Raw genomic sequence first — 230,686 nt, forward strand, 5'->3', positions numbered from 1 at the left:
AGCAGATCTGCTCCACCGGTTCCAGCCTGCGCAAGGCCGCCAAGCTGCGCGTCCGCCTGCCCCTGGCGGAGCTCACTGTCGTGGCACCCAACGCCGCCGCCCTGAACGACGGCGCCGCGATTGTTGCGGAGGAATTGAACATCCGCACCGTCCGTTTCGTTGACGCAGCCGAGGCCTCCCCGGAGGAGTTCGGCATCTCCCAGAAGCTGGTTGTCAACGCCCGCGCAGCAGGCCCGCGCCTGGGCAAGAACGTCCAGCTCGCCATCAAGGGCTCCAAGTCCGGGGACTGGTCCGTCACCGACGGGGTTGTCACCGCAGGCTCCCTCGTGCTGGAACCGTCCGAATACACGCTGGAGACAGTGGTTGAGGACGCGCACGACGGCGGCAAGAGTGCCGTTGCGATGCTGCCGCACGGCGGCTTCGTGGTGCTCAACACCGAGCTGACACCCGAGCTTGAGGCAGAAGGAACGGCACGCGACATGGTGCGTGCCGTCCAGCAGGCCCGCAAGGAGGCCGGGCTGCAGGTCAGTGACAGGATCCGCACCATCATCAGCGCCCCGCAGGACATCATCGACGCGCTGCACGCCAACGCCGAACTGCTCAAGGGCGAAACCCTGACGCTGAAGCTTGAACTCATCCCCGGTGACGTTGACACCACCATCACAGTTGAACGGAGCATTTCCTAAATGCCTGCCAATCATGACGAATTCTCGGTTGAAAGCGTCTACGCCGAACTGTTGGGCCGTGCCCCGGAAAACAAGATGCAGCCCAGGCTGGCTCCCTTGTTCCGTGCCATGGACGTGCTGGGGGAGCCCAACAAGGCTTTTCCCATCATCCACATCACCGGCACCAACGGGAAAACCTCCACCGCCCGGATGATCGAGGCGGGCCTGCTGGCCCACGACCTGCGCACCGGCCGGTACACGAGCCCGCACCTGACCCGGGTGACCGAGCGCATCAGCATTGACGGGGCGCCCGTCAGTGACGAGACCTTCGTGCGGATCTGGGACGAAATCCGCCCCTACCTGGACATCGTCGACGCCGAACTCATGACCGCCGGGGAGGTGCGCCTGACCTACTTTGAGTGCCTGACGATCCTGGCGTTTGCCATCTTCGCCGACGAACCCGTCGACGTGGCAGTCATGGAGGTGGGCCTGGGCGGGATCACCGACGCCACCAATGTTGGCGACGGCCAGGTGGCCGTCTTCACGCCCATCTCCCTGGACCACACGGAGTTGTTGGGCGACACCACCGGGCTGATCGCCGAGGAAAAATCAGGGATCATCAAGGAGGGCGCCTTCGTCATCAGCGCCGCCCAGCCCGCCGATGCAGCCCAGGTCATCCTGGACGCGGCCCGCGGGAAGAACGCCGACTTCCGTTTCGAGGGCGTCGAGTTTGGCGTGGAGGCACGCACCGTGGCCGTGGGCGGGCAAATGCTTGACCTGCAGGGACTGGCCGGGCGCTACCCGGGAATCCTGCTGCCGCTGCACGGTGAACACCAGGCCCAGAACGCCGCCGTGGCGCTTGCCGCGCTGGAGGCATTCCTGGGCGGGGGAGAGAAGGAACTCAACAAGGAACTGGTCCAGGAAGGCTTTGCCGCCGTCACCTCGCCGGGACGCCTTGAAGTCATGCGCACCTCACCCACCATCGTGGTGGATGCCGCGCACAACCCCGCAGGCATCGCAGTCACCGCGGCAGCCCTCCAGGAGGCGTTTGCCTTCAGCAAGCTTGTCGTCGTGCTCGGCGTGCTGGCGGAAAAGGACGCCGAGGAAATCCTGAACACCATCAAGGAATCCTACGGTGACGAGGCGGCGGAAATCTGCCTGACCCAATCCAACTCCCCGCGGGCCATCCCGGCCGCGGAACTGGCGGAAATGGCCGTGGACCTGGGCTGGGCCGAGGAAGACGTCCACATCGCCGAGAAGCTTGACGACGCCATTGAGTGGGCCGTTGAACGGGCTGAATCCAACAACGACCTTGCCGGCGGCATCTTGATCACGGGCTCCATCACCCTTGTGGGCGAGGCCCGCATCCTGCTGGGCCGACCGGGCGAAAGGGAGGGTGCCTGAATTGGCCAAGCTGACAAAAGCCCAGCGCGAATGGAGGCCCAACACCCCCAAGAAGCTGCGCTCCACCAAGATGATGTTCGCCTCGGTGGTCTTGATGCTCGAGGCGTTCGTGGCGCTGTTCCTGGGCCTGGCGTTGTTCGGGCTCAAGGACAAGGACGCCACCTACCTCCTGGCCGCCGGTGTGCTGGCGGTCCTGATGATCCTGGCCTGCGGAGTCATCCGCAAAACCTGGGGCGTTGCCCTTGGCTGGATCCTGCAGCTGGTCTTGATCGCCAGCGGCATTTGGGAACCGTCAATGTTTGTCGTTGGCGTGCTCTTCGCCGTCGCCTGGTGGTATGCCCTGTACGCCGGCGCCAAGATTGACCGCGAAAACGCGGCCCGGGCCAGGGCGCAGGCCAGCTGGGATGCAGCACACCCCGAAGCACCCGCACCCGGCGGGACCGGCGAAGTACACTGAACCTGATTGTCCTTTTTACCTAGTTATTTGGAGTTACTGTGAGCATTGAGCGCACCCTTGTCCTTGTCAAGCCCGACGGCGTCGCCCGCAACCTTTCCGGAGCCGTCCTGGCCCGCATCGAGGCGAAGGGTTACATCCTGGCCGAGCTGAAGAAGGTCACCGCCACGCGCGAGCAGCTCGAGGCGCACTACGAAGAGCACGTCGGTAAGCCGTTCTACGAGCCGCTCGTTGAGTTCATGCTCTCCGGCCCCGTCGTGGCAGCCATCTTCGAGGGCCACCGTGTCATCGAAGGCTTCCGCGCCGTGGCTGGCACCACCGATCCCACCACGGCGGCGCCGGGCACCATCCGCGGCGACTTCGGCCGCGACTGGGGCCTGAAGGTCCAGCAGAACCTCGTTCACGGCTCCGACTCCGTTGATTCCGCCGAGCGCGAGATCGGCATCTGGTTCGCCTAAGCCTTCCTGACACACAGGCCTGACGACGAAGGGCACCTCCCAGCGGGAGGTGCCCTTCGTCGTCGTACCTTAACAACCCTTGCAAACGCTATCGCAGCAATGGCGCGTTTTTCCCTGACGCTATCGCAGCAATGGTCTACTTTTCGAAAACGCTCTCGCACACCTCGGACGGGGACTGCGAGAGGGAACGCGAAAAAGCCGCCATTGCTGCGATAGCGATTGTTGGGCGGCTCAGGAGTTGGAGGGGATGATCAGGTACATGAACTTGAAGAAGATGGAGGCCAGGACGGCCAGGTAGAACAGGGCGACAATGATCCAGGCCCAATTATTGAGGAACTTGGTGAGCGCCGGCGGGGCCGGGATGACGCCGTGGTTGACGTTGCGGATGGTGGTCCAGACGAAGATCGGGATCATCATTGCCCACACCACCATGCAGTAAGGGCAGAGGACGGCGAGGGTGTAAACGGCGGTGAACCAAAACCAGCCCACCAGGGCCATGCCGGCGGTAATGCCCACTTGCAGGCCGATCCAATACCAGCGGGCCAGCCTTGCCCCGGCGAGCAGGACCACGCCGGCGGTGATGATGACAGCGAACGCCACGATGCCCATAAATGGATTGGGGAAGCCGAGCAGGGCGGCTTCCGGTGTCTTCATGACGTCGCTGCAGGAGATCCAGGAGTTGAAGTCGCAGCTGGCTGTGGCGTTTGGGTCCTTGTAAAGCTCGAGCCGTTCAAGCACCAGGGTGAAGGACGCGATCCATGCAATGGCGCCGGCAATGACCAGGAACCAGCCAAACGGCCTGGCGCGCGCCATGGCGGGCTTGTCCAAGTCTGCCGGGTCTCGGGTGGGAGCTTCAGTGCTGGGCATGACGTCCTATTCATCTCAACCGGTGATTGTGTCCTGATTGTAGCGTGAGTTTCTTGGCGCGCCCTGCGTGAAACGGCGCTGTGGCATGGCGCGTATGAGACAATGAAATCGGCTGATCGACGATCCACATGCGCCCCTCAGTCCAATGGCACGCCTCCGGCTGCCGGTGACGACGCTGCCAACGCGTGCAGCCATCCACCGGCCGGATTCCGCAAACCATTGGCTTTTTAGAGCTTGCGCACCCAGAAGTTGGTGCCGCCTGAAAAGTATTTAGACGACTTCCGTCAGCGCCCGCGGGTGTTGGCACATCTGCCGCAGCAGGCACCCGATGTGGGGGTGTCGGCTCGGCGCGAAAGTAACGCCCACAATGGATAAAGAACAGACAGCACCGGCCAGCACAGAGGCAGCCCAGGCGGCCCCCGTCAAGGCAAAAACCACACGCTCGCGCCGGGCCACGTCGGCAGTCGCCAGCCCCGCCAGCAGTGCAGCCGCGCAAACCAGCACTCCCCAAACAAGCACGTCTCAAACAAGCACTGCGGCAGGCACCGTTGCAGGCACCGTTGCCGGCACCGCAGCCGAAGCGGCTGCCCCGGCCAAGAAGGCCCCTGCCCGCCGCAGCCGCGCCAAGAAAACGGAACCGGCAGCAACGGGAGCTGTCGGCGCAGCCGAACCGTCGCTGCTGGATGAAATATCGGCACCTGTCCAGCCGGCCGCGGCAACCGTCGAGCCGGCAACTGCCGAGCCTGTTGCAGCCCCGGCCAAGAGCGCCACCCGCCGCCGGGCCACTTCGCCCGTAACTGCCCCCGCGGCAGTGCAGCAAGAAAACGGTGTGCAGGGCGAACTGAGCCTTGCCGGAGACGATTCCGCAGTGTCGGCAGAAAAGGCGCCGGCCAAACGCAGCCGCGTGGCCAAGGCCCCCGTCACCGCGCCCGCCGAAGCCAAGACCCCCGAAGTCAAGACTCCCGAAGCCAAGACCGCAGCCTCGAAGCGTGCCGCCTCCAGTGCGGGAGCAAAATCAGCCGGAGCCGCCGCTTCGGCCGAGCCTGCTGCCGTTTCCGCCGCGGCTTCGCCCGAAGCACCTGCCGTCAAGGCTCCTGCCCGCCGGGCGAGCCGGAAGGCAGCCGCGCCCGCCGGGCCGGCCCCTGTCCAGGGCGTAATTTCCCTCGACAACGATGCCGCCGCGACCCCCGCCGCTGACGCCGCCGCGACCCCCGGGGTTGACCCTGCCGAGACGCCCGCGCCCGCCGCTGAAGCACCCAAGACCACCCGCAGCCGCCGCAGGCCTGCCGCCAAGAGCGCCGCCGTGGAGACCGAGGCTGCCGTTGATTCGGCTGCTGCCGATACGACCGAACCGTCGGCCGGCACTGCGACCGAAGCAACCGCAACAACCACCGCAGCAGCCACGCCCGACACTGCGGCTGAACCGTCTGCGCCCGATGCTGTGGACAGCACTGGCACAGCTGCCGCCGACTCCTTGTTCCTGGCCCCCTCCGCAGCCATGTCAGCCTTGTTCCTAGCCCCCGACCTGAGCCTGGCCGTGCCTGCCGCAGCCACCCAGGAAGCCCGCGAGGACAACGAAGACGGCGCAGCCGGCAAGAGTGACGGCCACGACGGTGATCGCCAGGGCCGCTCGCGGGGCCGCAACCGCCGGACCCGCGGCAACGATTCCGAAGCAGCCGATGCACCGGACGCCAATAACAGCGCAGCCGCCGAGACAGACGCTGAAGACACCGACGACGGCGTGACCTCGCGCCGCCGCCGCCGTCGCCGCCGCGGCGACCAGGACCTGGAACTGACAGGGGGCTCCGATGAGGATCCGCCCAACACCGTCACCCGGGTCCGTGCCCCCCGCACCCCGTCCGACACCGGCTCAAGCGACCCCAACCGGGTCACCAGCCTGCGCGGCTCCACCCGGCTCGAAGCCAAGAAGCAGCGCCGCCGCGACTCGCGCGACTCCGGCCGCCGCCGCACAGTCATCACCGAGGCCGAGTTCCTGGCCCGCCGCGAATCAGTTGACCGTGTCATGGTGGTGCGCCAGGGCGAAGACAGGATCCAGATCGGTGTCCTCGAAGACGGCATTCTGGCCGAACACTTTGTCTCCAAGACCCAGCAGGACTCCCTCATCGGCAACGTGTACGTGGGCAAGGTCCAGAACGTGCTGCCCAGCATGGAAGCCGCCTTTGTCGACATTGGCCGCGGCCGCAACGCCGTCCTGTACGCGGGCGAAGTTGATTGGGATGCCGCAAACCTCAACGGCCAGCCGCGCCGCATCGAGAATGCCCTGAAGTCAGGCGACCCGGTGCTGGTACAGGTTTCCAAGGATCCCGTGGGCCACAAGGGTGCCCGCCTGACCAGCCAGATTTCACTCCCCGGCCGCTACCTGGTGTTTGTGCCCGGTGGTTCCATGACAGGCATCTCCCGCAAGCTGCCCGACGTCGAGCGCAACCGCCTCAAGCGCGTCCTGAAGGACCACCTGCCCGAGAACGCCGGCGTCATTGTGCGCACGGCCGCCGAAGGTGCCAGCGAGGAAGAGCTCACCAACGACATCAACCGGCTCCGCGCCCAGTGGGCCGGCATCAACGAGCGGGCCTCGTCACACAAGACGCTCGCCCCGGAAATGCTCTACGGCGAACCCGACCTGACCATCAAGGTGGTCCGCGACGTATTCAACGAAGACTTCACCAAGCTCATCGTCTCCGGCGAGGACGCCTGGGACACGATCGAGGCGTACGTGACGTATGTGGCCCCGGACCTGCTTGACCGCCTGGAGAAGTGGACCATGACCGAGGACATCTTCGCCGCGCACCGCATCGACGAGCAGATCAACAAGGCCCTGGAACGCAAGGTCTTCCTGCCCTCCGGCGGCTCCCTCGTCATCGACCGCACCGAAGCCATGACGGTGGTTGACGTCAACACCGGCAAGTTCACCGGCTCCGGCGGCAACCTGGAAGAAACAGTCACCAAGAACAACCTGGAAGCGGCCGAAGAAGTCGTCCGACAGCTGCGCCTGCGTGACATCGGCGGCATCATCGTCATCGATTTCATCGACATGGTCCTCGAATCCAACCGCGACCTGGTGCTCCGGCGCCTGGTCGAATGCCTGGGCCGGGACCGCACCAAGCACCAGGTTGCCGAGGTCACCTCGCTTGGGCTCGTGCAGATGACGCGCAAGCGCATGGGCACCGGGCTCCTCGAGGTCTTTGGCGAGCAGTGCCCCACATGCGCCGGCCGCGGCATGGTCACGCACGAGATTCCCGTCGAGCACCGCCGCACGCACAGCCCCGCCGTGGAAGCCGCACAGATCCACGGCGCCAAGCCCGAACACCGCGAGAGCGAACGGACAGCCAACCGCTCAACCCGCAGCGAACGCAAGCGCAACCGCAACCGCGGGCAGCAGCCGGAAACTGAGCCGCACGAGGCCGCCCCCGTTCCGGTGCACGACGAGGCAAGCGAGGCCCAGAAGGCGCAAAAGGCCCATGAAGCCCGTGCCGCCCTGGCGAACATTGCCGCGGCCGCTGCAGCCTCGCATCATGAGCACGACGGCGGGCAGCCGCACAGTGCCGCCGGCACCGAGGTTGCTTCGGCGCCTGCGGAAACGACGGAAACGCCCGACGGCGCCACGCTCACCTTTGGCGGGGAAGCCATCGAGCTCCCGCGCGGACACCGCAGCGAAAGCAGCGGCAGCCCGGAGGAGCACAATGCACACCAGGCGGCAGCGCTGGCCGGACTGTCGCAGGCCCTGGACCAGCTGGCAGCGCCTGGCCAGGACCAGCCGCACGACCACTCGTCTGAGGCCGGCGGTGACAACCGGTCACGGTCCTCACGCCGGGGGCGCCGCAACCGCAGCGCACGCAGTGCCCAGGGGGGTGCCGACATGAGCGTGGAGACCTCGGTTGCAACATCTGCCGGTCAGGGTTCCGCCCCGCACATGAGTGCTGCGGTGGAAATTCCGGCAGCTGCCCAACCCGTGAAAAACAGCAGCGGCCCGATCATCTTGGGTGTGGGAGTGCCGGCTTCGGAACTCTAATCGCTGAAAAGCCATGAGACAACCCGCAGTTGTTGTCGAAGACCGCCTTTGAACAAGGTCTTCGACGGCTACTGCGGGTTTTTTCTTTAACGGGCGGGCCGGGGCTAGGGTGGAGATCGACACGGGGTGCCACGCCATCAGGGCAGGCTGAGACAATACCCGTTGAACCTGCCCGGTTAGCACCGGCGAAGGGATGTCCCAATGAGCACCAGCACCATCAATTCAGCGACGCCCGAAGTTGTTCCCGGCGAAAGTATTCATGCCGAAAGCCTCCGGGGCGATAATCCCCAGGGCATGCCCGCGGCGGTGCGGCACCCCAGGATCCTGAGCATCGCGGGATCGGACCCCTCCGGGGGAGCAGGCATCCAGGCCGACATCAAATCCATTTCAGCCCATGGCGGTTATGCCATGGCCGCCATCACGGCCCTGACCGCCCAAAACACCCGGGGAGTGCAGGGCGTCCACGTCCCCCCGGCGGATTTCCTCACCGCCCAGCTGGACGCCGTCGCCGCGGACGTCACCATTGACGCGGTGAAGATCGGCATGCTGGGCACGGCAGAGGTGATGCACGCCGTCGCGGACTGGCTGGTGCGCACCCGCCCGCCCGTCGTCGTTCTTGACCCGGTCATGGTTGCCACCAGCGGTGACGAGCTCATGCTCCCGGCAGCACGCCGGGCCTTGCTGGCACTGGTCAAAAACGCCCACCTGGTGACGCCCAACATTCCTGAACTGGCAGTGCTGCTCAACCAGCCGGAGGCTTCCGACTGGCAGGAAGCCGTGCAGCAGGGCCGGGAGCTGGCTGCCCTGCACCAGGTCCTGGTCCTCGTGAAGGGCGGCCACCTGCCGGGGGAGAAGTGCCCCGACGCGCTGGTCGCCCCGGACGGCACGGTACAGGAATTCAACGCGGCCCGGGTCGACACAGCCAACACCCACGGCACCGGATGTTCGTTGTCGGCGGCGGTGGCCACGCTGCAGGCGCAGACAGGGGACTGGCAGGCAAGCGTGGCCCTGGCGAAGGAGTGGCTGGGGCGGGCACTGGAGACCTCGGCGGCGCTGCGGGTGGGCACCGGCGCGGGACCCATCAACCATTTGCACGCCCTGTGGGAGCAGGCGGCGCCACGGCCGGGCAGCTTCAGCAGTGAACTGTGGAAACAATGCGCCCAGCAGCGCCGGGCCATTTTTGCCCTTGACTTCATCAAGGAACTGGCCGCAGGGACCCTGCAGGGACACCACTTCGCCTACTACCTCGCCCAGGATGCGCTGTATTTGGGCAGCTATTCCCGGGTCCTGGCCCGCGCAAGTGCCCTGGCGCCCACCGAAGCCGAACAGAAATTCTGGGCCGGCGGCGCCCAAAACTGCCTCGAGGTTGAAATGGCGCTGCACCGCGACTGGCTCCGCGACCACCCTGCGGAGCTGCAGCAGGGCCCGGTCACCAAACATTACGTGGACCACCTGCAGGGCGTTGCCTTCTCCGGAAGCTACGGGGAAGTCGTTGCCGCAGTGCTGCCGTGTTATTGGTTGTATGCGGAGGTGGGGCGCGTGTTGCACTCCGACTACCTGTCGTTTGTGGGGGAGCACCCCTATGGGGCGTGGCTGGCGACGTACGCCGCCGACGACTTTGCGCAGGCAACGGCGACTGCCGTCGGCATTATGGACGTGGCGGCACGGCGGGGATCCGCCCTGGAACGTGGACGCATGCGGGCGGCCTTTGCCCATTCGGCACAGTACGAGGTCGATTTCTTTGCGGCCCCGCACAGCCAACTTCCGGGCGGTATCACCGGCGCAGGTGATTAACACCACCCGCTGTGCGCAAGGAAACGGCGCCGCACTGGCCAAAAATGACAATAATTGGCGGCAGTCGCGCTAATGTTGGTGAGTACGGTTTCAGGAACCACGCAGCGTCGCTGGTAAAACAATGTTTTGCCAGGAGGGTGCAAGGGACCCGGAACCAGTGTCATTTGCTCCCGGAGGCAGAATTAGCGTATTCTTGATCTTCGGTGCTTACGCCAACACCTAGGGCAACCACTCCATGGCAGAACTCCATTGAGGTCCACGGCGTTGAGGCACATAGTATGCACCCCGCGTCTGTTCAATCTTGAACTGCGGCGCATGCGGTTGGCGGAGATCAATTCTGATCCAAGCCGGCATAAAAACTTTGTAATAAACGTCGAGAGAAGTGAGTTCCCCAGTGGTGTACGCGATTGTCCGCGCAGGCGGCCGTCAAGAAAAGGTTTCCGTTGGAGACCACGTGACCATGAACCGCGTCCCCGGTGGAGTCGGCAGCACATTTGAGCTGCCCGCTTTGCTGTTGGTTGATGGTGAGAAAATCACCACTGCCGCTAAGGACCTGGCTAGTGTAAAGGTTACGGCTGAGAAGTTGGAGGATCTTCGCGGGCCGAAGATCGTCATCCAGAAGTACAAGAACAAGACCGGTTACAAGAAGCGTCAGGGCCACCGTCAGGAACTGTCCAAGGTCAAGATCACTTCCATCGCTTAATCAGCGATCAAAAGTTCGATCCACTTAGAATCTTTTAGTAAAAAGGCAGGCATTTTCAAATGGCACATAAAAAGGGTGCGAGTTCCACTCGCAACGGTCGTGACTCCAACGCTCAGTACCTGGGCGTAAAGCGCTTCGGCGGTCAGGTTGTCAAGGCTGGCGAAATTATCGTCCGCCAGCGCGGCACCCACTTCCACCCCGGTGAGGGCGTTGGACGTGGCAAGGACGACACGCTGTTCGCATTGGACGCAGGTGCAGTCGAGTTCGGTCAGCGCCGCGGACGTCGCGTCGTGAACATCGTTGCAGCTGCGGTCTAATACCAAAGCTTTTCCAGTGGAGCGGGCCGCATGGCTCGCTCCACTGGCTTTTAACACAGAGTTTGTAAGAAAATACACCCACCGGCCGGCATCAGGCCTTGGTCCCCACGGGACTAGAATTAGTGCGAAACAGCAAGTTTCTACTCAAGGAGAGTTCATTGGCCAGCTTTGTTGACCGGGTTGTTCTGCAGGTATCCGGCGGGACAGGCGGCCATGGCTGCGTCTCGGTAAAACGCGAAAAGTTCAAGCCCTTGGGCGGGCCCGACGGCGGCAAGGGCGGCGACGGCGGAAGTGTCACCTTCCGCGTCAGCGACCAAACCACCACCTTGCTTGACTTCCACCACGCCCCCCACCGCCGCGGCGGCAACGGCCAGCCCGGCATGGGCGACTGGCGTGACGGCAAGGACGGTGAATCACTGCTCCTGGAGGTGCCCGACGGCACCGTCATCAAGGACCGTGAAGGCAATGTGCTGGCCGACCTCGTTGGCATCGGCACCGAATACGTCGCAGCCCAGGGCGGTCAGGGCGGACTCGGCAATGCCGCGCTGTCCTCACAAAAGCGCAGGGCACCGGGCTTTTTCCTGCTCGGCGTTGACGGCACCGAAAACGACATCGTCCTTGAACTGAAGTCCATTGCAGACATTGCACTTGTGGGCTTCCCCTCGGCCGGCAAGTCCAGCCTGATCGCAGCCATGTCTGCTGCCCGGCCCAAGATTGCCGACTATCCCTTCACCACCCTGATCCCCAACCTTGGTGTGGTCCAAGCAGGCGAGATCCGGTTCACCATGGCCGACGTCCCCGGACTCATCGAGGGTGCCAGCGAAGGCAAGGGCCTGGGCCACAACTTCCTGCGCCACGTGGAACGCTGCGCAGCCATTGTGCACGTCCTTGACTGTGCAGCACTTGAGGCAGACCGCGACCCGATCTCCGACCTGGCCATCATCGAACGTGAGCTTGACCGCTACGACGTTGACATGAGCTTTGCGGGCCAGGACGGCGACGTTGTCCCCTTGAATGCCCGACCCCGCCTGATCGCCCTGAACAAGGTTGATTCCCCTGACGGCCGCGACATGGCCGGATTTGTGCGCGCAGACCTGGAATCCCGCGGCTACCGCGTTTTTGAAGTCTCTGCCGCCAGCCATGAAGGCTTGAAGGCCCTGGGCTACGCCATGGCGGAAATCGTCACCGCGGCCCGCCAGGCCGTCATCGACACCCCTGCACAGGTTGTTCCCGTGGTGTTGCGTCCGCGTGCAGTCAACGCGTCTGAGTTCACCATTGTCCGTGAGGAACGCAACCTTGAACCGCTGTTCCGGGTACGCGGTGACAAGCCTGAGCGATGGGTCAAGCAGACGGACTTCCAAAATGAGGAAGCCATCGGCTACCTCGCCGACCGGCTTGCCAAACTCGGTGTTGAAAAAGGCTTGTTCAACGCTGGTGCAACACCCGGTGACACGGTTGTCATTGGCGGGGACAACGGCGGCATGATCTTTGACTGGGAGCCCACCATGATGGGTGGCGCCGAGCACCTCGCCGCACCCCGCGGCACCGACCTGCGCCTCCTGGACCTGGGCGACCGGCCCACCCGCATCCAGAAGCGTCAGGAACAGCAGGACCGCCGCGACGCCAAGGCGGCAAGCCGTGCCGAGCTGGAGGCAGAACGCAAGGCAGGCGTGTGGACCGAAACCCACAACCGCCAGGCCACCAAGGCACAGTTCATCGAAACCGAATTGGCGGCCGACGGCGACAACGAAAAGACAGGTGAAGCTTAGAAATAATGGATTTGGGATTAACGGGAGACAGCAAGCAAGGGCAGCCCGCGTCGCTTAAAACACGACTCGGCATTGCCACCGCGGCACGAATAGTTGTCAAGGTCGGGTCGTCGTCGTTGACCTCGGTTGCGGGCGGCCTTTCCGAGGAGGCGCTCGAGCAGCTCGTGGACGTGCTGGCGCGGCGGCACCAGGCGGGAACCGAGATCATCCTGGTTTCTTCCGGGGCCATTGCTGCGGGGCTGCTCCCGCTGGGCCTGTCCCGGCGTCCCAAGGACCTTGCCACGCAGCAGGCGGCCGCCAGTGTGGGCCAGGGCCTGTTGATGGCGCACTACAACCACGTCTTCGCCTCCCATGGTGTGACGGCGTCGCAGGTCCTGCTGACCTCCGAGGATCTGACCCGCCGGCACCAGTACGTCAATGCACACCGTGCCCTGGAGCGCCTGCTCAATCTTGGCGTTGTCCCGATCGTCAACGAAAACGACACCGTGGCCACGCACGAGATCCGCTTTGGCGACAATGACAGGCTGGCCGCGCTGGTGGCGCACCTGATCAAGGCTGACGCCCTCGTGCTGCTCTCCGATGTCGATTCCCTGTACGACGGGCCGCCGTCGGAAGGGGCCACACGGATCAGCCAGGTTGACTCGCCCGAGGATCTCGAAGGCATTGTCATTGGCACGGCAGGTGCGGCCGGGGTGGGTACAGGAGGCATGGCCACGAAGGTCCAGGCTGCCATGATCGCAGCCGAAACAGGGATTCCGGCCCTGGTGGCCTCAACTGTGCAGGCGGGTGCGGCGCTGGCAGGGGAGGACGTTGGAACCTGGTTCGGCATCAATGGCAGCAAGCGCCCCGTGCGCATGCTGTGGTTGGCGCACCTGGCAGACATTCGCGGCCGCCTGGTGCTCGACGACGGCGCCGTGCGGGCCGTCAGCGAAAGGCACAAGTCGGTGCTCCCCGCAGGAATCACGTCCATCACCGGTGATTTCGATGTCGGCGACGCCGTTGAAATCAGTGACTCCCGGGGCAACGTGTTCGCCCATGGCCTTGTCAACTACCGCCATTCGGACCTGCCGCAAATGCTGGGACGCAAAACCAAGGTCCTGGCCAAGGAATTGGGCCGCAGGTTTGAACGTGAAGTGGTCCATGTCGACGACCTGGTGCTTTTGCCCGGCTGACCGCCGGCCCACTGCAACATCTGCCCGGGTGCCCTAGACTTGGGACATGACCGAGCAGATTGTTGAACAAAATATTGCCGCCGAAGTTCGGACCATCACCGACCGCGCCCGCAGGGCCGCCCGTCGCATGGCCGGAGCCAACCGGGCCTGGAAGGACAAGGGCCTGCGGGCCATTGCCAAGGCCCTGTTGGAGAACCAGGAGACCATCCTGGCAGCCAACGCCAGGGACGTGGCGAACGGTCGGGAAAACGGCACCTCGGTGCCCATGCTCGACAGGCTCACGCTGACAGGACCGCGTGTGCAGGGGCTGGCCGACGCACTGGAAAACCTGGCCACCCTGCCGGATCCGGTGGGCAATGTGGTGCGCGGGCAAACCCTGCCCAACGGCCTGCGCATGCGCCAGATCAACGTCCCCATGGGAGTTGTGGCAGCCATCTATGAAGCCCGCCCCAATGTCACGGTGGACATCGCCGGCTTGGCCCTGAAAAGCGGTAATGCCGTGATCCTGCGCGGCGGCACGGCAGCCGCCAACACCAACAAGGCGCTGCTGGGAATTCTGCGCGACGCCCTCGACCGTATCGGCCTGCCGTCAGACGCTGTGCAGTCGGTTGACCAGTTCGGCCGCGAGGGCGCCAACCTCATCATGAAGGCCCGCGGCGCGGTGGACGTGTTGATTCCCCGGGGCGGCCGCGAACTCATTCAAACTGTGGTGAACAATGCGGCAGTGCCCGTCATCGAAACGGGTGAAGGCAACGTCCACATCTTCATTGACAGCAGTGCCAAGGAAGAAATGAGCGTCGACATCCTGTTGAACGCCAAGACCCAGCGACCCAGCGTCTGCAACACGGTGGAGACACTGCTGGTGCACAAGGACGCCACGGTGCTGCCGGCGGTGCTCACGGCGCTGTCGAAGGCAGGGGTGCGGCTGCACGTCGATGAGCGGGTGCAGGCAGTGCTGCCCGCCGGCGTCACCGCCACCCCGGCCACCGATGAGGATTGGGCCACCGAGTACATGGACCTTGACCTTGCCGTAAAAATGGTTGACTCCGTTCCCGAGGCCATCAAGCACATCCGCACCTGGAGCACCGGGCACACCGAGGCGATCATCACCAACGATCTGGCCAACGCGGAAATTTTCATCGCCGAAATTGATTCGGCGGCCGTCATCGTGAATGCCAGCACACGGTTCACGGACGGCGGTGAGCTTGGACTGGGTGCCGAGGTGGGCATCTCGACACAAAAGCTGCACGCCCGCGGGCCCATGGGGCTGACGGAGCTGACCACCACAAAGTGGATTGTCCAGGGCGAAGGCCAGGTCCGCGGCTGACCCGGGCGGGCCCACATCGCGCGCCGGTGTGCCAGTGCGCGCCGATAGCACGTACCATTAGAAGGAATTCAAGGAACAATTGGCCCGGCTGCGGTGACACCACCGCCCGGCCACGCACCCAAGGGGAGAAATAATGCTGACCCAGCTTGCCGGCGTCGTACTGGCTGCCGCAGAAGAACATGAGCTTGCGCCGTTGATTGCGCCGCCGTTTGTGATAGGTGGTGTCATGCTTGCGGTGCTGCTGACGCTGATGGTTGTCACTGTCTCGTTCATGAACTTGGGCAACCGCCACGCTGCAGTCGAGGCAACTGACGATCCTCACCGCCAGCACACCAACAAGCACCTGCACGACGACGATTCGGCGTCCTCCAATCACTGAGGACACATTCCGGGTGCCTTCGGCTGAGGGCACCCGGAACCGTCTCCGCATCGGAGTCATGGGTGGCACGTTTGATCCGATCCACCATGGGCACCTTGTCGCAGCCAGTGAGGTTGCGAGTGTTTTTAAACTGGATGAAGTCATTTTTGTGCCCACGGGACAGCCATGGCAGAAGGTCAAAAGCCAGGTCAGCGCCGCTGAACACCGCTACTTGATGACCGTCATTGCCACCGCGGCAAACCCGCAATTCACCGTGAGCCGGGTGGACATTGACAGGCCCGGCCCGACTTTCACCATCGACACGTTGCGGGACTTGCGCCGGCTCCGTCCGGATGCGGACTTGTTCTTCATCACAGGCGCCGATGCCATGGCCCAGATCATGTCGTGGAAAGACAGCGACGAACTGTGGGATATGGCCCATTTCGTGGGTGTTACGCGTCCCGGGCACGTGCTCGATGGCCGGGGCCGGAAGAATGTAAGTTTGTTGGAGGTTCCTGCCATGGCGATCTCTTCAACTGATTGCCGCAAACGCGTGGCAGAGCAGAATCCCGTCTGGTATCTGGTGCCCGACGGCGTAGTGCAATATATAGCCAAGTATGGCCTGTACGTTCAACCCGGCACGGATGCCAGCGCGGGCATAGTGCCGGTGACTTCGAGAACCGAATGAGTAATAAATGAGCAAGGAAACCGAGCCGATTCGCAGCCGCAGGCAAATGCGGGAGCAGTCGGCACAAGCAAATGGTGCCACGGGCCGCCCCGCGGTGCCTGTCAAGCCTGCACCCAAGCCGTCAGCATCCGCCGATGCAGCGACACGCCCGGCAGATGCAGGGACACGCCCGGCAACGGTTGAGGCTGTCTCAAAGGTGCCGGCGGTGCCGGCGAAGGCCCCACGCAGTGAGTCGGGGTCGCCGCGAGGTGAACGCCAGTCCCAGACACGTGCCCGCGACAGGGCCGCCCTGCGCGCCTACAAGGAGCTCATCGACCCGCCCGGACTCAGCCCGCTGCCGTCCAGGCGCACCTTGCGCCAGGCACAGCTGGACGCCGAACGGGCACCGGTGACAGCTGTCAACCCGGTTGTTTCCGTCATTGCACCCGGTCTGCCGCCCAAGGGCCCGCAGACCCAGCAATCGCCCCACGTGGCCGATACGGCTGCAGATGCTGCGCCAGGCACAGCCGTACGGGACGCAGCGGATCCCGACGCGCCTCCGGCCCCGCCTGTTAATTCGGCGCCACCGGTTAAGGTGGCGCTGCCGGTTGAACCGGCCAAGGGGACGTCGCCCGCCGCAGCCCCGCGCACCCGCCCCGGCCGCAGGTCTGCACTTGCCACCCCCTCGAAATCCGCGGCATCCAGTGCCGCGCAGTCCAATCAGCAGGGCCCCAAGCACCCTTCGGCGATCGAGCTGCTGCCGCCCAGCGGCCCGACAGTTGCAGCAACGGATCAGGCGCCGGCACAGCCGGGCGGCGTGTCAGCTCCGGCAACCACCGATGCTGCACCCGCCAACAGCCACAGTGCAGCGGCCGAAGCCGGCGATGCCGCAGCAGCGGATGCATCAGCAACAGGTCCTTCGGGCGCCGACAGTGCGTCCTCGAAGTATCCGCCGTTGCCCGGGTTGGTTCCCGGCGGCAGCTACTACCCGGTGTCGGCCGGGCCGCCGGCGTCGCCACCAGCCGTGGTGCCGTCTTCCGCCGTCGCGCCGTCCGCGGCTCCGTCTTCCACCGTCCCGCCCACGACCGAGGAATTGCGGGTGTTGGCGGCAGAACGTGCCGACGCAGAACGTGCCGCGATTCTCAGTGAGCGTGCCCAGGCACGCGACCGGCTGGCCCAGGAGAGTGCCAAAAACCGTCGCCAGCCCGCAGATCCCACGGCCACCAACAACCTGGCCATGGTGACGCCGCTGGAGTTCGACGAGGTCCCCGGAGTGGCCCGTCCGGTAATGCGCCGGCCCACGACGACGCACATCCCCATCGTGACGCGGTCAACGCCGCGCCAAGGCTCCGCTGCCAGGCGCACACCCCCGGCACCTGCGCTGTCTGCCGATGGGCAACTTCCCGGCGAGCAGTCCGGAACAGTTGCCGCGGGTGCCGATGCAGCGGGTGCCCAGCCGGACGCCCAGTCCCAGCCAACCGTGGCCAACGTCAGCGCCGAGCGCTTTGACGCGGCCTTGTCCGCGCGTGCCGGGCACCGCCCCGGCCCGGGCAACCGGCCGCTGACCGGCGGACGCAGCAGCACTCTCAAGCGGGCCGAAGCGATGGCCACAGGCGGGCAGCGGACTGTACCTCCCGCCGTCGGATCTGCCGATATCCAGCGCTCACAGATGCCTCCGATACCTGCCGACTACGCCCATGGACTTGAGCCGTTGGATGCCGTCACCGCAGGACTGGGCCGGACCAAGCGCAACATGCTGATCCAGTGGGGGAGTGTCGTCGCCGGCGGCGCGGCCCTGGCTGTTGGCGTCATCATGTTCATTACCGCCCTTGCACGCTAATTTTTTCACCAATCAAAGGAAACAGCAGTGACCGCAACAGAACAGTCAATCGACCTGGCACGCGCAGCGGCGCGTGCGGCATCGGACAAGCTGGCCACTAACGTGACAGCCATTGATGTCAGTGAGCGCTTGGCGATCACGGACATTTTCTTCATTGCCTCGGCAGAAACCGAACGCCAGGTCAACGCCATTGTTGACGGCATTGAAGATGAGCTGCACAAGTTCAACCTGCGCCCGGTGCGCCGCGAAGGCCGTTCAGGCGGCCGCTGGGTGCTCCTTGACTACGCAGACATCGTCGTGCACGTCCAGCACGAAGAAGACCGCGTGTTCTATGCCCTTGAACGCCTCTATGGGGACTGCCCCGTCATTGACCTGCAGCTGGGTGAACTGGATCCTTCAGTAAAGGCCGAACAAGCGACAGCTGAAGAAACGATCATCGAAAACTAACCCCTATCAGGGGCTCAGGAATGGATATTGTCACTTGATGGTTTCTACTGCACCCGAGCGCTCAGTTTTACAACCCGCCGGTCCACGCCGGCGGGTTATTTTTTGGCGCCACGGACGGACATCATGGAATGCGGCCCGGCGTTTTCAAGGCCAGAGTGACATTCCACTGGACGCAGTCGGCACATCCCAGGCCAACCGTGCTGCGGCGTTATTGGCAGGAAAACTGGTATCCGGCGGTGTGACCGGGCTGCCGGTGCGGATCGTTTCCTCGGACCTGTCCCGCGCCTTGTCCACGGCGCAGGCCCTGGCTGTGCTCACCGGCGGCGAGGTCCTGGTGGATCCGCGGCTGCGTGAAACCTTCGGCGGGGAGTGGGAAGGCAAGACGTTCGACGAGATCACCACAGGCTTCCCGGAGCAGATCCAGCGTTGGCAGCAGGACGAACCCGGCATCCGTGCCGGTGGTGGGGAAACGCGTGTTGAAGTGGCCCAGCGGATGGTGGACGCCGTCTTGGAGGGCGTGCATTTATTGCCGGATGGCGGCACCCTGGTGGTCGCCACCCACGGTGGCGCAACCAGGGTTGCGCTGGCCAAGATGCTGGGCCTGCCCGAACAGCTGTGGAGAACGCTCTCCGGGCTCTCAAACTGTCATTGGTCGGTCGTGGAGGCCTCGCAGACCGCCGCTGATGGAACGGGAGAAGGCAAATGGCGCCTGCTTGAACACAATGTTGGCACGCTGCCCGAGCCGTATGAAAGACCCGAAGATTTAGCCGAACCGATCGAAGATTAATCGGGACCGCGGTCCCGATTTGGCAGCAGGACAAAAGGTGTTCTAGGATAGACAGGTTGCTTCAGCCAAGACCGACAAGTCAGGGCCGGGGAGACAAGATGGAAAAGTGTTTGGGGCTGTGGCGCAGCTGGTAGCGCACCTGCATGGCATGCAGGGGGTCAGGGGTTCGAGTCCCCTCAGCTCCACCAAACACACTGCGGTGGAAACACTGCCGGTGGTTTGCAAATGAATAATGTTTTTTTGTTTTGGGGCTGTGGCGCAGCTGGTAGCGCACCTGCATGGCATGCAGGGGGTCAGGGGTTCGAGTCCCCTCAGCTCCACCAAAAATTGAAGTCCGAGTTCCTGATTGCCTGGTGGCGGTCAGGAGCCCGGACTTTTTTGTGTCCTGTTCAAACACAGTCCCAGGCTGCCTTTGCCGTGTGCCCGGGCCGCTAACCCCAGATATTCTCCCGTGAATCACGACGTTAAATCCCCCCAGCGGTAAAACAGCCATGGGTTATGCTGACGACATCAGCAGTCTCCACCGTTGCGGCCTGGTTGAGGACGCGAGTGCGTGCGGCCTCAAGGCGACAAAAGGATGGTCGTGGACACATTCACCCCCACCACGGATCCTGTGCTGAACAGCCTGGCGTTGTCCGCGCTGGTCTCGTTGATACCCCTCCTGACGTTCTTCATTTTGTTGGCTGTGTGCAAATTCAGGGCCCACGTTGCCGGCGGGTGGGCCTTGTTGGTAGCAGTCGTGGTCGCTGTGGTGGCGTTCCGGATGCCCATCCTGCTGGCCGGGCTGGCCGCCAGCGAGGGTGCGGTGTTCGGTGTCTTTCCGATCTTGTGGATCGTTGTCATGGCGGTGTGGCTCTACCAGGTCACAGTCCTTAGCGGGCGCTTTGACGACCTTCGCAAGGTCTTTGACATCGTGGGCAACGGTGACATCCGAATTCAAAGCATCCTGGTTGCCTTTTGTTTTGGCGGCCTGCTCGAAGCCCTGGCCGGTTTCGGTGCGCCGGTGGCCATTACCGCCACCATGCTGCTGGCGCTGGGGCTGGCGCCCCTGCGGGCAGCGGCTGCGGTGCTGGTGGCCAACACCGCCCCTGTCGCTTTCGGCGCCATCGGCATTCCGATCACTACGGCCGGTGCGCTGACTGGACTGGACCCGGCGCACATTGGTGCCATTATTGGGCACCAGGCACCGTTGCTGGCAACATTTGTCCCGCTGATCCTGTTGATCATTCTTGACGGCTGGCAGGGGTCAAGGACTGCTGGCCTGCGGCCTTGGTGACAGGGCTTGCGTTTGCCCTGGCCCAGTATTTCAGTGCGACATACTTCTCCTACGAACTTACCGACATTGTTGCGTCGCTGTTTGCCATGGGTGTATCCGTGGTGTTCCTGCGTTTCTGGACTCCCAGGAACCGTGAGGCTGCGCAGGAACGCCTGACAGTTCATGCACAGTCCTCTGCTGCCGGCGCCGCACATGCTGCTGCCGGCGCCACACCCCCTGCTGCCGAGGTCAAGACCGGCGTCGGGGTGTTGGGCGGACTCACACCGGGGCGCACCTGGCTGGCACTGTTCCCGTACCTGCTCGTCATCGTCGTCTTCGCGGTGGCGAAATTGTGGAAGTGGGGCATCAACGTGCCCACATGGCTCGCCTCCACCGACCTTAAAATCCAGTGGCCGGGCCTGCACGGGAAGGTCCTTGGCGCCGACGGACTCCCCGTGGGGTCCACCATCTTCAATTTCGCCTGGCTCTCCAGCCCAGGCACCCTGTTGTTGATCTCCGGCCTGATAGTGGCCGTGTTTTATTCAAAGTTCGACGGCGGCGGGCAGTATCGCCTGCACGTCTCCGATGCGCTGCTTGAGATTTGGCGGACAATCGTGAACATGCGGTTTGCAAGCCTGACCATCATTTGCGTGCTGGCTCTGGCCTATGTCATGAACCTTTCCGGCCAGACAGTCAGCATCGGCACGTGGCTGGCCGGGACAGGGGCGTTCTTTGCCTTCCTCTCGCCCGTCCTGGGCTGGTTGGGGACCGCCGTAACCGGATCGGACACCTCCTCCAACGCCTTGTTCGCGAAACTCCAACAGACAGCCGGCCTGAACGCGGGCATCGATCCCAACCTGTTGGTTGCTGCCAACACCTCCGGCGGCGTCGTGGGGAAGCTGATCAGTCCGCAAAACCTGGCCATTGCCGCCACAGCCGTAAAGATGGACGGCCAGGAATCGGTCATTCTGCGCAAAGTCGTGGGCTGGAGCATCGGCATGCTGCTGGTGTTGTGCATCCTGGTGTACCTGCAGTCCACGCCGGTCCTGTCGTGGATGCTGCCAACGCCCTAACAAGAGGAGCTTGCATTGGTGGCGGCTGGCACCCACCAGCCGGTCTGCCCCCAACCAACCGGCCAGCCCCGAACCAGCCAGCCGGCTGCCGGCCGACTGGCTGCGGGGGAGGGGCAATGGGTGGGAGAATGAAGGCGTGCCCACGCCAAATCCCGCCCCAGGCCCAGCCGGCAGTCCAGCCACGCGGCTGCCAGACGCCGCCGCCAGCCCCGAGCCCATCCCCGTCCCTGCCGCGCGCAGCTACAAGGCTGTGCTTGAGAGCATCGAAGCGAGTCTCCGGAGCGGGGAAATCAAGGTCGGCGACCAGCTGCCGGGAGAGCGCGCTCTGGCCCTGAACCATGGCATCTCCCGGGCCTCCGTGCGCGATGCCATCCGCGTGCTCGACGCCATGGGTGTGGTGCGCACGGGCGTCGGCTCCGGACCGCAATCGGGGGCGGTGGTCATTGCCAATCCCAGTGCGGGCCTGGCCTCGACGCTGAGATTGCACATGGCCACCAACCATTTTCCGGTTGCTGACATCGTGCAAACCCGAGTCATGATGGAAACGTGGGCGGCCGTTGAAGCCGCCGCCCACCCCCGCAGCCCGGACCAGGAGGCCACCTTGCTGCAGCTGGTCGCGGCCATCCAAGGCTATGTCAGCGCCTCCATTGACAACGACGCCATGTGGGCGGACATCGCGCCGTCGCTGCGTGAGCAGCATCAGGACATCACGGCGGCGGTGCTCGCGTTCGACGGCGAACTGGCAGCCCAGGAGCTGGGGCACCACATCGAGTGGTTCCACGCCCAGACACACCAGGTGCAGTAATGGATGGTTCACTGCGGTGCCCCTGCCTGGGCGGCGAGTCCTATGGGAATTGCTGCGCGAAATACATCACCACGACCGACGGGACACCCGCCCACTTCCCGCCAACGGCCGAGGCCCTGATGCGCTCACGCTTCACCGCCTTTGCCATGGGGGATGCCGGCTACCTTCTGCGCACGTGGCACCCGGACACCAGCCCAGCCGCACTTGAACTGGACCCTGACCAGCAGTGGTACCTGCTGGAAATCCTGGGCACCCAGCGGGGCGGGTACTTCGACCAGGAAGGCGTGGTCAGTTTCCGGGCCCACTACCGGTCAGCGGCAAACCGCAAGCTCAAGGATGCCTTGACGGAAACCAGCAGCTTTACCCGCCAGGGGCGGCAATGGCTTTATGTGCAGGCGCTGGAGTTTCAGTAGTCCTCCTCTTCGCCCGGTCCGGGCTCAGTTTTCGGCGGTGCAGCGTGGCTCCCTGTCCTGGCGGCCGCTGTTTCCTGTTCGGCCAGGGCACGGCGGGCATGCAGGATGTCACCAATGAACCAGTCGTACAGCAGCACACCGATCACGCCGCCAATCAGCGGCCCGACGATGGGCACCCAGAAATACCAGCTGAAGCCGCCGGCTCCGGCAACAGTGCCCGGCATGGCGACCTCACCCCATCCGGCAATCCAGGCGAAGACGCGGGGGCCGAAGTCACGGGCGGGATTGATGGCATATCCGGCGTTTGCGCCGAAGGACATGCCGATGGCTGCCACGGCAAAACCAATCATGAGCGGACCCAGGTTGGCCTTGACTGCCATGTTGCGCATGTCGATGATGGCCACGATGAAGATCACCAGGAAGGCCGTGCCCACGATCTGGTCAATCAGCGGAATGGTCAGGTTGCCGTTGAAGTACGGTGCCGGGAACGTGGCGAAAATGGAGAAGGTGATGAAACCTTTTCCGGAGTCCCTTGGCTGGTCCCCGAGTGCCTTGTTGAATGCGTCAATGGCGTTGTAGTACACCACATACAGCAGCGCGGCCGCGGCAAACGCACCCACCACCTGCGCCACAATGTAGGGAACGACCTTGTTCCAGGGGAACTTGCGCCGAACCGCAAAGGCGAGGGTGACGGCCGGGTTGATGTGCGCCCCGCTCACTCCGCCGGCAACATAAACTCCAAGGGCCACGGCCAACGCCCAACCCCAGGTGATGAGCAGCCAGTCCCCGGCACCTTGGAAAATGACGGTGTCCCCGGCGGTGCGGCCGCTGCCAGGCAGTGCCGCGACGGCCATGGCGACAACCCCGTCGCCAAAACAAATCAAAACAAAGGTGCCGAGGAATTCTGCGAGGAGTTCTCCCCACAATCCGCCGACACGCTTCAATCCGCTGCCCTCACGAACGGTTCTCCGCAGCGGGGTGATCTCACTCATATCCATCATCCTTCGAGTCGTCGACGACGGCGACGTATCTTGACTGAGGTGACTGACTCCAGTATAAGGCCGATGGGATTTTTGGCGCCTGGGTAGCTGCTTCAACTAAACGCTCCAATGGCGGCCCTGTAGAATAGGCAGGTGGAGCAAAACAGCAGCATTGAGGGCATTGGATTTGATTTTGGTCAGCTGCGAAGGCACCCCGACATTGAGGCGGAGAACCTGTTTGCCCACGACGCCAGCGACGAGCTGATCCTCCGGGAGGCCGCCGGTGCACTCGCAGTCGCCGGTGCCGGCACCGTCGCGATTGTGGGGGACAGGTACGGGGCCCTGACGCTGGCCGCCGCGAGTGTGCACGGCCTGACAAGCCTGCGGGTGCACCAGGACGGACTGTCCGGCGAACTCGCCCTTGCCGCCAATGCTGCACGGGCGGGGCTTGCAGGGGTGTTCGCTTCGACGACGCTCACCGCCGGGCTGCTTGACGGCGCAGAAGTGGTCCTCTGGCAACTGCCCCGCAGCCTTGACGAGGTCGCTGAAGTGGCCGAACTGATCAGCTCGCACGCGTCCCCCCACGTCAGGGTCTTTGCCGCCGGGCGCATCAAACACATGACACTTGCCATGAACTCGGTGTTGGCAGGACACTTTTTGCAGGTCGTCCCCGGCCGGGCCTGGCGCAAGTCCCGCCCGCTGCAGCTCACCGGCCCGCTCAGGGGCGGCCCGGCGTCGAGCTTCCCAAGGAAGGAGCACCACCCGGACCTGGACCTGTGGCTCTGCGCGCACGGGGCAACTTTTGGCGGCACCAAGGTCGACGTCGGAACCCGGTTCCTGCTCGAGTTCATCCCCGACATGCGCCCGAAGGCAACCACCGCCATCGACCTGGGCGCCGGCAACGGCACCATCGCGGCGGCCCTGGCCATGGCGCGGCCCGGATTGAGGGTCACAGCCACCGACCAGTCGGCGGCAGCCGTGGCATCCACTGCCGCAACAGCCTTGGCGAACGGCCTGGCCGGACAGGTCGACGCTGTCCGCGACGACGCCCTTGGCAGCTTCGCCCCGGCGTCGGCCGAGCTGATTGTGCTCAACCCGCCCTTCCACGTCGGCGCCACCGTCCATGCCGGAATCGCGCTCAAGCTCTTTGCCGCAGCCGGACGCGTCCTGGCGCCCGGCGGCGAACTGTGGTGTGTGTACAACCGCCATTTGGACTACAAAACCGCGTTGGGGAAAATCGTCGGACCCACCCGCGTGGCAGGACGCAACAGCAAGTTCACCGTCACAATTTCAACCAAGTCATAGTTGAAGCACGCCCGGCCCGCCGTGGCGTACACACGCCCCGGCCCGCCGCGGGGTAGCCTGTCAACTGGGGACGGGGGATTCAGCGCCGACAAGGGCGAACGACCGCCAATAATCTGTCAAGGAGTGTTATATTTTGGGTGTTCCCGAGATTGGTTTGCCGCACCGCCGCCGCGGCACAAATCTTCCCAAGATGGGAGATTTCAATCAAGCTGTCATCCTGGACTCCATCCGCCGGTCCGACGGGGGCCTGAGCCGGGTGGAATTGTCGGCATCGGCCGGCCTGGCGGCGCAGACAGTCTCCAACATCTGCCGCCGGCTCCTGGACTCAGGGCTCATCGTCGAGGCCGGCAAGGAGACTTCCGGACCGGGAAAGCCACGCACAATTTTGCGGCTGAACCCGCGAGGCATGTACGCCATCGGCCTCCACATTGACCCGGCCATGACGAGCTATGCGCTCCTTGACGCCGTGGGCACGGTGCTGGCATCGGTGGACGAACCCACCGATCTGGTCAGCACGCCCGCCCAGGCAGTGGCCGCCATGGGTGCCAGGATCCGCGCGATCATCAAGGAGTCCGGCGTTGATGAGCAAAGAATTGCCGGGCTGGGGGTTGCCACTCCCGGTCCCGTTGACGCTGCCAGCGGAACGGTTGTCAATCCGCCGCACATGCCCGGCTGGACGCGGGTTCCGCTGCGCGACATCCTGCAGGAAACCACAGGACTTGCCGTGGTCGTTGACAAGGATGTCACGGCCTCGGCCGTGGCTGAGCTGTGGGCAGGCGCTGCTGACAGTGCCACCGATTTTGTCTACATCTACGTGGGCACGGGCATCGGCGCCGGGCTGGTGCTCAATGACGAGGTTGTGCGCGGCTCCTCGGGAAACGTCGGGGAGATCGGCCACATCATTGCCGACCCGTCCGGACCGGAGTGCGACTGCGGGCGCAAGGGCTGTGTCAAGGCAACGTGCATGCCCGAAACGATGGTGGCCCTGGCCCGGGAGGCCGGAGCACTGCCGGCAGGTGACCCGCTGGCACCCAGTCCGCTGCTTGACGACATGACAGCACTGGCCCAGGCCGCAGCCGACGGCAACCCCGCTGCCGTCGAAGTTCTTGCCCAGTCCGCACGCAGGATGGCCGGTGCCGTCTCGGTGCTGACAAATCTTCTCGACGTTGAGCGGGTCGTGTTTGGCGGACCGTTCTGGCCGGCCCTGGCACCGAGCTACCTGGTCCAGATGCCGCAGCTGCTGGCAAATCTCAGCGTCACCAGCTGCGTCCACTCGGTGGAAGTGGTGGGCACAATCGTCAGTTCCGGCGAGGAAGCCTTCGGTGCGGCCTGCCTGGTCATGGAAAAAACGTTCAGCCCCCGCGCAGGCCAGCTGCTGCTCGACGCGAAGCCCTGGAAGAAGCCCTGACAGAAGCCCTTGTCAGTCCACCCCTTCGACAATCTCGCCAAAGGGGATGGCAGGATCGGTGTGGGCCTGGACCACGTGCGGGTTGACGACAACATGGACGCCGTGCGTTTTCTCGGCGACTGACTGCAGCAGGACCGGCAGGACGGCGGCTGTGAAACCCTCGCTTTTGCCCTTGAGATACTCTGCATACGCGGCTGGCAATTGGTTCATGCTCCATACTGTAGTCCCAGCCCGCCGCAGCCGACAGGTGTTCATGGGAAGTTCTCCCCATTGCGGTCCAGCCCGGAATCCGATGGGCTGTACACCGGGAATCATTCAACAACTGTGCCATCGAAAGGCCTGAGATCTTGCCAACCACCGCCGTCAGCCACCACATCGACCCCCTGGAGCTGGCCCAGGCACGGCAGCTCGTGGGCAGCATCTCGAACAGCTTTGAGGCGAAAGTGGTGGGTCAGGCGCGGCTGCGGGAAACGCTGCTGATCTCCTTGATGACCGGCGGGCATGTGCTGCTCGAATCGGTGCCCGGACTGGCCAAGACCACCGCGGCCCAGACACTTGCCGATTCCATCAGCGCCCTTTTCCACCGCATCCAGTGCACCCCCGACCTGTTGCCCAGCGACATCGTGGGCACCCAGATCTACGACGCCGCCCAGGGCAGCTTTGTCACCCAGCTCGGTCCCGTGCATGCGAACATTGTGCTGCTTGATGAGATCAACCGTTCCAGTGCCAAGACCCAGTCGGCGATGCTGGAGGCGATGCAGGAACGACAGACAACCATCGGCGGGCAGGTGCACCCGCTGCCGTCACCCTTTATGGTCATGGCAACCCAGAACCCCATTGAGCAGGAGGGGACCTACCAGCTGCCCGAGGCGCAGATGGACAGGTTCATGCTCAAGGACGTCCTGGACTACCCGAGCCCGGTCGAGGAAGCCGAGATCATCAGGCGCATCGACGCCGGCGTGTTCCTGGCTGAGGCCACGCCGTCGGCAGTCGCGAGCCTTGACCAGGTGCGCACGCTGCAGGCAACAGTTAAAAAGGTGTACCTGGATCCGTCCCTGGTGAACTACATCGTGGGCCTTGTCTACGTGACCCGGCACGCCGGGGCGTACATTGATCCGGCCCTGGCCGGGCTGATCGAATTTGGGGCCAGCCCCCGCGCCAGCATCGCCTTCACACAGGCGGCACGCGCCCTTGCCCTGTTGCACGGCCGCGACCATGTGATCCCCGAAGACGTGAAGTCCCTGGCCGACCGTGTCCTGCGGCACCGGCTCATCCTGGGGTTCGAGGCCGTGGCCCAGGACATCCGGGTTGAAAGAGTCATTGCCGCCATCGTTGATTCCGTCCAGACACCGTAGCCGGCCGTGGGCACCTTGTTGACGGCAGTGAAGTCCAGGATGTACATTTTTGCGCACCGCAAGGCCCGGGGCATGCTCGACGGCGAATACGCCTCCATCTTCCGCGGGCGCAGCCTGGACTTCGACGACCTGCGCGACTACGTCCCGGGTGACGAGGTCCGCGACATCGATTGGAAGGCCACGGCCCGGACGGGAACACCGCTGATCAAGCGGTACATGGCGACCCGCAGGCAGCAGGTTTTGTTCGTTGCCGACACCGGCCGCAACATGGCAGCGGCGGCCCGCAGCGGCGAGGTCAAGAAGGACATCGCCGTCATGGCCATGGGCGTCATTGGCTCGCTTGCCATCCGCCACGGCGACTCGGTCGCGCTGGTGCACGGCGACGGCGAAGCGTCGGTGGCGCTGCCGGCCAAGGGCACTGAGAACCACCTCGAACAGCTGCTCCGGTGCATGGACGGCGCCGACCTCAGCCGTGGCCCCAGCGAGCTGTGCGCCAGGCTGGAATATGTGGCCGCGCACTACAGGCAGCGCATGCTCCTGGTGGTGGTGGCCGACGAAGTGGCCGCCGGGCCGCGCCTGGCCAAGGTGCTGCGCCGGCTCAGGGCCCAACACGAGATCCTGTGGATCCAGATCGACGATGCTGCCCTGGCCGGTCCCGGCTCGGTGCACGGCGTCGGCATGGACGTTGCGGGCATGGACCCGGTCCTGATGCTGCTGGCCGAGGACCCCGAACTGGCCCGCAGCTATGCGGAGGCGGTGGCAGGCCGTGCCCGGGCGCTGGCTGAACTGCTCCAGGCCAGCGGCATCGCCATGGCCGGCATCGGCGCCACCGACGAAGTCATGGCGAAGATTTTTGCCCTGCTCGAAAGGCACCGCCGTGGCCGCTGACGGAACTTTCTTCGCCCCCGTTGGGTACTCGGCATGGTGGCCCCTGGGCGGCGCGGCCCTGCTGCTGCTCGGCCTGGGCTGGATTGCCTGGGTGTGGATTTCCACCAGGGACCGGGCCATGCCCGGCGTGCCGGACTTTGTTGCCCCGCGAAACCCTGAGTCCGTGCGGCAAAAATACCTGCTGCTGATAGCGGAGATTGAGAACAAGCACGACGGCGGCAGCCTGGGCAGGCGCGCGGCCCACCTTGAGCTGAGCCTGGCTGTGCGGACCTTTGTCCACGAAATGACGGGCCTGCCGGCCCAGCGCATGACCCTGGCCCAGCTCAGGGGACGCCAGCTGCCCCTGGTGGCCGACGCCGTCGAACTTTTCTATCCGGGGGAGTTCGCCGCCCACGGCGGGAACCTCACGGTGGCCGCTTCGGCTGCGTCCGCCAGGAACGTGGTGGCTTCGTGGCGTTGAAATACTGGTGGCTGCTGCCGCTGGCCCTGGCCGCGCTTGCCGCCGTGGCAGTCATCTTTTGGCGCCGGCAGGAGACGGCCGGGCAGCGGACCCCGGTGGCGCACGCGGACCGGCTCACGGCACTGCCCGCGTACAGAAAAGCCCTGGCGCAGCGCAGAAAATGGCTGCTCGGCGCCCTGGCCGCCGTCATCGTGCTCGGACTGTCGCTGGCCGTGGCCGCCGCCCGCCCTGTCACCGAAAGCACAAGCACTCCCGAGAAGCTCAACCGGGACATCATCTTGTGCCTTGACGTGTCCGGCTCAATGCTTGGCACCGACGAGGCCATTGTCAAAGTTTTTTCCAAGCTCGTGGGCAATTTCAAGGGTGAACGGGTGGGGCTGACCATTTTTGACTCCAGTGCGGTGATGGTGTTTCCGCTGACCGACGACTACGAATTTGTGGCCGGAGAACTCAAGGTGGCGCAGAAGGCACTGGGCATGGATGCCTCCAGCTATGAGTATTTTGCGGGGACCTTTGAAGCTGCGGGATCGTCGTTGATTGGCGACGGGCTGGCCAGCTGCGTCAATGGTTTCCCCGGCACGGGCCCGCAGGAGGCGAAACGCTCGCGGTCAATTATTTTGGCCACCGACAACATGCTCGCCGGCAAACCGATTTTCCGCCTGGACGAGGCCGCTGTGCTGGCCAAGAAGGCGGACATCAGCGTGTACTCGCTGAACCCCAACGACTTTGGCTCCAGCACCGTGTTTGGCGAGGCCGCTGACGGGCTGAAACAGGCCAGCAGCAGCACCGGCGGCACCTACCATGCACTGGAATCGGAATCGGCGGTGGAAGCCATCGTGACCAAGGTGCAGGCAACCGAGGCATCGAAGCTGACGGGTGCGCCGCAAAAGACTGTGCTTGACCGTCCGGGGTGGCCCCTGGGCCTGGCCCTGCTGTCGCTACTTGTGCTTGGCACTGCGGCATGGAGGCTGCGGCGATGACCTTTCTGCCTGTACTCACTCCGTGGCTGTTCTGGCCACTGGCACTGCTGCTCATCGCGGCAGCAGTGTTCCTGCTGGTCAAAAACCGCAGCGCCGCCGGCTGGCGTTACGCGGTCCTGATGGTGCTGGTGGTCCTTGCCGCTGCGCGGCCGGGGCTGGCGGGAGCCCCAGCCCCCGTGGCGAACACCGAGTTGAACGTGTTCTTTGTTGTTGACATGACACCGAGTTCCTCCGCCGAGGACTACAACGGCAACGCCCCGCGCATGGACGGGATGAAGGCCGACATCATGGCACTGGCCGGCGAGCTCACCGGGGCCCGGTTCTCACTGATCACCTTCGACAGCAGCGCCAAGGTCGTGCTGCCACTGACAACTGACGCCACGGCGCTGCTGACCTTGACGGACATCATGGCGCCCCGGCAAACCTACAACTCCAAGGGCAGCAGCATCAGCGTGGCCGACGAGGTGCTGGCCCAGCGGCTCTCGGCGGCCCGCGAGGCCCACCCGGAGAGGCCCCAACTGGTCTACTACCTTGGCGACGGCGAACAAACGGCAGCCACAGCCCCCGCACCATTCAAAGCCGCAACCCTGCTGATCGACGGCGGGGCCGTGCTTGGGTACGGCAGCGCTGCCGGCGGAAAGATGCGCGACTACGACTTTGGCAGCGGCGAACCCGGCGACTACATCGTCGACAAGGGTGCCGGGTACGCGCCGGCAGTCTCGCGCATCGATGAGAAATCGCTGCAGGGGATCGCCGGCCAGCTCGACGTCCCCTACGTCCACCGGCAGGGCGCCGAGGACATCGCTGCGGCCCTCGGAACATCAACACCCAAGGCCGCCTCCGAGCCGGCATCCCCGGAAGACGGGACGGGCGCCGGCCGCTGGGAAGTGTACTGGCTGCTCGCCTTGGCGGCGTTCGGCGTCGCACTGTGGGAGCTGGCCGCACTGACCCGTTCCTGGCGCCAGCTGCACCGACCCGGAAAGGGTGGCAAATGAGCCGCACACAGAACTCCCAGCCTGCCCAGCCCCAGCCGGCCCAGCCTGTCCAATCCCAGAACCCCCAGCAGCAGTCACCCCGGCCTGCCCAGTCCCAGCCTGCCCAATCCCAGTCCGCCCGGCTGCTCCTGCGGCGGCGGCGCAGGCTGCTGTTGGGCTCGGCCCCGGTCCTGCTGATTGCTCTTGTGGTAGCCGTGAAGCTGTTGAGCCTGCCCATCTCCGCAGGGCTGGCGGGCACGGCCTACGCGGGTGGAGACGCCGACGGGACAGTCAGGGCTGGCCAGGCCATGGGCACACTTAATGTGGTGGAACGCTACAAGGCACACTTCGCCCTGGGCGACGGACATGTCCTGCACGGTGATTTTGAGGCGGCCCGGCAGGAATTTTCGCAGGCCCTTGACCTGGTTCCGGCCAACGAATCCTGCAAGGTGCGCGTCAACCTCGTGCTAAGTCTGGAAAAGCTCGGCGACGCACAGGAAAAAGCCGGCGACCCGGCGTCGGCCAAGGAATTTTTTGGCCAGGGCAGCGAGGTCGTGGCGCAGGCCCCCCGGGATTGCTTTGCACCCAACAGCGAAAACAACAAGGACGGGGAAGGCGACGCGCTCAAGCAGGCCCAGGAGCGCCTGGCGGAAAAGCAGTCGGCAGGCAAAGGCGGCGACCAGGAACCTGCACCGGACGCCGACGGGACGAAACCGGCCGAGGAGCCGGCCGACGGCAAGCAGGAAGAGCTGAAACAATCCGGCCGGAACGCGCAAAAGGAGCGCAGCCAAAGCCAGGACTTCAACGAGGACAACGCCGACGACGAACCAGAGCAGTACGCCAAACCCTGGTAGGCGGGTCCGCGCGCACCCGGGGTGAAGATTGTTCGGTGGGCATGGGCATATATGACACACCATCGACCGCATCGGCCGAAATATTCCGTAAAGTTGCGACGTAATTCGATTTCGACTTGTTGCCGCGGGAATGCCGTGCCTAAGATTGTGCCTACGTTAGTTCCTCAACGTGTGTCGGCGACCCTTTGGATGATTCGAGGGTGTGGGTGCCCCCATGTGGGCCTGACATTTGCTGGCGGATCAATGCGAATCTGAGCGCTGCCGTTTGTGCAGTGTGCAGTGGCATGTCCGCCCCACCTTTTACGAACATAAGATCGGCCTCTTGCCCGCGTGTCCTGGACAGACGTGTCCCGGACGCAGGGCAGCGGCGGCCGGCCCATCCTCAAGGACCAAGCAAATGTCTCCTCCGAGCCTTCTTCAGGCATCGGCGCCATCGACACACAGTGCGCCGACAGCCCTTTCCTACGAGCTATTCCCGCCCAAGACTGCTGTTGCCGAGGCAACGCTGTGGGACACCATCCGGGAGTTGGAATCCACCAATCCCGACTATGTTTCCGTCACCTACGGGGCCAACGGCAGCAACCGGGACACGGCAGTGGAGCTGCTCAACAGGCTGCTGACCGAAACCTCGCTGCTGCCCCTGGCGCACCTGACCTGCGTTGGCAACACCGCCGATGAGCTTGCCGGCATCATTTCCGAACTTCTGGACCACGGGGTCCGTGGCATCCTGGCCCTGCGCGGGGACCTGCCCAACGACGCCCCGGCACAACCCAAGGCCGGATCCCTGCACCACGCCCAGGACCTGATCGAACTGATCCGCCGCGTCGAGCAGCGCCGTTCGGCCCTGCTGTGCGCCGGCAAGGTCGCCATCGGTGTGGCCGCCTATCCGGCGCGGCACCCGGAATCCCCGTCGGTTGAACACGACGTCGAGGTGCTTCTGGCCAAGCAGCAGTCCGGCGCCGACTTTGCCATCACGCAGGTGTTCTTCCACGCTGACCAGTACAAGGACCTTGTCACCAGGGCCCGCCGCGCAGGGGTGTCCATCCCCATCATTCCGGGCGTCATGCCGTTCACAAGCCTGCGCCGCGTACGGCGCCTGGGAGAGCTGACGGGGGTGGCGCCGTCGGACTCGCTGCTGGATGCCCTGGGCCGTGCCGACGACGCCGCCGACAGCCGCCGGATCGGCGTGGCAGCCACAGTTGGGCTGGCCCGGGCGGCCCTGGACGCCGGAGCCCCCGGCATCCACCTGTACACGTTCAACGAACATGCAGCGGCCCTTGAGGTGCTGGACAAGCTCCAGCTGCTGCGCCCCGGCCGCCCGCCTGTGGCGTCCCGGAGCCCCGCCGGCCGTCCGCCACGGCTGGTCACTGCGTAGTTGTCCCCGGCAGGTGCCTGCGGGCCCTGCGAATCCCACATGCTTTGCTTCAAACACCTTTAAGGAACCCTCATGTCAAACACACCCGCTTTCCCCTCCGCCTCCCTGCTGGGCTACCCCCGCATCGGCCGCCGCCGCGAATTGAAGAAGGCCATCGAATCCTTCTGGGCGAACAAGATCGACGCCGCCGAGCTGGACGCCGCCGCCAAGGCAATACAGTTGGGCACCGCCCGCCGCCTGACGGAGCTGGGCCTGGGTGAGGCTGCCGCGATTCCGGGCACCTTCTCCTACTACGACCAGGTCCTCGACGCGGCAACCCACATCGGTGCCGTGCCGGCACGCTTCGGCCAGCTGCTCAACGCAGAAGGCCAGCTCGACCTCAACGCCTACTTCACACTGGCCCGCGGCACAGTTGAGCAGCAGCCGCTGGAAATGACCAAGTGGTTTGACACCAACTACCACTACCTGGTGCCGGAAATCGGCCCGGAAACAAACTTCTCCCTGACGTCCACCCGCGTGGTTGAGCAGTTCGAATACGCTTTGGCCAATGGCTTTGAAACCCGTCCCTACCTCGTGGGTCCGGTCACGTTCCTACTGCTGAGCAAGGCCTCCGACGACGCCCCGGCGGGCTTCAACCCGCTGTCCCGGCTGGAGGATGTGCTGCCGGTTTACGCCGAGCTGCTCTCCCGCCTGGGTGCTGCAGGTGCCAGCTGGGTTCAGCTCGACGAGCCGGCCCTCGTTGCCGACCAGGACGTTCCCGTGGCTGAGGTCCAGGCTGCCGTAACACGCTCCTACGAAGTCCTCGCCGCCGCTGCCGGCCGTCCCGCCATCCTGGTGTCCACCCCGTTTGGTGCCCTCGCCGAATTGCTGCCCACCCTGGCTGCCGCACCCATTGAGGCACTCCACATCGATGCGTTCAAGGGTGCCGTGCCCTCCTCTGACGAGCTGGCCCTGCTGGCCGGCAAGACGGTTGTTGCCGGTGTGGTTGACGGCCACAACATCTGGCGCAACGACCTGGCCGAGTCGGTCAACCGCCTCGAGACGCTCAAGGCTGCCGGGATCACGGTTGCCGTGTCCACCTCAACGTCCACCCAGCACGTCCCGCACGATGTCACCGAGGAAGCCCAGCTCTCCGAAGAACTGCGCAGCTGGTTGGCGTTTGCGGACCAGAAGGTTACCGAAGTGGTGACGCTGGCCGCCCACCTGGTGGACCCGGCGTCGTCCGCTGCTGCCGTAGCCGAAGCCTCCGCCATCATCGCCTCCCGCGCTGCCGCTGCCGGTGTCAAGCGCCCCGAGGTGCGTGCACGCCTGGCCGCACTCACCCCGGCCGACTTCAACCGCTCCGAGTACGAGGTCCGCGTGGCCGCCCAGGAAAAGACGCTGGACCTGCCGCCGCTGCCCACGACCACCATCGGTTCCTTCCCGCAGACCAGCGAGATTCGCGGCGCCCGCGCCCGCGCCAACAAGGGTGTCATCAGCGGCGAGGAATACTCGACCCTGATGAAGGAAGAAATCAAGCGCGTCGTTGACCTGCAGGAGCGACTCGACTTTGACGTCCTGGTGCACGGCGAGCCCGAGCGCAACGACATGGTCCAGTACTTTGCCGAGAACCTCGAAGGCTTTGACGTGACGGTCCACGGCTGGGTTCAGTCGTACGGCAGCCGCTGCACCCGCCCCTCGATCCTGTGGGGCGATGTCACCCGGGTGAAGGCCATCACGGTTGAGTGGGCCGAGTACGCCCAGTCGCTGACTGCCAAGCCGATGAAGGGCATGCTCACCGGACCCGTCACGATCCTGGCCTGGTCATTTGTGCGTGACGACCAGCCCCTCGGCGACACCGCCAACCAGGTGGGCCTGGCCCTGCGCGACGAGATCGCCGACCTCGAAGCCGCCGGCATCAAGATCATCCAGGTCGACGAGCCCGCCCTGCGCGAACTGCTCCCGCTGCGCCGTGCAGACCAGGCTGCCTACCTTGACTGGTCGGTGAACTCCTTCCGCCTCTCCACCGCCGGCGCAGCCGACGGCACCCAGATCCACACCCACCTGTGCTACTCCGAATTCGGCGTCATCATCGACGCCATCGACGGACTCGATGCCGATGTCACCTCCATCGAGGCGGCCCGCTCCCGCATGGAGGTCGTCAACGACATGGAAAGCCACGGTTTCGGCCGCGGCGTCGGTCCGGGCGTGTACGACATCCACAGCCCCCGCGTCCCCGGCCAGGCCGAGGTTTCGGAGCTGTTGGGCACCGCCGTCAAGCATGTGCCTGTCCGCCAGCTTTGGGTCAACCCGGACTGCGGCCTGAAGACCCGCGGCTACGCCGAGACCGAAGAGTCCCTGCGCAACCTGGTCAATGCCACGAAGGAAGTCCGCGCCCAGCTGGTCTAGGCGCCGTTTGGTGGGCGTTGTGCCGTGAGTCAGCGTCTGAGCCGCTGTGGTGGTGGGCGTTGTGCCGTGGTTCAGCGCCTGAGCCGCGAACCAGCTGTTGCCCAACAGCTGGTTCGCGGCTCAGGCGCTTTTTCGTGTCCGGACCAAGTGAATTCGAAAGTATATTCGAATTCGATTTTCTGCACGTTGCCGGTGCCGGTACATTGAAGCCATGAGCGTACAAGAAACCGTGGCCGCGGCACGGACAGCCTTCACCAGTGGAACGACCAAGCCCCTGGCATGGAGGCTGGGGCAACTCAAGGCCATGAACCAGATGCTGCTGGACCACGGTGACGACTTTACGGCCGCCCTCGCGGCGGACCTGGGCAAGCACCCCGCCGAGGCGTGGCTCACCGAGCTTGGCTTCCTGACAGCCGACATCGCCCACACCGTCAAACACCTTGAGGGGTGGCTGCGGCCGCGCAGGGCCACCGTGCCCCTGACCTTGCAGCCGGCACGGGCCACCACCGTGCTTGACCCCCTCGGCGTCGTCCTGGTCATTGCGCCGTGGAACTATCCCATCCAACTGCTCCTGGCCCCAATCATCGGTGCGCTCGCAGCCGGAAACACGGTGGTTGGCAAGCCCAGCGAGATGGCACCTGCCTGCTCGGCCGCCCTGGCCCGGTGGGTCCCCGAATACCTTGACGGGGCAGTCAGCATTGTCGAGGGCGGGGTGCCGGAAACCACGGAGCTGCTCGCGGAGCGCTTCGACCACATCTTTTACACGGGCAACGGCCGGGTGGGCAGGATCGTCATGGCCGCCGCCGCCAGGAACCTGACGCCGGTGACGCTGGAACTGGGCGGAAAGTCGCCCGTCTACATTGACGACACCGTTGACATGGTCGCCGCGGCCCGCAGAATTGCTTGGGGCAAGTTCATGAACGCCGGGCAAACCTGCGTGGCCCCTGACTATGTTCTGGGCACGGATGCGGCGCTGGCCAAGCTGGCCAAGGAACTCCCTGAAGCAATCAACGACCTCTACGGTCCGGACCCTTCGCACAGCCTGGCCTACGGGCGGATTGTCAACGACGGCGCCTTCGCCCGGATTGCTGGCCTGCTGGCACGGGACCTGGACGACGACGCCGGGTCCGCCCTCGTCAGTGGCGGGCGCACAGATGCTGCCACCCGCTACATCGAACCCACAGTGCTTCATGTTGACGCCGAGGCGCAACTGATGGTGGACGAGATCTTTGGTCCGGTGCTGCCGCTTGTCACGGTTGGCTCGGCGGCCGAGGCAATCGCCTACATCAACGGGCGGGACAAGCCACTGTCGTTGTACGTCTTCAGCGAAGATGCAGGGGTGCGGAAGGACTTTACGGAACAAACGTCGTCGGGCGCGCTGAACTTCGGCGTCCCGGTGGCACACCTGTCAGTTCCCGAGCTGCCGTTTGGCGGGGTGGGGGAGAGCGGCATGGGCAGATACCACGGCCAGTACTCCGTCGACACCTTCTCCCACCACAAGGCCGTGCTGGACAAGCCGTTGTCCCCGGACACCCTGTCCCTGATCTACCCGCCTTTTGGCTCTGTCAAGAAGCAGATCATCAAGCGTTTTGTGGCACCGGCAAGAAAATTCAGGAAGGCCTGACGCGCCGGGGCCTGCGCGGCTGGGGCCTGACGCGCCGTTGGTTCTGACCCGCGGGGTCTGACCCCGACATCCAAGGGGCGGCTACGGCGTCAGGTCCACGTGACTGGTGCCCGTCACGTCCTGGAGGATGCCGGCCAGTTTGTCAACGAACACCTCAACCCGCGCCGTCCGGTTGTCGTTGATGAGCAGGGCAAAGATGTTCCTGGCCAGCCGAATTTCCGGCACATCCAAAACCACCACGTTCTCGGGCCGGCCCTGCAGCGCCAGCTCGGGCACCAGGGCGGCGCCCATGCCCACGCTGGCCAGTTGCAGGCTGGCATTGAAATCATCACTGTAGACGGCAACCCGCGGGTGCAGGTTGCAACTGGCAAAGAGCCGCTCAATCACGGCAGCGTCACTTGTTCCGGGGTGGTGCATGATCCAAGGCATGTCGGACAGCTGGGCGGCTTCCACCACTGAGCCGGGCCGGATGCCCCACGACTTCGGCAGGACGACCCTGAAGTCGTCATCCCCAATCCACTGCCGGTTGATGGTGTGCGGCCACGCCAGCCCCGACTGTCCCACCTGGTACACCAGCGCAACATCCAGTTCACCGCCTGTCCGCAGTCCGCCAATGGTCTGTTGTGGTTCGCCCACCGACACATGCAGGTTGATGCCCAGTCCGGGCCATTCGGGGCTGCGCAGGAGCCGCGGCAAAACGTGGGTGGCCAGCGACGGAAAAATGCCCAGCCGCAATTCCTGGCTGGTGCCCTCCTCGGTCCTGGCGCTCGCAGCCAGCAGCGCATCAATGTCCGTGAGCACCTTCGCCGCATGCCGGGCCATGACAAGGGCGGCATCCGTGGGCAGCACGCTCCGGGCTGACCGGTGGAACAGCTTCACCCCGCTGTCGCGCTCCAGCGCGGACATCTGCTGTGACACTGCCGACGCCGTGTACCCCAGTTGGGTGGCTGCGGCGGCTAGGGACCCGCGGCGGACGACCTCGAGCAGGGTCCGCAGGTGCACTGGGTTGATCAAGGCGCTCTCTTTCTCACTGCCGGGCGGGTTCCCTGCAAGCATAGACGGCCGCCGCAGCTTGCGTAATGCCGCCCCGGCGCATGCAGAACCACCGCCCGTTGTGTACATTTGTACATAACGAATTGCCGTGCCTGAATGAGTGACGGAATGGATGACTGAATGGATGACGGAATGAACTACGGAATGGACACAGCAATGCAGCACCCGCATTTCGCCCATGACCCGCGCACCATGCGGGAACGCATGGAAGCCGGAGACCTCTACCTTGCTGAGGATGCCGAACTTGCCACCGCCTCCCAGCGCGCCATCACACTGGCCCACCGCTACGGCCAGCTGTGGGCGGAGGACCGTGACGCCGCCGAGGAAATCCTGGCCGCCCTCGTCGGCTCACTGGGGGAGGACGTGGAGATCCGGCCGCCGTTCTTCGTCGACTACGGCCGGTACATCACCATCGGCCCCAGGACGTTCATCAACTACAACTTCACCGCCCTCGACGTAGCGCCCATCACGATCGGCGCCGACGTCATGATCGGTCCGGGCGTCCAGCTGCTGACACCGACACACCCGCTGGAGCCATGGCTGCGCCGGGACAAGCTCGAATCGGCCCTGCCCATCACGATTGGCGACAACGTCTGGCTCGGAGGCGGGGTTATCGTGCTCCCAGGCGTCAGCATCGGCGACAACACAGTGGTCGGAGCAGGTGCCGTCGTCACCCGGGACCTGCCGGCCAACGTGGTCGCCGTCGGCAACCCTGCACGCATCACCAAGAAGCTGTGAGGCGGCGCCCGTGAACGGCAAGGCGGCGCAGGGGCAATCAGGCCAGGAAACCAAGCTGCGCCGCCGCTACGATCCCGACAGGCGGGGGAACATCATTGACGCCGCCTTGGACGTCATCGCCGAACACGGTGTGGCCGGGACAACCTATCGGAAGATTGCCGCGGCCGCCGGGGTGCCGTTGGGTTCCCTGACCTACCATTTTGAATCCCTGGATGAAATTCTCCAGGAAGCGTTCACGAAACTGGCCAACCACACGGGCGACGGTTTTGAGGCTGCCATGGCTGAGGTGGGCGATGCGGCGCAGGCACGGGCCGCCGTCGTCAGCTTGATCACGGGGGAACTCCTGAACGATCCCCGGACCATGGTGCTCTCGTATGAGCTGTACGCGCTCGCCGTCAGGCGCCCCGAGCTGCGCCAGGTCACCGACGCGTGGATGGCGCGCAGCCGGGCGGCGGTCGGACGCTTTTTCGACGAGGCCACCACCATCATGCTCGACGCCCTCATTGAAGGGCTGACCATGCACCGGTCGCTGTCCCTGGCACCCATGCCCCGGAGCACAGTCGAGGAAGCAGTCAATCGAATCGCGGGAAAACCTTGAGCCTGAAAACGAACCAACGCGGCGATGTGCCCCGGACCGTGGGCCATGCTCGGCTGGCCGTGGCCGCACTGTTCCTGACCAACGGGGCGCTCTTTGCCAACCTGCTGCCCCGGTTTCCGGCCATCAAGGCATCCCTGGGTCTCAGCAATGCAGAGTTCGGCATTGCCGTGGCGGCCTTCCCCCTGGGTGCCCTGGTGGCCGGGCTGGCCGCCGGCGCCTTGATCCGCCGTTTCAGCTCGGCCCGTGTGGCAGTGGCCGGCACTGTCCTGACGGCGCTCGGGCTGGTGGCCGCGGGCTTCGCGCCGTCCGGGCTCTTGTTTGCCGTGGGGCTCAGTGCGGCCGGCGCCATGGATGCCATTACCGACGTCGCGCAAAACTCCCACGGACTGCGGGTCCAAAAACTCTTTGGCCGCTCAATCCTGAACTCCTTCCACGCTGTCTGGAGCATGGGGGCCGTCGCTGGCGGTCTCATGGGGGCCGCGGCCGCAGGGCTGGGCGTTCCCGTCCAACTCCACCTGGTCATTTCCGGGATCCTGTTTGCCGCGGTGTCCCTGGGCTGCCTGCGCTTCCTGCTATCCGGGCCGGAGCCGGTGGAGGTTGTGCCGGCGGCTTCCCCTGCCGCGAACGACGCCGGGCCCGCCCCCAAGTCCCGAGGCTGCGGGAAGTATGGGGTGCTTTTGGCGCTGGTCTTGATCGCGTCCGCCGGTTCCCTCGTGGAAGATGCCGGCAACACCTGGGCAGCCGTGTATCTCACGGGCGGGTTTGCCGCGTCCGCGTCAGTGGCCGGGCTCGGATTTGTGGCGCTTGTCGGGGCGCAGTTCATCGGCCGCATGGTGGGTGACTCCCTGGTTGACAGCTTTGGCCAGCGCAGGGTCGCGCAGGCGGGCGGGCTGATTGTTGCCCTGGGCATGGGGCAGGCGCTGATGTTCCCGAGCATTGCTGGCACCATCGCGGGCTTTGCTGCCGCCGGTTTTGGCATTGCCACCCTGGTTCCCGCAGCCATGCATGCTGCGGACAATTTGCCCGGGCTGCGTGCAGGGACGGGGCTGACGCTCGTGGGATGGCTGATGCGCGTGAGCTTCCTGGTGTCCCCGCCCATAGTGGGGGCCGTCGCAGATGCGTCATCACTGCGGGCGGGTCTGCTGGTGGTGCCGCTGGCAGGAGTGCTGGTCCTTGTCCTCTCGCCGGTGCTTTCGCCGGCACTGGTCAGGAAAACCGGCGCACCGCAGCAGTGATTATTCGGGCGGGCCGTGAATTCGGGCCCGCCCGCAGATGGCTGTGACCTGCGGTGATACTCAGTGCCAGATCACCGAAATTCCCGGTTTCGTGTCACGTTCCCCAGGCAGGCTGTCCTGGGTTGTCGCTGCCGCATGCGACCATGAGCTGATGGAGATTCGATACCCCCGGCCGCTGAGGTCAGGCGACATCATTGGCGTGACGGCACCGTCGAGCGGAATAAGCAAAAAACTTTTGGGACGCCTCGACTTTGCAGTGCAGCAACTGCGTGACAGTGGTTTCGAAGTAAAAGTCGGCGATTGCCTGGACGGCACCACACACGTCAGTGCCCCTGCCAAGCAACGGGCCGAGGAGCTGATGCGGATGCTTTTGGATCCCACAATCAAAGCAGTGGTTCCCCCGTGGGGAGGAGTGATGGCCATCGACCTTATTTCCCATCTTGATTTCGACGCACTCGCCCTCGCCGAACCAACCTGGTTCGTGGGCTACTCCGACATTTCAACACTGCTCACACCAATCACGCTCCGGACAGGAATGGCGACCCTCCATGGGAGCAACCTCATGGACACTCCCTATCGCGTTCCCGAGTCACTGATGTCGTGGATCGAGATTGCCTCGCTGCCTGCAGGAGCGACATTTAGGCAGATTTCGCCGGGCGTTTATCGAGTCAACGACTGGGACGATTGGGAAAACAACCCTGGGGCATCGCAACACACATGGAACGGCAGCGGCGCCTGGGAACGACTCGACCAGGGGCAGGAGGACGTGAATGTTACATGCCGCCTGATCGGTGGGTGCATAGAAACAATGGTCAACCTCGCAGGAACCCCCTATCTCAACACCAAGGCCCTGCGTGAAGCTCCAAGCGACTCGTTGATTGTCAACGTGGAAGCTTCCGGCGTTGACGCGACCACCATCTGCCGTCATCTTCACGGCATGCGCCTGGCCGGATTCTTCGACGGCGCCAGTGCCGTCCTCGTGGGCCGAACCGGTGCCCCTGACTCGCCGACACTCACCCAGGCCGAGGCTGTCCTGGATGCCCTGGGAACACTCGGCGTACCCATCATTGGCAACGTCGAATGCGGCCACGTTCCGCCACAACTCCCCATCGTCAACGGAGCCCAAGGCCACTTGTTCTTTAGCGAAGAAGCACAATACCTTGAGCAGACCCTGGCATGAGCCGACCCTCGTGATGCCAACGACCACTGACCAAAACTGACAGTGATCACATGAACTTAGTGTCTGCCCGCTCAAGGTTCGGCGTGCTGACTCGATGAGCGCTCAGTGGTGATGGCCGATCGAGGTGGGATGCTGGTTCTGTGGACTTGAAAACAAACACCAATGTGCCTGTGATCGCGATTCGTCCCTACCGTCTCGCGGATGCCGCAGACACCATGGCGATCTTCCTTGCCGCCGTGACCGAAACAGCTGCCGCCGATTACTCGCCGGAGCAGATTCAGGCGTGGGCACGTCCGGAGGCACGCGAACTGTCCACCTGGCACGCCGCGATGCACAGGCGGAACAGCTACGTGGCTACCGTGGATGGGGAGCCGGCAGGCTTCTCCGACGTAGACGCGCAGGGGTATATCGACATGATGTTCGTGTCCCCGCGCTACCTGCGGCTCGGGGTGGCACGCCATCTGCTTGCCCACGTGGAGGCCCACGCGCGCGCAGAGCGCCTGACAGAGCTGAGTGCCAATGTCAGCATCACGGCCCGGCCTTTCTTCGAGCGCTGCGGATTTGTAGTCGTGGCTGAACAACATCCTGTGATGGTCGGCGTGCGGCTAACCAACTACGCCATGACGAAGAGCCTGCTCGGCAACTGATCCGCGCTGGGAACGAGACTCTCCCAGCGGCAAGAGCCCCCGCCAAGGTTCCCCCTGCGGGCGCACGCAACATGGCTGGCCGGGACTCTCAATCTTGCTGGCGGCCACAACCTGGCCAATGATCGGGGGCATGAAATGGGGACGAGGGGCAAACAACTTGGGCTCCCATATGCCGCCCCGCTTCCTGGTGTTGTGCCGCCCCACACCCGGGAAGGCCGACACGCCGACACGGTCGACACGCCGCGCGAAATATTGTGACTAACTCCTCCACACCCTGTGGACAGAGGGGGGTTAAACCTTGATTTCCAGCGCTTTTAAATCCCTGTGCCTGTGGACGAACGGTGTATAAAATGACATACTTGTAATACACCATGTAGGGGTCGGCATCGAGAGTCTGCACTACATGTAGTATCTAATACAGAATTCAAGTGGTTCCGAAGGAGCCGCTGAAACAGCTCGAACAGCTTGCGAGACCGTGACGTGAACCGTTGGTCCCACAGACAGCGAGTTAGCCGTTTTCTGTAGTCAGAATTAGCAATAAACATAAGGGGATCTCGATCATGACCGTCACGGTTTACACCAAACCTGCATGTGTCCAGTGCAACGCCACCTACCGCGCCTTGGACAAAAAGGGCATCACCTACAAGAGCGTGGACATCTCCACCGATCCGGAAGCCCTGGAACACGTGCTCAGCCTGGGATACCAGCAGGCACCTGTTGTGATCACCGACGCCGACCACTGGTCAGGCTTCCGCCCGGACAAGATCGCCGAATTGGCTGCGGTCGTTGAAGGCGCCGCGTCGAGCGTAGCGTAGTGGGCTGCAGGCTGAGGCCTGCGGAATCACCATAATTTCACGTGCGCACAGCGCACACGAGTGGGGCTGGCCAGTCAGACGGCCGGCCCCACAACCGCAAGTAAGAAGTTGGAAAGCGATTGTCATGTCAACCGTTGCAGCAGAACCCGCTGTGGCTCAGATAGCCTCTCGATACACCAGCAGCCGGTTGATTTATTTTTCATCAGCCTCCGACAACACCCACCGCTTCGTTGTGAAGCTGGGCGTGGACGCGGCACGGCTGCCGGTATACACCTATGAAGAAACCCTTCTGGCCCAGGAGCCCTTCGTCTTGATCCTCCCCACCTACGGCGGGGAAAATCGGGAGGGCGCAGTGCCAAAACAGGTCATCAAATTCCTCAATGTAGCGGATAATCGGAACCTGATCCGCGGCGTCGTCGGCGCCGGGAACACAAATTTCGGCGAAACATATTGCCTCGCCGGTGACATCGTCGCCGAGAAGTGCAAAGTACAGCATTTATACCGTTTTGAACTGATGGGCACGTCTGAAGACGTGGACCGCGTTCACGAAGGATTGGAAGAATTTTGGACACGATTGTCTCAGAACAAGACTCAGCAGTGAAGGCGTCCAAGGACATGCCTGCGGCATGGGAAGGCCTCGGCTACCACGAGCTCAACGCCATGTTGAACCTGTACAACGCCGACGGCGAAATCCAGTTTGACGCGGACCGCGCAGCTGCCCGTCAGTACTTCCTCCAGCACGTTAATAACAACACCGTGTTCTTCCACGACCTGGAGGAAAAGCTGGACTACCTGGTGAAGAACGAGTACTACGAGCGCGAGACGCTTGACCAGTACACGATGAACTTCATCCGCGACCTCTACAACCACGCGTACAAGAAGAAGTTCCGTTTCGAGACCTTCCTTGGCGCGTTCAAGTTCTACACCTCGTACACGCTGAAGACCTTTGACGGCAACCGTTTCCTGGAGCGCTACGAAGACCGTGTGTGCATGGTGGCACTGCACCTTGCCCGCGGCAACGAGGAACTTGCCACGAAGATCGTTGATGAGGTCATCGAGGGCCGCTTCCAGCCGGCAACCCCCACCTTCCTCAACGCCGGCAAGGCGCAGCGCGGCGAGCTCGTCTCCTGCTTCCTGCTGCGCATCGAAGACAACATGGAATCCATTGGCCGCTCCATCAACTCCGCACTGCAGCTGTCCAAGCGCGGCGGCGGCGTGGCATTCGCGCTGACCAACATCCGCGAAGTGGGCGCACCCATCAAGCAGATCGAGAACCAGTCCTCCGGCGTCATCCCCGTCATGAAGCTCCTCGAGGACAGCTTCTCCTACGCCAACCAGCTCGGTGCCCGCCAGGGTGCAGGCGCCGTCTACCTGCACGCCCACCACCCCGACATCAACCGCTTCCTCGACACCAAGCGCGAGAACGCCGATGAGAAGGTACGCATCAAGACCCTCTCACTGGGTGTTGTCATCCCCGACATCACCTTCGAATTGGCCAAGCGCGACGAGGACATGTACCTGTTCTCCCCGTACGACGTCGAAAAGGTCTACGGCATGCCGTTCTCCGACATCTCGGTCACCGAGAAGTACTACGAAATGGTGGACGACGCCCGGATCAAGAAGACCAAGATCAAGGCCCGCGAGTTCTTCCAGACCCTCGCCGAGATCCAGTTCGAGTCCGGCTACCCGTACATCATGTTTGAAGACACGGTGAACCGCGAGAACCCCATCGAGGGCAAGATCATCATGAGCAACCTGTGCTCGGAGATCCTGCAGGTTTCACAGCCGACCACGTACAACGATGACCTCTCCTACGCCGACGTCGGCAAGGACATTTCCTGCAATCTTGGCTCGCTGAACATTGCCAAGGCCATGGATTCACCGAACTTGGGCAACACCATCGAGACGGCCATCCGCACCCTCTCGGCAGTGTCCGACATGTCAAACATCACCAGCGTGCCTTCCATCGCCAAGGGCAACGACCAGTCGCATGCCATTGGTTTGGGCCAGATGAACCTGCACGGCTACCTTGCCCGTGAGCGCGTCCACTACGGCTCCGAAGAGGGCCTGGACTTCACCAACATTTACTTCTACACGGTGGTCTACCACGCGATCCGTGCGTCGAACCTGTTGGCCATCGAAACGGGCAGCACCTTCGCCGGCTTCGAGAATTCCAAGTACGCCAGCGGCGAGTTCTTCGACAAGTACACCGATGGCGAATGGGTTCCGCAGACCGAAAAGGTTGTGCAGATGTTCGAAGGCGTGCACATCCCCACCCAGGAGGACTGGCGTGCGCTGAAGGCCTCGGTCGTGGAGCACGGCATCTACAACCAGAACCTGCAGGCTGTTCCGCCCACAGGTTCCATCAGCTACATCAACAACTCAACGTCCTCGATCCACCCGATCGCCTCCATGATTGAGATCCGCAAGGAAGGCAAGCTGGGTCGCGTCTACTACCCGGCCCCGTACCTGACGAACGACAACGTCGAGTACTACAAGGATGCGTACGAGATCGGCTTTGAGAAGATCATCGACACCTACGCCGCCGCCACCCAGCACGTGGACCAGGGCCTGTCCCTGACGTTGTTCTTCAAGGACACCGCCACCACGCGTGACATCAACAAGGCCCAGATTTACGCCTGGCGCAAGGGCATCAAGACCATCTACTACATCCGACTTCGCCAGCTCGCGCTGGAAGGCACAGAAGTGGAGAATTGCGTTTCATGCCAGCTGTAGCACCACAAAACTGAAGAGCACGACGGCGGGGGAATCCCGCCGTCGTGCCTTCGGCTTAAGATTGACTTGGCCCGCGCGGCCACCAGGATTTTTACAAGGAGAGAAGCAGCGATGACACCGGAGAAGCTGAAGTTGGCGAGCCACGTGAAGGCCATCAACTGGAACCGCATTGAGGACGACAAGGACGTTGAAGTCTGGAACCGCCTGTGCAACAACTTTTGGCTGCCGGAGAAGGTGCCGCTGTCCAACGACATCCAGTCCTGGGCCACGCTGACACCTGAAGAGCAGCTGCTCACCATGCGCGTGTTCACCGGCCTGACGCTGCTGGACACCCTGCAGGGCACGGTGGGCGCCGTCTCGCTGATCCCGGACGCCATCACCCAGCACGAGGAAGCCGTCTACACGAACATTGCGTTCATGGAGTCCGTGCACGCCAAGAGCTACTCCTCGATCTTCTCCACCTTGGCCTCCACGAAGGAGATTGACGAGGCCTTCCGCTGGTCCGTTGAGAACGTGAACCTGCAGAAGAAAGCCCAGATCATCGAGTCGTACTACTACGGCGACGATCCGCTCAAGCGCAAGATTGCCTCCACGCTGCTGGAGTCCTTCCTGTTCTACTCGGGCTTCTACCTGCCCATGTACTGGTCGTCACGGGCCAAGCTCACGAACACTGCCGACCTCATCCGCCTGATCATCCGTGATGAGGCCGTGCACGGCTACTACATTGGCTACAAGTACCAGAAGGGCCTGGAGAAGGTTTCCGAGGAGCGCCGCGAAGAGTTGAAGGCCTACACCTTCGAGCTCATGTATGAGCTGTACGAGAACGAGGTCCAGTACACCCATGACCTCTACGACCCCGTCGGCTTGGCCGAGGACGTCAAGAAGTTCCTGCACTACAACGCCAACAAGGCGCTCATGAACTTGGGCTACGAGGCCATGTTCCCGGCGGCCGTCACCGACGTGAACCCGGCCATCCTCTCGGCCCTGTCGCCGAACTCGGACGAGAACCACGACTTCTTCTCTGGCTCCGGTTCCTCCTACGTCATCGGCAAGGCAGTGAACACCGAAGACGACGACTGGGACTTCTAGGAGCTTCTCTCTGAAGCCCAGCGAACAGCTGGTCAGAAGCCCGGATCCGCGAACTCTCGTGGGTTCGGGCCTCTTTCGTGCCCTCTTCGAAATGACAGAGGAGGACAGAGATGACCAGGAATGCCCGTTCGGGACGGCACGTGGGTGGCACGTGCGCACCCTCCGCATGGAAGCAGTGAGGCCTGCCACCCGGATTTTGGAGTTGGCGAGCAACCGAGGACGTGCCAATTCGTGCCACAGGTGACTTGAGAGATCCCTCACGATCCTCGGAAACATGCGGATCCTGGGGCTGCAACGGTGCGACATCGAGTGGCACGCTGATGGCAGCGCAACCCTGCATGTGCGTCGTCAACTGAACGCCAACACCGGCGACTAAACCGACACCAAGAGCGACGCAGGCAAACGGTCGCTCAGTATCCCGAAGCTCATGACCGTTCGGCTGAAGCAACACCTGTCTGACAACGTCGCGCCGAAGCTAAAGCGCTGCTGATGGGAGGCCGTACTCCAGCCGGAGCCAGTTCACCCAGCGGTTGAGTTCGAGGAGTTCTCGCTCAAGGTCGTGCGAGGTGAGCGGGTTCCAGTTAATCGGGTGCGGTGGCTCCGGCACGAGATCTGGCTCAAACGGCTCGGCATGCATGCTCTCGGAGCCTTCGTTGGGTGCGTCATCGTCGTTCATGGTGATGTTCCCGTCGGATTAGCGGCCGAGGGACGGCGCACTGCTCACGGCAGGCTGCGCACGGGGGTCAAGGCACGGCTCTGCTCGCTGGCGGCGTGGTTCCGATGAGCGCCGAGACCCCCGTTGCCGAGGCGGCCTGCCAGTGGTCGTCCGGGGCGTGCAGGTACGCGATGTCGATGCGGTCAAGCCCCAGGCGGTCGAGGCTGTCCTCGACGGAGCGCAGGACGCCGCCGCGCGAGAAGTCCCACACGCGCATTGTCAGCGCCTCGACGATGAAGCCGTCGTCTTCCAGGCTGCCCGCACCCGCCGGATGGGCTTCGAGCAAGCGTCCGACTTTGGTGGAGAGTACATATGCGTCGCGGTCGCGCGAGCGAAGCGCGGCGCCGAGACGCCTTTCGGACAGGCTCAGGCCGAAGTGTGGCGCGGTGTCGAAGTACCGGATGCCGGCATCCCATGCGGTGTCAACGGCCTCGCGAGCATCCTTGTCCGGGATAGCGCGATTCAGGTTGCCGAGTTACGCGGGGCCGAAGCCAATCTCTGTTAGGGAAAGGCCGCGGTTGATCTGTCGGGACTTCATGGATCCTCCTCAGGCGGCAGCGTCGCCCGCTGCTCTATTCAACGGACGCCCCGGCCTTCTGGGCATATTAAACATGTGATGTATGCTCCTCTTAGTTTAGGGCAAGAGAAGTCAAGGGCAATTTGAAGATCACTGGTTACCGATGCATCCGCACGTACCGTGACTGGGGGCGCCCGATCGGTGACGTGAACGGGTGCATCGACAACGGGCTGACCGAAGTGCCGATTGTGATTCTGGAGACGGACGCGGGCATCACCGGCATCGGTACCGGCTCGGACCAGGACATCGACCCACTGTTCCCGGCACTCGAAGGCGAAGATCCGCGTGCGGTCACAGCTCTATACGACCGGATGCTGGCACGCGTCTTCAGGGCCGGGCACGCGGGCGCGACCTTCGGAGATGAACTCGGCTCGAACACGCGTCACCCCGCTCTCATGCACGACGCGAACTAGTCCTGGAACCTCAAGCACGCGGTGCGAGATGTCACGGCGCTCGAGAGGGACACCGATCTGATCTGGGTCGAGGAGCCGCTGCGAAGGTGGGATGCTCCGGGTCACGCAAGATTGTCCAATGCGGTGAGAGCCGCGGTCGCCACGGGCGAAAACTTGACAGGACTCGAGCAGTTCCGCCCGTTGCTGGACGCCGGCGGCGTTGACATCGTGCAGGTTGGCTGCGTCTGGGGTGTCACGCACTTCCTTCGGGTTGCGCACCTCGCTCATGCTCATGACCTTCTGATCAGTCCCGTCGGGCTGACCTCCAATCAGGCGGTCGCGCATGCCACAACGGCAGTCCCAAATCACCTGGTGACCGAGGTGCAGGATCTGGGTGCGCCGTTCGGACTGACGATCGACCCGGAGATCATGGACGGGGACATCGTGCTGGGGGATGCGCCGGGTCACGGGGTGAGTGTCGACGAGGAGGCGATCTTGGCGAGCCAACTGGCTGCGAGCTGGCTCGTGCCCGCGGGGCCTCACGTGCGTCCGCATCGGGCGGGGCTGCGACTCATCGCGGAAGACGACCGCGCGGAGCGCGCACTGTGAGGCCGGATGCGCCGGCCGACGCTGGTAGGCTGAGCGAATGACGACCCGGGACACGCCGCAAGCGGACTCCATGTTGATCCTGGGCGGCGCATCGTCCCGGACACCCGCTGCCCGCCTGGGTGTTGCGGTCGTTCATGATCTGGTGACCGCGATCGTGAACGGCGAGGTTCCGCCCGGGGACACGTTGCCTCCCGAGGAGCGTCTCGTGCAGCACTTTGGTGTGAGCAGAACAGTCATCCGCGAGTCGGTCAAGAGGATTGAGGAGAAGGGCCTGATCACGGTGGCGGCCGGTCGCGGCACGACGGTTCAGCCATCCACCTCGTGGAACATCCTCGACCCGGTGGTGCTGTCTGTCATGCTGGAGAACGATGATTCGCTCGGGGTGCTCGATGATCTCGCGTTGATCCGAGGCGCACTCGAGGGGGCGATGTCGGCTGAGACCGCCCGCCGCCGCACCGATGATCAACTCCACGACGTGAGGGCGGCTCTCGAGCGTATGGAGAGCTCGGTCCACGACCTCGAGCACTTCCCTGGGGCGGATGTCGACTTCCACTTCCTCGTGATGACTCTCTCGGGCAATCAGTTGGCGAGCAACATCACGAAGATCCTCTTCCAGCGCGCTCTGCAGACGGCACGGTTTTCCGCCAATCAGACGGCAGAGGCCCACGAGCTGACGCTTTCGGAGCACCGGCGGGTGTACGACGCGATCGCGGCCGGAGACGCCGCGGCGGCAGAGTCCGCGATGAAGGCTCACATCATTGACTCCTGGCAGCGCCGTCGGCTGCCGACCACGCGCGACAGCTAGTCACCCTGTGACCTCCTCGAAGGAGGCAGTTAGGGACGCGCCACGTTCTGTCGCAGGTTTCCACCACGGGTATGCCATTCCCCGGCGAAGATCTGCCGCTCGGGGCTAGAATGGTCCGGGTCCTCGACGGCGGTGGCCACAAATGCGGCGCTTAGTAGAGCCCTGGTCCCCGCAACCCCAGGTCCGCCGCCGATTCGAGCGGCGACACCGGCGCGCCCAGCAGGTGTCGCTCGGTTTTAGCGGGAAGCGACTGGGGCAGCTGTTTCAGAGTTGGCGCGGCGACCAGCAACGCGACGAGTGGTCCCACCACCGTCAGCCGCCAGGCGCGGCGGGCGGCGCGCGCGGAGCTAACGGTGTCACGCGCGGTACCGGAACACGGTACTCTGCCGACGTGCCCTCCACTTTCCACGAGCCTCCGGAAGCACGATCAAGAATTGTTGCCGCCATCGCGGCCGGGTCGGCCGACGAGGCGACTTCGACCATGCTCGGGCACATCGTGGACGCCTGGACGGGCCAGCGGCCGGCGGACCAGCGAGGAACGACGAGCGCCAGGTGGGCCCGCTGCGACAGCGCGGACTTCTGTCCCGCACCCCTTGTGCAAACATCATACGTATGATTTTGTTGACCTGGGGCAAAGCAGCCCTGCTCAACATCACGGAAGCGATCAGTCATGACATTGATGTCACACACGCGGGAAGTCTCTCTCCGAAGAAAGGGCAGGTGGCAAGCGGCTGCCGGATTTGCCGGCGCGGCAGGCCTGCTCTTGGGTGGTCTGGGCGCATCGGTTGCCCAGGCGGCACCGCCGGAGAAGGACAGCGTCTACTACGCGTCACCCGACGGTCGCGACCAAGGGCAGTGCCAGGAGCAGCACCCGTGCTCGCTGGAGCACGTGCAGGGTGTCGTGCGAGACACGGCCGCCAAGGGGAAGGGCGATGTCACCGTCGTGCTCGCCGACGGCACCTACCGCATCGACCGCCCGCTCGAGTTCCGTGCGCAGGACGGCGGCCGGGACGGGCACACCGTGCGCTGGACGGCTGCTCAGGGCGCGCACCCCGAGATCTCGGGCTCGACCCAGCTCTCGGGCTGGCAGCAGTATGACGAGGCCGCGAACATCTACGTCGCGGACACGCCGGCCGGTCTCGACACCCGGCAGCTCTACGTCGACGGCGTCGCCGCGCCGCGGGCCGCGACCAGCCTGGCGCTGAGTGACCTGACGCTCACCCCAACGGGGATGACGATCAACAACCCTGCGCTCGCCTACTTGGCGGACCTGCCAAGGCAGGACCGGATCGAGTTCGAGGCGCTCGGCGACTTCACCGACCGCTACTCCCCGGTGCAGAGCATCGCGGGCAGCACGATCACGATGGCCCAGCCCGCCTGGGACAACAACACGTGGGGCTGGGACACGGTGCAGTACGCGCACATGGACAAGTCGACGTGGTATTTGGCGAACTCGCTCAGCTTCCTGGACGAGGCGGGGGAGTGGTACGTCGACCCCGACGCGGGGAAGCTCTACTACAAGCCCGCAGACGGCGTGAACCCAGAGGACCTCGACGTCGAGCTCCCGCGGGTGGAGACCCTCGTCAGCGTCGGCGGCACCTACGACGCCCCCGTCTCCCACCTGGAGTTCAGCGGTCTCACCTTCACCGGGACCTCCTGGCTCGGCCCCTCGAGCAACGACGGTTACGCCAGCCAGCAGAACGGGGGCTACCTCAAGGGCGAGTACGATTACCGCCCCGCCGACGCCTTCACCAGCTGCAGCCGCGGCTGTGAGGCGTACGAGCGGACGCGCAACACCTGGTTCCAGGCGCCTTCCGCCGTGCAGGTGTCCGCCGCCAACCACATCACGTTCGCGCGGAACGCCTTCCGCAACCTTGGGCAGTCGGGCCTCGGCATCGGCAACGACGACAACGCGACGCTCACCGGGATCGGGCTCGGCGCCAGCAACATCGACGTGACCGGCAACGTGTTCACCGAGGTCGGTGGCCACGCCCTGTTCGTGGGCGGGCTTCGGGCGGACGCGCATCACCCCAGCGACACCCGGATGACGAACAAGGACATCCTCATCGACAACAACACCATCAGCCGCGTCGCCGTGGAGTACCAGGACACCTCCGGCATCCTCAGCACCTACGTGACCAGGGCGCAGATCGTCCACAACGAGGTCGAGAACCTCTCCTACGCAATCGACACAGGTTACGGCTGGGGGATCAACGACGCCGGCGGCTCCCAGGAGTACCTCAACCGCGGATACTACAAGTACAACCCGCTCTACCAGACGCCGACGACGCTCAAGGACAACCTGATCGCGGGCAACCTCGTGCACGACATCACGCCCGGCTTCGCCGACTCCGGCAACATCTACAACCTCTCGGCGAGCCCGGGGACGGTGATCGAGGATAACTACATGTACAACGTCTCCGGCGTCGGCATCTATCTGGACGAGGGCAGCCGCTACACCCTCTCCCGGCACAACGTCCTGAGCGACTCGAACCCGTGGGTGTTCACCAACGCGTACAGCGCCGGCAACGGCACGAACGACAACACGCTGCAGGAGAACTGGTACAACTCCGGCGGTGCCCAGATCCCGAACGCCGAGGAGCACAACAACCGGCTGATCGACAACGTGCAGGTCAGCGGGAACAACTGGCCCAGCGGTGCGTGGGAGGTCATCTGCGCGGCGGGCGTCGCCCCCGAGTACCGCACGGAGCTCAACGTCAACCTCGGCGGTATCGACCCGGGGTGCCAGACGGATGTGACCAAGCCGCAGGTGACCCTCGTGGCACCGACTGCGGCCGGTCCGTTCCAGAAGCTCACGGTGCAGGTCGACGCGACCGACGACTACGGGCTCCAGAAGATCGTGGCGAACATCTACAAGGGATCGACTCTCGTCAAGTCCACGCAGACCGCGGTCGGCGGGGCTAAGACGGGTACGCACTCGGCGACGGTCACGCTTCCCGAGGGCGACTACACGATCAAGTACAACGCGCAGGATCTGAATGGGCTCATCTCGCAGACGAGCACCTTCGCGTTCACGATCGACACCACGGCGCCGACCGTCACGATCAAGAACGGCGCGACCGAGACGGTGGGCTCCGACGGCATCTACTCGCTCGTGAGCTTCAAGCTCAACGACGCGGGCAAGATCGACAAGCTCACCCTCAACGACGTCGAGAAGGACCTCACGAACAACGCGTGGTCTGATCTCAACTACGTCAAGCAGGGTGCGTTCGGCGCCGTCGCGGGGCTGAACACCCTCGTCGTCCACGACGTGGCCGGCAACACCGAGACACTCACGTTCACCTTGAACTGACGTTCCGGCCCGACCGAGGCGCCCCCGCGACATCCCTGGCGCGTGGGCGCCTCGCCACCAACAGAGTCTTGACGACCAGGGCACGCGCGGTAACGTGTGGCACGTTCGAAACCGGTCCGACGATGACTTCGACTATGACCAGGAGCGAAGAGTGACCACGATCGGCGCCGACGCCCGCCTCACCTACCCCTCCAGATTAGGACCTCGTTACCTTGACAGAAATTGACAACCGCGTGCTCTTCGGCGCCGCGTACTACCACGAGTACCAACCCTCCGCTCGGCTTGACCAGGACCTCGACCTCATGCAGGAAGCTGGGTTCACCGTGATCCGGGTGGGCGAGTCCACGTGGGCCACCTGGGAGCCAGAGGACGGAGTGTTCGACCTTGACTGGCTGCAGCCAATCCTGGACGGCGCGCGTTCGCGAGGGATCGCCGTCGTGCTGGGTACGCCCACCTACGCCGTACCCCCGTGGTTGACGCGCAAATATCCCGAGATCGCCGGAGAGCGACGCACTGGAGAGCGCATCGGTTGGGGGGCCCGTCAAGAAATGGACCTGACACACGCCGCCTACCGCTTCCACGCCGAGCGCGTCATCCGTGCCGTCATCGGGCACTACCACGACCATCCCGCAGTGGTCGGTTTCCAGGTGGACAACGAACCCGGCCTCGAGTTGCTGCACAACGAGGGTGTGTTCCAGGCTTTCGTCGACGACCTTCGCCGCACCTACGGCGATGTAGAGACCCTGAACCGGGAGTGGGGACTCGTCTACTGGTCGCATCGACTCACTACCTGGGCGGATCTGTGGCGACCGGACAGCAACGCCCAACCACAGTACGACCTCGCCTGGCGGAAGTTCCAGGCCCGGATGGTCACCGAGTTCATCGGCTGGCAGGCCGAGATCGTCCGGGAGATCGCTGGCGCCGAGAAGTTTGTGACCACCTGCATCGCCTACGACAGGCCAGGAGTGCAGGACCCGGAGCTGACGGCAGCGCTGGATGTTACCGCGGGCAATCCCTACTACGCGATGCAGGAAGGTCTCGCTCTCCCAGCCACAGAACATCTCACGCCGGGCTGGACCACGAGCGGGACCTGGGCGATATTCCACAGCGCAGACCGGATGTACTCCTCGAAGCAGGCGCGGTTCCTAGTCACCGAGACGAATGCCGGGGCCATCGGCGGCCCGGCCATGAACGCGCCGGCGTTCGATGGCCAGTGGCGACAGGCCGCTTGGGCAATGATCGCCCGGGGCGCACGAATGATCGAGTACTGGCACTGGCACACATTGCACTTCGGTGCCGAGACGTTCTGGATCGGAATTCTCCCGCACGACCAGCGGCCCGGGCGGGTCTACGAGCAGCTGGCCGCGCTGGGTGCAGAGATCAAGTCTGCCAAGGATCACCTGAGCGGACTCGTCCCGGACGCCAACGTGGGGCTGCTGTGGTCCAACGAGTCGATGTGGGGCCTCGAAGGTCAGCCGGCGCTCGCCCGCGACGACGGCTCCGCGGACCCTGACAGCTATCAGCGAATATTGCACGCCTTCTACCGCGGAGCGTTCGATGCCGGTGCGCCGGTGCGAATAGTCCACGACGTCCAGCTGGTCGAGCAGGGCGACGGCACGCGGCTTCGCGAACCGGCCGAGGTCGCCGCCGAGCTGCCCGTCCTGCTGGTGCCGGCGCTCTACGTGGCCAGCGACGCGCTGCTCGACTGGTTGCGCGACTACGCCGAGGCGGGCGGACACCTGGTGCTCGGACCGCGCACTGGATATGCGGACACCGAGGCCAGAGCGCGCGCGGAGGTCAAGCCGGCGCGGCTCGCCGCCACCGCCGGCGTCAGCTACTAGGAGTTCAGCAACCTGGCGACACCGGTGCGCGTGACGGGCTCAAACGGCGCACTGGAGCTGCCCGCCGCCGCCGCCGGCACAGCATGGGTCGACTACTTGCAGGTCTCGGACAACTCGGTCCAGATCCTCGCCCGATATCAGCACCCCGCGTTCGGCCCGTACCCGGCGATCACCACTGCTGAGGCGGGGCTGGGGCGGGTCACCGTCGTCGGTACCGTGCCCAACGCCGAACTGGCGGCTGCCTTGGTGTCCTGGGCAGTGCCAGCTGACAGGGACGTCTGGAACTCTCTGACGACCGGTTCGGTCACGGCGACCTCAGCGACGACGGCCGCAGCTCGTCGGTTGCGAGTCCTGCACAACTGGTCGTGGGAGGCCTGCTCGATGCGGTTGCCAACCGACGTCACGGATCTCCTCTCCTCCGAGCCACTGGAGGCCGACGCGCTGGTCGAGTTGGGGCCGTGGGACGTCCGCGTCCTTCTGGAGTAGAAGCGAGGGCGCAGCACCGGCATTCTGGAAACCAGCCGCTGGAGCCGCCCGCCGGACGACCGCACGGCCCGTTCTCCCGACCCCAGATCCTTGACACACCTCAAGTCAAGTGGCCGGGGTCATCGGGACCTTCGCTCAGCACGCTCCACTCGAATTGCCGTTCCGTGCCCGACTCCGGCCAAACCCATGCCTCGGTCCCGCCGCGGAGCTTTTGGTAGACAGTCGTCGGTATAACGTCATCCAGCACTACTCCAAGGGCGATGAGGATGGGGACCCTGGCAACCGGGAACACGGCCAGATCGGTAACAGTGCCGTCAGCAACGAGCGCACCGAGGAGCCGCAGTCGATCCCGGATGAAGGTGCCTGCGGCGCTCCAGTGATCTGCTGTCCCCTCCTTCTCCCCAGGGAACCGTCGTAGATCAATCTCATACTCGTCGGCTACTTGGAGAACATAGCTCGGGAAGCGTCCGCCCCTGACGAGTGCCTCGCGAATTGTGTCAACGAGACGAAGGACGGTCGCGCTATCTTTTTGCGCCAGAGAGGTCAGTTGCTTGATCCGATGATCATGGGACTTCTAACTCCTCGTTCTTTATGCGCGCAAGCTGATCCGCCAGGGTCGGCTTGCGGGCATTTTTTGTCGACGGATGAAGGGCAAAGGGCGAAGACTCGCCTATGCTGTTAATCCATAGAATGGATAAAGTCGTTGACAGGGATAGGGGAACACGCCATGAGCGAGGCAAATCAGCTGGGGAAACCAACGGGGGCGTTCATCGGGGCATCCTGGATTGCCCTGGGACTGGGCATGGGCGTCTACTTCATAGGTCTCTCGAACGCCAATATGGAGCTCAACGAGAAGGGCTTCTATCTCACAGTGTTTCTGTTTGGGCTCTTCGCGGCCGTGTCGCTCCAGAAGGCAGTGCGTGACAAGGCCGAGGACATCCCGGTGACTCCCATCTACCTCGGCATCGCCTGGTTTGCGTTGCTGGCCTCGCTCCTGCTCCTTGCGATCGGCCTGTGGAACGCTGAGTTGTTGTTGTCGGAGAAGGGCTTCTACGGCATCGGATTCGCCATGAGCTTGTTCGCGGTCGTGGCGGTGCAGAAAAACATCAGGGACCTTGCCGCGCACAAGGCCGTCTACCCTGAGCAGCATGTGCCGGCCAGGCCCGAATTTCTGGACAAGCCCGAGCCGTAAAGCGGATTAACCACTGGACGAAACCGCTGCAGCCCAACAGAAAACCGGATTGCGCTGTTGGTACGGTTAACTCCATGGATGAGGAAAATAGCCAAGCACATCAGAGTTCCGCCGCGGCCCGGTTCGTCCGGGATGCCGCGGCCGTTGTGCGACCCGGGCATTTGGGCGGCATGCGCAATGCCGGCGACGCCTGGGTTGAAGGGGAACAAGGCAAGTTCTGGGGCAAGTTCGGCTCGGCCGGCCTCTTGGTGTTCGACGCCGGACGGGGAGTCCTGCTGCAACACCGGGCCATCTGGTCCCACCACGGCGGCACGTGGGGCCTTCCCGGTGGAGCCCTCCACGAGGGTGAGGCCCCCGTGGACGGTGCCCTGCGGGAGTCGTGGGAGGAGGCAGGGGTGCCGCACGAAAACGTGGAACTGTTGTTCACCTCTGTCTTTGACGTCGGGTACTGGAGCTACACCACGGTGGTGGTAAACGCCGTCGTGCCCTTTGCGGAGGTCATCAAGGATCCTGAAAGCCTGGCGCTGGAGTGGGTGGCACCTGGTGACGTTGACCAACGCCCGCTGCACCCGGGTTTCGGCAAGGCGTGGCCAATACTCCGTCAACGGCTGGCTGAGCTTGCCTGACCCTGACGTCGCAGGGCCCCCGCAATTGCCCGGCAGCGCGAGTCAGTTCGGGCGGCATCGATCTACAACGCCATTGCTTGGCATTCCGAAGGTGCCCGCTACACGCCCACCCGGAAGGATTTGCTGCGCTGAGCGGCCGTTCTTACGCCCAGGACAAGCGCCGAAACAACGCCCGCAATGGCGAGCGGCACCAGGGTGCTGGAGGTGGGATGGAGCATGTTGAGGAAAACCTCGGCACCCAACTTGGCCATTTCGGCGGGCTGGTAGGCGAGGGCCCGTGTTCCTCCGGCCACGCTGATGGCCGTGAAAAGGGCGGGTGCCACCCAAAGCATGAACAGGCCGAACGCTGCGGCCAGCACCCGTCCCATGGATTTCAGGCCAGCGAATCCCACCACCACGCCGACAATAATGGCGGGGGACCACTGGACCAGGGCGAGCGCCACAGCTGTCGGATTCGCCAGGGAGCTAATGGGGAAGAGGAGCCCGTTCAACCACAGCCCAAAGCAAACGGCGGCAATACTGCTTGCTACAACGACACCCGGCGCCGGGGACCTCGCTGTGAGCACTAAAACCAGCAGGCCGATCATGATCGACGCGATGGTCCCGCACAGCAGTGCTGCCAGGTAGAGTTCCGCCGCCGAATTGCCGAGCAACCCGTCCGCCACAGTATTTGCAGTCTGGAGGACGGCAGCGAACTGGACACCGACCGTCCCAATCAAGACGGCCGTGAGCGCGAATCGGGGATGTCGGCGACGACTCATGCGCGTGACGGCGCCGGCGACGGCCGAACCCGTCACCAGCAACCCGACAATGAGTGTGAGCTGGTACTGGCTGAAGGGCAGGAGCACCAGCGGCATGTCGTCCGGAGGCGTGGCTTCCGCCCACAGATTCTGCAGCGGCAGGCGCATGCCCGTCAGGATCCACGGCAGCAGGCCAAGCATTGCCGACGCCACCCCCAGGACGAAATACGGGACGAGCCCTTTCACCATTTCCAAACGTGTGCGCATGCCTTTGGATCCCCAATATCACTGTGCAAAGAAGTGCGGAGGACCCCAGGAACGGAACGCCCAACCGATTCATCGTAACGGTTCTCTTGCCTGATGACGGGGCTCGGCTGGGATCCGCCGTCGTTTGCTACGGTGAAGGCATGAACCGATCTGCCCCCGGTCAGCCGCTGAACCCTGTGTGGCTGCGCCGCCATGCCGACGTCACCGCCGCCGCGCTTGACCCCGAAACTTTCTCGTCGGCCGTGTCCCGTCACCTAAACGTGCCCAACGGGATGGACGGCGAGGAACACAGCCGGTACCGGGAGGTCGTCGACAGATACATGTCCGATGAGCGCAGTGCAGCGTTGGAACCGAGCTGCCGGGACGTTGCCAGGGAACTTTTGGCGCAGCTTCCATCAGGGGTGCCCGTGGATGTTGTGGGCGGGCTCGGCCGCAGCTACGCCGTGCGCGCCCAGAGCCGTTGGCTGGGCTGGCCTGCGGAATTGGAGCAGCCGCTGCTGGCGTGGATGGAGGGCAACCACGCTGCAACACGCTCGGGCGAGCTGACACGGACGACTGAAATTGCCCGGCGCTTCGACGCCATCATCACGGATTTGGTCAATGCCCGACGCATGGGCCGGATTGGCGGCCGTGGCGTTCCGGTGGACCCCACCGACGAGCTGGCCCACGACTTTGTGGGCGACGCACCCCTGCTCCTGACGGAGATTGTCAGCATCCTCCGAAATTGGACGGCAGGGGACCTGGGCACCATTTCCCGGTGCGTGGGCTCCATCGTGAACCACCTCGCCCAGCACCCGGACCTGCAGGCGGAACTGCGGGACCGCGCCGGCGACGAGCCGTTCATGAATGCCGCCATCGATGAAATGCTGCGCATCGACAACCCGTTCCTGTCCAACCGGCGCATCGCCACTCGTGACGTTGAACCGGGCGGGCCGGGCTGGGACGGGGAGCGGATCGAGAAGGGCACCCGGGTTTATTTCGACTGGGTGGAATCAAACCGCGATCCGGCGGTCTTTGGAGAACCGGATGAATTCCGTCCCGCGGAAAACGCCGCCAACAACGTGGTTTACGGCATTGGCAAGCACATCTGCCCCGGCCGGACGCTCTCCACCATGGAACTGCGCGTTGCCACGGGTGAATTGCTGGCACACACCACGCTCATCGAGCCCGCGGCCGGGCTCGAAAACGTACGGGAAACACACCCGTTGGCCGGGTTCCGCAGCCTGCACGTAGTGCTGCACAAGAAATAGCTCTCCATGTCCGGGCCTGCACAGCACATGGAACAGGCGGGGAAAGCGCCAGCCCAACCCTTCCCGCCTACCCCAGACCGAGGATCTCCATGGTGCGTTCGCGCATGTCCATCTTGCGCACCTTGCCCGTGACCGTCATCGGGAACTCGTCCACCACCAGCACATAGCGGGGGATCTTGTGCCGGGACAGGTGGCCCTCGCAATACGCTGCAATGGCGGCGGCATCGAGCGGGGCCGCGCCGGGTTTCATCAGCAACCAGGCGCACAATTCCTCGCCGAAGCGCTCATCGGGCACGCCGATGACCTGCACGTCGGCAATGTCCGGATGGTGGTACAGGAACTCCTCAATTTCGCGCGGATACAGGTTTTCGCCGCCGCGGATCACCATGTCCTTGATGCGTCCCACAACGTTGACGTAGCCGTCGTCGTACATCACGGCAAGGTCACCGGAGTGCATCCAGCGGTCGGGGTCAATGGCGGCCGCCGTCTTCTCGGGGTCGTTCCAATAGCCGAGCATGACCGAATACCCGCGCGTGCAAAACTCCCCGGCGGTACCCCTCGGCACCGTCTCGCCGGTGGCGGGGTCCACGATCTTCACCTCCAGGTGTGGGTGCACCCGGCCCACGGTCTCGGTCCGGTGGGCGACGTCGTCGTCCGTCAGCGTCTGCATCGACACCGGCGAGGTCTCGGTCATGCCGTACGCGATCGACACCTGCGACATGTTCATCTCCGTCATGGTGCGCTTCATGACTTCAACGGGGCAGGGCGAGCCGGCCATGATTCCGGTGCGCAGGGACGAGAGGTCATAGGATGCGAAATCGGGCAGGTTTAACTCGGCGATGAACATCGTGGGCACCCCGTACAGCGCGGTGCAGCGTTCCTCCTGCACCGCCCGCAGCGTGGCGGCCGGGTCGAAGGACGCCGCCGGAATCACGATCGCCGCGCCATGAGACGCCGCGCCAAGATTGCCCATGACCATGCCGAAACAGTGGTAAAACGGCACCGGCACGCACAAACTGTCATGCTCGGTGATGCCGATGGTCTCCGTCACAAAGTAGCCGTTGTTGAGGATGTTGCGGTGGCTGAGCGTGGCGCCCTTGGGGTAGCCGGTGGTGCCCGAGGTGTACTGGATGTTGATGGGGTCGGTGGCGTCCAGCGCAGCCATGGCATGTTCGACGGCGTCGGCCGGCAGCGCTTTTCCGCCCGCCACGAGCGCATCCCAGGACGGCGTGCCGATGTAGACCGCCGCCGTGAGGTCGGGGCTCTCCGGCTGGACCTGGTCGACCATGGCCTGATAGTCGGAGCCCTTGAAATTCGGCAGGGCCACGATCATCTTCATGCCCGACTGCTGTACTGCGTACCTGAGTTCGTGGACCCGGTAGGACGGGTTGACGTTGACAAGGATGGCGCCAATCTTGGCTGTGGCGTACTGCAGCAGCACCCACTCGGGCACATTGGGCGCCCAGATGCCCACCCTGTCACCCTTGTCCACCTCGGCGGCGAGCAGACCGCGGGCCAGGGCATCGACGTCGTCGTTGAGTTGCGCGTAGCTCCACCTGCGGTTGGACGGTTTGTCGATGAGGGCAGCGCGATCCGGGAAGCGGGCGGCACTCTTGGCGAAGTTGGCGCCAATGGTGTCGTCCAGCAGCGGGGTGGAGGTGGTGCCTGACGTGAGTGAAGCATGAACATCGGTGGTCATGTGTCGATGCTAATACGACAATCAGTTAATGTGCACTAACTCACATCGTTAGTTTCTGTGTGCCGTGCCGCGCCGGAGCTTTTCCGGCCGGAAGCCGCGCCCCACCAGGCGTGCTGTCCACGGGCGTGCGGCCTTCGCGGCGAGTGTGGCCAGCCGGGCCTGCCACGCCGGCATTGAGTCGAGATTGGCCACCGAAGCGTTGGCCAGGAGCCGGTGAACCCGCTGCTGCAGCGGCTGCATGAGGCGCACGGGCCATTCACGCCGGCGCTGCACCCGGTGCATCGCCTTGTCCGTGGGGGCGCCGGCGAGCAGTGGCGGCGCGAGCAGGCGGGCGGCGGCCACGGCATCCTGCACGGCATAGTTGACGCCCACGCCAAAGACGGGGCTCATGGCATGGGCTGCATCGCCAAGACACAAAAGCCCGGGCACGGACCATTGTTTCAGGCGGTCAAGCTGGACGGAGAGGAGCTTGACCTCGTTCCAGTCATGCAGTGACTCCACCTCGGCCGCCAGGAAGGGGGCGTTGGCGCGGATTCGTTCCCGAAATGCTGCCATCCCTTCGGCCCGCATTCCGGCGAAGCCGCCCTTCGGGATGAGCATGCCCATTTGGTAGTAGCCGGTGCGCGGGATGGTGATGAGCATGGTGCCGTTGCGCAGATACCCCAGCGTGTCAGGCGGCGGCGACGGGGGAGTGGGAAGGTGGAACCACAGCACGTCGATGGCAACGCCGAGTGCCTCCGGGAGAAGGCCGCCGGCGGCCCGCACTGTGGAGCCCCGGCCGTCGGCCGCCACTGTCAGGTCCGCCGTGATCCGCAGTGGCCCTTCGGGGCCCTGTGCCAGCACGCCCGATACCGCAGCCCCGGTGCGGAGCAGGCCTGTCACTTCCGTGCCCATCAACAGGTGGAAGTTCGCCAGGGTGCCGCCTTCCCGGGCAAGCAGGTCCAGGAAGTCCCACTGCGGCATGAGTGCTATGCGCTTGTTTGGCCCGAACAGGGCGCCGAAGTTGACTGGGGTCAGCCGTGTCCCGCCCACCACAATGTCCAAGGTGGTGATGCTGCTTTGTGGAATCTGCAGGAACTTGCTGCGCAGCCCCAGTTGGTCGATCAAGTCCAGCGTGGACGGATGGATCGTGTCGCCGCGAAAGTCCCGGAAGAAGTCTGCATGCTTCTCCAGAACTGTGACGTCAACTCCGTCACGGGCCAGCAGCAAGCCCAGCATCATGCCGGCGGGCCCGCCGCCGGCAATGCAGCATGTCGTTGCTATCGCGCCTGGTGCGCCAGTCTCGCCTGCTGCGGTGTCAGTCATGGGAGCCTCCCGGACCTTGGCGAATGTGGGCTGTCCTTCGATGCTACGCGGCGGGCCGACGCCGCAACAGTGCCCGGGGAGCGGGACCACTCCTGGCAAATTAGGGCAACCTTGCCTGACTTCGATAGGATGGGCAAAGACTATTAGCGCAGATTTCTGTGGCTATATTATTTTCTTACCCAGGGGGTAGTTGGCGCACATGATGGAAAGCATCACCTCTCTTCCCTTTGTCTGGGCCTTCCTGGCGTTGTTTGTCATTGTCATGCTGCGCTCGAATGCCACCTATTGGGCCGGCCGCGGCCTGGCCGCCGGCGGACGCAAGACCCGGCTGCAGAAACACCTCGATTCCCCGGCAGTGCTGCGCGCGGAAAAGATCATTGCCCGGTGGGGTGCCCCCGCCGTGAGCGTGAGTTTCTTGACCATCGGCATCCAGACAGCCGTCAACATGTCAGCCGGGCTGGGCCGGATGCCCCTGCGCCGCTACATTCCCGCCACGATCGTGGGCTCCATCGCCTGGGCCTGCATTTACGCGACCATCGGGCTTGCCGCGTTTGATGTCGCCCTCGCTGCGGCCGCCGGCTCACCCCTGGCCCTGGTCGCCCTGGTCCTGATGGCTGCTGCCGCCTTCCTGGGCGTCCACCTGTACCGGGTCTCCCGCAGCCGCAAGCTTGACCGGAGTGCCCTGGAAGACTGCCCGGTCATGGGACAGGAAACTGCCGGTTACACGCAGCCCGAGGCGTAGCAGCCATTTGGGCTGCGGGGCGCCCGTGCCGGTAGAGTCTTAGCCATGCCGGAGACAACCACACGCACAGCCGTCGAAACCATGTCGTACTACCGCCACCTCGGCGGCAACCGCTACGAATCAACCATTCACGCCCAGGGTGCCTGGAACACGCATGAACAACACATGGCCCCCGTCACCGGCATCATGGTCCACGCCCTGGAGCAATTCCAGCCCCGAGCCGACATGCGCCTGGTCCGGATCAACTTTGACATCCTTGGCCTGATCCCGGCCGGAGAATTCAGCATTGAAACCACACTCCTGCGACCGGGCAGGACCATTGAACTGGTGCAGGCCGAGCTGACGGCTGCGGGCCGTCCGGCAGTGCGGGCCACGGCCTGGCGCCTGCAGACAAATGACACCACGGCTGTTCAAGGGTACGAGGATGAACCCATGGGCAGCCTTGAGGACGCGGTCGCGTGGGACGGCATGACGATGTGGCCCGGCGGTTTCATCAAGACCCTTGAAGGCCGTGCACTGCCCGAACACCGGCCCGGCCGCGGACAGGCCTGGCTGCGCAGCCCCCACACCATGCTCGACGGCGGCGAACACTCCTCGCCGCTGGTGCGCCTGTTGGGCCTGGTTGACAGCGCCAACGGCATCTCGGCCCGCATGGCGCCCGTGCCCGGGGGACACATGTTCCCCAACGTTGACCTTTCCCTCCATATTTACCGTGAACCCGTGGGCGAATGGCTCGGATTGGACACGCACGTGACCATCGGCGGCGACGGTGTTGGCTTGACCTCCTCGGTGCTCAACGACGCCAAGGGCCCCTTTGGGCGCGCCGAACAGATCCTGACAGTGCGTCCCATCCCGCTCAGCAAATGAGCCCGTTCCTCGCCCCGCGGCTGGAAGTCTGCAAACAACGTGTCAATCTCGGCGCCGAGGCAGATCTCAACCACGCCTTGGACCTTCTTGGCCAGGTGAAGGCGGGCAAGCAGCCAGACATGTTGCGCTTTTATCGGCCGGAACCGACAGTGGCCTTTGGCCAGCGTGACACGAGGCTGGCGGGCTTTGCCAGGGCGGAGCAGGCGGCGCGTGAGGACGGCTTTGTGCCGGCCGTGCGGCGCGCCGGCGGCAGGGCTGCGGCCTACCACCGGGGCACCTTGATTGTTGACCACATCCAGCGCGAGGACGACGCCATTGCCGGCGCCAAGGCGAGGTTTGGTTTTTTTGGCGACTTGTTTGCCCAGGCGCTGCAGTCACTGGGCATCGACGCAGGCGTGGGGGAAATCCCCGGCGAATACTGCCCGGGTGAATTCAGTGTCCACGGCCGCCACGCCCCGACAGACAGGGGCGGTTCCGGCGCGGCGGCCTCAAGCATCAAGCTGGTGGGCACTGCGCAGCGGGTGGTGGCCGGAGCATGGTTGTTCAGTTCAGTCATTGTGGTGGAGAACTCGGCGCCCATCCGCAAGGTGCTGGTTGACACGTATGCCGCACTAGGGCTCGATTGGGACCCTGCCACGGCGGGCGCCGTTGAGGACCTGGTCCCGGGGCTCACCGTGGATGACGTGGAAGCGGCTGTCTTGGTGGCGTACGGGCACCATACACAGTTGGCATAACGGCAAGGCGCGGCCGCGTCCGGACAGGCCGGCCCCGCGGCAGGCAGCTGGCGCCCGAGCTGATTGGTGGGTGCCAGTTGCCTGCTGTGGTGCTATACGGTTCTGGCGAGTGCGGCCAACAGGTCCTTGGCGCGACGGTCCTGGTTCTCTGAGAGCATCTCATTGGTCAGAAAGGAAAAGCCAACGTTCTTTCCAGGCCAGGCACCGTGGAGCCCGCCTCCGGCTCCGGAATGGCCGAAGGCCGGGGCCACCGGGCCGTAGCTGCCCAACGGGTCGGCCAGCTCGTAGCCGAGGCCAAAGCGCAGCGGACGGTCGTTGACGGCGTCCACCCCCTCGGCCCAGGTCGTGGTTGCCGCTGCCAGGGCGGCAGCAGAGGCCAAGGCAGGCTTGGGCGCGGCAAGCTGTGAGTACAGGGAGGCCATGGCGTCGGCCGTGGCGATGCCGCCGCCGGATGCCATTTCCGCCCGGCGCATCTGCGCGGAGTTGAACGGGTCCCCGGCCCCGGTGAGGCTCTGGCCGTACATGCGGTCCACGATCTTGCGTCGCTCCGGGTCCTGCAGGAACGTGCTGATGGCGTAGCTTTCCGAACGGAAGATGGTGGCCAGGCGGCCGTCGAGTTCCGCCGGCAGGCCAAGGTGGATCTCCAGACCCAAAGGCTCTGCCACCAACTCCCGCACCAGTGTCCCGATGCCCTTGCCGGTCACCCGGAAGAATAGCTCGCTGGCCAGGAAACCATAAGTCAGCGCATGGTAGGCAACCTTGCTCCCAGGGTTCCACAGCGGCGCCTGTGCTGCCAGGATGGCGGCCTGTGCCCGGTTGTCGTATCTGAGCTCCTCGCCGGGTTCAGGATCGACATACACCAGGCCCACTGTGTGGCTCAGGAGCTGGGCCACCGTGACACTCTCCTTCCCTGCCGCGGCAAACTCCGGCCAATACGAGGCTACAAGCGCGGCCGGGTCCAGCAGTCCGCGGTCAGCCAGGACGGCGGCCACAGTGGCCACTACTCCCTTGGTGCCCGAAAACAGTACGGCCATGGTGTTGTCAGACCAGTTCGACGGCTGTGCAGCACCTTCCGCAGGGGTGCCGCCGTCGCGCACTGTCCGCCCGCCGTAAAAGCGGGCCAGCGGGGCCCCCTCGCGGTACACGCAGAAGGCCATGCCACCCTGTGCCCGGCCCAGATGGGTCTCAAACACTTCGTGGAGGTGCCTGAAGCCTGCGTCGGGGAGGCCGTCGTTGCTGGCGGTGGTGACGGGTGGTGTTCTCAAATTCATCCTTAGAAGGTGGGGACGTTGGCGAGGAGTTCCTGGGTGTAGCTGTGCTGGGGGTTGTTCAGGACTTCCTCGGTGGTGCCCAGGTCAACGATCTTGCCCTTTTGCAGTACGGCCAGTCGCTGGGAGATGTGCCGGGCCAAGGCGATATTGTGCGTGACAAACAGCATCGACATCCCTGTTTCCAACTGCAAGGTGCGCAGCAGGTCCAGGATGGAGGCCTGCACTGAAACGTCCAGGGCGCTGGTGATTTCGTCACACACCAGCAGCGAAGGGGCGTTGACCAGGGCCCTGGCGATGGCGGCGCGCTGCCGTTCACCGCCGCTGAGGTCCCCGGGGCGGCGGTCCATGTAGCTCCGGCCAAGACGCACCTGGTCCAATGCCTCCAGCACCATGACACGGCGTTTCTTGCGGTCGACGACACCTGACATCTGTAGCGGAACGGCCACTGAATCGGCAATGGTGCGCCGCGGGTTCAGCGACGAAAATGGGCTTTGGAAGACATATTGGATGCGGCCCCGGTCCTCGGCCGAACGATGGCTTGTCCCCTTGGCCAGCTCTGTGCCAAAGAGATCGACGGTGCCTGAGTACCTGTCGTTCAGCCCGGCCACACAGCGGGAAAATGTGGTCTTGCCTGAGCCCGACTCGCCCAACAGCATCATGGACTCGCCTTCCATCAGGTTGAAATTGATGCCGTCAAGGACCTTGTTTTCACCATAGGCCAAGGCGATGTCCCTGACCTGCAGCAACGGGACAGCCGCTTCGGCCTGTGCCGACGCAGTCTCGGGCAGCAGTTTGGCGTCGTCCTTGGGGTGCGTCGCGGCGGTGGTGTCAGGGGTGCCCAGCGGCCCGGGTACCACAATCGGTTGTTCGCCTGTGATGGCCTCAACGTCTCCGACGCGGCGCCGCCCGGCCAAGTCAGGAACTGCCCGGAGCAGTTTGCGCGTGTAGCGGTGGGCGGGGGAGAACAACACCTCGCGTGCCGGTCCGTGCTCGACGATGTCACCCTCGAGCATGACGGCCACATCATCGGCCACCTTGGCCACCACGGCCAAATCATGGGTGATGTACAGCCCCGCCGTCTGGTGGCGTTGGGCCAGCTGGCCTATGGTTTCCAGGACAACTGCCTGGGTGGTGACGTCAAGGCCGGTGGTCGGTTCGTCCAACACAATGACTGACGGACGGCAGGCGAACGCCATGGCGATGCCAACGCGCTGCTGTTGGCCGCCGGAGAGCTGGTGCGGGTAGCGGCGCTGATAGGCGTTGTCATTGGTCAGTCCGACCTCGGTCAGGACTTCGGCGACACGTTCCCGGCGTTCGGCGCCGGAGCTGCCGAAATCGTGCACCCGCAACGTTTCCAGGATTTGCTCCCCAATGCGCATGGCCGGGTTCAGTGACAGTGCCGGGTCCTGGGGCACGTAGGAGATTCGACGGCCGCGCAGGGTGCGCAACTGCTTTTCGGGCAGCTCCAGGATGTTCCCGGGCCCTGTCCCTTCCAATTCCACCGAACCGCCGGTCAACTGGAGCCCCTGGCGGAAGTGGCCCATGCAGGCCAGCCCGGCCGTGGTCTTGCCGGAACCGGATTCGCCGACAAGGGCCAGGATTCTTCCCGGCTCGAGAGCGAAGCTGATGCCGTGCAGGATCTCGGTCCCTGTGAGGGTGGAGACCCGCAGCTCGGAAGTGCGCAGGACGGTGTCGAGCTTTTGCTTCTCAATCAAGGTGGTGTTCATGCTTGGTTCCCCACGTTCAGGTTGGCCGACGCCCGCGCCAGCGAGTCGGTCAGGAGGTTGGTGCCTACGGTCAGGACGGCAATGGCAAGTACCGGGAGGATGACCCCCCACGGCTGGATGACCAGGGCAATCCGGTTCTCGTTGATCATCAGGCCCCAGTCCGCCGTCGGAGGCTGCATGCCCAGTCCCAAGAAGGACAGGGACGCGACGAAGCCGATGGAGTAGGTCATGCGCAGGCCAAGTTCGACCATCAGCGGCCCGGTGATGTTGGGCAGCACTTCCGTGAGCAGGATCTTCCACTTGGGCACGGCATACATTTCGCTGGCGCGAATGTAGTCCTCGGTGATGACTGCGGCTGTGGCCGAACGCGTCACCCGGGCAATACGGGGGGCGTGGCTGACGCCGATGACGACCACCAGCACCCAGCCTTGGGGGCCGAGCACGGTGATGGCCAGCAGGGCAAAGACGAGCTGCGGCAATGCCAGCAGCACGTCGTTTCCGCGCATGATCAGCCCGTCTGTCCGGCTGCCGGAGTAGGCGGCCGTCATGCCCACGGTCACTCCGATGGCCATGCCCAGCAATGTTGCGAGGGCGGAGTAGACGATCAGGAGCATCCCGCCGTCCAGGAAGCGGGACCACACATCGCGGCCCAGGTTGTCGGTGCCGAAGAGACCACCCGGGGTGAAGGGCCGGCCCGTGAACTCGGTGCTGGTCAGCCCCGTGATCCAGGGCAGCAGCACCGGTCCGAGCAATGCTGCGGCCAGGACCACGACGGTGAGGGCCATCCCAACCTTGGCCTGGCGCTGGCGCATCATGCGGGCGAACAGGTGGGGCGGGGATTTGAGTTCTTCGGGGGTTTCCAGGGGAGCTTCGATAATGCTCATCGTGCTGCCTCCGTGCGTAGTTTCGGATTGGTGAGGATTCCCACCATGTCGGCCAGCAGGTTCACCACAATGTATGCGGCGGCAATGATGATGGACAAGGCCTGAACCACCTGCACATCCCTGTTGGTGACGGCATCGACCAGGGCGCTGCCCATGCCGGGGTAACGGAACAGGAATTCAATGACGACCACGCCACCGGCCATCCAGGCCAACTGGATCGCCACCACCTGGGCCACGGGGGCCAAGGCGTGGGGGATGGCGTGCTTGAGGATGACATCGCGTTCGGGCACACCCTTCAGGCGGGCCATTTCAACGAAGCCCGAGTCCAGGACCTCCAGCATGGTGGCACGCATCATGCGCACTATGTACGGGGTGACCACCAGGGCCAGTGTCAGGACCGGCAGGAACAGCTGGATGGGATAGTCCCAAACTGCTTCGCCGGGCGGGGCCATGGTCACCGAGGGGAAGATCTTGAACACAGACGTGGAGAACAGTGCGATCAAGGCAATGCCGACAACGAACTCCGGCAGGGCTGCCAGCACCAGGCTGATGGTGGTGGCGGTGTGATCCAGCGCGCGGCCGCGCCTAAGCGCGGAAAACGTGCCGACGATGATGCCCACCGGAATGGCGACCACCGAGGCGAGGGCCATTAGCACCAGGGAGGCCTGGATGCGTTCACCCAGCAGGTCCGAGACCGGACCGCCGGTGGCCGCTGAATAGCCGAGATCACCGGTGAAGAGACCGCCAATCCAGGTCAAGTAGCGCTGCCAGACCGGATCGTTGAGGTGCATCTGCCCGCGCAGGGCTTCCAAACGGGCGGGGGTGGCCTGCTGTCCCAGGATCGCTTGTGCAGGGTCCCCCGGCAGCAGCAGTGTGGCCACAAAGACAAGCAGGGAGACAGCGAAGAGGATGACGACACTGACCAGCAGCCTGCGGACAATCATTTTTGCAATCACTGGGAGGCCCCAATCCAGACACGGCGGAATTCATAGCCCGAGAGCGACATACCGGTCTTGTTGGGGACCAGGCCGGCCACGTAACGCTGGTACGCGTCCGCCTGGTTTGGGAAGCCCCAGATGATGTAGCCGCCCCGCTCGTAAAGGATTTCCTGGGCCTGGGTGACCAGGGAGTTGCGCGTGGCTTCGTCGAGCTCCGTTGCGGCTTGCTCCGACAGGGCCAGGAATTCGGGATCATCCATGTGTGTTTCGTTGAATGGGGAGGTCTTCAGCATGGAGCTGTTGACCTGTGGCAGGAAGTTGCGGGTGTACCAAAAGTCCTGGGAGAAGGTCCATGACAGGTAGTCGTCGCCGAAGAATGTGGTGGTGTCCACACGGCGGATCTTGACCCGGATGCCGGCCGCGGCAGCCTGCTGGGCGAAGACCTGCGCCGCTTCCACGGCACCGGCCTGGATGGGGGCCGTCACCAGTTCGATGTCGAGGCCATTGGGGTAGCCTGCCTCCGCCAGCAGCTTCCTGGCCTGCGGAATGTCCTGCGTGCGTTGCGGCAGGTTCTTGGCAAAGCCGGGGTCAAATGGCGCGAAGAGGTCGTTGCCAACGGTGCCGTTGCCACTGAGCACCTGTTCGATCATCTGCGGACGGTCGACGGCCAACCTGAACGCCTGGCGAACGCGGACATCGTCAAAGGGCTCCTTGTCCACGCGCATGGTGAACGGCAGCCAAGCCCCGGTGGTCGAATTCAGTATGTCGATGCGGGGGTCGGCACCGATGACTTCCAGCAATGCCAGCGGAATCTGCCCGATGGCGTCAACCTGGGTGGAGAGCAGCGCATTGATGAGGGCGTCGTCGTCGCTGAAGTTCAGGATGACGAGCTCGTCCAGGTGCGGTTCGTTTTCGCGCCAGTAGTTCTCGTTGCGCGTGAAGACGCTTTGCCGGCCGGCGTCGAAGCTTTTGGCCTTGAACGGGCCGGTGCCGATGGGGTGTGCCGGATCGTAGTCCGCCGGGACGATGCCCAGGGCGTATTGGCCCAGCGAGTCGTCGAAGGTTGCGGTCGGGGTGTTGAGCCGGAATTCCATCTCAAGGTCGTTGACGGGCACGACGTCCTCGAGAATGGTCAGGGCGGCGGCCCCGCTCTTGGGATCCTTGGGGTTCATGACCCGGGCGAACGTGGCAACGACGTCCTTGGACGTCATGGCACGGCCGTCGTGAAACCGGACGCCGGGGCGCAGCTTCACCGTCCAGACCAGGGCGTCGTCGTCAGCGGTTGCGCTCAGGGCGAGCAGCGGCTGCAGCGCGAAATCCTCGTCGCGGTACAGCAGCGCCTCGTACAGGTTCATCACCCGGGCAATGTCGGGTGTGTTGACGGGGGAGTGGGCATCCAGCGAGTCGGACGCGCCTCCGCCGGCCAGGCCGACGCGGAGGCTTCCGCCTTTTGCGGGCGGGCCGCTGGGCGTGGGGATGGTCGATGCTTCACCGGAGCCGCAGGCACTCAGCAGGCCGCCAAGCCCGAGCACCACGCCGCCCAGAATTGTGCGGCGTGACAGCGCAGGCCCGGCCGGATATGGCCGGTGCTTATATGGTTCAGGGGAAATCAAGACAATCTCGTTTCGTTGAAGGGAATGTCAGGCGGTAATGGATCGGCCGCTCCAATCGGGTACGTGGGAGGGAAAGCTGCCAATGGCTCCGAGCACGGCGGCAGGAAAGGGCACGGTGGCGCCGCCCCGGTGCACGTGCAGACCCATGAGTTCTTCGGTGGCAACGAGCTGGCCGCCGGAGTGCATTTCGTGGGCCAGATGGAGCTTTTTGGCGCCGGAAGAGGCGATCACGGTGGTGACGGTGAGCTCGTCGCCGGCGCCTACCCCTTGGAGGTAACGCACATGCGCTTCTACTGTGTACAGCGACTGGCCGGTGGACTCGCGGTAGGTGGCATCCATGCCGAACTGGTCCATGGCGGCGGTGGTGGCGAAGCCGAATGCCAGCACGTAAAACGCTTCGGACATGTGCCCGTTGTAATCAATCCATTCCGGCAGGACCGTGCAGGTGTACGGGGTCAGGACCATCAGTTGCCGCTCTGCAGTTGTGCCAGGGCGCGGCGGATGGCGATGATGCCGGCGTCACGTGCGGAGATGAGTTCGTCAATGCTGCGGCCTGCGGCTTCTTCATCGCAGCCGTCAATGACGTCCTGACGCAGTTTGTCGGTGAGCTCGGGGGCTTCCAAGCGGGTCCACGGGGATTTCAGCGAAGGGCCAAAGTGGTCAAGCATGTGGGCCATCCCGCCCTGCCCGCCCGCCAGGTGGAATGTCAGCATGGGGCCCTGGAGCGGCCAGCGCAGGCCTGGGCCGTCGGTGATGGCCAGATCGATTTGCTCGACCGTCGCCTCGCCGTTGTCGACCATGTGCAGGGCCTCGCGCCAGAGCGCCTCCTGCAGCCGGTTCGCGATGAAGCCGGGAATTTCGCGGTCCATGGTGATCACCGACTTGCCGATGAAGTCGTACCACTGCGACGCCCAGGCCACGGCCACCGGGTCGGTGCCCTCGCCGCCGGCGACTTCCACCAACGGGATCAGGTATGGCGGGTTGAACGGGTGGCCCACCACGAGACGGGCGGGGCTGGCCGCACGCGTGTTCAGTTCTGACATGCCGTAGCCGGAGGTGGAGGAACCCACCACAATCCCCGGTGCCGCCGCCGCGTCGATGAGCGCCAGCAGGTCCAGCTTCAGGTCAAGGACCTCGGGGGCGCTCTCTTGGATGAAGCCGACGCCGGCCACGGCGTCGGCCAGTTCGGGGTGGACGCTCCAGTTGTCCTTGTCTGCGTTGGGTGCCAGGCCCAGTTCCGTCAGTGCCGGCCAGGCCGCGTCAATGAGGTGGCCAAGCTTTTCTGCGGCATCGGGGGCCGGGTCCCAGGCCTGCACACGGAAGCCGCGGGAGAGGAAGTACGCGGCCCAGCCCCCGCCAATGGTGCCGATGCCCACGCAGGCCACCGTGTCGACGTCGTGCATGTTCGGGTAAGCGGTCAAGGTCAACCCCTGCTTTCGAGCTTGAGGATTTCGCGGGCCTCGTCGGGAGTCGCCACGGAGGAACCAAGGTTGTGGACAATGTCAATGGCGCGCTCGGTCAGCTGCGCATTAGTCGCCTTGACACCCTTGGACAGGTAGAGGTTGTCTTCCAAACCGACCCGGACGTGGCCGCCAAGCAGCACTGACTGGGCCACCCACGGCAGCTGGTTGCGGCCGATCGCGAAGGACGTCCATTGGGCGCCGTCGGGCAGCAGGTTGACCATCGCCTGGAGCAGGCCGGGGTCGACAGGGGCTCCGTAGGGGATGCCCATGCACAGCTGGTACAGCGGTGGCGGTGCGATGAGGCCTTCCTCGACCATGACATTGGCGAACCACAAGTTGCCGGTGTCAAAGATCTCCATTTCCGGCTTCACGCCGAGTTCCTTGATGCGGGCCGCGCCCTCGCGGAGCATGTCAGGGGTGCTGACGTAGAGCTGGCTGCCTTCGCCGAAGTTCAGTGAACCGCAGTCGATGGTGCAGATTTCCGGGCGCAGCTCATCAACGTGGGCCAGACGTTCCAGCCCGCTGACCAGGTCGGTGCCGGGCAGGTGCTCGGTCGGGTTGGCCGGGTCGATGAACAAGTCCCCGCCCATGCCTGCCGTGAGGTTGATGACGGGGTCGACGTCGGACTCCCGGATTTGGCGGACGACCTCACGGTACAGCCCCACCTCACGCGAACCCTGCTTGGTCTTTGGGTCGCGGACGTGGATGTGGACCACCGAGGCCCCGGCGCGGGCGGCCGCAATGGCGTCCGCGGCAATCTCATCCGGGGTGACGGGGACGTGCTCGCTTCGGCCGGCGGTGTCTCCGGCCCCGGTCAGGGCACAGGTGACGATGACATTGCGGTTCATGGATGGACTCCTTGAGTTGTGGCTGGTGCAGCTGGTGTGGGGCTGATGATGGTGCGGTCGATGAAGCCATAGACCCGGGCCTGCATTTGTTCGGCTGTCAGGATGCCGGTGAGTACTTTGATGCCCAGGCCGTCGATCAGGGCTGTGAGCTCGTCCGTGACGACCACGGGATCTGTTGCGATGAAATCACCGGCAGCCTGCCCGGCGCGGATGATCTCCAGGACGGTGGACGCCCATCGGTCATAGCCTGTGGTGTGGGAGGCAAGTTCTTCGTCATTGACAGCCAGCCGGGACCAGGTCTGCAGCCAAATTGACCATTCTGCCCGGCCGTCCGGCCCGGCCGGCAGCTGCAGTTCCACCAGCCGTTTGAGATGTGTCGCTGGATCCATGGACTGGTGCAGCTCGACAGCCTGGCGGTCAAAGGCGAGCTTCACCGAATAGTGCAGCGTCTCGGCAAAGACGGCCTGCTTGGTGGGGAAATAGTAGTGCACGGCCGCAGTGCTGACGCCGACCTCCGCGGCGATGTCTGCGATGCGGACGGTGGCGTAGCCGCGTTCGGCAAACAGCCACCAGGCCTTTTCAACGATGGCCCTGCGCCGCTGTGCCTGCTTGTTGTCTTCCCCGCGATGTTTCGTGGGCAGCACCCGGTCCGGAGGGGCGACCGTGTGGCTGGCACCGGTGTCGGACCCCGTGATCAGCCAGTTGGCGGTTACCCCGGTCACGGTGGCCAGGAGCACTACCTCGTGCGGGAGCAGCCGGCGGATTCCCTTGAGGGATTTGGAAAGTTTGGTCTCGTCAACACCTATCAGGCGCGACACTTCGCGCTGGGCCAAGCCCGAACTGCGAATTGCTTGGCGGGCACGCTCCGGCAGCCCGGACGTGGCAGTTTGGTTAGTGGACATGGTGCAACGTTAGTGAGGAGTTTGCGATTTTAGCAAATAGTTAACCGTCAGTCAGTCAATTGTTGCGATAGTCTTACTCGGTCTTTAGTGACCTGTGATACCGTCCGCCGGCGCTCCCGGCGCTCCCAGGAGGCAGGGCTCAAACTGGGGCAGGGGTGAATTCTGGTGGTGTGGGGAGGCGGTGTGTGGTTGCGCCACTTGGGGATGCAGAAATGGCGGCCGGGAACGTTCCCAGCCACCATTTCAATTTCCACACAGTGCAATTTCCACACAGTGCGGCCAGCCGATGCTTCCGGCAGGCCCGCACGGACCCCTCGCTTTAGGCCTCGGCTGCTGCAATCCCCGGCGCCTCGGCGGCAACCGTGGTGGAATCGCCGTGACCGGTGTTGACGACAGTCTCCGGCGGCAGTGTCATAAGCCGCTCGGCAATCGACTTCACGATGGTCGGGAAGTCGCTGTAGGAACGTCCCGTGGCGCCTGGGCCGCCATTGAACAGCGTGTCGCCGCTGAAGACGGTGCCCAGGTCTGCTGCATGGAAGCACGTGGACCCGGGGGAGTGGCCCGGGGTGTGCAGCGCGGTCAACCGGGTGCCGGCGATCTCAAAAACGTCCCCGTCGGCGATGGTGCCATCGGGTGTGGTGCCGGGGTAGATGTCTTCCCAAAGCATCTGGTCCGCCGGGTTCATGAGCACGGGCGCGCCCACCAGTTCGGCAAAGGCGCGGGCGTGGCGGATGTGGTCGTCGTGGCCATGCGTCAGCAGGACAGCCTTGACGCTGCGTTCCCCCACAGCCTCCTTGATGGCAGCGGGATTGTGGGCGGGATCGATCACGTACACCTCGGCGTCGTCACCCACGATCCAGACGTTGTTGTCAACGTCCCAGGTGCCGCCATCGAGCGAGAAAGTCCCTGAGGTGATGAGGTGTTCAATGCGTGCGCTCATGCGAACTCCACCACCGATCGCAGTACTGAGCCTTGGCCCATCTTGGCAAACGCGGCCTCAATGTCGTTGATGGTGATGCGTTCGCTGACAAAGGTGTCAAGGTCCAGCTTGCCCTGCTTGTACAGCTCAACGAGCATGGGGAAGTCGCGGGAGGGCAGGCAGTCGCCATACCAGGACGACTTCAGCGAGCCGCCGCGGCCAAACACGTCAAGCAGCGGCAGTTCAAGGGTCATCTCGGGTGTGGGCACGCCCACCAGGACCACGGTGCCGGCCAAATCGCGGGCGTAGAAGGCCTGCTTGTAGGTTTCGGGACGTCCGACGGCGTCAATCACCACATCCGCACCGAAACCTCCGGTGAGGTTCTGGATCGCGACGACCGCGTCCTCGGCGGAGGCGTCAACCGTGTGGGTGGCGCCAAGTGCCACAGCTGCCTCGAACTTCTTGGGGTCCCGGTCAACGGCGATCACGGTTGTTGCTCCGGCCAGGGCGGCACCTGCGATGGCTGCCGCGCCGACGCCGCCGCAGCCGATGACTGCCACGGTGTCACCGCGCTTGACGCCACCGGTGTTGATGGCCGCACCAATGCCGGCCATGACGCCGCAACCGAGCAGGCCCACAGCGGCAGGGTCCACATCGGCGTCGACCTTGGTGCACTGGCCGGCGGCGACGAGGGTCTTCTCAATGAACGCGCCAATGCCCAAGGCGGGGGAGAGGACTGTGCCGTCTTCAAGCGTCATCTTTGAGGTGGCATTCGCCGTGTTGAAGCAGTATTGGGCTTGGCCCTTGGCACACGCGCGGCAGGTGCCGCACACGGCGCGCCAGTTCAGGATGACCCGGTCGCCGGGCACCACGTTGGTGACGCCGGCGCCCACCGTGTTGACCACGCCTGTGGCTTCATGGCCCAGCAGGAACGGGAAGTCGTCGCTGATGCCGCCCTGCTTGTAATGCAGGTCGGTGTGGCAGACGCCGCTGGTCAGGATATCGACCAGCACTTCTCCGGCGCCGGGATCCGGCACGAGGATGGTCTCCAATGTGACGGGGGCGTCCTTGCGCAACACCACTGCGCCCTTGACCTTGTGAACCATGAAATGCTCCTTAGCTGCCTTGTCCCTCCGGGGAACAACAAATGGGGGTGCTGTCAGGCTACACGGCTTCCAGGGCGGGGGCGGAAGCACCCGGTGGCGTGCGGCGACGCAGCCTCCAGGGCGCGCCCGTGCCGGATGCGGGCGAGTGTTACAGCATCAGGCGGCACGCGGGATCGTGCCGGGGCCCGCGGGCCCCGGCACAAACGAAAAACGCGGCCGGGTTAGACGCTGAGCTTTTCCTTGACGTCGTTCAGCGAGGGGTTGGTTGCCGCCGTGCCGTCCGGGTACAAAATGGTGGGCACCGTCTGGTTGCCGTTGTTGAGGCTTTCAACAAGTTCGGCCGTGCCGGCAACATGCTCGATGTTGATCTCCGTGTAGCCGATTCCTGAGGCGTCCAGCTGCTTCTTCAGGCGCTTGCAATAGCCGCACCAGGTGGTTGAAAACATGGTGATGGTGCCGGCGTCGGGAGTGAAGTCCACGTAAATGCTCCTTGCGGGATAAGTTTTTATGCTGCTACTGGCAACAACGCTACCGGGCACAGGCTATATTCCGGGATTCGTGTGCCACCATGGATTGCATGTGCGGACGATATGTGATGGCAAGGGCCGTGGGAGATCTGGTTGCCGAGCTGGAAGCGGAGGCCGACGCCTCCCTTGAGCTGCGGGCGTCCTGGAACGTCGCGCCCACCACCGACGTGCCCATCGTCCTGGAACGGCTCATCGACGGTGCCGTGCACAGGCAGGTCCACGTGGCCAAGTGGGGGCTGGTGCCCGGGTGGGCGAAGGATCCCGCCATCGGCGTGCGTGCCTTCAACGCGCGCAGCGAGACTGCCGCGGAGAAGCCAACGTTCCGCTCGGCCATGAAGTCAAGGCGCTGCGGTGTCCCGGTGCAGGGCTACTACGAATGGAAGAAGTCGCCCGACGGCAAGAGCAAACAGCCATATTTTGTGCATTCGGCCGACGGCTCGCTCATCACCTTTGCCGGGCTCTACGAATGGTGGAAGGACCCTGCCAAGGAGGACGGTTCCCCGGAGCAGTGGCTGCTCTCCTGCACCATCCTGACCATGGGGTCCCCGCCCGAGGGCGAACTTGCCACCCTGCACGACAGGCTGCCCGTGCCGCTGTCCCCGGCGGGGCTGGCGGAGTGGCTGGACCCGGCGAACAAGGAAACCGGGCCATTGCTGGAGGCTGCGCTGGCAGAAGCCTGGGACCTGGCCGCGGAATGGCAGCTGGATCCAGTCAGCTCCGCCGTTGGCAACGTGCGCAACAATGGCCCCGAATTGATCGAGGCCATGGCACTGTGACTGCCATGGCAGCGTGACTGCGGCAGGCGCCAAACGGTGACGTGGCCGCCGTCGTCCACGGCCCCGGCCTCCCGCGCGGCGGCCACCACGGCGTCCACCTCGTGGTGGGCCTTCCAGCCAAGCCGGGTGAGGTAAATGTCACGGGGACGCGAAACGTCACGGACCCCCAGTGAAACAAGGTTCAGCTGCTGGTCCATGTGCGTCCCCGCGAGTCTGCGTTGAAGCGCAGTGTCCTTAGTCGTCGTTTTCTTCGGGCGTCCAGCGGTGGAAGTCAAGGGAGAGGTAGAGGGCCAGGGCTGCGGAGTTGCTGGCTTCAACCCGCAATGCCACATCCTTTTGGCCATCGTTGAAGAGGGTGTCCAGGGTGGCAAGGACCAGGTCCTCGGCCAGGCCCTTGCGGCGGTGCCCGCGGTCGGTGATCAATTCAATGATGAACGGGGCGTCGGGCGTGTCGTCGCCAATGGCGCGTTCGACAACCAGCACGGCTGCCACGATCCTGCCCTGGTCATCAAGGGCCACATGGGAGGCCTCGGGGAGGAAAAGGCCGTACTTTCCGGCCATGGAGGCCTGGATGTCGGCCAGTGCAACCTCAAGGGAGTCACCGGCCAATCCTGCGTCATACGCCGTGAAGTAAAGCTCGCCGAGGCGGGGAAGGTCAGTTTCCTGCACAGTCCGGGACGCTGTTTTGAGCTCCCGTTCCAATGGAGTGGTTTTGGCGATGAGGGTGACCATGTCAGTCATGGAACGCTCCTTTGAAATCGTTGTGGCGCCAGCAGTGCGGCTAGGCCAACGGCCATAAGGCCATGCTAGACGCCTGTTGCGTTGTCAGCTATACATAACGCTTTCTGCGCAGGGCTAATGCCCGCTCCAGCGTTTCTTCCCAATTGGCGGGTACTTTCCGCGTGAGGTTGAGCGTACACTTAAATCCATTAGAATATATGTACTAATACGAATAATTCACCTAAAACGCAGTTGATGTTGCCGGGTGGGGATGGAGCGCAGGCATGGGCATCTTCAGTGACGCCGTGACCGTGGAGAGCTCACCCGAGGGGGTGCCGCTGCGGCTGTGGTGGCGCGGGGAGTGTTATTCAATCGCGCCCCATCCCCTGTGCTGGTACGAACGGCGGCCATGGTGGGAGCGTGATGTCCGCGTGCGTCCCGGGGAAGGCGTGGGGGTTGTTGACACCCAAATGTGGCGGCTGCAGCTTCGGCTCGACGACGGACGGGGAACCGGCGGCGGGGCGGACGAAGACTTGACGTTTGACGTGGTGCGGTACCGGCCGGCTGAACGGTGGCGGGTCATAAAGATTTATGACGCGGTGGAGGAATCATTCAAGGAGGAGCAAGGCGGTGCGTAACTTTGTCCATTTGCACAGCTTCTCCGCCTATAGCGCCCACTTTGGTGTTTCCTGGCCCGAAGACCTGGCGCGGGTTGCCGCCGTGGACGGGGATGCACTTGCCGTCACCGACAGGGACGGCCTGTACGGGGCTGTCAAGCATGTCAAGGCCTGCATGGCTGCCAAGATCGACCCCATCATCGGCGTTGACCTTGCCGTTTTGGAAGACGGCCCGGACGGCCTTGAGACGGCAGGGAGGGTGGTGGTCCTGGCCCATGGCGGGGCTTTTATGGCGCCGGGGGCAGGCTACGCCGCCCTGTGCCGCTTGATTTCGGCCGCCCATGACCAGCCCAGAAAGCTGGTGGGGCTGACGCTGGGGCAGCTGGCCGCCGGCGTGCTTGACCCGGACACCGGAAAACCCGCACTGACAGTCATGCTGGGGCCCCTTTCCCCTGTCGGCAGGGCGTTGAGCGGGCGCAGGTACCTGCTCCCGCGGACAAAGTTCCTTGCCTGGCGCAATGCCATGCCGGCCGGGTCGATGGTGGTTGAAATTCTCAGCCACCTGAGCACCCCCGGAGCCCCCATGAGCACAGCCCACGCCGTGCGGATGCTGAAGCTGGCACAGGAATTTGATGTCCCCGCAGTCCTGAGCAATGCTGCACGCTACAGCCGCGAGGAGGACGCACCCACCGCCGACGTCCTGGACGCTGCACGGAACATTGCACCCCTTGGCCGGTTCAATGACCTGCAGCCCACGGGGCAGGCCTGGCTTAAAGGCGCCGCCGAGATGGCAGCCGTGGCCAAGGAAATTGTGTACCAGGGCGTCTACGGCAGTGCCGAGCTGGCGCAGCTGTGGGCCAACACCGCCCAGCTGGCCGACAAGTGCAGGCTTGACCCTGCCGCCGACCTGGGCTGGAAAAAACCAACAACGCCTGAATTGGACGTGCTGGGCCTGTCCCAACCGGCGGGCATCGAACTGCGCCAACGCACCGAAGCAGGACTGAACCAGCGCTTTGGGGGACTTCGCGGTGAAAAGCTGCTGCAGGTCCGCAACAGGCTGGAGACGGAACTGGCCACCATTGGCGAACTGGGCTTTGCCTCATACTTTCTCACGGTGGCCGAAGTCGCTGAGATGATCCGCAGCATGGGGGTGCGCCGGGCGGCGCGAGGTTCCGGGGCGTCGTCGTTGGTTAATTATTTGCTGGGCATCAGCGCCGTGGACCCCATGGCCAACGAGCTGCTCTTTGAGCGGTTCCTCTCCAGCGACAGGTCAACGCTGCCAGACATCGACCTGGATGTGGAAAGTGCCGAACGCCACAACGTGTACAGGCGCATCTTTGAACGCTTCGGCCCCAAGCGTGTCACCTTGATGAGCATGCAAAACAGCTACCGGGCCCGCGGCGCCGTCAGGGATGCTGGCCTGGCACTGGGCATGGAAAAGGGGGAGATCGACCAGATAGCCAAGCAGCTGTGGCGGTTTTCGGCCGGGTCCTTCAGGGAAGCGCTGGAGGAAAAACCCGAGCTGCGCGATTTTGCCGCCCAGGTCCAGCAGTCCCGCAATGCGCCTGGGGGAGACGGGCAGGAAGGCGGGCAGCTGGACCTCCTCGTCGACCTCACCGAGCGTCTTGACAGCCTGCCCCGGCATATTTCAATGCACCCGTGCGGGGTGATCCTGGGGGACTCCTCCCTGCTGAACCGCACCCCCGTCCAACCCAGCGGCATGGGGCTGCCCATGAGCCAGTTCGACAAGCACGACATGGACGCCATGGGCATGCTCAAGCTCGACGTCCTGGGCGTGCGCATGCAAAGTGCCATGGCGTATGCGGTGCGGGAAATCATCCGCCTGCACCCGTCAAGGGAAGCCGTGGCAGTTGAAGGCGGCCACTCCCCGGAGGCGGCGTTCATCGACGACGGCGGCGGCATCGACCTGGACGCCGTCCCGCTCGACGACGAACCCACCTTTGAGCTGATCCGCAGCACCCACACGCTGGGCTGCTTCCAGATCGAGTCCCCGGGGCAGCGCGAACTGGTGGGGAAGATGGCCCCGACGGAGTTCAGCGACCTTGTCATTGACATTTCCCTGTTCCGGCCCGGCCCCATGCAGTCGAACATGGTCAAACCGTTTTTGGAGAGCAGGGCAGGCTTTGCCCGGGCACACTATGCCCACCCCGACCTGATCCCGGCGTTGCAGGAAACGCACGGGGTGACTGTTTTTCACGAACAGGTGCTGCGCACCTTCAGCATCATGACCGGGTGCACCCTGTCCAGGGCCGACGAGTTCCGGCGCGGGCTGGGCAAGCCGGACGTGGAGCCCGCGGTGGAAAAGTACTTCAGGGACAATTCTGCCCGTCACGGCTACAGTGCGGCCGTCATTGATGAGGTGTGGGAAACGCTGAAGGCCTTTGGCAGCTTTGGTTTCTGCAAGGCCCACGGGGCCGCTTTTGCCGTCCCCACCTACCAGTCGGCCTGGCTCAAGGCGCACCACCCTGCCGAGTTTTTGACAGGGTTGTGGGAACACGATCCCGGCATGTACCCGCGGCGCCTGCTGGTGGCCGAGGCCAGGCGCCTGGGCATCCCCATCCTGCCGCTGGACATCAACGCCAGCGGCGGGGAATACCGGGCCGAACGGACGGCCGGAAACGTGACAGGCGGAAACGTGGCGGCCGGAGACGTCACGGGCATCCGGCTGAGCCTGGCCGGGGTGTACGGGTTGAGCGGGACGGAATTGAAACGCATCCTGGCCGGCCAGCCGTACAACTCCCTGGCCGATCTGCGGGACAGGGCCAAAATGAGCCGGCCCACCCTCAAGCGCCTGGCCCAGCTGGGAGCCCTGGATTCCCTGCACCGCCAGGCCCGGGCGGTGACGGGCAATACCGCCAACCGCGCCGACCTCATCGCCCACGTCAACAGCCTGCCGGCGCACAAGTCCAACAAGCGCAACGAACCCATTGCCGGCCAGCTGGCACTGCCGATGGGTGATGTGGAACTGGGCGCCCTTGACGCCGTGCACCCGGCGGCCGGCCTGGCCGAGACGGTGGGCACCGAACTTGATTTGCTGTCCATGGATGTCAGCGACCACTTGATGGGGAGCTATGCCCCGCTGTTGGACCGGTTGGGGGTCAGCCGGGCCGAGGAGCTGCTGGGCCTGCGCAACAACACTGAGGTCCTGGTCGCCGGGGTGCGGGTTGCCACCCAAACGCCGCCCATGCGCGGCGGGAAGCGGGTGGTGTTCATCAGCGTTGACGACGGCACCGGCTGCGTTGACGCAACCTTCTTCACCGAGGCGCAGGAAAAGTCCGGGCCGTTGCTTTTTGGCACCCGCATGTTGTTGATCAGGGGGGTGACCCGGCGCACCGGACCGCGCGGAATCACTGTGCAGGCACTGGAGGCCTGGGATCTGCAAAACACCCCGATGCTCCCGGCGCCGACCGTGTTGGTTGGGGCACCGGCAAACCGATACCATCAAAGAGGCTCACAGCAACCCCCGTATGTTGCTTAAACATGGAGCCACACATGACAAACAAGGAGTTACCAGTGCCAGTGGATACACAAATCACCATTAATGTCGACGGCGAGACGACTGCGGTGGCCACAGGCACCACCGGCGCGGAGCTGTTCTTTGAACGCCGCGACGTTGTGGTCATGCGCGTGGACGGGGTTCTCAAGGACCTCGCCGCAGTCGTGGAAGCCGACGCTTCCGTGGAAGCCGTCACCATCGACTCCAAGGACGGCCTGGACGTGCTGCGGCACTCGACTGCCCACGTCATGGCCCAGGCCGTGCAGCAGCTGCGCCCCGATGCCAAGCTTGGCATCGGCCCGTACATCACCGACGGTTTCTACTTTGACTTTGACGTTGCCGAGCCCTTCACTCCCGAGGACCTGAAGAAGCTCGAGAAGATGATGCTCAAGATCGTCAACCAGAACCAAAAGTTTGCCCGCCGCGTCGTCTCCGAGGACGAGGCCCGCGAAGCCATGGCCAACGAGCCCTACAAGCTGGAACTGTTGGGCAAGAAGAACGACGACGCCGCCGACTCCGCAGAGGGCGTGAACGTCGAGGTTGGTGCCGGTGACATCACCATCTACGCCAACATTGACCGCAAGAGCGGTGAGGAAGTGTGGTGCGATTTGTGCCGCGGCCCGCACCTGCAAAACACGAAGCTGATCTCCAACGCCTTCGCGCTGACCCGCACCTCCGCCGCCTACTGGCTGGGCAACCAGAACAACCAGCAGCTGCAGCGCATCTACGGCACGGCCTGGCCCACCAAGGAAGCCCTCAAGGCGTACCAGGAACGCATCGCAGAAGCCGAGCGGCGCGACCACCGCAAGCTCGGCGTCGAACTTGACCTGTTCTCCTTCCCCGACGAGCTGGGCTCCGGCCTGCCCGTGTTCCACCCCAAGGGCGGGATCATCCGCAAGGAGATGGAAGACTACTCGCGCAAGCGCCACGTCGAGGCCGGCTACGATTTTGTCTACACCCCGCACATCACCAAGGCCAACCTGTACGAGGTCTCGGGCCACCTTGACTGGTACAAGGACGGCATGTTCCCTCCCATGCACGTTGATGCGGAGCTGAATGAGGACGGCACGGTGCGCAAGCCCGGCCAGGACTACTACCTCAAGCCCATGAACTGCCCCATGCACAACCTGATCTTCCGCTCCCGCGGGCGCTCCTACCGTGAACTGCCGCTGCGCTTGTTCGAATTCGGCTCGGTGTACAGGTACGAGAAGTCCGGTGTGGTCCACGGCCTGACGCGCGTGCGCGGCATGACACAGGACGACGCCCACATCTACTGCACCAAGGAGCAGATGAAGGATGAGCTCACCGAGACGCTGAACTTTGTGCTGTCCCTGTTGAAGGACTACGGCCTGGAGGACTTCTACCTGGAGCTCTCCACGAAGGATCCGGAAAAGTTTGTCGGCGACGACGACGCCTGGGAAGAAGCGACCAGAACCCTGGAAGAGGTTGCCACGGCGTCCGGGCTGGAGCTGGTTGCCGATCCCGGCGGCGCGGCGTTCTACGGCCCGAAGATCTCCGTGCAGGCCAAGGACGCCCTGGGCCGCACCTGGCAGATGTCCACGATCCAGCTGGACTTCAACCTGCCCGAGCGCTTCGAGCTGGAATTCCAGGCCGCCGACGGCACCCGCCAGCGCCCCGTCATGATCCACCGCGCACTGTTCGGCTCGGTGGAGCGCTTCATGGGTGTCCTCACCGAGCACTACGCAGGCGCCTTCCCGGCCTGGCTTTCACCCGTGCAGGTGGTGGCGATCCCCGTCGCAGAAACCTTCAACGACTACATGTTCGACGTGGTGGCCAAGCTTAAGAAGCAGGGCATCCGCGCCGAGGTCGACATTTCCAGCGACAGGTTCCCGAAGAAGATCAGGACCGCCAGCAAGGACAAGGTCCCGTTTGTGCTCATTGCCGGCGGCGACGACGTCGACGCCAACGCCGTGTCCTTCCGCTTCCGCGACGGCAGCCAGGACAATGCCGTGGCAGTCGATGAAGCAGTGCAGCGGATCGTTGACGCCGTCCGCAACCGGACAGCATAAGCCTTTTCACCAGCGGGATAAGGAAGTAAAGCGTGAGCAAGCAAGGTGCGGTGTCCACCACCGTTGAGGACGACTTTGAACTCCCCGGAGTTCCTGATGCCTTCCAGCGGCTCTGGACGCCGCACCGGCTCGCCTACGTCAAAAAGGGTGAGCAGGTCTCAGGCGTGCACGACTGCCCCTTCTGTGCAGCCCCCGGCCGCACCGACGAGGAATCCCTGATCGTCCACCGCGGCGAGCTGGCCTACGTGGTGCTGAACCTGTTCCCGTACAACCCGGGCCACCTGCTCGTGTGCCCCTACCGCCACATACCTGACTACACCGACCTGACAGTGGCCGAAACCGCAGAATTTGCGGCCCTGGCCCAGCAGGGCATGCGGGTGCTGCGGGCAGTCTCAAACCCTTCGGGGTTCAACCTGGGCATGAACCAGGGCGTCACCGGTGGAGCCGGCATCGCAGCCCACCTGCACCAGCACATCGTGCCGCGATGGGGCGGGGACGGAAATTTCCTGCCCATCATCGCCGGCACGAGGGCCATCACCCAAACACTGGGCGAAGTCCGGGATCTGGTCGCGGGGGCATGGGATGCCACACCGGGCACCGCCTCCGGCGGGTCGGGGGACGGCGATGCTTAACAAGTACGCCCGCGCGCTCTTCGCCGCCATCTTCACCCCGGTCGCGGCACTCCTGGTCCGCCTGAAGGTCTCACCCGACGCCGTCACGATCATCGGCACCTTGGGCGTGGCAGCGGGCGCACTCATCGGCTACCCCTTGGGCGAGCTGTTCTGGGGCACCGTCGTCATCACCGTCTTTGTGTTCTCCGACATCGTCGACGGTCTCATGGCGCGCATGCTCGGCCGCTCAGGCAAATGGGGCGCCTTCCTCGACTCGACCCTTGACAGGGTTGGCGACGGGGCCGTGTTTGCCGGCATCGTCGTCTGGTTCTACACGGGCGGCAACAACCACTTCATCGCCGCGATGGCCCTGGCCTGCCTGGTCCTGGGCTCGATCGTTTCCTATGCCAAGGCCCGGGCCGAAGGCCTGGGCATGACGGCCAACGTCGGCATTGCCGAGCGTTCCGACAGGCTCGTCGTCGTGCTCGTGGCGACCGGGCTGGTAGGCCTGGGCATCCCCGAAGCCGTGCTCGCCGTCGTCCTTGTCCTGCTTGCCGTGGCAAGCCTTGTCACGGTGTTCCAAAGGGTGGCCACGGTCCGACGCCAGGCGATGGCGGCAGCCCAGCCGGCGGGTCGGCACGACGGACAGTAACACTCGTTTCAAGCGGTGCACACTGCCGGAATAGACTGGGCCCACCCGTGCTGCGGATCACGCGCACGGGCCCAGTAATCGTTCCTTCCCAGAGGGGTTTTTGTGTCTACAACCGATGTAACACCGGTGACCGGCAGCAGCCGAGTCAAACGCGGCATGGCCGACATGCTCAAGGGCGGCGTCATCATGGACGTCGTCAACGTTGAACAGGCCAAGATTGCCGAAGATGCCGGCGCAGTCGCCGTCATGGCCTTGGAACGCGTCCCGGCCGACATTCGCGCCCAGGGCGGCGTCTCCCGCGCCAGCGACCCCGACATGATCGACGCCATCATTGCCGCCGTGTCGATCCCCGTCATGGCGAAGGCCCGCATTGGCCACTTCGTCGAGGCCCAGGTCCTGGAATCCCTCGGCGTTGACTATGTTGACGAGTCCGAGGTCCTGACCCCGGCCGACTACGAGCACCACATCGACAAGTGGAACTTCAAGGTTCCATTCGTCTGTGGCGCCACCAACCTCGGTGAGGCCCTGCGCCGCATCAACGAGGGTGCCGCCATGATCCGTTCCAAGGGTGAGGCCGGCACGGGCGACGTGTCCAACGCCACCGGCCACATGCGCAAGATCCGGGCCCAGATCGCCCAGTTGGCGGCCCTGCCCAAGGACGAGCTGTACGTTGCCGCGAAGGAACTGGCTGCACCGTACGAACTGGTCAAGGAAATTGCCGACACCGGCAAGCTCCCCGTGGTGCTGTTCACCGCCGGCGGCATCGCCACACCGGCCGACGCTGCCATGATGATGCAGCTCGGCGCCGACGGCGTGTTTGTCGGCTCCGGCATCTTCAAGTCCGGAAACCCGGCACAGCGGGCGGCAGCCGTCGTCAAGGCCACCACGTTCTTCGACGACCCGGCCGTCATCGCTGAGGTCTCCCGCGGCCTGGGCGAGGCCATGGTCGGCATCAACGTCGCCGACATCCCCGAGCCGCACCGCCTGGCCGAGCGCGGCTGGTAGCACTCCGGCAGCGGGCGGTGCTGCGGGGAGGAAAATCTCCGCAGCGCCGCCTCCATCCCGACGCTCGCTCACTTGTGGACCGTTTTTCCCAAACGCACCTGCAGTTGTGGGGCTTTCTTTACAGACGCTCCTGCACCGGTGCCCGGACTCGCACCTTTCCCCAAGGATTGACAACGTGACACAGCCCTTCACCGGCCTCGTGGCCTACCCCATCACGCCCATGACGGACGACGGCGAACCCGACCTCGTTTCCTTCGCCCACCTTGTGCGCAACACGGCCTTCGCGGGCGTATCGGGAGTTGCCGTCCTGGGCACGTCCGGTGCAGGTGTGACTTTCGATCGTGGTGAGCGGCAGTCCGTGGTGCAAACCGCTGTGGAATCAGCTCTCATGGTTGGCGCGTCGGAGGGTGCGAGAGAGTCTGTCCTGCCGGTGTACGCGGCGGTGAGTGCGCCGTCCACGCGGGAAGTGGTCCGCCTGGCGCAGGATGCCGAACGCGCAGGCGCAGCCGGGCTGTTGCTGGCCCCGTTCTCCTACCTGCCGCTCTCTGATGCGGAAGTTCGCGCGTTGTTCACGACGGTCGCGGAAGCAACATCCCTGCCGATCTGCTTTTACAACAAACCCCTGCAGACCCAATATGATGTCACCCCCGCAACCTTGGCCCACCTGGCAGCCAACGCCCACCTGACGGCTGTCAAGGACACCATGCGGCGCGACGATGTTGCGGGCCGCGTCAGCGATCTCAGGCACGCCGTCGGGCCGGAGTTTTCAATCGGGCTCAGTGCCGACGTCCAGTTGCTGGCGGAACGGCCCGATGTTGACGCCTGGCACAGCGGCCTTGCCGGGCTGTTGCCGGGCGATTACATCGATGTGTGGCGCCTGGCCCGGACAGGTGGGCCGCAGGGTGCAAGCATGGCGCGTCTGCAGACCATCGCGCAAACGCTGGCCGGCATGCCGCACGCCGTTGGTGCCCTGCATGCGCTGTCCAACGTTATCGGCGTTCCGACGGCTGGGCCGCGGGGTCCCTTTGCCGCAGCCACCCAGGAGGAGACCTGGCAGCTGGGCAGCGCAATCCACGGCTAGACCCGACTGCGCGAGCGTTTGGGTAAAACGCCCCGTAGCTGCGAGAGCGTTTGGGTTAAACGCCCCATAGCTGCGCGAGCGTCTGGAGTGGGGGACGGGTCAGGCTTGCTGCGGCGGGTGGAACCACCACGTCTGGCCCTTGCCGATGAGGTCGAAGCCGAACTTCCGGTAGAGCCGCTGGCCGTCGGGTGTGGCGTTCAGAAGCAGATGTTCGGCGCCGGCGTTGAACGCTGCCTCTGAGAGTGTTTTCAGCATTGCCGTGCCGAGGCCTGACCGGCGCTGCTCGGGAGCCACGACCATGTCAAAAATGCCGGCCAGGTGCTTCTTGCCCTGCTCGGGCGGCAGGTAGGCGTAGGAGCGGCCCGCCCATTCCTCCCCGCTGCGGGCCGTTGCCAGCCAGACCTGGTTGTCAACGACTGTTGTGAGGGAGACCCGTCCGTCCGGGACATCGCTGGCAGTCGACACCGTCTCGACATCCAGGGCCCGGGTCATCCACCAGGGCTGCCAGCCGCGATCGAAACTGTACTGCGGCAGGATGCCTTCCCTGACGGCCGCATTCATCCAAATGCCGACGGCGGTGGCCCCGAGCCGTTCAGCCTCGCCCAGGGCAGGTTGCAGCCCTGCCGCGGTGATCTCGGTCGGGAACATGCACAGCATCTCCCTGGTTTCGGGCAGCCACACCCAGTTCATCTTGTGCGTGGAAAAGGACCGGCCACCAGTTGCCTCGGCCAGTGCCTTGAACCATGCGTGCTGTGTGCCTTGGCAATCTGATAACGTCACCACGGGCTTAGACCAACCCCCGACGGGCAAGCAGGGGAGCCGTGTCGGCGTCGCGGCCGGCAAAGTCATGGAAGGCCTGCAGCGGATCGACCGAGAAGCCGCGGCTGAGCAGGGTGTTGCGGAAGTGCTCGCCGTTCGCGCGGGTGAGCCCGCCGTTGGCCTTGAACCAGGCGACGGTGTCGGCGTCAAGCACTTCACTCCAAATGTACGAGTAGTAGCCGGCAGCATAGCCGCCGGCAAAGATGTGGTTGAAATAGCCTGTCCGGTAGCGCGGCGGCACAGCAGGCAGCTCGACTCCGGCAGCAGCCAGGGCCGCCGCCTCAAATGCCAGCGGGTCCGCCACCGCCGGGCCAGGGGGCAGCTCGTGCCAGGCCAGGTCCAACAGCGCGGCGCCCAGATACTCGGTGGTCGCGAAACCCTGACCCCAGAGTGACGCGGCCGCCAGCCTTTCCGCGGTGCCGTCAGGCAACGGCTCCCCGCTGCGGTAGTGCCTGGCATAGTTCGCCAGCACCTCGGGCCACAGGATCCACATCTCATTCACCTGTGACGGGTACTCGACAAAGTCCCGTGGCACATTGGTGCCCGAAAACGTTGGATGCCCGACGTCGGAGAACAGTCCGTGCAGGGCATGGCCAAACTCGTGGAAGCAGGTCACCACCTCGTCGAAGGTCAGCAACGTCGGTTCCCCGGCCGGCGGTTTGGGGATGTTGAGATTGTTAACCACGACGGCGCAGGTCCCCTCGAGTGCCGACTGCTCGACAAAGGAGTTCATCCAGGCCCCGCCGCGTTTGGTGTCCCGGGTGTAGTAATCGCCGAGGAACAGGCCCAGCGGGGACCCGTCGGCATTGGACACTTCCCAGATCCGCACGTCGGGGTGGTAGCCGGACAAATCGCTGCGTTCGGCAAAGGTAACGCCGTACAGTTGCGTGGCGGCGTAAAACACGCCGTTCAACAGGACAGACTCCAACTCAAACCAGGGGCGCAGCGCGGCCAGGTCAACACCGTATTCGTCCCGCCGGACCTGCTCGGAGTAAAACGCCCAGTCCCACGCCTCAATGTCGTGCCCGGCCGTGGCGGCCAGTTTCTGCGCCTCGGCCTTTGCGTTGCGGACGGCCGTGGCGGTGATGGGGGAGAGCATGTCATGCACCGCCGCCAGCGACGGGGCCGTCTGCGGCTCGATGGCGCGTTCAGCCTCCGAGGCAAAACCCAACAGTGCTGCCTTCTCGGCACGCAGGGCCGCCATGGTGGCGGCCAGCCCCAGCACCTCGGACTCGGTGCCAGACCCTAAGCCGGCTCCGGCGCCGGCCGATCCGCCGCCGCGCCCAACCGAGGCCAGGTGCAGCCTGCGCCGGGTCTCCCTGTTGGTGAGCACCTCCAGGGCCGGCTGGGCCGTGGGCAGGACCAGTGTGAGCAGGTAGCCGTCCGCGTGGCCCGCCGCACGGGCCGCCGCCGCTGCAGTGGCGAGGTCGTCAGCGCTGAGACCGTCCAGCTCGCGGGTGTCCACAATGTGCAGCGCCGCCTCGTTGCCGGCCTGCATCACGAGCTGCGAAAATTGGGTGCCGAGGGTGGACAGCTGCCCGTTCAGTTCACGCAGCCGCCCCTGGTCCGCCGCGTCCAGGTCGACTCCCGCCCGGGTGAACGACTTGCGGTACTCCGCGAGCAGCCGTGCCGACTCCGCGTCCAGGCCGTCGGCGGGCACCGCCAGGAAACGCTGGTACAAGGCAGCATTGAGCAGCACCGTGTCCCCGTGTGCTGCCAGCTGTGGACCGACAGCAGTCTCGATCTCCTGGATGGCAGGGGTGCCGTCGGCGCCCGCAACGTTGAAAAAAACATTGGCCACCCGGGTCAGCACGGCACCGCTGCGCTCCATTGCCAGCACGGTGTTGGCAAACGACGCCGGAGCCGGATCTGCCGTGATGGCCGCGATCTCCGCCAGCTGCTGGGCAAACCCCTCGGCGAAGGCAGGCAGATAGTCCGCCAACCCAATGGCTGCAAAGTCGGGCAGCAGGTGGGGGAGTTCGCTGGGTGCCAGAAACGGGTTGCTTAACTTGTCGTCGGTCATGCCTTGACTCTTTCATGTTTTAACTGCAGGACGACGGCGAAACGAAAGTTTCGCCGTCGTCCTTGGTTTGCGCGGCTTGGCTGGCGCAGCAGCCGGGCGGGCTACTTTTGGGTGAAAACCAGCGACATCGGGGTGGTCTCCGTGGTCTGCCCCTGGGGGTTGTCACGGAAGATGTTCTCAAGAACCGACGGGGGCAGTGCCGTGTCGTGGCCCAGTGCCACAACTCCCAGGTCGTTGGCGTCCATGATGGCCGTGCCGGCGAACGTTGCCGCGAACTCGGCCGGAACAGTCTTGCGGACCAGCGCGCTCAGGCGGGCCGCCACGCCGTCGGGGTCGATCGGGGCGTACTTCACCGAGTGGGTTGAGGTGCCCACCTGGTAGCCGGCGGCGCCGTCGATCGCGTTGATGTTGTGCCCGACAACCTCGTAGAACACACCCGACTTGCCCTGGAGCTTGCCGATGACGGAGCGGGCGGAGGCGTACATGATGCGCGGCAGCCCCACCTCGTCGATGGCCAGCTGCATTGACCACGGGCTCGCCAGGCCAATGCCGCCGGGGTTGCGGGTGACGAACTTGGAGAAGAAGCGTGCCGCGTTGCTGACCTTGATGTCCCAGACGGGGATGGAGCGGCCCTGCGTCATGGCAACAATCTTCTCCGAGACAAACAAGTACCAGGGCGTGTCGGCGGTTGCCGCGCCGTGGTCGCCGCCGGCCGTGGGCAGCCCGTCGAAGTAGCGCTTCACGTACGTCATCGCCGTGGGGTCAAAGTCGGTTTCCTTGTAGAAAACCTCGGTGCGCAGCGGGTAGCGGCGGAACGTGCCGGCACTGTCCGGCACCGTGATGTCGAGCTGCTTGTCGGCGTTGGGGACGTAGTCGCTCTTGCCCTCGATGCCTGCCTTGATTTCGGGTTCGTCAAAGAATTCGCGCAGCCACAGCTCGGTGTTGATCAAGCGCCAAAACACCATGGTGGATCCGGAGCTCTTGCCGCTGAGGAGTTCCTCAAAGGCGTAGATGACGGCGTCCTGGTTCCAGTACGGGCGGGCGCCGAAGGAGCTGGACAGGAAGATCTCGTAGATCTTTTCCTTCATGTGCCCAAACCACTCGGCTTCGGGGGTGGTGAAGCCGATCTTGTTGCGGCGGTTGCTGATCATTTCAGGCAGCAAATCCCGGGTGGCGTCGCGCAGGATGCGCTTGTTCCAGCCGCCCTTGATGATTGACTCGTCGTCAAGGCTGAACAGGAACTTCACCACTTCCTTGTCCAGGAACGGCACGCGGCCCTCCAGGGAGAAGCGCATGGTGTTCTTGTCTTCGTAACGCAGCACGGCCGGCAGTGACTTGTGGAACAAGTCGTCGATGAGGCGCAGTTTGAGGTTGTCAGGAATGTTGGCGAACTTCTCGGCCTTGTATTTGGCCGTGAACTTCTTGTCCAGCAACGCGGAAATGCCGACTTCCTTCTTGAACGTCAGCTTGCCCTGGATCCGGAAACGGGCCAGCCGGAACAAGATGTCCGAGCTGGCGACCAGCTCCTTGGCCAGCTTGGCGTTCTCACCGTTCTTCTTCAGCTGGCGCAGGTAGGCAAAGTAGTACGGGATGTAGCCGGCCATCATCTCGTCGGCGCCCTGCCCGTCGAGCAGCACCGAGACGTGCTTGGAGGCCTCGCGCATCACCTGGTACTGGGCGTAGGGGCCCGAGGAGATGACGGGCTCCTCCATGGTGCGCACAAAGTCTTCCAGGTCTTCCACGAATTCGCCGGGCTGCGGCAGGATCTTGTGGCTGGTGACATTGCCTTCGCAGCGCTCGAGCACGGCGTCGGCGTAGGCTTCCTCATCGTTGATGGAGTTGGGGAAGACGGCCGAAAAAGTTTGCTGCTTCGCGCCAAGGGAGTCCGTGGCGGCAGCATTTTCCTGCATCAGCTTGTTGATGGTCGCGACGACGGCGGAGGAGTCAAGTCCGCCTGACAGGGCGGTGCCCACAGGTACTTCCGACTGCAGGCGCAGACGCACGCCCTCGGTGAAACGCTCCCGGTATTCGTCAATGACGGCCTGGGAGTACGGGGTCTCAACCTTGGCCAGCTCGGCGAGCTCTTCCTTGAAACGTGTGTAGGAACTGATGGTGATGGTCCCGGCCGGTCCGGCCTCGGAATCAACCGTGTTCAGCACAAGCTTTTCGCCCGGCATCAGCTTCTGCACGCCGGCAAAGAACGTGGCCGGCTCGTCGTCGTGGATCCTGAACTGCAGGTAGCGGTAGAGGATGCGCTCGTCAACGCTGCGCTCAAGCTTGTTGGTGGCCAACAGGGGCTTGATTTCAGAGCCAAAGAGCAGTGTGGGGGCGGCGTCGGTGCCGGCCGTGGCGTAATACAGCGGCTTGATGCCGAAGTGGTCGCGGGCCAGTACCAGGCGGTTGTTCTTCCTGTCATGGATGGCAAAGCCAAACATGCCGTTGAACTTGTCAAAGGCCGCGTCGCCCCACTCCTCGTAGGACTGGAGCACCACTTCGGTGTCCGACGCGGTGGTGAAGGTCCGTCCCAAGGCCTCCAGCTCGGCCCGCAGGTCAAGGTAGTTGTACACCTCGCCGTTGTAGACCAAGACCGTCTGGCCGTCGGCGCTGTACATCGGCTCCTGGCCGTGGGCCACGTCAATGATGGAGAGGCGGCGGTGTGCCAGCCCTACGTTGCCGTGCGCGTACACGCCCTCACCATCGGGGCCCCGGTGCACCATGCACGCATTCATCTGCTGCAATAGGGATTCATCTTCCCCATAACCGTAGTATCCGGCGATTCCGCACATACTGCATTACCTCATCTTTAGTACGTCAGTCCTGCCGACAATGGTACTTGCTTGCGGGCCCGCCGCCTCCCACCCGGCACGGCGCGTAAAGGAAGTTTTCTGTGTGAGTTTGCGCCCACCTATGATGTAATCGTGACTTTTAACTCCACATCCGCCACCGCATCCGGGCCCACCATTGGTATTTTGGCATTGCAGGGGGACGTCAGGGAACACGCCCGGGCCCTGGCTGAGTGCGGAGCCACCGCGGTGCCGGTGCGGCGCCCAGGCGAGCTGGCCGCCGTCGACGGTCTTGTCATCCCGGGCGGGGAGTCAACCACCATCGACAAGCTCAGCCGGATCTTTGGCATGCGCGAGCCGCTGATGGAGCGCATTGCCGCCGGGATGCCTGTTTACGGCAGCTGTGCGGGCATGATCCTGCTGGCTGACGACATTGCCGACCCCGCCCGGGACCAGGCCGGGAACCCGCAGCAGACATTGGGCGGGCTTGACATCACGGTGCGGCGCAACGCGTTTGGCCGGCAGGTCGATTCCTTTGAAACGGAGCTGCAATTCAGCGGCCTGGCCCGGCAGGGTGAAGCTGAAACGCCCCTGCATGCGGTCTTCATCCGGGCGCCGTGGGTTGAGCGTGTCGGCCCCGGCGTGCAGGTGCTTGCCACTGTCGACCTGCCGCGGCCCGTGCAAAACGATAGGATTGATTTAAAAGTTCGTGCAGTCGCCGTTCGTTCGCGGCATTTGCTGGCCACCTCCTTCCATCCGGAAGTGACAGGGGAGCGCCGCATCCACGAATTGTTTATTCGCATGATTAAAGGAGACGCGTAACCATGTCAGGCCACTCCAAATGGGCAACAACCAAGCACAAGAAGGCGATTCTTGACAGCCGCCGCGCAAAGTCGTTCGCCAAGCTGATCAAGACCATTGAAGTAGCTGCCCGCGGCGGCGGCGCTGACCTCCAAGGAAACCCCGCCCTGGAACTTGCCGTCACAAAGGCAAAAAAGACCTCTGTTCCTGCGGATAACATCGACCGCGCCATCAAGCGCGGTGCGGGCCTGCTCGGCGACGCCGTTGACTACCAGACCATCATGTATGAAGGCTACGGTCCGCAGGGATCAGCCATCTTGATCGAGTGCCTCACCGACAACAAGAACCGTGCCGCCTCAGAGGTCCGCCTCGCCGTGGGCCGCAACGGCGGCAACATGGGCGATCCCGGATCCGTTGCCTACATGTTCACGCGCAAGGGCATCGTCGGCCTGCCCAAGAACGAGCTCACCGAGGACGAACTGCTCATGGCGGTGCTGGACGCAGGCGCCGAAGAGGTCAAGGACCACGGTGAAAGCTTTGAGGTCATTTCCGACCCCCAGGACCTGCCGGCCATCCGCGCGGCGCTGACCGAGGCCGGCATTGAGTATGAGTCCGACGAGGCGGGCTTCGTCCCGTCCATGCAGGTTGAACTTGATGTGGACAACGCCCGCAAGTTCATGAAGCTCTACGACGCCCTTGAAGACCTTGACGACGTCCAGAACATCTACTCCAACGCGGACATGAGCGCCGAGGTCCTCGCCGCGCTTGAAGAGGACTAGGAACTGCGTGTTTTAGGTGTTGACCCGGGTCTGACCCGGTGCGGGCTCGGCGTCGTTGACGTCGCCGCCAACCGCACGGCCACCCTGGTGGGCGTCGGGGTGGTGGGCAGCTCGCATGAATTGAGCCTTGACGCCCGGCTGCTGGTCATCGCGGAAGCGGTTGACCAGTGGCTGGACGCCTTTAAGCCCGATGTTTTGGCCATTGAGCGCGTCTTTGCCCAAACGAACCTGAGCACCGTCATGGGGGTGGCCCAGGTGCAGGGCGCCGTCATGGTGTGTGCCGCCCGGCGCAAGATCCCCGTGGCCATGCACACCCCGTCAGAAGTCAAGGCGGCCGTCACGGGCAATGGGCGCGCCGACAAGGCCAGTGTCACGGCCATGGTCACCCGGCTCCTCCGGCTCTCTGAACCGCCCCGCCCGGCCGACGCCGCCGATGCCCTGGCACTTGCCATCGCCCACGCCTGGCGCAGCGGCGGAGCCGTTTCCGCAGGCCCGGAAAGTTCGACGGCGGCCCAGCAGCTGTGGCGGGATGCCGAGAGCAAGTCGAGGATCAAGAAAAACAAAGAAAAGCCGGGTGCCACCTGGAGCTAGCTGTTAGTACGTATGTTCTATATACTTGGTGTTGTGCAGTGCCCAGCCAGTTCGGTTTTTGTCAGGAGCAGTTCCCATGATTAGTTTTGTCCGTGGCCCCGTGGCCTCGCTTTCCCTGGCCCAGGCCGTCATCGACGTGAACGGGGTGGGGATGCTGGTGCATGCCACCCCGAAAACCCTGGGCGGGCTGCGGCTGGGCGAGGAGGTGCGGCTCACGACTGCCATGATCGTGCGCGAAGATGCCATGACGCTCTACGGCTTTGCCGACGAGCAGGAACGCGAAGTCTTCGACGTCCTGCTCAGTGTCAGCGGCATCGGACCCCGGCTGGCGCTGGCCATTCTTTCCGTTCTGGAACCCGAAAGCATCAGGGTGGGTGTGGACACCGGGGACGGCAAGGTCTTCACCAAGGTCCCGGGTGTGGGCCCCAAAGTGGCAGGCAGGATCGTCCTTGAACTCAAGGGCAAGCTCAAGCCAACAGGTGCGGCGGTGGCATCCGCTCCTGCGGTTGCCGCGATGGAATGGAAGGACCAGGTGGTGGCGGCCATGACAAGCCTGGGCTGGAACGAAAGGGATGCGCTGAAGGCCATTGACGCTGCCGTGGCGGCCGACCCTGAGCTGGCGGAGGGCGCCAACGTGGCGGCCGTGCTGCGTGCCACGCTGCGCTGGCTCGGCCAGGACAACACGAGGCAAAAGAGCGGTGTGCGGTAGGCGATGGCTGGCACGGAAGATTCAAGCCCCGGCCTGCCGGGGCAAATAAACATCGGCCAGGGAGCGGCACCCGCAGGGCACAGTGCGGCCAGTGAGCTGGCTGCACCCGTGGCGGAGCCGGAGGAGCGCGACCTCGAAGCCGCGCTGCGGCCCAAGAACCTCGACGACTTTGTCGGCCAGGAGCGGGTCCGCAAGCAACTGGCCCTGGTGCTGGCAGCATCCAAAATCCGGGGCCGCAGCGCCGACCACGTGCTGATGTCGGGGCCTCCCGGGCTGGGCAAGACAACCCTGGCCATGATCGTGGCCGCTGAAATGAACGCGCCATTGCGCATCAGCTCCGGCCCCGCCATCCAGCACGCCGGGGACCTCGCCGCCATTTTGTCTTCGCTCTCCGAGGGCGAGGTGCTGTTCCTGGACGAAATCCACCGCATGTCCAGGCCCGCCGAGGAAATGCTGTACATGGCCATGGAGGATTTCCGGGTTGACATCATTGTGGGCAAGGGGGCCGGAGCAACGGCCATTCCGCTGGAACTGCCGTCCTTCACCCTCGTGGGCGCCACGACCCGCGCGGGGCTGCTGCCCGGCCCGCTGCGCGACCGCTTTGGTTTTACCGGCCACCTGGAATTTTATTCAGTGGGCGAGCTGGAACTTGTCCTGCGCCGGTCCGCGGGCATGATGGACCTGAAGCTGACAAGTGCCGGTTTTGCCGAAATTGCCGGCCGGTCGCGGGGGACACCCCGTATTGCCAACCGGCTGCTGCGCCGCGTGCGCGACTGGGCGCTGGTGCACGGCGTGGAAACCATTGATGCCCGCACGGCATCGTCGGCACTCGACATGTACGAGGTCGACGCCAAGGGCCTGGACCGCCTGGACAGGTCAGTGCTTGAAGCCCTCGTCAAGAAATTCAACGGCGGGCCAGTGGGCCTTTCGACACTCGCCATCGCCGTCGGGGAGGAACCTGAAACCGTTGAGACAGTGGCCGAACCGTTCCTGGTGCGCGAAGGGCTGCTGGGCAGGACCCCGCGGGGGCGCATCGCCCTGCCGGCGGCCTGGGAGCACCTGGGCCTGAAGATGCCCGGAAACGCCGTGGCTGCGGCGATGCTGCCCTTCGACGAGGAAGACCGGGACGCCTAGCAGCCCCGTTCCGTCCGGCAGATGCGTCCCGCCATCGGCCCCGTCCCTGGGGCATATCCGTCCCGCCTGCCGATCCGTGCCGCTGGCAGCCCGTTCCATGGGCTGAATCAGCCCGTCTGGTGGATTCAGCTATGGGCGGCAAAATAATTTTGAAACCGCCCGGGTTCCGGCCTTTTTTGGGCGATTTTGCGGCAATCCATGCAATGGTGGCCTTCTTTGGGCCGTTTCCCATGCCGCATTCAGCTTTACCCTCTAGACTGGTATGACGTCCGGCACGTTCACTTCGTGCCAGGGCACCATACTTACTTAATCGAATGGAACCCAGCTGTGTCCCTCAGCAGTACTCTGGCCGCCGAAACCGCCCCCCAGGCAGGTTTGTTGAGCCCCATGAACCTCCTTTTGTTTGCGATGTTTGCGCTGCTCATCATCATGATGGTCCGCAAGCAAAAGAAAACCAAGGCTGCAGCCCAGGAACAGCGTTCCAAGTTGGCTCCCGGGGTTGAGATGATGACGAACTTTGGCCTCTTTGGCAAGGTGCTCTCCATCGACGAAGAAGAGAACAAGATTCTCCTTGAAATCTCCCCCGGCACCACCGCCACCGTGCACCGCCAGACTGTTGCCAAGATCATCGAGCCCAAGGACGGGGAAGCCGTTGTTCCCGATGATGCTTCGTCATTGACCTTGGGGCTGGAAAAGCGGAGCGACGATGGCGAATCCGTGGAGGATTCCCTGGAGCGCCTGAAGAACGAAAACAACAAAGACAACTAGCCTTATCCGGGTTGGCGGCTGCTGTGCCTGAAAAGTTTCGGGCGCGGCAGCATTGCCATGTTCACAACACCCGTGATCAATAGAAGGATCCCTTGATGGCACGAACCGGCCCGACGTCGACAGCCCGCAGAACTCTTCTGTGGCTTGCGGCGATCATCATTGCATGCACCCTGGCAGTAGGTGGCGGCGTCATGGCCGGGGCTGCCACCTGGGCGCCGAAACTTGGGCTTGACCTCGAGGGCGGAACCCAGATGATTCTGGCGCCCAAGGTTGAAGGCGCCGGGAACATCACGCCCGAACAGTTGGACCAGGCCGTCTCAATCATCCGTCAGCGTGTTGACGGTTCCGGTGTGTCGGAAGCACAGATTGCCACCGAGGGCGGGCGCAACGTTGTTGTGAGCATGCCCGGCAAGCCCACGGACGAAGAGCGCAACCTCATCAAGGCCTCGGCCAACATGAACTTCCGCCCCGTCATTACGGCAACGCAGGGGCCGTCGGGGGCAGTGCCGGAAGCCGACAGGACACCTGAAGCCGAGCTTCCCGTGCCGACGGCCGCACCCGCCAACGCCAGCGACCCCAACTGGGTTGATGCTGCGCTGATGAAGCAGTTCGAAGCCACCAGCTGCATCGCGCCGCTGACGGAGCGGCCCACGACCTCCGACGCGGACAAGCCGCTCGTGAGCTGTGAGCCCGGTTCCGGTGTCAAGTACATTCTCGGTCCGGTGGAAGTTCCCGGCAAATGGATCAAGACTGCTTCCTACGGCCTGCAGGCCGGCGCGCAGGGTGCCACCACCAACGAATGGTCGGTGCAGCTGACACTGCAGAAGCCCGACGGCGCACAGGCCTTCAAGGCTGTCACGCAGCGGTTGAACGCCAAGTACCTGGCCAACCCCGATGACCCGCAGTCGCGTTTTGCCATCGTGCTCGACGACAGCGTCATTTCAGCCCCGGCGTCCATGGCAGTCATCACCGACGGCCAGTCCTCCATCACCGGACAGTTCACCGAGGACAGCGCCAAGGCCCTGTCCGACCAGCTGAAATTCGGTTCCCTGCCCATCAGCTTCGAGATTCAAAGCGAAGTCCAGATTTCGGCAACCCTCGGTTTGCAGCAGCTTGAAATGGGTGTGATGGCCGGTTTGATCGGCCTGCTCCTCGTTGTCATCTACTCGCTGTTCCAGTACCGTGCCCTGGGTTTTGTCACCATCCTTTCCCTTGTCATTGCCGGTGCCATCACCTACCTGGCCATCATCCTGCTCGGCTGGGCTGAAAACTACCGGCTCTCGCTGGCCGGTGTGGCGGGCATCATCGTCGCCATCGGCCAGACGGCCGACTCGTTTATTGTCTACTTTGAACGTGTCAGGGACGAGTTGCGCGACGGCCGCGGCCTTGTGGCCGCCGTCGAAAACGGCTGGGCGCGTGCCCGGCGCACGATCCTGGCGTCCAAGGCAGTCAACATCCTGGCCTCCCTGGTGCTGTACTTCGTGTCAGTTGGCAGCGTCAAGGGCTTTGCCTTCACCCTCGGCCTGACAGCCGTGGCCGACCTTATGGTTGTCTTCATGTTCACCCACCCAGCCCTGCAGTTGCTGGCACGGACCAAGTTCTTCGGCGAGGGCCACGCCTTCTCCGGCCTTGACCCGAAGCAGCTTGGCGCCATCCCGCTGTACCGCGGCGCCGGCCGCCTGCGCACGCCGGGAGAGACCATGGAAGTAGTGAAGGGCAAGAACGCCCGCGCCGCAGGCGAAGCAGAACGCCGCCAAACCATTGCCGAACGCCGCCTCGCGGCCAAGGAAAATGAAATGGCCGGCAGCAGGGGTGGCGGGGCTGCAAAGTCCGAGTCAAGTGACGACTCCAAGGAGAGCAAGTAATGAAGAGTTTCGCCACTTTTGGCAATGAACTGTACACCGGTGAACGGTCCTACGAGTTCATTGAAAAACGCAAGATCTGGTTCAGCATTGCCGGCGTTGCCGTGCTCCTGTCCATCCTGATCCCCTTGCTGGGCGGCGGGTTCAACTTCGGCATTGACTTCCGCGGCGGCTCCCAGTTCACCATTTCCCAGGTCGCCCACACCGATGTGACCATCGGCGAGGGCGCTGTGGAGGAGGCGGCGCCCGGCACGGCGGCAGTCGTCACCAACATCGCCGCCAACACCATGCAGGTGCAGACCGACAAGCTCAGCGACGACCAGACCCTGAAGGTCAAGGATGCGCTGAAGGCGGCCTACGGCGTGACGGAGGACCACATCGCCTCCACCTTCGTGGGACCGAGCTGGGGCCAGGACGTGTCCCGCCAGGCCATCATCGGCTTCTTTGTGTTCGTGTTCCTTGCCACCATCTTGATGGCCCTGTACTTCAGGACCTGGCGGATGTCGATTGCCGCCATGGTCGGCCTGCTCGTTGTCATGGTGGTGACGGCGGGAGTCTACGCGGCATCCAACTTTGAGGTCACGCCGTCGGCCATCATCGGCTTCCTGACGATTTTGAGCTACTCCCTGTACGACACCGTGGTGGTGTTTGACAAGATCCGAGAAAATACGGCGGACATCACCAAGTCCACGCGGCGCACGTTCGCCCAGGAAGTGAACCTGGCCGTCAACCAGACCCTTGTGCGCTCCATCAACACCATGATGGTTGCCGTGCTGCCGGTGGGCTCCATCTTGTTCATCGGTGCCTTCCTGCTCGGCGCAGGCACCCTGCGCGACCTGTCGCTGGCGTTGTTCATCGGCATCATCGTCAGCACCTTCTCCACCATCTTCGTGGCGGCCCCCATGTACTCATGGCTGCGCGAGCGGGAACCGGAATTGGCCAAGCAGGCCAAGAAGGTCCAGCAGCACAAGGCGGCTGAAACGGTCGACGCCGTCTAGCACCCACGTGCCCAGCCCGCCTGGGTGTTGGGAAGGCCGGGGTCGGATGCCATGCATCCGGCCCCGGTTTTGTTTTGGTCAAATTTGCCGCCCGCGCACCTTAGACTGGATTAATGCCCCGGAATGGGGGCGCATGATGAGCAAGTGCGTGAGGGAGGCAATGCGTTGAACGATCAATCGCCCTCGCATGAGATCATGACTGAGAACAACAGCACAACAGGCCCCGGCACTGGAGCCGGGGGCAGCCGCCCGGCCGAGCCCAGGCCCACTTTTCCCGGACGCCGTGAACGCACCAGATCCCGGCTTGCCCGGCTGACCGGATGGTCGCACGAAAACTATTCACCCATCCTGGAGCCCTTGCTGCGCATTGTGCGGGCCAGGAACCCCAAGGAAGACTTCGACCTGATCCAGCGGGCCTTTGCCGTCGCCGAAAAATACCATGAGGGCCAAAAACGCAAGAGTGGCGACCCGTACATCACCCACCCCGTCGCCGTTGCCACAATACTTGCCGACATGGGCATGACCGGGAGCACCCTGGCCGCCGCACTCCTGCATGACACGGTCGAAGACACCCCGTACACGCTGGCCGAGCTGGAACGTGATTTTGGCACCGAGATCATGATGCTCGTCGACGGCGTCACCAAGCTCGACAAGGTCGAATTTGGTGCTGCAGCCCAGGCCGAAACTGTGCGAAAAATGGTCATCGCCATGGCCAAGGACATACGGGTGCTTGTTATCAAGCTGGCCGACAGGCTGCACAACGCACGCACCTGGCGTTTTGTCTCGGCATCCTCCTCGGGCAAGAAAGCCCGGGAGACCCTCGACATTTTTGCCCCGCTGGCCCACCGCCTCGGCATGAACGCCATGAAGTGGGAACTTGAGGAGCTCTCCTTCGCCGCACTGTATCCCAAGGTGTACGAAGAAATCGTGCGGATGGTCCAGGACCGGTCGCCCGAGCGGGAAAAGCAGCTGAGCATCATCCGGCGCGAGATTGTCGAAATGCTGCGGGTCTCCAAGCTCAAGGCCGACGTCACCGGCAGGCCCAAGCACTACTATTCCATTTATCAAAAAATGGTCGTGCGCAACAAGGACTTTGACGACATCAACGACCTCATCGGGGTCCGCATCCTGGTTGACACGGTGGGTGACTGTTATGCCGCACTGGGCCAAGTCCACGCCCTGTGGAGTCCGCTCGTCGGCCGGTTCAAGGACTACATTGCGCTGCCAAAGTTCAATATGTACCAGTCGCTGCACACCACCGTGGTGGGACCCGGCGGGAAGCTTGTCGAGATCCAGATCCGCACCCTTGAAATGCACCAGCGGGCAGAATACGGTGTGGCCGCCCACTGGAAGTACAAGACAGGCAACAAGGCTCCCGCCAGTCTCCAGGAGGACATGAACTGGCTGCGGACCCTCGTCGACTGGCAGCAGGAAACCAGTGATCCCAACGAGTTCCTGGAGTCCCTGCGCTATGAAATGAACACCAAGGAAGTGTATGTCTACACTCCCAAGGGACAGGTGATTGCCCTTCCTGAAGGGTCAACCCCTGTCGATTTTGCCTATTCCGTGCACACGGAGGTGGGCAACCGGACCATAGGTGCCCGTGTCAACGGCAAGTTGGTGCCGCTGAACAGCGAACTGGCGCACGGCGACACGGTGGAGATCTTCACCAACAAGGCAGAAGGCGCCGGGCCAAGCCAGGACTGGCAAAAGTTTGTCAAGAGCGCCCGTGCCCGCAACAAGATACGCCAGTGGTTCTCCAAGGAACGCCGCGACGAGTCCATTGAAAAGGGCAAGGACCTGCTGACCAAGGCGATGCGCAAGCAAAACCTGCCGTTGCAAAAGATGATGACCCATGACGCGCTGATGGCCGTCAGTGAGCACTTCCACTACGTTGACATTGCCGGGCTGTATGCCGCCGTCGGCGACGGCCACACCTCCGCCCAGTCAGTCGTCGAGCGCCTCCGCGAGCTGCTGGGGGTCAATGACGACATCGTGGACGCGCCGGCGCCGCTGGAGACGCACGTGCCCAGCGCCCGTTCGCGCGTGTCCGATTCCGGCGTCATCGTCCACGGCGTCGAGGATGTGCTCGTGAAGTTGGCCCGGTGCTGCACACCGGTGCCGCCGGATCCCATTGAGGGTTTCGTCACCAAGGGCTCGGGCATTTCCGTGCACCGCCAGGACTGCCCCAACCTGCTGAACCTGAAAAGGGAGCCCGACAAGCTCGTTGAGGTGGAATGGGCGCCCACCCAGTCAGGGGTGTTCCTCGTGGAGATTTCGGTGCAGGCCCTCGACCGCAAGAACCTGCTCTCGGATGTGACACGGGTATTGTCCGAAAGCCATGTGAACATCCTGGCGGCCAGCGTGAACACCTCGAGCGACCGTGTGGCCATCTCGAAGTTCGCCTTCGAGATGGGCGACCCCAAGTACCTGGACCACGTCTTGAATGCCGTCCGGCGGGTCGACGGCGTCTTCGACGTCTACCGGTCAACCGGGTCCCACCGCCGCGCCTAGGACGCTGCTGATTAATTTGGGTGGTTAAGGCGCGCCTCCGTGGTTTTTGGTGGGAGTCGTTAAGACTTGATACATGCAGGGTATTGAGGTCGCGCAGCGCGGATTTTTGGATGTGGAGGCATTGGCTGGGGAGTTGCTGGCCCCGGGCAGTGCCTTCGCGTTTTTGGCGGAGCATCGGGGCCGGTTGTTTCCGGATTCAATGATGGAGGACTTGTTTCCCTCCCGCCGCGGACGCCCCTCGGTGCCGGCGTCGGTGATTGGTTCGGTCTTGGTGCTGCAGGCGTTGGAAGGCCTCTCGGACCGGGGCACGGCCGAGGCATTGACGTACGATCTGCGGTGGAAGGCAGCCTGTGGGTACGGGTTGAACGAGACCGCGTTCCACCACACCACGTTGACGTATTGGCGCAAACGCCTGGCGACAAGTGAGCGTCCGCACCGGATCACCGAGGCCGTTTTCGAGATCATTCAGGAAACTGGTGTGTTGGCTGGTAAACGCCGCCGCGCCCTGGATTCCACCGTGTTGGATGATGCGGTGGCCAGGCAAGACACCATCACGCAGTTGATAGCCGGCATCCGCCGCTTCGGCCGTGACGTCCCTGATGGGGCCACGTTGCTGGCAACCCATGCCACCGGCTATGACTACACCCGTGCGGGAAAGCCGGATATCGCCTGGGATGACCGGGACGCGAAAGACGCTTTGGTTTCGGCCCTGGTCACCGACGCCCTGGCGCTACTCGGCGCGGTTGATCCGGAAGCCTTGGAGGGCAAGGCCCATGAGAGCTATGCGTTATTGGCCTTGATCGCTGGCCAGGATGTGGAACCGGGCGAGGGCTCCGATGGTACAGACGGGCGGTGGCGGATTGCCCGGCGCGTGGCTAAGGACCGGATCATTTCCATTGTTGACCCCGAAGCCAGGCACGCCCACAAGTCCCGGGCGGCCTTGCGGGACGGGTACAAGGCCCACATCGTGGCAGAGCCTGAAACGGGCTTCACTAACGCTGCCATCACCAAGGCCAGCGGGGCTGGCTCTGGTGACGCCGAGGCCGGCATCACCCTGCTCGCTACAGATCCTTCCCTTCCCGCCACCGCTGATGACAACACCACTGGTGGCGACCAACCCCGTGCTGTTGGGGATGGTGGGGGTGAGGATATTCAAGTTCTCGGGGATTCTGCCTACGGTTCCGGAGACATGCTTGAAGCCCTGGAAACTGCCGGGCACCAAGCCGTGGTGAAGCCCAAGCCGTTGCGCCCGGCCGTGCCCGGGGGCTACCTCCTGGATGACTTCGCCTACGACCCGGAGAACGGGACGCTGACCTGCCCGAACAAGGTCGTACGGAGGATCAGCCCGAAGGGAAACGTGAACTTTGGGGCAGCCTGCAAGGAGTGTCCTTTGCGGGATATCTGCACGAAAGCGAAGAAGGGCCGCAAGGTTGTCATTACCGAACATCACGGACGCCAACGCGCCCACCGGGCCGCCGCGAAGGACCCGGACTTCCAGCATGACTACCGGAAATACCGGCCCATGATCGAGCGCGGCGTCGCCTGGCTCGTCGCGGGAAACAACCGGCGCCTGCGCTACATCGGCGTTGTGAAGAACCATGCCTGGATCCAGGCCCGCATTGCCGGATTGAACCTGAAACGACTCCTGAACTTAGGCCTGACCGCCAATAATGAGGGCTGGTCCCTGGCCCAATAAGGAGTCAGGGGAGCCAGCCCCAGACACCGCCTGCAGTGGCGATCAGATCCCGCCTCAGCGGCCATGAAGGCACCACGAAACCAAGAAACCTGTCCCGAGAAAACCCGCCACCAACGCAGAAATGGCCGGCCCGGATGCCAAAACATCCGAACCAGCCACCCAAATAGCGCTTAGTTCAGCAACGTCCTAGCCGGCCTGTCCCACCGGCGGGTGCATTCCAGAAGTGCGACGGCGTCGCCAGTCCCTGCAGCGAGGTGCCGGTTTGCGGGGACCTTGCCACTTGTGCCGGTTTCCCAAATTAGGGTTGGAACGAATGTGGCAAGGTTCCGTCCATCATGCTCTGCAGCAATGCCTCGCCCCTGCGCTTGCCGGGAACATGCGTTGCGGCGTGGAGTGCCTGACGGATCCGTCCGGACGCCAAGTGTAGCGACGGCTGGCGAATCATCGTCGCCAGCACCGACCGTGCCAGAGGTTCAGGGGCGCTCCTTGCCACATCCAAGGCTGTGCGCAGCGGGCTCGTGACGGGCACGCCGCCAATGCTTTGCACGTCGAAGCGATCAAAATACACCTGGCGCACGGTGCAGCCGCTGAACAGTGGAAGGGATGCGCTGTTGCCGTCATTGTCGAGCAGCAGGGCAATCACCTGTGGCAGGGGAGCGCAACCGTACACCCAGGCGGCCGACAGTTGTCCCAGGGCGGCCCGCTGCGTCAAGGCGGCGGGGATGTGGTGCTGCAATGCCGCAGCCCGGAGAACTGGGGTCTCATCCACGGCGGCCGGGCGGAACGCCTCGCCGATGACCTGGGCCAGCACGCCGTCAAGTTTCATGGCATGCAGTTCGGCGAGGATGAACTGGGCGCCGGGGACAACAAGTGCAGCCGCGGCCAAGGGGGAGTCGGTCATGAACCAAGACTGCACCTTGGCCGGGGCAACAAAAAGGCCTCCGGCACGGATTGTGGACAACCCGGGCCGGAGGCCCCGCAAAACTGCTGCTTGACTAGGAGAAGTCTGCTGCAGCCTTCTGGATTTGCTCCAGCCACAGCTCACGGGCCGCGAGAGCTTCAGTCGCCTTGGCGACCTTGCGGGCGTCCCCGGCCTTCTGTGCCTTCTCGAGGTCTTCCTGCAACCCGGCAATGGTGGCTTCGAGCTGGCTCAGGGCACTGCTGGTGCGTGCCTTGGCTTCCGGGTCGCTGCGGCGCCAGTTGTCCTCGTCGGCGGCGCGGACAGCGTCCTCAACCTTGCGCAGGCCGGCCTCCACCCGCTGCATGTCGTCGCGGGGAACCTTGCCGGCTTCCTCCCAGCGGTCGCGGATGCCCTGCAGCGCCTTCTTGGCGGTGTTGAGATCCTTGACCGGCAGCAGTGCCTGTGCCTCGGCAATCAAGGCTTCCTTGACAACCAGGTTGGCGCCGAACTCCTCATCGAGGGCGTTGTTGGCGGACTGGCGGGCGGCAAAGAATTTGTCCTGGGCGCCGCGGAAACGGGCCCACAGGGCGTCGTCGTCCTTGCGGCTGGCCCGGGGTGAGCTCTTCCACTGGTCCATCAGCCGGCGGTACTCCCCGGCGGCAAAGCCCCACTCAGTTGACGTGGACAGTTCCTCGGCAGCCGTGATCAAGGCTTCCTTGGCTGTCTTCGCAGCAGCATTGTTGTTGTCAAGCTGCGAGAAGTATGCGCGGCGGTGGCGGTCGAAGACCGTCCGTGCGCTGCGGAACCGCTTCCACAGTCCCTCTTCAGTCGCACGGCCCAGGCGCATCCCCGACTTTTGAGCCTGCTTCCAGAACTCAAAGAGTTCGTTCATGCGGGCGCTGCTGACCTTCCACTGAATGGCGGCGGGGTCTTCAGCGGCAATGCCTTCGGCTTCTGCCACAATCGCTTCACGGGCTGCCAGTTCAACAGTGCGGGCGGCGTCGTGGGAGGCGCGCTCAGCGCCGGCCAGCGCCTTGATGTTGTTCTCGAGCGTGGCGAGTCGGGCCACGGCTGCGTTGACGTCGCCAACCGAGGTGCGTTCGGCAAGCTGCTCGCGCAGGTGCCCAACCGTCTTGTTCATGTCGGTCGTGGGGGCCTTGGCCTCAACACGTGCCTCGAGCAGGGCCACCTGGGCGAGGATGTCCTCGAATTTGCGCGCAAAGTAGGCCAGGGCCTCATCCTTGCTGGCACCCGGGTACTGCCCCACAGGGAACTCTTCACCATCCAGGAGCAGGAAAACGTGTCCGTCGTCCTCGGCCCGGCCAAACTTGGCGGCTTCGGCCAGGTTCACTGCCGGGGCAGCGACAGCTGCTGCAGCTGCCGGTGTGGGCGCGGCGGCGGCCGGAGCCTTGGGCCGGGCGGCAAACGCGGCCGGTGAAGGGGCCGCGGCAGGGGATGCTGCAGGCGCGGGGGCCGGAACGGATGGCTGCGCTGGGGCAGCAGGCTCCGGCGTCGAGCTTTCCTGTGCTGGTGTTGCCGGCACTGTAGTCGTGTCTTGCTCTGTGGTTGAAGCAGGCTCAGTGGCTGAGGCTGTCTCTGTTACAGGGGCAAGTGTTTCGTCGGATTCTTGACTGTGTGTCACCGCTAAAAATCTTTCGCTGGTTGGATACTGGCAGATGATGCAGACGGAGCTGGCCGGGCCCGTCATGGTGCTTTTCCCTTGTGGGCAAGCTAATGCCGAGCGGGGAAGGCCGGGTGAATATTATTTGAGCTGCAACGAGTCTATCGTCACCTTGGTCTTGGGTGCACCGTCAGTGCTCCCGCCCTCGATCCCGTCCTTGGCAATTGCCGTGACGGCGTCAAGGCCGCTGGTGACCTTGCCAACAATCGTGTAGCCGCCTTCCTGCTGGCCAAGGACCGTGTCCTTGAACGTGATGAAGAACTGGGTGCCGTTGGAATATGTGGTGTTGGCGCGGGCCACAGCTATGGTTCCGGCCGGGTATTTGCCGTCGGCCGGGGTGTTCTCCACCGGACCCCACTGGTAGGCGGGATCGCCGGCGCCGTCGCCCTTGAGCGAGCCGCACTGCAGGACCCCGAAGTCGGGCGCGTCGGCAAGCCGGTGGCAGTTCTTTCCGGCCAGGAAGCCGGTGTCGGCCAGGGACTTGAACACTGCGGCGGCCTGCGGGGCCTTGGTGCCATCCAGCTCCACACCCAGCGGCTGGCCGTTCAGGGTCAGCGTGCCGGTGAACGTCTTGCCCGCGGCCGTGTCGGCCTTCGGGACGGTCGGGCTGTTGGTGCCGGCCGCGCTGGGCTCCGCCGAGGCGCCTTGACTGGCCTCGGGAGCCGCGGCCCCGTCGCCGTCGTCCTTGGGTGTGAACACTGTCAGGGCCAGGACAACGGCAATGACGAGGGCAGCGCCAATGGCGACGAAGGCGATCAGGTTGTCCCGCTTGCGCCGCTGCAATTGCTCCACATGCAGCGCCTGATTGGCCTCCATGCGTGCAATGCGTGACCTTGACTCCCGGCTGGACTTATTGCTGTTGACCAACTGTGCCTCTCCTTCAAAACTGGCGGTATGTTCACCCGGCACAGTTTCACTCGGGCGGGGTAGGTTAGGGGTGGTCCGCCAAACCTTATAAAATGGCGGACGGTGTCAGTTTACCCATGGATCGTCCGCACGGCGGCGAGCATGACAAGGCAAGCCGGACCCGATCACGTTTACCCGTCCCGCCGCATCCTGCTTTAACCATGGATCCGGTGCATGTTAGGAGAGCAACACCCATGGCACGCAAAGCCTCCTTGTCAGGTTTTCCCGAATGGCTTCCCGAGGAACGGCTGGTGGAACAGCACGTGCTTGACACGCTGCGGCGCACCTTTGAACTCCACGGCTTCGGTTCCATCGAGACGCGGGCCGTGGAAACCGTTGGCCACCTGCTCCGCAAGGGTGAGATCGACAAGGAGGTCTACGGGCTCTCCCGCCTGCAGGACGACGACGGCAACACCGCCACGGCCGCCAAGAACGACCCCAACGCGCTGGCCCTGCACTTTGACCTGACAGTCCCCTTTGCCCGTTACGTGGTGGAGAACGCCGGGCACCTGTCCTTCCCGTTCCGCCGCTACCAGATCCAGAAGGTGTGGCGCGGCGAGCGTCCCCAGGACGGCCGCTTCCGCGAGTTCACCCAGGCTGACATCGATGTGGTGGCCGACGGCGTCCTGCCCTTCCGCTATGACGTGGAACTGGCGCTGGTGATCGCCGAGGCGCTCTCCGCCCTGCCGATTCCCGCGTTCAAGCTGCGCATCAACAACCGCAAGCTGGCGGAGGGCTTCTACCGTGGCATCGGCCTGACCGACACGGCCGGCGTGCTGCGCAGCATCGACAAGCTCGAAAAGATCGGTGCCGAGAAGGTTGCGGAGCTGCTCAAGACCGAGCTGGGTGCCACCGACGAGCAGGCCGCCAAGGCCCTGGCCCTGGCCTCCATCCGCACGGAAGACACCTCCTTCGTTGCCGCCGTGCGCGCCCTGGGCGTGAGCGACGAGCTCATGGAGGAAGGCCTGAACGAACTGGAACAGGTCATCGCAGCAGCAGTGAAGAGTGCACCCGGTTCCGTTGTGGCCGACCTCTCCATCGCCCGCGGCCTCGACTACTACACAGGCACCGTCTATGAAACTGTGCTCGTGGGCCACGAGGCGCTGGGCTCCATTTGCTCCGGCGGCCGTTACGACGCACTTGCGTCGAAGGGCAACCGCAAGTTCCCCGGTGTCGGCCTGTCCGTCGGCGTCACCCGGCTGGTGGCCCGCATCCTGGGCCAGGAATTCGCCAAGGCCTCCCGCAGCGTCCCCACCGCGGTGCTTGTCACCCTGGCCGACGAAGACAGCTGGTCGGGCGCCCAGGACGTGGCTGGAGCGCTGCGTGCCCGCGGCATTTCCACCGAGGTCGCCGCGAAGGCCGACAAGTTCGGCAAGCAGATCAAGTACGCCGACAACCGCGGCATCCCCTACGTCTGGTTCACCGATGGGAACGGCGCCCACCAGGTCAAGGACATCCGCTCCGGCGACCAGCTTGCAGCCGACCCCACCACATGGATGCCGCCGCTGGAAGACCTGACGCCGCAGATCATCAGGGCGTAGGACCGGACCGCCGCGGTTGTGGGCCCGGCCGGACCTCTCGGAGCGGGGATGGATTTCCACGCACGGTCCGAGGGACGAGGAACGGGCGAGAAATCTTACTGCCCGCGAGAGAGGTCCAGCCGGGCCCGCCTGCAGTGGCCGCGGTGCCAGCGGTGCGGGCTGCGTCCGTGTGAATCACCGGTAAACTTCTTGACAGACTCATTTTTCGGCCCGGACCGGGCTGTTCACCACGATTGAAAGGAATGCTGTGCTGCGCACACATGACCTGGGCTCACTGCGGGCCGAACACATTGGCCAAACCGTCATCCTCTCGGGGTGGGTTGCCCGCCGCCGCGACCATGGCGGCGTCGCCTTCCTCGACCTGCGCGACGCCTCGGGCGTGTCGCAGATTGTGGTGCGTGAGGAAGAAGTCTTCCACGCCCTGCGCAACGAGTTTGTCCTGCAGATCACCGGCACGGTTTCCCGCCGCCCCGAAGGCAACGAAAACCCGGGCCTCGCCACAGGTGAGATCGAGGTCATGGCCGATGACGTCGTCGTGCTTAACGAAGCAGCGCCCCTGCCGTTCCAGGTGGACGAGCATGTGGAGGTCGGTGAGGAAGCTCGCCTGAAGCACCGCTACCTCGACCTGCGCCGCCCGGGCATGCAGCGCAACCTGCGCCTGCGCTCCGAGGCGAACCGTGTGGCCCGCAACCTGCTGCACGAGCAGGGCTACACCGAGATCGAGACCCCCACGCTGACGCGTTCGACGCCGGAAGGCGCCCGTGACTTTGTGGTGCCCGCACGCCTGGCCCCCGGTTCCTGGTACGCGCTGCCGCAGTCCCCGCAGCTGTTCAAGCAGCTCCTGCAGGTGGGTGGATTTGAGAAGTACTACCAGATCGCCCGTTGCTACCGTGACGAAGATTTCCGTGCGGACCGCCAGCCGGAGTTCACGCAGTTGGACATTGAGGCCAGCTTCGTTGACCAGGATGACATTATCGCCCTGGGCGAGAAGGTTGTTTCCGAGCTGTGGAAGCTGATCGACGTCGAGATTCCGCTGCCGATCCAGCGCATGACCTACCGCGACGCCATGGCCCGCTTCGGCTCCGACAAGCCGGATCTGCGGTTCGGCCTGGAACTGACCGAGATGACGGAGTTCTTCAAGGACACCGGGTTCGGCGTGTTCAAGGCTCCTTACGTTGGTGCCGTTGTCATGCCCGGTGGTGCCTCACAGCCCCGCCGCCAGCTCGACGCCTGGCAGGAATGGGCCAAGCAGCGCGGCGCCAAGGGCCTCGCGTACGTTTTGGTCAAGGAGGAGGGTGAGTTGACAGGTCCGGTTGCCAAGAACCTCAACGACACCGAGCGTGCCGGCCTGGCCGACGCCGTTGGCGCCAAGCCCGGCGACTGCATCTTCTTCGCCGCCGGCGACGTCACCACGTCGCGCGCGCTCTTGGGTGCTGCCCGTGTTGAAATCGGCCACCGCACCGGCCTGATCGACCCCAAGGACTGGGCCTTCGTCTGGATTGTTGACGCGCCCATGTTCGAACCCACCAGTGTTGCAGTTGGTTCCGGCGACGTGGCCCTGGGCCACAGCGCCTGGACGGCAGTGCACCACGCGTTCACTTCGCCCAAGCCCGAGTTCATGGACAACTTCGACACCGATCCGGGCAACGCGCTGGCTTACGCCTACGACATCGTCTGCAACGGCAACGAAATCGGTGGCGGTTCCATCCGTATCCACCGCCGCGACGTGCAGGAGCGCGTGTTCGCTGTCATGGGCATCTCCGAGGCTGAGGCCGACGAGAAGTTCGGCTTCCTGCTGGACGGTTTCAAGTTCGGCGCCCCGCCCCATGGCGGCATTGCCATCGGTTGGGACCGTGCCGTGTCACTGCTGGCCGGTGTTGACTCCATCCGCGACGTCATTGCGTTCCCGAAGTCCGGCGGTGGCTACGACCCGATGACCGAGGCGCCCGCCCCGATCACGGCGCAGCAGCGCAAGGAAGCCGGCGTGGACTTCAAGCCCGAAGCCAAGCCTGAGGCTGGCGACAAGTAGCACCCGTTGAAGGCCGGTCTCCCCATCCGGGAGGCCGGCCTTTCGCATGCCCGGGCGCGCTAGCATTATGCAATGCTGATCCGTGAAAACTTGTCCCTCGACGTCCTGGAATCCCTCATGGCTGCGGCCTGGCCCGCCGTGGAAAGTTCGACGGCGGATGGCTGGGTCTTGCGGTCGGCAGGCGGTGTCACCCAGCGCGCCAATTCCATCTGGCCCGCTGCTGCTGCCGCAGATGCCGCAGCTTCCCTGCGGGCGGCGGAAAACTGGTATGCCGAACGGCGCCAACCGGTCATTTTCCAGCTGACGCGCCGGGAAGAGCACACCGCGCTGGAAGGTTTTCTGGACACCCAGGGCTATTCGAAGCAGTCTGAAACCATCATCATGGCCGCCGCTGTTCCGGCTGCCATTGCTGTGCCGCCAGCCAATGTTGTGCCGCCAGCGGAATTCACTGTTGACGTGTCTGCTGTCCCATCGCAGGAGTGGCTCGATGTGTGGTGGGCCGTTGACGGCAGGGGAGGGGCCGCTGAGCAGGACGTGGCACGGCACATCCTGTCAGGGGTGCCGTCCCTGTACGCCTCCGCCCGCAACGACGCCGGGGAGGTTGTGGGCACCGGCCGGCTCACAATCGTGGACGGCTGGGCAGGTGTGTATGGCATGGCCACCCACCGGGACCATCGGCGAAAGGGCGTGGCGGCCGCCGTGCTGGCGGAATTGATGCGGCAGGCGTCGGCGGCCGGGGCGGAACGACTGTGGCTCATGGTGACAGCCGCGAACACCGGGGCACAGGCGCTGTATGGCCGCGCCGGATTCGCCGAGGTTGGCCGCTACCACTACCGGCAGGCGCCGTTGCGCCGTGCATTGGGCGGCTGCTGACCGCCGGTTGCACCTCGCAGAACACGCCCGCCACAAAACGGTGATGGCTGTTTGAGCTAAATGGTGCCAGCGGTGATACCTGTTCGGTGGTTAGGCGTCGGTGATCTGCACACGCACGGAGCAGAAATCCGCAGCCGCCTTCTGCAACACGAACATTTTCGGATCCGTCACGGCCAGGGGAACCAGTCGCGGCCTGTTCGCCACGGTCCGCAGCGCCGGCGCGGCCAGGACCGCCTCCACCAATAGTTTGTCGCCGCCCGTCGCCAGGTATTCAAAACTCTGCCCGGCAAAAACCCTCAGCGCCTCGGCGACCGCCCGCTCCGCCACAGCCGCACCCTGATCCCCGCCGCGGGATCGCGAAGAAGCAGTCCCCACCTTGCTCGCCACCAGCTTGCCAGCCACGGCCACGCCAACACCGTAGCCGCCGCGGCGCACCAAAATCAGCCCCAGCCTGCGCTCCTGCACGGCAAGTGAAACCAGCCGCTCCACTGGCCCGGCACCCCGTCCGGGCCGGCCGTCGTCGGGCCACGGCGGGGTGAGCAGCGCGGTGGCGCCGTCGCGCATTGCCAGCATCACGCCGTCGTCGGTGTCATTGGTGCCGGCCAAACCCCTGTGGGCGGCGGCGAAACGGTCCACCCAGCCGGTCAGGCGGTCGGCGGGGACATTGGCGGTGCGCTGGGCAGGGTTCACGATGCCACACTACCGGGCGATAGCCTTAGGGGGTGAGTGACCTCTTTAGTGCCCTTAACGGGGACGATGACGCGGACGACGACGGCACCCTCGCCTTTGGCGGCGGGACGGCCGACTCGGGTTCGCGCCCGCGCAGCCCCCTGGCAGTGCGCATGCGGCCCCGCACCCTGGACGAGGTTGTGGGCCAGCAACACCTGCTGGGCCCCGGCTCGCCGCTGCAGATGCTGGCGGCCGGCGGCAGCGCCGGGGGAGCGGCCGGGCCTGCCTCCGTCATGCTGTGGGGGCCTCCCGGGACCGGAAAAACCACGCTCGCCCATGTCATTGCGCGCGGACCGGGCCGGAAGTTCGTGGAACTTTCCGCCATCACGGCCGGGGTCAAGGACGTGCGCCGGGTCATGGACCAGGCGCTGACCGACAGGGACCTGCACGGGCGCACCACTGTGTTGTTCCTCGATGAGATCCACCGCTTCAACAAGGCCCAGCAGGACGCGCTGCTGCCCGGGGTGGAAAACCGCTGGGTGGTGTTGATTGCCGCGACAACCGAGAATCCCTCGTTCTCAGTGGTTGCGCCGCTGCTCTCGCGTTCCATCCTGCTGACCCTGCAGCCGCTGACGAATGCCGACATCCAGGGCTTGTTGGAGCGGGCCGTGCTGGATCCCCGCGGCCTGGACGGGCTCGTCTCGCTCACTGACGAAGCCCTGGACCATCTGGTCAGGCTCGCAAGCGGAGATGCCCGACGCGCCCTGACAACCCTCGAGGCAGCCGCCGGCGTGGCGTTGTCGGAGGTGCCGGCCGAGGACGCAGGTGCCGATGAGCCGGTTGTCATCGACCTGGCCGTCGCCGAACGCGCCATTGACGCCGCCGCCGTGCGCTACGACAGGGCCGGGGACCAGCACTACGACATCATCAGTGCGTTCATTAAATCCGTGCGCGGCTCCGACGTCGATGCAGCACTGCATTACCTGGCCCGCATGCTGGAGGCGGGGGAGGACCCGCGCTTCATCAGCCGCCGGATCATGATTTCCGCCTCCGAGGACATTGGCATGGCCGACCCCACCGCCTTGCAGGTTGCCGTGGCGGCAGCCCAGGCCGTGGCGCTCGTGGGCATGCCCGAGGCCAAGATCATCCTCGCCCAGGCCGTGGTGCACCTGGCCACGGCGCCGAAGTCCAACGCCTCGTGCAACAGCATCTTTTCTGCCATCGCCGACGTCCGGGCGGGCAAGGGGACCACGGTGCCTGCGCCGTTGCGGGATGCACACTATGCCGGCTCCGCCGGGTTGGGCCATGGCAAGGGCTACATATACGCCCACGACGCCCCGCATTCGATCGCCGTCCAGCAATATCCCCCCGACGACCTGATTGGCAAGAACTACTACACCCCAACGGGCAACGGGCATGAGCGTGAGCTGGGTCCGCGGCTCACCCGGCTGCGGGAGATCGTCCGCGGCACCGGTTCGGCGAAATAGCGCGTAGCCTCCGGTGCCCGGCAGCGCCGCGCGGCACGCGTCCCGGCAGCGCACCTGCGGCACCGGCCCCAGCCCGCAGCCCCCGAACACGGGTGGTCGGGCGGCGGTCAGGTGGTAGAGTTGACCCCGCACTGGCAAGCTCTGGCTCCATGCACAACATCACGGTCCTAAATGCGGGTATTTCCCGCGCCATGGCGCGAATTGTTGTCCATGCCCAGGTGCTGCAGCGATGGGTTGCAATAGCCCCAACTCTCCACAATGGAGGCCAGCCAAACACTTATTGCACATATTGGAAGGACACAAGTGGCTAACAACACACGTGCCCGCCGTCAGGCCCGCCTTTCGCGGTCCCTCGGCATTGCCCTGACTCCGAAGGCTGCCAAGTACCTGGAGCGCCGCCCGTACGGCCCCGGTGAGCATGGCCGCGCCCGCAAGAAGCAGGACAGCGACTACGCCGTACGTCTGCGCGAAAAGCAGCGTCTGCGCGCCCAGTACGGCATCCGCGAAGCACAGATGACCCGTGCCTTCGAAGAAGCCAAGCACACCAAGGGCATGACCGGTGAGAACCTGGTTGAGATCCTTGAAACCCGTTTGGATGCCTTGGTTCTGCGTGCAGGCTTCGCCCGCACCACCGCCCAGGCCCGCCAGCTGGTTGTGCACCGCCACATCATGGTTGACGGCGCCCGCGTGGACCGCCCGTCATTCCGCGTTGCCGAGGGTCAGCTGATCCACGTGCACACGCGCAGCCAGACCATGGCTCCGTTGCAGCTTGCTGCAGCCGGCGCGCACCGCGACGTGCTCCCCGCCGTCCCGGCCTACTTGGACGTGAAGCTGGAGAGCCTGCAGGCCCGCCTGGTTCGCCGTCCGAAGCGTTCCGAGGTTCCCGTAACCTGTGAAGAGCAGCTGGTTGTTGAATTCTACTCACGCTAAATTCATTTAGCGCCGAGTAGGGCTCGAGTCACTCGCAGCTTGAAACACAAAACAGCCCGTGGCCCCGCCGCGGGCTGTTTTGTATGCAAAACCGTTTGCAGGCAAATCCGTTTGCCTGCAAAGCTGCGTTCTCGCCCAAGCCGCCCACCTTTTGGACTAGGGTGTTTGGGAAACATGTTGCCATGGGCACCAGGCGGCACGCACCAGGCAGCACAAACCGGAGACACAGGCACTGCGACATCGGCAGCGAGTTGCGGACAACGGCCAACGAGCCAACGAGCAAGGAATTGAGGCGGCACGCACATGAGTGGTGGCGACATTGCAGGATTGATTGCGGCAGGCGTTTTTGCCGTCCTGGTGGCTTTGCTGGCCGTCCCCATTTTCAAGCTTGGCAAGGTGTTCGATGAAATTCGCACCACCATCAAGCAGGTTGGCGACGGCACGACGCCACTCATTGATGAGGTCACAGCCACAGTCGCCACGACCAACACGCAGCTGGGCAAGGTGGACGGGATCTCCAACAACGTCTCCGACGCCACTGCCAACATCTCAGCCTTGTCAGCGCTCGTGGCAGCCACGATCGGCTCACCGCTGATCAAGGTGGCGGCATTCTCCTATGGTGTCCGCCAGGCCGTTGCCGGCCGCAAGAAGCCCGTGCGCGCCCGGCGCAGCCGCTAAAAGAAGCCATTGAAGGACAAAAACTGATGAAGAAAATCTTTTGGCTCGGCGTGGGCATCACCATCGGCGTCGTTGCCGCCCGCAAGATTGCCGCGACACGGGGCGCTATCGGCCCCGAAGGCCTCAACCGCGCGATGGGCCGCGTCAGCGATGCAGTTCACGACTTTGCCGACGCGCTGCGTGAGAACATGGATGAACGTGAATCCGATTTGCGGGTTGCCCTGGGCGTTGACCAGGCACCTAAAACCGGGCGCCACTAGGCCGACGGCCGCCACCAAAGCTGCATCGGCGCCGCTGTCCAGGGCAGGCCCGCATATTGCTGGGCACGCACCGCAGTCACGGCAAGCACCGCAGCTGGCCGGACAGTGGTTGACTTAATCAGTGGACTTAAATCCCGTTCCACCGCAACGCGGCCGGAGCGCCAGAATGCTAGACCTCTAGAACTATTGAAGGAGCCACCAGGCTAATGAAAACGCACGACATTGCACGCCGCTGGGTAGATTTTTTCGCCAGCAAGTCCCACACCCCCGTGCCCTCGGCTTCACTGGTGTCCTCCGACCCGTCACTGTTGTTCACCGTGGCGGGCATGGTTCCGTTCATTCCTTATTTGACAGCCCGCGAAGTGCCGCCCTTTGAGAGGGCAACAAGCGTGCAAAAGTGCATCCGCACCGGCGACATTGAAGAAGTCGGCAAGACCGTCCGCCACGGCACCTTCTTCCAGATGTGCGGCAACTTCTCCTTTGGCGACTACTTCAAGGAAGGCGCCATCAGCTACGCCTGGGAGCTGCTGACCTCGCCGCTGGAACAAGGCGGCTACGGGCTCCCGGCCGAGAAGCTGTGGGTCACCGTTTACCTCGACGACGACGAAGCACTTGAAATCTGGCGTGACACGATCGGCGTCCCGGCCGAACGCATCCAAAAAATGGGCAAGGCCGACAACTACTGGTCCACCGGCCAGCCCGGCCCGGCCGGCCCCTGCTCGGAAATCTTCTACGACCGCGGCCCCGAATATGGCATCGACGGCGGCCCGGAAGCAGACGACACCCGCTACATTGAAATCTGGAACCTCGTGTTCATGCAGTACCAGCGCGGCGAGGGCACCGGCAAGGACAACTTCGAGATCCTGGGCGACCTGCCCAAGAAGAACATCGACACCGGACTGGGCCTCGAACGCCTGGCCATGATTCTCCAGGGCGTGGAGAACATGTACGAGACGGACCAGGTCCGCCCAGTCCTGGACAAGGCTGCCGAGCTTGCCGGCAAGCAGTACACCTCAACCGAGGATCCGCAGGACCCGCACCACACCGACGACGTGCGCCTGCGCGTTGTGGCGGACCACATCCGGTCCTCGCTGATGTTGATTTCCGACGGCGTGTCCCCCTCCAACGAGGGCCGCGGCTACGTGCTGCGCCGCTTGATCCGCCGTGCCGTCCGTTCCATGCGCCTGCTGGGTGTTGAGAGCGCAGTGCTGCCTGAATTGCTGCCCGTCTCCCGCGACGCCATGAAGGGCGCCTACCCCGAGGTGGAAACAGACTTCGCCAGGATCGCCCGCATTGCCTACGCCGAGGAACGCGCCTTCCTGCGCACCATCGCCAGCGGCACCGCCCGCCTGGAGGAAGCCGTCAAGGAATCCAAGGACGCCAACAAGGACCTGTCCGCCGTCGAGGCCTTTGCCCTGCACGACACCTACGGGTTCCCCATTGACCTGACACTGGAAATGGCGGCAGAAGCCGGCCTGGCCGTCGATGAGCCGGGCTTCCGCACCCTCATGCTCGAGCAGCGCCAACGCGCCCAGAAGGACGCCAAGGCCAAGAAGAGCGGCCACGCCGACCTCTCCGTGTTCCACGACCTCCTCGCCAAGGGCGAAACGGTCTTCACCGGCTACACCGAACTTGAGGGCGAAGGGCGCGTGCGCTCCATCCTGTCCAACGGTGCAGCCGTGCAGCATGCCTCAACAGGGGACGAGGTCTCCCTCGTCCTGGACGCCACGCCGTTCTACGCCGAGGCCGGCGGACAGGCTGCTGACACCGGCTTGATCACCGGCGACGGCTTCGTGGTGGAAGTCCTGGACGTGCAGCGTCCCATCAAGGGCCTGAGCGTGCACCGTGCCATCGTGCGCGAAGGCGAACTGCCGGCTGACGCGCTCGTGCGTGCCGCCGTCGACAGGGAACGCCGCCACGCCGCGGAACAGGCACACACGGGCACACACATTGTGCACGCGGCCCTGCACCAGATTCTCGGCCCGGAAGCCCTGCAGCGCGGCTCGTTCAACAAGGCCGGCTACCTCCGTTTTGACTTTGCCTGGGGCGAAGGCCTGAGCACGGCGACACGCTCGGAGATTGAAGAGGTGGCCAACATCGCCATCCGCAACAATTTCCGCGTCGACACGAAGGTCATGGACCTGGACGCTGCCAAGTCGCTCGGGGCCACCGCCTTGTTTGGCGAAAACTACGGCACCGAGGTGCGCGTGGTGGAGATCGACGGCGCCTGGTCACGCGAGCTCTGCGGCGGCACCCACGTTGACGCCACCTCCCGGATCGGTTCCCTGACCCTGCTGGGCGAGCAATCGGTCGGTTCCGGCAACCGCCGCGTCGAGGCCTTCGTCGGCATGGACGCGTTCCGCCACCTGGCCGCCGAGCGTGCCCTCGTCTCCTCACTGACCGACATGCTCAAGGTGCCCTCCAACCTGCTGCAGGAACGCATTGCCGCCACCTTGGCCAAGCTCAAGGGTGCGGAAAAGGAACTTGACCGTCTTCGCAAGGAACAGCTCGGCGCCGCCGCAGCCAACCTTGCGGGCACGGCCGTGGACGCCAACGGTGTTCAGGTCATTGCACACAACGCCGGCGACGTCAGCAGTGCCGATGACCTGCGCGGGCTGGCACTTGACCTGCGCGACCGGCTCGGCTCGGCGCCGTCGACCATTGCCGTCGCCGGCGCCAGCAATGGCCGCCCCATCATTTTGATTGTCACGAACGAGGCCGCCCGCGAAGCCGGCATCAAGGCCGGGAACCTGGTGAAGCTGGCTTCGGGCACCCTGGGTGGCGGCGGCGGCGGCAAGCCGGACATGGCCCAGGGCGGCGGCTCCGACGTCAACGCCATCGATGCGGCTCTGGCGGCCGTCAGCGATGCCGTGAAAAATCGGCCGTAGGGATTCCATGACGGAGCTGAACTTCCCGCAGGGGGTCAAACTGGGTGTTGACGTGGGCATGGTCCGCGTTGGTTTGGCCGCCTGCGACCCCGATGGAATCCTGGCAACCCCGGTCAAGACCTTGAGCCGGGACCTCAAGCGCAACAGCGACGTCAAGGTTGTTGTCAGGGAGGCGGCCGCCCGCGGAGCCTGCCAGATCTTCGTGGGCCTGCCGCGCACCATGAAAGGTGAGGAAAAAGCCTCTGCCGAGATGGCGCGCAGCTACGCGGACATCCTGGTTTCCGCCCTGCAAGCTGCCGGACAGGACATTCCAGTCCACCTCATTGACGAACGCCTCACAACCGTCAGCGCCCACCAGGCGCTGCACCGGGCTGGCATGAGCAGCCGTGAACACCGTAAAGTAGTAGACCAAGTGGCGGCTGTTGAGATATTGCAGCATGCCATTGACATGCAAAGGGCGCGCAACGGAACTGTTGGCCAAGCCGTGCGCGTACCAGGGCCGGGCGTTGTGGGGACTGCCGGAACATCTGACCATGAAGAGGTTTCCACCATTTCCACGCAAATCGTCGTGCCTGACGAAACGACGCCGGCACCATGAATGACTATTTCGGCGCCCCCGCCGACGCCCAAGCGGACGACTACGCCCACCCGGGACACCAGCCTGCCCAGCAGGGCCACGAACCGGCCCCCGCGGAGTGGCACGATCCTGCCCCGTACGAGGACAGCCACGGGTACACGGAAGACTACTCGGTGCCGCTGCCTTCACGGCGGGCAAGCCGCGTGTCCAAGCGTGTGCGCAAGCGCCGCCGCACAGTCATCTTTTTCACCATCCTGGTGCTTTTCGGCGTCGTTGTGTACTTTGCCGTCCAGGCTGTCAAACCCATGATCAGCGGCTTGGCACCCGCCGACTACCCCGGACCGGGCACGAGTTCGGTGGAGGTTGTGGTCCCTGAAGGTGCCACCGCCCGGATGGTGGCCAGCGAGCTCAAGTCCGAGGACGTCGTCGGCAGCGAGCAGGCCTTCCTCGACGCCTTGACGGATGCCGGCGGCACCGGCTCGCTGCAGCCCGGCACCTTTGGGATGAAGCTGCAGATGAGGGCCTCCGACGCCGTCACCATCCTCCTGGCCGTCAGCGACGACAAGGTGCACTACGCGGCTGTCGCGCAGAACCTGCGCATTGACGACACCCTCGCCGTGCTGGCCAAGAGCACCGGCATCCCCGAGGCAGACTTTGAGGCGCTGTCAAAGCAGCCGAAGTTGTTTGACCTGCCCAAGAAGGCCAAGAACCTCGAAGGCTACCTGGCCCCCGGTGAATACCGCTTCGCGATTGAACTTGACGCCGAGGGGATTCTGCAGGAAATGGTCTCCGCCACCAAGAAGTCTCTCAGCGACGCCGGCGTGACAGACCCCGACGAGCAGTACCGGGTCCTGACAGTGGCAAGCATCATTGAGTTTGAAGGCAATGCGGCGAACTACGCCCTGATCTCCGGCGCCATCGAGAACCGCATCAACAAGCCCAACGCCGAAACAGGCGGCCGGCTCGAATCCGACGCCACCGTTGCCTACGGCCTGGGCCTGAAGACGTACAACATCACGGCGGCCCAAAAAGCCGACAAGTCGAACCTGTACAACACCTTCGCCAACACCGGCCTGCCCGTGGGGCCCATCGGTTCGCCCGGGATCAAGGCCATCGAGGCTGCTGCACACCCCGAGGCCAACCCGTACTACTTCTGGGTGACAGTGAATCTGAAGACCGGCGAGACGCTGTACGCAGAAACCTTTGCCCAACACCAGGTGAATGTCGCCAAGTACACCGCCTGGTGCGATGCCAACGAGGGGAAGTGCGATTAGGTGGACAGCCCCCGTCAAGGAGCGGTTCTGGGCCACCCGATCGGGCACTCGCGATCGCCCGCACTGCACAATGCCGCCTACCAACTGCTGGGCGCCAACTTCAGCTACCGTGCCATCGACATCGAGGTCTCCGGGCTTGCCGCGCTCCTGGCCCAGGTCCGCGCTGACGGCAACTGGTACGGCCTGTCGGTGACCATGCCGCTGAAGAACGCGGCCGTGGACCTTGTCGATGAGCTGACGCCGGTGGCCCGGGCCCTGGGCGCCGTAAACACCATCATCGCCACGAACGACGACGCCGGGACCACCTTCCTGCGCGGCGACAACACCGACGTGGCAGGCATTGTGAACGCGCTGCGCCACGCCGGGGCGGGGGAGCGCCCGCGCGCCGCCATCCTGGGTGGCGGCGGCACTGCCGTCTCAGCGCTTGCGGCGCTGGCGCAACTGGGCGCCACCGAGATTGCCGTGTTTGTCCGGGACCCCGCGAAGGCGGCAGGCACGCTGGACGTGGCGGCGGCGTTGGGTGCCCCCGCCTCACTTGCGCCCTTTGCCGCCGCGGCAGGCGCATTGGCAGGGTTCGACGTCGTCATTTCCACCCTGCCGCCCCGCGGCGCCGACGGACTGGCCAAGGAATTTGCGGACAAGGGCAACACCGCGGACGGCGTGCTGCTGGATGTGGCCTACGACCCCTGGCCCAGTGCGCTGGCACAGGCGTGGGAATCGCGCGGCGGCACCGTGGTGGCCGGAATTGAAATGCTGTTGTACCAAGGCGTGGAGCAAGTCAAGCTGTTTGCGGAGGCCGGAGGATACGGCACGATCGCAACAGAACAACAAGGGGACGTCATCAATGTGATGTGCGACGCAATTGGCGTGCACAGGCGGAAACCCCACGAACAGAACATGGCAGGATAGAGAGTATGTTGCGTTGGTTGACCGCCGGAGAGTCACATGGCCCGGCCCTTGTGGGAATTATTGAAGGCGTGCCCGCCGGTGTGGAGCTCACGAGCGCCCACATCCGGGATGCCCTGGCCCGGCGCCGGCTCGGCTACGGCCGCGGCGCACGGATGAAATTCGAGCAGGATGTGGTCACGATTTTGGGCGGCGTCCGGCACGGGCTGACCCAGGGCGGCCCCGTTGCCATCCAGATTGCCAACTCGGAATGGCCCAAGTGGGAGCAGATCATGTCTGCCGACCCCGTGGCTGCCGCCGAACTGGACGGGCAGGCCCGCAACGCCCCGCTGACGCGCCCCCGCCCGGGGCACGCCGATTTTACCGGCATGCAGAAGTACGCCTTCAGCGAGGCCCGCCCCGTGCTGGAACGTGCCAGCGCCCGCGAAACCGCCACCCGCGTGGCCCTCGGTGTAGTTGCCGCACAGATTCTTGCCGCCGTCGGCGTTGAGCTTGTCAGCCACACCGTCCAGATTGCCGGTGTCGCGTCCCCGGAAACCGCTGAACTGCCGGTATTTGCCGACGTCGCCGCGCTGGACGCCGATCCGCTGCGCTGCTTTGACGCGGCCACCTCCGCCGCCATGGTGGAGGAAGTTGACACGGCCCAGAAGCAGGGCGAGACACTCGGCGGCGTCGTTGAGGTATTGGCCTACAACCTGCCTCCCGGCCTGGGCAGCTACGTGCACTGGGACCGCCGCCTGGACTCCCGGCTGGCCGGAGCCCTCATGGGCATCCAGGCCATCAAGGGTGTTGAAGTGGGCGACGGCTTCGCCACTGCCGCACGCCGCGGCTCGGCCGCACACGATGAAATTGTGCACGATGCCGACGGCCGGATCATCCGCACGTCCAACCGTGCAGGCGGCATCGAAGGCGGCATGAGCATTGGCGACGTGCTGCGCGTGCGTGCAGCCATGAAACCCATCGCCACCGTTCCGCGCGCGTTGAAGACAGTGGACGTGGCCACCGGCGAACCAGCCAAGGCGCACCACCAGCGCTCGGATGTGTGTGCCGTGCCGGCCGCCGGCGTCGTCGCCGAAGCCATGACCGCGCTGGTGCTCGCAGAAGCCCTGGTGGAAAAATTCGGCGGGGACTCCATGACCGAAACCAAGCGCAACATGGACAGCTACCTGGCCGCAATTCCGGCCAATCTGGACACCCTGGGGCACTGATGGGATCGTGTCACTGATGGCCGCGGGCAAGGAGCCGGTGGGGACGCCGGACTTCACGCCCCTCCGGCCAATCGTCATGGTCGGTCCCATGGCCGTGGGCAAATCGGTGATCGGAGCCGAACTGGCCCGCGTGCTCAAGATCGGCTTTGTCGACTCGGACCACAAGATCGTGGCCAAGCACGGCCCCGTGCCGCGAATTTTTGCGGCCCGGGGTGAACACCACTTCAGGCAGCTCGAGGCCCGGGTGATTGCGGAGGTTTTGGACTCACCCAAGACCAAGCCCGTGGTCCTGTCCCTCGGCGGCGGCGCAGTCCTGGATTCCGGGACCCAGCAGTTGCTGGCCCGGGCCACGGTTGTTTTTCTCAGCGCCGACCTCGAGACTGTCAGGGAGCGCATCACGCGCAACACCGGACGTCCCCTCCTGGCCGCCGACCCGGTGGGAACGTGGCAGCGCCTGGCCGCCGCGCGCGGCCCCGTCTACGAACGACTCGCCGACATCACCCTCGACGTAAGCAATTCAAATGTGCCGCAGCTTGTTGAGCGGCTGATCCACCTGCTGGCAGCAGAATCCAGGAAAGAGAATTTGTAAACCGTGAACATTGAGAACACCCCCGCAGTCCCGAACACAATCATCAAGGTCACCGGCGCCCTTCCCGAGCAAAACTACGACGTCGTCGTGGGCCGCGGGCTGCTGTCCCAGCTCCCGGCCCTGCTTGGCGAGCGCGTCAAAAAGGTTTTGGTGATCCACCCCCGTGCGCTGCGCATGACAGGCGACGCAGTCAGGGATGACCTCGAGGCTGCCGGCTTCACGGCACTCACGGCCGAGATTCCCGACGCCGAAGAGGGCAAGCACATTCAGGTGGCCTCCTTCTGCTGGGAAGTCCTGGGCAAGAATGACTTCACCCGGTCGGACGCCGTCGTGGCTGTGGGCGGTGGCGCCGTGACCGACGTCGCCGGCTTCGTGGCCGCCACCTGGCTCCGCGGCGTCAAGCTCGTCACGATGCCCACCTCGCTGCTGGGCATGGTTGACGCTGCCGTGGGCGGCAAGAACGGCATTAACACGCCCGAGGGCAAAAACCTGGTGGGGACCTTCTACCCGCCGGCCGGCGTCCTGGTTGACCTGGACACCCTGGACACGCTGCCCCGCAACGAGCTCATCTCCGGCATGGCCGAGGTCGTCAAGTGCGGCTTCATCGCCGATCCGGTGATCCTGGACCTTGTGGAGGCCAACCCCGAGGCCGTGACAGATCCACGCTCTGAGGTGCTGCGCGATCTCATTGAACGCTCCATCACCGTCAAGGCCAAGGTCGTCTCCGAGGACCTGAAGGAGTCCGGCCTGCGGGAAATCCTGAACTACGGCCACACCCTCGGACACGCCATTGAGCTGACCGAACGGTACTCCTGGCGCCATGGTGCCGCCGTCGCCGTTGGCATGATGTTTGCCGCCGAGCTGGCCCGCAGCGTTGGCCGTCTCAGCGACGAGGACGCCGATCGGCACCGTTCCATCCTCGAACTGCTCGGCCTTCCACTGAGCTACCGTCGTGACCGCTGGCAGGCGCTGCTCGATGCCATGCGCCGCGACAAGAAGACCCGCGGCGATCTCCTGCGCTTCGTGGTCCTCGACGGCATCGGACGGCCCCGGGTGTTGGATGTTCCCGATCAGTCCCTGCTCTTTGCCGCCTACCAGGAAATTGCGTCCTAGCATGGGTTTGAAGGATTGGCCCTCGGCAGGTTTCCCCGGCACAGCCGTGAACCCGGACACGCTGCTGCCTGAAGTTGTCGACGAAGAAGCCTGCGCCGAAGCCCTGGAAAAGTCTTCGGATGCCGGCGACAAGATCTTTGTGCTGCTCGCCCGCGGACTCACGGCAGAGGCGGCAGACGTCGCCGCGGACGCCCGACTGGCCGACCCGGAGTCGATCAGGCTGCAGGTGCTCGATGCCGAGGTGCTGCGGGCCAGCAAAAGCTACGACCGGGCCGAACGTGTCCTGCGCTCCATCCTGCCCGTCGTCGCCGGCACGCCCAATGAACCGTGGGTGTTCCAGCAACTGGGCAAGGTGCATTTCAGCCACGGGCAGTTTGAGGCGGCAGCCAAGAACTTCGCGGCCTCCCTTGACCTGCGGGTGGCCTCGGGATCGGACGCATCGGCCATCTACTCGGCAACCGTGTCGCTCAAGCGTGCCTTGGATCTGGCCGAACGCGAATAAACGATCCAAACTGCAGCTGATGCGGTGAATCCGCGATTTAACAGCATCAGCTGCTGTTTCGATTCCCGGACCCAACAACTAACAGCATCAGCTGCTGTTTCGATTCCCGGCCACGCCGGACACTCCGTGCGGTGGACCGAAAGCGGATGCCGACCGCCCGCCGTCGTGCCTGGACAGGCGGGACTCGCCGCCGTGGCGGGGATCATGCGGCGCCGGGTGATGGTGTGCGGTAGTATGGTCAATGGATTTTTGATAATACTTATACGCTAAGAGGCAATTGTGGCAACGACTAACGATATTAAGAACGGAACCGTCCTCAAGCTTGAGGGCCAATTGTGGAATGTCATTGAGTTCCAGCACGTTAAGCCGGGCAAGGGCGGCGCGTTTGTTCGCACGAAGATGCGCAACATCCTCTCCGGCAAGGTGGTCGACAAGACCTTCAACGCTGGCCTGAAGATCGAAACTGCCACGGTTGACCGCTCTGACTTCCAGTACCTGTACCAGGACGGCGAAGACTTCGTGTTCATGGACAATGACAACTACGACCAGATCACCGTGTCGGCGAAGACCATTGGCGACGCCACGAACTTCATGTTGGAAAACCTGAACGTGACCATCGCGCTGCACGAAGGCAACCCGCTGTACATCGAGCTGCCGCCGTCGGTCCAGCTGCGCATCACGTACACCGAGCCGGGCCTGCAGGGCGACCGCTCCTCCGCAGGCACGAAGCCCGCAACCGTTGAAACCGGCTACGAGATCCAGGTTCCGTTGTTCGTTGACAACAACACCCTGGTCAAGGTCGACACCCGCGACGGCAGTTACTTGGGACGTGTCAGCGAGTAGTGGCAAGCAACCAAACCAGCCCCTCGGGCAAACCAAATTCGGCGCGAAGCAAGGCCCGGCGCCGTGCCTTGGACATCTTGTTTGAGGCAGAGCAGCGCGAAGTCAGTGCCATGTCGGCACTGACGGCGCGACGCGAAAAGACAGGCCAAATCATCAACGCCTACTCGGTGGACCTGGTCGAGGGCGTCACAGCCATGGCCGAGAACATTGATGAGTTCCTGCAGACCTACTCCCAGGGCTGGACGCTTGAGCGCATGCCCGCAGTCGACCGCATCATCTTGCGCATCGGCACCTGGGAACTGCTGTACAACGACGACGTGCCCGACGGCGTTGCCGTCAGCGAGGCCGTCGAACTGGCGAAGATTCTCTCAACGGATGAGTCGCCCCAGTTCGTCAATGGCCTGCTTGGCCGCCTGCAGCAGATCAAGCCGACACTCCTGGCGTAACAGGCTACGCAAACAGCCCGCAACGGCGGTTGGAACCAGCGCTAATTCGCGTTGATTTCCTACCGCCGTTGCGGGCTGTTTTGCGTCCCGCGACACCAGCGCCACCGGGCTGCCGACGTCACTTTCGCGGCGGCTGCCAGTTTTGCGCCTGGAATTGCTGGGCCTGCGCCTGTTGTTGGGCGTGCACGTGTTGTGCCTGCACTTGTTGCGCCTGCCATACGGCCGACGCGTGCCGGCCCAACAGATCGCTGCGCACGGCGGTGATCTTGTGCAGCAGCGACATCTCCTGCAGCTGCCCGGCGGCGAAGCGGCCGGCCGCGGCGCCGCCGAGGCCGCCCTTGGCATCGACAAGGAGGCGCTGCCGGGTGAAGGCCAGCCGGGTGGCCTGGCGGATGAATTCCTTCATGACAGGACCCGCGGCAAAGGTTTTGGACCATGCCAAGGCACGACGGCGGCCGCCTCCCGTGGCGAGCATCGGCACCTCCTGCTGGGTGAACCAGCCGGACGGGACGTAGTCGGAGAGGCGCATGCGCGTCAGCTTGGCTTCCGAACGGCGCAGCAGGATGATGCCGAGAATGAACAGGATGAACAACGGCACCTGCAGCACCACGTAGACAAGGAAGAAGTTTCCGCCCAGGAATGAGGAGCTGTTCCAGAGCCCGTGCAGCAACATGGCCGGAACCAGTCCCACGACCCAGGCGCCAAGGACCATCAAGGTGCCGCCATGGCGGGCAGCCCAGCCCACACACAGGCCCAGGGTGGCGGTGAACATGACATGTGCAAAGGGCGACATCAGCCCGCGCATCACAAAGATGCCGATCAGTCCGCCGGCGGAGCCGCCGGCTTCCTGCAGGGCCTGGCCAAAATAGAGGATGTTTTCGGTGAATGCGAACCCGGCCGCGATGATGCCCGCGTAAACCACGCCGTCAATGGGCCCGTCGAAGGTTTTCCGGCGCAGAAAGAACAGCAACAGCACGCCGGCACCCTTGCAGAACTCCTCCACGAGCGGCGCCTGGACGATGGCGCCGACCATGTCGGCGTTGGCCTCGGTGTTTGTGCTCATGAGCAGGGGCTGCACCCAGCTGCCCACCACCAGGGTGGTGATGACGGCCATTCCTGCACCCCAGCAAAAACCAAGGATCAGCGCTGCGATGGGCTCCGGCTCCCACCTGTCGATCCACATCAGTGTCGCGACACAGATGGCCAGCGGGATCAATGCCAGGGCACCGCAGATCAAGAAGACGTTGGCCCCAATTGAAATGGCAAAGAACGCCAATGTTACAACCGCAACGAGCGCAAAGACGCACAGCAAAATGATGTTTGTCACCTTCACGGCCGTCCCCCGGGCCTTCCTGCGCACCGGTGGGGGAGCCGGGTGGGACCAGTACTCGGGTGTGTAACTCAGCGCCGTCCCGGGGCCCTGGACGTGGGGGAGCGGCTGCTGCGCGTACTCCGGCTGCTGCTGCGGGGCGCCTGCGGCGGGGTTTTGCCAATGACCTGGTTCACTCATGGTTCCAAGAGTAGAGCCACGGGGTGCCCCCTCCAAGATGCCGCGCGCAAGCAAGACTCCCGGCTGTCGTGCGGAAGGCCGTGCGGGCCCGCAGGGGAGGGAACGGGGATGCCTGCTGTGGTAGTTTGAGGTGTACGCAATCAACCTTTTAATTCCGTCCTGTGAGGCGGGGAAAGGGGACGCGAGAAAATGATCAACTCCTCCGCAGCTTCTGGGGAAGTTCAGCAAAACTCGACGCCGACAGCTGTGTCCCGTGTGGTTCTTACCGCAGCGGACATCGAGCGGGCGCTGACTCGTATCGCCTATGAAATCCTGGAAGCCAACAAGGGTGCAGCGAATCTTCTGCTGCTCGGCATTCCGCGGCGCGGCTACCCGCTGGCCCAGCGCCTGGCCGCCAAACTGGCCGCCAGCGATCCAACACTGGATCCGGCCGCCATCGTCGGGCAACTTGACGTCACCATGTTCCGTGACGACCTGGCACACCAGCCCACCAGGGCTCCCCAAAGCACGAAACTTCCCGTCTCCGGCATCGACGGGAAAACCATAGTGCTCGTCGACGACGTACTGTATTCCGGACGCACCATCCGCGCAGCCCTGGACGCGTTGGTTGACCTGGGCCGGCCACGCGCCGTCCGCCTGGCAGTCCTGGTTGACCGCGGTCACCGTGAACTGCCCATCCGCGCGGACCATGTGGGCAAGAACCTGCCCACGTCGTCCACCGAAAAAGTGCGCGTCCACCTCTCGGAGATCGACGGCGGCCTCGCCGCCAACGACGAAGTTGTCATCGAGGCCGGCGCATGAGGCACCTGCTTGACACCGAAAGCCTCAGCCGGAACAACGCCATCCAGATCCTCGACACGGCCCAGGAAATGTCTGCCGTGGGGGAGCGGGAGATCAAGAAGCTGCCAGCCCTGCGCGGACGCACCGTCGTAAACCTGTTCTTTGAGGACTCCACCCGCACCAGGATCTCCTTTGAAGCAGCGGCAAAACGCCTCTCCGCAGATGTCATCAACTTCAGCGCCAAGGGTTCCTCCGTGTCCAAGGGCGAGTCACTCAAGGACACGGCCCAAACCCTTGAGGCCATGAGCGCCGACGCCGTGGTCATCAGGCACTGGGCCTCCGGCGCACCGGCACGGCTGGCCAACTCGGGCTGGATTGATGCCGCCGTCATCAATGCCGGCGACGGCACCCACGCCCACCCGACCCAGGCCCTGCTCGACGCGTTCACGATGCGCGCCCACTGGGCCCAGCTCAGCGGCACGGCGTCAGTGGGGGCCGACCTGAAGGGCATGCGGGTCTTGATTGCAGGGGACGTGCTGCACTCCCGTGTGGCCCGGTCCAATGTGTGGCTGCTGCACACGCTCGGTGCCAACGTCACCTTGGTGGCGCCGCCCACCTTGCTGCCCATCGGCGTTGAACACTGGCCTTGCGCGGTCAGCTACGACCTCGACGCAGCGCTGGAGGCCGGCGTTGACGCGGTCATGATGCTGCGCGTGCAGGCGGAACGCATGAACGCCTCCTTCTTCCCCTCCACCCGCGAATATGCGCGGCGGTGGGGGTTCGACGACGCCCGGCTCGCCAAATTGGATGCCCTGAACCTCAAGGACACCATCATCATGCACCCCGGCCCCATGAACCGCGGCCTGGAGATCTCCTCCGCCGCGGCCGATTCGCCCCGGTCCACGGTTTTGGCGCAGGTCCGCAACGGCGTCTCGGTCCGCATGGCCGCCCTCTACCTCCTGCTCTCAGGGGACATGCGCGAGCCCGCAACCCCAACGACTTCGACCACACTTACTTCCGGCAGCCAGCCTGCAGCACCACAGTCTTCTGTAAAGGACCGTTCATGACTTCCCCGAGTTACTTGATTCGTTCAGCGTCCCTGTTGGGCGAGACCACTGCCGACATCCTTGTCAGCGGCGGAACCATCACGGCTGTCGGGCCCGACCTCGGCGCCGACGTCGTCGGCGATGCCACCATCATCGACGCGGCCGGCCTGGTTGCCCTGCCCGGCCTGGTCGACCTGCACACCCACCTGCGCGAACCCGGCCGCGAGGACGCCGAGACAGTTGAAACAGGCACCCGGGCCGCAGCGCTGGGTGGCTTCACGGCCGTCCATGCCATGGCCAACAGCTCGCCCGTGGCGGACACCGCCGGCGTCGTGGAGCAGGTCTTCACCCTCGGCCGTGAATCCGGCTGGGTTGATGTGCGCCCCGTTGGTGCCGTCACGGTCGGGTTGGCCGGCACGCAGCTGGCCGAGCTCGGCGCCATGGCGGATTCCCGGGCCCGCGTCCGCGTCTTCTCCGACGACGGCATCTGCGTCAGCGACCCGGTCATGATGCGCCGGGCGCTGGAATACGTCAAGGCGTTCGACGGCGTGATCGCCCAGCATGCGCAGGAACCCCGCCTCACCGAAGGCGCCCAGATGAACGAGGGCGTCGTCTCGGCGGACCTCGGCCTGGCCGGCTGGCCCGCCGTCGCCGAAGAGTCCATCATTGCCCGCGATGTCCTGCTGGCCCAGCATGTGGGCTCACGCCTGCACGTCTGCCACGTCTCGACGGCGGGCTCCGTGGAGATCATCCGCTGGGCCAAGGAGCGCGGCATCTCCGTCACGGCCGAGGTCACCCCGCACCACCTGCTGCTGACGGAGGAACTCGTGCGCAGCTACAACCCCGTCTACAAGGTGAACCCGCCCCTGCGCGCCGACGCCGACGTCCACGCCCTGCGTGCAGCCCTGGCCGACGGCACGATCGACATCGTCGGCACCGACCACGCCCCGCACCCCAGCGAAGCCAAGGAATGCGAATGGGCCTCCGCCGCCATGGGCATGACAGGGCTGGAAACGGCGCTCTCAGTCGTTCAGGAAACCATGATCGAAACCGGCCTCATGACCTGGGCGGACTTTGCCCGCGTCACCTCCACGACGCCGGCCCGGATCGGCCAGCTCGCCGACCAGGGCCGTCCACTGGAAGTAGGGGAGCCGGCCAACATCGTGCTGGTTGACGCCGCGGCCCGTTGGAACGTTGACCCGAGCGCCATGGCCACGAAGGGCCGCAACTCACCGTTCGCCAGCATGGAGCTGCCGGGCAAGGTTGTTGCCACGTTCTTCCACGGCCACCCCACAGTCCTTAATGGCGTTCTCAACACCCCTTACCGGGTGGCGGCAGCAGAATGAGCAAGGAGATCTTGATCACCATCTCGGCCGTTGTGCCGTTGCTGATCATCTTTGGCCTCATGGGCTGGGGGTGGCGCAACAAGCTCAAACGACAGGGGGCACTGGCCCCGTTGCCCGCACTTCCGGCGGACCCGGGTGACGCCGTGATCAGCGTGCCGGGCCAATATGTGGTCACCACCGCCACGGGCGACTGGCTGGACCGGGTGGCCGTCCACGGCCTGGGCATCCGCACGCCCGCAGTGGTCCACGTCCATCCCGGCGGCGTGGTCGTTGAACGAAAAGGCGGCCAGGACATCTACATCGCCAAACACGCACTGACCCATGTGGAAACACAAGCGGGAATGGCCGGTAAATTTGTAGAGAAGGACGGGCTGGTGGTCATCAGCTGGAAGCTGGAGGACACCGAGGTGGATACCGGATTCCGCACCACCGAAGCAGGCGCCAAGCGTCCACTAATTGAAGCATTGCAGGCATTGCTGCCCAATGACAGCGAAACAGACAGCAACGGAAAGAACAATTGAGAATGAGTGATGCAACCATGCCTGCACAGGCACTTTTGATCTTGGAAGATGGCCGCACTTTCCGTGGCACCAGCTACGGGGCACAGGGCTCGGCCCTGGGCGAGGCAGTCTTCACCACCGGCATGACCGGCTACCAGGAAACCCTCACGGACCCCTCCTACGCCCGGCAGCTGATCGTCCAGACGGCACCCCACATTGGCAACACCGGTGTAAACAAGGCCGACAACGAATCAACCCGGATCTGGGCAGCGGGCTACGTCGTCCGCGACGCCGCCCGCCGCCCCTCCAACTGGCGCAGCGAAGGAACGCTCGACGACGAGCTCACCAACCAGGGCATCGTCGGCATCCAGGGCGTTGACACCCGCGCCATCACCCGCCACCTGCGCGAACGCGGTGCCATGAAGGCCGGGATCTTCTCCGGCGCCGAGGCAGCCCGGCCCGAAGCAGAGCTGCTGGCCGAGGTCCTGGGCCAGCCCGCCATGGCCGGCCTGCGCCTTGCCGAAGAGGTCAGCGTGAAGGAGGCATACGTCGTCGAACCTTCCGCGCACGGCTGGGAGGGTGAGCCGTTGTTCACCATCGCCGCCCTGGACCTGGGCATCAAGGCCATGACCCCTGCCCGTTTCGCCGAGCGCGGCGTGCGCGTGCATGTCCTGCCCGCAGCCACAACCTTCGAGGAAGCACAGCTGCTGAACCCCGATGGCGTGTTCATCTCCAACGGCCCCGGCGACCCGGCCACAGCCGACCGCCAGGTCAGCTTCGTGCGCAGCTTCCTCGACGCCGGCGTGCCCTACTTCGGCATCTGCTTTGGCAACCAGATCCTGGGCCGCGCCCTGGGCTACGGCACCTACAAGCTGCGCTACGGCCACCGCGGCATCAACCAGCCCGTCATGGACCGCAGCACCGGCAAGGTTGAAATCACCAGCCAGAACCACGGCTTCGCCGTTGACGCGCCGCTGGACGGGCCCACCCAGGCACCCGAGGAGCGCTTCGGCCGGGTTGAGGTTAGCCACATCAGCCTCAACGACCAGGTCGTTGAAGGCCTGTCCTGCCTGGACATCCCCGCCTTCTCGGTGCAGTACCACCCCGAAGCCGCGGCCGGCCCGCACGACGCCGCCTACCTGTTCGACAGGTTCATCAGCCTCATGACCGAATTCAAGTCCGCCCAGGGCGAGACCACACAGAGCCAGGAAAACAAGTAATGCCAAAGAGGGAAGATCTCAAATCAGTTCTGGTCATTGGCTCCGGCCCGATCGTGATCGGCCAGGCCGCCGAGTTTGATTACTCTGGCACCCAGGCACTGCGGGTCTTGAAGGAGGAGGGCCTGCGGGTCATCCTCGTCAACTCGAACCCGGCAACCATCATGACCGACCCCGAGTTCGCCGACGCCACCTACGTTGAGCCGATCACCCCCGAGGTCATCGAGAAGATCATCGCCAAGGAGCGACCCGACGCCATCCTGCCCACACTGGGTGGCCAGACCGCGTTGAACGCCGCGATCGCCCTGGACAAGAACGGTGTCCTGGCCAAGTACAACGTTGAGCTGATCGGCGCCAACATCGCCGCGATCGAACTTGGCGAGGACCGCGAAAAGTTCAAGGGCGTCGTCGAGCGTTGCGGTGCTGAGAGCGCCCGCAGCCACATCATCCACACCATGGACGAGGCGTTCGCCGCCGCCGAAGACCTGGGCTACCCCATGGTTGTGCGCCCCTCCTTCACCATGGGCGGGCTAGGCTCCGGCCTGGCCTACACGCCGTCGGACCTCACCCGCATTGTGGGCCAGGGCCTGCAGTACAGCCCCACCACCGAGGTCCTGCTCGAAGAGAGCATCCTCGGCTGGAAGGAATACGAGCTGGAGATGATGCGCGACAAGAACGACAACGTCGTTGTGGTCTGCTCCATCGAAAACTTTGACCCGGTGGGCGTCCATACGGGCGATTCCATCACAGTGGCTCCGGCCATGACGCTGACAGACCGCGAATACCAGAACCTGCGCGACATCTCCATCGCCGTCATCCGCGAGGTTGGCGTCGACACCGGTGGCTGCAACATCCAGTTCGCGATCGAGCCCGACACGGGCCGCGTCGTCGTCATTGAGATGAACCCGCGCGTGTCCCGCTCCTCCGCACTGGCCTCCAAGGCAACCGGCTTCGCCATCGCCAAGATCGCCACGAAGCTGTCCCTGGGCTACACCCTGGATGAAATCCCCAACGACATCACCCAGAAGACGCCGGCCTCCTTCGAGCCGGCCCTGGACTACGTCGTCGTCAAGGTCCCACGCTTCGCCTTCGAGAAGTTCCCGGCAGCGGACCCCACGCTCACCACCACCATGAAGAGCGTCGGCGAGGCCATGGCCATCGGCCGCAACTTCACCGAGGCCCTGCAGAAGGCCCTGCGTTCCTTGGAGCAGAAGGGTGCAAGCCTTGACTTCTCCTCGGTCAACGCCCTGGACGTGCCCGATCTGATCGAGGCAGCCAAGCGCCCCACCACCGATCGCCTCGCCCAGGTCCAGCGCGCACTTCTCGGCGGCGGAACCATTGAGGAACTGTACGAGGCAACGGGCATCGACCCCTGGTACCTTGACCAGCTGGTGCTTCTCAACGAGGTTTCGGCAACCATCCGCAACTCCACCGCCCTGACGCCGGAAATGCTGAAGCTGGCCAAGCGCCACGGCTTCTCCGACGCCCAGATCGGTGCGCTGACGAACAACTCCGAGGCCGTGGTGCGCGGCGTCCGCCAGGCGCTGAACATCCGCCCCGTGTACAAGACAGTGGACACGTGTGCCGCCGAATTCAACGCGTACACCCCGTACCACTACTCCTCCTACGATGAGGAGGACGAGATCGCGCTGCACGAGAAGCCCTCCGTCCTCATCCTGGGCTCGGGTCCGAACCGCATCGGCCAGGGCATTGAGTTTGACTACTCCTGCGTCCACGCCTCCATGGCGCTGCGCAAGGCCGGCTACGAGACAGTCATGGTCAACTGCAACCCGGAAACCGTCTCCACCGACTACGACGTCTCCACGCGCCTGTACTTCGAGCCGCTGACCCTTGAGGACGTCCTTGAGGTCATCGCAGCCGAGGAGCGCACCGGCGGCGTCCTGGGCGTGTTTGTTCAGCTCGGCGGCCAGACCCCGCTGAAGCTGGCGCAGGAACTGGCCGACGCCGGTGTGCCCATCCTGGGCACGTCCCCGGAAGCCATCGACCTGGCCGAGCACCGCGGCATGTTCTCCCGCGTGCTGGACAACGCAGGCTTGATCGCGCCGAAGAACGGCACCGCCGTGTCCTTCAGCGACGCCAAGAAGATCGCCGATGAGATCGGTTACCCCGTGCTGGTCCGTCCGTCCTATGTTCTGGGCGGCCGCGGCATGGAGATCGTCTACGACGAGGCCAACCTTTCGCGCTACATCAAGAACGCCACGGAAATCACCGAGGCCCACCCGGTCCTGATCGACAGGTTCCTGGAAGACGCCATCGAGATTGATGTTGACGCGCTCTTCGACGGCACCGACATGTACCTCGGCGGCATCATGGAGCACATCGAGGAGGCCGGCATCCACTCCGGCGACTCCGCCTGCGTGCTGCCTCCCATCACCTTGGGCAAGGACGTGCAGGAGCGGGTCCGCCAGGCCACCCGCGCGATTGCCGAGGGCGTTGGCGTCCGCGGCTTGATCAACATCCAGTTCGCCCTGGCCGCCGACATCCTGTACGTGCTGGAGGCCAACCCGCGTGCCTCCCGCACCGTCCCGTTCGTCTCCAAGGCAACGGGCGTGCAGATGGCCAAGGCCGCCGCGCTGATCGGTGTTGGCGTGTCCATCGCCCACCTGCGCAGCGTCCACCACATCCTGCCCGAGGTGGGCGACGGCGGAAACCTGCCCGACAGCGCCCCTGTGGCCGTGAAGGAAGCGGTCATGCCGTTCGCACGCTTCCGCACAGTGGAGGGCCACGTTGTGGACTCCCTGCTGGGCCCGGAAATGCGCTCCACCGGTGAGGTCATGGGCATCGACAAGCACTTTGACACTGCCTTCGCCAAGAGCCAGGCAGCCGCCAACGGGGCCCTGCCAGTCTCCGGCAGGATCTTCGTCTCCGTCGCCAACCGTGACAAGCGTTCCATCATCATGGCCGTCAAGCGCCTGGTCGACCTTGGCTATGAGATTGTCTCCACCGGCGGCACTGCGGATGTGCTGCGCCGCAACGGCATTGCGTCTACCCTTGTTCGCAAGATCGGTGAGGGAGTCTCCGAAACCGGTGAGGGCACCATTGTTGATTTGATCAACAACGGCGAGATCGACATGATCTTCAACACCCCGTCGGGTGGCGAGGCGCGCGGCGACGGCTACGAAATCCGTGCCGCTGCCGTCTCCATCGGCAAGCCCTGCATCACCACGGTTGCCGAGTTCAACGTTGCCGTTCAGGCCATGGAGGCACTGCGCTCCTACGAGTGGGATGTCACGAGCCTGCAGGAACATGCAGTGGTTCTGGCGGCAGGACTGGCAGCCCAGAATGCCTAGCCAGGACGCCGCCCGGGCCGGGGGAGCGAACGACGGCGGCCGCGCACCTTTTGGTGCCCGGCTCGCCGCGGCAATGACGGCCCGCGGGCCCCTGTGTGTGGGCATCGACCCGCACCCGGGGCTGCTGGCCGCCTGGGGGCTGGCGGACAACGTCCAGGGCCTGCGCAGCTTCTCACGGACAGTGCTGGAGGCTGTGGCACCGCTGGCCGCGGCACTCAAGCCGCAGGTGGCCCTCTATGAGCGACATGGTTCGGCCGGTCTTGCTGTCCTGGAGGAGCTCCTCGGTGCAGCAGCCGAGGCGGAGGTGCTCACCATTGCCGACGCCAAGCGTGGGGACATTGGCTCCACCATGGCCGGATACGCCGACGCGTGGCTGCGCGACAGCTCGGCCCTGGCCGCCGATTCGGTGACGCTGAGCCCGTACCTTGGCTTTGAGTCGCTGCGCCCGGCGCTGGAGATGGCCGCAGCGAACGGCCGCGGCGTGTTCGTGCTGGCCCTGACCTCCAACCCGGAGGGTGCCTCGGTGCAGCACGTGGGCGGTGCCCAGTCCGTGGCCAGGCGCATTGTGCAGGCCGCGGCGCTGGAAAACCAGCGCTATGCGGGGGAGGCGCTGGGCTCTGTGGGTCTTGTCGTCGGCGCCACCGTCGGCAATGCGCTGACCGAACTTGGCATTGACCTGGCAGCCGTCCATGGTCCGCTGCTGGCTCCCGGACTGGGGGCCCAAGGCGCCACGGGGGCGGATATGCGCGCCACTTTTGGTGCCGCCTATCCGGCTGTGCTGGCAACGTCCAGCCGCGGCATCCTGGCCGCAGGCCCGGACGTTGCGGCGCTGCGGGCGGCCACGGTGGAGACGCTGCAGGGTTTGTAACAGATTTTCAGCCGTTTGGACAGATTGATTTGCCTTCCCGGTGGGGATAGGTTCGATGGATCACTGCGTTCGGACCCCGCACCGGGGAGAGCCATCACCAGGGGAGCTTTTTCGTGAATTTGCCGCAGTTGTCCCACCAGGAACGCGCAGAGGCACGCATCAAGGCCCTGGCTGCCCGGGCCGTCAGGTCCCAGGTCAAGCAGGATTTAAAAACAGGGCAGAAAAGTGTGGCGGCCGTCCTTGAGTCGGCAGCTTGCGAACCAGCCCTGGCCAGACTTAAAGTGTGTGAATTACTCGAAGCCCTACCGGGCATTGGAAAGGTACGTGCAACTGTGATCATGAGCGAGCTGGGGATTGCCCCAACCCGCAGGGTGCGTGGTCTAGGCGTGCACCAGCGCCGGGCCCTCTTGGAGCACCTGGGGGAAAAGCCATGAGCGAGGTTCATGTGCCGGGTGAAAACACCACCCGCACCAAGGCCCGCTGCGGCGTGACAGTCCTGGCGGGGCCAACTGCCGTGGGCAAGGGCACCGTGTCGACGTTCATCCGGGACAACTACCCTGATGTGTGGCTGTCGGTTTCGGCCACGACCCGGCAGGCCCGTCCGGCTGAAGAAGAAGGCACCCACTATTTCTTCAAGACGGCACAGGAATTTGACCAGCTGGCGGCCAATGGCGACCTGCTCGAGTGGGCGGTGGTGCACGGCGTCAACCGCTACGGCACCTTGCGCAGCACCGTCGAGGCGGCAGTGGCCGACGGCAAGTCGGTGCTGCTCGAGATTGATTTGCAGGGCGCCCGGCAGGTGAAGGAGGCCATGCCGGAGGCCGATTTTGTGTTCCTCTCCCCGCCAAACTGGGAAGAATTGGTCCGCCGTTTGGTGGGACGCGGCACAGAAAGTGCCGAGGAACAGCACCGCCGCCTGGAAACGGCTAAACTGGAACTTGCTGCCGCGCCGGAATTTGATTACATCATCGTCAATGACGATGTCAGCCGTGCTGCAGCCGCGCTTGTTGAACTGATGGGGCTCACCCCCCACCACCTTGTTTGATCAGACAGTTTGGTTTCACAATTGTTGGATCTGCAGGACACCCTTTCGATTTTTTTGGAGAAGTAATTGACTACACAACCCGAAGGCATCATCAATCCCCCGATCGATTCACTGCTTGAAGCAGCCGACTCGAAGTACGGACTGGTCATCTTTGGTGCCAAGCGCGCACGCCAGATCAACGCCTACTACGCACAGCTCCACGAGGGCCTGTTCGAGTACGTTGGTCCCCTGGTCGACACCAGGCTGAACGAGAAGTCCCTCTCGATTGCATTCCGTGAAATCGACGAGGGCCTGCTGGTTTCCGCGCCGATTGAAACCGCTTAATCGGTTTATCACACACGGTGTCTGAGCTAAACATTGTTCTGGGGGTGGGCGGCGGCATCGCCGCCTACAAGTCGGCCCTGCTGCTGCGCCTCTTTACCGAGGCGGGCCACCGCGTCACTGTCATCCCCACTGACGCGTCCACGAAGTTTGTGGGCGTGGCCACGTGGGAGGCATTGAGCGGGCGCCCGGCCACGAACGATGTTTTTGACGCCGTGGACCAGGTCAACCACGTCCGGATCGGCCACGAAGCCGACCTGATAGTCGTGGCCCCGGCAACCGCCGACCTTTTGGCGAAGGCTGCCGGCGGCCACGCCAATGACCTTTTGACCACCACATTGTTGATGGCGCGCGGGCCGGTGCTTTTTGCGCCGGCCATGCACACCGAGATGTGGCGGCACGCCTCGACAGTGGCCAATGTGGCCACCCTGCGCTCCCGTGGCGTGCACGTTCTGGATCCTGCTGTCGGCCGGCTGACCGGACCCGATACAGGTCCCGGCCGGCTGCCCGAGCCGGAGGCCATTTTCGCCGCGGCCATGGCTTTGGCCGCCGGTTCAGTTTCGGCTGATCCCGTGAAGCACGACGCCGGGACCCCGGCCGCCGCTGTCAACGCGCCGTCCGCCGAGCCCGCCCCGGGCAGGACCGACTCAGCAGCCACGGACCAAGTCTCAGCCACCACTGGTACAGCCCCGGCAACCGCAGTTCCGGGAGCCGCAGGCCCAGCCGTTGGCTCCCTGGTCACGGATTCGGGAACCACGTATCCGGTAAGGACAGTTCCGACATCCTTAGATCCCGCCGCTGACGCCCCGGCCGCAGCCACAAATCCCGCCATTGGCTCCCCGGCCGCTGGCGGGGGACCGTTGGCCGGATTGCAGGTGCTCATCACCGCCGGGGGAACCCGCGAACAGCTTGACCCCGTCAGGTACCTGGGCAACAAATCATCCGGCAAGCAGGGCGTGGCGCTTGCAGAGGCGGCGCTGGCTGCCGGGGCGATTGTCACCTTGATCCATGCCCCGATGGATGTGCCGGCCCCGGCCGGTGTGAAGATTCAGCGGATTGAAACGGCGCTTGAACTTCGCGCGGCAACACTGGCTGCTGCGGCAACCGCGGATGTGGTCATCATGGCTGCAGCCGTGGCCGACTTCCGCCCCGCCAACATTTCAACGGGCAAGATCAAGAAACGCGACAACGCCGACGACCCTGTCATCACACTTGTCCGCAACCCCGACATCCTCGTCGAGGTGGTCGCCCACAGGGCGGCACAAAACCAAAAGCAGCTCATTGTTGGTTTTGCGGCCGAGACGGGTGACGACCAGGGCGACGCCCAGACGTACGCACAGCAAAAACTCGTCCGCAAGGGCTGCGACCTGCTGGTTGTCAACGAAGTCGGGCCGGGCGACTCCGGTTCCGAGCGTGTCTTTGGCCAGGACAGCAACCAGGTGGAGATTCTCGCCTTGGACGGTGCCAGCCCCGTGCAGGCCGGTGGCAGCAAGCGCGACGTGGCTGACGCCGTCGTACATCTCATAGGGCAGCGTCTCGGCACAGGGTAAACCCCAAGCCGCACCAACGCAGCCTGTATGACCACGCATGTCCGGCGCCCCTGATGTGCAGGACTAACCCTAGTAAAGTAGAACAGTGACTTCACCAAACCCCCTGCGCTTATTTACCTCCGAATCCGTGACGGCAGGCCACCCCGACAAGATCTGCGACCAGATCAGCGACGCCATCCTTGACGCGCTGCTGGCCGAAGACCCGGATTCGCGCGTCGCCGTGGAGACCATGGCCACGACCGGCCTGGTCCACGTTGCCGGCGAGGTGACAACCAACGCCTACGTTGAGATCCCGCAGATCGTGCGCAACACCATCCTCGACATCGGCTACGACTCCTCCGCCAACGGTTTTGACGGCGCCCGTTGCGGCGTGTCGGTCTCGATCGGGCAGCAGTCGCAGGACATTTCCGACGGTGTGTTCAACGCCCTTGAGGTCCGTGAGGGCACGGCCGTCGACAAGTACGACTCCCAGGGCGCTGGGGACCAGGGCTTGATGTTTGGCTACGCCAGCAACGAGACCGCCTCTTACATGCCCACCCCCATCTTCCTGGCGCACAGGCTTTCCGAGCGGCTCTCGCATGTGCGCCGGTCCGGCGAGTTGGCCTACCTGCGCCCCGACGGCAAAACGCAGGTGACCATCGGATACGACGGCGAAAAGCCTGTTTCGGTGGACACTGTGGTCATCTCCAGCCAGCACGCCGAGGGCACCTCCCTTGACCGGCTGCGGGCTGACCTGCAGGAGTTTGTGATCGCCCCCGTCATGGAGGCCTCGGGCCTGGATGTGTCCAAGATCCAGACGTATCTGAACCCGGCGGGACCGTTCGTTGTTGGCGGCCCCGTGGGCGATGCCGGGCTGACCGGTCGCAAGATCATCGTTGACACGTACGGCGGCATGGCCCGCCACGGCGGCGGCGCCTTCTCCGGCAAGGACCCGTCAAAGGTTGACCGTTCGGCGGCGTACGCCATGCGTTGGGTTGCCAAAAACGTGGTTGCGGCGGGCCTTGCCGCACGTGCCGAGATCCAGGTTGGCTACGCCATTGGCGTAGCGCGGCCCGTGGGTGTTTATGTTGAGACGTTCGGGACCGAAACCGTCGACCCGCGCCGCATTGAGGATGCCATCGCCGCCATCTTCGACCTGCGTCCGCTGGCCATCATCGACAGCCTCGACCTGAAACGCCCGATCTACGCCAAGACGGCCGCGCATGGCCACTTTGGCCGCGACGATCCTGACTTCACCTGGGAAAACATCGACCGGGTGGATGCCTTGAAGGCGTACTTCAACGCCTGAGTGCGCTGTTCATCCCGCTAGTTATCCACAGCTAAGCACAGCCCGCCGACACTTTTGTCAGTGGGCTGTGCTTAGCTGGTTTCAAGACGAATAATGCGGGCCACGGTGTTTGCATTGCTGTTGCGTGTTTGCCGTACTGAACCTGCCGTAGCGAACTTGCGGTACTGAACTGAGGAGGACGCCATGGATGAAGCTGCCAACCATGACGATCCCAACAACGACGATCTTAACCACGGTGTGCAATTAAGCCTCCTGAGCGGATTTGTCGCCAAGGAGCGTGTGGCAGACCCGCACAGCGGGGTTGTGCTGGCGCCGCAGCTGCCCGTTGCCCAGGTGGTCATCGATTCGCCGCTGCCGCACCTGGACAGGATCTTCGACTATTCGGTGCCCCTGGAGCTCGACGACGATGCCCAGCCGGGCGTGCGGGTGCGGGTGAAATTCTCCGGCCAGGACCTTAACGGCTATTTGGTGGCGCGAACGGCTTCGTCCGAAAGCGATCGGCTGGTTCCGCTGAACCGGGTTTATTCAGCCGTGCCCGTGCTGGCACCGCAGGTCCTTGAACTGGCCCACAAAGTGGCTGCGAGGTATTGCGGCACCGTGGCGGACGTTTTGCGGGTGGCTGTCCCGCCGAGGGTTGCCAGCCTCGAGAAGGTGTACCTGAAGAAGGCGGAGGCTCTTGCCGCCGATGGAACCGCTGAAATCCCACCGGCTGCCAAGCCCGGCCATTCCCTGTTTGCAGACTTTCCCCATGCTGAGGATTTCCTCACACAGTTGGCCATGGGCGCCAGCCCCAAGGCCGTGCTGGGCGCGTTGCATGGCTGGGGTGCCCAGTCGTGGCAACACCAGTTGGCCCAGGTTGCTGCCTACTGCCAACTGTCGGGTCGCGGAACCATTGTGGTCGTGCCCGATCTGCGCGACCTTGAATTGCTGGAGCAGGCATTTGCGGCAGTGCTCCCCGAAGGCAGCTTCGTCAAACTCACGGCGGACGACGGTCCCAGCCTGCGTTATGCCAACTTCCTGCGCGTCCTCTCCGGCGATGTGCGAATTGTGATTGGAACCCGCTCAGCCGCCTATGCCCCCGTGGCCGACCTGGGCCTGGTGTGCTGCTGGGACGACGGCGATGAACTCCACGTGGAGCGCCGGGCTCCATACCAGCACAGTCGCGACGTGCTGCTGCTCAGGTCCGAGGTCGAGGGTGCGGCCGTGCTGATGGCCGGGCACAGCCGCAGCAGCGAATCCCAGCGCCTGGTGGCCACGGGTTGGGCCCAGGAGATTGTCGCGGGTCGTCCCGAGGTGCGCAAGGCCACCGCAAGGGTTATTAGCACTTCCGATTCCTATGAGCAGGAACGCGACCCTGCCGCCGCACTGGCCCGACTGCCCCACAGGGCGTGGGAAACTGCCAAGGCTGCCTTGAAGTTTGGGCCCGTGCTGGTGCAGGTCGCCCGGACGGGTTATGCCCCCGCGCTTGCCTGTCAGCGCTGCCGTGAGGTTGCCAGGTGCAGGCACTGCACGGGGCCACTGATGCAAACGCGGTCCCCGGGGTCGTCGTCGAGCATGGTCACCTGCAAATGGTGCGGGCAGGCGGAGACAGCATTCAGTTGCAGCACCTGCGGGAACCATCAATTGCGAGCAATTTCCGTTGGTGCATTGCGCACGGCCGAGGAGTTGGGGCGCGCCTTTCCGTCGGTACCTGTGATCTCCTCTTCCGGTGAGCACATCAAAACGACAGTGCCTGACAGGCCTGCCATTGTGGTGGCGACCATTGGAGCTGAACCAGTCGCTCATCATGGCTACGCTGCCGCCCTGCTCCTTGACGGGGACTCCATGCTGCGCCGTGAGTCGCTGCGGGCGGGCGAGGAAACGTTGCGGCGCTGGATGAACGCTGCGGCGCTTGTACGGTCCGCGAAGGACGGTGGCATTGTTGTCGTAACGGCGGAGGAATCCGTTGAGGTTTCCGCGCTCGTGCGCTGGGACCCCGCGGGCCACGCCGAGCGTGAATTTGCTCTCCGACACGAACTTGGGTTGCCGCCGGCCATGCGCCTTGCCTCACTAACAGGGCGCGAAGCTGACGTTGAGGCCTTCCAGACCGCATTGAAGCTTCCTGATTCTGTGCGCAGCATTGGACCGGCCCCAGTTGTCTTCGGCCGGTCCGGTGCGGCAGGAGCACCCGGCAGCCCCGGCGAGGATGCTCCCGATTACCGGACAATCCTGCTGTTCCCTTACTCCATGGCTGCGAATGTCACGGCCAAGATGAGGGCATTGAAGGCCGCGAACGCGGCCAGGCGGGTGGGTTCCCCCGTTCAAGTGCGCTGTGACGGCCTCGACGTTCTCTAGGGCTGTTGCCTCAAAAGATTTAGAAGATTCTTTCGGGGTTCTATTGCGTGGTGGTAACGGTGGCTGTATTCTTGGGGTATGAGTATTCCGGTGATTGTCCCCGGGGACCGGGGTGGTGAGGCCACACAGGATGTGGTTTCACTTCTTGCCGCGGTTGGTGCTCTTCCTTTTATTGAACCCTTTGGGGCTGACAATCCTGTTTTGGCGGGGTTGCCGTTGTTGGCGGGGTTTCCGGTGCCTGATCCGGAGCCGGTGTCCCAGCACGGTGTTGCGTGTGGTGTGCATGATGGTGCTGTTGCGGCGTTGGCGGTCGTGAAGCTGTTGGAGGATGCGACGGCGGCGTGCAAGGCGTCGTTGTTGGGGCAGTTGATGGGGGCTGTGGGGGTTGAGCGCGTTGCTGTGGATTTGGATCCGTGGCAGGCGAAGCTGGCTGAGTCCAGTGCCGTGGTTGAGGCGGCCCAGTCGTTGGGTATTGCTGAACGGACGGCGGTGGCGTTGACGCATCATGCGTTGGAGGTGTTGGCGCATCCGGGGACGTTTGCGGCGTTGGGGGCGGGGGTGTTGTCCTGGCGTCATGCGTGCACGATTGTTCAAGAGATCGCCACGTTGGAGGACACCGGCACTGTCACGGCTGCTGATGTGGGGGTGTTTGAGGGGCGGTTGTTGGTGTTGGCGCCGGGGACCACTGCTGTCAGGTTTGCGGGGAAGGCGCGGCGGGAGCGGGAGAAGATGTTCCCTGAGTCGATGGAGACGCGCACGAAGGAGGCGTTCAAGAATCGGCGGTTGAGCAATGATCCGGGCCGGGATGGGATGTCGTGGGTGACGTTGCATATTCCGACGTTGGCGGCGAACGCGATCATGGTTCATTGCCATCGGCTCGCGGAGGCGATCAAGAATGATGCCACGGCACGCCAGCGTGCTGCTGACGCGGTGGGTGCGGGGGAGGATTGCCGTGAGTACCGGACGCGTGAGCAGATCCGTGCTGATGTTGCCGCGATTCTGCTCATGGGCCAGGAACTCCCGGCCAACAGCTACACCAACCCCACCACCACCAACCCAAACACCACCAGCCCGCACAGCCGAGGCACCAACCCCACCGGCAGCGGCGGCCATGGTGGCGGCAGCCGCAGCAGCAACAGCGCCGGAGGCAGTGGTCAAGGCACCAGCAATGGGGGCTATGACAGCCAGGGTGCCGGCAGCGGCAGCGGCAGCGGCAGCGGTTGTGGCGGTTGTGGCGGTGTTGGTGGTTGTGGCGGTGGGGTGGGTTTTGGTGGGGATGGTGGTGGTGTTGTTTTTGGGGAGAAGTCGGCGTTTGGGGTGAGTTTGGTTGAGGCGCCGGGGTGGGAGTGCGAAGAGGCGAATCCGCCCCGCACCCCGGGCCCCACCCCGGGTCCTGGCATCATTACCGAGGACGTCGTCGCCGACGGCTCCGGGACCGCCAGCACCTGGAATCCGGTGATTGGTTCCGGGGCGGGGACAGCTCTGCCTGACGAGGGTCAACCTCTCAGGGGCACCGTCGTGCCTGGCGGGGCGGGGCCGGAACCTCCTCTCAGTGGCACCAGCATGCCGAAAGGCCAGGATAACCCGGGGCTGGGGCTGGGGCCGGGGTTGGTGGATGTGGCGGGGGATGTGCCGGTGTCGGGGTCGTTGGTTGGTGATGGTTCTGGTTATGTGGGCGGGTTGGTTGACGGGATTGTCGAGGACCGTCAGCAGGAGTACCTGGATCAGTTGGAGGCTATGCGTCAGGGGAAGGTGATGGTGGATCCGCCGTTGCCGAGGGCGCAGATTTTGCTCAAGGTCCCGTTTTTGGGGTTGGTGGGTGTCACTGATGAACCGGCTGAGTTGGTCGGTGAGGGGGCTGGGCCGGTGCCGTTGGGGATTGCCAGGAAGCTCATGGCGGGTGCGAAGACGTTCTTGCGGGTGTTGACTGATCCGGTGACGGGTGAGGCGTTGCCGTTGAGTCCGGAGCGGTACACGCTGCGGGATGCGGAGAAAGCGGTGTTGCAGGCCCTGGCCGGGGGCTGTTATTTCCAGAATTGCATGAATCCGGTGGTGCTCACGGAGATGGATCATCTGAGGTCGTGGGAGCACGGGGGCAAGTCCACGCTCGAGAACGTTCGCCCGGCCTGTGCTCTTCATCATCGCTTGCGGCATTTTAAGGATGATAAGGATCGTCATGGCATGTATCGGCGGTATCGGGATTCGTATCGGCATCAGATTCGTTTGCGGGGCTGGACACCGCAGCTCACTGCTGATGGCAGGGTGGGGTGGATTACCCCGGGTGGGAAGTATCGGGCGCCCTTGTATGAAACACCTCAATGCACGCAGTACCCGAAGTGGTTGAAGCGACGCCTCGCCAAGGCCCTCAACCCACCACGCAACACAGCCGCCAACACAGCCGCCAGCAACGCAGGCAGCAGCGGCATGGACAGCAACCCCGGGACAGGCCCAACAACCCCCAGGCCATGAACAACACCCGGAGCAAGAAGCGCCCCCGACGGAGTGAACACCCCCGAGGGCCAGTCCGGCTCTAGAGCAGGAAGCGCCCCGGCGCAGCGAACAGCTCAGGAGCAGTCAGCGCACCCGGCCCAAAAGCAGCTTAACCGGAGACGGCTTCGGATCCCTCACGGCCTCGCAGTTCGACAACAATCGCCAGTAGTTCCTGTGCCGAGGCATCCCAGCTAAAGGTCCCGGCCTGCTTCACGGAGGCAGCTGAACTTGCAGCCCACTTCGGCTGGTCGGCCAATGACCTCACGGCGGTCGCAAAGGCCGACGGAGAGTCTGCCGGTACATAGTGCGCGGCAGACCCGCCGACCTCGCGGAATATTTCCGTGTCAGCGACAACCACGGGTGTCCCCAGCGCCATGGCCTCGACCAGCGGCAGACCGTAGCCCTCAGCCTTGCTCAAAGTAACAAGGGCTGTGGTGCGCAGGAGCAGCTCGTCGTATTCGGCATCAGTCACGCCGTTGTGGAATACCACCGACGCGCCGGTAGGGACCAGGGATTCAAGCTCCGCACGCCGACCGGGGGTGATCCGACTCAGCAGGTTGAGAGTGAAATCCGGCAGCTCCGCCATACCCCGGATCAGCGTCTCCACATTCTTGTACGGCATGAACGAACCCATGTATGCCAGCGACTTTTCCGGCGCAAGTGAGGGATCACGGGGAGTGCGGTCACCCTGCGGTGCATTGCCGATGATTCGGACCGGCCGTTTGGTGAGCTCGTGCTTGCGCATCAGGGCCAAAGTGGTGTCGCTGATGGTTGCCACCACATTGGCACGGTTCAGTAAAAGCCGCTGGGGCCAATACGCCTTGTGGTACAAACGCCAGAGCACACGGACCGGGGCCGGCAGGAATCCCGGAGGCGCAGGGTGCTCGTAATAAATGAGGTCGTGCAGTGTCAGCACCAAAGGATATTTCCGCCCCCAGCTGCCCATCGTCTGCATGGGGCAAAACACCAGGTCGGCATCCAGCTTGTTCACATGCCGCGCCACGAAGAGTTCCAGCGGTGACAGCGGGGAATTGATCTTCACCCACGGAAGGTCGGGCAGCAGGGCCAGCTGGCGCTCGTCATGGATGAGCATTGTCACGTCCGCATAAGGGGCGACGGCGGCCATGAGGCTTGCGCCGTAACGGCTGATTCCGTCGTGGTGGTCCATGCGGGTAAAGCGCGCGTCCATGACGATCTTGGGCCTGGCCGGGGCACCTGGTTGTGTCGGCGGCTCCGGATTGCTCAAAAATTCTTGGTTGCTCGCGGAGTGGGGCTGGCTCACGGGGCGGGGTGCCTTTCAAGAAAGTGGATGATGGCGGCGGCAGCCGGCTCGGGTGTTTCGTAATGAATCAAGTGGCCGACACTGCTGATGACAACCAGTTCGGCATCCGGGAGCAACTCCACCAGCTTGTGCTGGTTCGGCAGGGTGGCGATTTCATCCTCGGCCCCGGCAATCAGAAGGGTGGGCAGAGTCAGCCGGGTGGCGACCTCCCGCACGGTGCCGCTGACCGAAGCCTGGAAGGATTCAAGCAGCATGTCCCTGTCGGCGAAGCCGCTGAAATACGCATGGTGCTGGCCATGGATGAACTCCAGCAGCTCCTTGTTGCGGGTTTTGGCCATGGTTACGCTCATGATGTGGACAATGAGCTTGCTGCGCAACAGTGCATTGCCCAGTGCTGCTGGAAGTTTCGCTGAGGCCCAGTAATAAAACACCGCGAGTTGGGTCATGATGCCCTTGGGGCCCTCCAGGGCGGGGGCGGCGATGGGGTTCACCAGGATCAGCGGTTGGACCCTGTCTGGTTGGTTTGCCACAAAGTGGCTGGCGACGATTGAGCCGAAGGAATGCCCGAGCAGCACGGTGTCTGGTCCCAGGTCCAGGGCAGCCAAAAAGTCACCCAGGAAGGCGCCGTATCCGGCCACGTCGTGCTTTCCCTGCACGAACGCAGCTGAGGCGCCAAAGCCCGGCAGGTCTGCCATGATGACGCGGAAGCCAGGCAGCAGTTCAACCACGCGTTCCAGCCCATGGTGGTCTCCACGGAAACCATGGACCACCACGATGGTGCGGGCACCGTCGCTGAGACCCGTGCTGGTGCCCGCGGCCCCAGGCTCATTCCGGTGCAGGGCAGCGTACTCCCAGTAGTGCACCGGAGCCCCTGCAACCATGAGGACGTGGGCGCTTTTCCTGTCAGCCAGGTTGTCGGCCAGGGCAGCCTCGATCGGTGCCCCGGACGCCGTCGTGCGTTTCCTTGCTGCCGGGAACTTCAGGGAGGCCGGGAACTTTAGTGCCACGGCTAGTTGACCTCGTTGGGGTGGGAGCCGGAGCGCTGACCCCGGTCCAGGGCGTCGATCCGCGACATCTCGGCCTCGTCAAGGGTGAAGTCGAAGACGGCAAGGTTCGCTGCAATCCGCTGGGGGGAGCTGGCCTTGGGGATCACCAGGTGCCCCGACTGAACATGCCAGCGCAGCACTATCTGCGCCACCGACCGGCCGTGCTGGCCGGCGAGTTCAAGCAGCACCGGATCGTTGAGGATGGCGCCGCGGGCCAACGGACTCCAGGCCTGGGTGGCAATGCCCAGCCCGGCGTGCACGGCGCGCAGCTCGGTCTGGGCGAGCCATGGATGCAGCTCAATCTGGTTCACGGCAGGGACAACTTCGGTCGCGGCAAGGAGTTCATGCAGGTGCGGAGCTTCGAAGTTGCTGACGCCAATCGCCCGCACGCGCCCTTCGTGGTACAGCGTTTCAAGGGCCTTGTAGGTGGGGATGAACAACTCCCGGGCGGGGCAGGGCCAGTGGATCAGGTACATGTCAAGATAGTCGAGCCCGAGCCGCTCCATGCTGGCGTCAAAGGCCGCCAACGTTGCATCGTAGCCCTGGTCGGTGTTCCACACCTTGGAGGTGACAAACAGTTCCCCGCGAGGCGTCCCGGCAGCCACGGCATTGACGATTGCGGTGCCTACGCCCTCCTCGTTGCCGTACAGCGCGGCGGTGTCAACGGTGCGGTAGCCGGAATCCAGCGCCGTGGCGACAAGGTTGGCACAGTCTTCGGACGGAACCTTGTAGACACCGTAGCCAAGCACGTCGATGCCGACACCGTTGTTGAGTGTGTATTTGGGGGAGAGTTGCATACCCACGACTTTACCCATCCGCGGGGCGCAGTGGGCGGTGCCGCGCGGCCGGTCCGGCGCTCAGATCCCGTCCAGGCCGCTCAGGAAACCAAAGATCGGGTCTGTTGCCTGACTGTCCTGCTCAACGAGTTCCCGCGCCGTCGTTTCATCCAGAATCAGGTCCGTGACCAAACCTCCCGCCAGTGCCCCGCGCAGTCCGGAGATCTTCTTGCGCCCCGACACCACGCAGATCCGACGGCGGACCTTGCGCAGGTTGTCAAGGTTGGGACCGCTGGAGCGGTCGTTGAGCACAATGCCGTCGTCGCTCCCGTCCGCGCGGAAGAATACTGTTGCCACGTCGCCGGCCACCCCGCTGGCGTCCAGGGCGTCGAGGTCCGTGGAGTCCAGGTAGCCGCCGGAGTAGACGTGGCTGGGAATTTCAGCGTCCATGGAGCCCACGCCAAAAATGACGATCGTCATGCGTTCCTGCAGGTCGAGGATGCGCCGCACGCTCCGCTCCTGCCACATCAGGGACTTGGTCTCGGCGTGGTCAAAGAACGCCGGAACCGGAAACTGCTCAACCTTGGCGCCATACGCCGTGCCAAAACGGCGAATGATTTCCGAGGCGTAGGTGATGCCGGACGTCTGGGTGTTGCCTGCCCCATTGAGCTGGACAATCGTGGTGCCGTGCGTTGTCTTGCGGGTCAGGTGCCGGCTCACTGTGCTGACAGTTGATCCCCAGGCCACCCCGATCACCGCATTGGAGTCAACGAGGGGGCCGATGGTGCGGGCGGCCTGCATGCTGACCCGCTCGAGCACCTCCACCTCGTTGAGCATGTCCGAGACGGGAACAACATGGACATCCACCTTGTGGCGCTTGCGGATGACGCGTTCAAGCTCGGGGGCCCTGTCGGACGGGGTCTTGATCTGAATTTGGACGAGACCCGTCTCCCTGGCTGATGCCAGCAGCCTGGAAACGGTGGAACGGGACGTGCGAAGCTCACGTGCAATGGCATCCATCGTCTGGTCCTGCAAGTAGTACATTTGTGCAGCGCGGAGCGCATCCTGCTGTTTTGTTGGCTTCGAGGCCATGTGATCTGCGCCCTTTCTGCACGTTCGTGCAGTCATGTTGACTATATTTTCCATTTATTCAAACAATAGTTGGAACAGGCGTTCAACGCGCAACCCAACGGGACTCGAATGAGGTCAAAATGAGAATCCTCGGCAACACTGGCAAGAATCAAGATTCCACTGATCCAAAGCCGGTGGTACGTGCCCAGGTAGAAGCCTTGAAGCTGCGCCCCCATGCCAAGGTCTTGATTATAGGCGGTGGCATCAACGGAGTGGGCACATTCCGCGACCTGGCGCTGCAGGGCGTCGACGTGGCCCTTGTTGAGCGGGGCGACTACTGCCAAGGAGCTTCCGGCGCCTCATCGCACATGATTCACGGCGGCATCCGCTACCTTGAAAACGGCGAGTTCCGGCTGGTCAAGGAATCTGTCATGGAACGCAACGGGTTGCTGAAGATCGCACCCCATTACGTCAAGCCGCTGCAGACCACCATCCCCATCTTCAGCACCTTCTCGGGTATTTTGAGCGCCCCCATGCGCTTCCTCACCCACAAGCAGGGCAAGCCCCAGGAGCGCGGCGCCTTCCTGATCAAGGTTGGCCTGACACTGTACGACGCCTTCTCCCGCGACGGCGGCACAGTGCCCCGCCACGAATTCAAGGGCCGCAAGAAGGCACTTGCAGAGTTGCCGCAGCTGCCCTCGAACCTCAAGTACGCCGCCACCTATTACGATGCCTCGGTGCACAACCCCGAGCGCCTGACCCTGGATGTGCTGCAGGACGGCGAGAAGGCCGGAACGGCCGCTGACGGCACCGAGCACGCCCGCGCCAGCAACTATCTTGCTGTCACGGCAGTGAAGGACGACGGCGTTGAGGTCACCGACCAGCTGACAGGCGAAACGTTCACGTTCACCGCCGACGTCATCGTCAACACCACGGGCGCCTGGGTCGACATGACCAACTCGGCCATGGGTGCCGCATCACGGTTCATGGGCGGCACCAAGGGCTCACACATCGTCCTTGACCACCCCGGTCTGCTGGCCGCCTGCAACGGCCGCGAAATCTTCTTCGAACACACCGACGGCCGGATCGTCCTGATCTACCCCATGGGCGACAGGGTCCTCGTCGGCACCACCGACGTGAACGCTGACATGACCAAGGACGCAGTTTGCACGGACGAGGAGATCGACTACTTCTTCGAGCTCGTAGGCCACGTCTTCCCCAACGTCCTTGTCACCCGCGACGACATTGTGTACAGCTTCTCAGGCGTGCGCCCGCTCCCGCGCCACGATGAAACGGCCCCCGGTTTTGTTTCCCGTGACTACCGCATTGAGCGCGCAGACCGGACCATTGCCGGGGCCAGCGTGCCCGTGCTCAGCCTTGTCGGCGGCAAGTGGACAACGTTCCGGGCCCTGTCGGAGCACATGACCAATGACGTGCTGGCCATTTTGGGCACGGCACGGAAAACCTCGACGGCGAAACTGGCCATCGGCGGCGGCGTGAACTTCCCTGCCACCACCGAAGGCGTCGAAGCCTGGATTGCTTCCCACACCAGCGAATCTGTTGATGTGGCCCGGTCGGGAGTGCTCCTGACCCGCTACGGCACCCGCGCCGAGGCCGTCCTGGCGTTCCTCAAGGAAGGTGAAGACACGGTGTTTGACTCGACCGACGAGCTCAGCGACCGCGAAGTGCTCTTCATGGTGGAGAACGAACAAATTGGTCATCTCATCGATGTCATGATCCGCCGCACTTCCCTGGCTTTCCGGGGACTCGTGACGAGCGAACTGCTGGCCGAAACTGCGGCCGCGCTGGCGGGCCCGCTGGGCTGGGGCCAGGAGAAGGTGGCCGAGGAAATTGGCCACGCCGTTGATATTCTGGCCCGGTTCCACGGTGTCCAGGTGCAAAGCTTGATTGCCTAAACCCCAGGGGGGCAGAGGGGGCTCAAGAGGGGCCAGCCACTGGCTGGCCCTTTAGTGAATAATCGAACAATAGGAGTCAAAGATGTCTCTAGGAATAGTGTTCCTGTCCGAAGTAATGGGAACCATGATGCTAACCCTGTTGGGTTGCGGTGTCGTAGCCAACGTTTCGCTGAAGGGAACCAAAGGCAACGCCGGCGGCTTCCTTCTCGTTAACTGGGGCTGGGGCCTGGCTGTCATGTCCGGTGTGTTTGTCGCCGCGAAGTCAGGTGCGCACCTAAACCCCGCAGTTACTGTGGGTATCCTTTCAAGTGGAGCAGCTGACTATGCTCCGAACGTACCCGTTAGCTTTGCTTCAACGATGACGTATTTTGGTGCGGAAATGATCGGTGCCATCATCGGTGCCGTCGTTTGCTGGCTCGCCTACAAGCAGCACTTTGATGGCGAGCCCGACGCCGCCACGAAGCTGGGCGTCTTCTCCACCGGCCCGGCCATCCGCAGCTACGGCTGGAATGTTGTCACGGAAATCATCGGCACCTTCGTTTTGGTCTTCGTCATCCTCCACTTCGGCAGTGTCACGGCACTTGGCCCGCTTCCGGTCGCTTTGCTCGTTGTCGCCATTGGTGCATCCTTGGGTGGTCCGACAGGCTACGCCATCAACCCGGCACGTGACCTCGGCCCTCGCATCGCCCACGCTTTGCTGCCCATCAAGGGCAAGGGTTCCAGCGACTGGAGCTACTCCTGGGTGCCGGTGGTAGGGCCTTTGGTCGGTGGTGCACTGGGTGGTTTGATGACACTGTGGATGCCTGACCTGCTGGCCGCTGTTGCGTAACTCCCTGCGTAACACCTACGGGTACGTGCCGTTGGCAGTGGCTTGTGCCACGCAACAAATTGTTCTTAATGTGAATCATGAACAAAGGAAACAATGATGTCTCAGTATGTAATTGCCATTGATCAAGGAACCACCAGCAGCCGCGCCATCGTGTTTGACCACGACGGCAACATTGTCTCCACCGGCCAGCTTGAACATGAGCAGATATTCCCCAAGGCAGGCTGGGTTGAACATAACGCAGCCGAAATTTGGAACAACACCCGCGAGGTTATTGGCACCGCGTTGGCCCAGGCCAACCTGACACGCCACGATATTGTCGGTGTCGGCATTACCAACCAGCGCGAAACAGCCGTTGTGTGGGACAAGAACACCGGTGTTCCCGTCTACAACGCGATCGTGTGGCAGGACACCCGCACGCAGGACATCGTTGACGAGCTCGCCGCCGACGGTGGCGTGGAGCGCTTCAAGGCAAAGGTCGGCCTGCCTCTGGCCACGTACTTCTCCGGCACCAAGATCAAGTGGATTTTGGACAATGTCGAAGGTGCCCGTGCAAAGGCCGAGGCCGGGGACCTGCTGTTTGGCAACACCGACAGCTGGGTTACCTGGAACCTGACAGGTGGAACGGACGGCGGCGTGCACATCACCGACGTCACCAACGCTTCCCGCACACTGTTCATGGACCTGGAAACCTTGCAGTGGGATGAGGAAATCCTGGCTGTCTTCGGCGTGCCGCTGTCAATGATGCCTGCCATCAAGTCCTCCTCCGAGGTCTACGGCAACGTGCACGGCAGCCAGCTGCTGCGCGAGGTGCCGGTCGCCGGCATCCTTGGCGACCAGCAGGCAGCGACGTTCGGCCAGGCGGCGTTCAAGACCGGCGAAGCCAAGAACACCTACGGCACCGGCTGCTTCCTGATCTTCAACACGGGCGAGGAAATTGTCCATTCGAAGAACGGGTTGCTCACCACGCTGGGCTTCAAGCTTGGCGACGCCAAGCCGCACTACGCGCTCGAAGGTTCCATCGCCGTCACGGGTTCATTGATCCAGTGGCTGCGAGACAACATCGGGATGATCAAGTCAGCACCCGAAGTTGAGGAGCTGGCCGCGGCCGTCGAGGACAACGGCGGCGTGTACATCGTTCCGGCGTTCTCGGGCTTGTTTGCCCCGTACTGGCGTTCAGATGCCCGCGGCGCCATCGTGGGCCTGACCCGCTTTGTGAACAAGAACCACATTGCCCGGGCAGCCCTTGAAGCGACGGCGTTCCAGACCCGCGAGGTGCTTGACGCCGTCAACGCCGACTCCGGTGTTGACCTGACAGAGCTGAAGGTCGACGGCGGCATGGTCGCCAATGACGCCCTGATGCAGTTTCAGGCCGACATTCTCGGCGTCCCGGTGATCCGTCCCAAGGTCACCGAAACCACCGCCCTCGGTGCAGCCTATGCGGCCGGCCTGGCCGTGGGCTTCTGGAAGGACCTCGGCGAGCTGTCCAGCAACTGGTCCGAGGACAAGCGTTGGGAGCCCAACATGGACCCGGCCGAACGTGACCGCCAGATGCGTCTCTGGAAGAAGGCAGTCACCAAGTCCATGGACTGGGTCGACGAAGACGTGAAGTAACACGGCAACAAAAGCAGCACAGCAGTAAAGCAGCACAGCAAGAAAAAGTGCGACGGCGGGCGGCACCCAACTGGGGCGGCCCGCCGTCGTGCTTAACTGTTCGGCCCGCCGCACCGCGGTGCACAAAGCCTCCCGCCTGCTGGGCCAAGCCGGGCCCGGGGCGCAAGATCATGGCGGCGCGAAGCGTTTTCAAGTGCGGTAAAGTAAGGGTGTGCATAAATTTCTCCGCCTAAGCTAGCCGCAATTACGATTGCGGCCGCCCCTTGCTCTGTCGAGGGGCTTTTGTGTGTAAAGGGCCGGAAGGTGCAAGAAGCCATTGATGAATGAAAAGGCAGGGTACGTGAGCGTGCAGTCCCAGACTGAAGAGAACAGCGAAGAGGGCGTCTACAGTTTCGCCTCGATGGAAGCCAAATGGCCCGCCGTCTGGGATGAGCTGAATGTCTTTGCCCCACTGGACGACGGTTCCAAGGAACGCCGCTACGTCCTTGACATGTTCCCGTACCCCTCGGGTGACCTGCACATGGGCCACGCCGAGGCATTTGCCATGGGCGACGTCGTTTCCCGCTACTGGCGCCAGCTCGGTTACGACGTGCTGCACCCGATCGGCTGGGACTCCTTTGGCCTGCCCGCCGAGAATGCCGCCATCAAGCGCAACGCGCACCCGAGCGAGTGGACCTACGCCAACATCGACACCCAGGCGGAGTCGTTCAAGCGCTACGCCATCTCGGTTGACTGGTCGCGCCGCCTGCAGACCTCCGATCCCGAGTACTACCGGTGGACGCAGTGGCTGTTCAAGCGTTTTTACCAGCGGGGCCTGGCCTACCGCAAGAACTCACCCGTCAACTGGTGCCCCAAGGACCAGACGGTGCTCGCCAATGAGCAGGTCGTCAACGGCGCCTGCGAACGCTGCGGCACCGTTGTCACCAAGAAGTCACTGAACCAGTGGTACTTCAAGATCACCGATTACGCCGACCGCCTGCTCGATGACATGGATGCGCTGAAGGGCCACTGGCCGGACCGCGTGCTGGCCATGCAGAAGAACTGGATCGGCCGCTCCGAGGGCGCCCACGTCACGTTCGTGATCGAGGCCGCCGGCGAGGAGAAGATCCAGCAGGAGCTGACAGTCTTCACCACGCGCCCCGACACCCTGTACGGGGCCACGTTTTTTGTTGTTGCAGCCGACGCCCCGCTGGCCCTTGACCTGGTCACGGCCGAGCATGCCGAGTCGCTGAGCGACTACCGCGAACAGGTCAAGGCACTGAGCGACATTGAGCGCCAGTCGACCGAACGCCCCAAATCGGGCGTGTTCACGGGCCGCTACGCCGTCAACCCGCTGACCGGCGAGAAGCTGCCCGTCTGGGCTGCCGACTACGTCCTGGCCGATTACGGTACCGGCGCCATCATGGCCGTACCCGCCCACGACCAGCGCGACCTTGACTTTGCCAAGGCCTTCGACCTGCCCGTCCGCGCAGTTTTGGACACCGGCATGGAGGACCCCGCCGAAACTGGGATCGCCAGCACCGGCGAGGGCACCCTGATCAACTCCGGCGACCTCAACGGGCTGAGCAAGTCCGAGGGCATCCCGGCAGCGATCGAGATCCTGGAAAAGCTCGGCACGGGCGAGAAGTTCGTCAACTTCCGCCTGCGCGACTGGCTGCTGTCCCGCCAGCGCTTCTGGGGCACACCCATCCCGATCATCCACTGCGCCGACTGCGGCGAAGTGCCTGTGCCGGACGAGCAGCTGCCCGTGCGCCTGCCGGAGAACCTGCGCGGCGAGGACCTCTCTCCCAAGGGCACCTCGCCGCTGGCTGCGGCCGCGGAGTGGGTCAACGTTCCCTGCCCGACGTGTGGTGGCGCCGCCAAGCGCGACACCGACACCATGGACACGTTCGTCGACTCCTCCTGGTATTTCCTGCGTTTCGCCTCGCCCGACTTCACCGAAGGGCCCTTCGACCCGGCCAAGATCAACGACTGGATGCCTGTTGGCCAGTACGTGGGCGGCGTCGAGCACGCCATCCTGCACCTGCTGTACGCCCGCTTCTTCACGAAGGTCATCCACGACATGGGCATGCTTGACGCCACCGAGCCCTTCAGCGCGCTGCTGAACCAGGGCCAGGTGCTCAACGGCGGCAAGGCCATGAGCAAGTCCCTGGGCAACGGTGTTGACCTGGGCGAGCAACTGGACAAGTTCGGGGTCGACGCCGTCCGCCTCACCATGGTCTTCGCCGGACCTCCCGAGGACGACGTCGACTGGGCGGATGTTTCGCCGTCGGGCTCCGCGAAGTTCCTGGCCCGTGCCTGGCGGTTGGCACGTGACGTTGACAGCGAGCCGGGCACAGACCAGGCCACCGGCGACGCCGCCCTGCGGTCGCTGACCCACCGCGCCGTCCACGAGGCCAAGGCCCTGCTGGAAGGGCACAAGTTCAATGTTGTGGTCGCCAAGCTCATGGAGCTCGTCAACGCCACACGCAAGGCCATCGACAGCGGTGCCGGCGGGCAGGATCCCGCCGTGCGTGAGGCCGCCGAGGCCGTCGCCATTGTGCTGAGCCTGTTTGCCCCCTACACGGCCGAGGACATGTGGAACACGCTGGGGCATCCGGCCTCCGTGGCCAACGCAGGCTTCCCCGCCGTCGACGAGGCCCTGCTCGTGCAGCAGACAGTCACCGCCATTGTCCAGATCAAGGGCAAGGTCCGCGACCGTCTTGAGGTCTCACCCGACATCTCCGAGGACGAGTTGCGCGAGCTGGCATTGGCTTCCGAGGCCGTCCGCAAGGCACTTGACGGCGCTGACATCCGCACCATCATCGTGCGTGCGCCTAAACTGGTCAATATCGTTCCAGCCTAGGCAGGAAGCGCCACAGTGTGAAGGTGCCTTCCCCGCCATCGCGGCCGGGAAGGCACTTTTGTGTGGCATGGCAGAGACAGCTCAACAAAATGCAGGGGAGGGGGACGATGACTGAGCCAGCAACGGCCCTGGACTGGCTGCGCCAGCAAGTCCAGCGGCTTCGTCCCAAGCCCGCCGGGGTGGCACCGGCCGCCGCCACCCCGCCCAAGCCTTCAGTCGCCGTCGTCACGGACTCGGCTGCGGCCCTGCCGCCGGAATGGGTGCTTGAATTTGCTGCCCAGGGCCTGCTGACAGTGGTGCCCATGCCAGTCATTATTGGCGACAACGTGTATTCAGATGACGACGCCGAACTCGAGACCCACATTTCGCTGGCCCTGGCGTCGGGACAGTCGGTGAAAACCTCACGGCCGTCCCCCGGCCAATTCGAGCGTGCCTACAAGAATGCCGCTGCAGCAGGCTTTGAGGCTGTGGTGTCGGTGCACATCTCAACGAAGCTTTCAGGCACCTTTGATGCAGCGCAGCTGGGTGCCGAACGCTCCCCAATCCCCGTTCATGTGCTGGATTCGGGGACTGTCGGCATGGGGCAGGGCTGCGGTGTGCAGGCAGCAATTTCGGCAGCTGCCGCGGGTGTCGGGGTGGATGGGGTCATGGCCGCGGCCACCACGGCACTGGCGGCAACGTCCGTCTATTTCTACGTTCCCAGCCTGGAACAGCTCCGCCGCGGCGGTCGCATCAGCATGGCCTCCTCATGGCTGGGGACGGTGTTGGACATCAAGCCCATCCTGGGGATCAGGGACGGTGCCGTGGTTCCGCTGGAGAAGGTGCGGTCTGCGGCGAAGGCCATAGCCCGCTTGGAAGTGCTGGCGGCAGCAGATGTCGCTGTCCGCGGGGCCCAAACCACCCAGATCAGTGTCCACCATTTTGGCAACGAGACCCAGGCAAGGGCGCTAGGCGAGTCCCTGGCTGCACGCTCCCCGGGACTGGCCGCCGAAACCCTGACCAGGCTGCCCGCCGTGCTGGCAGCCCACGCCGGGCTTGGCGTGTTGGTGGTCGTGGTGGCGGACGGCCCCGGTGCTGCGCGGGATCTGCCGGCACTTCCGGGGGCCGCCCCACTGTCAGTTGGGCCGGCGCAGCCGGTTGTTGTCCCGGATGCTGCAGCCCCGAGCGTGACGGTGCAGCGGTGCCGGGCGGTGCCGCAGTGCCACGGAGTGCAGCGGTGCAGGGCAGCGCGGCGAAACAAGTTGCTGCACCACCGGCCGACAGGGCTGGGGCAGTGGTGGTGCCGGTGGTGCGGCCGCATCGGAAACCTCGTCATGGGCGCGTGGTTCCTCCACAGGCCCGGCCGGAAAAGTAGTTCTCCACAGAACGCACAAAAGTCCGATTCGCCGGCCCTTATCCCGCCTACCGTTGTTGCATGAGCAGTGCTGGCGACGACCTTGACTGGCCACCTCCCGGGCATGGGGCAGCTTCCCGGGGCGGTGGACTCCCGCACGGCCGGGGACCCAGGTGGGTCGTTTCGCTGCGTGCACTTGTCGTGGTGCTGGCCATGATGGCGGCAGCACTGGGGATGCTGTGGATCGAGTCAGCCGGAGTGCAGGGCGCCTCCGCCCAATTGGCCACCGGTTCCGCGGGAAAAGTGTCTGTGCCTCCGTTGGCCGGCAGCCTACCGGGAAGCGGCCCGGGAAGCGCCCCGCCTGCGACTTCCGGGACGCAGGACGGGGCCGGGAATCAGGAGGGGAAAATCGTGGTGCACGTTGTCGGGGCCGTCAAAAGCCCCGGGGTGTTCACGCTGGACCCGGGCAGCCGCGTATTCCAGGCGGTGGACGCTGCCGGCGGGGCCCTGCCCGAGGCCGAATTGGCCGCGCTGAACCTGGCTGCCCCATTGACTGACGGACTGAAAATCCTGGTGCCCACCAAGGAGCAGGCAGCCGCCATGCCTGCCACTGCGGGGGCCGGACAACTCCCGGAACAGCAGGCGGTGGCGCCGGGCGGCGCAGGAACCGGGCTGCAAGGGCTCACTAACATCAACACGGCCACGGCTGCGGAGCTTGACGCACTGCCCGGCATCGGTCCCGTGCTGGCCGAACGAATCGTGGACTGGCGCACCGACCACGGGCCCTACGCCTCTGTCGATGCCTTGGACGCAGTGTCCGGCATTGGCGCCAAATTGATGGCAGGCATTCGAGACCTCGTGACAGTCTCGTGAGGCGACCGCCGTGAGACGTCAGCCATGAGGTTTCAGGAGCCCCGGTGGGCGCGCTTCGCCAAGGCTGCCGTGCAGGAAATGGTGCCCGCTCCGGCCATGAGCCGACGCGAGCGCCTGCGCCGGCAGGCCGGGGATGTGCGTCGGCGGCTGGCCGCGGCCGATGCGGAGCAGGCCGACACGGAGGTGCACCACCGTGCGGATGTCAGGCTGTTGCCTGCCGTGGCGGCCGCATGGTCGACGGCGGCCGTTGCCATCTCGCTGCCCGGGACCATGGCACTGGAATGGGCGCTGATCCTCGGCGGGGGCATGCTGGGCTGCACTGGCGGCCTCTGGCTGTGGCGACGGGGCAGTGGGCGCGGCCGACGGTTGGGAGAGCGCCGGCGGGGCGGGCGCCGTCGTGCGCACAGGCCGGCTGCACAACCGCCGATTCCCACCAGCAAGGCCACTGTGCTGCTTGCAGCCTGCTGTGTCGTCGCAGTGTTGTTGGCCGTGGGATTGCGGGCCTGGAGTTCGGCAACGTCACCACTTGAGCAGGCTGTGGCGGAGGGCGGGGACCTGAACCTGACCCTTGAGGTGGGCACCGTGCCGAGACTGCTGGGCTCAGGCAACGGCCCGCCGAGAGTTGCCCTTGACGCGTTCGTTGTTCTGGCCACGGCCAAGGGGCGCACGCTCACGGGAAGGATGCCCATACGCGTGGTGGCAGCAACTGCGTGGGCCGGGTTGCAGTTGGGGGACAGGGTGGCAACTGCCGGCACGATAGCCCCCGCCCTGCCACGGGAAAACGTGTCGGGAATCCTGCACCCCACAACGGCGCCCCTGACAGTAACGGCGGCCAAGGGCGGGCCACAGGCAGCCGTCAGCGCCATCCGGAGTGCCTGGCATGCAGCCGTTCAACAGGTTTGGGCCACGCGTTCGCGGGATGCGGCCGGTCTCCTCCCGGGCATGGTCATGGGGGACCGCAGCGGCATGGACGGCTCGCTCGGTGACGCCATGAAAACTGTGGGTCTGACACACCTGACAGCTGTCAGCGGGGCAAATTGCACGCTCGTGCTCGCGTCCCTCATGCTGGCCCTGCGTACATTGCGCACCCCGCGGCTTGCGGCTGTCGCGGTGTCAGGCTCGGGACTGCTCGGATTTGTCGTGTTGGTGGGACCCGACCCCAGCGTGCTGCGGGCAGCCCTCATGGGGGCGATTGGGGCCATGGCCATCGTGGGCGGCCGGCCCAAACGGGTGGGTGCCATGCTGTCGGTGAGCATTGTGGTGCTGCTCCTGGCCGATCCCTGGCTCGCGGTCGACTACGCCTTCATACTTTCGGTGTTGGCCACCTTGGGGCTGCACCTGGTCGGCCGGCGCTGCGTGAGATGGCTGTCAGTTCTATTGCCGTTGTGGTTGGCGCAGGCGGTGGCCATTCCGTTGGCAGCGCAATTGTTCTGTGCCCCCGTCATCGTCCTGCTGCAGGCGCGGCTCACCCCCTACACAATTCCGGCCAACATGATCGCTGCCCCGGTTGTGGCAGTTGTGACCACCGTGGGCACCTTTGGCATGGTGGCCGCTGCCGCAGTGCCGCCCATTGGCATCCTATGCGCAGCCGTCAGCGGCGCAGGCGCATGGTGGGTGGCTGTAGTTGCACGGTTCATGTCGGCACTGCCGGCAGCGAGCCTGCCCTGGCCGGAAGGGACCCAGGGCGTGATTCTCATGGCCCTGCTCAACGCCGTTGTGCTGGCAGGGCTGATCGCCGTGGTTGAGAAGCAGCGGCTTGCCGCAATCCTCGCCCGCCTGCGCGGTCACCTTCCGGCGTCCTGGCGCAGGCGCTTTGGCTTTGCGACACTGGTGGCCTTCGCCGCTGCGGCGACCATGTGGTGGATGGCTGCGGTGTTGCAGCTGTGACAGACATTCGTGCGGCAGGACCCCCGTCCGCAGCCCCGCCTGCGCCGTCGGGCCGCGATGCCGCCGGGTTGGGAATAGGCGGCCGTGGTGGCACAGTAGATGCTGTGAACATTGCATGGACAGGAACGCGCCCGTGAGCCCGGCGCCCAGAACTTCCCAGCGACCCTCTGGCGGCACTGATTGGCGGGACGTGCCGCTCGCGCCGGTGCTGCTCCTCATTGGCCCCGAAGACTTTATTTCCAGCCGTGCCCTGGACGACGTCCGCAGGAAGCTGCGGGCCCGGGACGCCGAACTGGAACTGACCACACTTGATGCCGGCCACTACACGGCAGGCCAGCTGGGCATGGTCGCCAGCCCTTCCCTGTTCAGTGAACCCAAGCTGATCGAGGCTGGGTCCCTGGCCACCATGACCGACGACTTCCTGCAGGATGCCCTGGCCTACATCAAGGATCCTGCCCCCGACGTCACGCTCGTGCTCATCCATGCCGGCGGCACCCGCGGGAAAAAGCTGTTGGATGCCTTGAAAGCCTTGGGCGTGCCCCGGGTTGAATGCCTGCCCCTGAAGAAGGACGCCGAAAAGGTCCAGTTTGTCAGCGCCGAGTTTTCGCTGGCCAAACGGCGGATTGACGCCCAAGCCGTCCGGGCGCTGGTTGCCGCCGTGGGGGCAAGCCTGTCGGAGCTGGCTGCCGCCTGTTCCCAGCTGGTTGCCGACACAACAGGCATGGTCAGCACCGACGACGTCGACAAATACTACGGCGGAAGGGTGGAGGCCACGGCGTTCCGCGTGGCTGATGCAGCACTTGCCGGCAATGCGCCGGTGGCCCTCTCCACGCTCAGGCACGCCCTGGCGACGGGCGTGGATCCGGTTCCGCTCGTGGGGGCCCTGGCCATGAAGGTGCGCCAGGTGGCCAAGGTGTTTTCCCTGCGAGGCAGTTCGGCCCAATTGGCCAGGGACCTTGGCATGTCCCCGTGGCAGGTGGATTCTGCCCGCCGCGATGCCGGGCATTGGACCGGACCGGCACTTGTCACTGCCATCAAGGTGCTGGCCGAGACCGACGCCCAAGTCAAGGGCGAGGCGAAAGACCCGGTGTACGCGGTGGAGCACGCCGTGACAGTGATCGCCACCGCCGCCAGGCACTGAGCCAGGCGGCGGCGCAGCCTCGATGTGGCAGCTAACCCCCGCTTAACCACGAAGGGCCCCCACCACGCGGTGGGGGCCCTTCGTTGAGTTGCGAAGCAGATCAGCTTCCCTTAGAGGGCGTTAACCTTCTTGGAGATGGCCGACTTGCGGTTGGCAGCATTGTTGGCGTGCAGGACGCCCTTGCTGACAGCCTTGTCCAGCTTGCGGCCGGCATTCACCAATGCGGCAGCAGCTGCATCCTTGTCGCCTGCGGCCACTGCCGTGTTTACTGCACGAACAGCGGTCTTGACGCCTGAACGAACGGCGAGGTTGCGCACGCGCGACTTCTCGTTGGTAAGGATGCGCTTCTTCTGGGACTTGATATTAGCCACGTTGTATAACTCTCTTTTGATACGTAAATTCGGTCGTAGAGGGCGTAGCTTGACCGTTGACAGCGGCGTGGGGATGCTCGAATTATGGTGAACGTCAGGCCAAGCTGTTGTGTCCGCCGACCTGCACGAACACACACAATCATCAACTCTAACAGACCGGGGCGCTGCCGGCCCCGCAGCTTACTTCCAGCCGTGGCGCTTTCGCAGTCCGTCGGCCACCACTGCGAACCGCTGGCCGTCCAGCACTGCGCCCTCACGGCGCATGTCGGCGGGGGAGACCTGCAGGATCCTGTCCAATTTCACTTCGCTTGGCCGGCCCTGCTTGTCCCAAGCCCCGGTGCCAATGTCAATGTAGTCATTGTCGCCGCGACTGTCGCCGTTGTGGTCCTTGCTGGTCAGCATCAAGGCCAGCAGCCGCTTTCCGGATCGACCGACAACCAGCACCGGCCTGTCCTTGCCCTGGCTGTAGTCCTCCTCGTACGGCACCCAGGTCCACACGATCTCCCCGGGGTCGGCGTCGCCGTCGGGCTTGGGCGCGTAAGTGACAGTTGAGGTGCCGGTGAAGTCTCCCGGGTACGGTGAGCTCAGACCGGTGAAAGTGCCGTTCGACGGCGCGGGCGCACCCGGGCGCGCGGCGGGCCGTCCGGCGGGCTTGGCGCCGGAACCGCGGTTGGGAGCGCTTCGTTGCGGCGAGTTTCTTGAAGATCCTGACTTGCCGGGTTTTAAAAGTGTGTCGGCGAGCGAGCGAAGGAGGCGGAAAATAAGGTCGGATGTGGAAGACATGGTTTCCACAGTAGCGACATCGGGCGCTCCGATCGCCAACGACGTGGGCATGTTTGGCCGGCCGCTTGGATAAGTCCTGCTGAAGTGGCGGCTTGGCGGGGCCCGCCGGTTCTGTACCCGGCCCCTATTCGTGGGAGACTTGAAGGCAATGAGTGTCCGGCATGCAGCGCGCCGGCACAACCTCCTGCACGGTTCGGTGAATCCACCGTTATCCCTGCGCCCATGCAACAGTAAGGAACCCTAGTGTCACCCATGGCCCGCACTGCCCCGGTGCCCGCCGCGACCGATCCGGCGATCATCAGGAACTTCTGCATCATCGCGCACATTGACCACGGTAAATCAACCCTGGCCGATCGGATGCTCCAGCTCACCGGAGTGGTTCAGCAGCGTGACATGAAGGCGCAATATCTTGACCGCATGGATATCGAGCGTGAACGCGGCATCACCATCAAGTCCCAGGCTGTGCGCATCCCGTGGGAAGTTGACGGCACCTCATACTGCCTGAACATGATCGACACCCCCGGCCACGTTGACTTCACCTACGAGGTCTCGCGTTCACTGGCCGCGTGCGAGGGCGCCATCCTACTGGTGGACGCCGCCCAGGGCATCGAAGCCCAGACCCTGGCAAACCTGTACCTGGCCATGGAGAACAACCTCACCATCATCCCGGTGCTGAACAAGATCGACCTGCCTGCCGCGCAGCCGGAAAAATATGCGCTGGAGCTGGCCAACCTGATTGGCGGCAAGCCCGAAGACGTCCTGATGGTTTCCGGCAAGACCGGCGTCGGCGTTGAAGAGCTGCTGGACTTGATCGTCCGGGACCTGCCTGCCCCCGTGGGCGATCCCGACGCTCCGGCCCGCGCCATGATTTTCGACTCCGTCTACGACACCTACCGCGGTGTTGTCACCTACGTCCGTGTCATCGACGGCAGTCTCAGCCCGCGTGAGAAGATCCAGATGATGTCCACCCGGGCAACCCACGAACTCCTGGAGATCGGTGTCAGCTCACCGGAGCCCAAACCCTCCAAGGGCTTGGGCGTTGGCGAGGTGGGGTATCTGATCACGGGTGTGAAGGACGTGCGCCTGTCCAAGGTTGGCGACACCGTCACCACGTTCAACAAGCCGGCGACCGAATCGCTGCCCGGCTACCAAGACGCCAAGCCCATGGTGTTCTCGGGCCTGTACCCGATGGACGGCACCGATTACCCGGTGCTGCGTGATGCCCTCGAAAAGCTCATGCTCAACGATGCCGCGCTCATCTACGAGCCTGAAACCTCCGCAGCCCTTGGCTTTGGCTTCCGTGTCGGCTTCCTCGGGTTGCTGCACCTTGAAATCACGCGTGAGCGCCTGGAGCGCGAACACAACCTTGATTTGATCTCCACCGCCCCCAACGTGGAGTACGAGGTCACCCTTGAAGACAAAAAGACTGTCCACGTAACCAACCCCAGCGAGTACCCCTCGGGCAAGATCGCCGAGGTGCGCGAGCCCATGGTTGCGGCCACCATCCTTGCCCCGACGGAGTTTGTCGGCGCCATCATGGAGCTGTGCCAGACCCGCCGTGGCATTCTCGGCGGCATGGACTATCTCTCCGAGGACCGGGTGGAGATCCGTTACCGCCTGCCGCTGGCAGAGATCGTCTTTGACTTCTTCGACATCCTGAAGTCCAAGACCCGTGGTTACGGTTCGCTGGACTGGAAGGCCGACGGCGACCAGGTCGCCGACCTGGTCAAGGTCGACATCCTGCTCCAGGGTGAGCAGGTTGATGCGTTCTCTGCCATCACACACCGCGACAAGGCCTACGCCTACGGTGTCATGATGACAGGCAAGCTGCGCGAGCTCATCCCGCGCCAACAGTTTGAGGTGCCCATCCAGGCCGCCATCGGTGCACGCATCATTGCCCGTGAGAGCATTCGTGCCATCCGCAAGGACGTTTTGGCCAAGTGCTACGGCGGTGACATCTCCCGCAAGCGCAAGCTGCTGGAGAAGCAGAAGGAAGGCAAGAAGCGCATGAAGATGGTGGGCCGCGTCGAGGTCCCCCAGGAAGCGTTCATCGCCGCCTTGACCACCGCTGAAGCACCAAAGGACAAGTCAAAGAAGTGACCCCGAGCGTTCTGCCCTTCGGCGACCCGGCCCCGGCCGACGGCATCCTGCCCGCGCAGGCTGCCGTCGGTGCGGCCGGGCGAAAATTCAGCCTGTACGCGCACATCCCGTTCTGTGCCGTGCGCTGCGGCTACTGCGACTTCAACACCTACACTGCCACCGAGCTTGGTGGCGGCGCCTCCCAGGACGCCTATGCGGCCACGGCGGTTCGTGAGGTGGAGTTTGCCGCCGGTGCCATCGCCGCATCCGGGTTGCCGCCGCGCAAGCTGAGCACGGTGTTCTTTGGCGGCGGCACCCCAACCCTTTTGCCTGCCGGCGACCTCACCCGCATCCTGGGTGCCGCCGTCGACCAATGGGGACTTGAGGACGGCGCCGAGGTCACCACGGAAGCCAACCCCGACTCGGTCACGAGGGAATCCCTGCAGGAATTGTTCGACGGCGGATTCACCCGCGTGTCGTTTGGCATGCAGTCCGCTGTGCCGCACGTCCTTAAGGTGCTGGACCGCACCCACAACCCCGAGAAGGTGCCGCAGGCCGTTGCCTGGGCGCGTGAGATTGGGCTGCGGGTGAGTGTGGACCTGATCTACGGCACGCCGGGGGAGTCAATCGCGGACTGGGAAACGTCGGTGCGGGCGGCCCTGAGCTACCAGCCCGACCACATCTCCGCATACTCGCTCATCGTGGAAGACGGCACCAAGCTGGCGGCCCAGATTCGCCGCGGCCAGGTGCCCAACATCGACGACGACGATCACGCTGTCAAGTACGAGCTTGCCGACGCCCTCTTCCAGGAGGCGGGCCTGTCCTGGTATGAGGTCAGCAACTGGTCGCGCACCCCCGAGGATGCCTGCCAGCACAATCTGGCTTATTGGCGCGGAGACGACTGGTGGGGGCTCGGCCCCGGTGCGCACTCGCACATGGGCGGTGTGCGCTGGTGGAACGTCAAGCACCCCACCGCCTACGCGAACCGGCTGGACAAGGGCGAATCGCCGGCAGCCGGACGGGAAACCCTGGACGCCGACACACGCGAAATGGAACGCATCATGTTGATGTCGAGGCTCTCAGAGGGACTGGCCACGAACACGCTGTCACCGGGCGGCCGAAAGGCTGTTGCCGGGCTCATCGCCCAGGAACTCGTTGACCCGCTCAAGGCCTTCGCCGGGACACTCGTCCTCACGCTGAAGGGCCGGCTCCTGGGCGACGCAGTAACCCGCGCCCTCCTGGATTAACAAAAACTGACCCGCGGTTGTGGTTGTGAAACCGGCGAAATCATGCCGATTGACAACCAGAACTGCGGGTCAGATTGTGCCTGAGTTATTTGTGCCTGAGTTACTTGAGCAGGCGCAGGTTCCAGGCGTAACGGTACGGTTGGCCCTTGTTGACCTGCACCGCGGCGATGACCGAGAAAACTGTCAGCACGGCCCATATCAGCAGTGCCAGCATTGAGCAGGTTGTCGCCATTGACGGGCTGAAGAACGAAAATACCAGGGCTAAAACGTTCAGGAGCACGGCGGCAATTGTCGGCGGCAGCGTGAAGTTCAGCGCTTCAAGTGATTCCTGGGCAGTAAACCTGCCCCGGGGGCCAAGCACCTTATTGATCAGCAGGGACGGAACACAGCCAAGGATGCCGCCGCAATGGGCGATAAAGGCCCACTGCCTCTCTTCTGACGGGGTGAGCGGCAGCTGGGGGGCACCAGATTTTTGGTTTACCGGTTGACTCACAATGACGGGCCTTTCAACAAGCGAAACTGCGGGTCCGGAAGAAAACCGGCCTCTGCACTAGGATACCGGTGCCGTGAGGAAATCGATGACCTCTTCGACACGCCCCAGCAGTGACGGTTCCAGATCCGCATAGGAATTGACCCTGGACAGCAACCGCTGCCAGCCAATCCCAACGTCTTCGGCCGTCGTGTGGGGCCAGCCGAAGGCCTTGAGGATGCCGAGCTTCCACTCCATGGATCGCGGGATAACAGGCCATGCAGGGATGCCCAACGTGGCAGGCTTGATGGCCTGCCACACGTCAACGTAGGGGTGTCCCACCACCAGGACATTCTTGTGCATGCCCGGGGCTTTCATGAGATTGGCCACAATCCGTGTTTCCTTCGAGCCGGGCACCAGATGGTCAACCAAAATGCCCAGTCGGCGGTTGGGCCCGGGGGAGAAGTCGGCCACCGCGGCGGCCAGGTCGTCAATGCCGCGCAAGGGCTCAACCACTATCCCTTCCACCCGCAGGTCGTCTCCCCAGACCTTCTCGACCAGTTCGGCGTCGTGCTTCCCCTCAACCCAAATGCGGCTGGCCTTGGCCACCCTGGCCCGGGTGTCGGCCACCTTGACGGATCCGGATGCGGTGCGCAGCTTTTCCTTGGGGGCGCTGTGCACGGGTGCCACAAGCTCGACGGGCTCGCCTTCCAGCAGGAAGCCAAAGCCGAGGGGGAAAGCCCGGATTTTCTCGCGCCTGTCGGCAAGTTCTACAATGTGCATGCCGCCGGACTTCTCCAAACGGACCACCGCCCCCACCCACCCGGACTGGACGTCCTCCACAACCAGCCCGGGGCGGGCGTCAACCTTGCGCAGGGTGCGCGGGGGCGGTGCACTGAGATCTTGGGGTCCCCATTGGTTGTAGTGCACGTAAAAAACCTGACTCTTGGCGTTCGAGGCAACGCTCATGGCGAACGCTGCGGGGTGAAAACCCATGCTAGCCGGTGCCAGTGCGCCCGCGGGTGCATTGTTGGCGTTTGCGGCCATGGGTGGGTCGGTGAAAAGGTATTAGACTTAGCAGTTGGTTGGGTAGAGTGCCAATGCGGGCTTTGTCTGCCCCATTGCAGCAACAGCTGCAGCAATTACAGGATCAGTGCCAGAGAACAGGAGGTGCCGGGCATGAGTGAACCACGCAAGTTGGAGGTTCTGCGGGCCATTGTTGAAGACTATGTGCATACGCGCGAGCCCGTCGGTTCCAAGGCTTTGGTTGACAGGCACCACCTTGGCGTTTCCAGTGCCACCATCCGCAACGACATGGCCGCCCTTGAGGAAGAGGGGTTGATCACAGCCCCGCACACCAGCTCGGGCCGCATCCCCACAGACAAGGGTTACCGGCTCTTCGTCGACCAGCTGTCCTCGGTGAAGCCGCTCTCGGCCGCCGAACGCCGCGCGATCTCGGTCCTGCTCGAGGGCTCCACCGACCTTGACGACGTGCTGGAACGCACCGTGCGGGCACTGGCGCAGCTGACCAACCAGGTCGCCGTCGTGCAGTACCCCAGATCCACGGCCGCCACTGTGCGCCACATTGAGTTTGTGTCCCTGACCGGGCACCAGGTGCTGGTTGTGTTGATTCTGGCCTCCGGCAAGGTGGAGCAAAACGTGATCGACGTCGGGGTTTCCCTCGACGATGCCGCGCTGGCGGGGCTTCGCCGGGTATTCCTGGCCGGGCTGCACGGGGTGGCCGTCGCGGGTCTGGCTGCCGCCGCCGCCAGGATTCCGCCGGGCGTGCCGCACGCCGACCAGGGCCCGGCGGGGCGGCTCGCCCAGGGGCTGGCGATGTTGGCCCGCAGTGCCCGCGAAGACAGGATCGTGATGGCCGGCACGGCCAACCTGGCCCGGTCCAACAATGATTTTCCGCTCAGTATCGGCCCTGTCCTTGACGCGCTTGAGGAACAGGTTGTGCTGCTGCGGCTGCTTGAGGCAATGGCACAGGATTCCTTGGGGATGGCAGTGGTCATAGGCCGCGAAAACCCCCACGATTCCCTTGCCGAGGCATCCGTTGTGGCGAGCAGCTACGGCCCCGGTGAAACCGCCAAACTCGGTGTAGTCGGGCCGACACGGATGGACTACCCCAACACCATGTCCAGCGTACGCGCAGTGGCACAATATCTATCTAGAATTCTGGCCGGTTAAGCGGCCACCGTTTCCACGTAAAGAGAGCAACATTTTGAGTAATCACTACGATGCATTGGGTGTCGCCCGCGACGCGACAGCCGAGGAAATCAAGAAGGCCTACCGCAAGCTTGCCCGCAAGCTTCATCCGGACGTCAACGACGCCCCGGATTCACAGGACCGCTTCAAGGCTGTCACCCATGCCTACGAGGTTCTCTCCGACCCGCAAAAGCGGCGCGTCTACGACACCACTGGCAATGAAAACGGCAACGACAACGGCGCCGGCAACTTTGGCGGTGGCGGCGAGGGCTTTGCGTTCCAGGACATCTTCGAGACGTTCTTTGGCGGCGGCGGGGGCGGTGGCGGCGGACGAGGTCCGGCGTCGCGCACGCGGCGCGGCCAGGACGCCCTCATCACCGTCCGTGTGGAACTGCGTGAGGCAGTCTTTGGCGTGAACAAAAAGCTTGAAATCGACACCGCCATCACGTGCCCCACCTGCGACGGCAGCTGCTGCCGCAAGGGCACGGCGCCCACCACCTGCGACGTTTGCCACGGAAGCGGCCAGATCCAGCGCCCCATGCGCTCCATCCTGGGAAATGTCATGACGCTGGCAACCTGCAACTCCTGCCAGGGCTTTGGCACCATGATCCTTGACCCCTGCAACGAGTGCATGGGGGAAGGGCGCATCCGCGACCGCCGCGCGTTCACCATCAAGGTCCCTGCCGGCGTCAGCACGGGGACCCGGATCCAGCTGGGCGCCCAGGGCGAGGCCGGCCCCGCCGGTGGGCCCGCCGGTGACCTGTACGTGGAGATGAAGGTCAACAATGACCCCGCCTTCATGCGTGAGGGCGATGACCTGCACGCAACACTCAGTGTCCCCATGACGGCTGCGGCACTGGGCACCGAGCTCACTTTTGAGACGTTCGACGGCGAGCAGCCGATCAGCATCAAGCCGGGCGCCCAAGCCGGGGAAGTCATCAATCTGCGCGGCCTCGGGGTCACCCACCTGCGCGGCTTCGGACGAGGGGACTTGAAGGTCCACGTCCACGTAGAAACGCCCACCAAGCCCGACGCCGCCCAGGAAGAGCTGCTGAAGCAGCTGGCGGCCCTGCGCGGCGAGACGTACAGTGAAGGCAAGCTCGTCACCAGCGGCGGCATGTTCGCCAAGCTGCGTGACAAGTTCGGCAGCCTCTAAGCGGCCATGAGCAACCCTGTCTTCCACGCCGCCCCGGAGCTGCTGGCCGGACTCGTGCCCGGGGCGCACTTCACCCTGGACGGGGCTGAGGGCCGCCACGCCACCACCGTCAAGCGGCTCACTGCCGGCGAACCTGTTGACGTGTGCGACGGCGCAGGGCTGCGTTTGGTCTGCACCGTCACCAACGCCGGCAAGGGCACCCTGACGGTCCTCGTTGAGGCTGTGCAGCCCGAGCCCGCCCCCGCCCTTGAGCTCACCTTGGTCCAGGCCCTGGCCAAGGGGGACCGGGACGAACTGGCCATTGAAATGGCCACCGAATTGGGCATCGACACCGTGGTGCCGTGGCAGGCGGAACGCTCAATTGTGCGTTGGAAGATGGACAAGGCAGTCAAGGGGCCGGAGAAGTGGCGCCAGGTCGTGGCCGCCGCCGCGAAACAAGCCAGGCGGGCCTCGGTGCCCAGGGTGGGATCCCTGGCTGGCACCGCAGCCGTCTGCGAACTCATTGCGGACGCCGGCCTGGCCTTGATTTTGCACGAAGACGCCGTGGATTCGGTGGCGACGATTGCCCGGGAGTGGTTCGGGAACAGCGGCCGGCAGCAGTCGGCAGGCCCGGCGGGCGTGCTGATGATTGTCGGCCCCGAAGGCGGCATGAGCGCGGCAGAAGTCGAAGCCTTTGTCGCTGCAGGTGCCCGGACCGCGCTCCTGGGCAGGCATGTGCTGCGCTCCTCGACCGCCGGCCCCGCCGCCGTCGTGCTGCTCAGCCAGGAACTGGGCCGCTGGTAGTCACCGTCCCGCGCCCACCAACAACCTCCCTGCAAAACTGACCCGCAGTTGTGGTCGTAAAAACGCCGATTTTGGGCTGTTTTACGACCACAACTGCGGGTCAGATCTGATGGGGGTGAGGGTGGGGGTGGGGGTGGTGGGGAGCAGGGCGGGCGAATCTACTTGGTGGCGGATCCGCCAATGGTTACCCTCTTCGTGTCCACGCCGACTTTTTTGTCGGGGGCTGCCGGGTCGCTGATGAAGACGGACAGCTCGTAGCTGCCGGGTGGCGGAACCAGGCTGAAACTGAACTCGCTCAATTCATTAGGGACCTGCCCAGTGGCCACGGTCCCGCTCAAATACTGTTCCCCAACGGTGCCGTCGTTGACGTGGGCCAGCGACCACGCAAGGCTTCCCGAGTCTGACACGCCCTGTCCGCCGACTTTAAGCGGCTTGTTCGTGTACGTGGACCCGTCGGCCGGGTCAATAATCCAGACGGGGGCCACAAACCCGGCATTGCGGGTCAAGGGCTTGTCCAGGGGGACATGGCCAAAAGCCTTGTAGCCGGTGTGCCCGTCGACCAGGACGGAGACCTGTATCGATGTTCCCGTGTCGACAAGCCCTGCCATGGCAGCCGCAGCGGTTGCGGTGTAAACCAGCTGGGACATGGATCGTTCGGCCATGCCCGCATCGACTTTATTGCCAAAGGCGTCGGCTGAAATGTCAACGGTGATGATATTTTTTGCGGAGATGGAGGCGCCAATCCGCGACGGGCTGTTCCAAAGCGAAAAATAGTCCGGGTCATGGGGCTTGCTGCCCATCATGGTCCGCAGCGCGGCCACCATGGGCTCGTCAGTCGAGTCGGCGGGGACGAATTCGCGGTACAGGAAAACGTCGTCATTGCTGTGGCCCAACCAATACACCGGCAGAGTTTGCGAGGCCGTTGCAGTCTCCAGGGGGGCGCTTGTGACGAGTCCGGAAGACATCGAGGCATCCGTTGTGGGCATTGGCACATCGCCGTCGTTCGCGCCAGTGGGTGTGCAGCCAACAAGGGCAAGGGAAATCGACAGGCCAATAATGGCGATTCTGTCCACCATGCACATGCGCTCCAAGGTGCGGCGCTGCCGGCAGGCCGCACCAGCAGAGGCGCCGGAGCGCCTTGGAGGTGCGGAGTGGAAGGCAAACATGGGGAAATGCTCTCGCTAATCTTGTGTGCAGAAGGACGGCCGGTGCTTCCGGCGCCGCATTTTTTTGGAAAGGTCCTAGCATCCCCACAAGGCTTTGAACTCTCCCCAGCTTGGCACAACAGCGTCCACAGAAAGCTCGAAAACGGGCTCTGTGAGAGAACTGAAACCGTATCGAAACACTTGAACCGCCACCCGGTATGGAGATGCGCCCACAGCGCAACCGGTATATGAGCGCAGGGACCGAGCTGTGCATTAGAATCTAGAACAAGCAGCAATGCAATGAATTCCGGTGCGGGCACCGGTAAACACGAGGAGAGATTTCAGGCCGGACGGCCGAACTTATGGCAGAGACAACAGCAAACAGCCACGACGGACATCCCGACCAGGGGCCGGGGCGCAACTTTCCGCATTCCGTCGACGGCACGCGCACCGAGGTGGTGCGCTTCCTCTCCACGGAACAGATGGTTGCCGCCTTGGGTGCCGAGGACGAGGGCTTGCGGATTGTTGAAAACCTCTATCCCGAAGTTAGCTTCCTGGCCCGTGGCAATGTCCTGACCATTACCGGCCCCACCGCCGTTGTGCCCCGGATCATGCACCTGATGGAAGAAGCCCGCGGCATGGTCGCCCGCAACAGCCCCATGAGCGCTGATGTGTGGGAACAATTGGTCGCCATGCTCAAGAACCGGCCGGACACCTCGGTGGTGGACATCCTCAGCTACGACATTCTGTCCAGCCGGGGCAGGACGATTCGTCCCAAGACGGCGAACCAAAAGGAATACGTTGACTCCATCGACCGCAACACGGTGGTGTTTGGCATCGGCCCCGCAGGCACAGGGAAAACCTACCTGGCCATGGCCAAGGCCGTCCAGGCCCTGCAGCACAAGGAAGTAAGCCGCATCATCTTGACCCGGCCGGCCGTTGAGGCAGGGGAGCGCCTCGGTTTCCTGCCCGGAACCCTCAACGACAAGATTGACCCATACCTGCGCCCGCTCTACGACGCGCTGCACGACATGATGGATCCCGAAACCATTCCGCGGCTCATGGCTGCCGGCACCATTGAGGTGGCACCGCTGGCCTACATGCGCGGCCGGACCCTCAACGACGCGTTCATCATTCTCGACGAGGCCCAAAACACAACCCCCGAACAAATGAAGATGTTCCTGACCCGGCTGGGCTTTGGTTCCAAGATCGTGGTGACAGGGGACATCACACAGGTCGACCTGCCCTCCGGAACCAAGTCGGGGCTGCGCGTGGTCCGGGACATTCTTGATGGAGTGGATGACATCCACTTCTCCATCCTGGACGCCACCGACGTTGTCCGGCACCGTTTGGTAGGGGCCATAGTCAGCGCCTACAACAACTGGGATGACGCCCATCCCAGTCCCACGACACCCAAGGAAAGCACCTCGCGATGAGCATCGAAATCAACAATGAATCAGGCGTGGAGGTGCGCCAGGAAGAGCTTGTCAGGCTCATCAGGCACATCCTGACGGCCATGTTTGTCCACCCTCAAACGGAGGTGTCAGTAATTCTGGCCGATGTGGAAACCATGGAGAAGCTCCACCTTGAATGGATGGACGAGCCCGGTCCAACTGACGTCTTGTCCTTTCCCATGGATGAACTGCGTCCCGGCACCTCGTCGGTGCCCACCCCGGCCGGCCTGCTGGGGGACATTGTGCTCTGCCCCGTGGTTGCGCAGGAACAGGCAGCCGCCGCAGGCCATTCCATGGAAGAGGAGCTGCTGCTGTTGACCACCCACGGCATGTTGCACCTCATGGGCTATGACCATGGTGAACCCGAAGAAAAAGAAGAGATGTTTGGTATCCAGCGTGAACTGCTCTCCAGCTTCCTGGGCAAGGAAGCCCCCAGGGAGACAATGCAGTGACGCTTGTTGTTTTGCCGGTCCTGGGAGTTTTTTTCACGGCCATCGCCGCCTTTCTTGCGGCCATCGAATCAGCCTTGAACTTTTTTCCGCGGCACGATGCGGAAACTGTTGCAGCCCACGGCGCATCCCTGGAAAAAGTCCTGTCGCAACCACTGGCGCATATGAATGCGCTGCGATTTTGGCGTGTCTGGTGTGAAATGGCGGCGGCCGTGGCCGTGGCCATCTTCCTCGTCGGCCTGCTGGGCAACGAATGGATCGCCGGGCTCATCGCCACGGTCGTCATGGCAGTCCTCGGCTTCATGCTGGTGGGTGTTTCCCCGCGCAGGCTCGGCAGGATGCACGCCACCGCACTGATCGGCCGGACCGCCTGGTTCGTGCACCTGCAGCGCCGCATCCTCGGCCCCATCCCTAAATGGCTCATCCAGCTCGGTTCGGTCATGACGAAGGAAGCGCCCGACGGCGAAGACGACTTTGTCAGCGAAGAGGAGTTCCGCGAGTTTGTTGACCGCGCGAGCGAATCGGACATGATCGAGGAAAACGAGGCCGAGCTGATCCACAGCGTCTTTGACCTGGGCGAAACCATGGTGCGTGCCGTCATGGTCCCGCGCATGGACATCGTCAGCATCGACCAGGGCGACCCCCTGGACGAGGCCCTTGAAGTGTTCCTCAGTTCCGGCTACTCGCGCATCCCCGTCATCGGCGGAAGCACCGACCACATTCTGGGCATCCTGTACCTGAAGGATGTTGTGGCGACGCTGCATAGGCTTGCCGACGGCGAAGACGGCCCGTTGGTTGAGCAATTGGCCCGCAGCGTCAGATACGTCCCCGAATCCAAGCCTGTCGATGACCTGTTGAAGGAGCTCCAGCGCGAGTCCACGCACGTGGCCATCGTGGTGGATGAATACGGCGGCACGGCCGGGCTTGTGACACTTGAGGACTTGATCGAGGAAATTGTTGGCGAAATCGCCGACGAATACGACCTCGTCTCCCCGGAGGTGCAGAGCCTGGGGGAGGGCAGGTACCGGATCAGGGCCCGCATGGGAGTTGGCGAGTTTGGCGAACTCTTCAGCAAGGACATCGACGACGACGAAGTGGACACCGTGGGAGGGTTCCTGGCCAAGCACCTGGGCAAGATCCCGTCAGTGGGTGACAGCGTCGAGGTGAACGGACTGCTGCTGGTTGCCGACAGGATGGAAGCTTCCCGCAACCGGGTCAGCCACGTCATTGCCAGCACCCTTGAACCAGCCGAGAATGACAGTACGGACAGCACCACCCCCACCGAACAGCAGCACAGGAGCGATCATGAGTAAGTCAAAAGCCAAGTCAGGCCTGATTGAAGCCAAGGGCGAGGGGTTCCGTGCCGGCTTTGCTGTTTTGGCCGGGCGGCCCAACGCCGGCAAGTCAACATTGACCAATGCACTGGTGGGCCAGAAGGTTGCCATCACCTCGGCCAAGCCGCAAACAACACGGCACACAATTCGCGGCATTGTCCACAAGGACACCTTCCAGCTGGTCTTGGTCGACACCCCCGGGCTGCACCGGCCGCGCACCCTGTTGGGCAAGCGCCTCAATGACCTGGTGGCGGACACCCTGTCCGAAGTTGACGTCATCGGGTTCTGCCTGCCGGCCAACGAAAAGATCGGCCCCGGGGACCGTTACATTGCAGCCCAACTGGGCAACGTGGGCAACAAGCCAGTCGTCGCCATCGTGACCAAAACAGACACCGTCGACCGCCAAGCGGTGACGGACCAGTTGATAGCTGTCGAAGCGCTGGGACGGGAGGTCATCGGCGAAAGGGGATTCGCCGCCGTCGTCCCGGTCTCTGCCGTGGAAGATTTCCAGGTGGAGACCCTGGCCGGCGTTTTTGCCGAGTACCTGCCGCTTTCGCCTGCCCTCTACCCTGACGGCGAGCTGACGGATGAGCCGGAGGCGGTCATGGTCGCCGAGCTGATCCGTGAGGCCGCCCTTGAAGGGGTGCGCGACGAGCTGCCGCACTCCCTGGCCGTTGTTGTGGAGGAAATCCTGCCCCGCGAGGGCCGTTCCGAGGAGAACCCGCTGCTCGATGTGCGGGTCAACCTGTATGTTGAGCGCCCGTCGCAGAAGGCAATCATCATTGGCAAGGGCGGAGCCAGGCTGCGCGATGTGGGCACCAACGCACGCAAGGGCATCGAGGCGCTGCTCGGGACAAAAATCTATCTTGACCTGCATGTAAAGGTAGCCAAGGACTGGCAGCGCGATCCAAAACAGCTCGTCAAGCTCGGATTCTAGCTGGCGGCGGCCCCTCTGGGCCGCCGCTTTTATGTGCAGGCAGCCAGGGCAGGCGCGGCGTTGGGGAACTTCCCAGTCTCGGCAGCTAAGCTCTTGAGAGTCATTATCCACAGTGAAAGGTTCTTACATGGGGCGTCGTCGTGCCGAAAAGGGGGCAGCAACTGCCGCCAGCACCCCTCGCGGCACCACCCGCATCGAGGAGGAACCAGTTGGCCGGCATTACCGGCCCGCCCGCAAGGCGCCCCTGTGGCTGCGAATCACCGCCTTGTCGCTCGCTGCGATCCTGGTGTTGGGGGTTGGGACGGCCGGCCTGCTGTTTTACAAGCTGCAGACAAATGTCACCACCTCGCCGTTGAACGCCGGAGTGGGGAACAAGTCCTCGGACCTGCCGCAGCTTGAAGACACCGGTTCGCTGCAGATCTTGATTCTGGGCACGGACAGCCGTGCCGGCGCGAACAGCCAGTATGGCACCGAGGAGGATTCGGCCGGTCCCGGCAAATCCGACGTGATGCTGCTGATGGACATTTCGGCCGACAACAGCCACGTGTCGGTGACAAGTTTCCCCCGGGACTTGATGGCGCCCATCCCCGACTGCAAGCCGGCCGGTGGCGGCGACGTCGTCGCCGGCGCCCCCCTTGGGCAGCTCAATGCGGCGTTGGAAGTGGGCCCGGGCTGCACGGTGTCGGCCATCAACGACATAACCGGTCTGACCATCGACCACTTCATGCTGGCCGACTTCACGGCGGTGAAGGAACTGTCCAACGCCCTTGGCGGCGTGGAGGTTTGTGTTGATCACGCCATGTACGACTACGACGGCTCCTGGCTGAAACTTCCCGCCGGCAAAAGCCTCGTCCAGGGCGAGCAGGCCCTGGCCTTCCTGCGCACCCGCCACGCCTTTGGCGATGCCAGCGACCTCGAGCGGATCAAGGCCCAGCAGTACTTCTTGGCGTCCATGGTCCGCAAGGTCAAGAGCGAGGGGACGCTGACCAACCTGCCCAGGCTTTACAACCTGGCCGACGTGGTCACCAAGAACCTCACCATCGATGAGGACCTCGCCAACATTCCTGCCATGGTGGGAATCGCCAACAGGTTGGCGAAGATCGATTTGGCCAACGTGGCATTTGTGACGGTTCCCACCGAGTCCTTTGCCGGCGACACCAACCGGGTCCAGCTGCAGGAGCCCCAGGCCGGCCAGTTTTTTTCCGCTTTGCGCGACGGCAAGTCGCTGACCGGGCCCACAGCACCTGCCGCAACTCCTGAGTCCCCTGCGTCCTCGGAAGCACCCGTCACGACGGAGCCGGCTGTTCCCGCTTACGACAAGGCGGTTCAGCCCATCGGCGTCGCCAATGCTTCAGCCGTGGTGGGGCGCCAAATTGAGCTGATCCAGTCCTTGGCCAACGCGGGCTTCAGCGGTTCGTACGAGCTGGGGGATGTCGTCGCCCAAAACGAATCCAAGGTCCTCTACGGAGCCGACATGGCAGATGTGGCGGCCGATGTTGCCGCCCTGTTCAAGCTGCCGGCCACTGCAGTGCAAGCCGACCCCACTGTCACGGGTGTGAGCCTTGTGATCGGAACCGATTGGGTGTCAGGAACCGCATTTGGCACCACAGTTGTACCGCCGGACATTGTCGCCAGCACTGCCGACCAGGACGGCAGCTGCCTTACGGTGAACCCGTTGTACTATGCGGAGAACTTCCCGGAATAGCTCCCGCAGCAGCAGGGGCGCAGCCATTAAACGACTGAGGCGCAGCCGCCGGGGAAACCCGGCGGCTGCGCCTCAGCCAATTCCGCGATTATTACCAGATGCTCACGCGTTCGGCCGGCTCGCGCCACATCTTGTCGGCGGGCGTTGTGGCAAACGCCTCGTGAAAGGCGTCAAGGTTGCTGGCGACGGCATTGCAGCGCAGCTCACCCGGCGAGTGCGGGTCGATGGTCAGGCGGCGGAGTGCTTCGGCGGGACGAATCTTGGCCCGCCAGCATTCAGCCCAGGAGAAGAAGAACCGCTGGGCGCCGCTGAGATTGTCGATGACGGGGGACTCGGTGCCGTCGAGGCTGAGCTGGTAGGCCTTGAATCCGATGGCCAGGCCGCCAAGGTCGCCTATGTTCTCACCCAGGGTCAATTCGCCGTTGACGAATTCATCCGGGACCACCGTGGGTGAGAGCAGGTTGTACTGGTCCACGAGCCTGGCCGTCAGCTTCTCGAAGGCAGCCCTGTCGGCATCGCCCCACCAGTTCCGCAAGGCACCCGTGCCGTCGAACTGGGAGCCCTGGTCGTCGAATCCGTGACCAATTTCGTGTCCGATGACAGCGCCGATCCCACCGTAGTTGGATGCGTCGTCGGCCTCGGCATCAAAGAACGGCGGCTGCAGGATCGCGGCCGGAAAAACAACCTCATTCATGGTCGGGTTGTAGTAGGCGTTGACAGTCTGTGGGGTCATCAGCCACTCGTCGCGGTCAATGGGTGCGCCGATCTTGGCCAATTGGCGGGCCAGCTCGAAGGCGTTGCTGCGCTCAATGTTGCCAAGCAGGTCCCCGGCAACAATGTCCAGGTCCGAGTAGTCGCGCCACTTGGCGGGGTAGCCAATCTTGGGGGTGAACGCTGCCAGCTTCTCGAGGGCCTTTTCCTTGGTCTCCGCGCCCATCCAGCCAAGCTCGACAATGCTTGTCCGGTACGCCTCAATGAGGTTGGCCACAAGCTTTTCCATGTGCGCCTTGTGCGACTCGGGGAAGTGCTCAGCCACGTACAGCTGGCCGACAGCCTCACCCAGCACGCCCTCAACGAGGCCCACGCCGCGCTTCCAGCGGTCGCGGATGGCCGGTGTGCCGCTCAGCGTGGTGCCGTAGAACGCAAAATTGGTGTCCACGAAGTCTTTCGACAGGTAGGCGGCGAGACTTGAAATGGTGCGCATGGCCAACCAGGCCTGCCAGTCTGCGCCGCGTTCCTCCGTGAGGAGTGCCTGCTGGCCGGTGAAGAAATCGGGGGTGGCCACAACGAGCTCGGACGACTGGGCGGCACTGACCCCCAGCGCGTCGAGCCAGATTTCCAATGCCGGCAGCAGCTCAAGGGTCTCACTGCGGCTCTTGAGGTTGTAGGTCTTTTGCGGATCCCGCAAGGAAACCTTGTCCAAATGGGTGGCGGCAATCTCGGTTTCCAGGGCCATGATGCGCGGCGCCTTGCCGGCCGCGTCAGCCACGCCTGCAAGTTCCAGCATGGCCTGCACGTGGGCCAGGTAGGCCGTGCGGATGGGCTCGAACTTCTCCTCCCGGTAATAGGACTCGTCAGGCAGCCCCAGTCCGGCCTGGAAAAGGTGCAGCAGCGCGCGGTCCGGGCTTCCGGCGTCGTTGTTTACATAGGCACCAAACAAGGTGCTGCCACCTGTGCGGTCGAGTTCGCCCATGAGATGGACGATCTTCGTGATGGAGTCTGCGGACTCGATCGCCTCGAGTTTGGCTGCCAGCGGAGTGGCGCCGGCCGTCTCAATCGCTGACTCGTCCATGAAGTCGGCATAAAGGGCGCCGATCTTGGCCGAAAGCTTGGGGTTGGCGGCATCGGGATTGGCCGCTTCGGTGCCGGCATGTTCGATGATGGCCTTTACGGCGGCTTCGGATTCATCTCGCAGGGTGATGAACGAACCGCTGAGGGCCCTGTCCTCGGGAATCACCTCCGATGCCAGCCACGCGCCATTTACATGCTCAAACAGATCATCCTGAGGCCTTGTGCCCGGGTCGATGTGGTTGAAATTGATACCGGAGTGGGTCAAGTGAATCGGTTCCCCTTCATTGCGCAACTGTGTCCAGCCACCATCGCGTACCGCTTTGGTGACTTCTTTCACTATCATCCTACGTGCCGTGTTAGGGTAAAAATGTGCGCACTGGAATGCTTCTTCTTAGCTGCCGCGGCGAGGCTTGGAACCCGTTGACTTGATCAACGTGGACTCCGGCCACCCTCGCTGCGGTGTTTGTGTTGCCCGGCCGGCCTCCCATTCGTTGAACAAAATTTAAGGTCACCTCCAATGCGAAATGCGCAAAAAACATCCGGAATGCCCGTACATCGCTACGTCCCCTTCCAGGACCAAATCTCAGTAAACCTGCCCGACCGCACCTGGCCGGACAAGGTGATCACGAAGGCGCCGCGCTGGTGTGCCGTTGACCTGCGTGACGGCAATCAAGCGCTGATCGACCCGATGAGTCCGGGCCGCAAGATGAAAATGTTCCAGCTGCTGGTCAAAATGGGCTTCAAGGAAATTGAGGTCGGGTTCCCGTCGGCATCACAGACGGACTTTGACTTTGTCCGCCAGCTCGTTGAAGGCGGCCACATCCCTGACGACGTGACGATCCAGGTGCTGACACAGGCCCGCGAGCACTTGATTGAGCGGACCTATGAATCCCTGCGCGGGGCCAAGCAGGCAATCGTGCACCTGTACAACTCCACCTCGGTGCTGCAGCGTCGCGTGGTGTTCAACCAGGACGAAGACGGCATCCTGGACATTGCCCTGCAGGGTGCGCGCCTGTGCAAGAAGTACGAAGAAACCCTGACTGACACTGTCATCACGTATGAGTACTCCCCGGAGTCCTTCACCGGCACCGAACCTGAATATGCGCTGCGCGTGTGCAACGCCATTGCGGACATCTTTGAGGCCTCGGCCGACAACCAGGTCATCATGAACCTGCCGGCCACGGTGGAGATGGCAACACCGAACGTTTATGCCGACTCCATTGAATGGATGAGCCGCAATCTGCACCCGCGCGAAGGCATCATTCTCTCCCTGCACCCGCACAATGACCGTGGCACCGGTGTTGCCGCCGCGGAACTCGGGTACCTGGCCGGTGCCGACAGGATTGAGGGCTGCCTGTTCGGCAACGGCGAGCGCACAGGCAACGTCGACCTGGTGACACTGGGGCTGAACATGTTCACGCAGGGGATCGACCCCATGCTCGATTTCTCCGACATCGACGAGATCCGCCGCACGGTTGAGTACTGCAACCAGCTGCCCGTCCCGGAACGCTCGCCGTACGGCGGTGACCTGGTGTTCACAGCCTTCTCCGGCTCCCACCAGGATGCCATCAAGAAGGGCTTTGACGCCATGGAGGCCGACGCCGGGGCCGCTGGTGTGGACCTGGACCAGCAGACCTGGGCCGTGCCGTACCTGCCCGTCGACCCGAAGGACCTGGGTCGCAGCTACGAGGCTGTCATCCGCGTCAACTCGCAGTCCGGCAAGGGCGGCGTGGCCTACCTGCTCAAGAACGAGCACAGCCTGGACCTGCCCCGCCGCGCCCAGATTGAATTCTCCGGCGTTATCCAGCAGCGCACCGACACGGTGGGCGGCGAGGTCAGCGCCGCCGAGTTGTGGACCATCTTCAAGGATGAATACCTGCCAGGTGAAAGTGCTGATGAGCAGTGGGGCCGCTACCGCATCGGCCCGTTCACAACCTCCACCGACGACGACGGCGAGATGTCACTCACAGCGAAGCTGATGATCGACGGCGTTGTCCACAGCCGCACGGGCACCGGCAACGGCCCCATCGCCGCATTGCTGGCCATCCTGGCCGAGGACGGCATGGACGTACGGGTGCTCGACTACTCCGAACACGCCCTGTCCGAAGGCGGAGACGCCCGGGCAGCAGCGTTTGTGGAGTGTGCTGTTGGAGAACGCGTGCTGTGGGGCGTGGGCATCGACGCCAACACCTCCACCTCCTCGCTCAAGGCCGTCATCTCAGCCGTGAACCGGGCGATTCGGGACGCCCAGTCAGCCTAGAAGTACCTCAGTAATGCGGTAATGCCTCGGTGCCTGTCCTTCGCGGGCGGGTACCGAGGCATTTTGGCGGCACGTCCAGGATTCTGCACTTCCCGGAGGGCTCCGCCGGGCCTGCCTCCTGACGGGCCTGGGTGCCAGGCCGCACCGGGGTGCCAGGCCGCACCTGTGTGTCCGGTGCGTCCACTGCCACCATCCCGGGCAATGATGGGATAATGGAACCATGTCCAACCATGCCGCCCGCATCTACCGGGATGACGCCGTCGTACTGCGCACCCACAAGCTGGGTGAGGCCGACAGGATCATCACGCTCCTCACCCACAGGCACGGCCAGCTGCGTGCCGTGGCCAAGGGGGTCCGGCGCACTACCAGCAAGTTTGGTGCACGACTGGAACCCTTCATGGTGGCAGACCTGCAGCTGGTCAAGGGCCGTTCCCTGGACATCGTGACCCAGGCAGTGGCAAGGGCCAGCTATGGCGACGCCATCTCAGCGAACTACGACCGCTATGTTGTTGCCGCCGCCATGACTGAAACGGCCGAACGGCTCACAGATGTCGACGGCGAAACGTCAACGGCCCACTATCTCCTGCTGGTCGGCGCCCTGGCATCCCTAAGCCGTGGAGCCCACGCCCCGGAGCTGATCCTCGACTCCTATTTGTTGCGGGCAGTCTCCATTGGCGGTTGGGCCCCGAGCTTTTCCGATTGTGCCCGCTGCGGGGAACCCGGCCCGCACGGAGCGTTCAATGCGGCGCTGGGCGGGGCCGTATGCCACGACTGCCGACCCCCGGGCTCGCCGGCGCCGGCACCGGAAACCATGGCCCTGCTGGCACATCTGCTCAGCGGCAACTGGGCTGGTGCCGATGCCTCCTTGACCCTGCACCGCAGGGAAGCTGCCGGGCTGGTGGCCGCATATGTCCAGTGGCATTTGGAGCGCACCGTGCGCTCCCTGAAACTTGTGGAGCGTGTATAAAAATATGGTGATGCAGCGCAGTGGCCTGAAGGGCAGCAGCAGGAAAAAGTCCAAGCCACCGGTTGTGGCACCCTGGCCGCATTCCTCGGGGGCAGCTGTTCCGGCCATACCCGGCCAACTCGTTCCCAATCACGTCGCCATCGTCATGGACGGCAACGGCAGGTGGGCAAACCAGCGCGGACTGCCCAGGGTGGAAGGCCACAAGGCCGGCGAACCCGCGCTGCTGGACGTCATGGCAGGTGCCATCGAGATGGGCATCAAACACGTGAGCGTGTATGCCTTCTCCACCGAAAACTGGAAGCGTTCACCCGAGGAGGTTCGTTTCCTTATGGGTTTTAATAAGGACGTATTAAGACGGCAGCGCGACCAGCTGGATGCGTGGGGCGTGCGAATCCGCTGGGCGGGGCGCAAGCCAAGACTGTGGGGCTCGGTCATCAAGGAGCTCGAGGCGGCGCAGGAGCACACCAAGGACAACGACGTGATCACGTTGACCATGTGTGTTAACTACGGCGGACGGGCCGAAATCGCCGATGCCGTGTCGGCCCTGGCGGCCGATGTGGCGGCCGGTCGGCTGAACCCGAAGTCGGTGAATGAAAAGACCGTCCAAAAATACATGTACATTCCGGATCTGCCCGACGTTGACTTGTTTCTGCGCTCCAGCGGTGAGCAGCGGCTGTCAAACTTCCTGCTCTGGCAGTCGGCCTATGCCGAATTTGTTTTCATGAACACGCTGTGGCCCGACGTCGACCGCCTGACGCTGTGGGCGGCAGTGGACGAATACGCCCGCAGGGACCGCCGCTACGGCGGGGCTGTGGACGCTGCAGCCGCCACCGCGCAGGCCTAAGTCCACAGGGGCAAAATCCTTGGGGCGCCGGCCCTGTCTGAAACAATCGTATTTAATACGGTTGTGTGCTGACAGTCATTCGACGTAGCCGCGCAGCCACCGGTCCAGGCGCTTGTAGGCGTCGTCACGGACGGGTTTGCTGGAAAGAAACACCTCGTGGATCGCACCGTCAAGCCGCTCAAGCGTGACACTGTTGCCCAGTGACAGCGTCCGCAGCGCCAATGAGCGGACGTCAAGGACGACGTCTGCCTGCAGCATCTGGTCGCTCCACACGGGACCGAGCAGGCTCTTGGCGGAAAGCAGGACGAGGACCGGCATGGGCAGCTTCAACCCGGCAGCCACCTCCTGCTGAGCCGCCAAAATTGCCTTCATCCATCCCGCCCGGACCGGGAATGCGTGCGGCGGCCGCAGCGCCTTGTCGACATGCCATTCCCCGTACGCTTCGGCGCTGATCCCACGCCAGTAGAACGACCGCTCGGGCACCCGCATCCGCATGAGCGGGCGCAGATCGGCCAACTGCACCAACGGAGTGGCAGCGCGCCTGATGGCGGCACCGCCCTGAATTTCCAGCCAGGGGCTGTTGAGAACCAAATGGCTGACAAGTCCCGGGTGATGGTGTGCCCACAAGGTCGCAATCAGGCCGCCCGTGGAATGCCCCAGCAAAATGATCCGGTGGTCCGGATGGTCAGCTTCCGCCGGTGCAGCCCCAGCCGCCGCGGTCTCCCTGGCGATGATTGCGTGGGCTGCTAGGATTTCGGCGTCGTAGTCGGCAAGGTCGGCCACGTAGCCGCCCAGCTCAGGGGAGTCCAGGCTGCGGCCGTGGTTGTGGAGGTCCAGGGCATAGAAGGAGTAGCCGCGCGCGGTGAAGAACTCCGCCAGTCCGGTGTTGAAGAAGTAGTCACTCCAGCCGTGGATGAACAACACGGCCCGGCCGGAGGGTTTGTGTCCGGCACCCGCCACAGGGCGGTGCCGCACCAGCGTGGCCCGGTACATGGCATCGGCGCCTGCAGAAGTGGGCTGTGCTGCCGCGGGCGATTCGAATAAGGGCGTTGCAGCGGCGGCTCCTACAGCGGCGGCTCCTGCAGCCGCGGGGCCACCGGCGGTCCGCTGCGTTTTTGCCGCAGCGCCGTTTCTCGGGCCCGCGTTGTGTCGCATGGGGACCCGCAACGTGGCGGCCTGGTAGTCGGGACCAAGGATGTCGGGGAGCCAAGTCGGCTGATCAGCCGTCATGCTCCTGTTGCGCCTGCGGCGTGGCGGCCGGCAATGCGTCCTGAGAAGAGGCAGCCGCCGAGGAACGTCCCCTCCAGCGACCTGTTGCCGTGCATCCCGCCGCCGCCGAACCCGGCCGCCTCACCGGCCGCATACAGGCCCTCGATGGGTGTGCCGCCGGCGGCAAGGACCCGCGCGTCGAGATCGGTGGCCAGGCCGCCGAGGCTCTTGCGGGTGAGCGTTGTGAGCCTGACGGCAATGAGCGGGCCGTGTTCGGGGGCTAGCATCGGATGGGGCGGCACCACACGCATCAGCTTGTCCGTGGCAAAGCGGCGGGCCTCCCGGATGGCATTGAGCTGGGTGTCCTTGCCCAGCCCGCTGTTGACCTGCCGGTCCCTGGCCACGAGGGTTTCCTGCAGTCCGTCGGGGTCGACCAGTCCGGTGCCAACAAGTTTGTTCATTTTTGCTGCCAATTCCGGGGCGCTGTCGGCCTGGACGAAATCCACGCCGTAATCAATGAACTTTTGGACCGGGCCAGTGGCTCCGGGAAGGGCACGCTTGGCCAGCAGCTTCACGTCCTTGCCGGTCAAGTCAGGATTCTGTTCGGATCCGGACAGCGCAAATTCCTTGCTGATGATCGTCTTGTTCAACACAAACCAGGAGTGGTCGTGGCCAGTGGTTTCCAGGTGCCGCAAGGTGCCCAGGGAATCGAAGCCGGGGAACAAGGGGACAGGCAGCCGGCGCCCCGTGGCATCGAGCCACAGGGGGGATGGCCCGGAGAGGATCCGGATGCCGTGGTTGGGCCACACGGGGTCTGGGTTGTGGATGCCCTCCGGGTAGTGCCACATGCGGTCTGTGTTGACCAAGGCGCCGCCGGCACGGGCCACGGCCTGCTGGAATTCTCCGTCAACCGAGGCCGGGACCCCCGTCAACATGTAGTCCGGGCCGGTGCCGTTGGGCCACTGCTCGCGAACCATCGGGTGATTGCCGCCGATGCCGCCGGTCGTCACAATGACCGCGCCGGCCGACACATTGAACCCGCCGGTGACGTCCCTGCTGCTGGCCTCGCCGCGGCCGGCGCCGGAATCCTCCAGCACCTCGCCGCGCACCCCGGTGACGGATCCGCCGTCGAACATCAACTCGGTGGCACGGTGCCGGAAGGCCAGCTGCACCTTGCCGGCGGCCACGCCCTCCAGTACCTTGGCCAGAAACGGCGCGACAATGCCAGGGCCGGTGCCCCACACCACATGGAAACGCGGGACAGAGTTGCCGTGCCCCTGGGCGTCGTAGCCGCCGCGCTCGGCCCACTGGACCAGGGGAAAGAACCGTACGCCCAGCGAATGCAGCCAGGCCCGCTTCTCGCCCGCCGCAAAATCAACGTAGGCCTCAGCCCAGCGCTTCGGCCAGGCATCTTCGGGACGGTCAAATCCTGCCGAACCAAGCCAGTCGGACAGGGCAAGCCCGGCCGAATCCTTCACTCCCAGGCGGCGCTGCTCGGGGGAATCCACGAGGAAAAGCCCGCCAAAGGACCAGTGCGCCTGTCCGCCGAGGGACGCCTCGGGCTCCTGATCCAGAATCAACACTGTGCGTCCGGCGTTGTAGGCTTCCGCCGCGCTGACCAGGCCGGAGAGCCCGGCCCCAACGACCACAACGTCCGCGTGCTGCCATGTCCTTGCACCATTGCTATCCATGAGGACATGCTAACGCGCTTTGCCGGGCCGGATGCGGCAGCGTTGCGGCGCAGCCGTTTTGCAGTTCCGGCGCCGAACCGGAAAACTAGGAACATGCGAATTTATCCCACAGTTTTCCGGCTCTGTTTCTCCTGGATGGACGCCGAACGGGCGCACAAGATCGGTTTCTCCATGATCAAGGCGACCCAGGCGGTGGGGGCTGGTGCCGTGCTGCGGCGCATGTTCGCGCCCCCGGCGGCACTGCAGACCGAGGCGTTCGGCCTGACCTTCCCCACGCCTTTCGGTCTGGCGGCCGGATTCGACAAGGAGGGCAGGGGCATCAATGCCCTGGCCAACCTGGGCTTCGGCCACATCGAGGTCGGGACCATCACCGGGCAGCCGCAGGCGGGCAACCCCCAGCCGCGGCTCTTCCGCCTGGTCGAGGACCGAGCCGTGATCAACCGCATGGGCTTCAACAACGACGGCGCAGCCGCCGTGGCACCGAGGCTCAAGCAGGCGTTGGCCGGCTTGGGCAGGAACTACCCCGCAGTGCGCCCGATTGTTGGCGTGAACATTGGCAAGACCAAGGTGGTTGAGCTGGCGGATGCGCTGGGGGACTACCTCATCAGCGCCAGCACCCTTGCCCCCGCTGCCGACTACCTGGTGGTTAACGTGAGCTCGCCCAACACCCCGGGCCTGCGCCTGCTCCAGGACGTTGCCACGCTGCGCCCGCTGCTCACAGGTGTCCGGGAGGCAGCCGATGCGGCTGCCGGCAGGCATGTCCCGCTGCTGGTGAAAATTGCCCCCGACCTGGCCGATGAGGACGTGGCCGACGTCGCCGCACTGGCACTTGAGCTCCAGCTTGACGGCATCATCTGCACGAACACCACCATCAGCCGCGACGGCCTGAACAGCCAGGCCGCCCTGGTTGCGGAAAAGGGTGCCGGCGGACTGTCGGGGGCGCCGCTGAAGGCACGCTCATTAGCTGTCCTCCGCCAGCTCAAGGCAATCACGGGCGACCAGCTGACCTTGATTTCCGTCGGTGGCGTGGAAACCGGTGCCGAGGTGCAGGAACGCCTCGACGCCGGCGCCACCCTCGTTCAGGGCTACACGGCATTCCTGTATGAGGGCCCCTTCTGGGCGGCCCGCATCAACAAGGAACTGGCCGCCCTGCGCAAGTAACACCGGATGCGACGAAGCCCGGCTCCGCAGTCGGAAGCCCCGGAGCGAGGATGGATTTTGCTCGCGAGGAACGAGCGGCAAAATCTTACTGCTCGCGAGGGGCTGCCGACGTAGGGGCAGGGCTTGCTTGTGCCGGTTACGCCACGCGCGTGGGCGGGCTGACAGTCTTGGCTGGGTCGTTGACGACCGACGGCGCCAGGGCGTCGTCGATCGTTGCCATGAGCTCGGCCGGGATCTTCACGCCTGACGCCTTGACGTTTTCGGCGACCTGCTCGGGGCGCGACGCACCCACCAGGGCGGTGGCGACGTTGTCGTTTTGCAGCACCCAGGCGATAGCCAGCTGCGGCATGCTCAGGCCGAGTTCGCCAGCGATGGGCTGCAGCTTCTGCACGTTCGTGAGGATGTCGTCGTTGAGGAACGCCTTGATGGTGTTGGCGCCGCCGTGTTCGTCGGTGGCGCGGGACCCTGCCGGCAGGGGAGCGCCGGGCAGGTATTTGCCGCTCAACACGCCCTGGGCCATGGGGGACCAGACAACCTGCGACATGCCCAGCTCCTTTGCCGCCGGAATCACTTCGGGCTCAATGACCCGCCACAGCGCCGAGTACTGCGGCTGGTTGGAAACGATCGAGAATCCGGCCTCGCGGGCCAGGCGCTGCCCGTCGCGCAGCTGCTGAGCGTTCCATTCCGAGACCCCGATGTACAGCGCCTTGCCCGCGCGGACCACGTCGGCAAAGGCGGCGATGGTCTCTTCGAGCGGGGTTTCATGGTCGTAGCGGTGCGCCTGGTAGAGGTCCACGTAGTCCATGTTGAGGCGGCGCAGGGAACCGTTGATGCCTTCCATGATGTGCTTGCGGGACAGGCCAGTGTCGTTGGGACCTTTGGGGCCCACCGGCCAGTAGACCTTCGTGAACACCTCAAGGGACTCGCGCCGCTCAGAGGCCAGGGCCTCCCCAAGGACCTCCTCGGCGGCGCCGTTGGCGTAGGCGTCGGCCGTGTCAAAGGTGGTGATGCCGGCGTCGAGCGCGGCCCGCACGCATGCCGTGGCGACGTCGTTCTCCACCTGGGAGCCGTGGGTGAGCCAGTTGCCGTAGGTGATTTCAGTGATCTTCAGGCCCGAACGGCCGAGGTAGCGGTATTCCATGCACCCAGCCTAGCGGGCGAGGGGCCCCGCGCGAGCTCGCGAGCGATGGGGAGCGCGTGGGGGGACGGTCGGCGCATCCACTGTGCAGGGGCATGCCTGCCCACGACGACTAAAATCATCCACGCCTATGCATCCATGCTTAAATAACGACGCCGGCCGCTTCCGTGGGGAAGCGGCCGGCGGGTTGCGTCCGGGCTGGGTGTTGCTTGGGTCAGGAAGGCCATTCCCCACGGCGCACCATGGGCTTGGGGAGGCGGAGGCGGCGGAACTGCATTGAGCGCATGGCTCCGTACCACACGACGCCGGAATCCACGGAGCCGAATTTCGCGGCCAGCAGCTTCTTGATTTTGCGCGACATCAGCCACACGTCGACTGCCACAAAGGCAACCATGACCCAGAACAAGCCAAAGATGATCAGCTGGGAGTTGTTGGAGCTGCCGTCGGCGTTCCGCACCGGGATGATGACTGTCAGCAGCACGATGGCCAGCGCAGCAAACATCACGAATTCACCCAGGCTGAACCTTGCGTCGACATAGTCGCGGGCGTAGCGCTTCTGGGGTCCCTTGTCACGGGCCGGCAAAAACCGCTCCTCGCCGGTGTCGAGGGCGCGGCGCATCCGTGCCTGTTCCTCACGCCTGGCATCACGGGCGGCAACCTTGGCGGCGGCCCGATCGTTGGGCACCAGGGGGCGCTTGCGGGCCTCTTCCTGTGCCCTGCGTGAGGGCGTGGGCACGCCCTTGGCTGATTGCGGGTCCTTGAACCGGGCAATCTGCTCGTCGGAGGCAGGCGTTATCTGCGGGTCGGGGGCTTGATCTTTCTTACGTCCAAACACCCATAAAGGATACCCCGAACCGGCTCTTCAGCTTGACCGGGGCGACTTCTGCGACGGTAGTCTGTGGAATATGACCCATCACCAAGCGGCAGCCACTGAACGTGGCGCCAATCTGACATCCATTACAGCCCAACTGCCCACAGCCGCGCTGCGCGAACGCGTGGCAGGCAGCTTCGCCAAGACGGTGGCGGAGCTGGTGGAGCTCGTGGCCATTCCCGGCATCGCGTGGGACGCCTTTGATGCCGCGCAACTTGAACGCAGTGCCGAGGCGGTTGCCGCGCTGATCCGCTCCACCGGCCTGGACGATGTGCAGATCCTCCGGGTTGCCAAGGACGACGGCGGCCAGGGTGGTCCCGCCGTTGTGGCCAGGAAGGCTGCAGCCCCGGGCCAGCCAACTGTGGTCCTGTATGCCCACCATGACGTGCAGCCTCCGGGGGAGAGGGAGCTGTGGAGCAGCGCACCCTTCACGGCACAGGAACGCGACGGCCGGCTGTATGGACGCGGCGCTGCCGACGACAAGGCGGGCATCATGGCCCACATTGCATCCTTCCGGGCCATGTCCGAGACCCTGGGTGAGGAATTTGGCGTTGGCGTGACCTTCTTCATCGAGGGTGAGGAGGAGGCTGGCTCGCCCACCTTCGGCACGTTCCTGAAGGAGTACCGCGAACTTCTGGCCGGCGACGTGATCGTGGTTGCCGACTCTGCCAATTGGCAGGTGGGAATCCCTGCGCTGACCACAAGCCTGCGCGGCCTTGTCGACGGCACAGTCGAGGTCAGGGTCACTGACCATGCGGTGCACTCCGGCATGTTCGGCGGGCCGCTGCTCGATGCCCCCACCCTTCTGGCCCGCCTGATCGCCACGTTCCATGACGATCAGGGTTCGGTCGCCGTCGAGGGTCTGCACCGGGGCCCGGAGCCTGCAGTGGACTATCCGGAGGAAACCTTCCGTGCGGACGCTGCCGTGCTCGACGGCGTCCGGCTCGCGGGCAAGGGCAGCATCACCTCACGGCTGTGGGCCCAGCCGGCGCTGTCAGTCATCGGCATGGACATGCCCAGCGTGGATATGAGTTCAAACACACTCCTGCCCTCGGCCCGGGCCAAGATCAGCCTGCGGCTGGCACCGGGACAGGACCCTTCGGAGGCCATGACGGCACTCAAGGAGCACGTGCTGGCACACGCACCCTTCGGTGCAATGGCCACGTTCACCCCCGGAGAGGCCGGCCAGGCCTTCGCCACAAACACCCAGGCCCCCGCCGCGCAGGCAGCACTGTGGGCGCTGGGCGAGTCGTGGGGTGTCGCCGCCGTCGAAACGGGCATGGGCGGCTCCATTCCATTCATCGCAGACCTGAAGGCCACCTACCCGGACGCCCAAATCCTCGTCACGGGCGTGGAAGACCCGGATTCCCGCGCGCACAGCGCCAACGAATCACTGCACCTGGGCGACTTTGAGAAGGCCATTGTGGCCCAGGCGCTCCTGCTGGCAGCCATCAACCAAGGTGCGCTTGAGGGGGCCGGGGAACAGAAGGCATGACACTATGGTTGACATAAGTTAGCGCCCCTGCCGGGCCCGACGTAGCATGTAGTAGTACTCTCACGTAAGGAAATGCCATGACAGCAAATGTCCACGAAGAAACCTCATCTGCCGCTGTTGCTCAGGCCGAACTGCCCACCCACGGTGTGCTGATCAGCGATGTAGCTGCCGGCAAGGTGCGCAGCCTGCTTGAACAAGAAGGCCGCACGGACCTGCGCCTGCGCGTGGCAGTTCAGCCTGGCGGATGCTCAGGCCTGATCTACCAGCTCTACTTCGACGAGCGGATGCTTGACGGAGACGCCGTGCGCGACTTTGAAGGTGTTGAAGTTGTCATCGACAAGATGAGCGTGCCCTACCTCGACGGTGCAAGCATCGACTTTGAGGACACCATTTCAAAGCAGGGTTTCACCATCGACAATCCGAATGCCGGCGGCTCTTGCGCCTGCGGTGATTCGTTCCACTAAGCACCGATTTCTACTCGATGTAGAGTCAGTCGGAAAAAATTCCTGACGGACATCCGACGCACGGAGGGTTTGGTGCGCTTTTTGCCTGCCATAGCGGTAAGCTCTACATCGAGTAGTAAAACCCATTAAGCTCCGGCGGGAATAGACCGCTGCAGAGCACAGTAAGAAGAGGAAGGGCCGTCTGTGAGTTCGCAGGACCGAACCGGCAGCCGACGCGCAAAAGTCATCCCCCTAACAGGGTTGGCGATTGCCGGAGCGTTAGCTTTGTCAGGATGCACGGCAGAGAATAAGAATGGCTGGATGCCAGCCGAGCGTGATACCACCAATCACACGGCTGGGATCATCGATCTCTGGGTTAATACCTGGATCACAGTCTTGATCATCGGCCTCATCACCTGGGCTTTGATCATCTGGTGCATCATTGCGTACCGTCGTCGCAAGGGTGCCACTGGTTTCCCCCGACAGACCAGTTACAACCTCCCGTTGGAGATCTTTTACGTCTTGGTGCCGTTGTTCATGGTGCTGGTGTTCTTCCACTTCACTGATGTGGAACAGCAGTCCATCAATGCCCGTGACGACAATCCGGATGTCACCATCGACGTCCGGGCCAAGCAGTGGTCATTCGACTTTAACTACCTGGCCGGCAACGACGTCACGGAATCCGTGTATTCCGTCGGTGTCCAGGCTGAATTGGACGGCAAGCCGTTCGACAAGTCAACGCTGCCCACACTGTATTTGCCCGTGAACCGTTCGGTTGAACTGCAGTTGAACTCCCGTGAAGTGATTCACTCCTTCTGGGTGCCTGCATTCCTGGACAAGAAGGACATGCTCCCGGGCAAGACCAACTACATGACCCTCACGCCCACGGCGCTGGGCACGTACGACGGCAAGTGTGCAGAGCTTTGCGGCGAGTACCACTCGGAAATGCTGTTCAATGTCAAGGTTGTCACCCAGGCTGAGTTTGACGCCCACCTGGCTGAATTGAAGTCAAAGGGCCAGACCGGCGAGTTGACCGAGAAGTACGACCGTAATCCCGGCGCAATTAATTCTGTGAATCAGAAGTAGGGGGGAGAGGAAAGTGTCTACGCTCGAGTACTCGGCAACCGAAGTCTCTTCGGCTGCACCTAGGGTCGTTCCCGTGTCCAAGGGACGCATTGTCGTCAACTGGATCACCTCAACCGACCACAAGACCATCGGGTACATGTACCTGATTGCATCATTTATCTTCTTCTGCCTCGGTGGCGTCATGGCGCTCATCATCCGTGCAGAACTCTTTGAGCCTGGCATGCAGATCCTGCAGACCAAGGATCAATACAACCAGTTGTTCACCATGCACGGCACCATCATGCTGCTCATGTTTGCAACACCCCTGTTCGCCGGCTTCGCCAACGTCATCATGCCCCTGCAAATTGGTGCACCCGACGTTGCGTTCCCCCGCCTGAACGCCTTGGCGTTCTGGTTCTTCCTCTTCGGCAGCACCATTGCAGTAACAGGGTTCATCACCCCGCAGGGTGCCGCAGCCTTTGGTTGGTTTGCCTACGCACCATTGTCGAACACCACGTTCAGCCCCGGAGTCGGCGGCGACTTGTGGGTGTTTGGCCTGGCCCTGTCAGGCTTCGGAACCATCTTGGGTTCGGTCAACTTCATCACGACCATCATCACCCTGCGTGCACCCGGCATGACGATGTGGCGCATGCCCATCTTCACCTGGAATACCCTGGTGACAGCTATCTTGGTCCTGATGGCGTTTCCGCCGTTGACGGCCGCGCTGTTCGCCTTGGGCGCTGACCGCCGATTTGGTGCACACATATTCGACGCCGAATATGGCGGGGCCATGTTGTGGCAGCACTTGTTCTGGTTCTTTGGACACCCAGAGGTTTACATCATCGCCTTGCCGTTCTTTGGCATTGTCTCTGAGATTTTCCCGGTGTTCAGCCGCAAGCCGATCTTTGGTTACAAGGGCCTTGTCTTTGCCACGATCTCCATTGCAGCCTTGTCCGTGACTGTGTGGGCCCACCACATGTACGTCACCGGACAGGTCATGCTGCCGTTCTTCTCCTTCATGACGATGCTGATCGCCGTTCCGACCGGTGTGAAGTTCTTCAACTGGATCGGCACCATGTGGCGGGGGTCGTTGACATTCGAGACGCCCATGCTGTGGAGCCTCGGCTTCCTCGTCACATTCCTGTTCGGTGGTTTGACGGGCATCATCCTGGCCTCACCGCCGCTGGACTTCCACGTCTCGGACACCTACTTCGTGGTTGCACACTTCCACTACGTGGTCTTTGGCACCGTGGTGTTTGCCATGTTCGCAGGATTCTACTTCTGGTGGCCGAAGTTCACCGGCAAGATGCTCAATGAGCGTCTCGGCAAGATCCACTTCTGGCTCTTGTTCCTGGGCTTCCACGGCACGTTCCTGATCCAGCACTGGCTGGGTGTCTTGGGCATGCCGCGTCGTTACGCCGACTACATGATCGAGGACAACTTCACCTGGATGAACCAGTTCTCGACGATTTCCTCGTTTGTTCTGGGTGCGTCGATGATTCCGTGGTTCTGGAATGTCTACATCACCTGGCGCAGTGCCAAGAAGGTTGAGGTCGATGATCCCTGGGGCTTCGGTGCTTCCTTGGAGTGGGCAACCTCGTGCCCGCCGCCGCGTCACAACTTCACCTCACTGCCCCGCATCCGTTCGGAGCGTCCGGCACTGGATCTGCACCACCCGGAGCTTGCTCCGCATTACGTGCCGGCCCAGCCGGTGCCAGCATCCTCGAAGGGAGCTAACTAATGAAGATTGAAGCATGGCTCTTTATCCTCCTGGGTGTGTTCTTCGTTCCGGTGGCCATTGTTTACGGCATCATGGTCGACTGGACCGAGGAAGTCGGATTCCTGGCTTTGTTCCTGTTGTCGGGACTGTGCTTCCTGATCGGCTCATACGTCTACTACACCGGCAAGCGCGTTGGTCCCCGACCGGAAGACCGCTTGGATGCCGAGATTCACGAAGGATCCGGCGAACAGGGGCACTTCAGCCCCTGGAGCTGGTGGCCGCTCGTGCTCGGACTTGCCGCGTCAGCAGGCTTCCTGGGCTTGGCTGTCGGCTGGTGGGTCTTCCTGTTCGGTGCCGGCCTGGCCGTTATCGCCTTGGTTGGCTGGGTTTACGAATACAGCCGTGGAGACCACGCACACTAAGCCCGCACGAATCTGGGTATTGAACACAAAATAGGGTTTGTTCCCGCCGGAAGGCGGGAACAAACCCTATTTTATTGTCTTCTTCTTTTCCAGTCGGAGATCCATGTCAGGCGATCCGGGTCCGGCCAGGTTCAGCTGTGGACGGCCGCCACACGCCCGAGGCCCTCGGGGCCCGGAGGTGCCGGATGCGGGGTCAGGAGGGGTCTGTGAGGTCGGTGAGCAGCAGCGCAGCCAACTGGTCCACGGCGGTCCGCACAACGTCGATGTCAGCCTCGCAGGCGCCCACGCCAATCTCAATCTCGGCGCCGTGCTGGAAATCAGCACTCATGACCTCCAGCAATGATCGGCCGTCGACGGCGGCCAGGCCCTCCCCGGTCAGGGTGATGGGCAGGCCGGTCCGGTTGACGGCCCTGACAAAAACGGCGGCCGGGCGGGCGTGCAGTCCCACACTGGCCGCCACTGTGGCTTTCCGGGTGTACATGGTTTAGCTCCTTGGCGGTTGATGTTCTGTATTGAGCGTAGTCGTGTTTTAGGCTGGTACCTGTGAACAGAGGAGTTTCATGGGCTATTCGGTGCCACCGGCGAAGGACATCCCGGGGGAGTTGGACAGGGATTCGAAAGTGTCCGTCCACATTCAGTTGCGGGAACTGCTGCGCAACTACATTCTGAACCACAGTAAAGCGGGGCGTCAGCTGCCGTCCGAACGCGATCTGGCCACCCATTTTGGCGTCGCGCGGATGACCCTGCGCCATGCTGTCCAGGCCCTCGTTGAGGAAGAGCTGCTGGAACGTGTTGTCGGACTAGGCACCTTTGTGGCACGGGCAAAACTGGACGTCACACTCAAACTGACGTCCTATTCGGAGGAAATGGCGCGACGCGGCATGCGCCCGTCCGCCAGGACCCTCGCCTTTGAGCAGATTCCCGCCACAGCCCGTCTCGCACGCGAGCTGCAGCTCGAGGAGGGGCAAGGAGTAATCCGCCTCCGCAGGCTGCTGCTGGCCGATGAGGAGCCCATGAGCGTTGACGAGAACTTCATCCCCGCATGGCGGGTGCCGGGCATTCTGGACGCCGGACCGCCGTCGTCGCTGTACAACATTCTGGGGGAGCGGTACGGGCTCGTCATCGAGTGGGGCGAGGACACCATCGAGGCAAATGCTGCGACGCCGTCAATCGCCCGTTTGCTGCAGGTTGACATTGGGGCGCCCGTGCTCCGTACGGAACGCCACGCGTTTGTCTCACGGTCCACGGTTGACTATTCGGTGTCGTTCTACCGTGCCGACCGCTACAAGCTCCGTGTGCCGCTCCAGCGCCCCGGGGTGCGTCCGCGGCGCATGTACTAGACGGCCCGCTGTGACAGCCGCAGCGGCCACAGGGCGGGCTCCTGCGGCCGCTGCACGACTGCGATGGGATTGACTGGCCCGGACCAGCCAGGCCAAGGCGGACCAGCTTCGGGCTGACGGGCCAGGGGCAACCAGCGCAGGGCTGACAGGCCAAGGGGCAACCAGCGCAGGGCTGACAGGCCAAGGGGTTGTTGGTGCGCTGCAGCTGCCGGGAACGGCTGGCCAAGCCCAACTGCGCTGCCTTTGTGGACATTTGCCGTTGTTGTGGACGCTGTTCACTGCGCAGGGGGCCGTCGTGGTCATCCGATGGCGGCCGTCCCTCATCCAATGACCACGACAGCCCCCGCACCGCAAGCGGCCCCGGGAATTCGGCCCGGTTGTGGACGCTCCGTGGAATCGCCCTGGCAGCTGAAACCCCGGCGGGTCCGTTCGAGGCAACAAAAAGGCCGTGGTGCGGTTCCCTTTCGGGATCCACACCACGGCCTTTCTTTGGTTAATCGTTAGTGCGTGATTGCCTTGTCGTCGTCACTGGCTGCAACAGCCTCGTGATGATGACCGGCCTCCAGTTCCGAAGGCGCGGCCGGGGCCACGCGGTCCTCGAAGAAGAAGCTGCTGAGCCTGCTGCGCATCTTCTCCGTCTTGGTGACGATCCCATTTTCGTTCGGGATGCCCTCTTCGGCAACCGGTGACTCGTATCCAACCAACTTGTAGCGCTTGTAGTCGTCGAGCTGTGCGTGAATCTCCTGGAACTCACCGTGCGGCAGGCGCACAATGCGTCCCGTCTCGCGGCCGTGCAGGGCGATCTCGCGGTCCTTGCGCTGCAAGGCCAGGGCCACACGCTTGGTAACGATGAAGCCGAGGATCGGGCCGATGAAGAACAATGCACGCAACCAGTACGTCACGTCATTGAGGGAGACCTCAAAGTGCGTGGCGATCAAGTCGGAGCTTGCAGCAGCCCACATGACGCAGTAGAAGATGAAGCCTGCAACACCGATGGCTGTGCGTGTCGGGGCGTTCCTCGGGCGGTCAAGCACGTGGTGCTCGCGGTTGTCGCGGGTTACCCAGCGCTCAATCCACGGGTAGGCGAACATGACCATGAACAACACGCCTGCAGGGATCAAGGCCGGGCCAAGCACGTTGAAGGACAGGGTGTTGGTGCCCCACGGGAACGGGATGTGCCATTCCATCGGGATATTGAACAGCCAGCCCGGCATCAAGCGCAAGGCACCGTCAACAAATCCGATGTACCAGTCAGGCTGGGTGCCTGCCGAAACGGGGGAGGGGTCGTACGGGCCGTAGTTCCAGACCGGGTTGATCTGGAAGAACGCGGAGATGAAGGCGATGATGCCGAAGACGATGAAGAAGAAGCCGCCGGCTTTTGCCGCGTATACCGGGCCGAGCGGGTAGCCGACGACGTTGCGGTCGTTGCGTCCCGGGCCGGGGTACTGAGTGTGCTTGTGGATGACAACCATGAACAGGTGGATGGCAACCATCAACAGGATCAAGGCGGGCACCAGCATGATGTGCATCATGTACAGGCGGCCAACAATGACCGTGCCGGGGAATTCCCCGCCGAACAGGAAGAAGGAAATGTACGTTCCGACCACGGGGACTGACTTGACCACGCCGTCGATGATGCGCAGGCCGTTGCCGGAGAGCAGGTCATCGGGGAGTGAGTAACCGGTGAAGCCGGCTGCCAGGGAGAGGATCAGCAGCACGCCGCCCACAACCCAGTTCAGCTCGCGGGGCTTGCGGAATGCGCCCGTAAAGAACACGCGCAGCATGTGCACGGCCACGGCAGCAGCAAAGAGCAGGGCCGACCAGTGGTGCACCTGGCGCATGAACAAGCCGCCGCGGACCTCAAAGGACAGTCGCAGGGTTGAGTCGTAGGCGACCGACATTTCCACGCCCTTGAGCGGGACGTAGGGGCCGTTGTAGTGGGTCTCTGCCATGGACGGATCAAAGAAGAACGTCAGGAAGGTCCCGGAAAGAAGCAGGATGACGAAGGAGTACAAGGCGACTTCGCCGAACATGAAGGACCAGTGGTCGGGGAAGACCTTCCGGCCGAATTCACGAAGGATTCCAGAGCCGCCGACACGCTCATCAACAAAGTTGGTGATGCGTCCGGTGGGTGTTTTGGCTTCGAACGGTGTTTGCGTTGCAGCAGACATGATTAGCCACGCTCCCAAAAGCTCGGTCCAACAGGTTCATGGAAGTCGCTCTGGGCGACAAGGTAACCGTCGGCGTCAACTGCGATGGGCAGCTGCGGCAACGGGCGGACTGCAGGGCCAAAGATGACCTTGCATTCCTGCGTCAAGTCAAAGGTTGACTGGTGGCAGGGACACAGCAGGTGGTGCGTCTGCTGCTCGTACAGGGCAACAGGGCAACCCACGTGGGTGCAAATCTTGGAGTAGGCAACGATGCCGTTATAGCCCCAGTCCTCGCGGCCTTCGGACGGGTTGAGGTCCTCCGGGTTGAGGCGCATCAAGAGCACGACAGCCTTCGCCTTCGCGGCGATTTTGCCCTCATGGAGATCGTTCAGTGATTCCGGAATCACGTGGAACGCGCTGCCGATGGTGACGTCGGAGGCCTTGATGGGTGTGCCATCGGGATCGCGGGAAAGGCGTTCGCCTTTTTTCCAGAGCGTGTGGCGCAAGACATCGCCCGGGAGCGGGCCAAGGTCACGGAAGATGGCGATTGCCGGCAAAGGCGCCAGGGCCACGGCACCGATGAGGGTGTTGCGGATCAGCGGGCGGCGTTTGATGCCTGTCTCGTCAACGATGTCGTCGATGATCTGGACAGCTGCCAAGCGGTCTTCTTCGCTGCGCAGCTCGTGGCGTTCTTCAGCCACTTCGTGGTCAGGCATGAGGGCGCGGGCCCAGTGCACAATGCCGGTTCCAATGCCCAGCATGGCAAATGCCACGCCCAAACCCAGGAACGTGTTCTGGAGGCGCAAGGCGGCGAAGGTGTCGTCAAGGCGCACGCCAAAGTAACCAAACATGAAAAGCAGCGTGCCCACGATGGAAATGACAAACAGCCACGCCACCTGGCGCTCGGCCCGCTTTGCCGCCTTGGGATTCGTATCAGCCAGTCGCAATCGGTGTGGAGGCAGTCCCGGATCTTGGAACGCGTCCACCTCTTGCTGACCAGCCTTAGCTACGGCGTCCGAGCTTGTCGGCGAGCCGTCACTATGGTTGCCCATAATCCCCTCATCCTTCTCTTTTCCCGGTGCTTTCCCGGGGTCGTAATGTAAGTTTCTCGCGGCTGCCAATGCAGCCAGAATCTGTGGCTTCTTGTGACTACGAGGTACGTGAAGTCAGCCAGATGGTGAAGCCGATGATGACTCCCAGAACGGCTGTCCAGAGGAACAAGCCCTCGGATACCGGTCCCAGTGAGCCAAGCTTGGCGCCGCCAGGTGAGCCCTGGTTCTCGATCGTGTTCAAGAAGGTGATGATGTCGCGCTTGCCGTCGGGGCTGATGTTGGCGTCATTGAAGACCGGCATGTTCTGCGGGCCGGTGACCATGGCGCTGTAGATGTGGCTGTTTGACACACCGGCCAGGGGCGGTGCGAACTTGCCACGGGTCAATGCGCCACCTGCTGCGGCAGCGTTGTGGCACATGGCGCAGTTCACGCGGAAGAGCTCGCCACCAGCAGCTGCGTCGCCGCCGCCGTCGAGGTACTGCTCTTCCGGCAGTGCCGGCCCGTCACCCAAGGTGGCAACGTAGGCAGACATTTCCCGAGTCTGTTCGGTGGTGAACTGCTTCGGCTTCTGCTTGGCCTGGGGGCCCTGCATCTGCATGGGCATGCGGCCCGTGCCGACCTGGAAGTCTACAGCTGCAGCGCCAACGCCGGCCAGGGACGGTCCTGCGTCCGTGCCGCTGGCGCCGAGGCCGTGACAGGTGGCGCAGTTGGCCACGAAGAGCTTTTCGCCCTCTTCGACCTGATGCGCTGAGTAGGTGGTGGTATCGGCCTTGGCCTCATTCACGGTTGTGACAACGGCGTACAGCCCACCTGTCAACATGAGCCCCAACACCAGCAACGCTAGTGCGGCCAGCGGATGACGTCGCTTCTGCGAAAGTGCCTTCACTTGGTGGTTCCTTTGATCTATATCCAGCAGCCCCTGGTGAGGGCCGCAAATGCTAATTCTTACTTGGGTTGAAGCAGGCCGAGGGCCGGCCTACTTCAGGACGTAGATGACCAAGAAGAGGCCAATCCACACGACATCCACGAAGTGCCAGTAGTAAGAAGTCACGATTGCGCTGGTGGCTTCGAAGTGTCCAAACTTCTTGGCCGCGTAGGCACGCCCGATGATGAGGAGGAATGCAATGAGTCCGCCGATGACGTGCAGGCCGTGGAAGCCCGTTGTCATGTAGAAGGCGGAGCCATAGGGGTTTGAATTCAGGGTCACGTACTCGGACGTCAGCATGGCGTATTCGGTCGTCTGACCGGCTACGAAGACTGAGCCGAGAACGAAGGTCAACAGGAACCACTCCGTCATTCCCCACTTGGAGAACTGGAAGAGGCGTCCGGTGCGGCGAGGCCGAAGGTTCTCAGCGGTAAACACGCCCATCTGGCAGCTGAAGGAGCTGGAGACCAGAATCAAGGTGTTCACCAAGGCGAACGGGAAGTTCAGCTTGGCCGTTTCTTCCGCCCACATCCCACCAGTGGTGGAACGCAGCGTGAAGTACATGGCAAAAAGGCCGGCAAAGAACATCAGCTCACTGGACAACCAAACAACGGTTCCTACAGAAACCATGTTCGGTCGATTCAGTGTCGGATGCGCCGGGGTACTGGGGGCATGGGTCACAGTTGTCACATAGACATTATGTCTATAAAACCCCAGAGTTCCCAATGCAAAACTCCGAGTCCCGGATCTTTTTCTACAAACTTGCGAAATTCCGGGGTATTCACAGGTTAATCCCAGATCCCTATGCACAACACAGTCCCTGTGTCAATGGTCACAATCGCATGAGGGCGCCATGTTTCGTCTAACATCTTGAGAGTGAAACCTCTTGAAAACGCGTCCGCCGCCTCACGCACGTGGCCAAACCTGATCGCCGCCTTGATTGCCGGGGAAGACCTCAGCCAGGATGCCACCCAGTGGGCCATGAACACGATCATGACTGGAAACGCCACCGACGTGCAGATCGCCGGGTTCCTTGTTGCGCTGCGCGCCAAGGGTGAGACCGTTGCCGAGGTGACCGGGCTGGTGGAGGCCATGCTCGCCAACGCCCGTCCCCTGCATGTCGACGGTGACGCCCTTGACATCGTGGGCACCGGAGGGGACCGGCTCAACACTGTCAACATCTCCACCATGGCGGCCCTCGTGTGCGCAGGGGCAGGCGCCACGGTCGTCAAGCACGGCAACAGGGCTTCCTCGTCCGCGGCCGGTTCCGCCGACGTGCTGGAGAGTCTTGGCGTGCGCCTGGACCTGTCCCTGGAAAAAGTGGCCCAGGCCGCCACCGACGTGGGGATCACGTTTTGCTTCGCCAATTTCTTTCATCCCTCGATGCGCTACGCGGCCATCGCACGCAAGGAAATCGGTGTACCCACGGCCTTCAACTTCCTTGGCCCGCTGATAAACCCGGCCCGGGTGGTGGCCTCGGCCATCGGTGTTGCCGACGCCCGCATGGCCCCGCTGATGGCTGGCGTTCTGGCTGCCAGGAACATTCGCGCCCTGGTGTTCAGGGGCAGCGACGGCCTCGATGAACTGACGACGACGGGCACCTCCACCATCTGGGAGGTCAGGGACAATAAGATCACCGAGAGCCACTTCGACCCGCTGGATCTGGGCATTCCCCGAGCCACCATAGAGGACCTGCGCGGGAAGAACGCTGACTATAATGCCGACGTGGTCCGACGCATCCTGGACGGGGAACGCTCGCCGATCCGTGACGCCGTGATCCTCAATGCCGCCGCCGGGCTCGTGGCCTATGACAGGTCCAGTTCCGGAACCCTGCTTGAGCGCATGAAGTTTGCCCTCGCCCGGGCCGAGGCCGCGATCGACGGCGGCGCCGCCGCCAATGTGTTGAAGTCCTGGGTTGCGTTGAGCACCGAAGCGCAATAGCGCAAGTTTCCGTTATTCGCTGATTTGGGGGCGTGTCGCCGCGCGATCACGGCGGGCCGCGATCCAGGGCGGAATGAGCGGCTCGCCTGCAACGAGGGCTTCAGGGGCGCCCTTGAGTCGTTCCGCCTGCGGGTGGCCGATCGGGCCGGCCATCGTCGTGGCCTTGGCCACGGGTCTGTTCGTCGGGCTCGACTGCGGGGCACTGTTCATCCGTTTTGGCATGCCGACCATTGTGATTGCCTTGGCCGGGCGGCCCGCGTTTGTCGGCGTGGAATGGACAATTTGCGCAGGGCTGGTTCATGACACCGTGGCACGCCATTCTGCTGGCCGTTGTTGCCGCGGTGGGCATGGCCGCATCCGATTGGTTGCGCGCCAGACGACGCCGTTTGGCCGGACTGTCGACAGGATTGGTGACGCTGATGGTCATCAGTGATCCAGTCGACTTCCAACCGGATGACCTGCTGAACGTGGATTCGTCAATCCGCTACATGATCACCGGGGCAGTGCTGCTGCTCGTCGTCATCATCGATTCGCTGTCACGCCGATCGCGGGCAGCCCACGGTCGGGCCTAGCAGCTTTGAGTTCAGCCGGATCGGGCTTGGCAAGGCCCAGCAGGGTCAGCCCTGGGCGGCCCATGGCACGGGCGTCCCTGGGTGCGGCCGGGAGTTAGCTGTCGAAGCCGAGCGAGTAAGCGGCATCCAGGTCGCGCTGGGAGTAGGCGCGGAAGGAGATTTGTGTGGTGGTGGAGACCACGGATTTGACCTTGGAGAGCTTGTCGGCGATGACATCGGCCAGGTCTTCATGCTTCTGCACACGGGCGATGGCGATCAAGTCCCATTCTCCCGTCACGGAATAGACGTCGCTGATTCCCGCGAGTTCGGAGATTTCCTGGGCGGATTCGGGGATCCGTGTGGCATCAGTTTTGATCAGGACAAACGCGGTGATCACAGGTGGGTTCCTTGTCGTGTGGCGTGGCTAATGGGAAATATTGCTCATGTCGATCGTAACCCAATGAACGTCTGGGCCACCGTCGGGGGATGTCGCAGGCAGTCACTGACTGCAGCTGACATTGATGTCAGCTGTCAGGGCCGCCGGGTGCGACGCGCCACCAGGGCTGCGATGAACCTGTGGCCGAGCAGGAAGACCGCAAGAACGATCGTGGCGACGATGACAAAGGGAAGCTCCGCAGTGTTTCCGGAAGCTATGCGCAGTGCCATGCCGCCGGCCACGGTGATCAGCCACAGACAGACGCCCTGGGGCCAGAGGCGCAGGGGCTGCTGCCACGTGCGGCATACGAGCCAGCCGATGGCCAGGGCGGCCAGAAACGGCCATGCTGTCTGGAACACGCCCCCTGCCGTGAGGCTTTCCTGGTGCGAGCTGCGTCCCGAGAGGGCAAAGAGCACAACCAGCACAATGTCTGCGGCGGCTGCATAAAGGAGGGTCTTGGGCCCGGATGTGGTTTTCGTTTCGTTCACACTTGGGAGTTTAGCCGCATCCAGTGCCGTCCCATTTCCTGGCCGCCCATCCTGGGGACCATTTTCCTGGCGGTCAGTGTTCCGGGGTGCAAGCGCGGCCAAAGCTACGGGCGGGTAGGCATTGTCGCGGGCCGGCGGCCGATCTAGGCTCTTTCACAGGCCAACTGATTGGCGTGGAACGCAGGGGAGTGGTGGACATGGCTGGCATTGGGACGTGCCTGTGGTTTGATGGGCGGGCCGAAGAGGCCGCAAATTTCTATGTGGGGTTGTTCCCCAACTCACGCATCGGCGAGGTGATGCGCTGGGGCGGGGAAGGACCGGGTGTGCCGGGCACTGTCCTGACAATCTCCTTCGAACTGGACGGCCGCAGTTTCCGGGGCCTCAACGGGGGTCCCGAGTTCACGTTCAGTGAGGCAATATCCTTTGAGCTGTCCTTCGACACGCAGGCGGAACTGGACGAAAAGTGGAATGCCCTGACGGCCGACGGCGGCGAGGAGAGCCAGTGCGGCTGGCTCAAGGACAAGTTCGGGGTGTCCTGGCAGCTGGTTCCGGCCATGATGACGGGGGTGCTCAACGGCCCCGACCCTGACGGATCAGCCCGGGCCATGCAGGCCATGATGGGCATGAAAAAACTGGTGATCTCCGAGCTCCAGGCCGCCTACGACGGCTGAGCCGGTCTGCCCGTCCAATCAGCAGCGTGCCCATCGTTGCACCGGCGGGACGTGCCGGCACTAAATGTATTTCAGGAACCGCTGCGGGACAGTCAGGAACTGGCGCCAGCTCTTCCCAGTTGTTGGACCGCAACCCCCACGACCCCACCTCGTTGATGTCGGCGCCCGGCAGGGAGGCCATCAGCGGGGCGAGGGTGGCCGGCCACGCGTCCGCCTCTTTCGGCAGGATCGTCAGCCCCGGTAGAAGGGCTGCTGCTCTCCTGGATTCGCCGGCACGACGTCAAGACGGCGGTCCTTCTGGAGCGCCGCAATGGCGTTGTGGCTTCCGCCAATGCCTGCCCGGCGTGGTCCACGTCCAAGGCAATGCACCAAGCGTGGTCGGCGGGCCACATGCAGGATCTCGAGCTGTCTGTCACCAGCGAAATGCTCTGACCCGCGTTGATGCACAGTCCCAGTAGCACGATTCAGAGCAGAACGCGACGCAACTTTAACCACTTTGGGATAGTCTCAAAATACCGGGAAAACACTCCCCAATTTCATTCAACTGTTGCGTCGACCAATAGAATCCGTCGCCCCCTCACCGAACAAGTCACCGGACGGGTCTTCCAGGACGAGCGACTTACCTGTGAATCTCGAAACTTCTAAATCCACAGGTCAGGACAGGGTACGTACCGTTTGACGACCGCCTAAATTCGCCGTTCCTTGGATGGACACCTCGCTCATGTTCAGGTCCGGGGCGGATGGAAGCATTGGCACGTGATGATCGTTCAAGATATCTACCAGGCAGGGGATTGGTATCGATGGAATTCATCGTCGACAAAGCCGCTGCCGTTGCCTTGGTGCCTGGACCGACAGGTGATCAGCTGGCTACGCACAGTTGCTTCCGCCGCGGCTTGATTCCTCGCTTGCTTGTTTGCGGGGGTAGTCTGACAGGTCGATCCAGTACCTGCGCTTGACACCTATTTCCGTGCTGCGTACGTCGTCAAGGACGCCACCGTTTTTCTCTATTGTTCGTGCTGATGGCAGGTTCTGTTCATCACAGGTAAGCAGTACCCGTGCCAGGCCAATGCTGCGGGCGTGCGGGAGGATGGCTTTGAGGGCCCAGCTCGCGAGGCCACGTCCGCGGGCTGTTGGCCGGATGTTGTAGCCGATGTGGCCGACAGCCTCGAACATGACAGGCGTTAGAACATGCCGGAGCTCGATCGCTCCGAGGTATGTGTCGTGCTCAACTATCCAAAACCTGCTCGTGTTTACTTGCACCCCGCTGAACAGCATTGAGGGATCATCTTTCATGGTCAGGCGTTGTATCCAGGCTTCGAAGTCCTCAGCTGTTTCGAACCGGTCACCAGGGCGGATGCCCGAGCCGTCCTGGTGACCGTCGGGCCATTCTCCCTTGGCGTCCACCCATGACTTATGAAAGGTGGCGGCGGGGTCGGCAAGTCTAATCATGAAACGCAGCGTATCAAGCGTCCCGTGAAGATCCATTCACACCATTGACGTACGCAAGGGGCTGTATCCGCCCGAGGACGCGGCCGGCTTCACGGCTCACCAGCGCAGCGATTTACAGGAGTTCAGTGCGGAGAGTGGGTTCAGCTGGAGAGAACTTCACGGACAGAGTGTCCCGGTGAAGGTTACCCAAACGACGAGAATGAGAACCCGGAGTAGAAACCACACACCCAGAATCGGGGGTCAATCAAGGCATAAATGAGAGCCGCGCCCTAGTCGCCCGCCATTGCCCGCAGCGCCGCGAGGTGCCCATCGAAGGCCCGGCGACCCTGCGCGGTGAGTTTGACTGTGGTCGTCTGGCGCGCGTCCGTCCGCTGCGGGGAGGCCTGCTTGCTTGTGACGAGATAGCCAATTTCGACGAGGTTTCTCACGGTCTTTGACAGGTTTGCCTCACTGAGCTCCAGCGTGGCGGCAATGGCCGCGAAGTCCGCGTCGGCGAGGGGGCGCAGCATCGCACACAGACGCAGCCGCGTTGGCGCGTGGATCGCCTCGTCAAAACGGGGGTCAGCCCGCACGGCGCACTTCGGCAGCATACGCGCGGTCATATGCCACGACGATGAGAGCGGTGGCGACACCCGCGGCCACAGCGATGGCAACAACCCACCCGGTCAGACCGAACAGCGCTAGCATCATGCTGATCACCAGCGAGAAGAAGATGATCAAGAAGAGCGCAACCAGCAACCAGAACCCGCGAGGACCAGCCGGTCGGGTAATGCCGAGGCCACTGCGCCTACGAAAGAACACCTCAACGCCGACGAAGATCCCCACGCTGAAGACAAAGGGCAACCACGCCCACAGCAGCCCGGCCGCGGGGGCCACGATGATAAGCGCAGCACCCAAGCCCTGCGCAGGGGCAGCCCACCACGTTTCGGCCGTTATGCGTTCGCCGATCCGGCCGCGGTCAGTACTGATCGCCTCGAGCGCCTCACGCACGGATGCCGGGTCGCGCCGATCCTCCAAATGATTTTCCATGCGGTTAAGTCAATCACTTAACTAGCGGTTAAGCAACTTCTCGTTCACGGACCGAATGCCGGCATCCGCTGCACGATTTCCCGAACCAGCTCGCCTACTCCGCGATCTACCGTGACGACGAAACCAGCTTCATGGTCCTCGGCTTCTCCCAAGGCAGCGAGTAGGGAATCGAACAGCGCCAGCGGCATGAGGTGATTCGTCCGGGCGTGAGTGAGTCCGGGGCAGGGAAACTGCCACGATTCCGGCCGGCGGTCTGGCTGGCCACAGGTTTAGGGGAGGCAACCGTGGGAGGCGGTCTCCATGCCGGCACCCCGGTTGTAGCCCGGTAACGCCATTGCCGGATTTCCCCGTTCGGGCCTGGGTGGGTGTGCCTTAAGAAAATATGACGATGGCGTAGACGGCGAACACCACGAGATGGGCCGCTCCATGCATCGCTGTCACTTTCTTGGCCGCAAATGTCGTCACCGACAGCAGCATGGAGACACCCAGGAGCAGGAGGTGCGCCGGGGATTCACCGAGCACCACGGTCTGGCCGGTGAGCGAGCCCATGATGAGAACGGCTGGAATTGTCAGGCCCACCGTCGACACCAGGGCGCCGTGGCAAAGGTTGCTGACACGCTGAATCTCGCCCTTCAACGCTGCCCGCATCGACGTGATCGATTCCGGCAGGAAGACGATCATGGCGATGAGGATGCCGGACAGCGCCATGGGTGCACCGATGCGATCCAGACCGTCGTCCAGGAGAGTGGCCATGTCGTGGGAGAGCATCACGATGGGCAGGACCGTGACGACCAGCAGTGCGATGCGCAGCAGCAGCTCGGTGCGGTGCTCGGCGATGACCTCGGCGATGCGAACGCCGGAGCCGCCGGGGTGCCCGTGTCCCGAGCTGGCCTGGTCGCGGGGGGCCGGGGTGGCCGTGAGGCGCGGGTCCACTTCCCGGAAGCTGTCGGCTTGCTTGCCCATCTGTTGGAAGAGGAAGAAACCGTAGAGGGCCAGGGTGAGCACGACGATGGGGATTTCCTGCCCCGGGGTGTAGGACCCGGCCTCGCCAATGAGGGCCGGCAGCGCGAAGGCCAGGGAAATCAGCACGACAAGCAGGGCCAGATAAGAGGAGGTGCCGGTGCGGTTGTGGGACAGAGTTCCGTATTTGAGGCCGCCGATGAGCAGGCTGAGTCCGACCACGGCGTTGAGGATGATCATCGACACGGCCATCACCGAGTCACGGGCGATCGTCGCGTGGTTGCCAGGGCCGAGCATGACGGCGGAAATGAGCACTACCTCTATCAGCACGATCGAGAGCGTGAGGACCAGCGATCCGTAGGGGTCCCCGAGCCGTTTGGCAAGATGTTCAGCCTCGTGGACCACACCGAACGCGCAGACAAGAATAACGCCAACGATGACTGCGAGCGCAGCAAGCAACAGTGGTGCAGGAACGGGCGGCTCAAGCAGCGGACCGGCAAACAGCAATCCGATGACGGCGCCCCAGCCGATGGCGAGGCGCACGATGGCGGTGGGGGTGAAAATTGATCGGACAGTTGAGGAAACCATGGGTGGCCCCTTTTCGTCGGGGCCGTCCCCGTGACAAGTGAACGAACGGGCCGTCCCATCCGCAGCGCTGCTGTGACGTGCGACTGTCGTCCCGCAGGATTCGTCTTTTGCACAAAAATGTTGTGCGCGGCACGTCAGCAACTTCCGCTCCCCAGACTAGGGCACGCGCAATGTGAAGGCTAACCACGGGCACGGCGGGCAGCAGCAATTTCCGGCAACTTTACGGGTTCATGCCACAGCCGCACCGAAACAGCACGAAATAGTGGGATCGCTCAACATCGGACGGCGATTGCGCAAAGGGACGGTTGACTGCCGCCGCTTTTTTCGCAAACGGCGTCCCTTTTGCGATGGTGGTGCCCAAATCGGCTGGTTGTCCCCGTTCCTGCGGCCCGAACAGTCCACGCGAAAGATTCGAATATACATTCGAACAAGTCGGCTGTGTCGGCGTCGTGATGGCGTGAACCCGGGGCTGCTTAGCGCAGCGCTCGCAGGTAGCGCCTGCGCACGATCCGCTGGACAACCATGAGCAGCGGGAACAGGGCCCGCCACGGCTGCTGCGGTGCCGCCTTGGTGAGTGAGCGGATGGTCAGGTGCACCTCGTCGCCGAGGCGGTGGACGATGAACGCCTCCTCACCGCTGACGGGGTGCCCCGGCAGGGTCCGGTAGGAGAAGCCAACCCGGTCGGGGGTGTCCACCACCCTGACCACCTCCACCGGCTCAACAACCTTCATCCCAAAGAAGGAGGCGGTGATGTTCACGCGTTCGCCCTCCGCCACCGGCCGGGGCGCATCCACGGCAAAGCCGCTGCGGGTCTTCACCTTCCAGCGCAGCACGTCGGCGCAAACACGCTGCCACAGTTCGTCGCCCGTGCCCACGGCAGCCGTCTCGGACGACACCCGGTAGCCGCTGTGGGTGAGGGACCAATCGCTGCGGGCCGGCGTGGTCAGGCTCCGCTGCCTGGACCCCTGCACCATCCAGGCCGGCCCCTCCTGGTCTTGCAGCCAGGTCTGGCGCGAGGCGGGATCACTTCTGGGGTCGCGAAGCCAGTAGCTCGCATCCGGGTCCCAGCCTGCCAGCACGCTGGCGTGGTCGTCGTCCACGGGGATGGCAACACCTGCGGTTGCCAGGTAGCCGCCCAGGGTGAGGTGCACGCCGTCGTACTTCTCCTGAAGGCGGGACCAGTCAGGCATGACCCACGACCCGATTCTCCCCGTGGTGCGGTACCAGTCGTGGCGTTTGGAAGCATTGACTTCCAGCGAGTGCTCGCGGCACAACTGCGCCCACGCCTCGGGGGAATCGATCTCCAGGATCCGCGCACCGGCCGGCGCGTGCAGTTGCTCTAGGACGGCTTCCGCTTCGCCGAAGCCGTCCTCCACCAGCCAGAGGCCCACCGGACCATGACCAGCCATGAGGCGCGTGCTGCTGTCCAGGCCCGACGGCGGCCGCGACCACCACGTGCCGCTGAAGTTGGCTGTCGGGTCACTCGGGCGGTCCGTGGCTGAGCGCAGTTCCTCGGCAATCACGTCCAGTCGCCACTGCTCAAGCGTCTCAGCGGCGGCCTTGGGCTCAGGAGGGGGACGGGGCGGATCGTCAACAAAGTTGACTGTCCACTGCACGCCGGGGTCCGCGGGTAACGACCACCAGCGGGTGTGCGGAGAGTCTGCCAGCAGCTGTGCGAAACGGTGCAGGGCGCGGAGCATGTCGGGTGTCGCGGCCAGGACGTCGTCGCCGTCCGGCTCCTGCCAGTAGCGGGCCGAGTTCACGGTGGCGGTGAGGGCTGTCAGGATCTCGGTCTCCGTGAATGCTGGCAGCGGCACGGCGTCGAGCAGGTCCGCCACGTCCCCGGGAGACGGGGTGGGCAGGTCGGCATCCGATCCGGAGCCGACCATGACAACGGACTGCCCGCGGCCGGGGTCGAGATTGTAGGAGGCGTAGAACTTGGCGGAGTGGAAGTCGTTCCCGTTCGGGTCCGTTGATGCCGCCATGGCGGCCATGTCAGCAACTTCCAGGCACAACCGCCTGCCGCGGGGCCCTGCAAGCAAAGCGACGGGGTTCAGCGCGCCGGGTGTCGGTGTCATGGGGTCAGCCTACCGGGGGAGGTTCGGGTGCTGCGGACCTCGGGTGAGGAGAAGGCGTGCCTGTATTGGCTGGGGGTCAGGGACGTTGATTTCTTGAAGACCTGGTGAAAATTGGTGCCGCTGCCCAAGCCAACGGAGGCCGAGATGCGCTCGATGGGCGTCGTCGTCGTCTCCAACAGTTCCTTGGCCCGCTCCACACGCTGCATCCCCAGCCAATTCATCGGCGTGACACCAGCATGTGCGTCAAAGCGGCGGGCCAGCGTGCGCTCGCTCAGGGCTGTGGCTGCGGCAATGTCCGCGGCCGTGATGGGATGGTGCAGGTGCTTGCTGGCCCACTCCATGGCAAGCGCGACGTCGGCCGGCCGGCTTGCGCTGCCGTGTGGCGCCCGGTGTTCGATGAACTGCGATTGGGTGCCCTCGCGCCGGGGCGCGGCGACAGTGGATTTTGCGGTGCGGTTTACCGCGGCGGCGCCCCAGTCCGTCCGGACAAGATGCAGGCAGAGGTCAATGCCGGCCGCAACGCCTGCCGACGTCAACACCTGGCCGTTGTCCACAAACAGCACATTCTCATCCACCGCAACGCGGGGATGCAGCCGGGCCAGGTCTCCTGTGGACTCCCAATGGGTTGTTGCTGTGAGCCCGTCCAGGATTCCCGCTTGGGCCAGGGCAAAGGCACCGGTGCAGATGGAGACCATGCGCGCCCCGCGTTGATGTGCCGCTGCCAATGCCGAAATGACCTCAGTCGGCAGCGGGTCACGGCTGGTCGTGTAGCCCGGGATGATGACCGTGTGGACCTCGCCCAGCAGCTCGAGGCCCCTGTCCGGGGTAACAGTGAACCCGCCGGCGGCCGGAACGGGAAGCCCTCCTGCTGAGCAGGTTGCCACGTCGTAGAGGCCCGTGGTGTTCCGCCCCAAAACCCGCCCGCCAAACGTGAGCGAGCACTGGCGCTGGTCATGTACGGCGGAGTCATCGCTGCCGCACTGGGGATCGTTGCCTGCATCTTGGCCTCGACGATGCCGGCTGCCACGGCCGCAGGGGGCGGGCTGAAGGAACCCGCGATCCGGGAGCGCACCGGTCACCCGCAGTTCCTGCAGGCGGTTCTGGTGTTGGCCGGCTCGGGGCTCGTGATGACACTGATCATGGCTGCCGGCCCGCTGGCCAACGACCATGCCGGCCATTCCGCCGAAATGGGCGCCTCCATGGTCCAGTGGCACCTCGTGGGTATGTTCGCGCCCTCAGCCGTCAGTGCACAGTTCCTCAGGCGGTATGGCATGGCACGAACCAACATGCTGGGCGGGCTGGTCATGGCAGGTGGGTGTGCCATGGGTGTCTTCAGTGACTCAGGCTGGGCGCTGGTCCTGACACTGGCCCTGGTGGGGGTGGGCTGGAACGTTCTGTTCGTCGCGGGATCTGCGCTGTTGCTGCGGTTCTACCCGCAGGGACGAGGCGCGAGGCTGCAAGGATTTACGGAAGGCACCGCCGCTGCACTGTCAGCTGGTGGATCATTCGCCGCGGCAGGGGTTCTCAGCGGAGTGGGGTGGGGCGGCGCCAGCCTGATCGCCTTCATCACGACCGTGGCTGTCCTGGGCGCGACGGGAATGCTGGCCGTTCGTGCGAGAGGCACCCAAGGGGCAGCTGCCGAAGCAACAACCACGGCGGCTGCGCCGGAAACGGTCGAAAGCCAGATTGCGTCGTGATAGCCGCACGGACTGTGGGCCCACCCGGCAGGCCAGTGTCAGTCCAGCTGCACCCGGCAGCTCTTGCCCGTCAGCCCGCCGTGGAGGGTGAACTCGATGGAGAGGTGTTTGACAGCTGCGGGCGGTTCCGGCAGGAACGTCCAGGAACCGTCCCACTCCGTGCCCGTTCCCGCCCACTGTCCTGCAACACAGCTGTAGGCGGTGTCGTGATTGTCGGTGATGTTGGCCTTCACGGCGCTGAGTACCACGTCTCCCGGCATGGGCGGGGCCGAGCCCGCTTTGCCCTTGCCGTGCAGCCTTTGCTCGGCGACCCATGCCTCGAAATCTCGCAGGTATGCGATGTCCCTGCGCTGAGTCTCAAGATTCCGGGTCGCCTCAAGCCTGATCCTGACGCCGAGCTCGCCGACGGTGGCACCGAGATGCTCGGGAACGTCCGGGACCAGCGAAACACCGGCCAGCCGAATATCGATGCCTTCGATCGAAGCGACTATCAGGTCCCCGGGTGCCCACACAATGGTTGTCATGAAAGCAGCATAACGGCGGCCCCGTATCAAGACTAGGCTTGCGGCTTGCGCGCAGCCCACCCTGTGCGGTGTCCGCGCACCACGAGGTCGCCGCGGTGTTCGAGCGACTCCGGACCATCGCCCAGCAGCAGCTCCAGCGAGGAGAGGTCGGCAGGTGCGGCGGTGCCTGCGAGCGCCGACCCCATCCGCCCGAGGAAGGCGCGTCCATAGCGGGCGGCGAGTTCCGGCGTCGTCCTTCCCTGGGTGGGGAAGTGGCGGCGTTCGACGGCGAATCCGGCACGTTCCAGCCCTGCCGTCCACTCGGGATACTGGTTCCAGCCGTTGCCGGCCAGCGTTGCGTGCAGGCGGGCTTCCAGTCCGGGCTCGACGGCGGACCCCTCGGGCAGCGTGTCCGGCAGGAAGCTGGGCAGGCTGTCCATCTCGACCACGATGAGCAGGCCGCCGGGATTCAGTGCCGCGAACATCTGGGCCATGGTGCGTTCGGGATCGGTGAGTTCGTGGAGCGAGGAGGAAGCCCACATGAGATCTGCCGTTGCGCTCGCAGGCCAGGGCTCGTCGAGGTCCGCCTGCAATCCAGCCACGCGGCCGTCAAGTCCCAGCCCGGCGGCGGCCTCCAGGGTCGCGGCCAGCATGGTGGCGGATTTGTCGAGGGCCGTGATGTGGGCGTTGGGGAAGCGGCGGGCCAGGGCGAGGGTGCCAACGCCGGACCCGGCACCGACGTCAATGATGAAGCCCGGTTCCTGGACGGCAAGTTCCCCAGCCCACGCCGTGGCCTCATCGAGGTAGGAACCGAGGATGCGGGCGTCAAGGTCAAGTGTCTGTGCCAGTTCCGCGCCGCTCGGGTGTGCGTGGCTCTCGCCGTGGCTGTGTTGGGCGCGACCGTGCCCGACGGTGCCGTTTGAATGTCCGCCGTGAGAGTGTCCGTGGTGTTGTGCGTGTTCAGTCATGCTTCCACGGTAGCGGCTCCGTGCGTCCAGGGCATAGACTATTGCTCATGACGCAAGAAGCCGATGTTGATGCCGTAATCCGCCAGCGCATCCGCAGCCTCCGCCTGGCCCGCGACTGGTCCCTGGACAACCTCGCCGGCCGCTGCTCACTCAGCCCTTCAACACTCAGCCGCATTGAAACCGGCCACCGGCGCATAGCCCTGGACCAGTTGATCCCCATCGCCCGGGCGTTCGGCACCACGCTGGATGCGCTGGTGGAATCCGCCAGCGACGAGGACGTCGTCATCCGCCCCCAGCCCGGGCACTCCCAGGGCCTGACCACCTGGGTCCTGTCCACGGACGACGGGCTGCACGGCAAAACAGTCGCCAAAATGCGCATCACCCCCGAGCGCCCGCAACAGCCGGGCGTCCATCCCGGCCGCGACTGGTTCACGGTCCTGGCCGGCATCGTGAGCCTGGAGCTGGGGGAGCGGACCATCCTCGTCCACCCCGGCGAAGTCGCAGAATTTTCCACCATGGTCCCGCACGCCATCTGTGCCCACGACGGGCCCGTGGAGATCCTGAGCATTTTCAACCACGACGGCGGACTTGCCCACCTGCACGGCGGGGCACACCCGGACGCGTAGATCCGATGGGCCGGTCGCAACAGGGTCCGCGCAGGGTCACGACAGCATTGTTTCGGGGAACGTCCGGTTGCCGAATGATTGTAATGATACATTGAGACAATCATCAATCAAAGGATCCCCATGACAATGCCAACAACCTTTACTTGGATCGTCACTGGGGTGCTTGGGGTCGTTCTGGCCACAGGCTTGATAGTGGGTCAGACGAAGCGCTTCCAACAGAATCAAGTGCTGACCTTTTGGCAGCGGGTCGGACTGCCCATGGGCACAGAGCAGATCAACCAGGCCGTCCGGCGCAGGCTCCGCCGCAGCGCCACTGCCGCATCAATTGGCGCGCTGACAGGATTCCTCGTCTCAGTGGTCGTTCTGCTCTTCATGCCGAACCCGGCTTACTCCTTTGGCCACACCTGGTTGGTGGCACTGCCCGCAATCGTAATTGGCATGACAGTCTTCGACGTTGCCCTTTCGCTTCGGGACTCCTTGTTTGCGCAGCGTCCGGATGGCCCTCGAATGGCCCGGGTGGCAACTGTTTCTGCCGGCGACTACATGAGCCCGTGGAGACGGAGGGCGGCGCCAGTCCTTCTGTTGCTCGGAATAATTCTGGCGGCGGCGGGCTCGGTCCTCGGCGTAACAGGTGTGATGGATTTTCGGAACTTCCTGGGCAGCAACGCACTGGCGTTTTTAGTGGTCGCCGTGGTGGTTCTTGCCGGCTGCCGGGCTGTGGTTCCCCGGATCCTGCTTCATTCCCAACCCGTCTCCGACACGCTCGAGCTGGCTTGGGACGATGCCATGCGGGCTGACACCTTTCGAAAGCTGGGTCTGCTCGCGACGATCATGGCGTGGTTGTCCGCATCCGCTGTCGGACTGGCCCTTGCGGACGGTTTGTTCGCCACCCAGCCGTCTGGGTGGGAGCCGGGCATGTGGCAGGTGTTTGTCTCTTGGGGATATTTCACGATCCCGATGCTGTTTAGTTACGGGAAGTCATACAGCTATTTCCGCCATCGTTTGTGGCCGGCGTTCACGCTGGACGGTGCCGGCCCAGCTCGAAGGCCCTGACCATGTTGCTTGTCGATCCCCGTTCGCCGGTGCCGCCGTTCGAACAAATACGCGTCCAGGTTCTGGAGCTTATCCAGAACGGCACCCTTCTGCCAGGCACAAGGCTGCCCACCGTTCGCAAGCTCGCAGCAGATTTGGCGCTGGCACCGAATACAGTGGCGCGTGCCTATCGGGAACTCGAGCTCAACGGCGCCGTCGAATCCCGGGGCCGCCATGGCACATTCGTCTCAAGCCACGACGACCCGGTGCAGAGGCAGGCGCACAAGGCGGCGGCGGAATACGCCGGCCAAATCCGTGCACTGGGCCTCAGCAACGCGGACGCGCTGGCATTCCTCCACGACGCCCTGCAACCTCTCTCGCCGACCGGCATGGAGGGCCGTGACGGTCAGGAATGACGCCGGCCCGGATTGGCGACAGCCCGGAAACACGGCGCCGGCCCTGAACGACGTCGTCCTTGATTAGTGTGCGACACCAGGCCGCAAACGTGTCCGGCATGGCGCATTCACCCACTGTTTGGGTCCCGGCCATCCCGCGTTGCCGCACTGGTCCGTTCGGCGCCCTACACTCCTTGGGGAATGCGGCCCGAACGTTGGCCGTGACGGCAACGAGAGGCAGTCATGACGGAAAACTTCAGCCAGGCAAAACTGAGCAGGCGGGCAGCCCTGGCAACGGCAGGAACGCTGGGCGCCTTGGGGCTCACACTCGCCAGCGGGGCGGCCGGCAACGCGGCACCCGGTGCGAAGGCACCCAAGCCCACCTTGGCATTCCGTCCCGACGGAGCGTTCAAGATCGTCCAGTTCAACGACACCCAGGACGATGAGCAAACCGACCGCCGCACGGTTGAACTCATGGAAAAGACCCTCGACTCGGAAAAGCCTGACTTTGTGGTCATCAACGGGGACGTCATCAACGGCGGCTGCGACACCGAACTGGAAGTCCAGCAGGCCCTGAACCACGTAGTGCTGCCCATGGAAAACCGCCAGATCCCGTGGGCCGTGACCTTTGGCAACCACGACGAAGACTCCGCGGCACGCAGCGGCATGACCGAGGCAAAAATGTTGGCGTTCCTGCAAAGTTACGAGTTCAACATCAATTCCGACAGCATCGAGGGGCTGACCGGCACCTCCAATTCGCAACTGCTGATCAAGTCCTCAAAATCCAAGGACCCGGCGTTCGGCATCTGGCTCATCGACACCGGCCGTTACGCGCCGGAGGACATCGCCGGCCAGAACTTTGAAGGATACCCGGACTGGGACTGGGTGCGCATGGACCAGGTCAACTGGTACCGCCAGCAGTCCCAGGCCACGGAAAGCAAATACGGCAGGAAAGTCCCCTCACTCATGTGGGGCCACATCGCCCTCCACGAACACCGCAACATGTGGTTCGCCAGCCTCGACTCCCGGACCGATGCGGACCACGCCCGCGCAGTCGCCAAGCACAACATCGTCGGCGAGCGCAACGAGGACGAATGCCCCGGACCCATCAACTCAGGATTGTTCAGCGCATTCCTGGAGCGCGGGGACGTGATGGGCTATTTCGTGGGCCACGACCACGTCAACTCCTATGTGGGCAATTATTACGGGGTTCAACTCGGCTACGCTCCCGGCTCCGGTTTCGGCGCCTACGGACTGGACGGGGCGGAGCGGAACCGCCTCCGCGGCGCCCGGGTCTTTGAACTGGACGAGAACCACCCTGACATCTACAAGGACACGCGGGTGGTCTTCGCGAAAGACTTTGGCATTGACCTCACGGCAGACCGGCAATCCATCACACCGCCGCTGCCGATTCCCGAGGCAAAGCCCGGCAAAAAGTAGCCCACAAGCGCGGCCGCCCGTCCATGATCCATCCTTATGGACGGGTATTCCGCGTTGGGGCTTGACGGCGTAGTCTCGTTTACGGCAACGATTCACCCGTGAAATGAGGATCACCATGACGACGCTTTCTGACCGCACCAAGACTGCCCTGGTGGTCATCGACGTCCAGAACGACGTCATGGCCGAGGCCTACCAGCGGGCACCGGTGGTGGCGAACATCCAGACACTTTTGGAGGCGGCCCGCAGCACCGGAACCCAGATTGTCTGGGTCCAGCACAACGACGAAGGCCTGCCCCAGGGATCCGAGGCATGGAAGTACATTCCCGAACTGGTCCGCCTCGAGAACGAACCGCTGGTGCACAAGTCATTCGGGGACTCCTTCGAAGGGACCGAGTTGGAGGAAATCCTGGCCGACGGCAAGGTGGGCACCTTGGTTGTCGCCGGAGCCCAAACCGACGCCTGCATCCGCTCCACCATCCATGGCGCCTTCACCCGCGGCTACGACGTCACCCTCGTCAGCGATGCCCACACCACCTCCGACAACAGCCAATGGGGCGCACCGGGGCCGGAGCAGGTCATCGCCCACACCAACCTGTACTGGAAGTACTCGGACGCCCCGGGGCGCACCGCTGCCGTCCTCGCCACGGAGGATGTGGACTTCAGCGTTTAGGCACGACGCCGGGCACTCGCCCTGGTGCCGCGGGTGACCGTTGCGCCGGGCTGCCTTGGCCCGTCCCAACGTCACCTAGGATGTTGTGAATGGTGCACACTGCGCGTCGACCGCGCCCACTTTCGCTCAGCAGGCAGGAACTGGCCCTTCTCGCCATCACGGTGTTGTGGGGCGCCACCTATCTCGTCATCCACCTGGCCATGCGATATACCGGCCCCATGTTCTTCGTCGGCATCCGCTTCGCCGTCGCCGGGCTCGCCGCTGCACTTATTTTTCGCGGTGTTCTCCGCGGCATGACGCGTGCCGATCTTGGGGCCGGCGCCGCCATCGGCGTCATGATCTTCTTCGGCTACGGACTCCAAACTGTTGGTCTGCAAACCATCAGCAGCAGCACCTCGGCGTTCCTGACCGCGTTGTTTGTTCCCATGGTGCCGTTCCTGCAATGGGCCGTGTTCCGCAAGCGGCCCCACATCATGGCCTTTGCCGGGGCCGCACTGGCCTTCGCGGGGCTCGTGCTGCTGGCCGGACCGGGAGCCTTCCAGCTCGGCCTGGGCACGGGCGAGGTGGTCACGCTCGTGAGCACTGTTGCCATCGCCGCGGAGATCGTGCTGATCAGCCTCTTCGCCGCCAAGGTGAACCTCGGCCGGGTGACAGTGGTGCAGCTGCTGGTCTGCAGCGTCCTGGCGTTTGCGGCCATGCCCGCCACGGGGGAAACCGTCCCCGCCTTCTCCTGGGTGTGGCTTGCTGCCGGGATCGGGCTGGGCCTGGCGAGCTGCATCATCCAGCTGACCATGAACTGGGCACAGAAGTCGGTGGATCCCACCCGTGCCACCATTATCTACACGGGCGAGCCGGTGTGGGCAGGTGTGATCGGCCGCATTGCCGGGGACCGGCTGCCGCCCCTGGCGCTGGCGGGTGCGGTCCTCATCGTCCTGAGCGTGCTCGTCAGCGAACTGAGGCCCCACGGACGTCCGCCAAAAGGGAACCCGAGCACCGCCGTCGACCTTTCACCAGCTCCGGCAGACCCGGGTAATCCACGCACGCCGGGGCAGTAAACTCCAAAGGCCAGGTTCCACGCACGGGCCAGGAAGTTCATGGAAGCGAGCTGGGAGCGGCATGGCGGTTTGGACCGGGCAGAACTGGCAGTTGATTGAGACGGCGGATGAGCAGGCGCAGATCGGGGTCACCTTGGGCATCGGCCTGCTCGACGCGGCAGTCGAGGCCGGTTGCCTTTGTACGCGAGGTCCGCGTGGCGCTGGGCACGGTCACGGTCGCCCTTTCCCTGAGGGGATCCGCCGGGGGTGTGTCCGCCGCATGGCGCCGCCTGCATCAACGAGGTGGGCGACGACGTGGTCTGGTATCCCTACGAGCAGACGCCGAAAAAGTAGGTGCACGATGCCGGGCCGGCGCTGACGGTTTTGGTGCGTCGGCCCAGCGGGTGGCTTCAGTCGTCGATGACCGCAGCGCCCCGGCGATTCAGATCGGCCAGCGAGTCCCGCATGGCCTGCAGCGTGGAGGCCGAGTGGCCCGTCCAGCCGGTGAGTTCGCCGATGACCTTCACGGGTTCCCGGGTGCGGTAGGAGCGGGTCGGATTGCCTGGAAACTTCTTGTCGGTGACATTGGGATCATCCTCGAGGGTGCCCAAGGCTTCCACAATGTAGATCCGGCCGCGGCCTTCGCCAAGTGCAAGTTCGGCACCCCAGGTTGCTGCGTCCAGGGTTTCCGTCACGTAGATGTGGTTTGCCGTTCTGCCGGCGCCAAAGTTGGAGCGGCGGCCCGGCTCCAACAGCTCACCCACCGCCAGCTCCGCCTTCGTGCCGTGGAACAGCCGCCCCGAACCATCTGCCCTGAACGGTTCGGGCGCACCCGATGCACTTGCCTCCGTCATGCCGTCTCGCCCATAACCAAGCCGGTGACAGGAGCACCGGCACGCTCATAGACGAGGGAGACGGCGCCCTTGGGAAACGCCGTTGGCGGCTGCACCAGGGTGAAGGCTGCAGGGACGCCGCTGCCGTCCGTGAACAGCCGTTTCCCGGATCCGAGGGTCAGGGGATAGAGGAAGAAGTTCAATCTTTCTGCGAGGTCCGCTGCATGCATCGAGCGCACAAGATCGCCGCTGCCGATCACGTGAATGTCGTTGAACTGGTCCTTCAGCGCGGCCACCTGCGCTAAGTTCGACAGCGCGGTGGTGGCCTCCCACTCCGGGTTGGTCAATGTCCGGGAAACCACGAACTTGGGCACGGCATTGAGTTTTGCGGCGATGGGGTTGCTGTCGCGCAAGACGGGCCAGTAGCCGGCAAAGATGTCGTAGGTATTGCGGCCCAGCAGAAGTGCATCCATCCTCTCGATGCCGGCGCTGATGGCCTCACCGGATTCCGCATCGAAGTAGGCGCCCTGCCAGCCGCCGAGTTCGAAGCTGTCACCGGGATCCTCCTCAGGTCCGCCGGGTGCCTGGTAAACGCCGTCGAGGGTGATGAACAAGTCTACGGAAATGATGCCCATGGCGCACTCCTTGGTCCAATGGATGCTGTCCGTTGCCGAGTCTACTCTCGCGGGAAACAGCACGGTAGAACTCGAAGGGACTCATTGCGATCAGGGTGTCGCCGTGGGCCAGCGGACGTGGGAAGCGCACCTGGCTGAAAGTTGGTGCTGAAAAGTTGGGGCTGAATGAAGGGCGGGCGTTCGCTGCTTACCCCCGCATTTTAAATATATACGGCATGGGGGGCCTTGCCGCAAGGCCCCCTACAGGGCGCACAATGGGTAGCTGTCCCACCAGCAACACCCGAAGGAAACTGCCGCATGCCCCAGACAACCAGCCCTTTCAACCTCCCCGAGAGCCGGGCCGCCAAGGCAGAACCCGCCCTGACCGCCAACGACGAACGCCACTTTGCCGCGATCGCCAAATCCCTGGCGGAAGCCACTGCCCGGCTGTCCTGCGAACTGCACACCGCGCGAAAAGAGCCGGTCCGCCTGGGCCAGGAAGCCGTGGAACGGGATGCGGAGATCCGCCGCCTCGAGGCCCGGCTGCAGGGGCTGGAACGTTTCGGGCTCGACCTGTGCCTTGGCAGGATGGATCCCGCCAAGACTGATCCGTCCGCAACCGATCCCGCCGGAACCGGTACCGCTGGAACCGATGCGGCGGACGGTTCCGGGCCCCTGTACATTGGGCGTCTCGGACTTACCGACGCTGACGGGCGCAGGCTGCTCACGGACTGGCGCGCACCGGCGGCCGAGCCGTTCTTCGGCGCCACGCATGCCAACCCCATGGGCCTGGCCGGCCGCCGCCGCTACCGGTGGACGCAGGGACGCATCACCGACTACTGGGATGAAGCTTTTATGCTCGACGCCGATGCCACCCCATCGGATGGCGAAACCGGCTCCCTGTCCGCTGGCCATTCCACCGCCGCATGGGAGGATCTCTCTGCGTTCATCGCGAGCCTGGGCAGCAGACGCAGTACGAAAATGCAGGACGTGCTGGGCACCATCGCCGCCGACCAGGATGCCATCATCAGGGCACCTGCCCGCGGCACCCTCGTGGTGGACGGCGGTCCCGGAACCGGCAAGACGGTCGTCGCCCTGCACCGTGCCGCCTATCTCATCTACTCGGAACCCGCGGTGGGCCACCATCCCGGCGGGGTGTTGTTCGTTGGTCCGCACCAGCCCTACCTGAACTACGTTGCCGACGTCCTGCCCAGCCTCGGCGAGGAGGGTGTCCAGACGTGCATGCTTCGGCACCTGGTCCCCGAGGGCGCCCTGGCCCTGGACGAGCCGGATCCGCTTGTCGCCCGGTTGAAGTCATCGGTCGGCATGGTGCAGGCAGTTGAGGCGGCCGTCCGCTTTTACGAGCGTCCGCCCACCAGCGGGCTGGAGGTGGCAACGCCGTACGCCGACATTTGGCTGAGCGCGGAGGAATGGACCGCAGCCTTCGATACGCCTGCACCGGGCATCCCGCACAACGAGGCACGTGATGACGTGTGGGAAGAGCTGCTGGCCATTCTGGTGGACAAGTACGACGGTGACGATGTCCCGGAAGCACTGCTCCGCCGGGGATTCGCGCAGAATACGGAGCTGGCGCAGGCGTTCGCCATGGCATGGCCGCTGCTGAAGCATACGGACCTTGTGGGAGATCTGTGGAGGGTGCCGGCCTATTTGCGACTGTGTGCGCCGTGGCTGAAGCCGGACGAGGTCAGGCTGCTGCAACGCGGAGACCCCAGCGCCTGGACGGACGCCGACCTGCCGCTTCTCGACGCTGCGCGGCAGCTCCTCGGTGACCCGGAGGAATCACGGCGCAGACGGCGGCAGCGCGCCGTCGTGATTGCCGAACGCGAACTCATGGACCAGGTGGTCGAAGACCTGATCGCGGCGGACGATTCGGAGCTGCTGGTCATGTCGATGCTGCGCGGGGAGGACATGGCGGAAAAGCTGGCCGACGGGGCTGCGGCTCCGGTTGGTGCGGTGGACGCGCTGGCGGGTCCGTTCGGTCACATCGTGGTTGACGAGGCCCAGGAACTCAGCGATGCGCAGTGGCAGATGCTATTGCAGCGCTGCCCGTCGCGCAGCTTCACGATTGTGGGGGACCGGGCGCAGGCCAGGCGCGGCTTCGCGGAGTCCTGGCCGGAGCGCCTGGAACGCGTCGGTTTGGGCAAGGTGGCGGTGTCGTCACTGCAAGTGAACTACCGCACGCCGGCGGAGATCATGGCGGAGGCCTCACAAATCATCAGGACGCAGCTTCCGGGTGCAAATGTGCCCACATCGATCCGGAGCAGCGGCATTCCGGTGGCGCATGCAGCTGTGTCGGAACTTGGTGCCGTGCTGGAGGGGTGGCTGGAGGCGAACACCGAGGGGATTGTGTGCGTCATAAGCGCGGACGACGCCGGCACCCACAGGGTGGAGTCGCCAAGGGTCAGTTGGCTGACGCCGGAATTGGCGAAGGGCCTGGAGTTTGACCTGGTCATCCTTGTGCAGCCGGAACGGTTCGGCACCGGGATCGGGGGAGCAGTGGACCGGTACGTTGCCATGACGCGGGCGACCCGGCAACTAGTGGTCCTCAACTAGTAGACACTAGCTATTAGTCGTGGGAGACTAGTGGCATGAATCAAGCTCCCCAGCCGCATGATCCGCAATTGCTCAGGGGTGTGCTGCCAATGCTTATTCTCACGCTGCTGCGTGACCAGGACTCGTATGGCTATGAGCTGGTTGAACGGCTCCGTTCGCTCGGCCTGTCCGGCTTGGCAACGGGTGCCGTGTATCCGGCGCTCAACCGTTTCGAGCGAGACGGCTGGCTGACCAGTTACATGATGCAATCGGCATCGGGACCGGCCCGGAAATACTACAGACTGACGCCCGCCGGCAAAGTGGCGTGCGCCGATGCTGTCCAGCGGTGGCACAACATTGCGGCAGTGGCCGCGCGGGGCTTGTCCGTGAACAACGACTACGAGCAGCAATAATGAGAAAGGCGTCCGGCGTGAAGTTTGGGGACCAGAATTCCAGCATCAATGATGCGGCGGGACGTCCATCCGCGAAGTCCAGGCTCTCAGGCCGTCCGCCCAAGAGGGGGGTGCGGCATGCCATGGGCCGGGAATGGTATTTACTCCAGGTCGACCTCTCCCTGGATGGGAAGGTTGATGCACGGCAGCGGAAGGGAATCCTTGCCGACCTCCGCAACAGCATCGACGCCGACGTGGCGAGTCTCAGCCTCAAGGATGTTCTGTCAGGGCTGGGCAAACCGGATGTATTGGCAGCAAGTTATCGGGAAGGGATGGTCCAGTCCCGTCCATCGTGGGCAGCAGGGGTTGCGGCCGCGATCGGCATGCTGCTGCTCTACTGGATGATCTTCCTGAGCTACACCTTTGGCATGCTGGCCGTGGCAATGCAGGCTGGTGGAGAATTTGCATCGCACCTGTTCCTGGTTGAAGTAAGAGCCTTCGGAGGCGAGGACGGACCGGGCATCGGCTGGAGCGGGGGCGCGGCGCTGTGGTTCCCGTTGGCATTGGCAGCGATTGTGTTTATTCCTGTCAGCCGGGCCTGGCGTGTGTTTGGGCGTCGGCGGGGTTGATCCGAACCGGGTTGCCGTCCTGTTGTCGCTCGCGTCCGGGCCCTGAAAGTTAGGTCGACCCCCCAGATGCGGGCGCCGCGCAACGACTGCGCAGGGTTGCGACCCCGTCACCTGAAAGTTCAGCGCAATACGAGCCGCGGCCGGCCATCGCCATCGTCAGTGCCAGCGTTGTTCCCTGCACGAGGCGACCGTCGCCAGCGGCAAAGGTGCCATCAGTTGCCTCCAGCCGCAGTCCGGCGATGGTGTTTTTGCTGTCGACGGTGAAGTTCCTGCCGGCGTAAAAGTCCGCAACGGCCGTGACGACACCCACGGGGACCGGTCTGGCAATTCCCAGTGGACGGCGAATGTCCTCACTGTGCACAACAACCTCGCCCAACCAGGCGGCGGTTGGCCCAAACGTCGACGTGGTGCTGGTGGTGATATCCCGAAACGAGGCCAACGTTTCGGCAGGAGCGGAGCCAAGATGTTCAGCCAGGCGCCTGTCGTTGTGAAGATCGAAGTCGAACCTGGCGCCAAGAACACTGGTGAACCACCGCAGCGGACCGATGCTTGCTGCAGCCGTGAGATGGGCAACGACTTCCTCCACGCTCCAGCGCCCGCACAGCGAGGTCGTACTCCACTCGGCATCGTCAAGCCGGGCGAGGTCGGCGGCGAGGGCGGCACGCTCGATGTGGGCTGCGGACCAGAGCTCCCTGCTCGTGTCGATCTTGGCCATTGCTTCACCTCTCCTTGCATTTGCCTGCGCATGATTGTGCCGGCACCTTCGGAGCCCGGGCCCTGCGCCCTTCCCAGGATGGCCTCGAGGGTGACGGGTTAGTTCGTCATGCGAGCCATTCCAGCCGGAAGCGCTGTCGTCACGGGCGGGGCCGGTCTTCACGCAAAATGGAAAAGAGCTTCGAATCGCGCCGCACCCCGTTCACCAGCCGGTGGGAACGCAGCAGTCCCTCCTGGGCGAAGCCGCTCTTTTCCAGGACACGGATGGAGCCGACGTTGCCGGGTCGGCAGGTGGCAGTGATGCGCTCGAGTTGGAGCACGTCGAATCCCAGCGTCAGTAGATGTCCGACAGCCTCCGTGGCATACCCGTTTCCCCAATGTGCGCGGTGGAATGTGTATCCCAGTTCGCCGTTGCGGTCCGCGGAATCAGTGACCCAGACAGCCACCGACCCGATCGTCGTGCCATCCAGGACGGCCGCAAGCGAATACGATTGCTGGTCTTTGCCGAGGCCGGCGTGCGCGGCATCATTGACGAAGTCTGCCGTCTGGTCCAAGGTATTGGGCCCCCACGTCGACCAACGGGTGACTTCGGGGTCCGAGGCGTACGCATGTACTGCCGGGATGTCAGTATGCCTGAAGTCCCGGAAAATGAGCCGTTGCGTGGCCGGATGCGCTCTTGGACTACTCATGGGTCGCCTGTTCAGTCGTGTGCCAAGGTTCAATCGTAATGGCGGCCTGCCATGCGTCCCGTTGGGCCGTTAGTCCTTCTTCAGTTCTTCGGCGAGCATCACGAGGATTCCGCTGGGGCCGCGGAGGTAGGTGAGTTTGTAGATGTCGGCGTAAGTTGCCACGCCGCGCAGCGGAAAGCATCCGTGCTTCGCGGCTGCCTCGAGGGCCTTCTCGATGTCGTCCACGGAGAAGGCCACACGGTGCATGCCGATGTCGTTGGGCCGGGTTGGGTGTGTCTCGACCGCTTCGGGGTGGATGTATTCGAAGAGCTCGAGACGGCCATGACCGTCCGGGGTCTGGAGCATCGCGATGTTCGCGTGGTTTCCATCAAGTCCGACGGCGGTGTCCGTCCACTCGCCGCTGACAGTGTCACGGCCGATGACAGCAAGACCGAGATCGGTGAAAAAGGCCACTGCTGCCTCGAGGTCGCGAACCGCTATGCCGACGTTCTCAAGTTTGATGCCCATGCGTTGAAAGCTACCAAAGCGGACCAAATAATTCCAGTGCCGGTGAGGCCCCGTTTCTGCCCGTCAGGTGGTCCTTGCCAGGCAGTCCCACGGGCATCAGGGAATCGCTCTCGAACCCGGATTCAATTCCGATGCGGTATTGACTGGTTTACACCACCAGGGCCCCGCGAAATTGGGCATGCTCAAACGGGATGATCCCGCACATCACCCGGTGACGGAGTAGTTCCGCTTGATGCCTGCCGTTGCGCGACCCCACTCGCTGGCCTTTACCCGTGCCTGGTGCAGCTCGAAGGAAGCGGCGTCCTCGAACCGTTCGGAAACATCCCACACGAAGGGGTCATCGGTCTGGGCCACCTCGAAGGAAAGGCAGCCCGGCTCGGCACGCGTCAATTCAATGTGGCGCGGCAGGTGCTCCACCACGGCGGAAAGCTGCTCGGCGCCTTCACACCTCAATTGGCCGGTCAAAACGGTGTTGTCCATAAAGAAGATCCTGCCATGCGTGAACCGGGTTGCCCGCCATCTCGTGTGTTGGGCATGGAGCCATCGAAGGTTCCGCCAAGGCAAATGGGAGAAGCGGTCATGAAAGCCAAAATTGGAATCGCCCTCAGCGCGCTGGCGCTGGCTGCACTCACGGCATGCGGCAGCGCAGCCGGGCCGGGCGGAATTTACAACACACCGGGCAGCTCATCCGGCTCGTCGTCATCCGAATCCTCCGCGGGCACGCTGCACACGGCCGGCACGTCCATGGGCAAGATCCTGGTGAACGGCGCCGGGATGGCGGTCTACTTTTTCGACAAGGACAAGCCGAATGAGACCGCCAGCACCTGCACCGGCCCCTGCATCAGCCTGTGGCCCGCGGTGACCACCACCGCCGCCACACCCACCATCTCCGGCGTCACCGGAACCGTGGGCACCATCACCGGCACGGACGGCGCCAAGCAGGTCACCCTGAACGGACTCCCGCTGTACACCTACGCCGCGGACAAGAATCCGGGGGACACCTCGGGCCAGGGCTACGGGGGCATTTGGTGGGTTATCGGCACCGACGGTGCCAAGGTCACGTCCGCTCCGGCAGCCACTTCTGCGCCGGCACAGGGCGGCAGCGGATACTGACATAGGCATGCATTCGGGCTGAAGACAGGCAGGAATCACGGGGCCGCGCTGAGGAGCGTGGCCCCCGTGCTGTCCCGGATGTCCAGCCGGGCGATGGAATGTGCCGGGCTGCCGGTGGCCGCCGCCGGCGAGACGTCGCTGCCCGGGCCCGCTGTCCAACTGGCCAGAGTGGTTTCCGCACCGGCCGTGGAGACCATGACCATGACATATTCCTGGCCCGCCGGTTCGCCCGCGTACAGCGAGGCTGTGTAGGTGCAGTGCCAGTTGATCTGTGTGCCCCACGGAAAACTGGCCAGAGTTCCCGTGGCCGTCATGCCGCGCGGGGACGTGCCGGAGAAGGTGAGCGGGACGCTTGAGGAGGCACTGCTGACCGCCAACGGTGGGGGAGCGGTGCCGGGGCCGACCGCGGTGGTGATGGCCGCCGTCGTACCTGCCAAGGCAAGGGCGGCAGCTGCGGCAGCCAGGACAACCCGACGACGGCGGGCAGCGACTTTTGCGGCCAGCCCGGCATAGAGCGGCGCGGGTCCGGTTGCTGTCGCGGGGGTTGCGGCTGGGGCAGCGGCGGCGTTTTCCGCATGCGTCAGTGCGAGCAGGCCGGGCAGTCCCGACAGCTCGGCAACGCTGCGCCGGCAGGATGAACAGCCGGAAAGGTGCTCCTCAAATTCGCGCCGGCCGGCCGCGGACAGGGAGCCAAGCACGTAGGCTGCATCCCACAGGGCATACGGGTCGGAGGCATTCATCGCCCGCTCACCCCTCTCTCTTGCAACGCCAGCC

The 230,686-nt window shown here is 64.0% G+C and carries 209 protein-coding genes, 2 tRNA genes, 2 pseudogenes and 1 riboswitch (2 of these 214 only partly in view); of the genes and pseudogenes, 144 read left to right on the forward strand and 69 right to left on the reverse strand.

What is annotated here, in order from left to right:
- The 4 genes in view from ileS to ndk are tightly spaced (at most 38 nt apart) and all read left to right on the forward strand, a layout consistent with a single transcriptional unit that may run on beyond the window.
- Window positions 1–686: the end of an isoleucine--tRNA ligase gene (gene ileS, locus AC1L6K_RS11345; RefSeq protein ID WP_480952744.1), read on the forward strand. It extends 2,593 nt beyond the left edge of the window; only the last 686 of its 3,279 coding nucleotides appear in the window; its start codon lies off the left edge, out of view; its stop codon occupies window positions 684–686.
- Window positions 687–2,069: a bifunctional folylpolyglutamate synthase/dihydrofolate synthase gene (locus AC1L6K_RS11350; protein ID WP_480948989.1), complete on the forward strand. Its 1,383-nt coding sequence runs from the start codon at window positions 687–689 to the stop codon at window positions 2,067–2,069.
- 1 nt (window position 2,070) lies between these two features.
- The gene (locus AC1L6K_RS11355) at window positions 2,071–2,526 is read left to right on the forward strand and encodes a DUF4233 domain-containing protein (protein WP_480952745.1); all 456 of its coding nucleotides are present in this window, start codon (window positions 2,071–2,073) and stop codon (window positions 2,524–2,526) included.
- A 38-nt stretch (window positions 2,527–2,564) separates the two neighbouring features.
- Entirely contained in the window at window positions 2,565–2,981 is a 417-nt protein-coding gene (gene ndk / locus AC1L6K_RS11360; protein ID WP_480948990.1) for a nucleoside-diphosphate kinase, read from the forward strand.
- A 231-nt stretch (window positions 2,982–3,212) separates the two neighbouring features.
- Here the strand turns inward: ndk and AC1L6K_RS11365 are convergent, their stop codons facing one another.
- Window positions 3,213–3,848 carry a vitamin K epoxide reductase family protein gene (locus AC1L6K_RS11365; RefSeq protein ID WP_480948991.1) on the reverse strand — a complete coding sequence of 212 codons (636 nt, stop codon included), beginning with the start codon at window positions 3,846–3,848 and terminating at the stop codon, window positions 3,213–3,215.
- 367 nt (window positions 3,849–4,215) lie between these two features.
- Between AC1L6K_RS11365 and AC1L6K_RS11370 the strand changes: the two genes are divergently transcribed.
- The 17 genes and pseudogenes from AC1L6K_RS11370 (at window position 4,216) to AC1L6K_RS11450 (ending at window position 22,602) form a co-directional block, all read left to right on the forward strand.
- Entirely contained in the window at window positions 4,216–7,875 is a 3,660-nt protein-coding gene (locus tag AC1L6K_RS11370) for an Rne/Rng family ribonuclease (protein ID WP_480948992.1), read from the forward strand.
- 112 nt (window positions 7,876–7,987) lie between these two features.
- A riboswitch (TPP riboswitch) is annotated at window positions 7,988–8,086 on the forward strand.
- Window positions 8,077–9,669 carry a bifunctional hydroxymethylpyrimidine kinase/phosphomethylpyrimidine kinase gene (gene thiD, locus AC1L6K_RS11375; RefSeq protein ID WP_480948993.1) on the forward strand — a complete coding sequence of 531 codons (1,593 nt, stop codon included), beginning with the start codon at window positions 8,077–8,079 and terminating at the stop codon, window positions 9,667–9,669. (Overlaps the previous riboswitch by 10 nt.)
- Window positions 9,670–10,063: 394 nt before the next feature.
- Entirely contained in the window at window positions 10,064–10,372 is a 309-nt protein-coding gene (gene rplU, locus AC1L6K_RS11380) for a 50S ribosomal protein L21 (RefSeq protein WP_480952746.1), read from the forward strand.
- A gap of 59 nt (window positions 10,373–10,431) precedes the next feature.
- Complete coding sequence (gene rpmA, locus AC1L6K_RS11385; RefSeq protein WP_082357843.1) at window positions 10,432–10,689, forward strand: 50S ribosomal protein L27; 258 nt, start codon at window positions 10,432–10,434, stop codon at window positions 10,687–10,689.
- A 158-nt stretch (window positions 10,690–10,847) separates the two neighbouring features.
- A complete protein-coding gene (gene obgE, locus AC1L6K_RS11390; protein WP_480948994.1) occupies window positions 10,848–12,458 on the forward strand; it encodes a GTPase ObgE in 1,611 nt (536 codons plus the stop codon).
- A 5-nt stretch (window positions 12,459–12,463) separates the two neighbouring features.
- Window positions 12,464–13,630 carry a glutamate 5-kinase gene (proB, locus tag AC1L6K_RS11395; RefSeq protein WP_480948995.1) on the forward strand — a complete coding sequence of 389 codons (1,167 nt, stop codon included), beginning with the start codon at window positions 12,464–12,466 and terminating at the stop codon, window positions 13,628–13,630.
- Between the two features lie 46 nt (window positions 13,631–13,676).
- Window positions 13,677–14,957 carry a glutamate-5-semialdehyde dehydrogenase gene (locus AC1L6K_RS11400; RefSeq protein ID WP_480948996.1) on the forward strand — a complete coding sequence of 427 codons (1,281 nt, stop codon included), beginning with the start codon at window positions 13,677–13,679 and terminating at the stop codon, window positions 14,955–14,957.
- A 133-nt stretch (window positions 14,958–15,090) separates the two neighbouring features.
- Window positions 15,091–15,336: a hypothetical protein gene (locus tag AC1L6K_RS11405; RefSeq protein ID WP_480948997.1), complete on the forward strand. Its 246-nt coding sequence runs from the start codon at window positions 15,091–15,093 to the stop codon at window positions 15,334–15,336.
- A 13-nt stretch (window positions 15,337–15,349) separates the two neighbouring features.
- On the forward strand, window positions 15,350–16,003 hold the full coding sequence (gene nadD / locus AC1L6K_RS11410) for a nicotinate-nucleotide adenylyltransferase (protein WP_480948998.1): 654 nt from the start codon (window positions 15,350–15,352) through the stop codon (window positions 16,001–16,003).
- A 7-nt stretch (window positions 16,004–16,010) separates the two neighbouring features.
- Window positions 16,011–17,822 (forward strand): hypothetical protein, encoded by a 1,812-nt coding sequence (locus tag AC1L6K_RS11415; protein WP_480948999.1) that lies wholly within the window; start codon window positions 16,011–16,013, stop codon window positions 17,820–17,822.
- A gap of 27 nt (window positions 17,823–17,849) precedes the next feature.
- Window positions 17,850–18,269, forward strand: a complete 420-nt coding sequence (gene rsfS / locus AC1L6K_RS11420) for a ribosome silencing factor (protein WP_480949000.1) — start codon at window positions 17,850–17,852, stop codon at window positions 18,267–18,269.
- A gap of 37 nt (window positions 18,270–18,306) precedes the next feature.
- Window positions 18,307–19,056, forward strand: coding sequence for a histidine phosphatase family protein (locus AC1L6K_RS11425; protein WP_480949001.1), 750 nt, complete (start codon window positions 18,307–18,309; stop codon window positions 19,054–19,056).
- Between the two features lie 112 nt (window positions 19,057–19,168).
- Window positions 19,169–19,244 (forward strand) — tRNA-Ala (locus tag AC1L6K_RS11430).
- Window positions 19,245–19,303: 59 nt separating this feature from the next.
- Window positions 19,304–19,379: transfer RNA gene (locus AC1L6K_RS11435), tRNA-Ala, on the forward strand.
- A gap of 260 nt (window positions 19,380–19,639) precedes the next feature.
- Window positions 19,640–21,384 (forward strand): annotated as a pseudogene (locus AC1L6K_RS11440) (L-lactate permease).
- A gap of 136 nt (window positions 21,385–21,520) precedes the next feature.
- Entirely contained in the window at window positions 21,521–22,189 is a 669-nt protein-coding gene (locus AC1L6K_RS11445; protein ID WP_480949002.1) for a FadR/GntR family transcriptional regulator, read from the forward strand.
- A complete protein-coding gene (locus AC1L6K_RS11450; RefSeq protein ID WP_480949003.1) occupies window positions 22,189–22,602 on the forward strand; it encodes a YchJ family protein in 414 nt (137 codons plus the stop codon). The genes AC1L6K_RS11445 and AC1L6K_RS11450 overlap by 1 nt, the downstream gene beginning before the upstream one ends.
- Here AC1L6K_RS11450 and AC1L6K_RS11455 read toward each other — a convergent pair.
- A complete protein-coding gene (locus tag AC1L6K_RS11455; protein ID WP_480949004.1) occupies window positions 22,596–23,594 on the reverse strand; it encodes an MIP/aquaporin family protein in 999 nt (332 codons plus the stop codon). The genes AC1L6K_RS11450 and AC1L6K_RS11455 overlap by 7 nt on opposite strands.
- Before the next feature lie 141 nt (window positions 23,595–23,735).
- Between AC1L6K_RS11455 and AC1L6K_RS11460 the strand changes: the two genes are divergently transcribed.
- Both AC1L6K_RS11460 and AC1L6K_RS11465 read left to right on the forward strand, forming a co-directional pair.
- On the forward strand, window positions 23,736–24,887 hold the full coding sequence (locus tag AC1L6K_RS11460) for a class I SAM-dependent methyltransferase (protein WP_480949005.1): 1,152 nt from the start codon (window positions 23,736–23,738) through the stop codon (window positions 24,885–24,887).
- Between the two features lie 190 nt (window positions 24,888–25,077).
- A complete protein-coding gene (locus AC1L6K_RS11465) occupies window positions 25,078–26,295 on the forward strand; it encodes an ROK family transcriptional regulator (RefSeq protein ID WP_480949006.1) in 1,218 nt (405 codons plus the stop codon).
- A gap of 12 nt (window positions 26,296–26,307) precedes the next feature.
- Here the strand turns inward: AC1L6K_RS11465 and AC1L6K_RS11470 are convergent, their stop codons facing one another.
- A complete protein-coding gene (locus AC1L6K_RS11470; protein WP_480949007.1) occupies window positions 26,308–26,505 on the reverse strand; it encodes a hypothetical protein in 198 nt (65 codons plus the stop codon).
- Between the two features lie 134 nt (window positions 26,506–26,639).
- On the opposite strand from AC1L6K_RS11470, the gene AC1L6K_RS11475 reads away from it, so the two are divergent.
- The 9 genes from AC1L6K_RS11475 (at window position 26,640) to AC1L6K_RS11515 (ending at window position 37,193) form a co-directional block, all read left to right on the forward strand.
- Window positions 26,640–27,650 carry an AAA family ATPase gene (locus AC1L6K_RS11475; protein ID WP_480952747.1) on the forward strand — a complete coding sequence of 337 codons (1,011 nt, stop codon included), beginning with the start codon at window positions 26,640–26,642 and terminating at the stop codon, window positions 27,648–27,650.
- A 6-nt stretch (window positions 27,651–27,656) separates the two neighbouring features.
- Window positions 27,657–28,538: a DUF58 domain-containing protein gene (locus AC1L6K_RS11480; RefSeq protein ID WP_480949008.1), complete on the forward strand. Its 882-nt coding sequence runs from the start codon at window positions 27,657–27,659 to the stop codon at window positions 28,536–28,538.
- Window positions 28,528–28,998, forward strand: coding sequence for a hypothetical protein (locus tag AC1L6K_RS11485; protein WP_480949009.1), 471 nt, complete (start codon window positions 28,528–28,530; stop codon window positions 28,996–28,998). Before AC1L6K_RS11480 ends, AC1L6K_RS11485 begins: the two co-directional genes overlap by 11 nt.
- A complete protein-coding gene (locus AC1L6K_RS11490) occupies window positions 28,989–29,978 on the forward strand; it encodes a vWA domain-containing protein (RefSeq protein WP_480949010.1) in 990 nt (329 codons plus the stop codon). Before AC1L6K_RS11485 ends, AC1L6K_RS11490 begins: the two co-directional genes overlap by 10 nt.
- Window positions 29,975–30,973, forward strand: coding sequence for a vWA domain-containing protein (locus tag AC1L6K_RS11495; protein ID WP_480949011.1), 999 nt, complete (start codon window positions 29,975–29,977; stop codon window positions 30,971–30,973). The genes AC1L6K_RS11490 and AC1L6K_RS11495 overlap by 4 nt, the downstream gene beginning before the upstream one ends.
- Complete coding sequence (locus tag AC1L6K_RS11500) at window positions 30,970–31,806, forward strand: hypothetical protein (protein WP_480949012.1); 837 nt, start codon at window positions 30,970–30,972, stop codon at window positions 31,804–31,806. Before AC1L6K_RS11495 ends, AC1L6K_RS11500 begins: the two co-directional genes overlap by 4 nt.
- Window positions 31,807–32,203: 397 nt before the next feature.
- Window positions 32,204–33,181, forward strand: a complete 978-nt coding sequence (locus tag AC1L6K_RS11505) for a methylenetetrahydrofolate reductase (RefSeq protein WP_480949013.1) — start codon at window positions 32,204–32,206, stop codon at window positions 33,179–33,181.
- 72 nt (window positions 33,182–33,253) lie between these two features.
- Window positions 33,254–35,569 (forward strand): 5-methyltetrahydropteroyltriglutamate--homocysteine S-methyltransferase, encoded by a 2,316-nt coding sequence (gene metE / locus AC1L6K_RS11510; RefSeq protein WP_480949014.1) that lies wholly within the window; start codon window positions 33,254–33,256, stop codon window positions 35,567–35,569.
- 211 nt (window positions 35,570–35,780) lie between these two features.
- The gene (locus AC1L6K_RS11515) at window positions 35,781–37,193 is read left to right on the forward strand and encodes an aldehyde dehydrogenase family protein (protein WP_480949015.1); all 1,413 of its coding nucleotides are present in this window, start codon (window positions 35,781–35,783) and stop codon (window positions 37,191–37,193) included.
- Between the two features lie 81 nt (window positions 37,194–37,274).
- Here the strand turns inward: AC1L6K_RS11515 and AC1L6K_RS11520 are convergent, their stop codons facing one another.
- On the reverse strand, window positions 37,275–38,207 hold the full coding sequence (locus tag AC1L6K_RS11520) for a LysR family transcriptional regulator (RefSeq protein WP_480949016.1): 933 nt from the start codon (window positions 38,205–38,207) through the stop codon (window positions 37,275–37,277).
- A 171-nt stretch (window positions 38,208–38,378) separates the two neighbouring features.
- Here AC1L6K_RS11520 and AC1L6K_RS11525 point away from each other — a divergent pair, with 171 nt between their 5' ends.
- The 9 genes from AC1L6K_RS11525 to nrdF all read left to right on the forward strand — a co-directional run bounded on the left by AC1L6K_RS11525 (window position 38,379) and on the right by nrdF (window position 47,284).
- Window positions 38,379–38,984 carry a sugar O-acetyltransferase gene (locus tag AC1L6K_RS11525; RefSeq protein WP_480949017.1) on the forward strand — a complete coding sequence of 202 codons (606 nt, stop codon included), beginning with the start codon at window positions 38,379–38,381 and terminating at the stop codon, window positions 38,982–38,984.
- Between the two features lie 10 nt (window positions 38,985–38,994).
- Window positions 38,995–39,582 carry a TetR/AcrR family transcriptional regulator gene (locus AC1L6K_RS11530; RefSeq protein ID WP_480949018.1) on the forward strand — a complete coding sequence of 196 codons (588 nt, stop codon included), beginning with the start codon at window positions 38,995–38,997 and terminating at the stop codon, window positions 39,580–39,582.
- A complete protein-coding gene (locus tag AC1L6K_RS11535) occupies window positions 39,579–40,817 on the forward strand; it encodes an MFS transporter (protein WP_480949019.1) in 1,239 nt (412 codons plus the stop codon). The genes AC1L6K_RS11530 and AC1L6K_RS11535 overlap by 4 nt, the downstream gene beginning before the upstream one ends.
- Window positions 40,818–40,908: 91 nt before the next feature.
- Complete coding sequence (locus AC1L6K_RS11540; RefSeq protein WP_480949020.1) at window positions 40,909–41,997, forward strand: S66 family peptidase; 1,089 nt, start codon at window positions 40,909–40,911, stop codon at window positions 41,995–41,997.
- 140 nt (window positions 41,998–42,137) lie between these two features.
- Window positions 42,138–42,644 carry a GNAT family N-acetyltransferase gene (locus AC1L6K_RS11545; RefSeq protein WP_480949021.1) on the forward strand — a complete coding sequence of 169 codons (507 nt, stop codon included), beginning with the start codon at window positions 42,138–42,140 and terminating at the stop codon, window positions 42,642–42,644.
- A gap of 560 nt (window positions 42,645–43,204) precedes the next feature.
- Window positions 43,205–43,459, forward strand: a complete 255-nt coding sequence (nrdH, locus tag AC1L6K_RS11550; RefSeq protein WP_480949022.1) for a glutaredoxin-like protein NrdH — start codon at window positions 43,205–43,207, stop codon at window positions 43,457–43,459.
- 124 nt (window positions 43,460–43,583) lie between these two features.
- A complete protein-coding gene (nrdI, locus tag AC1L6K_RS11555; protein ID WP_480949023.1) occupies window positions 43,584–44,060 on the forward strand; it encodes a class Ib ribonucleoside-diphosphate reductase assembly flavoprotein NrdI in 477 nt (158 codons plus the stop codon).
- A gap of 14 nt (window positions 44,061–44,074) precedes the next feature.
- Window positions 44,075–46,195 (forward strand): class 1b ribonucleoside-diphosphate reductase subunit alpha, encoded by a 2,121-nt coding sequence (gene nrdE, locus AC1L6K_RS11560; protein WP_480952748.1) that lies wholly within the window; start codon window positions 44,075–44,077, stop codon window positions 46,193–46,195.
- A gap of 111 nt (window positions 46,196–46,306) precedes the next feature.
- Complete coding sequence (nrdF, locus tag AC1L6K_RS11565) at window positions 46,307–47,284, forward strand: class 1b ribonucleoside-diphosphate reductase subunit beta (protein WP_480949024.1); 978 nt, start codon at window positions 46,307–46,309, stop codon at window positions 47,282–47,284.
- Between the two features lie 475 nt (window positions 47,285–47,759).
- Here nrdF and AC1L6K_RS11570 read toward each other — a convergent pair whose 3' ends face one another.
- Window positions 47,760–47,960, reverse strand: a complete 201-nt coding sequence (locus AC1L6K_RS11570; protein ID WP_480949025.1) for a hypothetical protein — start codon at window positions 47,958–47,960, stop codon at window positions 47,760–47,762.
- A gap of 67 nt (window positions 47,961–48,027) precedes the next feature.
- Window positions 48,028–48,465 (reverse strand): aldo/keto reductase, encoded by a 438-nt coding sequence (locus tag AC1L6K_RS11575; RefSeq protein WP_480952749.1) that lies wholly within the window; start codon window positions 48,463–48,465, stop codon window positions 48,028–48,030.
- A 194-nt stretch (window positions 48,466–48,659) separates the two neighbouring features.
- Between AC1L6K_RS11575 and AC1L6K_RS11580 the strand changes: the two genes are divergently transcribed.
- The 6 genes and pseudogenes from AC1L6K_RS11580 (at window position 48,660) to AC1L6K_RS11605 (ending at window position 56,022) form a co-directional block, all read left to right on the forward strand.
- On the forward strand, window positions 48,660–48,989 hold the full coding sequence (locus AC1L6K_RS11580; RefSeq protein WP_480949026.1) for a hypothetical protein: 330 nt from the start codon (window positions 48,660–48,662) through the stop codon (window positions 48,987–48,989).
- A gap of 15 nt (window positions 48,990–49,004) precedes the next feature.
- A pseudogene (locus AC1L6K_RS11585) lies at window positions 49,005–49,577 on the forward strand (enolase C-terminal domain-like protein); the annotation flags it as partial.
- 37 nt (window positions 49,578–49,614) lie between these two features.
- Window positions 49,615–50,382, forward strand: coding sequence for a FadR/GntR family transcriptional regulator (locus AC1L6K_RS11590; RefSeq protein WP_480949027.1), 768 nt, complete (start codon window positions 49,615–49,617; stop codon window positions 50,380–50,382).
- Window positions 50,383–51,052: 670 nt separating this feature from the next.
- Complete coding sequence (locus tag AC1L6K_RS11595) at window positions 51,053–53,695, forward strand: right-handed parallel beta-helix repeat-containing protein (protein ID WP_480949028.1); 2,643 nt, start codon at window positions 51,053–51,055, stop codon at window positions 53,693–53,695.
- A gap of 212 nt (window positions 53,696–53,907) precedes the next feature.
- Complete coding sequence (locus AC1L6K_RS11600; RefSeq protein WP_480949029.1) at window positions 53,908–55,536, forward strand: beta-galactosidase; 1,629 nt, start codon at window positions 53,908–53,910, stop codon at window positions 55,534–55,536.
- Window positions 55,537–55,566: 30 nt separating this feature from the next.
- A complete protein-coding gene (locus AC1L6K_RS11605; protein WP_480949030.1) occupies window positions 55,567–56,022 on the forward strand; it encodes a Beta-galactosidase C-terminal domain in 456 nt (151 codons plus the stop codon).
- A gap of 100 nt (window positions 56,023–56,122) precedes the next feature.
- On the opposite strand, the gene AC1L6K_RS11610 is transcribed toward AC1L6K_RS11605, so the two are convergent.
- Window positions 56,123–56,578 (reverse strand): SAVED domain-containing protein, encoded by a 456-nt coding sequence (locus AC1L6K_RS11610; RefSeq protein ID WP_480952750.1) that lies wholly within the window; start codon window positions 56,576–56,578, stop codon window positions 56,123–56,125.
- A gap of 171 nt (window positions 56,579–56,749) precedes the next feature.
- Here AC1L6K_RS11610 and yiaA point away from each other — a divergent pair, with 171 nt between their 5' ends.
- Both yiaA and AC1L6K_RS11620 read left to right on the forward strand, forming a co-directional pair.
- On the forward strand, window positions 56,750–57,214 hold the full coding sequence (gene yiaA / locus AC1L6K_RS11615) for an inner membrane protein YiaA (protein WP_480949031.1): 465 nt from the start codon (window positions 56,750–56,752) through the stop codon (window positions 57,212–57,214).
- Between the two features lie 170 nt (window positions 57,215–57,384).
- The gene (locus tag AC1L6K_RS11620) at window positions 57,385–57,840 is read left to right on the forward strand and encodes an NUDIX domain-containing protein (protein ID WP_480952751.1); all 456 of its coding nucleotides are present in this window, start codon (window positions 57,385–57,387) and stop codon (window positions 57,838–57,840) included.
- A 98-nt stretch (window positions 57,841–57,938) separates the two neighbouring features.
- On the opposite strand, the gene AC1L6K_RS11625 is transcribed toward AC1L6K_RS11620, so the two are convergent.
- On the reverse strand, window positions 57,939–58,847 hold the full coding sequence (locus AC1L6K_RS11625) for a hypothetical protein (protein WP_480949032.1): 909 nt from the start codon (window positions 58,845–58,847) through the stop codon (window positions 57,939–57,941).
- A gap of 140 nt (window positions 58,848–58,987) precedes the next feature.
- Here AC1L6K_RS11625 and AC1L6K_RS11630 point away from each other — a divergent pair, with 140 nt between their 5' ends.
- Window positions 58,988–60,097, forward strand: a complete 1,110-nt coding sequence (locus AC1L6K_RS11630; RefSeq protein ID WP_480949033.1) for a cytochrome P450 — start codon at window positions 58,988–58,990, stop codon at window positions 60,095–60,097.
- A 67-nt stretch (window positions 60,098–60,164) separates the two neighbouring features.
- On the opposite strand, the gene AC1L6K_RS11635 is transcribed toward AC1L6K_RS11630, so the two are convergent.
- Together AC1L6K_RS11635 and AC1L6K_RS11640 are read right to left on the reverse strand one after the other, a co-directional pair.
- Window positions 60,165–61,796 (reverse strand): AMP-binding protein, encoded by a 1,632-nt coding sequence (locus AC1L6K_RS11635; protein WP_480949034.1) that lies wholly within the window; start codon window positions 61,794–61,796, stop codon window positions 60,165–60,167.
- A 48-nt stretch (window positions 61,797–61,844) separates the two neighbouring features.
- Window positions 61,845–63,101, reverse strand: a complete 1,257-nt coding sequence (locus tag AC1L6K_RS11640) for an FAD-dependent oxidoreductase (RefSeq protein WP_480949035.1) — start codon at window positions 63,099–63,101, stop codon at window positions 61,845–61,847.
- A 199-nt stretch (window positions 63,102–63,300) separates the two neighbouring features.
- Here AC1L6K_RS11640 and AC1L6K_RS11645 point away from each other — a divergent pair, with 199 nt between their 5' ends.
- Genes AC1L6K_RS11645 through AC1L6K_RS11655 form a run of 3 tightly spaced genes read left to right on the forward strand, consistent with a single transcriptional unit; the run spans window position 63,301 to window position 65,444 of the window.
- A complete protein-coding gene (locus AC1L6K_RS11645; RefSeq protein ID WP_480949036.1) occupies window positions 63,301–63,843 on the forward strand; it encodes a DedA family protein in 543 nt (180 codons plus the stop codon).
- A gap of 45 nt (window positions 63,844–63,888) precedes the next feature.
- Window positions 63,889–64,710 carry a thioesterase family protein gene (locus tag AC1L6K_RS11650; protein WP_480949037.1) on the forward strand — a complete coding sequence of 274 codons (822 nt, stop codon included), beginning with the start codon at window positions 63,889–63,891 and terminating at the stop codon, window positions 64,708–64,710.
- A complete protein-coding gene (locus tag AC1L6K_RS11655; protein WP_480949038.1) occupies window positions 64,707–65,444 on the forward strand; it encodes a lipoate--protein ligase family protein in 738 nt (245 codons plus the stop codon). Before AC1L6K_RS11650 ends, AC1L6K_RS11655 begins: the two co-directional genes overlap by 4 nt.
- Before the next feature lie 92 nt (window positions 65,445–65,536).
- Here AC1L6K_RS11655 and AC1L6K_RS11660 read toward each other — a convergent pair whose 3' ends face one another.
- The 12 genes from AC1L6K_RS11660 to AC1L6K_RS11715 all read right to left on the reverse strand — a co-directional run bounded on the left by AC1L6K_RS11660 (window position 65,537) and on the right by AC1L6K_RS11715 (window position 77,594).
- The gene (locus AC1L6K_RS11660) at window positions 65,537–66,709 is read right to left on the reverse strand and encodes a serine hydrolase domain-containing protein (protein ID WP_480949039.1); all 1,173 of its coding nucleotides are present in this window, start codon (window positions 66,707–66,709) and stop codon (window positions 65,537–65,539) included.
- Window positions 66,710–66,717: 8 nt separating this feature from the next.
- Window positions 66,718–68,442: an ABC transporter ATP-binding protein gene (locus tag AC1L6K_RS11665; protein WP_480949040.1), complete on the reverse strand. Its 1,725-nt coding sequence runs from the start codon at window positions 68,440–68,442 to the stop codon at window positions 66,718–66,720.
- Window positions 68,439–69,326 (reverse strand): ABC transporter permease, encoded by an 888-nt coding sequence (locus AC1L6K_RS11670; RefSeq protein WP_480949041.1) that lies wholly within the window; start codon window positions 69,324–69,326, stop codon window positions 68,439–68,441. The genes AC1L6K_RS11665 and AC1L6K_RS11670 overlap by 4 nt, the downstream gene beginning before the upstream one ends.
- Window positions 69,323–70,270, reverse strand: a complete 948-nt coding sequence (locus AC1L6K_RS11675; RefSeq protein WP_480952752.1) for an ABC transporter permease — start codon at window positions 70,268–70,270, stop codon at window positions 69,323–69,325. The genes AC1L6K_RS11670 and AC1L6K_RS11675 overlap by 4 nt, the downstream gene beginning before the upstream one ends.
- Before the next feature lie 8 nt (window positions 70,271–70,278).
- Entirely contained in the window at window positions 70,279–71,877 is a 1,599-nt protein-coding gene (locus AC1L6K_RS11680; RefSeq protein ID WP_480949042.1) for an ABC transporter substrate-binding protein, read from the reverse strand.
- Between the two features lie 27 nt (window positions 71,878–71,904).
- Window positions 71,905–72,282 carry a thioesterase family protein gene (locus AC1L6K_RS11685; RefSeq protein ID WP_480949043.1) on the reverse strand — a complete coding sequence of 126 codons (378 nt, stop codon included), beginning with the start codon at window positions 72,280–72,282 and terminating at the stop codon, window positions 71,905–71,907.
- 59 nt (window positions 72,283–72,341) lie between these two features.
- Window positions 72,342–73,298, reverse strand: coding sequence for a 3-hydroxyacyl-CoA dehydrogenase NAD-binding domain-containing protein (locus AC1L6K_RS11690; RefSeq protein ID WP_480949044.1), 957 nt, complete (start codon window positions 73,296–73,298; stop codon window positions 72,342–72,344).
- Between the two features lie 2 nt (window positions 73,299–73,300).
- Window positions 73,301–74,188, reverse strand: a complete 888-nt coding sequence (locus AC1L6K_RS11695) for a beta-keto acid cleavage family enzyme (protein WP_480949045.1) — start codon at window positions 74,186–74,188, stop codon at window positions 73,301–73,303.
- Complete coding sequence (locus AC1L6K_RS11700) at window positions 74,185–75,090, reverse strand: TetR family transcriptional regulator C-terminal domain-containing protein (protein ID WP_480949046.1); 906 nt, start codon at window positions 75,088–75,090, stop codon at window positions 74,185–74,187. Before AC1L6K_RS11700 ends, AC1L6K_RS11695 begins: the two co-directional genes overlap by 4 nt.
- A 319-nt stretch (window positions 75,091–75,409) precedes the next feature.
- Entirely contained in the window at window positions 75,410–76,030 is a 621-nt protein-coding gene (locus tag AC1L6K_RS11705; protein WP_480949047.1) for an MBL fold metallo-hydrolase, read from the reverse strand.
- Window positions 76,027–77,115: an S-(hydroxymethyl)mycothiol dehydrogenase gene (locus AC1L6K_RS11710; RefSeq protein ID WP_480949048.1), complete on the reverse strand. Its 1,089-nt coding sequence runs from the start codon at window positions 77,113–77,115 to the stop codon at window positions 76,027–76,029. The genes AC1L6K_RS11705 and AC1L6K_RS11710 overlap by 4 nt, the downstream gene beginning before the upstream one ends.
- 221 nt (window positions 77,116–77,336) lie before the next feature.
- The gene (locus AC1L6K_RS11715; RefSeq protein ID WP_480949049.1) at window positions 77,337–77,594 is read right to left on the reverse strand and encodes a mycoredoxin; all 258 of its coding nucleotides are present in this window, start codon (window positions 77,592–77,594) and stop codon (window positions 77,337–77,339) included.
- A 98-nt stretch (window positions 77,595–77,692) separates the two neighbouring features.
- On the opposite strand from AC1L6K_RS11715, the gene AC1L6K_RS11720 reads away from it, so the two are divergent.
- A complete protein-coding gene (locus AC1L6K_RS11720) occupies window positions 77,693–78,418 on the forward strand; it encodes an SOS response-associated peptidase (RefSeq protein ID WP_480949050.1) in 726 nt (241 codons plus the stop codon).
- 234 nt (window positions 78,419–78,652) lie between these two features.
- On the opposite strand, the gene AC1L6K_RS11725 is transcribed toward AC1L6K_RS11720, so the two are convergent.
- Window positions 78,653–79,159 carry a GNAT family N-acetyltransferase gene (locus AC1L6K_RS11725; RefSeq protein ID WP_480949051.1) on the reverse strand — a complete coding sequence of 169 codons (507 nt, stop codon included), beginning with the start codon at window positions 79,157–79,159 and terminating at the stop codon, window positions 78,653–78,655.
- Between the two features lie 263 nt (window positions 79,160–79,422).
- Between AC1L6K_RS11725 and AC1L6K_RS11730 the strand changes: the two genes are divergently transcribed.
- From AC1L6K_RS11730 to AC1L6K_RS11760, 7 genes are all read left to right on the forward strand, one after another.
- Window positions 79,423–79,776 (forward strand): hypothetical protein, encoded by a 354-nt coding sequence (locus AC1L6K_RS11730; protein WP_480949052.1) that lies wholly within the window; start codon window positions 79,423–79,425, stop codon window positions 79,774–79,776.
- Window positions 79,769–83,254, forward strand: a complete 3,486-nt coding sequence (locus tag AC1L6K_RS11735; protein WP_480949053.1) for a DNA polymerase III subunit alpha — start codon at window positions 79,769–79,771, stop codon at window positions 83,252–83,254. Before AC1L6K_RS11730 ends, AC1L6K_RS11735 begins: the two co-directional genes overlap by 8 nt.
- 14 nt (window positions 83,255–83,268) lie before the next feature.
- Window positions 83,269–85,302, forward strand: a complete 2,034-nt coding sequence (gene thrS, locus AC1L6K_RS11740; RefSeq protein WP_480949054.1) for a threonine--tRNA ligase — start codon at window positions 83,269–83,271, stop codon at window positions 85,300–85,302.
- A gap of 32 nt (window positions 85,303–85,334) precedes the next feature.
- On the forward strand, window positions 85,335–85,934 hold the full coding sequence (locus AC1L6K_RS11745) for an HIT family protein (protein ID WP_480949055.1): 600 nt from the start codon (window positions 85,335–85,337) through the stop codon (window positions 85,932–85,934).
- Window positions 85,927–86,565: a phosphatidylinositol phosphate synthase gene (gene pgsA / locus AC1L6K_RS11750; RefSeq protein WP_480949056.1), complete on the forward strand. Its 639-nt coding sequence runs from the start codon at window positions 85,927–85,929 to the stop codon at window positions 86,563–86,565. The genes AC1L6K_RS11745 and pgsA overlap by 8 nt, the downstream gene beginning before the upstream one ends.
- Before the next feature lie 102 nt (window positions 86,566–86,667).
- A complete protein-coding gene (pdxS, locus tag AC1L6K_RS11755) occupies window positions 86,668–87,570 on the forward strand; it encodes a pyridoxal 5'-phosphate synthase lyase subunit PdxS (protein WP_480949057.1) in 903 nt (300 codons plus the stop codon).
- A gap of 175 nt (window positions 87,571–87,745) precedes the next feature.
- Window positions 87,746–88,651: a dihydrodipicolinate synthase family protein gene (locus AC1L6K_RS11760; RefSeq protein WP_480949058.1), complete on the forward strand. Its 906-nt coding sequence runs from the start codon at window positions 87,746–87,748 to the stop codon at window positions 88,649–88,651.
- Window positions 88,652–88,750: 99 nt separating this feature from the next.
- Here AC1L6K_RS11760 and AC1L6K_RS11765 read toward each other — a convergent pair whose 3' ends face one another.
- The 3 genes from AC1L6K_RS11765 to asnB form a co-directional block, all read right to left on the reverse strand.
- Window positions 88,751–89,431 (reverse strand): GNAT family N-acetyltransferase, encoded by a 681-nt coding sequence (locus AC1L6K_RS11765; RefSeq protein ID WP_480949059.1) that lies wholly within the window; start codon window positions 89,429–89,431, stop codon window positions 88,751–88,753.
- A gap of 7 nt (window positions 89,432–89,438) precedes the next feature.
- On the reverse strand, window positions 89,439–91,493 hold the full coding sequence (locus AC1L6K_RS11770; RefSeq protein ID WP_480949060.1) for a M3 family metallopeptidase: 2,055 nt from the start codon (window positions 91,491–91,493) through the stop codon (window positions 89,439–89,441).
- A 101-nt stretch (window positions 91,494–91,594) separates the two neighbouring features.
- On the reverse strand, window positions 91,595–94,279 hold the full coding sequence (gene asnB / locus AC1L6K_RS11775; RefSeq protein WP_480949061.1) for an asparagine synthase (glutamine-hydrolyzing): 2,685 nt from the start codon (window positions 94,277–94,279) through the stop codon (window positions 91,595–91,597).
- A gap of 132 nt (window positions 94,280–94,411) precedes the next feature.
- On the opposite strand from asnB, the gene pdxT reads away from it, so the two are divergent.
- The 10 genes from pdxT to AC1L6K_RS11825 all read left to right on the forward strand — a co-directional run bounded on the left by pdxT (window position 94,412) and on the right by AC1L6K_RS11825 (window position 106,128).
- Complete coding sequence (pdxT, locus tag AC1L6K_RS11780) at window positions 94,412–95,098, forward strand: pyridoxal 5'-phosphate synthase glutaminase subunit PdxT (protein ID WP_480949062.1); 687 nt, start codon at window positions 94,412–94,414, stop codon at window positions 95,096–95,098.
- Window positions 95,099–95,100: 2 nt separating this feature from the next.
- Complete coding sequence (locus tag AC1L6K_RS11785; protein ID WP_480949063.1) at window positions 95,101–95,856, forward strand: YebC/PmpR family DNA-binding transcriptional regulator; 756 nt, start codon at window positions 95,101–95,103, stop codon at window positions 95,854–95,856.
- Window positions 95,857–95,859: 3 nt separating this feature from the next.
- Entirely contained in the window at window positions 95,860–96,447 is a 588-nt protein-coding gene (gene ruvC, locus AC1L6K_RS11790; RefSeq protein ID WP_480952753.1) for a crossover junction endodeoxyribonuclease RuvC, read from the forward strand.
- 76 nt (window positions 96,448–96,523) lie between these two features.
- On the forward strand, window positions 96,524–97,156 hold the full coding sequence (ruvA, locus tag AC1L6K_RS11795) for a Holliday junction branch migration protein RuvA (protein WP_480949064.1): 633 nt from the start codon (window positions 96,524–96,526) through the stop codon (window positions 97,154–97,156).
- Window positions 97,157–97,159: 3 nt separating this feature from the next.
- Entirely contained in the window at window positions 97,160–98,290 is a 1,131-nt protein-coding gene (gene ruvB / locus AC1L6K_RS11800) for a Holliday junction branch migration DNA helicase RuvB (RefSeq protein WP_480949065.1), read from the forward strand.
- 327 nt (window positions 98,291–98,617) lie between these two features.
- Complete coding sequence (gene yajC, locus AC1L6K_RS11805) at window positions 98,618–99,058, forward strand: preprotein translocase subunit YajC (protein WP_480949066.1); 441 nt, start codon at window positions 98,618–98,620, stop codon at window positions 99,056–99,058.
- Window positions 99,059–99,153: 95 nt separating this feature from the next.
- Window positions 99,154–100,923, forward strand: a complete 1,770-nt coding sequence (gene secD / locus AC1L6K_RS11810) for a protein translocase subunit SecD (RefSeq protein WP_480949067.1) — start codon at window positions 99,154–99,156, stop codon at window positions 100,921–100,923.
- Window positions 100,923–101,918, forward strand: coding sequence for a protein translocase subunit SecF (gene secF / locus AC1L6K_RS11815; RefSeq protein ID WP_480949068.1), 996 nt, complete (start codon window positions 100,923–100,925; stop codon window positions 101,916–101,918). Before secD ends, secF begins: the two co-directional genes overlap by 1 nt.
- Before the next feature lie 195 nt (window positions 101,919–102,113).
- Complete coding sequence (locus AC1L6K_RS11820; RefSeq protein ID WP_480949069.1) at window positions 102,114–104,432, forward strand: RelA/SpoT family protein; 2,319 nt, start codon at window positions 102,114–102,116, stop codon at window positions 104,430–104,432.
- Window positions 104,433–104,505: 73 nt separating this feature from the next.
- Window positions 104,506–106,128: an IS1182 family transposase gene (locus AC1L6K_RS11825; protein ID WP_480949070.1), complete on the forward strand. Its 1,623-nt coding sequence runs from the start codon at window positions 104,506–104,508 to the stop codon at window positions 106,126–106,128.
- A 298-nt stretch (window positions 106,129–106,426) separates the two neighbouring features.
- Here the strand turns inward: AC1L6K_RS11825 and AC1L6K_RS11830 are convergent, their stop codons facing one another.
- From AC1L6K_RS11830 to AC1L6K_RS11840, 3 genes are all read right to left on the reverse strand, one after another.
- Window positions 106,427–107,029 carry a hypothetical protein gene (locus AC1L6K_RS11830; protein WP_480949071.1) on the reverse strand — a complete coding sequence of 201 codons (603 nt, stop codon included), beginning with the start codon at window positions 107,027–107,029 and terminating at the stop codon, window positions 106,427–106,429.
- 94 nt (window positions 107,030–107,123) lie between these two features.
- Entirely contained in the window at window positions 107,124–108,671 is a 1,548-nt protein-coding gene (locus AC1L6K_RS11835; protein ID WP_480949072.1) for a DUF349 domain-containing protein, read from the reverse strand.
- 120 nt (window positions 108,672–108,791) lie between these two features.
- Window positions 108,792–109,577 carry a peptidylprolyl isomerase gene (locus tag AC1L6K_RS11840; RefSeq protein WP_480949073.1) on the reverse strand — a complete coding sequence of 262 codons (786 nt, stop codon included), beginning with the start codon at window positions 109,575–109,577 and terminating at the stop codon, window positions 108,792–108,794.
- A 233-nt stretch (window positions 109,578–109,810) separates the two neighbouring features.
- On the opposite strand from AC1L6K_RS11840, the gene hisS reads away from it, so the two are divergent.
- From hisS to AC1L6K_RS11855, 3 genes are all read left to right on the forward strand, one after another.
- Complete coding sequence (gene hisS / locus AC1L6K_RS11845; RefSeq protein WP_480949074.1) at window positions 109,811–111,157, forward strand: histidine--tRNA ligase; 1,347 nt, start codon at window positions 109,811–109,813, stop codon at window positions 111,155–111,157.
- A gap of 247 nt (window positions 111,158–111,404) precedes the next feature.
- Window positions 111,405–113,186: an aspartate--tRNA ligase gene (gene aspS / locus AC1L6K_RS11850; protein WP_480949075.1), complete on the forward strand. Its 1,782-nt coding sequence runs from the start codon at window positions 111,405–111,407 to the stop codon at window positions 113,184–113,186.
- A gap of 72 nt (window positions 113,187–113,258) precedes the next feature.
- Complete coding sequence (locus AC1L6K_RS11855) at window positions 113,259–114,059, forward strand: GNAT family N-acetyltransferase (protein WP_480949076.1); 801 nt, start codon at window positions 113,259–113,261, stop codon at window positions 114,057–114,059.
- 90 nt (window positions 114,060–114,149) lie between these two features.
- Here AC1L6K_RS11855 and AC1L6K_RS11860 read toward each other — a convergent pair whose 3' ends face one another.
- Window positions 114,150–114,749: a Vms1/Ankzf1 family peptidyl-tRNA hydrolase gene (locus tag AC1L6K_RS11860; protein WP_480949077.1), complete on the reverse strand. Its 600-nt coding sequence runs from the start codon at window positions 114,747–114,749 to the stop codon at window positions 114,150–114,152.
- A gap of 32 nt (window positions 114,750–114,781) precedes the next feature.
- Between AC1L6K_RS11860 and AC1L6K_RS11865 the strand changes: the two genes are divergently transcribed.
- From AC1L6K_RS11865 to nusB, 14 genes are all read left to right on the forward strand, one after another.
- Window positions 114,782–116,215, forward strand: a complete 1,434-nt coding sequence (locus AC1L6K_RS11865) for a replication-associated recombination protein A (RefSeq protein ID WP_480949078.1) — start codon at window positions 114,782–114,784, stop codon at window positions 116,213–116,215.
- Between the two features lie 303 nt (window positions 116,216–116,518).
- Complete coding sequence (gene rpsD / locus AC1L6K_RS11870; protein ID WP_480949079.1) at window positions 116,519–117,145, forward strand: 30S ribosomal protein S4; 627 nt, start codon at window positions 116,519–116,521, stop codon at window positions 117,143–117,145.
- A 303-nt stretch (window positions 117,146–117,448) separates the two neighbouring features.
- Window positions 117,449–117,823: a DUF948 domain-containing protein gene (locus AC1L6K_RS11875; protein ID WP_480949080.1), complete on the forward strand. Its 375-nt coding sequence runs from the start codon at window positions 117,449–117,451 to the stop codon at window positions 117,821–117,823.
- A gap of 26 nt (window positions 117,824–117,849) precedes the next feature.
- Window positions 117,850–118,083 carry a hypothetical protein gene (locus AC1L6K_RS11880; RefSeq protein ID WP_480949081.1) on the forward strand — a complete coding sequence of 78 codons (234 nt, stop codon included), beginning with the start codon at window positions 117,850–117,852 and terminating at the stop codon, window positions 118,081–118,083.
- A 206-nt stretch (window positions 118,084–118,289) separates the two neighbouring features.
- A complete protein-coding gene (alaS, locus tag AC1L6K_RS11885) occupies window positions 118,290–120,971 on the forward strand; it encodes an alanine--tRNA ligase (RefSeq protein ID WP_480949082.1) in 2,682 nt (893 codons plus the stop codon).
- Between the two features lie 7 nt (window positions 120,972–120,978).
- Window positions 120,979–121,569 (forward strand): Holliday junction resolvase RuvX, encoded by a 591-nt coding sequence (gene ruvX, locus AC1L6K_RS11890; RefSeq protein ID WP_480949083.1) that lies wholly within the window; start codon window positions 120,979–120,981, stop codon window positions 121,567–121,569.
- Window positions 121,566–122,822, forward strand: a complete 1,257-nt coding sequence (gene mltG, locus AC1L6K_RS11895; RefSeq protein WP_480949084.1) for an endolytic transglycosylase MltG — start codon at window positions 121,566–121,568, stop codon at window positions 122,820–122,822. Before ruvX ends, mltG begins: the two co-directional genes overlap by 4 nt.
- The gene (locus AC1L6K_RS11900) at window positions 122,823–123,731 is read left to right on the forward strand and encodes a shikimate dehydrogenase (RefSeq protein WP_480949085.1); all 909 of its coding nucleotides are present in this window, start codon (window positions 122,823–122,825) and stop codon (window positions 123,729–123,731) included. It abuts the gene before it with no gap.
- 5 nt (window positions 123,732–123,736) lie between these two features.
- Entirely contained in the window at window positions 123,737–124,936 is a 1,200-nt protein-coding gene (gene aroC / locus AC1L6K_RS11905) for a chorismate synthase (RefSeq protein ID WP_480949086.1), read from the forward strand.
- Between the two features lie 16 nt (window positions 124,937–124,952).
- The gene (locus AC1L6K_RS11910) at window positions 124,953–125,525 is read left to right on the forward strand and encodes a shikimate kinase (RefSeq protein ID WP_480952754.1); all 573 of its coding nucleotides are present in this window, start codon (window positions 124,953–124,955) and stop codon (window positions 125,523–125,525) included.
- 9 nt (window positions 125,526–125,534) lie between these two features.
- Window positions 125,535–126,638, forward strand: coding sequence for a 3-dehydroquinate synthase (gene aroB, locus AC1L6K_RS11915; protein ID WP_480952755.1), 1,104 nt, complete (start codon window positions 125,535–125,537; stop codon window positions 126,636–126,638).
- Window position 126,639: 1 nt separating this feature from the next.
- Window positions 126,640–127,140, forward strand: a complete 501-nt coding sequence (locus AC1L6K_RS11920) for a tetratricopeptide repeat protein (protein WP_480949087.1) — start codon at window positions 126,640–126,642, stop codon at window positions 127,138–127,140.
- Between the two features lie 279 nt (window positions 127,141–127,419).
- Complete coding sequence (gene efp / locus AC1L6K_RS11925) at window positions 127,420–127,983, forward strand: elongation factor P (RefSeq protein ID WP_480949088.1); 564 nt, start codon at window positions 127,420–127,422, stop codon at window positions 127,981–127,983.
- Complete coding sequence (gene nusB, locus AC1L6K_RS11930) at window positions 127,983–128,429, forward strand: transcription antitermination factor NusB (protein ID WP_480949089.1); 447 nt, start codon at window positions 127,983–127,985, stop codon at window positions 128,427–128,429. Before efp ends, nusB begins: the two co-directional genes overlap by 1 nt.
- A gap of 118 nt (window positions 128,430–128,547) precedes the next feature.
- Here the strand turns inward: nusB and AC1L6K_RS11935 are convergent, their stop codons facing one another.
- Window positions 128,548–129,939, reverse strand: a complete 1,392-nt coding sequence (locus tag AC1L6K_RS11935) for a PrsW family intramembrane metalloprotease (RefSeq protein WP_480949090.1) — start codon at window positions 129,937–129,939, stop codon at window positions 128,548–128,550.
- 189 nt (window positions 129,940–130,128) lie between these two features.
- Here AC1L6K_RS11935 and pyrR point away from each other — a divergent pair, with 189 nt between their 5' ends.
- From pyrR to AC1L6K_RS12005, 14 genes are all read left to right on the forward strand, one after another.
- The gene (gene pyrR, locus AC1L6K_RS11940) at window positions 130,129–130,740 is read left to right on the forward strand and encodes a bifunctional pyr operon transcriptional regulator/uracil phosphoribosyltransferase PyrR (RefSeq protein WP_480949091.1); all 612 of its coding nucleotides are present in this window, start codon (window positions 130,129–130,131) and stop codon (window positions 130,738–130,740) included.
- Complete coding sequence (locus AC1L6K_RS11945; protein WP_480949092.1) at window positions 130,737–131,786, forward strand: aspartate carbamoyltransferase catalytic subunit; 1,050 nt, start codon at window positions 130,737–130,739, stop codon at window positions 131,784–131,786. The genes pyrR and AC1L6K_RS11945 overlap by 4 nt, the downstream gene beginning before the upstream one ends.
- Window positions 131,783–133,111 (forward strand): dihydroorotase, encoded by a 1,329-nt coding sequence (locus AC1L6K_RS11950; protein ID WP_480949093.1) that lies wholly within the window; start codon window positions 131,783–131,785, stop codon window positions 133,109–133,111. Before AC1L6K_RS11945 ends, AC1L6K_RS11950 begins: the two co-directional genes overlap by 4 nt.
- On the forward strand, window positions 133,108–133,632 hold the full coding sequence (locus tag AC1L6K_RS11955) for a PH-like domain-containing protein (protein ID WP_480949094.1): 525 nt from the start codon (window positions 133,108–133,110) through the stop codon (window positions 133,630–133,632). The genes AC1L6K_RS11950 and AC1L6K_RS11955 overlap by 4 nt, the downstream gene beginning before the upstream one ends.
- 2 nt (window positions 133,633–133,634) lie before the next feature.
- Complete coding sequence (carA, locus tag AC1L6K_RS11960) at window positions 133,635–134,831, forward strand: glutamine-hydrolyzing carbamoyl-phosphate synthase small subunit (RefSeq protein ID WP_480949095.1); 1,197 nt, start codon at window positions 133,635–133,637, stop codon at window positions 134,829–134,831.
- A complete protein-coding gene (carB, locus tag AC1L6K_RS11965; RefSeq protein ID WP_480949096.1) occupies window positions 134,831–138,139 on the forward strand; it encodes a carbamoyl-phosphate synthase large subunit in 3,309 nt (1,102 codons plus the stop codon). The genes carA and carB overlap by 1 nt, the downstream gene beginning before the upstream one ends.
- Entirely contained in the window at window positions 138,132–139,007 is an 876-nt protein-coding gene (gene pyrF / locus AC1L6K_RS11970; RefSeq protein WP_480949097.1) for an orotidine-5'-phosphate decarboxylase, read from the forward strand. The genes carB and pyrF overlap by 8 nt, the downstream gene beginning before the upstream one ends.
- 113 nt (window positions 139,008–139,120) lie before the next feature.
- Window positions 139,121–139,441, forward strand: coding sequence for an integration host factor, actinobacterial type (mihF, locus tag AC1L6K_RS11975; RefSeq protein WP_480949098.1), 321 nt, complete (start codon window positions 139,121–139,123; stop codon window positions 139,439–139,441).
- Window positions 139,438–140,052, forward strand: a complete 615-nt coding sequence (gene gmk / locus AC1L6K_RS11980) for a guanylate kinase (RefSeq protein WP_480949099.1) — start codon at window positions 139,438–139,440, stop codon at window positions 140,050–140,052. The genes mihF and gmk overlap by 4 nt, the downstream gene beginning before the upstream one ends.
- Window positions 140,053–140,118: 66 nt before the next feature.
- On the forward strand, window positions 140,119–140,376 hold the full coding sequence (gene rpoZ / locus AC1L6K_RS11985; protein WP_480949100.1) for a DNA-directed RNA polymerase subunit omega: 258 nt from the start codon (window positions 140,119–140,121) through the stop codon (window positions 140,374–140,376).
- A 17-nt stretch (window positions 140,377–140,393) separates the two neighbouring features.
- Window positions 140,394–141,923, forward strand: coding sequence for a bifunctional phosphopantothenoylcysteine decarboxylase/phosphopantothenate synthase (locus tag AC1L6K_RS11990; protein WP_480949101.1), 1,530 nt, complete (start codon window positions 140,394–140,396; stop codon window positions 141,921–141,923).
- 85 nt (window positions 141,924–142,008) lie between these two features.
- A complete protein-coding gene (gene metK, locus AC1L6K_RS11995) occupies window positions 142,009–143,211 on the forward strand; it encodes a methionine adenosyltransferase (RefSeq protein ID WP_480949102.1) in 1,203 nt (400 codons plus the stop codon).
- 183 nt (window positions 143,212–143,394) lie between these two features.
- The gene (locus AC1L6K_RS12000) at window positions 143,395–145,545 is read left to right on the forward strand and encodes a primosomal protein N' (RefSeq protein WP_480949103.1); all 2,151 of its coding nucleotides are present in this window, start codon (window positions 143,395–143,397) and stop codon (window positions 145,543–145,545) included.
- Between the two features lie 78 nt (window positions 145,546–145,623).
- Window positions 145,624–148,014, forward strand: coding sequence for an HNH endonuclease signature motif containing protein (locus AC1L6K_RS12005; RefSeq protein WP_480949104.1), 2,391 nt, complete (start codon window positions 145,624–145,626; stop codon window positions 148,012–148,014).
- A 130-nt stretch (window positions 148,015–148,144) separates the two neighbouring features.
- Here AC1L6K_RS12005 and AC1L6K_RS12010 read toward each other — a convergent pair whose 3' ends face one another.
- From AC1L6K_RS12010 to AC1L6K_RS12025, 4 genes are all read right to left on the reverse strand, one after another.
- On the reverse strand, window positions 148,145–149,224 hold the full coding sequence (locus AC1L6K_RS12010; RefSeq protein ID WP_480952756.1) for a glycosyltransferase family 4 protein: 1,080 nt from the start codon (window positions 149,222–149,224) through the stop codon (window positions 148,145–148,147).
- A gap of 89 nt (window positions 149,225–149,313) precedes the next feature.
- On the reverse strand, window positions 149,314–150,198 hold the full coding sequence (locus AC1L6K_RS12015) for an alpha/beta fold hydrolase (RefSeq protein ID WP_480952757.1): 885 nt from the start codon (window positions 150,196–150,198) through the stop codon (window positions 149,314–149,316).
- Between the two features lie 128 nt (window positions 150,199–150,326).
- A complete protein-coding gene (locus tag AC1L6K_RS12020) occupies window positions 150,327–151,160 on the reverse strand; it encodes an aldo/keto reductase (protein ID WP_480949105.1) in 834 nt (277 codons plus the stop codon).
- 60 nt (window positions 151,161–151,220) lie between these two features.
- On the reverse strand, window positions 151,221–152,159 hold the full coding sequence (locus AC1L6K_RS12025; RefSeq protein WP_480949106.1) for a sugar-binding transcriptional regulator: 939 nt from the start codon (window positions 152,157–152,159) through the stop codon (window positions 151,221–151,223).
- A 191-nt stretch (window positions 152,160–152,350) separates the two neighbouring features.
- On the opposite strand from AC1L6K_RS12025, the gene AC1L6K_RS12030 reads away from it, so the two are divergent.
- From AC1L6K_RS12030 to holA, 8 genes are all read left to right on the forward strand, one after another.
- On the forward strand, window positions 152,351–154,126 hold the full coding sequence (locus tag AC1L6K_RS12030) for a glycerol-3-phosphate dehydrogenase/oxidase (protein ID WP_480949107.1): 1,776 nt from the start codon (window positions 152,351–152,353) through the stop codon (window positions 154,124–154,126).
- An 82-nt stretch (window positions 154,127–154,208) separates the two neighbouring features.
- Window positions 154,209–154,955, forward strand: coding sequence for an MIP/aquaporin family protein (locus AC1L6K_RS12035; protein ID WP_480949108.1), 747 nt, complete (start codon window positions 154,209–154,211; stop codon window positions 154,953–154,955).
- A gap of 96 nt (window positions 154,956–155,051) precedes the next feature.
- Window positions 155,052–156,566, forward strand: a complete 1,515-nt coding sequence (glpK, locus tag AC1L6K_RS12040; RefSeq protein ID WP_480949109.1) for a glycerol kinase GlpK — start codon at window positions 155,052–155,054, stop codon at window positions 156,564–156,566.
- A gap of 340 nt (window positions 156,567–156,906) precedes the next feature.
- Window positions 156,907–159,411, forward strand: coding sequence for a leucine--tRNA ligase (gene leuS, locus AC1L6K_RS12045; protein ID WP_480952758.1), 2,505 nt, complete (start codon window positions 156,907–156,909; stop codon window positions 159,409–159,411).
- Between the two features lie 107 nt (window positions 159,412–159,518).
- Window positions 159,519–160,829: a DegV family protein gene (locus AC1L6K_RS12050; RefSeq protein WP_480949110.1), complete on the forward strand. Its 1,311-nt coding sequence runs from the start codon at window positions 159,519–159,521 to the stop codon at window positions 160,827–160,829.
- Window positions 160,826–161,617: a ComEA family DNA-binding protein gene (locus tag AC1L6K_RS12055; protein ID WP_480949111.1), complete on the forward strand. Its 792-nt coding sequence runs from the start codon at window positions 160,826–160,828 to the stop codon at window positions 161,615–161,617. Before AC1L6K_RS12050 ends, AC1L6K_RS12055 begins: the two co-directional genes overlap by 4 nt.
- Before the next feature lie 24 nt (window positions 161,618–161,641).
- Window positions 161,642–163,504 (forward strand): ComEC/Rec2 family competence protein, encoded by a 1,863-nt coding sequence (locus AC1L6K_RS12060; protein WP_480949112.1) that lies wholly within the window; start codon window positions 161,642–161,644, stop codon window positions 163,502–163,504.
- A 133-nt stretch (window positions 163,505–163,637) separates the two neighbouring features.
- Entirely contained in the window at window positions 163,638–164,645 is a 1,008-nt protein-coding gene (gene holA, locus AC1L6K_RS12065) for a DNA polymerase III subunit delta (RefSeq protein ID WP_480949113.1), read from the forward strand.
- Between the two features lie 110 nt (window positions 164,646–164,755).
- Here the strand turns inward: holA and rpsT are convergent, their stop codons facing one another.
- Both rpsT and AC1L6K_RS12075 read right to left on the reverse strand, forming a co-directional pair.
- Complete coding sequence (gene rpsT, locus AC1L6K_RS12070) at window positions 164,756–165,016, reverse strand: 30S ribosomal protein S20 (protein ID WP_444530212.1); 261 nt, start codon at window positions 165,014–165,016, stop codon at window positions 164,756–164,758.
- A gap of 180 nt (window positions 165,017–165,196) precedes the next feature.
- Window positions 165,197–165,799 carry a type II toxin-antitoxin system PemK/MazF family toxin gene (locus AC1L6K_RS12075; RefSeq protein WP_480949114.1) on the reverse strand — a complete coding sequence of 201 codons (603 nt, stop codon included), beginning with the start codon at window positions 165,797–165,799 and terminating at the stop codon, window positions 165,197–165,199.
- A 243-nt stretch (window positions 165,800–166,042) separates the two neighbouring features.
- On the opposite strand from AC1L6K_RS12075, the gene lepA reads away from it, so the two are divergent.
- Window positions 166,043–167,899 (forward strand): translation elongation factor 4, encoded by a 1,857-nt coding sequence (gene lepA, locus AC1L6K_RS12080; protein ID WP_480949115.1) that lies wholly within the window; start codon window positions 166,043–166,045, stop codon window positions 167,897–167,899.
- Window positions 167,896–169,125, forward strand: coding sequence for a radical SAM family heme chaperone HemW (hemW, locus tag AC1L6K_RS12085; protein WP_480949116.1), 1,230 nt, complete (start codon window positions 167,896–167,898; stop codon window positions 169,123–169,125). The genes lepA and hemW overlap by 4 nt, the downstream gene beginning before the upstream one ends.
- 100 nt (window positions 169,126–169,225) lie before the next feature.
- On the opposite strand, the gene AC1L6K_RS12090 is transcribed toward hemW, so the two are convergent.
- Window positions 169,226–169,618 (reverse strand): DUF4870 domain-containing protein, encoded by a 393-nt coding sequence (locus AC1L6K_RS12090; protein ID WP_480949117.1) that lies wholly within the window; start codon window positions 169,616–169,618, stop codon window positions 169,226–169,228.
- A 57-nt stretch (window positions 169,619–169,675) separates the two neighbouring features.
- A complete protein-coding gene (locus AC1L6K_RS12095) occupies window positions 169,676–170,524 on the reverse strand; it encodes a DUF3097 domain-containing protein (RefSeq protein ID WP_480952759.1) in 849 nt (282 codons plus the stop codon).
- A gap of 249 nt (window positions 170,525–170,773) precedes the next feature.
- Between AC1L6K_RS12095 and hrcA the strand changes: the two genes are divergently transcribed.
- From hrcA to AC1L6K_RS12110, 3 genes are read left to right on the forward strand one after another with little or no spacing between them, the layout of a single operon-like run.
- On the forward strand, window positions 170,774–171,787 hold the full coding sequence (hrcA, locus tag AC1L6K_RS12100; RefSeq protein ID WP_480949118.1) for a heat-inducible transcriptional repressor HrcA: 1,014 nt from the start codon (window positions 170,774–170,776) through the stop codon (window positions 171,785–171,787).
- 34 nt (window positions 171,788–171,821) lie between these two features.
- Window positions 171,822–172,961 (forward strand): molecular chaperone DnaJ, encoded by a 1,140-nt coding sequence (gene dnaJ / locus AC1L6K_RS12105; protein WP_480949119.1) that lies wholly within the window; start codon window positions 171,822–171,824, stop codon window positions 172,959–172,961.
- A gap of 6 nt (window positions 172,962–172,967) precedes the next feature.
- Window positions 172,968–173,744, forward strand: a complete 777-nt coding sequence (locus tag AC1L6K_RS12110) for a 16S rRNA (uracil(1498)-N(3))-methyltransferase (protein ID WP_480949120.1) — start codon at window positions 172,968–172,970, stop codon at window positions 173,742–173,744.
- Between the two features lie 158 nt (window positions 173,745–173,902).
- On the opposite strand, the gene AC1L6K_RS12115 is transcribed toward AC1L6K_RS12110, so the two are convergent.
- The gene (locus tag AC1L6K_RS12115) at window positions 173,903–174,910 is read right to left on the reverse strand and encodes a GerMN domain-containing protein (RefSeq protein ID WP_480949121.1); all 1,008 of its coding nucleotides are present in this window, start codon (window positions 174,908–174,910) and stop codon (window positions 173,903–173,905) included.
- Window positions 174,911–175,251: 341 nt separating this feature from the next.
- Between AC1L6K_RS12115 and AC1L6K_RS12120 the strand changes: the two genes are divergently transcribed.
- The 5 genes from AC1L6K_RS12120 (at window position 175,252) to AC1L6K_RS12140 (ending at window position 180,768) form a co-directional block, all read left to right on the forward strand.
- On the forward strand, window positions 175,252–176,325 hold the full coding sequence (locus AC1L6K_RS12120) for a PhoH family protein (RefSeq protein ID WP_480949122.1): 1,074 nt from the start codon (window positions 175,252–175,254) through the stop codon (window positions 176,323–176,325).
- Window positions 176,322–176,795 (forward strand): rRNA maturation RNase YbeY, encoded by a 474-nt coding sequence (ybeY, locus tag AC1L6K_RS12125; RefSeq protein WP_480949123.1) that lies wholly within the window; start codon window positions 176,322–176,324, stop codon window positions 176,793–176,795. The genes AC1L6K_RS12120 and ybeY overlap by 4 nt, the downstream gene beginning before the upstream one ends.
- Window positions 176,792–178,105, forward strand: coding sequence for a hemolysin family protein (locus tag AC1L6K_RS12130; protein WP_480949124.1), 1,314 nt, complete (start codon window positions 176,792–176,794; stop codon window positions 178,103–178,105). Before ybeY ends, AC1L6K_RS12130 begins: the two co-directional genes overlap by 4 nt.
- Complete coding sequence (era, locus tag AC1L6K_RS12135; RefSeq protein WP_480952760.1) at window positions 178,095–179,063, forward strand: GTPase Era; 969 nt, start codon at window positions 178,095–178,097, stop codon at window positions 179,061–179,063. The genes AC1L6K_RS12130 and era overlap by 11 nt, the downstream gene beginning before the upstream one ends.
- Window positions 179,064–179,190: 127 nt before the next feature.
- Window positions 179,191–180,768 carry an LCP family protein gene (locus AC1L6K_RS12140; RefSeq protein ID WP_480949125.1) on the forward strand — a complete coding sequence of 526 codons (1,578 nt, stop codon included), beginning with the start codon at window positions 179,191–179,193 and terminating at the stop codon, window positions 180,766–180,768.
- A 91-nt stretch (window positions 180,769–180,859) separates the two neighbouring features.
- Here the strand turns inward: AC1L6K_RS12140 and AC1L6K_RS12145 are convergent, their stop codons facing one another.
- Window positions 180,860–182,824, reverse strand: a complete 1,965-nt coding sequence (locus AC1L6K_RS12145; protein WP_480949126.1) for a M13 family metallopeptidase — start codon at window positions 182,822–182,824, stop codon at window positions 180,860–180,862.
- A 252-nt stretch (window positions 182,825–183,076) separates the two neighbouring features.
- Here AC1L6K_RS12145 and leuA point away from each other — a divergent pair, with 252 nt between their 5' ends.
- From leuA to AC1L6K_RS12160, 3 genes are all read left to right on the forward strand, one after another.
- Window positions 183,077–184,819, forward strand: coding sequence for a 2-isopropylmalate synthase (gene leuA / locus AC1L6K_RS12150; RefSeq protein WP_480949127.1), 1,743 nt, complete (start codon window positions 183,077–183,079; stop codon window positions 184,817–184,819).
- Window positions 184,820–185,039: 220 nt separating this feature from the next.
- The gene (gene recO / locus AC1L6K_RS12155) at window positions 185,040–185,786 is read left to right on the forward strand and encodes a DNA repair protein RecO (RefSeq protein WP_480949128.1); all 747 of its coding nucleotides are present in this window, start codon (window positions 185,040–185,042) and stop codon (window positions 185,784–185,786) included.
- A 10-nt stretch (window positions 185,787–185,796) separates the two neighbouring features.
- Window positions 185,797–186,630 (forward strand): isoprenyl transferase, encoded by an 834-nt coding sequence (locus tag AC1L6K_RS12160; protein ID WP_480949129.1) that lies wholly within the window; start codon window positions 185,797–185,799, stop codon window positions 186,628–186,630.
- Window positions 186,631–186,705: 75 nt separating this feature from the next.
- Here the strand turns inward: AC1L6K_RS12160 and AC1L6K_RS12165 are convergent, their stop codons facing one another.
- Window positions 186,706–187,860 carry an alpha/beta hydrolase gene (locus AC1L6K_RS12165; protein ID WP_480949130.1) on the reverse strand — a complete coding sequence of 385 codons (1,155 nt, stop codon included), beginning with the start codon at window positions 187,858–187,860 and terminating at the stop codon, window positions 186,706–186,708.
- Entirely contained in the window at window positions 187,857–189,530 is a 1,674-nt protein-coding gene (locus tag AC1L6K_RS12170) for an FAD-binding dehydrogenase (RefSeq protein ID WP_480949131.1), read from the reverse strand. Before AC1L6K_RS12170 ends, AC1L6K_RS12165 begins: the two co-directional genes overlap by 4 nt.
- 93 nt (window positions 189,531–189,623) lie before the next feature.
- Here AC1L6K_RS12170 and AC1L6K_RS12175 point away from each other — a divergent pair, with 93 nt between their 5' ends.
- Window positions 189,624–190,691: a quinone-dependent dihydroorotate dehydrogenase gene (locus tag AC1L6K_RS12175; RefSeq protein WP_480949132.1), complete on the forward strand. Its 1,068-nt coding sequence runs from the start codon at window positions 189,624–189,626 to the stop codon at window positions 190,689–190,691.
- Between the two features lie 136 nt (window positions 190,692–190,827).
- Here AC1L6K_RS12175 and AC1L6K_RS12180 read toward each other — a convergent pair whose 3' ends face one another.
- A complete protein-coding gene (locus AC1L6K_RS12180; RefSeq protein WP_480949133.1) occupies window positions 190,828–191,832 on the reverse strand; it encodes an aldo/keto reductase family protein in 1,005 nt (334 codons plus the stop codon).
- A 211-nt stretch (window positions 191,833–192,043) separates the two neighbouring features.
- Entirely contained in the window at window positions 192,044–192,664 is a 621-nt protein-coding gene (locus AC1L6K_RS12185; protein WP_480949134.1) for a DUF3043 domain-containing protein, read from the reverse strand.
- Between the two features lie 70 nt (window positions 192,665–192,734).
- Here AC1L6K_RS12185 and AC1L6K_RS12190 point away from each other — a divergent pair, with 70 nt between their 5' ends.
- From AC1L6K_RS12190 to AC1L6K_RS12210, 5 genes are all read left to right on the forward strand, one after another.
- Window positions 192,735–194,195 (forward strand): M20/M25/M40 family metallo-hydrolase, encoded by a 1,461-nt coding sequence (locus AC1L6K_RS12190; RefSeq protein ID WP_480949135.1) that lies wholly within the window; start codon window positions 192,735–192,737, stop codon window positions 194,193–194,195.
- A gap of 77 nt (window positions 194,196–194,272) precedes the next feature.
- Complete coding sequence (locus tag AC1L6K_RS12195) at window positions 194,273–194,659, forward strand: HesB/IscA family protein (protein WP_444530183.1); 387 nt, start codon at window positions 194,273–194,275, stop codon at window positions 194,657–194,659.
- Between the two features lie 183 nt (window positions 194,660–194,842).
- Window positions 194,843–195,724, forward strand: coding sequence for an aa3-type cytochrome oxidase subunit II (ctaC, locus tag AC1L6K_RS12200; RefSeq protein ID WP_480949136.1), 882 nt, complete (start codon window positions 194,843–194,845; stop codon window positions 195,722–195,724).
- A 13-nt stretch (window positions 195,725–195,737) separates the two neighbouring features.
- Window positions 195,738–197,444: an aa3-type cytochrome oxidase subunit I gene (gene ctaD, locus AC1L6K_RS12205; RefSeq protein ID WP_480949137.1), complete on the forward strand. Its 1,707-nt coding sequence runs from the start codon at window positions 195,738–195,740 to the stop codon at window positions 197,442–197,444.
- Window positions 197,444–197,845, forward strand: coding sequence for a cytochrome c oxidase subunit 4 (locus tag AC1L6K_RS12210; RefSeq protein ID WP_480949138.1), 402 nt, complete (start codon window positions 197,444–197,446; stop codon window positions 197,843–197,845). The genes ctaD and AC1L6K_RS12210 overlap by 1 nt, the downstream gene beginning before the upstream one ends.
- 193 nt (window positions 197,846–198,038) lie before the next feature.
- Here the strand turns inward: AC1L6K_RS12210 and AC1L6K_RS12215 are convergent, their stop codons facing one another.
- On the reverse strand, window positions 198,039–198,326 hold the full coding sequence (locus AC1L6K_RS12215; RefSeq protein WP_480949139.1) for an HPr family phosphocarrier protein: 288 nt from the start codon (window positions 198,324–198,326) through the stop codon (window positions 198,039–198,041).
- 79 nt (window positions 198,327–198,405) lie between these two features.
- Between AC1L6K_RS12215 and AC1L6K_RS12220 the strand changes: the two genes are divergently transcribed.
- Entirely contained in the window at window positions 198,406–199,185 is a 780-nt protein-coding gene (locus AC1L6K_RS12220; protein ID WP_480949140.1) for a GntR family transcriptional regulator, read from the forward strand.
- A 500-nt stretch (window positions 199,186–199,685) separates the two neighbouring features.
- Here the strand turns inward: AC1L6K_RS12220 and qcrB are convergent, their stop codons facing one another.
- The 4 genes from qcrB to ctaE all read right to left on the reverse strand — a co-directional run bounded on the left by qcrB (window position 199,686) and on the right by ctaE (window position 204,002).
- Window positions 199,686–201,356, reverse strand: a complete 1,671-nt coding sequence (gene qcrB, locus AC1L6K_RS12225) for a cytochrome bc1 complex cytochrome b subunit (RefSeq protein WP_480949141.1) — start codon at window positions 201,354–201,356, stop codon at window positions 199,686–199,688.
- A gap of 2 nt (window positions 201,357–201,358) precedes the next feature.
- Window positions 201,359–202,387, reverse strand: coding sequence for a cytochrome bc1 complex Rieske iron-sulfur subunit (gene qcrA / locus AC1L6K_RS12230; protein ID WP_480949142.1), 1,029 nt, complete (start codon window positions 202,385–202,387; stop codon window positions 201,359–201,361).
- Between the two features lie 97 nt (window positions 202,388–202,484).
- Window positions 202,485–203,273: a cytochrome bc1 complex diheme cytochrome c subunit gene (gene qcrC / locus AC1L6K_RS12235; RefSeq protein WP_480949143.1), complete on the reverse strand. Its 789-nt coding sequence runs from the start codon at window positions 203,271–203,273 to the stop codon at window positions 202,485–202,487.
- Between the two features lie 90 nt (window positions 203,274–203,363).
- Window positions 203,364–204,002, reverse strand: coding sequence for an aa3-type cytochrome oxidase subunit III (ctaE, locus tag AC1L6K_RS12240; protein ID WP_480949144.1), 639 nt, complete (start codon window positions 204,000–204,002; stop codon window positions 203,364–203,366).
- A gap of 186 nt (window positions 204,003–204,188) precedes the next feature.
- On the opposite strand from ctaE, the gene trpD reads away from it, so the two are divergent.
- The gene (trpD, locus tag AC1L6K_RS12245) at window positions 204,189–205,253 is read left to right on the forward strand and encodes an anthranilate phosphoribosyltransferase (RefSeq protein WP_480949145.1); all 1,065 of its coding nucleotides are present in this window, start codon (window positions 204,189–204,191) and stop codon (window positions 205,251–205,253) included.
- 12 nt (window positions 205,254–205,265) lie between these two features.
- Here the strand turns inward: trpD and AC1L6K_RS12250 are convergent, their stop codons facing one another.
- Window positions 205,266–205,475 (reverse strand): hypothetical protein, encoded by a 210-nt coding sequence (locus tag AC1L6K_RS12250; RefSeq protein WP_480949146.1) that lies wholly within the window; start codon window positions 205,473–205,475, stop codon window positions 205,266–205,268.
- Window positions 205,476–205,552: 77 nt separating this feature from the next.
- On the opposite strand from AC1L6K_RS12250, the gene AC1L6K_RS12255 reads away from it, so the two are divergent.
- The gene (locus AC1L6K_RS12255; protein WP_480949147.1) at window positions 205,553–205,825 is read left to right on the forward strand and encodes a hypothetical protein; all 273 of its coding nucleotides are present in this window, start codon (window positions 205,553–205,555) and stop codon (window positions 205,823–205,825) included.
- Window positions 205,826–205,919: 94 nt separating this feature from the next.
- Here the strand turns inward: AC1L6K_RS12255 and AC1L6K_RS12260 are convergent, their stop codons facing one another.
- Window positions 205,920–206,201, reverse strand: a complete 282-nt coding sequence (locus AC1L6K_RS12260) for an Lrp/AsnC family transcriptional regulator (RefSeq protein WP_480949148.1) — start codon at window positions 206,199–206,201, stop codon at window positions 205,920–205,922.
- Between the two features lie 134 nt (window positions 206,202–206,335).
- Window positions 206,336–206,728 (reverse strand): DUF3054 domain-containing protein, encoded by a 393-nt coding sequence (locus AC1L6K_RS12265; RefSeq protein WP_480949149.1) that lies wholly within the window; start codon window positions 206,726–206,728, stop codon window positions 206,336–206,338.
- Between the two features lie 173 nt (window positions 206,729–206,901).
- Between AC1L6K_RS12265 and AC1L6K_RS12270 the strand changes: the two genes are divergently transcribed.
- Entirely contained in the window at window positions 206,902–207,399 is a 498-nt protein-coding gene (locus tag AC1L6K_RS12270) for a VOC family protein (RefSeq protein WP_480949150.1), read from the forward strand.
- Window positions 207,400–208,266: 867 nt separating this feature from the next.
- Here the strand turns inward: AC1L6K_RS12270 and AC1L6K_RS12275 are convergent.
- From AC1L6K_RS12275 to AC1L6K_RS12300, 6 genes are all read right to left on the reverse strand, one after another.
- Window positions 208,267–208,848, reverse strand: a complete 582-nt coding sequence (locus AC1L6K_RS12275; protein ID WP_480949151.1) for a GNAT family N-acetyltransferase — start codon at window positions 208,846–208,848, stop codon at window positions 208,267–208,269.
- 269 nt (window positions 208,849–209,117) lie between these two features.
- Window positions 209,118–209,450 carry a transcriptional regulator gene (locus AC1L6K_RS12280; RefSeq protein ID WP_480949152.1) on the reverse strand — a complete coding sequence of 111 codons (333 nt, stop codon included), beginning with the start codon at window positions 209,448–209,450 and terminating at the stop codon, window positions 209,118–209,120.
- Window positions 209,410–209,877: a hypothetical protein gene (locus AC1L6K_RS12285; protein WP_480949153.1), complete on the reverse strand. Its 468-nt coding sequence runs from the start codon at window positions 209,875–209,877 to the stop codon at window positions 209,410–209,412. The genes AC1L6K_RS12280 and AC1L6K_RS12285 overlap by 41 nt, the downstream gene beginning before the upstream one ends.
- A gap of 372 nt (window positions 209,878–210,249) precedes the next feature.
- Window positions 210,250–211,425: a calcium:cation antiporter gene (locus AC1L6K_RS12290; protein WP_480949154.1), complete on the reverse strand. Its 1,176-nt coding sequence runs from the start codon at window positions 211,423–211,425 to the stop codon at window positions 210,250–210,252.
- Window positions 211,426–211,898: 473 nt separating this feature from the next.
- Window positions 211,899–213,503, reverse strand: coding sequence for a DUF1990 family protein (locus tag AC1L6K_RS12295; protein ID WP_480949155.1), 1,605 nt, complete (start codon window positions 213,501–213,503; stop codon window positions 211,899–211,901).
- A complete protein-coding gene (locus AC1L6K_RS12300; protein WP_480949156.1) occupies window positions 213,500–214,417 on the reverse strand; it encodes a GlxA family transcriptional regulator in 918 nt (305 codons plus the stop codon). The genes AC1L6K_RS12295 and AC1L6K_RS12300 overlap by 4 nt, the downstream gene beginning before the upstream one ends.
- Window positions 214,418–214,456: 39 nt before the next feature.
- Here AC1L6K_RS12300 and AC1L6K_RS12305 point away from each other — a divergent pair, with 39 nt between their 5' ends.
- Window positions 214,457–215,200 carry a hypothetical protein gene (locus AC1L6K_RS12305; RefSeq protein WP_480949157.1) on the forward strand — a complete coding sequence of 248 codons (744 nt, stop codon included), beginning with the start codon at window positions 214,457–214,459 and terminating at the stop codon, window positions 215,198–215,200.
- Window positions 215,201–215,238: 38 nt separating this feature from the next.
- On the opposite strand, the gene AC1L6K_RS12310 is transcribed toward AC1L6K_RS12305, so the two are convergent.
- Together AC1L6K_RS12310 and AC1L6K_RS12315 are read right to left on the reverse strand one after the other, a co-directional pair.
- Window positions 215,239–215,724 carry a hypothetical protein gene (locus AC1L6K_RS12310; RefSeq protein WP_480949158.1) on the reverse strand — a complete coding sequence of 162 codons (486 nt, stop codon included), beginning with the start codon at window positions 215,722–215,724 and terminating at the stop codon, window positions 215,239–215,241.
- 32 nt (window positions 215,725–215,756) lie between these two features.
- Entirely contained in the window at window positions 215,757–216,671 is a 915-nt protein-coding gene (locus AC1L6K_RS12315; protein ID WP_480949159.1) for a class I SAM-dependent methyltransferase, read from the reverse strand.
- Between the two features lie 47 nt (window positions 216,672–216,718).
- Between AC1L6K_RS12315 and AC1L6K_RS12320 the strand changes: the two genes are divergently transcribed.
- The 6 genes from AC1L6K_RS12320 (at window position 216,719) to AC1L6K_RS12345 (ending at window position 221,889) form a co-directional block, all read left to right on the forward strand.
- A complete protein-coding gene (locus AC1L6K_RS12320) occupies window positions 216,719–217,297 on the forward strand; it encodes a helix-turn-helix domain-containing protein (RefSeq protein WP_480949160.1) in 579 nt (192 codons plus the stop codon).
- 120 nt (window positions 217,298–217,417) lie between these two features.
- Window positions 217,418–218,350, forward strand: coding sequence for a hypothetical protein (locus tag AC1L6K_RS12325; protein ID WP_480949161.1), 933 nt, complete (start codon window positions 217,418–217,420; stop codon window positions 218,348–218,350).
- Between the two features lie 2 nt (window positions 218,351–218,352).
- Window positions 218,353–218,745 carry a GntR family transcriptional regulator gene (locus AC1L6K_RS12330; protein ID WP_480949162.1) on the forward strand — a complete coding sequence of 131 codons (393 nt, stop codon included), beginning with the start codon at window positions 218,353–218,355 and terminating at the stop codon, window positions 218,743–218,745.
- Window positions 218,746–218,967: 222 nt separating this feature from the next.
- Window positions 218,968–220,164 (forward strand): metallophosphoesterase family protein, encoded by a 1,197-nt coding sequence (locus AC1L6K_RS12335; RefSeq protein WP_480949163.1) that lies wholly within the window; start codon window positions 218,968–218,970, stop codon window positions 220,162–220,164.
- 115 nt (window positions 220,165–220,279) lie between these two features.
- Window positions 220,280–220,834 carry a cysteine hydrolase family protein gene (locus tag AC1L6K_RS12340; protein WP_480949164.1) on the forward strand — a complete coding sequence of 185 codons (555 nt, stop codon included), beginning with the start codon at window positions 220,280–220,282 and terminating at the stop codon, window positions 220,832–220,834.
- A gap of 89 nt (window positions 220,835–220,923) precedes the next feature.
- A complete protein-coding gene (locus tag AC1L6K_RS12345; RefSeq protein WP_480949165.1) occupies window positions 220,924–221,889 on the forward strand; it encodes a DMT family transporter in 966 nt (321 codons plus the stop codon).
- Between the two features lie 389 nt (window positions 221,890–222,278).
- Here AC1L6K_RS12345 and arr read toward each other — a convergent pair whose 3' ends face one another.
- The gene (gene arr, locus AC1L6K_RS12350; protein ID WP_480949166.1) at window positions 222,279–222,722 is read right to left on the reverse strand and encodes an NAD(+)--rifampin ADP-ribosyltransferase; all 444 of its coding nucleotides are present in this window, start codon (window positions 222,720–222,722) and stop codon (window positions 222,279–222,281) included.
- Window positions 222,719–223,336 carry a dihydrofolate reductase family protein gene (locus AC1L6K_RS12355; RefSeq protein WP_480949167.1) on the reverse strand — a complete coding sequence of 206 codons (618 nt, stop codon included), beginning with the start codon at window positions 223,334–223,336 and terminating at the stop codon, window positions 222,719–222,721. Before AC1L6K_RS12355 ends, arr begins: the two co-directional genes overlap by 4 nt.
- A 297-nt stretch (window positions 223,337–223,633) precedes the next feature.
- On the opposite strand from AC1L6K_RS12355, the gene helR reads away from it, so the two are divergent.
- From helR to AC1L6K_RS12370, 3 genes are read left to right on the forward strand one after another with little or no spacing between them, the layout of a single operon-like run.
- On the forward strand, window positions 223,634–225,889 hold the full coding sequence (gene helR / locus AC1L6K_RS12360) for an RNA polymerase recycling motor ATPase HelR (protein ID WP_480949168.1): 2,256 nt from the start codon (window positions 223,634–223,636) through the stop codon (window positions 225,887–225,889).
- Window positions 225,890–225,924: 35 nt separating this feature from the next.
- Window positions 225,925–226,281, forward strand: coding sequence for a PadR family transcriptional regulator (locus tag AC1L6K_RS12365; protein ID WP_480949169.1), 357 nt, complete (start codon window positions 225,925–225,927; stop codon window positions 226,279–226,281).
- Window positions 226,282–226,298: 17 nt separating this feature from the next.
- Window positions 226,299–226,889 carry a hypothetical protein gene (locus AC1L6K_RS12370; protein ID WP_480949170.1) on the forward strand — a complete coding sequence of 197 codons (591 nt, stop codon included), beginning with the start codon at window positions 226,299–226,301 and terminating at the stop codon, window positions 226,887–226,889.
- 49 nt (window positions 226,890–226,938) lie between these two features.
- Here AC1L6K_RS12370 and AC1L6K_RS12375 read toward each other — a convergent pair whose 3' ends face one another.
- The 4 genes from AC1L6K_RS12375 to AC1L6K_RS12390 form a co-directional block, all read right to left on the reverse strand.
- Entirely contained in the window at window positions 226,939–227,604 is a 666-nt protein-coding gene (locus AC1L6K_RS12375) for a maleylpyruvate isomerase family mycothiol-dependent enzyme (protein ID WP_480949171.1), read from the reverse strand.
- Between the two features lie 139 nt (window positions 227,605–227,743).
- The gene (locus tag AC1L6K_RS12380) at window positions 227,744–228,292 is read right to left on the reverse strand and encodes a GNAT family N-acetyltransferase (protein WP_480949172.1); all 549 of its coding nucleotides are present in this window, start codon (window positions 228,290–228,292) and stop codon (window positions 227,744–227,746) included.
- Window positions 228,293–228,361: 69 nt separating this feature from the next.
- Window positions 228,362–228,799: a VOC family protein gene (locus AC1L6K_RS12385; protein WP_480949173.1), complete on the reverse strand. Its 438-nt coding sequence runs from the start codon at window positions 228,797–228,799 to the stop codon at window positions 228,362–228,364.
- Between the two features lie 204 nt (window positions 228,800–229,003).
- On the reverse strand, window positions 229,004–229,279 hold the full coding sequence (locus AC1L6K_RS12390) for a putative quinol monooxygenase (protein WP_480949174.1): 276 nt from the start codon (window positions 229,277–229,279) through the stop codon (window positions 229,004–229,006).
- A 99-nt stretch (window positions 229,280–229,378) separates the two neighbouring features.
- Between AC1L6K_RS12390 and AC1L6K_RS12395 the strand changes: the two genes are divergently transcribed.
- Complete coding sequence (locus AC1L6K_RS12395; protein WP_480949175.1) at window positions 229,379–229,912, forward strand: COG4315 family predicted lipoprotein; 534 nt, start codon at window positions 229,379–229,381, stop codon at window positions 229,910–229,912.
- Window positions 229,913–229,947: 35 nt separating this feature from the next.
- Here AC1L6K_RS12395 and AC1L6K_RS12400 read toward each other — a convergent pair whose 3' ends face one another.
- Window positions 229,948–230,652 carry an anti-sigma factor family protein gene (locus tag AC1L6K_RS12400; RefSeq protein ID WP_480949176.1) on the reverse strand — a complete coding sequence of 235 codons (705 nt, stop codon included), beginning with the start codon at window positions 230,650–230,652 and terminating at the stop codon, window positions 229,948–229,950.
- Window positions 230,649–230,686, reverse strand: partial view of a sigma-70 family RNA polymerase sigma factor gene (locus AC1L6K_RS12405; protein WP_480949177.1) — the end only. Its footprint extends 472 nt past the window's final position; only the last 38 of its 510 coding nucleotides appear in the window; its start codon lies off the right edge, out of view; it ends in the stop codon at window positions 230,649–230,651. Before AC1L6K_RS12405 ends, AC1L6K_RS12400 begins: the two co-directional genes overlap by 4 nt.

The sequence above is a fragment of the Specibacter sp. BI4 genome, from assembly GCF_056680095.1.

What these genes read in the sequence shown, in the direction of transcription:
- thrS (WP_480949054.1), top strand. Translation starts at nt 83,269, where the DNA reads ATGACAAACAAGGAGTTACCAGTGCCAGTGGATACACAAATCACCATT.
- pgsA (WP_480949056.1), top strand. Translation starts at nt 85,927, where the DNA reads ATGCTTAACAAGTACGCCCGCGCGCTCTTCGCCGCCATCTTCACCCCG.
- AC1L6K_RS11450 (WP_480949003.1), top strand. Translation starts at nt 22,189, where the DNA reads ATGGATGGTTCACTGCGGTGCCCCTGCCTGGGCGGCGAGTCCTATGGG.
- AC1L6K_RS12385 (WP_480949173.1), bottom strand. Translation starts at nt 228,799, where the DNA reads ATGGGCATCAAACTTGAGAACGTCGGCATAGCGGTTCGCGACCTCGAG.
- AC1L6K_RS11950 (WP_480949093.1), top strand. Translation starts at nt 131,783, where the DNA reads ATGACTTCCCCGAGTTACTTGATTCGTTCAGCGTCCCTGTTGGGCGAG.
- AC1L6K_RS11465 (WP_480949006.1), top strand. Translation starts at nt 25,078, where the DNA reads ATGGGAGATTTCAATCAAGCTGTCATCCTGGACTCCATCCGCCGGTCC.
- AC1L6K_RS11590 (WP_480949027.1), top strand. Translation starts at nt 49,615, where the DNA reads ATGACGACCCGGGACACGCCGCAAGCGGACTCCATGTTGATCCTGGGC.
- AC1L6K_RS11770 (WP_480949060.1), bottom strand. Translation starts at nt 91,493, where the DNA reads ATGACCGACGACAAGTTAAGCAACCCGTTTCTGGCACCCAGCGAACTC.
- qcrB (WP_480949141.1), bottom strand. Translation starts at nt 201,356, where the DNA reads ATGTCTGCTGCAACGCAAACACCGTTCGAAGCCAAAACACCCACCGGA.
- AC1L6K_RS11920 (WP_480949087.1), top strand. Translation starts at nt 126,640, where the DNA reads ATGGGTTTGAAGGATTGGCCCTCGGCAGGTTTCCCCGGCACAGCCGTG.
- AC1L6K_RS12395 (WP_480949175.1), top strand. Translation starts at nt 229,379, where the DNA reads ATGAAAGCCAAAATTGGAATCGCCCTCAGCGCGCTGGCGCTGGCTGCA.
- AC1L6K_RS12305 (WP_480949157.1), top strand. Translation starts at nt 214,457, where the DNA reads ATGTACGGCGGAGTCATCGCTGCCGCACTGGGGATCGTTGCCTGCATC.
- AC1L6K_RS11945 (WP_480949092.1), top strand. Translation starts at nt 130,737, where the DNA reads ATGAGGCACCTGCTTGACACCGAAAGCCTCAGCCGGAACAACGCCATC.
- AC1L6K_RS11785 (WP_480949063.1), top strand. Translation starts at nt 95,101, where the DNA reads ATGTCAGGCCACTCCAAATGGGCAACAACCAAGCACAAGAAGGCGATT.
- carB (WP_480949096.1), top strand. Translation starts at nt 134,831, where the DNA reads ATGCCAAAGAGGGAAGATCTCAAATCAGTTCTGGTCATTGGCTCCGGC.
- AC1L6K_RS11515 (WP_480949015.1), top strand. Translation starts at nt 35,781, where the DNA reads ATGAGCGTACAAGAAACCGTGGCCGCGGCACGGACAGCCTTCACCAGT.
- AC1L6K_RS11880 (WP_480949081.1), top strand. Translation starts at nt 117,850, where the DNA reads ATGAAGAAAATCTTTTGGCTCGGCGTGGGCATCACCATCGGCGTCGTT.
- gmk (WP_480949099.1), top strand. Translation starts at nt 139,438, where the DNA reads ATGAGCGAGGTTCATGTGCCGGGTGAAAACACCACCCGCACCAAGGCC.
- AC1L6K_RS11415 (WP_480948999.1), top strand. Translation starts at nt 16,011, where the DNA reads ATGAGCAAGGAAACCGAGCCGATTCGCAGCCGCAGGCAAATGCGGGAG.
- leuA (WP_480949127.1), top strand. Translation starts at nt 183,077, where the DNA reads ATGCGAAATGCGCAAAAAACATCCGGAATGCCCGTACATCGCTACGTC.
- rpmA (WP_082357843.1), top strand. Translation starts at nt 10,432, where the DNA reads ATGGCACATAAAAAGGGTGCGAGTTCCACTCGCAACGGTCGTGACTCC.
- carA (WP_480949095.1), top strand. Translation starts at nt 133,635, where the DNA reads ATGAGTGATGCAACCATGCCTGCACAGGCACTTTTGATCTTGGAAGAT.
- AC1L6K_RS11370 (WP_480948992.1), top strand. Translation starts at nt 4,216, where the DNA reads ATGGATAAAGAACAGACAGCACCGGCCAGCACAGAGGCAGCCCAGGCG.
- AC1L6K_RS11855 (WP_480949076.1), top strand. Translation starts at nt 113,259, where the DNA reads ATGCTGATCCGTGAAAACTTGTCCCTCGACGTCCTGGAATCCCTCATG.
- proB (WP_480948995.1), top strand. Translation starts at nt 12,464, where the DNA reads ATGGATTTGGGATTAACGGGAGACAGCAAGCAAGGGCAGCCCGCGTCG.
- AC1L6K_RS12170 (WP_480949131.1), bottom strand. Translation starts at nt 189,530, where the DNA reads ATGGATAGCAATGGTGCAAGGACATGGCAGCACGCGGACGTTGTGGTC.
- AC1L6K_RS11710 (WP_480949048.1), bottom strand. Translation starts at nt 77,115, where the DNA reads ATGGTTCACAAGGTCAAGGGCGCAGTGGTGTTGCGCAAGGACGCCCCC.
- AC1L6K_RS12210 (WP_480949138.1), top strand. Translation starts at nt 197,444, where the DNA reads ATGAAGATTGAAGCATGGCTCTTTATCCTCCTGGGTGTGTTCTTCGTT.
- ybeY (WP_480949123.1), top strand. Translation starts at nt 176,322, where the DNA reads ATGAGCATCGAAATCAACAATGAATCAGGCGTGGAGGTGCGCCAGGAA.
- AC1L6K_RS12285 (WP_480949153.1), bottom strand. Translation starts at nt 209,877, where the DNA reads ATGGAAAATCATTTGGAGGATCGGCGCGACCCGGCATCCGTGCGTGAG.
- AC1L6K_RS11505 (WP_480949013.1), top strand. Translation starts at nt 32,204, where the DNA reads ATGTCTCCTCCGAGCCTTCTTCAGGCATCGGCGCCATCGACACACAGT.
- AC1L6K_RS11470 (WP_480949007.1), bottom strand. Translation starts at nt 26,505, where the DNA reads ATGAACCAATTGCCAGCCGCGTATGCAGAGTATCTCAAGGGCAAAAGC.
- AC1L6K_RS11500 (WP_480949012.1), top strand. Translation starts at nt 30,970, where the DNA reads ATGAGCCGCACACAGAACTCCCAGCCTGCCCAGCCCCAGCCGGCCCAG.
- mltG (WP_480949084.1), top strand. Translation starts at nt 121,566, where the DNA reads ATGAATGACTATTTCGGCGCCCCCGCCGACGCCCAAGCGGACGACTAC.
- AC1L6K_RS12340 (WP_480949164.1), top strand. Translation starts at nt 220,280, where the DNA reads ATGACGACGCTTTCTGACCGCACCAAGACTGCCCTGGTGGTCATCGAC.
- AC1L6K_RS12005 (WP_480949104.1), top strand. Translation starts at nt 145,624, where the DNA reads ATGAGTATTCCGGTGATTGTCCCCGGGGACCGGGGTGGTGAGGCCACA.
- AC1L6K_RS11820 (WP_480949069.1), top strand. Translation starts at nt 102,114, where the DNA reads ATGACTGAGAACAACAGCACAACAGGCCCCGGCACTGGAGCCGGGGGC.
- AC1L6K_RS11685 (WP_480949043.1), bottom strand. Translation starts at nt 72,282, where the DNA reads ATGTCCGAAGCGTTTTACGTGCTGGCATTCGGCTTCGCCACCACCGCC.
- AC1L6K_RS12180 (WP_480949133.1), bottom strand. Translation starts at nt 191,832, where the DNA reads ATGGAATACCGCTACCTCGGCCGTTCGGGCCTGAAGATCACTGAAATC.
- AC1L6K_RS11675 (WP_480952752.1), bottom strand. Translation starts at nt 70,270, where the DNA reads ATGATTGTCCGCAGGCTGCTGGTCAGTGTCGTCATCCTCTTCGCTGTC.
- AC1L6K_RS11650 (WP_480949037.1), top strand. Translation starts at nt 63,889, where the DNA reads ATGCCGGAGACAACCACACGCACAGCCGTCGAAACCATGTCGTACTAC.
- AC1L6K_RS12280 (WP_480949152.1), bottom strand. Translation starts at nt 209,450, where the DNA reads ATGACCGCGCGTATGCTGCCGAAGTGCGCCGTGCGGGCTGACCCCCGT.
- AC1L6K_RS11570 (WP_480949025.1), bottom strand. Translation starts at nt 47,960, where the DNA reads ATGAACGACGATGACGCACCCAACGAAGGCTCCGAGAGCATGCATGCC.
- AC1L6K_RS12190 (WP_480949135.1), top strand. Translation starts at nt 192,735, where the DNA reads ATGACCCATCACCAAGCGGCAGCCACTGAACGTGGCGCCAATCTGACA.
- AC1L6K_RS11400 (WP_480948996.1), top strand. Translation starts at nt 13,677, where the DNA reads ATGACCGAGCAGATTGTTGAACAAAATATTGCCGCCGAAGTTCGGACC.
- metE (WP_480949014.1), top strand. Translation starts at nt 33,254, where the DNA reads ATGTCAAACACACCCGCTTTCCCCTCCGCCTCCCTGCTGGGCTACCCC.
- AC1L6K_RS12220 (WP_480949140.1), top strand. Translation starts at nt 198,406, where the DNA reads ATGGGCTATTCGGTGCCACCGGCGAAGGACATCCCGGGGGAGTTGGAC.
- secD (WP_480949067.1), top strand. Translation starts at nt 99,154, where the DNA reads ATGGCACGAACCGGCCCGACGTCGACAGCCCGCAGAACTCTTCTGTGG.
- AC1L6K_RS12330 (WP_480949162.1), top strand. Translation starts at nt 218,353, where the DNA reads ATGTTGCTTGTCGATCCCCGTTCGCCGGTGCCGCCGTTCGAACAAATA.
- AC1L6K_RS12020 (WP_480949105.1), bottom strand. Translation starts at nt 151,160, where the DNA reads ATGCAACTCTCCCCCAAATACACACTCAACAACGGTGTCGGCATCGAC.
- AC1L6K_RS12250 (WP_480949146.1), bottom strand. Translation starts at nt 205,475, where the DNA reads ATGCCAAAACGGATGAACAGTGCCCCGCAGTCGAGCCCGACGAACAGA.
- AC1L6K_RS12025 (WP_480949106.1), bottom strand. Translation starts at nt 152,159, where the DNA reads ATGGATGCCATTGCACGTGAGCTTCGCACGTCCCGTTCCACCGTTTCC.
- AC1L6K_RS12195 (WP_444530183.1), top strand. Translation starts at nt 194,273, where the DNA reads ATGACAGCAAATGTCCACGAAGAAACCTCATCTGCCGCTGTTGCTCAG.
- arr (WP_480949166.1), bottom strand. Translation starts at nt 222,722, where the DNA reads ATGACGGAGGCAAGTGCATCGGGTGCGCCCGAACCGTTCAGGGCAGAT.
- AC1L6K_RS12060 (WP_480949112.1), top strand. Translation starts at nt 161,642, where the DNA reads ATGAGGTTTCAGGAGCCCCGGTGGGCGCGCTTCGCCAAGGCTGCCGTG.
- pyrF (WP_480949097.1), top strand. Translation starts at nt 138,132, where the DNA reads ATGCCTAGCCAGGACGCCGCCCGGGCCGGGGGAGCGAACGACGGCGGC.
- AC1L6K_RS11525 (WP_480949017.1), top strand. Translation starts at nt 38,379, where the DNA reads ATGAACTACGGAATGGACACAGCAATGCAGCACCCGCATTTCGCCCAT.
- AC1L6K_RS12315 (WP_480949159.1), bottom strand. Translation starts at nt 216,671, where the DNA reads ATGACTGAACACGCACAACACCACGGACACTCTCACGGCGGACATTCA.
- AC1L6K_RS11670 (WP_480949041.1), bottom strand. Translation starts at nt 69,326, where the DNA reads ATGAGCATTATCGAAGCTCCCCTGGAAACCCCCGAAGAACTCAAATCC.
- AC1L6K_RS11495 (WP_480949011.1), top strand. Translation starts at nt 29,975, where the DNA reads ATGACCTTTCTGCCTGTACTCACTCCGTGGCTGTTCTGGCCACTGGCA.
- alaS (WP_480949082.1), top strand. Translation starts at nt 118,290, where the DNA reads ATGAAAACGCACGACATTGCACGCCGCTGGGTAGATTTTTTCGCCAGC.
- AC1L6K_RS12295 (WP_480949155.1), bottom strand. Translation starts at nt 213,503, where the DNA reads ATGACACCGACACCCGGCGCGCTGAACCCCGTCGCTTTGCTTGCAGGG.
- AC1L6K_RS12320 (WP_480949160.1), top strand. Translation starts at nt 216,719, where the DNA reads ATGACGCAAGAAGCCGATGTTGATGCCGTAATCCGCCAGCGCATCCGC.
- ruvA (WP_480949064.1), top strand. Translation starts at nt 96,524, where the DNA reads ATGATTAGTTTTGTCCGTGGCCCCGTGGCCTCGCTTTCCCTGGCCCAG.
- AC1L6K_RS12160 (WP_480949129.1), top strand. Translation starts at nt 185,797, where the DNA reads ATGCAGCGCAGTGGCCTGAAGGGCAGCAGCAGGAAAAAGTCCAAGCCA.
- AC1L6K_RS11725 (WP_480949051.1), bottom strand. Translation starts at nt 79,159, where the DNA reads ATGACTGACATGGTCACCCTCATCGCCAAAACCACTCCATTGGAACGG.
- AC1L6K_RS11645 (WP_480949036.1), top strand. Translation starts at nt 63,301, where the DNA reads ATGATGGAAAGCATCACCTCTCTTCCCTTTGTCTGGGCCTTCCTGGCG.
- yiaA (WP_480949031.1), top strand. Translation starts at nt 56,750, where the DNA reads ATGAGCGAGGCAAATCAGCTGGGGAAACCAACGGGGGCGTTCATCGGG.
- AC1L6K_RS11455 (WP_480949004.1), bottom strand. Translation starts at nt 23,594, where the DNA reads ATGAGTGAGATCACCCCGCTGCGGAGAACCGTTCGTGAGGGCAGCGGA.
- nrdH (WP_480949022.1), top strand. Translation starts at nt 43,205, where the DNA reads ATGACCGTCACGGTTTACACCAAACCTGCATGTGTCCAGTGCAACGCC.
- AC1L6K_RS12375 (WP_480949171.1), bottom strand. Translation starts at nt 227,604, where the DNA reads ATGGCCAAGATCGACACGAGCAGGGAGCTCTGGTCCGCAGCCCACATC.
- AC1L6K_RS12000 (WP_480949103.1), top strand. Translation starts at nt 143,395, where the DNA reads ATGGATGAAGCTGCCAACCATGACGATCCCAACAACGACGATCTTAAC.
- AC1L6K_RS11955 (WP_480949094.1), top strand. Translation starts at nt 133,108, where the DNA reads ATGAGCAAGGAGATCTTGATCACCATCTCGGCCGTTGTGCCGTTGCTG.
- AC1L6K_RS11625 (WP_480949032.1), bottom strand. Translation starts at nt 58,847, where the DNA reads ATGCGCACACGTTTGGAAATGGTGAAAGGGCTCGTCCCGTATTTCGTC.
- AC1L6K_RS12380 (WP_480949172.1), bottom strand. Translation starts at nt 228,292, where the DNA reads ATGAGTAGTCCAAGAGCGCATCCGGCCACGCAACGGCTCATTTTCCGG.
- AC1L6K_RS12290 (WP_480949154.1), bottom strand. Translation starts at nt 211,425, where the DNA reads ATGGTTTCCTCAACTGTCCGATCAATTTTCACCCCCACCGCCATCGTG.
- AC1L6K_RS12050 (WP_480949110.1), top strand. Translation starts at nt 159,519, where the DNA reads ATGACTGAGCCAGCAACGGCCCTGGACTGGCTGCGCCAGCAAGTCCAG.
- AC1L6K_RS12400 (WP_480949176.1), bottom strand. Translation starts at nt 230,652, where the DNA reads ATGAATGCCTCCGACCCGTATGCCCTGTGGGATGCAGCCTACGTGCTT.
- AC1L6K_RS12310 (WP_480949158.1), bottom strand. Translation starts at nt 215,724, where the DNA reads ATGACAACCATTGTGTGGGCACCCGGGGACCTGATAGTCGCTTCGATC.
- thiD (WP_480948993.1), top strand. Translation starts at nt 8,077, where the DNA reads ATGAGCACCAGCACCATCAATTCAGCGACGCCCGAAGTTGTTCCCGGC.
- AC1L6K_RS12355 (WP_480949167.1), bottom strand. Translation starts at nt 223,336, where the DNA reads ATGGGCATCATTTCCGTAGACTTGTTCATCACCCTCGACGGCGTTTAC.
- AC1L6K_RS11620 (WP_480952751.1), top strand. Translation starts at nt 57,385, where the DNA reads ATGCGCAATGCCGGCGACGCCTGGGTTGAAGGGGAACAAGGCAAGTTC.
- AC1L6K_RS12120 (WP_480949122.1), top strand. Translation starts at nt 175,252, where the DNA reads ATGGCAGAGACAACAGCAAACAGCCACGACGGACATCCCGACCAGGGG.
- AC1L6K_RS12165 (WP_480949130.1), bottom strand. Translation starts at nt 187,860, where the DNA reads ATGACGGCTGATCAGCCGACTTGGCTCCCCGACATCCTTGGTCCCGAC.
- AC1L6K_RS11705 (WP_480949047.1), bottom strand. Translation starts at nt 76,030, where the DNA reads ATGAGCGCACGCATTGAACACCTCATCACCTCAGGGACTTTCTCGCTC.
- AC1L6K_RS11655 (WP_480949038.1), top strand. Translation starts at nt 64,707, where the DNA reads ATGAGCCCGTTCCTCGCCCCGCGGCTGGAAGTCTGCAAACAACGTGTC.
- AC1L6K_RS12110 (WP_480949120.1), top strand. Translation starts at nt 172,968, where the DNA reads ATGAGCAACCCTGTCTTCCACGCCGCCCCGGAGCTGCTGGCCGGACTC.
- AC1L6K_RS12030 (WP_480949107.1), top strand. Translation starts at nt 152,351, where the DNA reads ATGAGAATCCTCGGCAACACTGGCAAGAATCAAGATTCCACTGATCCA.
- AC1L6K_RS12075 (WP_480949114.1), bottom strand. Translation starts at nt 165,799, where the DNA reads ATGTCTTCCACATCCGACCTTATTTTCCGCCTCCTTCGCTCGCTCGCC.
- AC1L6K_RS11700 (WP_480949046.1), bottom strand. Translation starts at nt 75,090, where the DNA reads ATGTCCACTAACCAAACTGCCACGTCCGGGCTGCCGGAGCGTGCCCGC.
- nrdI (WP_480949023.1), top strand. Translation starts at nt 43,584, where the DNA reads ATGTCAACCGTTGCAGCAGAACCCGCTGTGGCTCAGATAGCCTCTCGA.
- AC1L6K_RS11695 (WP_480949045.1), bottom strand. Translation starts at nt 74,188, where the DNA reads ATGAACCGCAATGTCATCGTCACCTGTGCCCTGACCGGGGCCGGAGAC.
- aroC (WP_480949086.1), top strand. Translation starts at nt 123,737, where the DNA reads ATGTTGCGTTGGTTGACCGCCGGAGAGTCACATGGCCCGGCCCTTGTG.
- AC1L6K_RS11635 (WP_480949034.1), bottom strand. Translation starts at nt 61,796, where the DNA reads ATGACCACCGATGTTCATGCTTCACTCACGTCAGGCACCACCTCCACC.
- AC1L6K_RS11875 (WP_480949080.1), top strand. Translation starts at nt 117,449, where the DNA reads ATGAGTGGTGGCGACATTGCAGGATTGATTGCGGCAGGCGTTTTTGCC.
- pyrR (WP_480949091.1), top strand. Translation starts at nt 130,129, where the DNA reads ATGATCAACTCCTCCGCAGCTTCTGGGGAAGTTCAGCAAAACTCGACG.
- nrdE (WP_480952748.1), top strand. Translation starts at nt 44,075, where the DNA reads ATGCCTGCGGCATGGGAAGGCCTCGGCTACCACGAGCTCAACGCCATG.
- AC1L6K_RS11825 (WP_480949070.1), top strand. Translation starts at nt 104,506, where the DNA reads ATGCAGGGTATTGAGGTCGCGCAGCGCGGATTTTTGGATGTGGAGGCA.
- AC1L6K_RS12015 (WP_480952757.1), bottom strand. Translation starts at nt 150,198, where the DNA reads ATGGTTGCAGGGGCTCCGGTGCACTACTGGGAGTACGCTGCCCTGCAC.
- AC1L6K_RS12275 (WP_480949151.1), bottom strand. Translation starts at nt 208,848, where the DNA reads ATGATTAGACTTGCCGACCCCGCCGCCACCTTTCATAAGTCATGGGTG.
- AC1L6K_RS12115 (WP_480949121.1), bottom strand. Translation starts at nt 174,910, where the DNA reads ATGTTTGCCTTCCACTCCGCACCTCCAAGGCGCTCCGGCGCCTCTGCT.
- AC1L6K_RS12390 (WP_480949174.1), bottom strand. Translation starts at nt 229,279, where the DNA reads ATGGACAACACCGTTTTGACCGGCCAATTGAGGTGTGAAGGCGCCGAG.
- AC1L6K_RS11405 (WP_480948997.1), top strand. Translation starts at nt 15,091, where the DNA reads ATGCTGACCCAGCTTGCCGGCGTCGTACTGGCTGCCGCAGAAGAACAT.
- asnB (WP_480949061.1), bottom strand. Translation starts at nt 94,279, where the DNA reads ATGTGCGGAATCGCCGGATACTACGGTTATGGGGAAGATGAATCCCTA.
- AC1L6K_RS11630 (WP_480949033.1), top strand. Translation starts at nt 58,988, where the DNA reads ATGAACCGATCTGCCCCCGGTCAGCCGCTGAACCCTGTGTGGCTGCGC.
- ruvX (WP_480949083.1), top strand. Translation starts at nt 120,979, where the DNA reads ATGACGGAGCTGAACTTCCCGCAGGGGGTCAAACTGGGTGTTGACGTG.
- AC1L6K_RS11730 (WP_480949052.1), top strand. Translation starts at nt 79,423, where the DNA reads ATGGGCATCTTCAGTGACGCCGTGACCGTGGAGAGCTCACCCGAGGGG.
- ruvB (WP_480949065.1), top strand. Translation starts at nt 97,160, where the DNA reads ATGGCTGGCACGGAAGATTCAAGCCCCGGCCTGCCGGGGCAAATAAAC.
- hisS (WP_480949074.1), top strand. Translation starts at nt 109,811, where the DNA reads ATGGCACGCAAAGCCTCCTTGTCAGGTTTTCCCGAATGGCTTCCCGAG.
- AC1L6K_RS11665 (WP_480949040.1), bottom strand. Translation starts at nt 68,442, where the DNA reads ATGAACACCACCTTGATTGAGAAGCAAAAGCTCGACACCGTCCTGCGC.
- AC1L6K_RS12215 (WP_480949139.1), bottom strand. Translation starts at nt 198,326, where the DNA reads ATGTACACCCGGAAAGCCACAGTGGCGGCCAGTGTGGGACTGCACGCC.
- AC1L6K_RS11830 (WP_480949071.1), bottom strand. Translation starts at nt 107,029, where the DNA reads ATGACCGACTCCCCCTTGGCCGCGGCTGCACTTGTTGTCCCCGGCGCC.
- AC1L6K_RS12335 (WP_480949163.1), top strand. Translation starts at nt 218,968, where the DNA reads ATGACGGAAAACTTCAGCCAGGCAAAACTGAGCAGGCGGGCAGCCCTG.
- AC1L6K_RS12055 (WP_480949111.1), top strand. Translation starts at nt 160,826, where the DNA reads ATGAGCAGTGCTGGCGACGACCTTGACTGGCCACCTCCCGGGCATGGG.
- AC1L6K_RS12175 (WP_480949132.1), top strand. Translation starts at nt 189,624, where the DNA reads ATGCGAATTTATCCCACAGTTTTCCGGCTCTGTTTCTCCTGGATGGAC.
- secF (WP_480949068.1), top strand. Translation starts at nt 100,923, where the DNA reads ATGAAGAGTTTCGCCACTTTTGGCAATGAACTGTACACCGGTGAACGG.
- nrdF (WP_480949024.1), top strand. Translation starts at nt 46,307, where the DNA reads ATGACACCGGAGAAGCTGAAGTTGGCGAGCCACGTGAAGGCCATCAAC.
- helR (WP_480949168.1), top strand. Translation starts at nt 223,634, where the DNA reads ATGCCCCAGACAACCAGCCCTTTCAACCTCCCCGAGAGCCGGGCCGCC.
- AC1L6K_RS11935 (WP_480949090.1), bottom strand. Translation starts at nt 129,939, where the DNA reads ATGAGTGAACCAGGTCATTGGCAAAACCCCGCCGCAGGCGCCCCGCAG.
- hrcA (WP_480949118.1), top strand. Translation starts at nt 170,774, where the DNA reads ATGAGTGAACCACGCAAGTTGGAGGTTCTGCGGGCCATTGTTGAAGAC.
- AC1L6K_RS11910 (WP_480952754.1), top strand. Translation starts at nt 124,953, where the DNA reads ATGGCCGCGGGCAAGGAGCCGGTGGGGACGCCGGACTTCACGCCCCTC.
- AC1L6K_RS11365 (WP_480948991.1), bottom strand. Translation starts at nt 3,848, where the DNA reads ATGCCCAGCACTGAAGCTCCCACCCGAGACCCGGCAGACTTGGACAAG.
- AC1L6K_RS12035 (WP_480949108.1), top strand. Translation starts at nt 154,209, where the DNA reads ATGTCTCTAGGAATAGTGTTCCTGTCCGAAGTAATGGGAACCATGATG.
- AC1L6K_RS12345 (WP_480949165.1), top strand. Translation starts at nt 220,924, where the DNA reads ATGGTGCACACTGCGCGTCGACCGCGCCCACTTTCGCTCAGCAGGCAG.
- AC1L6K_RS11720 (WP_480949050.1), top strand. Translation starts at nt 77,693, where the DNA reads ATGTGCGGACGATATGTGATGGCAAGGGCCGTGGGAGATCTGGTTGCC.
- qcrA (WP_480949142.1), bottom strand. Translation starts at nt 202,387, where the DNA reads ATGGGCAACCATAGTGACGGCTCGCCGACAAGCTCGGACGCCGTAGCT.
- AC1L6K_RS12010 (WP_480952756.1), bottom strand. Translation starts at nt 149,224, where the DNA reads ATGGACGCGCGCTTTACCCGCATGGACCACCACGACGGAATCAGCCGT.
- AC1L6K_RS11425 (WP_480949001.1), top strand. Translation starts at nt 18,307, where the DNA reads ATGGTTTCTACTGCACCCGAGCGCTCAGTTTTACAACCCGCCGGTCCA.
- AC1L6K_RS11640 (WP_480949035.1), bottom strand. Translation starts at nt 63,101, where the DNA reads ATGACTGACACCGCAGCAGGCGAGACTGGCGCACCAGGCGCGATAGCA.
- AC1L6K_RS12140 (WP_480949125.1), top strand. Translation starts at nt 179,191, where the DNA reads ATGGGGCGTCGTCGTGCCGAAAAGGGGGCAGCAACTGCCGCCAGCACC.
- AC1L6K_RS12255 (WP_480949147.1), top strand. Translation starts at nt 205,553, where the DNA reads ATGACACCGTGGCACGCCATTCTGCTGGCCGTTGTTGCCGCGGTGGGC.
- AC1L6K_RS12325 (WP_480949161.1), top strand. Translation starts at nt 217,418, where the DNA reads ATGACAATGCCAACAACCTTTACTTGGATCGTCACTGGGGTGCTTGGG.
- AC1L6K_RS11595 (WP_480949028.1), top strand. Translation starts at nt 51,053, where the DNA reads ATGACATTGATGTCACACACGCGGGAAGTCTCTCTCCGAAGAAAGGGC.
- AC1L6K_RS11350 (WP_480948989.1), top strand. Translation starts at nt 687, where the DNA reads ATGCCTGCCAATCATGACGAATTCTCGGTTGAAAGCGTCTACGCCGAA.
- recO (WP_480949128.1), top strand. Translation starts at nt 185,040, where the DNA reads ATGTCCAACCATGCCGCCCGCATCTACCGGGATGACGCCGTCGTACTG.
- glpK (WP_480949109.1), top strand. Translation starts at nt 155,052, where the DNA reads ATGTCTCAGTATGTAATTGCCATTGATCAAGGAACCACCAGCAGCCGC.
- AC1L6K_RS12365 (WP_480949169.1), top strand. Translation starts at nt 225,925, where the DNA reads ATGAATCAAGCTCCCCAGCCGCATGATCCGCAATTGCTCAGGGGTGTG.